Genomic DNA, 164,527 nt, shown 5'->3' on the forward strand with positions numbered 1-164,527 from the left:
TGATGTGGTCAGGCAATATGGCGATGCGCTGGCCGGCAAGATCCTCGTCGACATCACCAACCCGTTCAACGCCGACGCAAGCGGGGTCGTGACCACTCCGGGCAACTCGGCGTCCCAACAGATTGCCGCCGCAGCCCCCGAGGGCACTCACGTCGTGAAGGCGTTCAACACGATCTTTGGCGGCGTTCTCGCTGCAGACAAGCCGTTGGATGTGTTCTTCGCCGGCGGCAGCGCCGAGGCGAGGGCGCGCGTGGCGGCGTTCCTGGAAAGCCTGGGCATGCGACCCCTCGACGCGGGAGGGCTGGAGACCACGTACGCTCTCGAGTGGGCGGGCATCCTGCTCATGGGTCTGGCCCGCAACGGCGGCGGCTTCGGCATCGCGTTGGGAGCCAAGTAGCCGAGTGCGCTCGACGGCGCGGGCGTGGGCGCCGGCGCGGTGGTCACCGGCGCCGCGTGCGGGCATCACGACCCGTATGCGGCGTGCCGCCAAGTTGTTGGCGCCGGCAGCCGTAGTGGGAACCAGCCTTCAGTTCGCGCGGAAACGGATGTGCGTAGCCAGCGGAGAATGCAGTACTTCGACAGGTTCCAGTCCGAACGTTTCGACGCCATCGAAGAGGCGCTCCCCCGACTGCAGTAGGACCGGGGCGACGTCGAGTGTGAGCTCGTCGATTACTCCGGCGCTGAGTGCCTGGCGAACGGTAGAGGCGCCACCCGCGATGTCGACGCCGTCGCTGCCCGCTACCTCACACGCCCGGGCGTAGGCGGCGTCGAAGCCGTCGGTGACGAAGAAGAAGGTCGTGCCGCCCTCCATCTCGATCGGCTCGTGCGCGTGATGGGTGAGTACGAACACCGGAGCGTGATAGGGCGGCTCCTGCCCCCACCAGCCACGCCAGTCCTCCTCCCACTCACCACGGACAGGCCCAAACATGTTGCGCCCCATGAGGTAGGCGCCGCGCGGGCGCATCAGCCAGCCGTTCGCGATGTCGTCGGCCTCGTTGGCGCGCTCATCGCCCATGTGCCAGCCGTGGAGTTCGCCTCCGCGCTTGCCGAGAGGATGCTCGCGGCTCTGGCTCGGCCCGGCAACAAAACCGTCGAGCGAGATCGACATGTGACATGTGGTGTCGGGCATTCATGGTCCTTGTGCAGCGATTGAGAATTGCGGCTGGTGACTCACGCAATCTACTACCCGAGATGGATGACGAGGCCACGAAGGCGTCATTAGCGTTGAGCGTGTCAGCGGGCGCCTCATGTGCCGGAAGGAGCAACGATGCCGATTCTGCGAAGCGGCATAAGCCGGCCAGCGCTGTTCATAGCCGCTTGTCTCGCGTTCGTGCCTCTCTTGACCGCATGCACTTCGGAACCGACAGTTCGACACTTCACCTTCGACGGTGTTCAGGACGAGACGGCGACACACGTATATACCGTCGGGTCGAGGGCAATGGGAACCGCAACGGAGACGCCGGGAGCTCCGATGGCAGGCGAGTACGTCGTGTCCATTCAACTCACAGCAGCTGGCGCGGACGCAACCACAGTGCACCCCAACGTCACCGTCTACTTCGAGAATTCCACGGTGCACTGTTACGCGCGGGGCGCGAGTCCCCACGATCCCGTGCAAATCACCGAGGGCACGACGTCGACGAAGCTCATCTGTGAAGAGCCGTTCCCGGATCCGATGAAAATCCTCGGGATCTTGGTTACCGATGGTGGCTGACTGGCCGCTCCCTCATACCGTGTGACCGTGGGCCGGGCGGCACCCGATCCGCGGGCCTCACGGGGCGGGAGGCTCGGTGTTCGCCGAGCTTTCCGCCTGCCGCTTGCCGATTGCAATGACTGAACCCGAACACCGCACAGAACAGGAGCACACCAATGTCTGACGACAGCCTGCACACATCCGACACCGCACAGCAGGCTCCGCCGCCGCCCATTCCGGCAACACCGCAACCGCCGCTCCCGACGGCGAAGTCGTTCATCGCGGCTTGGCTTCTGGCTCTCCTGCTCGGAATGCTCGGCGTCGACCGGTTCTATCTCGGCAAGGTGGGCACCGGCATCCTCAAGCTCATCACTTTCGGTGGACTTGGAGTCTGGTGGCTCATTGACCTCATTCTTGTGCTCGCCGGCGCCGCTCGCGACAAGAAGGGGCTGCCGCTCCTCGGCTACGCGCAGCACAAGAAGGTCGCCTGGATCGTCACCGGTGCAGTCATCGCGATCTCCATCGTCACCAATGCACTCACTGCGGGGAACCAGCCCGGCACGGACGCAGCGAACAGCGGCGTTGACGCGGTAACAGCGCAGACGACGGATGCCGCGACGCATCCCTCAGATGCAGCGGAGAAAGACTCCCCTGCGCCAGCACCCGAAACGCCGACCGCGCAGTCGTGGGCGGACGAGACGTATGGCACCTTCACGCCGCTAACGCAGACCGGAACGGGCGACAGCCTCATCACGCTGCCTACTGGCGCCACGGCCGGCATCGTCACCGCCACGTACCGGGGCGACAGCAACTTTGCGATCAGCGTGCTGGACGCGAAGAACCAGTCGACTGGTGAACTGCTCGTCAACACGATCGGCGCATACTCCGGTACCACGGCGTACGGCTTCAGCTCGCTCGCTGCGGGCGTCACGTTGCAGATCAGCGGCGCAGGAGCGTGGAGCGTGACGCTCTCACCGGTCTCGACGGCGCCCGATGTGGCGGCATCCGGCAAGGGAGACGCGGTGTTCCTCTATGACGGTGGCGCGGCGAAACTGACCGCGACCCACGACGGCTCCAGCAATTTCACCGTGATGGAAGAGACCGGCAAGGCGTTTCACTACGGGCTGCTCGTCAACGAGATCGGCGCCTATTCGGGCACCGTTCCGCTGAGCGCCGGGCCGTCGGCCATCAGCGTGACGGCCGACGGCAACTGGACGCTCGCGGTCGGATAGCGACCGACGTATCCGCGTCGGTTACACCAAGAGAAAAGAGGACCAATCGTCATGTTCGAGATCACCGGAATAGCCGTGTCGCGCAAGCCACCGACGCTGGACACCATTACGAGCTACTACTTCCAGGGACGGGACGGCGAGATCAGCAAGTGGATGAGCAAGCCAGCGGCCGTCACCTACGTGAGGCAGAACGCGCTGAGCGTCTACGCGAGCGGAGGCGGCAGCCGAGCTTATGTTGAGGTTGTCCAGAACGGCTCGGCGCCGTACCTGCGCACGAAGGGCGACGGTACGACCAGCGACAACCTGCTCTCCCAGAAAATCTACAACTGACGCAGGCAGGGCCGTTGCTCGTTGAACGCGAGTGGCGGCCCTTCTGCCGGTTTGGCGGGCTCGGGTAGCGATCTACTCCCCCAACCCGGCTTACGCGTCGGCGGGAGAATCGGAATTTTGAGTTCCACGGCGAGTCATCACTTCGCGAGTGTCGGTGGCTTCTGCGACAGTCGCCGTATGAGTTCAATGGAGATCACCCGTTTACAGCCTGCCGGACTCGTTGTGAGCCCGGCATTCAGCCACGTCGCCGTCGTGCCTCCGGGCGCCGCGACCATTTACGTCGGGGGCCAGAACGGCGTAGACGCCGCTGGTTCCATCGTCTCGGACGATATTGCGGCCCAGGCGCTGCGAGCGATCGACAATGCAAGCATCGCACTTGAGGCGGCGGGCGCGTCTCTCGCCGATGTCGTGCAGTGGTCGGTGCTCTTCGCCGCCGATGCCGACCTCGGGGCTGCATACCGCGCCATCGCCCCACGACTCGCTGGCGCGGGCGCGCCACCGCTTGTGACGGCCGCGCGGGTAGTCGGGCTCGGCGTGCCAGGGGCACTCATCGAGGTCAGTGCAGTCGCCGCCGTGATGCCGGCCGAATAGAGGGCACAACTAGTCAATGGGCGTCAACTCGATCGGTACAGCTACCCGCGGTACGCCTCGTCAAGCGCGGCCTCGTCGATCTTGCTCATCGTCATCATCGCCTCGAGCACCCGTTGCGCCTTCTCGCGATCCGGGTCTGCGAGATAACGCCCCAGCGCTTGCGGAATGATCTGCCACGAAACGCCGAACCCGTCCTTCAGCCAGCCGCAGCGACCCGGCTCGCCGCCATCGGCGGTGAGCGCATCCCAATACCTGTCGACCTCTGCCTGGTCTGCGCAGTCGACGAAGAGGGAGATGGCGTCGGCGAACGGATGGCCCGGCCCGGCATTCAGCAGCTCGATGCGCTGGCCGGCAAGCTCCAGAGTGGCGCCGAAGAGCCGTCCGTCGGGCAGATCGTTGCGCTGCAGGAGCCGCGAATCCGGGAACACCGAACAGTAGAGGTCGATGGCGTCTGCTGCGTTGTCGTCGAACCAGAGAAAAGGCGTGATGGACGTCATGCCCCATGATGACCGCGAGGCGATAGACGCGTCAACGATTCTGCGCGGCTCCCCTTGTGCCAACCGCGCGCAATGACCTAACATACAACCAAATGGTTGTACAAACGATGAGCGATGCCGAAGCCGATCGCACGTTTCATGCGCTGGCGGATGCGACGCGACGCGATATCACGCGCCGCGTCCTCCAGCGTGAGCAGTCGGTGTCGTCGCTGGCGTGCCGCTACGAGATGAGTTTCGCCGCGGTGCAGAAGCACGTCGCCGTCCTGGAGGCGGCGTCGCTCGTCACGAAGAAGCGGCGAGGCAGGGAGCAGATCGTGCATGCAAACCTCGACGCCCTTCGCAGGGCCGCTCGACTGCTCGATGAGTATGAGCAGCTATGGCGGCATCGTGCCGACACGATGGCGGGAATTCTCGCCGAGACAGGAGAAGAATCATGACCGTTGTGAGCGTACAGAAGGACGCGGAGGCGATGACGCTGACGTTCGTTGCCGAGTTCGACGCCGAACCCGAGCGCGTCTGGGAGCTGTGGGCTGACCCCCGCCAGCTCGAGCGCTGGTGGGGACCTCCCGGCTGGCCGGCGACGTTCGAGCGGCACGAGTTCGCCAATGGGGGCGAGTCGCGCTACTACATGAGCGGCCCCGAGGGCGAGCGTGCGCACGGCTGGTGGCACATCATCGCGGTCGAGCCGAAGCGCACTCTCACGCTCGACGACGGCTTCGCCGATGACAACGGCGAGCCCGTCGACGCCGACGAGCCCACTCGCATGGCTGTCACACTCGAGCCAATCCCCTCCGGCACCCGCATGACGACGGTGGGAACGTTCGCCAGCGCCGACCAGCTCGAGAAGTTGCTCGCCATGGGAATGGAAGAGGGCATGCGGCTGGCGATGGGCCAGATCGATGCCATTCTCGCCGAGACTTCCGGTTCCTAGACCTCTCTCACGGGTCACGTAGAGTCGTCATTCGTGCAGGAGAATTCGACGGCGCGCGTCGACAGCTGGTTGTGGGCGGTGCGCCTCGCCAAGACCCGCTCGGCCGCGACCGCCGCGTGCCGAGCGGGTCACGTGCGCGTCAACGGGGAGCGCGCGAAGGCCGCGCAGCCCGTGAAGGTGGGCGATGAGGTGCGGATGCGCGTTGCTGGCCTCGACCGCATCGTCGAGGTTCGCCGCATCCTCGTCAAGCGCGTGAGCGCCACCGTCGCTGCCGAGAGCCTGACCGATCGCACTCCCCCGCCACCGCCGCGCGAGGAGGTCGCGCTGGCGCCGAAACGCGATCGTGGAGCGGGTCGCCCCACCAAGCGCGAGCGCCGCGAGATCGATCGGCTGCGCGGCAGAGGGCGGGATGATCGGCCGGAGTCCCGCCCTCTCGAGTAAGCCGCGCGAATGCCCTGATCGGTGCGTTCTCCTGGCTCGTTTCAACGCTCCCGTGTCGCATGGCGACAGCCCACTCCGTGAACCCAATGGTACGCCGAAGCGAGCCCGGCGGCATGTCTTCGGCGAGACAAGCACGGCTCGGGCTTAGCCTCACGTGGTGAGTTTCGATCGATACGGGCAGGATGTGCTGTCAGGTGACTGGCGTTCCGCCGGCAAACGCGAGGTGCCGGTGGCCGAGGCGGTGCGCGACCTGGTGGTCGAGGAGGCGGCGTCCGGATGGTGCGGCGCCGTGGTGCGCGTCGAGAACCGCACCGTGGAGCTCGAGGACCGGCATGGGCGCACGCGGGTGTTCCCGCTCGGCGGCGGCTTTCTCATCGATGGCGAGCCCGTGGTGCTGCAGCCGCCGGGGAAGGGCACGGGCACGGGCTCCGGGCACGGGCGGGCGAGGACCGCATCCGGTTCATTCGCGGTCGATAACGCGCCGGCACGCGTGGCCCAAGCCAGCCGCATCTTCGTCGAGGGCAGGCACGACGCCGAACTCGTCGAGCGGGTGTGGGGTGACGACCTGCGCGTCGAGGGCGTCGTCGTCGAGTACCTCGAGGGCGTCGACCATTTGGCGGATGCGCTGGCCGAGTTCTCCCCCGGACCTACGCGGCGAGTGGGCGTACTCGTCGACCACCTCGTGCCCGGCTCGAAGGAGAGCCGCATCGCGAACGAGATCGGGCGCGGTACGCACGGCGGCCACGTGCTGATTCTCGGGCATCCGTATGTCGATGTCTGGCAGGCCGTGAAGCCCTCGCGCCTGGGCCTCGAAGCGTGGCCGGTGATTCCTCGGAACGTCGAGTGGAAGCATGGCATTTGCCAGGCACTCGGATGGCCGCACCGCGACCAGGCCGACGTTGCCCGGGCGTGGAAACGCATTCTGGGCACCGTTCGCAGCTACGCCGACCTCGAGCCGTCGCTGCTCGGAAGGGTCGAACAGCTTATCGATTTCGTCACGGGCGTATAACGAATGTGCCGTGAGGATAGCAACTCTGGGGTGATTGTTGGCTAGGCTTGCGTGAAGTCGTTGTGTTTTGCACGTATGGAACCGCGAACAGACCCACCCGGGGCTGTGCGCGATCCTTTCAGGAGCGGGCGAAGAACACCACGGCCGAGGCCTCGACATCCGGGGTCAAATACACGCTCCTGGAGGAGTTTGCACATGGCAACAGGCACAGTCAAATGGTTCAACGCTGAAAAGGGATTCGGGTTCATCGCCCCGGACGACGGCAGCGCCGACGTCTTCGCCCACTACTCGGCGATCGCCGGTAACGGCTACAAGTCGCTCGACGAGAACCAGAAGGTCGAGTTCGAGGTGACGCAGGGCCCGAAGGGTCCGCAGGCGGAGAACATCCACGCTCTCTGATCTCAACTCATTCGCCTCGTACTGAGGCGGAACAGCGAAGGCCCTGCCGGTTTCGGCGGGGCCTTCGTCGTGCGTGGGGGCGTGGACCGTGACTCCGCTCTCTTCGCTCCTCCTCTCTCTCCGCTCCTCCTCCACAGGTGGGCCGTGTGGGCGGCGCGCGCGAGTTATCCACGGATATCGCCAAACAGTAGAACATATGTTCGATTCTTGAGAGAATTGTCATATGGAATCTCGTGAGGCAGACCCGGCTGACGAAGCCGTGGGAGCAATCGATGAGGCGCAGCGCCTCATCGCCTCCGTGTTCGGCGCGGGCGACTTCGCTGCGGTGCAGCATGCGCAGCTGGTCGACATGCTCGACCTTGCCGAGTCGATTGGTCGGCGGATCGATGCGGCACGAGTTTCGCTTGCCGCCGAGGTCGACGAACGGTCGCGCCGCGAACTCGGCGACGAGCGGCTGTGTGTGAAGTACGGATGCCGCACCGCCTCAGACATGCTCACCAGGGCCACCGGGGTCTCGGCTCGCGAGGCGGCGCGTCGGGTAAAGCTGGGTGGGCAGTTGCGCCGGTGTCCGAGCGGGCTCGGTTCTCCCTCTGCCGCGCTGCCGACTTTGGCGGCGGCCTTTCACGACGGGCGCATCGGCGTGGACTCTGCAGAGGCGATCGCGACGGGGCTCGTGCCGATTCGGCATCGATGTGATGCGCAGGAACTGGCCGCGGCAGAGCGCGCGCTGGTGACGTGCGCCACGGGAGACGTCACCGACGAGAATGCGGGTCTGCCGGGTGCCGGCATGAGGTTCGCGTCAGATCTCGTCCGCGGGCAGGTCGAGGTATGGCGCGCGCGTCTCGACCCGGATGGCGCCGCACCGGATTCCGCCGAGACGCAGGCGCGAAGCCGCATCGGGTTCGGGCATCTGAAAGATGGCGTGTACCCGCTGCGCGGGGCGGTGACGCCGGATCTTCGCGGGATCATGAACGGAATCTTCGAGGCGTACCTCTCCCCCAGAACGACCGCGTCCTTCCCGAGTGAGAAGGAACAGCGGGAGCAAGAGCTGTCGCAGCAGGAACAGGACGCGCCTGGCGCGCTCGACGTCGACAATCGCCCGATCGACGAGAAGCGTGCCGATGTGCTGCGCGGCGTCTTCGAACTGGCGGCACGGCACGCGGAGGCACCCACGATCGGTGGCGCCGCTCCGACGGTCATGGTGCACGTGAACGCGAGCGACCTGGTCGGCGGCGAGGGCGTCGGGTGGGTCGACGGAGTAGACGCGCCCGTCCCACTCGGCACCGTCCGCCAGATGATCTGCGCGGGCGGCTACCAGCAGATCGTGATCGGAGAACGCGGCGAGGTGCTCCATCTGGGCGCCAGGCAGCGGCTCTTCTCAACGGCCCAGCGCAAAGCGATCATCGCCAGAGACGGTGGCTGCGTCATACCGGGCTGCGGGGCGCCGATGCACTCGCTTGAGGTTCACCACGTCGTTCCGTGGCGGCACGACGAGAAGACGGATATCGACAACGGCGTGCTGCTGTGCTGGTTCCACCATCACGAGATCGAGCGATCCGGGTGGGAGATCCGAATGGTCGAGGGCAGACCCTACGTCAAAGCACCGCCGTGGCTCGATCGAACGCAGAGCTGGAGGCCGGCCGCGCAACACCGCGCGGCGCACGCTTCGGGGCGTGCTGCTTGAGTGCGTCAGTGTTCGTGAGTGCCTCGGCGTTGCGTGAGGGCCTCGGCGTTGCGTGAGTGCTCAGCGCTGGCCGAGGCGGCGGCGCAGGATGTCGATGCGGGACTGTAGCTGCGTCACGCTCGCCTGGGCGACCGCCGGGCCGCCGCACGTGCGCCGCAACTCGGCGTGGATGAGACCATGAGGCTCGCCCGTGTTCTTCGAATACAGCCCGACGAGGGCGTTCAGCAGGCTGCGCTGCTCCTTGAGGGTGCGGTAGAGGGGCGCCGGCGGCTCGGAGCCGGTCGGGGCGTCTGCGCCATCCGCTCGTTTGGGTCGCGATGCGGCCCGCTTCGCCTGCCGGGCATGGCGCTGCTTGAGAAGTTCGTGCACCTGCTCTGGCTCGAGGATGCCGGGAAGGCCGATGAAGTCGAGCTCCTCGTCGCTGCCCGGCTCGGCATAGCCGCCGAACTCGCTGCCGTCGTACAGAACACGGTCGAAGGTCGCGTTCGAGGCCAGCGCCTCGAAGGTGAACTCGGCCGTCAGGGCGTCCGACGCCTTCTCCTGGCGGTTCGCCTCGGCCATCATGGCGTCTTCGGGGTTGTAGAGCCCGTCGTCGTCGCCGCTCGACTCACGGTCGAGCGCGTGGTCCCGCTCGAGCTCGAGCTGGGCGGCCAGAGCCATGAGAGTCGGCACGTTCGGCAGGAACACCGAGGCCGTCTCGCCGCGGCGACGTGCCCGCACGAATCGGCCGATGGCCTGCGCGAAGAACAGTGGCGTCGAGGCGCTCGTGGCGTACACGCCGACGGCGAGTCGGGGAACGTCGACGCCCTCGGAGACCATGCGCACCGCCACGAGCCAGCGGGTGGTGCTCGTCGAGAACGCGGCGATGCGGTCGCTCGCCTCCTTCTCGTCCGAGAGCACGAGGGTGGCGGGTTCGCCCGTGAGCGTGTGCAGGATGGTGGCATAGGCCCGGGCCGAATCCTGATCGGTGGCGATGATGAGGCCGCCGGCATCCGGGATCGACTGCCGCACCTCGCTCAGGCGACGGTTCGCGGCCTGCAGCACCGCGGGAATCCACTCGCCCTTCGGGTCGAGCGCCGTGCGCCAGGCCTGCGCCGTGATGTCCTTCGTGTTGCCCTCGCCGAGCCGGGCCTCCATCTCGTCGCCCGCCCGCGTGCGCCAGCGCATGTGGCCGGCGTAGACCATGAACATCACGGGGCGCACGACGCCGTCGGCGAGGGCGCGGCCGTAGCCGTAGTTGTAGTCGGTGAGCGAGGTGCGGATGCCGTGCTCATCGGGAAGGTACGAGACGAACGGAATCGGGGCGGTGTCGGAACGGAACGGCGTGCCCGTGAGAGACAGCCGGCGCGTGGCCGGCTCGAACGCCTCACGGATCGCGTCGCCCCAGCTCAGCGCGTCGCCGCCGTGATGCACCTCGTCGAGGATCACGAGCGTGCGATACGTCTCGGTGAGCTCGCGGTGCAGGCTGGCCTTCGTCGCCACCTGCGCGTAGGTCACGGCCACACCGCGAAAGTGCCTGCCGTAGCGCTTGTCACTGTTCTTGAAGGTGGGGTCGAGACGGATGCCGACGCGCTCCGCGGCCTCGGCCCACTGCCGCTTCAGGTGCTCTGTCGGGGCCACCACCGTGACACGCTCCACCACGCGCCGATCCAGAAGCTCGCGCGCCAGTCGGAGCGCGAACGTGGTCTTGCCTGCGCCGGGGGTGGCGGCGGCGAGGAAGTCGCGCGGCTCGTGTGTGAAGTACGCGTCGAGCGCCTCGGCCTGCCACGCCCGCAGCTTGTTCGCGGTGCCCCACGGTGCCCTGGCGGGAAACGCGGGCGAGAGATGCTCGGCCGCGAAGGTGTTGGTCAGGGGTGAGGCATCCACGTGCATCAAATCTACCTGCTCGCTCTGACAGTCGGCTCGCACCCACACACCCAGAGCGAGCTGCGGCGAGCGTGCAGAATGGAGCAATGGTCATTCAGCATCCGTGGTCCAGGTACGTCGCGCTCGGAGACTCGTTCACCGAAGGCATCGGCGACCCCGAACCGCGAAGCCCCGGTGGTCACCGCGGCTGGGCGGACCGGGTTGCAGAGGTGCTGGCGAGCAAGACCGAGGACTTCGCCTACGCGAATCTCGCGGTGCGCGGCAAGCTGATCCGCCAGATCGTCGACGACCAGGTCGAGCCGGCTCTCGCGCTGCACCCCGACCTCATCACGATCTCGGCGGGCGGCAACGACGTGATCCGTCCCGGCACCGACCCGGACGCCATCGCAGACCTCTTCGACACCGCCGTGCGCCGACTCAGCGTCGACAACGCCACGATCGTGCTGTTCACGGGCGTCGACGTGGGCTTCTCCCCCGTCTTCCGGTCTCTGCGCGGCAAGGTCGCTATCTACAACGAGAACGTGCGCACGATCGCCTCCCGCTACGACTGCATCGTCGCCGACCAGTGGGCACTGCGGGAGGTGCAGGACATGCGCATGTGGTCCGCCGACCGGCTGCACATGAACCCGCTCGGCCACCACACGGTGGCGCGCATGGTGCTGCAGGCGCTCAATGTCGAGAACGACCTGCAGCCGCTCGAACCAGAGCCGCTGCCTCGCGGATCGTGGCGGCAGGCGCGGGCCAATGACCTGTCATGGGCGAGGGAGTACCTGCTGCCGTGGGTGCTGCGGCGCATCCGTCACCAATCGTCCGGCGACAATGTGCTCGCCAAGCGGCCCGACGCCACGCCGTTTGCGCAGCTGGTTGACGAGGTGCGGGGCGGGGAGCAGGGCGACTAGCGCGAGCGAAGCGCGGGATAGGCGCGCCTCAGCGCAGCGCCGCCGGGTTGGTGAGCCGCCACCACAGGTCGGGGCCCTCGACGTCGCCGCTCAGCGTCAGCGACCGTCGCACGACCTCTGAGCCGAGCGTGAACGTCGCTGCGCCCACCGTGGCGCCGGATGCCGCCTCGCGTACCGGCTGCGTCGTCACATCGACCGTGATGGGGGTGTCAGACCACACGAGAAGGCTCGCCGGCTTCGCCGCCACCAGTTGCGCGCTCGACCCCCACGCCGTCGCGTAGTCGCCGAACGTGTGGCCGGCTCCCGTGAGCGTGACCTCGTGAAACCCGGCGCGGGCGCTCTTCACAAGCGAGAGCACCGAGGAATGCAGCTCGCTCTCCCCCGTTGCCCCGAGCACGACGCCCACGATCGTGACGGCATGGGCGCCGAGCGTCAGCGTCGACGAGAACATGAGGCAGTAGCCCGCCTGCGTGGTGGTTCCGGTCTTGATGCCGTCGATGCCGAGGGTGCCGAGCAGTGTGTTGCTGTTCTCCTGCACCCCGGAACCGGGCAGGTCGGCCGACACGGTGTCGACGATCGAGGGCAGGGCCGCATCCGACATGACGAGCTTCGCGATCTCGACCAGGTCACCCGGCGTGCTCACGCTGCCGGGATTCAGCCCGCTCGCGTCGGCGACGTGGGTGCCGCTGAGGTGGTGCGCCGCGAGCCAGGCATTCGCCGCCGTGACGTAGGCGGGCACCGATCCGTACGCCCAGCCGGCCAGAGAAATGGCGTAGTTGTTGGCCGAGGGCAGAAGCATGGCCTCGAGCGCCTGCCGCTCGGTCATGGTGCTGCCCGCCGTCACGCTCGCCCACGAGCCGCCCGCCGTGATCACCGACTTCAGAATGGCCACGTCGTTGTTCGTGAAGGTGATGGACGGGCCGGGATCCGTGGCGCTCGTCAGCGGCTTCTCGTCGAGCACGACGAGGGCGGTGATGGTCTTGGTGATGCTGGCAATAGGCACGGATGCCGCGCTGCCACTCGTACCGAGCGTGCCCTCGTACCCCACGGCCCCAACCGCGGCGGCGCCCGTCTTCGGCCAGTCGAGCTGCGCCGGCGCCTGCGTGATCGTGGTTTGAGCGCCCACCGTGGCGGCGGATGCGGGGATCGGTGCCGCCTGCACCCCGACCGTGTAGCCGACGATCGCGAGCACCGCGAGAATGCCGCCGAACACCGCGAGCCGCCGCCGACGATACAGCCGGCGCCGGGTGGCGCTGCGGGTCTCGCTACGGGTCTCGCTGCGACTCGGCGGGTTCGGCACTACGCCATCCTAAAGGCCGCCGACTGTGCCGTTGATGCGCAGCGCCCAGAGCGCGACGGCGCTCGCGGCGGCCACGTTGAGCGAGTCGACGCCGTGCAGCATCGGGATCGTCACGACGGTGTCCGCGGCCTCGATCGCCTGGCGGGTGAGCCCGTCCCCCTCGGTGCCGAGCACGAGCGCGACGCGCTCGGGCGCATCCGCTGAAAAGGCGTCGAGGTCCACCGCGTCGTCGGCCAGCGCGAGTGCGGCGATGTGGAAGCCCGCGTCGTGCAGCAGCGGCACCGCGTGGGGCCACTCGGGCAGGCGCGTCCACGGCACCTGCAGCACGGTGCCCATGCTCACGCGAACGCTGCGGCGGTACAGCGGGTCGGCGCAGCGCGGGCTCACGAGCACCGCGTCGGCTCCGAGTCCGGCCACCGAGCGGAAGATGGCGCCGACGTTGGTGTGGTCGACCACGTCTTCGATCACGACGACGCGCCGCACGTCACGCAGCAGGTCGGCCGGGTCGGCGAGGGCAGGCCGGTGCATCGACGCCAGCGCGCCTCGGTGCAGGTGGTAGCCGGTGAGGCGCTCGAGCACGTCGGCCGCGGCGACGTAGAGGGGCACGTCGGTGCTGCCTCCGTAGTCCGCGAGCAGCGCCTGCACGTCAGCGAGCCACTGCTCCTGCAGCAGCACCGAGCGCGGCCGGTGCCCCGCGGCAAGCGCCCGCCGGATCACCTTCGTCGACTCGGCGATGTAGAGGCCGCCTGCCGGTTCCGAGACGCGGCGCAGCGCGACATCCGTCAATCGTGAGTAGTCCGCGAGAGCCGGATCGCCGAGATCCTCAATGCTGATGACCGTCATAGACTCGCGCCGACTCTCTCCCGCATGCCCGCTCATCGGGCCCGCATCGAATCAAGACTGCCACCCGATGGAAACATTCTCGAAAACTGCGCTGTTTACACTCAGGTGAGGTGTGCGTCGCGGCTGCGGCGCCCACGACGTGTCTGCACGACGCGTCTGTCAGACGAAGGGCAGCGGATGGCCGCGATCGCGCCACAGGCAACACCCGACGGGCGGGCCCTGCCTGCGCACCTCGCCCGCCTGCTCGACGAGGCCGCCTCTGCGTTGCGCGGCCGGAGGGTCGTCGCGCTCACGGGTGCGGGTATGAGCACTGACTCCGGCATTCCTGACTACCGCGGCGAGGGCTCGCCGAAGCGTACACCCATGACGATCCAGCAGTTCCTCGGCGACGAGATGTTCCAGAAGCGGTACTGGGCGGGCAGCCACCTCGGCTGGCGCCGGTTCCGGGCGGCCGAGCCGAATGCGGGCCACATCGCGCTCGCCGGGCTCGAGGCCGCCGGGGTGGTGACGGGGGTCGCTACGCAGAACGTCGACGGGCTGCATACGCGTGCCGGCTCGGGCCGTGTCGTGGACCTGCACGGGTCGATGGAGAGGGTCGTGTGCCTCGACTGCGGCCAGGTGTACTGGCGCGAGGACATCTCGGGGCGCATCGAGGAGGCGAATCCGTGGCTAGAACAGCCGGGTGCGGTGAAGATCGCGCCGGATGGCGACGCCGAGGTGCTGCACTTCGAGGACTTCGTGCTGCCCACCTGCACGGTGTGCGGCGGGCGGCTGAAGCCCGACGTGGTGTTCTTCGGCGAGTTCATTCCGAAGCAGAGGTTCCGCCAGGCATCCGGTCTCGTCGCTGCGGCGGACGCGATGCTCGTCGCGGGGTCGTCTCTGGTTGTCAACTCGGGCATTCGCCTGCTGGAGCAGGCGCGGCGGCGGGCGCTGCCCATCGTCATCGTCAACCGGGGCGAGACGCGAGGCGATGCGCGCGCGACCGTTAAGCTGGACGCGGGAACGTCCGAGACGCTGCAGGCGCTCGCGTCGCGTCTGACGGCTGACAGCTGACCGGCTGGCGGCCTGGCCGCCTGGCCGCCTGGCGGCGTCGCAGGCCGACGAGAGCGCACCTGCCGGCGATAACCGTACCGGAAGGAGCAGGCGTGACCAGACTCGCGCTCGTTCGGCACGGCCAGACCGACTGGAATCTGGCTCGTCGCATTCAGGGCACGAGCGACATTCCGCTCAATGAGACGGGACGCGCCCAGGCGCGGGCGGCGGGTCTGCTGCTGGCCCGCCGGCGCTGGGATTCGGTGTGGGCGAGCCCGTTGTCTCGTGCGTTCGAGACGGCCGGCATCATCGCCGCCGAGAACGGGCTCGGTGAGCCCGGCGTTCTCGAGGGCGTTGCCGAACGCGCCTACGGTAAGGCGGAGGGCCTGACGAGCGACGAGATTCTCGAACGCTTCCCCGAGGGCGCCGTGATCGAAGGTCAGGAGACGCGCGCCGAAGTGGTGGAGCGCGCGCTGCCCGCCCTCGTCGAGCTCGCCGAAGCGCATCCGGGTGAATCGCTCGTGGTGGTGAGCCACGGCGGCGTCATCGGGTCGCTCGTACGGCACGTCACCGAGCACGCGCTGCCGGGTCCTGGCCAGCTGATTGCGAACGGATCGGTGCACGACTTCCTGTACGAGCACGGCGTGATGCGGCTCGATCGGTTCAACCAGTCGCCGGACGACCACGACCTGATCACGGCAGCGGTGCAGTAGGGGCCTGCACGATGCGCCGGCTCAGCGCAGCCGGCGGCGGGTGCGCGCTGCGGTCGCCGTCAACACCGTAAGCAGGTGCTCGGCCGAGGCCTCCCAGGTGAACCGTTCCGCCTCGCGCAGCGACCGCGCTGAGCGCTCCGCCCACTCACCCGGCTGCTCGAGCGAGCGCACGGCGGCGGCGAACGAACCCGGGTCGTCTGGGTCGGCGAAGAGCGCGGCCGCTCCCCCGATCTCACGGAAGATCGGGATGTCGCTGACGATGACCGGCGTGCCGAGCCGCATGGCCTCCACGAGCGGGATGCCGAAGCCCTCGTCCCGCGAGGCGCTCACGAGTGCCGTGGCCTCGCCGAGCACGCGCGCGTACTCCTCGTCGCTGGCGCCGTCGTGGAACACCAGCGTGGCGCCGTCGGCGGTGGCCTCGAGGCGGGCTCGCTCGGCATCCGTGACCCGGCTCATGAGGTGCAGTTCGTAGCCGGGCAGGGCGGATACGGCGGCGGCGAGCGTCTCCACATTCTTGTACGGCATGAACGAGCCCATGTACACGAGGCTGCGTCGTGCGGGTGCCGTGCGGGCTACCGGAGCCGGGCCGGGCAGCGCGTCTGCCGCGTTCGGCACCACGCTGACGGGCCGCCTGGTGAGGTGGTGCCGGGCGATCAGTTCTTTGGTCGTCTCGGAGACGGTGACGATCGCGTCCGCGCGGTTCAGCAGCATGCGCTGCGGCCACCACGACAGGTGGTAGAGCCGCCACAGCAGCCGGATCGGCCACGGCAGGTCGCGCGGGGGCGTGCGGTGCTGGTAGTAGATGAGGTCGTGAACCGTGAGCACGAGTCGGTAGTTGCGACCCCACGAACCCATGGTCTGCATGGGCGAGAACACCACATCGGGGTGCAGCGCGTTGACCTGGTGCGCGACAAGCGGTTCGCGGATGCTGGTGGGCCCGCTCGCCAGCTGCCACGGCAGGTCGGGCAGCATCTCGAGCTGCCGGTGGTCGCTGATGAGCATGGTGAGCGGATGCCGCCGGCCCAGCGCCTCGACCAGTCCGGCGGTGTAGCGGCTGATGCCGTCATGCCTGCCGATGCGCGTGTACCGGCAGTCGAAGACGATTCTCACGAGGCCGAGCCCTGGTCGTCGGTCGGGTTCTGGTTCTGGTTCTCGGTCTCGTTCTGGTTCTCGTTCTGGTTCTGGTTATCGTTCTCAGCGAGGAACTCTCGCACGAACGCGGCGGCCTGCGCCGGAGCCTCGTAGTGGATCAGGTGGCCCACGGCGGGGATCACGCGCAGGGTCGCGTCGGGGAAGAGCGTCGCGAGCCGGCGCTGCGCTGACAGCGGCGTGATGTCGTCGCGCTCGGAGGCGACGAGCAGGGTCGGCGTCTCGATGCGCGCCGCAAACATGCTCACGTCGTTCTGCACGGAGGCGCGGAATGCCTCGAGCACCACGGTTCGGTCCCGGAAGGCGCTGAAGTAGAGGTCGTGCTGGCGATGGATCCAGCGACGCAGGCCCTTCTGGCGTGTCTTCGCCATGGCGATGCTCATGACGCGCACGATGAGCCGGTTGCGCAGCAGCGCGAAGCCGACGCGCTCGGGAAGGCGGGCGGCGAGCCAGTAGTAGAAGACGGCCAGACGCGTGAGAACGCCGCGCGGCCCGGAGAGGGCGGGCGAGCCGATGGGGTTGACGAGCACGACGCGCTCGGGATCCAGATGGTCCGTCGCCGCTCGCGCCGCTGGCGCCACTGGCGCCACTGGCGCTGCGGGCGAATCCGGCGCCGCTGGCGAATCCGGCGCCGCTGGCGAATCCTTCAGCGCGGCCCGTTCAGCCAGTGCCGCGGCAACGATGATCGAGCCGAACGAGTGGCCGAGCACGACGAGCCTGCCCTCGCCGGCGACGTTCGTCGTGAAGGCGCGCAGCCAGCGGGCATAGCCGTCGATGTCGTGCGGGCCATGGGCGAGCGGGTCGGAGGCGCCGAACCCGGGCAGGTCGGGCGAGAGGAGGCGCATCCCGCCCAATTCTGCGACGATCGGCTCCAGGCCGTGGTGGTCTCCGCGGAAGCCGTGCACGAAGACGATGGTCGTCTCGGCCGAGGCGTCGCCGTACTCCCAGTAGTGGGTTCGCGCGCCGTCGATCACGCGAGAGTGGGCCCGAACCGGGATGCGGTCGAGCTTCGTTGCGTATGGCGACGGCACGTTCATCGCCTCAAGTCTAGGCAGAGGCGGCGCTCGCTCCGTGCGAACGCCTGCGACCCCTTGCCAACCCGTGCGAACCCGTGCGAACCCGTGCGAACCCGTGCTGACCTGCGTGAAGCCTGCCTAGACTCGAATCATGTCGTTCACCGCACCCATTCAGCTGCCGGGCCTGACCCTCGACCCGCTGTGGTATCGCCGGGCCGTGTTCTACGAGGTGATGGTGCGCTCGTTCGTCGACTCCAATGGCGACGGGGCCGGCGATCTGCAGGGACTCGTCTCGCGCCTCGACTACCTGCAGTGGCTCGGAATCGACGCGTTGTGGCTGCCGCCGTTCTTCAACTCGCCGCTTCGCGACGGCGGGTACGACGTCTCGGACTTCTACTCGATCCTGCCCGAGTTCGGCACGATCGACGAGTTCAAGGATCTGGTGACCAAGGCGCACGAGCGCAACATGCGCGTCATCATCGACCTTCCGCTGAACCACACGAGCGACGCCCACGAGTGGTTCCAGGCATCGCGCAGCGACCCCGACGGCCCATTCGGCGACTTCTACGTGTGGAACGACACGGACGAGAAGTGGCCGGACATCCGCATCATCTTCACCGACACCGAGGATTCGAACTGGGCGTTCGACTCCGAGAGGCGCCAGTTCTACTTCCACCGCTTCTTCTCGCACCAGCCCGATCTGAACTTCGAGAACCCGGCCGTGCACGAGGCCGTGTTCGAGGTGATCCGCTACTGGCTCGACATGGGCGTCGACGGGTTCCGCCTCGACGCCATCCCCTACCTCTACGAGTCTGACGAGGGCAACGGCGAGGGTGAGCCGCCGACGCACGAGTTCATCAAGACGCTGCGACGCATGGTCGACAGGGACTACCCGGGCCGTGTCATGATCGCCGAGGCGAACCAGTGGCCGCGCGAGGTGGCGGCCTTCTTCGGCACCGACGAGGAGCCGGAGTGCCACATGGCGTTCGACTTCCCCGTGATGCCGCGCATCTTCTACTCCCTGCGCAGCCAGCAGGCCGACGAGCTCGTGAACGTGCTCTCTGAGACCACCGACATTCCGGATGGCGCGGGCTGGGGCGTGTTCCTGCGCAACCACGACGAGCTCACCCTCGAGATGGTGAGCGAGGAGTACCGGCAGGCCATGTACGGCTGGTATGCCTACGACCCGCGGATGCGCGCGAACATCGGCATTCGTCGGCGTCTGGCCCCGCTGCTCGACAATTCGCGCGCCGAACTCGAACTCGCGCACGCGCTGCTGTTCTCGCTGCCCGGCAGCCCGTTCCTGTACTACGGCGACGAGATCGGGATGGGCGACAACATCTGGCTGCCGGATCGCGACTCGTCCCGCACGCCCATGCAGTGGACCCCGGATCGCAACGCCGGCTTCTCCTCAGCCGACCCCGGCAAGCTGTTCCTGCCCGTCGTGCAGTCGCTCGTCTACCACTTCAACCAGGTGAACGTGGAGTCGCAGCTGGCGCAGTCCCGTTCGCTGCTGCACTGGGTGCGCAACGTCATTCACACGCGCAAGGCTCACCCGGCCTTCGGCCTCGGCGACCTCACGGTGCTGTCCGTCGACAACCCCTCCGTGCTCGCGTTCGTGCGGCACTACGAGGGCAGCGACAACCCCATGGGCGACTCGCGTGAGGATGTGCTGTGCGTGTTCAGCTTCGCGCACAACCCGGTCTCAGCCACCATCGAGATCCCGGAGTACGCGGGCCTGAACACGTACGACCTTTTCGGTGGCGCACAGTTCCCTGGCATCGGGGACGACGGCCGCCTCACGCTCACCCTCGGCACGCAGAGCTTCTTCTGGCTGCACATCGCACCGGCACGGTGAGCGCAAGGGGGCGTGAGTGGGACCGTGCGTGAGTGCCACGGCGCGTGAGGCCGGGCGATGTCGGAGGTCGCCTCTAGGCTGGCCGCATGGCTGGATGGCACGATGAACTGAGCGTTTTCGACCTCGAGACGACGGGAGTCGACGTCGAGACGGCGCGCATCGTCTCGGCGCACGTCGGGGTGCTCGACACCGACGGCGCAATCGTCGAGCGGCTCGACTGGATCGTCGACCCTGGTGTCGAGATTCCTGAGGCGGCGACCGCCGTGCACGGCATCACCACCGCACGTGCCAGGGCCGAGGGGCGAGAGGCGCGCGAGGCCGTGAGCGAGATCGTCGCCGCCCTGCGCACGCTGCTGAACCGCGGACTGCCCATCGTGGCGTACAACGCGCCGTACGACCTCACGCTGCTCAACCGTGAGGCCACGCGGTACGGCATCACGCCCCTCGCGACGCCCGCCCCGGTGATCGACCCGCTCGTCATCGACCGCGCCGTCGACAAGTATCGGCGTGGCAAGCGCACGCTCGAGGTCACGTGCGGCCACTACGGGGTGAGCCTGGTGGGGGCGCACGACGCGGGCGCAGACGCCGTGGCCGCCGGCCGCGTCGCCCAGGCCATCGCGCGCGCCTACCCGGCCGAGCTCGGCATCGACGCCGCAGAGCTGCACCGGCTTCAGGTGCGCTGGTGCCTCGAGCAGGCCGCGGACTTCCAGGAGTACATGCGCCGGGTGAAGGACCCGCAGTTCACGACGTCGGGGCTGTGGCCGGAGCGCTGAGCGTACGCGAAAGGGCGCCCGGTCGAAACCGGGCGCCCTTTCCTCATGAGGCGTTTGAGCTTTGGTCTACTTGCCGAAGCCCTTGAAGCGCTGGTTGAACTTCTCCACGCGACCGGCGGAGTCGAGGATGCGCTGCTTGCCCGTGTAGAACGGGTGCGACTCGGACGAGATCTCGACGTCGATGACGGGGTAGCTGTTGCCGTCCTCCCACTCGATCGTCTTGTCGCTCGACACGGTGGAGCGGGTCAGGAACGTCGCGCCCGATGCGAGGTCGCGGAAGACCACGGGTGCGTAATCGGGGTGAATGTCAGACTTCATCAGGACTTCCTTGCGTCGTTGTGATCATTCGCCATCCCTCGGCGCGCTCAGGCGAACCGATGACGGGATGGGAAAGTGTGTGTGGCACCAAGGCCAGCTACCAATAATAGCAGAGGGGCCGGGGTGCGCTGTGCGGCCGGAGTGTGCTGTGCGAGTTCCTACGCGCTCTGCGCGGCGCGGGCCGTGTAGCGGCCGTCGCGCTCGGTGAGCTCGATCTCGAGGCCGAACGTGCGCTGAAGGTTCTCGCCCGTGAGCGATTCGGCCAGGGGGCCCTCGCTCACCACGTTCCCATCGGCGAGCAGCAGCGCATGCGTGAAGCCACGGGGAATCTCCTCGACGTGGTGGGTGACCATGACGATGGCGGGCGACCGTGGGTCGCTGGCGTAGCCGCCGAGCAGTTGCAGCAGCTCTTCCCTCGAGCCGAGGTCGAGGCTGGCCGCGGGCTCGTCGAGAAGCAGGATCTCCGGGTCGGTCATGACCGAGCGCGCGATCTGCACGCGCTTCTGCTCGCCATCGCTCAGCGAGCCGAACTGCCGCTCGGCGAGGTGCTCGAGGCGCCACTCGGCGAGAACGCGCCGGGCACGACGCGTGTCGATCTCCTCGTACTCCTCGTTCCAGCGGCCGGTGACCGCGTACGCGGCGGTGAGCACCACGTCGAGCACACTCTCGCGCGGCGGCACGCGCCGGGCGAGAGCGCTCGAGGCGTAGCCGATGTGCGGCCGCAACTCGGCCAGGTCCGCCTGCCCGAGCGTGGCTTCCAACACCTCGACAGTGCCGCTCGTGGGGTGGCTCGTCGCCGAGGCGAGCTGCAGCAGCGTCGTCTTGCCTGCGCCGTTCGGCCCGAGGATGACCCAGCGCTGCTCCGGTTCGACGGCCCAGTCGAGCGAATCGAGAATGGTGTTCCCGTCGCGCACGACGGAGACTCCGGAGAGCTTGAGAACGCTGGCCATGCGACTAAGCCTACCCGGCTGCCTGGCCCAGAACGCGCGCGTAGAGCTCCATGGTTCGGCCCGCGATGCGGTCCCAGCCGAACTCCTGCTCGGCGCGGCTCCGGCCGGCCGCGCCCATGGCGGCGGCCGCATCCGTGTCTGACACCACCTCGTTCAGGGCGTCGGCCAGGTCGCGCACGAATCGCTCAGGGTCCACCGGCGTGCCGGTGCCGTCGTCGAGCTGTTCGATGGGCACGAGGCGGCCGGTCACGCCGTCGTCGACGACCTCCGGGATGCCGCCCGTCGCCGTTCCCACGACGGGAAGCGCGCACGCCATGGCCTCGAGGTTGACGATGCCGAGCGGCTCGTAGACCGATGGGCAGACGAAGACGGTGGATGCGCTCAGCACGGCAGACAGCTCGGCCTGCGTGAGCAGCCGGTCCAGCCAGACGACGCCCTCGCGCTCCTGCTGCAGCTCACGAACGAGGCCCGTGACCTCGTCCAGGATCTCCTGGGTGTCCGGCGCCCCCGCGCACAGCACGAGCTGCACGTCGTCTGGCAGGCTCCTGGCCGCGCGCAGCAGGTACGGCAGGCCCTTCTGCCGGGTGATGCGGCCCACGAAGACGACAGCGCGTCGATCCGGGTCGACGCCGAGTGAGCGGGCGAGATCGCGGTCGTCAGAGGGATGCCAACGGCCCAGGTCGATGCCGTTGTAGACGGTGTGCACCTTCTCGGGGTCGAGCTCCGGGTAGCTGCGCAGGATGTCGCGGCGCATGCCGTCGCTCACGGCGACCACCGCATCCGCTGACTCGAACGCCTGGCGTTCGATCCAGCTCGAGACCCGGTAGCCGCCGCCGAGCTGTTCCGCCTTCCACGGCCGCAACGGCTCGAGGCTGTGCGCGGTCACCACGTGCGGGATCCCGTGCAGAAGCTTCGCGATGTGCCCGGCGCCGTTCGCGTACCAGGTGTGCGAGTGCACGAGGTCGGCGCCGTCGGTATCCCGCGCGATGACGAGGTCGACGCCGAGCGTGGCGATGGCCGCGTTCGAGCCGCGCAGCTCGACGGGAACGCCGTACGCCGTGGTGTCGGGCTCGGCCCGTTCCGCGCCGAAGCAGCGCACCCGCACCTCGATCTCGCCGCGCATGGCGTGCACGAGCTCGGCGACGTGGACGCCCGCTCCCCCATAGATCTCAGGCGGATACTCTCGGGTAAGCAGATCGACTCGCATGACGTGAACGCTAGTACAGGCAAACGCTTCGCTCTACTGTGGAGGCATGGCAGGGATGAAGATCTTCGGGATCGTGCTCGCGGGCGGCGAGGGCAAGAGGCTGATGCCGCTCACCGGGGACCGGGCGAAGCCTGCCGTTCCCTTCGGCGGGCAGTACCGGCTGATCGACTTCGCGCTCTCCAACCTCATCAACTCCGGGCTGCGCCAGGTCGTGGTTCTCACCCAGTACAAGTCGCACAGCCTCGACCGCCACGTCTCCCAGACGTGGCGGCTCTCTGGTCTTCTTGACTCGTACGTCGCCTCGGTGCCTGCGCAGCAGCGTCTCGGCAAGCGCTGGTTCAGCGGGTCTGCCGACGCCATTCTGCAGAGCCTCAATCTTCTGCGCGACGAGAAGCCCGACATTGTGGTGGTGGTCGGCGCCGACCACGTGTACCGCATGGACTTCGACCAGATGATTCAGGCGCACATCGCCTCCGGCGCGCCGGCGACGGTCGCCGCGATCCGTCAGCCGATCTCGCTGGCCGACCAGTTCGGCGTGATCCAGGTGAACGAGAAGGAGCCGACGCGCATCGAGGCGTTCCTCGAGAAGCCGAAGGATCCGGTGGGCCTGCCCGACGCGCCGCACGAGGTGCTGGCTTCGATGGGCAACTACGTCTTCGACGCGCAGGCGCTCATCGACGCGGTGATCCGCGACGGCGACCGGCCGGATTCGAGCCACGACATGGGCGGTGACATCATCCCCGACTTCGTCGCCCGCGGCGAGGCCGGCGTGTACGACTTCAAGCGCAACGACGTGCCAGGCTCCACCGACCGCGACCGCTACTACTGGCGTGATGTCGGCACGATCGACTCGTTCTTCGAGGCCCACCAGGACCTCATCTCCGCGCTGCCGGTGTTCAACCTGTACAACAACGAGTGGCCCATCTTCAGCCAGCAGGTCAACTCCCCGCCCGCCAAGATCGTGCGAGACGGCCGGGGCGACCTGGGAACGACCATCGACTCCATCGTCTCGCTCGGCTCCGTCATCTCCGGCGCACACCTGGAGCGAAGCGTGCTCGGCCCGTGGGCGGTCGTGGAATCCGGCGCGCATGTCGTCGACTCGGTCGTGTTCGAACGGGCCGACATCGAGCCGAACGCGTATGTCGTGCGGGCTATCCTTGACAAGGATGTCGTGGTCAGCGCGGGCGCGAAGGTCGGCGTCGATCCGGCGCGAGACCTCGCGAGAGGCTTCACCGTCACGGAATCCGGCATCACCGTCGTCGGCAAGGGAGTACACGTCGTTCCATGAAGCAGCACGCTCGATGAGCGCCCAGGCGGCCCGGTTCCTTCTCGTGCTCGACGCCGACTCCACGCTGATCCATGACGAGGTCATTGAGCTGCTTGCGGATGCCGCAGGCTCACGCCCGCTCGTCGCTGACATCACCGAGCGAGCCATGCGTGGCGAGATCGACTTCGCGCAGAGTCTGACCGAGCGCGTCGCAACGCTCGCGGGGCTCGAGGCGGGCGTCTTCGACGAGGTGCGCGAACGCATCCGCGTGACCGATGGCGTGCCGGAGCTCATCGCCGGAGTGCATAGGGCCGGCGGCCTCATCGGCGTCGTCTCGGGCGGCTTCCACGAGGTGCTCGACCCGCTCGCGGCGTCGCTCGGCGTCGATCGGTGGCGGGCGAACCGGCTCGAGAGCGTCGACGGGCGGCTCACCGGCGCCGTGCGCGGCGGGATCGTGGACGCGCAGGCGAAGGCGCGCGCCCTCAGCGAGTGGGCCGACGAGGCCGGCGTACCGATCGAGCGCACGATCGCGGTGGGCGACGGCGCGAACGACCTCGCCATGATGGAGAGGGCCGCACTGTCGGTGGCGTTCAATGCGAAGCCGCGCGTGCGTGAGGCAGCCGACGTCGCGATCGGCGGGCGCGACCTCAGCCAGGTTCTGCCGTTGCTCGGCCTGCGCGGCTGACGGCTGCCGCGGGCGCTTCTAGCGGATCATGCCCGCCGCGACCGTGCGGTTCGTCGTCTCGTCGACGAGGATGAATGCCCCCGTCGCCCGGTTCGACAGATAGGCGTCGGTGAGCAGCGGCTGGGTCGTGCGCAGGGTGATGCGGCCGATGTCGTTGAGCTCGAGCGTGGTCGCCTGCTCGTCGCGGTGCAGCGTGTTGACGTCGACGCGATACGCCACGTCTCGCACGCGCGCTCTGGCCCAGCGCGTCGTGTGCTTGATGGCGTAGGTGCGGCCGGGCTGCAGAGCGCTCGTCTCATCCATCCAGCACACCGTCGCGTCGAGCTCTTGGGTGACGATGGGCTTGTTGCCCGGGCGCACGAGCATGTCGCCGCGGCTGATGTCGATGTCGTCCTCAAGCAGGATCGTCGCCACCTGCGGTGGGAACGTCTCCTGCAGCGGTCCCTCGGGGCTGTCGATGCCGACGACGGTGGACTCGAACCCGCTCGGCAGCACCATCACCTTATCGCCGACGCGCAGCGAGCCACTGGCGATCGAGCCGGCGTAGCCGCGGTAGTCGTGGTGCTCGCTGGAGCGCGGACGAATCACGTACTGCACCGGGAAGCGAGTGTCGACGAGGTTGCGGTCGCTCGCGACGTACAGCCGCTCGAGGTGGTGCAGCAGCGTCGGCCCGTCGTACCAGTCGAGGTTGACACCGTGATCGACCACGTTCTCGCCGGTGAGAGCCGAGACGGGAATGAACGTCAGGTCCTTCGCCCGCAGCCGCCTGGCGAACTGGCTGAACTCGGTGCGGACCGCTTCGAACGCTTCCTCGGACCAGTCCACGAGGTCCATCTTGTTGACGCACACGACGAGGTGCGGAACGCCGAGCAGGGTCGCGAGGAACGCGTGCCTGCGGCTCTGCTCGGTGACGCCCTTGCGCACGTCGATCAGGATCATCGCGACGTTGGCCGTCGACGCGCCCGTCACCATGTTGCGGGTGTACTGCGGATGCCCCGGAGTGTCCGCAATGACGAATTTGCGCTTGGGGGTCGCGACATAGCGGTAGGCGACATCGATCGTGATGCCCTGCTCGCGCTCGGCGCGCAGCCCGTCTGTCACGAGGGCGAGGTCGGTGGTTTCGCTCCCCCGCTGCTTGGAGACGCGGTCCGCGGCCTCGAGCTGGTCGGTGAAGAGCGTCTTGCTGTCGAAGAGCAGGCGGCCGATGAGCGTGCTCTTGCCGTCGTCGACGCTCCCGGCGGTGGCAACGCGCAGCAGATCCGTCATCAGAAATACCCTTCCTTCTTGCGATCCTCCATGGAGGTCTCGCTCACGCGGTCATCGCCCCTGGTCGCGCCACGCTCGGTCAGGCGCACCTCGGCGATCTCACGGATCACCTTCTCGACGGTGTCCGCATCCGATTCGACGGCGGCGGTGAGGTTGGCGTCGCCCATGGTGCGGTAGCGCACCCGGCGCGGTGCCGAGGTTTCGTCGTCGGTGAGCGTGACGAAGTCGTTCACCTCGAAGAGCATGCCGCGGCGGTCGACGACCTCGCGCTCGGCGGCCAGGTAGCGTGCGGGAATCTCGACACCCTCGGCGCCGATGTATTCCCAGATGGCCAGCTCTGTCCAGTTCGAGAGGGGGAAGACGCGGATGCTCTCCCCCGGCGCGACACGGCCGTTGTAGAGCTCCCAGATCTCGGGCCGCTGGTTCTTGGGGTCCCACTGCCCGAAGTCGTCGCGGAACGAGAAGATGCGCTCCTTCGCCCTGGCCTTCTCCTCGTCGCGCCTGGCTCCGCCGAAGAGCGCGTCGAAGCCGTGCTCCTCGGCCGCCGCGAGCAGCACTGGGGTCTGGATGCGATTGCGGGAGCCGTCGGCCGGCTCCGTGACGAGGCCCCGCTCAATGGCGTCTGGCACGCTCGCGACGATGAGGCGGGCGCCGGCGCGCTCGATCGCTCGGTCGCGGAACTCGATCACGTCGGGGAAGTTGAGCCCCGTATCGACGTGCATGACGGGGAACGGGATGGGCGCGGGAGCGAACGCCTTCTGCGCGAGGTGCAGCATGACGAGCGAATCCTTGCCGCCGGAGAAAAGCAGGCAGGGTCGCTGCATCTCGGCCGCGACCTCACGGAAGATGTAGATGCTCTCGGCCTCGAGCTCCCTCAGCTGGGACAGTTCGTGCATGCTCACGAAACGGTTCTCCTTTCGACGGATGGCAGCGTGGCCACCACGCGGGCGAGTTCGGCGGCGACGCCGGGCGCCGCGATGACGAGATCGGGCAGCCACGGGTTCGCACGATTGTATTCGAGCGGCGAGCCGTCGAGGCGGTGCGCGGCGCAGCCTGCGGCCAGAGCGACCGCGACCGGTGCAGCGGAGTCCCACTCGTACTGGCCGCCGCTGTGCACGTAGGCGTCGACCTCGCCCGTGACGACGGCCATGGCCTTCACGCCCGCCGAGCCCATGCGGTGCAGCTCGACGTCGACCACGGCGGCGAGCTCGTCGACGATCGCGGCAGGGTGGCTGCGGCTGGCGGCGACGCGCAGGGGCTGCGCACCCCACGTGCGCGAGGAGGGCAGGGATGCGGTGCTCGCTCGTGTGCCGAAGACTTCTCCCCTGCCCGGGATGGCAACGGCGCCGGCGGTCAGGCCCCGTCCGCGGCTCCAGAGGGCGATGTGCACCGCCCAGTCGGTACGCCAGCCGTGCTCGTGTTTGTGTTCGCCGCATTCGTCATACTCGCCGTACTCGCGCGTGCCGTCGAGTGGGTCGACGATCCAGACGCGTTCGGCGTCGAGGCGGGCCGCGTCATCCGTCCCTTCCTCCGAGAGCACCGCGTCGAGCGGGCACCGCTCGGCGAGCAGGCGCATGATGAGTTCGTGCGAGAGTCGGTCGCCGTCGGCGCGCAACCGGTCGGGCGCGAGGCGCGCATCCGCCGATTCTCGAAGCGTGAGGAGAAGCTCACCTGCCTCGCGGGCCACCGCTTCTGCGGTTGCCTGATCGGCGGCCCCGCTCGAAAAGCCCACGCTCTGACTCGATTCCATACGGTTAGAAGTGAATCATGCCGACCTATGAGGCGGCCATGCGCCCGCCGAATGCCGCGAGACGCCGTAGTCCACGTTACCCGGACGCCGCGTGGAGCCGATGGAAAGGTGGCCGCGTTTAGCATGGCTTCCTCACGCATCCCTTGCGCGGTGGCGCAAGACGGCAGACAGTGAATGAGGATGAGCGAAGGCGAGGCGCATGGAGTGGTTCGATCTCTCCCTGGCGATCGCCGGCGCACTCGTCGGCTTCGTCGTGGGGCTGACCGGGATGGGCGGAGGCGCTCTCATGACGCCCATGCTCATGCTGGTCTTCAAGGTCGACCCGCTGACCGCCGTCTCGAGTGACCTCGTCGTCAGTCTCTTCATGAAGCCCGCGGGCGCGATCGTTCACCTGCGCAGGCACACCGTGAGCCTGCGGCTGGTCGGCTGGCTGTGCGTAGGATCGGTGCCGGCGGCGTTCGGCGGGATTCTGCTTCTGCGCGCCATTCCGGCCATCGACGACATCAATGCGGCGGTTCAGCTGTGCGCCGGCATCGCCCTCGTGATCGGCGCGACCGGGCTCGCCCTGCGGTCGGGGGTTGGGCTGTGGCAGTCGTCGCACGGCGGCCCTCGCGCCGTGGTCCCGCTTTCCGAGGTGCAGGTTCGCCCCATTCCCACGGTGCTGCTCGGCGCGGTCGGTGGGCTGATCGTTGGCATCACCTCAGTGGGAGCCGGCTCGATCATCGTCGTGGTACTGCTGTTCCTCTACCCGATGCTGAAGGCGAATGCCCTCGTCGGCACCGACCTCGTTCAGGCCATCCCGCTTGTGGCCGGCGCCACACTCGGGCATCTCATCTTCGGCGACATCTCGTTCCAGCTCGCAGCCTCGCTGCTCATCGGTGCGATCCCCCTCGCCTGGCTGGGCGCGCAGGCCTCGAGCCGGGCACCCGACGCGGTGATCAAGCCTGTGCTGTTCCTGCTGCTGCTCTGCTCGGGCGCCAAGCTGCTCGGCATGCCAACGACCGGCGTGCTGATCCTCGGCGGGGCGGCCGTCGTCGCACTCGGCCTTCTCGTCGTGACGGTGCGTCTGGTGCGGCGAGGGCGCACGGCGGCGACCGGTCGCGATAAGGTGGCCCGCAGCATCCCGAAGGAGTCCTGACACCATGACGGCCACGCGCGCGTTCCCCTCGAGTCACGCGGTATGAGCGCGAGCGCGCTGGTGCTCGAGGGCGCCGATCTCGACCTGCTCGAACTGGCGCTCGGTGGCGCGCTGCCCGGGCCCATCGCCGTCTCGCGCGCGGCGCTGCCCGCCGGCTTCTTAGGAACGCTCGTGCTCACCGATGGCGAGAACACGCCGCTCGCCGAGTTCACCGCGCTTCCCGATGCGGCGGCCGACGTGGAATCACCCGACGTGAGCGGGCTCGTGGTCGCCGGCAGGCCGTTCGCGACCGGTACGGGCGCCGCGAGCGACGCCGCGCTGAGGAGGGCTGCGGGCGAGGTTCGCGCGAGTGTGGCGCCGGCCGCATCCGTGCTGGCCATCGTGTTCGACGCCCTGCCGACGCGCGCCGGGCTGCTGGCGGCGCACGAACGCATTCGGGCCGAGGGTGCCGACGTGGTGCTGTGGGTTGCGCTCGTGTCGCGCGAGGGGCGGCGGGGTGTGGCGAGCGACGATGCTGTCGTGCGCGCGGTGATGGCCGAGAGGCCGCAGGGGGCGCGTGGACTGGTCGTGCCGGCGCCCGCTCCGACGTGGGCGCACACGTTCCTGCGTGCGGCGCCGGGTGCGGATGCGCGCAGCGTGCTCGCGCGCTACGGCGCCACGAGCGTCTTTCGTGCCGAGGCGCCCGGTGAGGTGCCTGGTGGGGTGCCTGGTGAGGTGGGTGAGGTGCCCGGCGCTGCGCGCCTCGACGAGGATGCACGCCTCGACGAGGCGGAGATCCGGCGCCGGTACCCGCCGGCCGCTGCCGCCGAGGCGCTGCGGGTGGCGCGGCGCGCATCCGCCGCCCGCGGTGCCATGGTGCTCTTCACCGGGCTCTCGGGTTCGGGAAAGTCCACGCTCGCCCGCTCCCTTGCGGCCAGGCTGGAGCACGAGAGCCTGCAGGCGGTGACACTGCTCGACGGCGACGAGGTGCGCCAGCTGCTCTCGAGCGAGCTCGGGTTCGACCGTGCCTCACGGGAACTCAACGTGCGGCGCATCGGATACGTCGCGTCGCTCGTCGTGCGCTCCGGCGGCATCGCGATCGCGGCGCCCATCGCGCCGTTCGAGTCGAGCCGAAAAGAGGTGCGCCGCCGTGTCGAGGCGGTCGGCGCGTTCGTGCTCGTGCACGTCTCGACGCCGCTCGCGGTGTGCGAGGCCCGCGACCGGAAGGGCCTCTACGCGAAGGCGAGGGCGGGCGAGATCGCCGAGTTCACCGGAATCAGCTCGCCGTACGAGGCGCCGAGCGACGCCGATGTGGTCGTCGACACGTCGCAGACCGACGTGGACGCGGCCGTCGCCCTGATCATGCGCGCGCTGCAGCGGAAGCCGGTGTGCGCTGGCTCAGTGCCCCATGCCGAGGCCGCCGTCGACGGGGATGACCGCACCGGAGATGTAGCCAGCGTCGTCGCCCGCGAGCCAGGCGACGACCCGCGCGACCTCTGACGGCGTCGCGAAACGCCCTGCGGGAATGTTCTTCTTGTACTCCGCCTGCTGCGCCTCGGGAAGCACCGCCGTCATCTCGGTCTCGATGAAGCCCGGCGCCACGACGTTGGCGGTGATGCCCCTGGCGCCGAGCTCGCGGGTGATCGAGCGGGCCATGCCCACGAGGCCGCTCTTGGACGCGGCATAGTTCACCTGGCCGGCGGAGCCGTAGAGGCCCACGACGCTCGAGATGAGGACCACGCGGCCGAAGCGCGCCTTCAGCATGCCCTTGGACGCGCGCTTGACGACGCGGAACGCGCCGCCGAGGTTCGTGTCGACGACCTGGTCGAAGTCGTCGTCTGACATGCGCATGAGGAGCGTGTCTCTGGTGATGCCCGCGTTGGCGACGAGCACCTCGATGGGCCCCAGCTGCGTCTCGACCTCGGTGAACGCGTGGTCGATCGCCGCGGAGTCGGTGACGTCGGCGCGCACCGTGAGCGAGCCCGCGGGGCCCTCGCCGCTGCGAGCCGTCACTGCGACGCGGTGGCCTTGCGCCACGAACTCCTCGGCGATGGCGAAACCGATGCCTCGATTGCCTCCCGTGACCAGTACCGTGCGTTGCGTCATGACAGACAGCTTAGGTGAGGCGCAGAGCGTGAGATGGCGCAGTGTGCTGCGGCTTCGTGGACGTAGGCTTGAGTCAGGCGGCTGCGCTCCTTTCCCCCGCGGCGCCGTTCACACGTGAAGCCCCAGGCGGTTATGAAACAGCAATCGATCACGAGCCTCCCCCTCGCCCCCGAGGTGGAGCGGCACCGCCGCATGCTCAAGTACTCGATCGCGATGGGCATTCGCATCCCGTGCATCATCTCGCTGCTCTTCCTGCACGGGTGGTGGTTGCTGATCCCCGCGCTCGGTGCGGTGTTCCTGCCCTACTTCGCCGTGGTGCTCGCGAACGCGGTGAGGCAGGATACGATGCCCGCCGTCGAACGGCCCGGCAACGTGGAGCGCGTCGGCCGCCCCGAGACCGGCGAGCAGGGTGCCGGCGGGCACACGGCCGACGGGCACACGGCCGGCGAGAACACGGCCCGCGAGAACACGGCCGGCGAGAACACGGCCGGTGGGCACACAGCCGGCGACCCGGCCGAGGGCGGCGGGGCGCGATGAGCATGCTGGGAGCCGAGCCCGAGCGATACGCCTGCTCGCGCGCGGGGTGCAGCGCGACGGCGGCGTGGCGCATCCTCTGGCGAAACCCGAAGATCCACGCCGAGGACCGCATGAAGACGTGGCTCGCGTGCGACGAACACGTCGACTACCTGCGGCAGTTTCTCGGCGCGCGCGACTTCCCGGTGCGCGTGGTGGGCGTGCATGACGAGGATGCGCGTCTGGAGGTGCGCTAGATGCACCGCTGGCGGTTCGCGTTCTCCCGGCGCTGGCTCGGGTACCTGGCGTTCGCCATTGTCTTCGCCATCGCCTGCGCCTTTCTGTCGGCCTGGCAGCACGCCCGCGGCGATGAGGCGGCGGCCGCCAACGCGCTCGTCGCTCGCAACTTCAACGCCCCGGCGGTTCCGCTCGGCGACGCTCTTGCCGATCTCGACGCGTTCTCGCCATCGCAGGAGTGGAAGCGCGTGACGGCGCGCGGGGTGTACGAGCGCGACAAGCAGCTGCTCGTGCGCAACCGGCCGACCGATTCCGGCCCGGGGTTCGAGGTGCTCACCCCGTTGCGGCTCGCCGACGGATCCCTTTTCGTCGTGGATCGCGGCTGGGTGCCGACGGGCTCGCACAGCGATGCCCCGGACAGTGTGGGAGCCGCGCCGACCGGCACGGTCACGGTCACGGTGCGGCTGAAGCCGAGCGAGCCGGCGCTCGACGGGCGAACCACCGTCGGCAACCAGATCCCGTCGATTCAGCTTTCCGCCGTCGCGGCGCGGTACGGCGGCGCGGTCTACACGGGCGCGTACGGGTTGCTGCAGTCCCAGACGCCCGCTGCGGCGCATCCGCTCACGCCTGTCGTCTCGACTCCGCCCAACCGGGACGAGGGGCTGCACTGGTCGTACATGATCCAGTGGGTGATCTTCGCCCTGATCGGCTTCTTCGGGCTCGGCTACGCCATCCGCACCGAGTACCGCAAGCGCTACGAGGACGAGCCGGACATGCGGGCGAAGGCCGAGGCGCGCGCGCGGCGTGCGGCCAGGCGGGCGCCGAGTGACGCCGAGGTCGAGGACGAGCTGCTCGACACGAACGCGCGCTGAACCGCGGGTTGAGGGCGGCGGGGCCGGCCTGCGCGGTCGGGCCAGCGAGATCGGGCCAGCGAGATCAGGCCAGCGAGATCAGGCCAGCGAGATCAGGTCGGCGTAGTCCTTGTTCCAGTGGTCCTCGACGCCGTCTGGCAGCACGAGCACGCGCTCGGGGTTCAGCGCTTCGACCGCTCCCTCGTCGTGGCTGACGAGAACGACCGCGCCAGAGTAGTGCGCGAGCGCGTCGAGGATCTCGGCGCGGCTGGCCGGGTCGAGGTTGTTGGTCGGCTCATCGAGCAGCAGCACGTTCGCCGCTGAGACCACGAGCATGGCGAGGGCGAGCCTCGTCTTCTCGCCGCCCGAGAGCACGCCGGCGGGCTTGTGCGAGTCGTCGCCCGTGAACAGGAACGAGCCGAGTACCCGCCTGGCTTCCGTTTCGGTGAGGTTCGGCGAGGCAGACACCATGTTCTGCAGCACACTGCGCTTCACGTCGATGGTCTCGTGCTCCTGCGCGTAGTAGCCGATGCGCAGCCCGTGGCCGGGGTCGACGCCGCCCGTGTCCGGCGTGTCGACGCCGGCGAGAATACGCAGCAGCGTCGTCTTGCCCGCGCCGTTGAGGCCGAGCACGACGACCTTGGAGCCGCGGTCAATGGCGAGGTCGACGGCCGTGAAGATCTCGAGCGAGCCGTAGCTCTTCGACAGGTCGTGCGCCTCGAGCGGAGTGCGACCGCACGGCGCGGGATCGGGGAACCGCAGCTTCGCCACCCGGTCGGCCTCGCGCACGTCGTCGAGCCCCGCGAGCAGCTTCTCGGCCCGCGCCACCATCTGGTGGGCCGCGGCCGCCTTGGTGGCCTTCGCACCGAACTTCGCCGCCTGCAACTGCAGCGCGCCCGCCTTCTTCTCGGCGTTCGCGCGCTCCTTCTTGCGCCGCTCCTCGTCTGCCGCTCGCTGGCGCAGGTAGTGCTTCCAGCCCATGTTGTACACGTCGATGACGCCGCGGTTCGCGTCGAGATAGAAGACCCGGTTGACCGTCTCCCCCACCAGCTCGACGTCGTGGCTGATCACGATGACGCCGCCGGCGTAGCTCTTCAGGAACTCTCGCAGCCATACCACCGAGTCGGCGTCGAGGTGGTTGGTCGGCTCGTCGAGGATCATGGTCTCGGCAGCAGAGAACAGGATGCGCGCCAGCTCGATGCGCCGCCGCTGGCCACCAGAGAGCGTCTTCAGCTGCTGGTCGAGAATGCGGTCGGGCAGGTTCAGGTTGCTCGCGATCGACGCCGCCTCAGCCTCGGCTGCGTAGCCACCGAGAACGTGGAAGCGCTCCTCGAGTCGGCCGTACTTCTTCATGGCCGCCGCGCTGACGGCGGCATCCGCGCTGGCCATGTCGAGCGTCGCGTGCTGCATGCCGAGCACGACCTCGCCGAGTCCCCTCGCGTTCAGAATGCGCGTGCGGGCCAGCTCCTCGGGGTCGCCGCTTCGCGGGTCCTGCGGCAGGTAGCCGATCTCGCCGCCGCGGTCGACGCGCCCCTCGCTCGGCTGCACGTCGCCCGCGAGCACCTTGGTCAGTGTCGTCTTGCCCGCACCGTTTCGCCCCACGAGCCCGATCTTGTCGCCGGCCGCCACGCGGAAGCTGACGTCTTCCATCAGCGTGCGCGCGCCGATGCGGATCGCCAGGCCTTGCACCGCGAGCACAGCGTACGTCCTTTTCGTGAGGGGTTGGGGGTCGGATGCTGCGCACGCTCCCGCTCATGCGGGCAACCCGTGCGCAACCGCAACAGTCTACCGGCCGTGGCTGGGAGCGCGGACGGCGCGGGAATCGGGCATGCGCCCCGCTCGCTACTTCTTCGGGTGCTTCCGGTCGTGCCGACCGGAGACCGCGTAGCGCTTCGCCCACGCCGTCTGGGCCACGTCGGATTCCGGGTCGCGGTACTCGGCGACGTACTGCCGTGCCTCCTCGTCGCTGCCGACCGAGGGCAGGGAGCCGCGCAGGGGCATGTTGGCGGTCTCCTTGGTGCGCCACACGGCGATCATGCCGATGACGGCGGCGGCCATGAGGTAGAACGCGGGAATATCGTCGGCGAAGGCCCACTTCGCGTTCTCACCCCACTGGACGAGCGCCTGCGTCGCAAGGGGCGTGGTGCCGCCGAACACCGACACCGAGACGTTGAACGCAATCGAGAGGGCTCCATAGCGGATCACGGTCGGGAAGAGCGCCGGCAGCGTCGACGGCATCGTCGACGTGAAGGTGACGAGCACGAGACCGAGGAGCAGCAGGCCGGCGAAGCTCAGCCACACGTTGTCGCTCTGCACGAGCTTCAGGGCCGGCCACGAGAGCACCAGGAAGCCGATGCAGCCGCCCATGAGCACGGGCTTGCGGCCGAACAGGTCTGAGAGCCGGCCGCCGAACGTGATGACGCACATCATGAGGATCATGACGACGATGATCAGCAGCAGCCCGTGCGTGGGCGAGCGCCCGAACGTGTCGGTCAGGTAGGTCGGCATGTAGGTGAGCAGCATGTAGTCGCACACGTTGAAGACGAGAACGAGCCCGACGTAGACCAGGAGCGCCCGCCAATTCTCGGCGAACAGTCGAAGCATCGGCGTCTTGGCACTCTCTCGTTCTGAGGCCTGCTCCTGCTGCTTCTGGAACGCCGGGGTCTCCTCGAGCTTCAGCCGCATGTAGAGCCCGATGACGCCGAGCGGCCCGGCAACCAGGAACGGAATACGCCAGCCCCACGACAGCAGCGTGTCTGGCGGCATCGCGGCGTTCAGGATCGTGACGAGGCCCGCGCCGAGCACGTAGCCGGCGAGGGTGCCGAACTCGAGCCAGGAGCCCATGAAGCCGCGGCGCTTGTCTGGCGAGTACTCGGCGATGAACGTTGTGGCTCCCCCGTACTCGCCGCCGGTGGAGAATCCCTGCACGAGTCGCGCCGCGAGCAGCAGGATTGGCGAGACGATGCCGATTGTCGCGAACGATGGGATGAGCCCGATCGAGAGCGTGCCGATGGCCATGAGGATCATGGTGAGTGAGAGAACGCGCTTGCGGCCGATCCGGTCACCGAGCGGGCCGAAGAACATGCCGCCGAGTGGCCGCACGAGGAACGCGGCGGTGAACGCCCCGAGCGTGGCGATGAGCGCGAGTCCGCCCTCGCTCTTCGGGAAGAAGACGCTCGCGATGGTCGTGGCCAGGTACGAGTAGACGCCGAAGTCGAACCACTCCATGGCGTTGCCGAGCGCCGCAGCCGCGACGGCGCGCTTCAGCACCCCCGATTCAACGACCGTGATGTCGGCGACCTTGAGTTCGCGGCGGGATGGCGCGTGCCTGCGCACGCGCGCGTCGTGCGAACCTCGGCGCTCGGATGGGGGAACGGAATCGGACAAGGCGGGACCTCCTCGTCCGCAGGCTACCCGGCGCGACGCGACGTCGCACCGGCAAGCCGGCCAGGGCCGAGAAGGCCCGAATCGAGAAGGCCCGAATCAGATGGCGAAGCCGATGGCCCGCATCATCTCCCTGCCGTCGTCCGTGATGCGCTCGGGGCCCCACGGCGGCATCCACACCCAGTTGATGCGGAACGCCTCGACGACGCCATCGAGGGCCTGCGCGATCTGCTCCTCGATCACGTCCGTGAGCGGGCACCCCGCACTTGTGAGCGTCATCGAGATGACGAGCGCGTTGTTCTCGTCATCCCATGACAGGTCGTAGATGAGGCCGAGGTCGACCACGTTGACCCCTAGCTCGGGGTCCATCACATCTTTCAGTGCCTCTTCGATCTCGTCGTATCGCGTTGGCGTCAGTGTCGCAGCCATGTCTCTAGCCTACGTTCACGTCGGTGAGAAAGCGATCGTAGCCTTCCTCCTCGAGACGCTCGGCGAGCTCGGGGCCGCCCTCTTCCGCCACGCGGCCGGCGACGAACACGTGCACGAAGTCAGGCTTGATGTAGCGCAGGATACGCGTGTAGTGCGTGATGAGCATGATCCCAAGCCCGGTGTTCTCCTTGGCGCGATTGACGCCCTCGGAGACGATCTTCAGCGCGTCGACATCGAGACCGGAGTCGGTCTCGTCGAGCACGGCGAAGGTGGGCTTCAGCAGCTCGAGCTGCAGGATCTCGTTGCGCTTCTTCTCGCCGCCCGAGAAGCCCTCGTTCACGTTGCGCTCGGCGAACGACTTGTCCATGCGCAGCTTCGTCATGCTCTCGCGCATGTCTTTGACCCACGTGCGGATGGCCGGCGCCTCGCCGTCGATCGCGGTCTTCGCGGTGCGCAGGAAGTTGGTGTTCGTCACACCAGGGATCTCGACCGGATACTGCATGGCGAGGAACAGGCCGGCGCGGGCGCGGGTGTCGACGGTCATGGCGAGCACATCTTCGCCATCGAGCGTGATGGTTCCGCCCGTGACGGTGTACTTGGGGTGACCGGCGATGGTGTACGCGAGGGTGGACTTGCCGGAGCCGTTCGGGCCCATGATGGCGTGGATCTCGCCCTTACGGATCGTCAGGTCGACGCCGCGGAGGATCTCCTTGGTGCCCTGGTCGGTCTCGACGGTGACGTGGAGGTCGCGGATTTCAAGAACGGAAGTCATGTCTCTTTCAGATTTCTTTCGTGGTTGTCGAGTCGATGTAGACGTCGCCGTCGATGATCTCGACCGGGTAAACCGGCACGGGTTCGAAGGCGGGGAGGTTCAGCGGCTGCCCGGTGATGAGCGAGAACTGGGAGCCGTGCGCCCAGCACTCGAGGGTCTCGCCCTCGACGAAGCCCTCCGACAGCGAGATCTCGCCGTGCGTGCAGGTGTCGCCGATCGCGTGAACCGCACCGGCGGAATCCTTGACGACCGCGATCGGCACCTCGCCGATCACGACGCGCACCGCCTGGTTCTCGGTGAGCTCGTCGATGGCGCAGACGCGCGTTCCCGCGCTCATGCCCGGCTGCTGGCGTCCGCCAGCTCCGCCTCGATCGCGGCGTTCAGGTGCGCCTGCAACGCGGGAGCGCCGATCTTCTGCACGACGTCGGTGAGGAAGCCGCGAACGACGAGGCGCCGCGCCTCGTCTTCGGTGATGCCGCGAGACTGCAGGTAGAACAGCTGCTCGTCGTCGAACCGGCCCGTCGCGCTGGCATGGCCCGCGCCCAGGATGTCGCCGGTCTCGATCTCGAGGTTCGGCACCGAGTCGGCGCGGGTGCCCTCCGAGAGAACGAGGTTGCGGTTCTGCTCGTAGCTGTCGGTGCCCACGGCCTTCTGGCCGATGAGAACGTCGCCGATCCATACCGTGTGCGCGCCCTCGCCCTGCAACGCGCCCTTGTATGTCACGCGGCTGCGGCTGTGCGGGGCGTCGTGGAACACGTATACCTGCTGCTCGAGGTGCTGTCCGGCATCCGCGAAATAGACGCCGAGCATCTCGGTGTCGCTGCCCGCGCCCACGAGGTGGGTCGAGGGGTTGACGCGAACGATGCTGCCGCCGAGCGAGACGACCACGTGTTTCAGCTTCGCGTCCTTCTCGAGGATGGCGAAGTGACTCGCGAGGTGCACCGCGTCGTCGTGCCATTCCTGGTCGCTGACGAAGGTGAGCTGCGCCGCCTCGCCGACGATGATCTCGACGTTCTCGCTCAGCTGAGCCTCGCCCAGGCTGCGCAGCACGACGGTGGCGCTGCTCATGGGCGCGGCGTCGATGACGATGTGGCCGGCGCGAGGGGTGGTGCCGAGTGTCGAGCGGGTGAGCGTGAACTCGCCGTCCACCTCACCGGTGATGCGCACGAGGAGCGCCTTCCGGCTCGCCCCCCAGGCATTGGCGGATGCTCGCTCCTCCGGCAGGCCGGCCGAGCCGATGCGGGCGTCGTCGGTGTCGATCCAGCTGACCTCGACGCCCTCCGTGCTCTCGTACGCGATCTCGTACGGCGAGCCGTCGAGTTCGCCGGCGGTAAGAGGCTGGATGCGACCGACTGGCGTGTTCCTCCAGACGGCCTCACGGCCGGTGACGGCAGGGAAGTCGGCGACCTCGACCGAACGGAACCGCTCGGAACGCGTCTGAACCGGGACGAGTCCCCATCCGCCGTCCGAGTGCTTCTTCAGTCCGTGCTGTGCCGGCTCCTGATCCTTGATAACAGTCTGAGTGGCTGCGGATGACATTTAGCCGACGGATCCTTCCATGCCCATCTCGATGAGCTTGTTGAGTTCGAGTGCGTATTCCATCGGGAGTTCGCGGGCGATCGGCTCGATGAAGCCGCGCACGATCATGGCCATTGCCTCGTCCTCGGGCATGCCGCGGCTCATCAGGTAGAAGAGCTGCTCCTCGCTCACGCGTGAGACGGTCGCCTCGTGGCCGAGCTGCACGTCGTCGACGCGGATGTCGATGGAGGGGTACGTGTCGCTGCGGGAGATGGTGTCGACGAGGAGGGCATCGCAGCGCACGGTGTTGGCGGAATGGTGCGCTGCAGCATCCACTCGCACTTCACCGCGGTACCCACTGCGGCCGCCGCCGCGCGCGATCGACTTGGAGACGATCGACGACTGCGTGTACGGCGCCATGTGGATCATCTTCGCGCCCGCGTCCTGATGCTGGCCGGGGCCGGCGAAGGCCACCGAGAGGGTCTCGCCCTTGGCGTGCTCCCCCACCAGGTAGATCGACGGGTACTTCATGGTCACCTTGGAGCCGATGTTGCCGTCCACCCACTCCATGGTGGCGCCCTCGTGGGCCATGGCCCGCTTGGTGACCAGGTTGTAGACGTTGTTCGACCAGTTCTGGATGGTCGTGTAGCGAACGCGCGCGTTCTTCTTCACCACGATCTCGACGACGGCCGAGTGCAGGGAATCAGACGTGTAGATCGGGGCCGTGCAGCCCTCGATGTAGTGCACGTAGCTGCCCTCGTCGGCGATGATCAGGGTGCGCTCGAACTGCCCCATGTTCTCGGTGTTGATGCGGAAGTACGCCTGCAGCGGGATCTCCACGTGCACGCCTGGCGGCACGTAGACGAACGAGCCACCGGACCACGCGGCCGTGTTCAGCGCCGCGAACTTGTTGTCGCCGGCGGGGATGATCGTGCCGAAGTACTCCTCGAAGAACTCCGGGTGCTCGCGGAGCGCCGTGTCGGTGTCGGTGAAGATGACGCCCTGCGCCTCGAGGTCCTGACGAATCTGGTGGTACACCACCTCGGACTCGTACTGGGCCGTGACGCCGGCAACGAGGCGGCTTCGCTCGGCCTCGGGGATGCCGAGCTTCTCGTACGTGTTCTTGATGTCCTCCGGCAGGTCCTCCCACGTCTGGGCCTGCTTCTCGGTCGAGCGCACAAAGTACTTGATGTTGTCGAAGTCGATCTCCGACAGGTCCGCGCCCCAGGACGGCATGGGCTTGCGTTCGAACAACTTAAGCGCCTTGAGCCTGCGCTGCTTCATCCACTCCGGCTCGTTCTTCAGCCGGGAGATGTCTTCGACCACCTCGGGCGAGATGCCGCGCCTGGCGCTTGCTCCCGCCGCGTCGGAGTCGGACCAGCCGAACTCGTATTGCCCCAGGCTCTCCAGCTCGGGGCGGTCGATCAGGATGTCTGACATATCTACCTTTCCTGCCACGGCGACCGGCTATCAATCCGGCTCACGTTACGACTCGGAAGTCATGCGGATCCGAGGCGTCTCGCGATTGTGCGAGTGACTGGTGTGCGTACCTAAGATGTTCAAGGACGTGGGCGGCGCTGCCAACGGCCGCATCGCAAGAAAAACCGATGCGAAGCACGCGCAGCCGCGCGTACCTTGAACCTTCAACGATTCTACAGCCTGAGCCTGCTATTTGTAGAGGGTCTGCTTCGTGTTCGCTGCGGATGAACCGCGTCAGAGAGTGAATCGTCACGTGAACCGTGTCTCAACCGGGCTGAAGTCCCGCAATCGGCGTCCTGCCACCTGGCTGAGATCGCTGTACCGGTGGCTTCCCGACCACGTCGACGCTCGGGTGCGTCTCATCGGCTGGCTGTCGCTCGCCGGCCAGCTGCTGCTCGTCGCCTCGGGCGGCGCCGTTCGCCTCACCGGCTCCGGCCTCGGCTGCCCGACGTGGCCCAAGTGCACCGCAGACTCCCTGACGACGACGCCCGAGATGGGCATCCACGGCATCATCGAGTTCGGCAACAGGATGCTCACGTTCGTGCTGACCATCATCGTGATCCTGGCGTTCCTGTTCGTCATGCGCATGCGGGCGAAGCGGCCCGACCTGTTCTGGCTCACGTTCTGGCTCGGCATGAGCATCCCGGTCCAGGCCGTGGTCGGCGGCTTCACGGTGCTGTTCCGGCTGAACCCGTACATGGTCGGCGTGCACTTCGTGCTCTCGATCGTGCTGACGATCGTGACGACCGTGCTCGTCTGTCGCATCCACACCACACCCTCGGCGCGCGTACTGGCCGTTCCGCCGTGGTTCGCCTGGGCGGCGTGGATCATGGCCGCGTTTGCCATGATCACGGTGCTCGTCGGCATCCTGACCACCGGCTCCGGCCCGCACGCCGGCGACGCCGACACGCTGAGGACGGGCTTCGACACGGAGTTCATGGAGCACATCCACGCGCTGCCTGCGTACATCACGGCAGGCTTCACGCTGCTGCTCGTCGGGGCGTCGATCGGGCTGGCGGTCGGCCCCGTACGCCGCTTCCTCGCACTGCTCGTGGTCGTGGAGGTGCTGCAGATCGGCGTCGGGCTGCTTCAGGCGAACACCGGTCTGCCGGGCATCCTCGTCGGCACTCACATGGTGCTGTCGGCGCTGCTCATGTCCGCCGTCACCGCGGTGCTCGTGAACCTCACGCAACCCGTTGAGGCGCCGGAGGGTGCGACGAGCCGCACCTCGGGGGCGGTGGCGAGCACGAGCGCGTAGGGCCGGCCATCCGCTGGTTCCTGCCGTCGCGGGAAGGGCGGCCGCGGGACGCTCGGGAATGGCGCTACACGGTCGCGACGGCGTTGAGGTATTCCTCGGGCCAACCGGGCTTGGGGTCACTGCCCTCGTCCGCGGTTCGCGCGGCGACCCAGCTCTCCCGTTCCTCGCCGCGGAACGGGAACGGGGTGGCGGCGTTCGTCTCAAGCCGGAAGCCCATGCTGCGGGCGAGCCTTGCGCTGGCCACGTTGCCCCTGATGCCCTGCCAGCGCAGTTGCGTGAGTGCGAGGCCCTCGTGGGAGAAGGCGTGGTCGACCACCGCGAGCAGGGCCTCCCTGGCGTAGCCGCGGCCGCGGTGAGCCGACCCCATCCAGCAGCCGAACGACGCGGAACCCGGCGCCACGTCGCGCCGCAGCTCGATCACCCCGATGAGGTGCGGATGGCGCCGTTCGCGCACCGCCCACGTCGTGTAGTCGCCGCTGACGACGCCGTGTGGAACGTAGGCGTCGATGAAGAACTCGGCGTCGCTCAGCGCGAACGGCGAGGCGATCGGGATCCACCGGCGGATCTCGGCGTCCTGGCACAGCGCGAAGATGGTCTGGATGTCGCTTCGCCGCGGGGCATCCAGAACGAGCCGCCGCGTGCCGAGAACACGTGTCATTTCCCCCTCAGAGTAGAGCGATCTGTTCCCGCCGTCGAGGGGTTTTCCACCGTCGCACACGCCGATTCTCGTGCGGGCTCCGGCCCGCCTCTCAGAACGGGAGGAGCGGGTCGATCGCGACCGCGAGGAAGACGAGCGTGAGGTACGTGATGGACCCGTGGAAGACCCGCATGGGCGAGACCTGCTCGTGGCGGATCGCGAGGTTGTAGAGACGGTGAGCCTCGTAGATGAACCAGATTCCCGCGCCGAGCGCAACCGACGTGTAGACGACGCCCATGTGCGCCACGGGGACGAGAAGCAGCGAGCACGCGACGGTCGCCCACGCGTAGAGGATGACCTGCAGCCCCACGACCGCGCGGCCACGGACGACCGCGAGCATGGGCACGCCCGCCTCCTTGTAGTCGTCGCGGTAGCGCATGGAGAGGGGCCAGTAGTGCGGAGGCGTCCACAGGAAGATGACGACGAAGAGCACGACGGCGGGCCAGTCGAGGGAGTTGGTGACGGCGGCCCAGCCGATGAACACGGGCATGCAGCCCGCGATGCCGCCCCACACGATGTTCTGCGACGTGCGGCGCTTGAGCACGAGGGTGTAGAAGACCACGTACAGCAGGATGGCAAGCACCGAGAGCCCAGCCGTGAGCCAGTTCGCGAAGAAGCCGAGCACGAGCGTTGAGGCGATGCCGAGGGCCCACGAGAAGATGAGTGCCTCTCGGTCGCTGAGCTCACCCGTGACCAGCGGACGATTCTTGGTTCGCCGCATGATGCGGTCGATGTCGCGGTCGATGTAGCAGTTGAACGACCCTGCGGAGCCGGCGCTCATGTAGCCGCCGACCACGGTCGCGAGAACGAGCCACAGGTTGGGGATGCCGCCCTGCGCCAGGATCATGACGGGGACCGTCGAGACGAGGAGCAGCTCGACCACGCGCGGTTTCGTCAACGAGAAGTACGCCCGCGTCTTACGCCCGATCAATGCTCGAAGCGACTGCGGTCTTGTCTCAAGCGCGACGTCCATTGCTCCTCTTCATGGCACGCACGACGGCTTCGTGCCGAGGCAATTCTAAGACACGGATGCCGGGCGCCGGCCGAGTGCGTCTGCAGAGCGCCGGGGCCGGCCGGAACACAGCGTGCCCCTGCGGTGTTGACTATGCTTGAAGGTGCTCGCCAACCGAGGCGACCCTCCCCGCGGCGGCGCCAGCACTCTGAGCCGCGTGGCGGTGAAGGCTCTCGGTGCCGATGACGTTACGGCGCGCGCTACCTCTATTCTGGTGCGGGTTTCACGAAACGGCCCGTTCTCCACATGCGTTAGAAGGGTCTAGATCCAGTGGCAGCTCTGCAATGGGAATCCATTGACAACAAGGCAGTAGACACGGCACGCGTTCTCGCGGCAGACGCGGTCGAGAAGGTGGGCAACGGGCATCCCGGAACCGCCATGAGCCTCGCTCCCGCGGCGTACCTGCTTTTCCAGAAGATCATGCGGCGCGACCCGTCCGACTCGACGTGGATCGGGCGAGACCGCTTCATCCTCTCGGCCGGTCACAGCTCGCTCACGCAGTACACGCAGTTCTATCTGGGTGGATACGGGCTCGAGCTCGACGATCTGAAGGCACTGCGCACGTGGGGCTCGAAGACCCCCGGCCACCCCGAGTACGGACACACCGACGGCGTGGAGATCACCACCGGCCCGCTGGGCCAGGGCATCTCCTCAGCCGTCGGTTTTGCGTATGCCTCACGGTTCGAGCGCGGTCTCTTCGACCCGGATGCGCCGACGGGCTCGAGCCCGTTCGATCACTTCGTCTACGTGATCGCCGGCGACGGCGACCTGCAGGAGGGCGTCTCGAGCGAGGCATCTTCGCTCGCGGGCCACCAGCAGCTCGGCAACCTCATCGCCATCTACGACTCGAACCAGATCTCGATCGAAGACGACACGAACATCGCGTTCACGGAAGACGTCAAGGCTCGCTACGAGGCGTACCACTGGCACGTGCAGGTCGTGGACTGGAAGAAGACCGGCGTCTACAGCGAAGACGTCGAGGAACTGTACGCCGCGATCGAGCGTGCGAAGGGCGTCACGGACAAGCCCTCGCTCATCGTGCTGAAGACGATCATCGGCTGGCCGAGCCCGAAGAAGCAGAACACCGGCAAGATCCACGGTTCGGCGCTGGGAGCCGAGGAGCTTGCGGCCGTCAAGGAGGTTCTCGGCTTCGACCCGGAGAAGACCTTCGAGGTCGATGCCGCGGTGCTCGAGCACACCCGCAAGGCCGTGGATCGCGGCCGCGCGCAGCACGAGGAGTGGAAGAAGCAGTTCGACGCGTGGGCGCAGGCGAACCCCGAGCGCAAGCAGCTGCTCGACCGCATGCTCTCGGGCGAGCTGCCCGACGGGGTCGAGGCGGCGCTGCCCGTCTTCGGTACCGAGAAGGCCGTCTCGACGCGCGCCGCGAGCGGCAAGGTGCTGAACGCCCTCGCGGGCGTCATCCCCGAGCTCTGGGGCGGCTCGGCTGACCTCGCCGAGTCGAACAACACGACCATCGAGTCCGCGGCATCCTTCGTGCCGAGCGAGCACTCGACCCACGAGTGGACCGGCAACCCGTACGGGCGCGTGCTGCACTTCGGCATCCGTGAGCACGCGATGGCGGCCATCATCAACGGCATCGTGCTGCACGGCAATACCAGGCCGTACGGCGGCACGTTCCTGATCTTCAGCGACTACATGCGCCCCGCCGTTCGCCTGGCCGCGCTCATGCAGGTGCCGTCGGTCTTCGTCTGGACGCACGACTCGGTCGCGCTCGGCGGCGACGGCCCGACGCACCAGCCCATCGAGCAGCTCGCCTCGCTGCGCGCCATCCCCCACCTCGACGTGGTGCGCCCCGCCGATGCGAACGAGACGGCATACGCCTGGCTGAACATCCTGCAGCGCCGTCACGGCCCGGCGGGCATCGCGCTCAGCAGGCAGAACCTGCCCGTCTTCGAGCGCGGCGACGGCGAGGCATCCGGCGACACGCTCGCCGCTGCGTCGAACGCGGCCAAGGGTGCGTACGTGCTTGCAGAGGCGGAGGGCGGCACGCCCGACGTCATCCTCATCGCCACCGGCTCCGAGGTGCAGTTCGCCCTCGAGGCGCGCGAGGCGCTGAAGGCGGATGGCGTGGCCGCTCGCGTCGTGTCGGCCCCGTGCCTCGAGTGGTTCGACGAGCAGGGCGCCGACTATCGCGAGCAGGTGCTGCCCTCATCCGTCAAGGCGCGCGTCTCGGTCGAGGCCGGCATTGCGCTCACCTGGCGCTCCTACATCGGGGATGCCGGACGCAGCGTCTCGATCGAGCACTTCGGCGCGTCGGCCGACTACGAGACGCTCTACCGCGAGTTCGGCATCACGACCGAGGCCGTCGTCGCCGCCGCCAAGGAATCGATCGCGTCGCTGTAAGCGCCGGATCAGGGAGAAGAGAAGAAATGACTGAATCCACACCCACCGCCCAGCTTTCCGCCGCCGGCGTCAGCATCTGGCTCGACGACCTCTCGCGTCAGCGAATCGCCACGGGCGGTCTCGCGAAGCTGATCGAAGACCGCAACGTGGTCGGCGTCACGACGAACCCGACGATCTTCGCCACCGCCCTTTCGAAGGGCGAGGCGTACGACGAGCAGGTTCGCGAGCTCGCCGCGGCCGGCACGGGAGTCGATGAGGCCGTGTTCGAGATCACGACGCGCGACGTCGCGGACGCCAGCGACCTGTTCCGCCCCGTGTACGACGCCACGGGCGGTCTCGACGGCCGCGTGTCGATCGAGGTCGAGCCTGGCCTCGCCCACGATGCCGCCGGAACCACCGCCGAGGCGAAGCGGCTGTGGGCGAAGGTCGATCGCCCGAACGCGATGATCAAGATCCCCGCCACCGTCGAGGGCCTCGAAGCCATCACCGAGGCCACGGCCGTCGGCATCAGCGTCAACGTGACTCTCATCTTCAGCCTCACGCGTCACCGCGAGGTCATCAACGCGTACCTGACCGGCCTCGAGAAGGCGAAGGCGGCCGGTATCGATCTGTCCAGCATCCATTCGGTCGCGTCGTTCTTCGTCTCCCGTGTCGACACCGAGATCGACAAGAGGCTGACCGCCATCGGCACGGATGCCGCCCTTGCCCTGAAGAGCAAGGCCGGGGTCGCGAACGCCCAGCTCGCCTACCAGGTGTACGAGCAGGCCTTCGACAGCGAGCGCGCGAAGGTGCTGCTCGACGCTGGCGCGAATAAGCAGCGTCCGCTCTGGGCCTCGACCGGTGTCAAGGATCCGAGCCTGCCGGACACGCTCTATGTGACGAAGCTCGTGGCACCGAACGTGGTCAACACGATGCCGGAGAAGACGCTCGAGGCCACCTTCGACCACGGAGAGATCCCCGAGAACTCGATCGCCGGATCGTACGACGCGGCGAACCGGGTGCTCGACGACATCGCCGCACAGGGCATCTCGTACGACGAGGTCACGGCGCAGCTCGAGAAGGAGGGCGTCGACAAGTTCATCGTCTCGTGGAACGACCTGCTCCAGACGGTGACGACGGCGCTGGAGGCGGCAAAATGACCTTCGGCATCCACGTCTCCGGCGCGGCCGAAGAGGCCGTGCGCCGCGTGGTGCCGACCCTCGTCGGTGACATGGTCGCCTCCGGTATCACCGCTCAGGATGCGGCGCTGTGGGGCGCCGACGCCGAGCACGAGGCGGGCATCCGCCTCGGCTGGACCGAGGCTGTCACGGTCTCGCGCCCGCTCGTCGCCGAGATCATCGCGCTGCGCGACGAGCTGCGCGCGGCGGGCGTCGACCACATCGTGCTCGGCGGCATGGGCGGCTCCTCGCTCGCCCCTGAGGTCATCACGAGAACCGCGGGCGTCGAGCTCACCATCCTCGACTCCACCGAGCCTGGCCAGGTGCTCGCCGCGCTGAACGACCGGCTGAAGACGAGCGCCATCGTCATCTCGAGCAAGTCGGGCTCGACGCTCGAGACCGACAGCCAGCGCCGCACCTACGAGAAGGCGTTCACGGATGCCGGAATCGACCCGCGCGAGCGCATCGTCGTGGTGACCGACCCCGGCTCCCCCCTCGACGCCTCGGCCCGCGAGGCGGGCTATCGGGTGTTCAACGCCGACCCGAACGTCGGCGGCCGCTATTCGGCGCTGACCGCCTTCGGGCTCGTGCCATCCGGTCTCGCAGGGGCGGACATCGACGAGTTGCTGAATGAGGCGGAGGGCGTCTCGCTCGAACTCGCCGTCGACAACGAGGAGAACCCGGGGCTCGTGCTCGGTGCCGCGATCGCCGGAACGAATCCCCGCCGCGACAAGCTCGGAATCATTGCCGACGGAACGCACATCGTCGGCTTCGCCGACTGGGCGGAGCAGCTGATCGCCGAGTCGACCGGCAAGCTCGGCACCGGCATCCTGCCCGTGGTGCTCGACACGCTCGCCCCTGAACTGAGCGAGAACCTGCCGGACCTGCAGATCGTGCGCCTCGTGGAGAACGCGGAGGCGCATCACATGCTGCGTTCCGACCGGCACGAGGGCGAGATCCTCGTCTCGGGCAGCCTCGGCGCCCAGATCATGGTGTGGGAGTACGCGGTGGCGGTGGCCGGACGCCTGCTCGGCATCAACCCGTTCGACCAGCCAGACGTGGAGTCTGCGAAGGTCGCCGCGCGGGGCCTGCTCGACAACCGGCCGGAGCCGCAGCCTGCTGCGTTCGTCGCCGAGGGCATCGAGGTGCGTGGAAGCGACAGCGTCGTCTCCGCAGCCTCGACGCTTGACGGGGTGGTGGGGCGCCTGCTCGACCAGCTCGGTGACGACGGTTACGTGGCGATCCAGGCCTACGTCGATCGTGTCGCGCTGCCGGAACTCGCGAACATCAGGGATCTCATCGCGGCGCGCGCCAAGCGCCCGGTCACGTTCGGCTGGGGTCCCCGGTTCCTGCACTCGACGGGCCAGTTCCACAAGGGTGGGCCGGCCGTCGGCGTCTTCCTGCAGATCACGCAGGACGTGACCGAAGACCTCGAGATTCCCGGGCGTCCGTTCACGTTCGGCCAGCTCATCAAGGCGCAGGCGAGCGGCGACGCGGGAGTTCTCGCCGAGCACGGCCGCCCTGTGCTGACGCTCAACCTGACGGATCCCGCGGCCAATCTCGTGCCGCTGTTCGCCGCCGTCAACGAATCCGACCAGCCCGAGTAGTCCCGAGCCAAGGAGCTGCATGTCCCCGGTGGAAATCACCTCGGAGTTCAACCCGCTGCGGGTGTCTTCCGATCATCGCCTCAATCGCATCGCCGGGCCGAGCGGCCTGATCATCTTCGGCGTGACGGGCGACCTGTCGCGCAAGAAGCTGATGCCGGCCGTGTACGACCTCGCCAACCGGGGGCTCCTGCCTCCCGGGTTCGCCCTCGTCGGCTTCGCCCGGCGTGATTGGGAGGACCAGGATTTCGAGAAGGTGGTGTACGACGCCGTCAAGGCCCATGCTCGTACCCCCTTCCACGACGAAGTGTGGCAGCAGCTCGCACAGGGTATTCGGTTCGTTCCCGGCGAGTTCGACGACGACGAGGCCTTCGAGAGGCTGAAGAGCACGATCGAGGCGCTCGATCGTGAGCGTGGAACGATGGGCAACCACGCGTTCTACCTCTCGATCCCGCCGAAGGCGTTCCCGCAGGTCACGCAGCAGCTGAAGCGCTCCGGCCTCGCGGAGCAGCACGGCGACCAGTGGCGGCGTGTCGTCATTGAAAAGCCGTTCGGCAGCGACCTGAAGACGGCGAGGGAACTGAACGACGTCGTCGAGTCGGTGTTCCCGCCGGACTCCGTCTTCCGCATCGACCACTACCTCGGCAAGGAGACGGTCCAGAACATCCTGGCCCTCCGCTTCGCGAATGAGCTCTACGAGCCCATCTGGAACGCGAACTACGTCGACCACGTGCAGATCACCATGGCGGAGGACATCGGCGTGGGCGGCCGGGCCGGGTACTACGACGGCATCGGAGCGGCACGCGACGTCATTCAGAACCATCTGTTGCAGCTTCTCGCGCTGACGGCGATGGAAGAGCCCGTGTCTTTCGAGGCGAAGGACCTGCGAACCGAGAAGGAGAAGGTGCTGCGCGCCGTCCGTCTGCCGAAGGATCTCGCGACGTCCACGGCGCGCGGGCAGTACTCCGGGGGGTGGCAGGGCGGCGAGAAGGTCGTCGGCTTCCTCGACGAGGAAGGGATGAACCCCGACTCGATCACCGAGACGTATGCCGCCGTGAAGCTCGAGATCGGCACACGCCGCTGGGCTGGTGTTCCCTTCTACCTGCGTGCGGGCAAGCGTCTCGGCCGGCGCGTGACCGAGATCGCGGTCGTGTTCAAGCGGGCGCCCCAGCAGCTCTTCGCGCAGAGTGAGACGACGGCCCTCGGCCAGAACGCCCTCGTGATCCGCGTGCAGCCGGATGAGGGCGTCACGATCCGTTTCGGCTCCAAGGTGCCCGGTTCCGGCATGCAGGTGCGCGATGTGAGCATGGACTTCGGATATGGCCACGCGTTCACCGAGGCGAGCCCGGAAGCGTACGAGCGACTGATCCTCGACGTGCTCCTCGGCGACCCGCCCCTGTTCCCCCGCCACGAGGAGGTCGAGCTCTCGTGGAAGATTCTCGACCCCATCGAGGAGTTCTGGGCCACGCAGGGGCAGCCGGAACAGTACAAGCCGGGCACCTGGGGCCCGAAGTCCGCCGACGAGCTGCTTGCGCGTGACGGCCGAACCTGGAGGCGTCCATGATCGTCGATCTGCCAGACACCAACACGAGCAAGGTCTCCAAGGCTCTCGTCAAGATCCGCGAGGAGGGCGGCGTCGTCGCCCTCGGGCGTGTGCTGACCCTCGTCATCGCCACGACGCTCGGCCAGGAGGAGGAGGCGATCGAGGCGGCAAACGACGCGTCCCGCGAGCATCCGATGCGGGTCATCGTGATCTCGACCGCCGACGCCGATGACAGCCGCGCCGACGAGGTCGCCGGCCGCCTCGACGCGCAGATCCGCGTGGGCGGGGACGCGGGAGCCAGCGAGGTCGTCGTGCTTCGGGCATACGGCGAGACGGCGAGCGATCAGGAGGGGCTCGTCACCGGGCTCCTGCTTCCGGATGCGCCCGTGGTCGCGTGGTGGCCGGGCACGGCGCCCGAGGTGGCATCCGAGTCACCGCTCGGCCGCATCGCCACGCGCCGCATCACCGACGCGTCGACCCAGTCCGACCCGAACGAGGCGCTGCGCCACCTCGCGGCGACCTATGCGCCGGGCGACACCGACTTCGCCTGGACCAGGCTGACCCTGTGGCGTGCGCAGCTCGCCGCGGTGCTCGACCAGCCGCCGTTCGAGCCCATCACGGCGGTCGAGGTCGCCGGCGCCGTGGACTCCCCCTCGACCGTGCTGCTCGCGGCGTGGCTCGGGATGCAGCTCGATGTTCCCGTGCGTCACGACCTCACACGCGCATCCGGTGCCAGCGGCATTCACGGCGTCAGGCTGACGCGTGAGTCTGGCGTGATCGAGCTCGAGCGTGAGATCCCCAACATCGCGACGCTCGTGCAGCCGAACCAGCCCACGCACGATCTGGCCCTCCCCCGCAGGAATCTGCGGGACTGCCTCGCCGAGGAACTGCGTAGGCTGGACCCGGACGACCTCTATGGCGAGGTCATCACGCGGGGGCTGGAGAGGCTCGCCGAGACCGAGTACGGGACGGGCGCAGGGGTATAGGGGTATGACGAACGAACGGCGGGTGCTGGTCCACCCGGACAAGGCCGCACTCGCCGCGTCGGTCGCGGCGCGCTTCCTCACGAAGACCGTCGACATTCTCGACGACGTCGATACGGCCAACGTCGTGCTGACGGGCGGCACCATGGGGATCGCCGTGCTCGATGCCGTGAACGGTTCGGCCGCGCGCGATTCCGTGGACTGGGGCCGCGTTCACTTCTGGTGGGGAGACGAGCGCTGGGTGCCCCGCGACGATCCCGAGCGCAATGAGCGCCAGGCTCGCCACGCACTGCTCGACCACATCAAGGTGCCTGCGGCCAACATCCACGCCTTCGCTGCCTCTGACGACGACGTCGACCTCGACGGGGCCGCCGCGGCGTACGCCGACGAGTTGGCGAAGCATGCGGGCGGGGGCGCGGCGCATCCGCGTTTCGACATCACGTTTCTGGGCGTCGGGCCTGATGGCCACATCGCCTCCCTGTTTCCGGATGCCGCGGGCATTCGCGAGACGCAGGCGAGCGTCGTCGCGGTGCGCAACTCCCCCAAGCCGCCGCCTGAGCGGCTGAGCCTGACTCGGCCGGTGCTGAACGCATCCGAACGCATCTGGCTCGTGCTCGCGGGAGCAGACAAAGCCTCCGCACTCGGTCTCGCCCTCGCCGGTGCGGCCTACACCGAGGTGCCTGTCGCCGGCGCCAAGGGACGCAAGCGCACCGTGTTCTTCGTGGATCAGGATGCTGCGGGCGAGGTTCCGGAGAACCTCATCGCGCCGAGCTACTAGTTCGTCGGCGTGAGCTTGCCGCGACGGATGCGCAGCTGTGTGAGCGCGTCGTCCAGGAGCTGCTGCGCCTCTTCTTCTGTGCGCCGTTCCTTCACGTATGCGAGGTGCGTCTTGTACGGCTCGAGCTTGGCCACCGCGGGAGGGTTCTCCTTGTCGCGGCCGGCGGGCAGACCGCTCGATGGTGAGTCGATGGTCTCGGGAATCTCTTCTGGCGGCAGGTTCGCGGCGAAGTACCGCACCGTCTCATTGCCCAGCGCGTCCCAATACGAGACCGCGACACGATCGGCGTGGTAACCGCGATCCTGTTCGCCCATGGGGCCGGCGCCGACGCGCGAGCCGCGGATTGCACTTCCACCGGATGCCATAGTTCCTCCTACGCAGAGAAGCGAGTGATCAGGCCGAGCACGATCACGCACGCGATCCAGATCACGCCCAGAATGACCGTGATGCGGTTCAGGTTGCGTTCGGCGACGCCCGATGCACCCAGGTTGGAGGTGACACCGCCGCCGAACATGTCGGAGAGGCCGCCGCCACGGCCCTTGTGCAGCAGGATCATCAGGGTCAGCAGGAGACTCGTGAGGCCGAGAAGAACCTGCAGGACGACCTGGAGAATTTGCAGCACGAGAGACCTTTCACAACTGCGCCGATGTCGGGTGCCACCGGGGCCAAGAGTCAAGTATACCGAAGGCGGACGCCCCGGCGACCCCTACGCGCCGACGTGCTTCTGATAGCGCACGATGCTGGCGAACTCGGTGACGTCAAGGCTGGCCCCGCCGACGAGCGCGCCGTCGACGTTGGGTTCGCGCATGAACGACGCGATGTTCGCGGCCTTGACCGAACCGCCATAGAGGATGCGCGTCTTCGCCGCGACGTCCTCGCCCAGCACGTCGGCGATCGTGGCGCGCAACTGCGCGGCGACCTGTTCGGCCTGCTCTGGCGTTGCCGCCTGGCCGGAACCAATGGCCCAGACGGGTTCGTACGCGACCACGATGTCGGCCGCACTCGTGACGCCGGCCAGGGCGGCGCGCAGCTGGCCGACGGGAACCGCGCTCTGGCCGTGCTTCTCGAGGTCTTCCGCCGTCTCACCGACGCAGATGACGGGCGTGAGAGAGTGCTTCAGCGCCGCGGTCACCTTCTGTGCAACCTGCTCGTCGGTCTCGGCGTGCAGGTTGCGCCGTTCGGAGTGCCCGATGATGACGTACCGGCACTCGAGCTGAGCCAGGAACGCGCCGGAGATCTCGCCGGTGTATGCGCCGGAGTCGTGCGCGGACAGGTCCTGTGCGCCGAACGCGAGCGGCAGCTTGTCTGCCGACACGAGCGTCTGCACGCTGCGCAGGTCGGTGTACGGCGGGAACACCGCGACCTCGACGGCCGCGAAGTCGTGCCCGGCATCCTTCAGGCTCCACGCCACCTTCTGCACGAACGCGATCGCCTGCAGGTGGTCCAGGTTCATCTTCCAGTTGCCCGCAATGAGCGGCGTGCGACGCACGCTGGCTGCTACTGCCATCCGAGTACCTCCAGTCCGGGCAGACGCTTACCCTCGAGGAACTCGAGGCTGGCGCCGCCGCCGGTCGAAATGTGGCCGAACTGGTCGTCGGCGAAGCCGAGCGCGCGCACGGCGGCGGCGGAGTCGCCACCGCCCACGACGCCGAGGCCGTCGACTTGGGTGAGCGCCTCGGCGATGGCGCGGGTGCCCGTGGCGAACGGGGCGAGCTCGAACACGCCCATCGGGCCGTTCCAGAACACGGTGTGCGAGGCGCGGATGACGCCGGCAAACCGCTCGGCGGTCTCGGGCCCGATGTCGAGTCCGAGACCGGATGCGCCCCAATCCGTGTCTTCGATGGCTTCCGCGGGGCGCACAACGTGCTCCGCGTCTGCCGCGAATTTCGAGGCCACGACCACGTCGGTTGGCAGCACGATCTCGACGCCCAGCTGCTCGGCGCGCGTGAGGTATTCCTTCACGGTATCGAGCTGGTCGCTCTCGAGCAGGCTCGAGCCGACTTTGTGGCCGAGAGCGGCGAGGAAGGTGAAGAGCATGCCGCCGCCGATGAGCAGCGAGTTGACGCGCGGCAGCAGGTGATCGATCACGCCGAGCTTGTCCGAGACTTTCGAGCCTCCGAGCACCACCGTGTACGGCGCCTCGGGGTTCTCGGTAAGCCGATCGAGCACGTCGAGTTCGGCCTGGATGAGCAGGCCGGCGGCGCTGGGCAGCGCCTGGGCCAGCTCGTAGACGCTCGCCTGCTTGCGGTGCACGACGCCGAAGCCATCGGAGACGAAGGCGTCTGCGAGAGCGGCCAGCTTCGCGGCGAAGGCCGTACGCTCGTCTTCGCTCTTGCTCGTCTCGCCCGGGTTGAAGCGCAGATTCTCGAGCAGAGCGACGTCACCGTCGCCGAGGGAGGCCACCGCATCCTGGGCGCCCGAACCGACCGTGTCGCGCGCGAACGTGACCGGCTTGCCGAGGAGCTCGCTGAGCCGCTGGGCGACCGGCGCGAGGCTGTAGCGCGCATCCGGCGCGCCGTCGGGCCGCCCGAGGTGGGAGACCACGACGACGCGCGCGCCCTGGTTGATGAGTGCGTTCAGCGTAGGCAGTGACGCTCGCACACGGCCATCGTCTGTGATCACGCCGTCCTTCAGGGGGACGTTCAGATCACAGCGAACGATGACGCGCTTGCCTGCGAGCGAGCCCAGCGATTCAAGAGTGCGCAACGTCACTGCTGTCGCCTTCGCGGTTCTAGAGTCGCTCGGCGACGTACTCGGTGATGTCGACGAGTCGGTTGGAGTAGCCCCACTCGTTGTCGTACCACGACGCCACCTTGACCTGGTTGCCGATGACCTTGGTGAGGCCGGCGTCGAAGATCGAGGAGTGCGGGTCTGAGACGATGTCGCTGGAGACGATCGGGTCTTCCGTGTAGCTGAGGATGCCCTTGAGGTTGCCCTCCGAGGCTGCCTTGTACGCCGCGTTGATCGACTCGACGGAGGCGGGGTTGGTCAGCTCGACCGTGAGGTCGGTGATCGAGCCGGTTGGCACCGGCACGCGCAGCGCGTAGCCGTCGAGTTTGCCGACGAGTTCCGGGATGACGAGCCCGAGGGCCTTGGCCGCGCCCGTGGAGGTGGGGATGATGTTGACGGCAGCGGCGCGGGCACGGCGAAGGTCGCTGTGCGGGCCGTCCTGCAGGTTCTGGTCGGCCGTGTATGCGTGCACCGTGGTCATGAGGCCGCGCTCGATGCCGAAGTTGTCGAGCAGCACCTTGGCGAGCGGCGCGAGGCAGTTCGTGGTGCATGACGCGTTCGAGATGACGTCGTTCGTCGCGGGGTCGTACGTCTTCTCGTTGACGCCGAGCACGAGGGTCGCCACGTTGTCGCCGGAGGCGGGAGCGGAGACGATGACCTTCTTCGCGCCGGCCGCGATGTGCTTGCGTGCGTCATCGGCCTTGGTGAAGCGGCCGGTGGACTCGATGACGATGTCGACGCCGAGGTCGCCCCACGGAAGCTGGGCAGGGTCGCGCTCCTCGAGCACCTTGATCGGCTTGCCGTTGACCACGATGTTGTCGCCGTCGAGCTCGACGGTGGCGTCGAGGCGGCCCGTGATCGAGTCGTACTTCAGCAGGTGCGCGAGTGCCTTGTTGTCGGTGAGGTCGTTGACGGCGACGATCTCAAGCTCGCTGCCCTTGGCCAGCGCTGCACGGAAGTAGTTGCGGCCGATGCGGCCGAACCCGTTGATACCGATCTTCACGGACACGTAAATCTCCTGATACTGGGGCGCCGTTCGGCGCATTTCGTGGGGGTGGGGGCTGACGGCGGTGTCCCGGGCGGTCGTGTCCGGGACACCGAGGCCCGCTACGACAGTAGCAGCAGGCCGGACGTCTTCTCGCGGGCCGCCTGGAAGCGCTTGGCGACGTCGCCCCAGTTCGCGATGTTCCAGAACGCCTTGACGTAGTCGGCCTTGACATTGCGGTAGTCGAGGTAGAAGGCGTGCTCCCACATGTCGAGCATGAAGAGCGGGATGGTCGCCGTGGCGAGGTTGCCCTGGTGGTCGTAGAGCTGCTCGATGATGAGCTTCTGGCCGAGGGAATCCCACGCCAGGATGGACCAGCCGGAGCCCTGGATCCCGAGTGCCGACGCGGTGAAGTGCGCACGGAACTTGTCGAAGGAGCCGAAGAACTCGTCGATCGCCGCGGCCAGCTCGCCCGTGGGCTTGTCACCGCCGTCCGGCGAGAGGTTCTTCCAGAAGACCGTGTGGTTGACGTGGCCGGCGAGGTTGAACGCGAGGTCCTTCTCGAGCTTGTTGATGTTCGTGAGGTTGTCGGTGTCGCGCGCCTCGGCGAGCTTGGTGAGGGCCGTGTTTGCCCCGTCGACGTACGCCTTGTGATGCTTGTCATGGTGGAGTTCCATGATGGTCCCGCTGATGCTCGGCTCGAGTGCCGAGTAGTCGTAGGGAAGCTCCGGGAGCGTGTAATCAGCCATTGCGTGGCCTCCTCGTTGTTCGTCGCGCACGATGTCTTCGCGCGCCGTTATGAGCGACATTTCGAGTCTAGTCGCGTCGTCTCACGCGCCTGGGGACGGCGTCACACGTCGTCAAGATCGGGCGGCAGGTTGGCATCCGTGCCCGGTATGCCCGTGTCTGCGGCCTTCTTGTCAGCCATGGCGAGAAGGCGACGGATGCGCCCCGCCACCGCGTCCTTCGTCATCGGCGGGTCGGCGTGATGCCCGAGCTCGTCGAGGCTGGAGTCTCGGAACGCGAGCCGCAGTTCGCCGGCGTAACGCAGGTGCGCCGGCGCATCCGTGTCGAGGATCTCGAGGGCACGCTCGACTCTGGCGCACGCCGCCACGGCGGCCTGGGCGGAGCGGCGCAGGTTGGCGTCGTCGAAGTTGACGAGGCGGTTGGCCGTGGCGCGCACCTCGCGGCGCATGCGCAGTTCCTGCCAGCTGGCGACCGTGGTGAGCGCGCCCATGTGCGTGAGCATGGTGCCGATGGCGTCGCCGTCGCGAATGACGACACGGTGCACGCCGCGCACCTCGCGTGCCTTCGCCGCGACGCTGAGACGCCCGGCGGCTCCGACGAGAGCCATGGCAGCCTCGTTGCCCGGACAGGTGACCTCGAGCGCCGCGGACCTGCCGGGGTCGGTGAGTGAGCCGTGGGCGAGGAACGCGCCGCGCCAGACGGCGGCGAGCTCGTCTCGCGTGCCCGTGGTCAGGCGGTTGGGCAGGCCGCGGATGGGCCGTCGTCTCGCGTCGAGCAGGCCCGTCTGCCTGGCCAGGGTCTCTCCCCCGTCGAGCACGCGCACGAGGTACTGGTTGCCGCGGCGGATGCCGGAGGCCGAGATGACGGAAACCTCGCTGCGCACGCCGTAGAGCTCGGCGAGGCTCTTGCGCACGCGCTTGGCCAGCTCGGGGCTGTCGAGCTCGCTCTCGACGGCGATGCGGCCGGAGATGAGGTGCAGGCCGCCGGAGAAGCGGAGGATGGCGGCGAGTTCAGCGGCACGGACGGTGTTCTTGCTGACCTCGAGGCCGGCAAGCTCCTGCTTGACGTCCTGGGTGAGTGCCACGGCGATCTCCTACTTCTGCGTTGCCAACGCGTGTTGTCTTGCGCAGCGGCACGGTATGGCCGCGCTACTCCCGGCCGAGGTCGCGGTGCTTGACACTCGCGGCCACCGTGGGCAGGGAATCCAGCCGTCTGCCGATCTCTTCGACGATGGCGACGGAGCGGTGTTTTCCGCCAGTGCAGCCTATCGCGATCGTGGCGTGACGCTTGTTCTCACGCTGGTAGCCGTCGAGCACGATGCGCAGCACTCGCTCATACGCGTCGACGAATTCCGTGGCGCCGTGCTGGGCGAGCACGTAGTCGGAGACGACGCCGTCGAGCCCGGTGTGCGAGCGCAGCTCTGGCACCCAGAACGGGTTGGGCAGGAAGCGTGCATCCGCCACCATGTCGGCGTCTGCCGGCAGACCGTATTTGAAGCCGAAGCTCATGACCGTGACCTGCACGCCCGCCGCGTTCTCCGCCGCGAAAGCCGCCTGGATCTCGGTCGCGAGCTGGTGGATGTTGAGGTCGGAGGTGTCGATCACGAGATCGCTCGACTCGCGGATCTCGCGCAGTCTGGCTCGTTCGGCGGTGATGCCGTCGAGGATCGTGCCGTCGCCCTGCAACGGGTGCGGTCGGCGCACGGCCTCGAACCGCCTCACGAGCGTCTCGTCTGTGGCATCCATGAAAAGGATGCGCACGTGCGTGCCGTCGCGCAGGCTCTGCACGATCTCCTGCAGGTCGGCGAAGAAGTCGCGGCCGCGCACGTCGACGACGGCCGCCACCCGAGGCAGCTGCGACCCTGCCCTGCCCGCGAGATCCATGAGCGGGCGCAGCATGAGCGGCGGCAGGTTGTCGACGACGTACCAGTCGAGATCTTCCAGGGCGTTTGCGACCGTCGATCTGCCGGCACCGGACATGCCGGTGACGATGAGCATCTCCTGGCGTTCGACGGGCTCCGTGGTCATGATGGCCTCACTGCTCGGGTGGTCGATGAGTCGAGACAAGCCTACCGAGTGCCGAGGCGTTCCCGGATGGAGTCGGCGAGCCTCGGGCCGATGCCGCTGACCTCGGAGATGTCGTGCGCGGTGGCCTGGCGTAGCCGGGCCACGGATCCGAAGTGCGTGAGAAGCGCCTTGACGCGCGCGGGCCCGAGGCCGGGAATCTCGCCGAGCACGGTGGCGATGTCGCGCTTGCGCCTCGCCCGCTGGTAGGTGATGGCGAAGCGGTGCGCCTCGTCGCGGATGCGCTGGATCATGAAGAGCGCGTCGCTGTTGCGCGGCAGGATGACGGGATAGTCGTCGTCGGGCAGCCAGAGCTCTTCGAGGCGCTTGGCGATGCCGACCAGCTGGATGCCGGTCACACCCGACTCGTCGAGCGCCCGCTTCGCCGCCGCGACCTGCGGCTGGCCACCGTCGACGATGAGGAGGTTCGGCGGCGACGAGAACTTGCGCCGGCGGCGCTGCTCCGCGAGGTCGGGGTCGACCACGGGCTCGGTCGACGTGTCGAGTTCGGTGGTGGGCTCGAGTTCGGTGGTGGGCTCGAGTTCGGTGGTTGTTTCGAGTTCGGTGGGCTCGAGTTCGGTGTTGGTTTCGAGCTCGGTAGCGGTCGCCTCGGCCGCGCCATGCCGGAGGTACGCGAGCCGCCTGGTGAGCACCTGGTGGATCGACTCGGTGTCGTCACTGGATTCGGGGATGGAGAAGCGCCGGTACTGGTCTTTGCGCGGCAGGCCGTCTTCGAACACCACCATGGAGGCCACGATGTTGGTGCCGGAGAGGTGGGAGACGTCGTAGCACTCCATGCGCAGGGGCGCGTCGCTCATGCCGAGTGCCTCCTGGATGTCGGTGAGCGCCTGCGAACGAGCGACGAAGTCGGAGCTGCGCCGCGTCTTGTAGAGCACGAGCGCGTTCTTCGCGTTGAGGGTGGCGGTCTGCGCGAGCGCCGCCTTCTCGCCACGCTGGGCGACGTGCAGGCTCACGCGGCCGGCCGTGGGCTCGTCTAGGCGCCGGCGATCGGTGAGCCACCTCTCCAGCTCGGCCGCGTCGTCCGGCAGCACCGGCACCATGATCTGCCGCGGCGGCGCTTCGCCGTCGTAGGCGTTCTGCAGCACCGTCTCGGTGAGCTCGGCGACCGAGACGTCGAGCTCCTTGTCGACGAGGAAGCTTCGCACACCGCGGATGCGCCCTCCCCGCACAATGAACTGCTGCACGGCGGCCGCGAGCTCGTCGTCTGCGATGCCGAACACGTCGGCGTCGACCCGGTCGGAGAGCACGACCGCGCTCTTCTCCATGGCGGCCGTCAGGGCCTGGACGGCGTCGCGGTGACGGGCGGCGCTCTCGAAGTCGAGAGACTTCGAGGCATCCTGCATCTTGGTCGTGAGCTGGTGGATGTACCGGGTGTCGTTGCCGGCCATGAAGGAGACGAAGTCGTCGGCGATGGCTCGGTGCGCCTCGGGCGTGACGCGGCCGACGCACGGGGCCGAGCATTTGCCGATGTCAGCGAGCAGGCACGGCCTGCCGGTGAGCTGCGCGCGCCGGAACACGCCGTCCGAGCAGCTGCGCATGGGGAACGCCTTGAGCATGAGGTCAACCGTGTCGCGGATGGCCCACACCTTCGTGTATGGGCCGAAATAGCGGGCGCCCTTGATGGCACGGTTGCGGGTGACAAGAACACGCGGGATCTCGTCGCCCAGGGTGACGGCCAGGTACGGGTAGCTCTTGTCGTCCTTGAACTGCACGTTGAATGGCGGGTTGAACTCCTTGATCCACGTGTATTCGAGCTGCAGCGCCTCGAACTCGGTGCCGACGACGGTCCACTCGACGCTCGCCGCGGTCGTCACCATCTTGCGGGTGCGCTCGTGCAGGCTGCGCAGCGGCTGGAAGTAGTTGCTGAGGCGGGAGCGCAGGTTCTTGGCCTTGCCGACGTAGAGCACGCGGCGGTTCGCATCGCGGAAACGGTAGACGCCCGGCTGCGTGGGAATCTCCCCCGCCTTGGGCCGGTAGCTCACCGTATCGGCCATCAGGCGCTCTTCTGCTCGAGGCGACCCTGATCGTCTTGCGCGAAGATCTCGGCCAGGAACGTGCCCGTGTGGCTGCCCGGCGCCGAGGCGACCTGTTCCGGCGTGCCCTCGGCGACGACTGTTCCGCCGCCCGCTCCACCCTCTGGGCCGAGGTCGATGAGCCAGTCGGCCGACTTGATGACGTCGAGGTTGTGCTCGATGACGATGACGGTGTTGCCCTTGTCGACGAGGCCGCCGAGCACGAGGAGCAGCTTGCGCACGTCTTCGAAGTGCAGGCCGGTGGTCGGCTCGTCGAGAACGTACACGCTGCGTCCGTTCGAGCGGCGCTGCAGTTCGGTCGCGAGCTTCACACGCTGCGCTTCGCCGCCGGAGAGCGTGGTGGCGCTCTGGCCGAGGCGCACGTAACCTAGGCCCACATCGACGAGTGTCTTCAGGTAGCGGTGGATGGACGAGATGGGCTCGAAGAACTCCGCGGCCTCGGCGATGGGCATGTCGAGCACCTCGGCGATGTTCTTGCCCTTGTAGTGCACCGTGAGCGTGTCGCGGTTGTAGCGCGCTCCCCCGCACACCTCGCACGCCACGTAGACATCGGGCAGGAAGTTCATCTCGATCTTGATCGTGCCGTCGCCCGAGCACGCCTCGCAGCGCCCGCCCTTGACGTTGAAACTGAAGCGGCCCGGCAGGTAGCCGCGCGATTTCGCCTCCATGGTCTCGGAGAACAGGGTGCGGATGCGGTCGAACACCCCCGTGTACGTCGCCGGGTTCGATCGTGGCGTGCGCCCGATGGGCGCCTGGTCGACGTGGATGACCTTGTCGAGGTTCTCGAGCCCGGTGACCCGCGTGTGCTTGCCCGGCAGCTTGCGTGCGCCGTTGAGCTTGTTGGCGAGCACTCGGTAGAGCACGTCGTTGACGAGCGACGACTTGCCGGAACCGCTCACGCCCGTGACGGCGACGAACGTGCCGAGCGGCACGTCGACCGTGACGTTCTTCAGGTTGTTGGCCTCGGCCCCCACGATGCGCATCATGCGCTTCTTGTCGATCGGTCGCCGCTTCGCGGGCGTCTCGATGGCCTTGCGGCCGGCGAGGTAGTCGCCGGTGAGCGAGGCGGTATTGGCCATGAGCGACTCGTATGAGCCGGAGTGCACGACGGTTCCGCCGTTCACGCCCGCGCCTGGGCCGATGTCGACCACCCAGTCGGCGGTGCGGATGGTGTCTTCGTCGTGCTCGACCACGATGAGCGTGTTGCCGAGGTCGCGCAGCGCGACGAGCGTCTCGATGAGACGCCGGTTGTCGCGCTGGTGCAGGCCGATCGAGGGCTCGTCGAGCACGTAGAGCACGCCCGTGAGGCCAGAACCGATCTGCGTCGCCAGGCGGATGCGCTGGGCCTCGCCGCCCGAGAGCGTCGCCGCCGCACGGGCGAGGTTGAGGTAGTTCAGGCCGACCTTGATGAGGAAGTCGAGCCGCACCTTGATCTCACGCAGGACCTGCGCGGCGATCTGCTGCTCACGCTCTGTGAGAGCCAGCTTCTCCATGAAGCTGCGCGCATCCGTCAGACTGAGCTCGGCGACGTCGGCGATGTTCGCCTCGTGCACGAGAACGGCGAGCACCTCGGGCTTCAGGCGCTGGCCCTTGCAGAGGGGGCACGGAACCTCGCGCAGGTACTCGGCCCAGCGCTGGCGCTGCGTGTCGGTCTCGGCCTCGGCGTACTGCCGCTCGATGTACGGCACCACCCCCTCGAAGCCGGAGGTGTAGCTCATGGTGCGGCCGTAGCGGTTCTTCCACTTGACCTTGACCTCGAAGTCGTTGCCGCGCAGCACGGCCTCACGCACCTCGGCGGGCAGCTTCTTCCACGGGGTCTTCAGCGAGAAGCCCAGGTCGCGGGCGAGGCCGTCGAGCAGCTTCTCGTAGTACTGGAAGAGGCCCTTGCCCTGCGTGGTCCAGGGAACGATGACGCCCTCGGCGATGCTCGCGGACGTGTCGCCGATAAGCAGATCTTCGTCGACCGACATGCGCGTGCCGAGGCCCGAGCACTCGGGGCACGCGCCGAACGGCGCGTTGAAGGAGAACGTGCGCGGCTCGATCTCGGTGAACTGGATGGGGTGGTTGTTCGGGCACGACAGCTTCTCGCTGAACGTCTGCCACGCCTCGGGGCCGTCGGCGTCGACGAAGTTGATCTGCACCAGCCCGTCGGTCAGCCGCAGCGCCGTCTCGAGCGAGTCGGTGAGACGCGAGAGCAGGTCTGGGCCGGCGACCAGCCGGTCGACAACCACCTGGATGTCGTGCTTGTACTGCTTCTTCAGCGTGGGCGGCGACGAGAGCTGCGCGACCTCGCCGTCGACGAGCGCCCGGGAGTATCCGCTCGCCGCGAGCTGGCTGAAGAGGTCGACGAACTCGCCCTTCTTCTGCGAGACGACGGGGCTGAGCACCTGGTAGCGCGTTCCCTCTTCCAGTTCCATGAGCTGGTCGGCGATCTGCTGCACCGTCTGACGCTGGATCTTCTCACCGCACACCGGGCAGTGCGGCACGCCGATGCGCGCCCACAGCAGGCGCATGTAGTCGTAGATCTCGGTGATGGTGCCCACCGTCGAGCGGGGGTTGCGGTTCGTGGACTTCTGGTCGATGGAGACCGCGGGGCTCAGCCCCTCGATGAAGTCGACGTCTGGCCGGTCGACCTGCCCGAGGAACTGCCTGGCATACGCCGACAGCGATTCGACGTAGCGGCGCTGGCCCTCGGCGAAGATGGTGTCGAACGCGAGCGACGACTTGCCGGAACCCGACAGGCCGGTGAACACGACGAGCGAATCGCGGGGAATCTCGAGATCGACATTGTGCAGATTGTGCACACGCGCCCCACGCACGCTCAGCTTTGATTCTGACTCGACTTTCGATACTGACACCACACGAGTCTATTGAGTGCCACTGACATTTCGATGCGAACGGGCCCCGCTGTCAGCGAACACACGTACGAAAGAGCGGATGCGCATCCGCGCGCCGCATGCGGAGCTTCGTTCGAGCGGGCTCGGCGGGCGGCCTCGGCGAGCGGGCGACTCGAGCGGGCGACTCGAGCGGGCGACTCGAGCGGGCGACTCGCGCGGGCGACTCGAGCGGGCGACTCGAGCGGGCGACTCGCGCGGCATCGTCTTGTACGCCGCTCACCCCTGCCGGCGCAGGAACGGCACGGCCAACACCGCGGCGAGCGCGAGCAGGGCAACGCCGGCGATGACGCTCGCGTACGGGAGCCGCGCCGCGGGAACGAGCAGCAGCACCACGATGGCGAGCACCTGCGCGGCCGCCTGCAGCCCGGCGAAGCGCAGCAGCGGGCGCACGAGGACGGCAGGCTGCACTCGCGCGGATGCCGACATGTCGAGCGTCAGGGTCGCCAGCACGTGGAGGAGATGCGTGCCCGCGAGTACGAGAGCGAATTCGAGCGTATAGCCGACGATGCCCGACCACAGGGTGCCGAGGGTCACGAGGCCGATGAGCAGCCAGGACGCCATGACGCGGGGTCGCACCGCCGCGGCGAGGGCGAACACGGCCGCGAGGATGAGCCAGAAGTCGCGCAGCTCGAGCGCCGCGACGGCGAGGGAGAGTGCGGCGATGGCAAGGCGCACGACGAGGGCCGGCAGCAGGGGCCCGAGCCGCGGAGCCATCGACAGCTCGACCCTGTTCTCGGCGGGCCGTGGCGCATTCAGGGTGGTCATCGGGCGCCTCTCCCCCGCAGTCGTGCGAGCGAGCGGAGCGCCGCGGCCCGGGACGACGACGCGGAGTCCTGCCACTCCAGCCTCTCCACGCCGGTCGCGGCGAGGTCGCGCATGCGGTCGTCGCGCTCCATCATGACGACGCGGTGCGCGAGGGCGCCCTGCCTGCTTAGCCGGGAGAGATTCGGCCGGGGCAGTGTGTCGACGGCGAGCACACGGTGGCCCGCGGCGCGCCAGAGCGCCGCCATCCGTGCCGTCTCGTCGTCGAGGAACGTGGAGAAGACCCACACGAGCGTGCCGGGCGGGATGAGGGGCGCGCGCAGGCGGTACGGGGACGCACCAGACGGCTGCGTCAGTTCGACGGCGCGCAGCACGCGTTGCAGGTGTCGGTTTCCGCCGCCGGGGGCGATGACCCGGCTGGGCGACGCGAGATCCTGGAACCCGACGCGGTCGCCCGCCTGCACATACGCGGCGGCGATGGAGGAGGCGGCGGTGCGGGCGATGTCCATGGAGCCGAGCCCCTTGCCGTGCGCCGTTCCGCGGCTCCAATCGGCGACGTTCTCGCCCACGTCGTCGCGACTGTCGACGACCAGCATGAGCGTGACGTCCGCCGTGGCGTTACTGCGGCGCACGTACAGATCACCGGGCGAGGAGCCGCGCCGGGCGGTGGTCTTCCAGTCGATGCGGCGCAGGCGGTCGCCGGGGGCGAAGAGGTGGATGTCGCGGAACTCACCGCCGTCGCCGGGACGCGACGAGTCGTGCGTGCCGGTGAGGCCCGTGAGGCGGCGGGGCAGCGGCAGGGAGCCGATCGGGAGGAGCTTCGGCGCCACGCTGCCGCGCACGACGATCTCGGGCGAGGGCTCGCCGAGCGCCTGCCCGCCCGCGCCGATGGCGCGAGAGGCGAGGCGCACCATCTCCTGCGGGCCGGAGTGCAGCACGGGCAGGGATCCGGTGATGCGCCGGGCGGCGGCGCGCGTGACGATCACGTCGGACGGCGCCGTGGCGAGCAGCGAGAGGCGCAGCTGCATGGCCTCGACGTCGGGCGCGGCGGCGATCTCGATGCCGTACTCGAGCCGAGAATCCTCCGCCCGGCCGCCGACGTCGGCGTGCAGGGTGATGGGGCCCGGCGCCGGGCGGCGCAGGCGGGTGAGGGCGACGGATGCCGCCAGCGGCAGCGCGACGAGTACCGTCTGCGGGCTCCCCCAGAGCAGGCCCGCGGCCGCGCCGAGGACGGCGACGATGACCGCCGCGGGCACGGCGGCGGAGACGGCCCAGAGCGGCCAGTGGCGGGCCTCGGCGCTGGCTGCCGTGGCCGTCATGGCGCGGTCGCGACGACGGGCGGCCCGGCGACCTCGCGCGTGACTTCCTCCACGACGTGCCGCGGCTCGACGCCCGATGCCCATGCCTGGGTCGTGAGCGAGAGCCGGTGCGCGAGGACCGGCACCGTGACCGCCTTGACGTCTTCGGGCGTCACGAAGGTGCGGGCGGACAGCGCGGCCAGCGCACGGGCGACGAGCAGCAGGCCCTGGGACCCGCGCGGGGACGCGCCGACCTGCACCTGCCGGTGGGCGCGGGTGGCCGCGGCGAGGTCGACGCAGTACGCCGCGATGTCGGAGTCGACGTCGATGTGCTCGACGCCGGCCTGCATGCGGCGCAGCGTGTCGCCGTCGACGACCTGCCGCACGTTCGTCGACTCTCGCCGACGTGCCACACGGTTCAGGAGCACCGCGCTCTCTCCGTCGCGGTCGGGGTAGCCGACGGCGAGCCGCACGAGGAAGCGGTCGAGCTGGGCCTCGGGCAGCGCGTACGTGCCCTCGTACTCGATGGGGTTCGAGGTGGCGATTACATGGAACGGATGCGGCAGGTCGAACCCTTCGCCCTCGACCGTCACCCGGCCCTCGGCCATGGCCTCGAGCAGCGCGGACTGGGTCTTGGGCGAGGTGCGGTTGATCTCGTCGGCGAGGAGCAGGCCGGTGAAGAGGGGGCCGGGTCGGAACACGAATTCGCCGCTGGCGGGGGCGAAGACGAAGGAGCCCGTGATGTCGGCGGGCAGCAGGTCGGGCGTGCACTGCAGGCGCCGGAAGTCGAGGCCGATCGCGGCGGCGATGCTGCGCGCAGCGAGCGTCTTGCCGAGGCCGGGAACATCCTCGAAGAGCACGTGGCCGCCGGCGAGGATCGCCGCGAGGGCGAGTTCGAGGGGCCTGTGCATGCCGACCACGACGGTGCCGACCTCGTCGAGGATGGCGCGGCCGAGCCGGCTGATCTCGGCGACGGGAAGCGGAGCGGCATCCGTCGTCCGGGTCGTGCCTGTCGTGGGGAGCTCTGTCATGTGCGTTTCTCCGTCGGTGTTGCGCCGGCGTCTGCCGGGAGTCGGTCGATGGCGTCGAGGCAGGCGGCCACGGCGGCGATGCGCGGGGGCGCCCCCGGCGGGCGCAGCACGTGCAGCGCACGGCGGCCGAGCAGATGCTCGATGGCCGGGCGGTCGGTGGGCTCATCGAGACTGAGGCCGAGGCGCCCCAGGCGGCGATCGGCGATTGACTGGATACGGCGCAGCCCCTCGGCCGCGATGCCCGCCCTGCCGGGGCGCAGCGACCAGGAGAGCCGCGTCACGTCGCGCCGGACGCCCTCGTGCGGTTGCTCCTCGTCGTCGGGGGCCCAGGCCGGGTGGTCCTCGCGCGGCACGGCGATCCAGACGACGCCGAGCGCGGCGATCGCGATCGACACAGTGGCGGCGTGGCCGGCATCCATGCCGATGTACCAGAAGAGCGCGCCGATGGCGGCGCTCGCGAGAACGAGCAGGATGGCCCGGCGGCGCAGCGGTCGCCGCAGAAGGGGGCCGAGGCCGCGTGCGTCGTCGCTCATGCGCGCCCTCCGGCGGCGGTGCCGGCCTCACTGCGCCAGGATTCGGAGAGCGCGGCGAGGGCCGAGCGTGCGGCGGCGATGTCGCTCGGCTCGGCGCTCTGGCCGCCGAAGCGCACGCGCTCGTAGAGGCCGAGCAGCGCGTCGATGTGCGGCTCGTCCGCCGGGGAGCGGCCGATCATGCGCCGGGTGAATTCGGTGGGCGTCTCGGCGCGGCCGCGCTGGATCCCGGCATCGGCCGCCGCCTCTTCGAGGCCCAGCCAGGCGGCGACGATGGCATCGGACGGCGCCCGGTCGGAGGCGAGGATCGACATGGCCGCGGCGAGCCCCCGTTGCACCACCGGCGCTTCGGGAAGCGGCTGCTGCTCCTCGGTCGGCGGCTCACTCGCGGCGCCGATGTCGACGTCTCCCTCCCCCGGCGCCTCGGTCGGCGGGCGGCCGCGCCACCACCGGGCAACGAGCAGCAGGACGATGGCGAGCACCACGCCGGCGATGACCCAGAGCAGCCACGAGAGGTCGATGCCGGTCGGCGCGTGCGCACCAGCCTGAGGGTGCAGGGTGGCCTGCCCGCTCGCCTGGGGCCGGGGCGGGATCGGTGTCGATTGCGGCACGCGGATGTGCGGCACCCAGCGCAGTCCGGTGAAGCGCGGCGCATCCTGCAGTGCCGCGCCGAGCACCACGACGATCCCGAGCAGCACACACGCGGCGACCGCCACGGCGCGCTTCACGCGGGCCCTCCCGCCGCGGCACCGGGGACGGTGGCCTTCCTGGCGGAGGCGGCGGCGTTGCTCACGGTCTCACCGTATCAATCAGGCATGTCCGGCCTTCTCCATTTGGCGCAGGTCGCGCTTGAGGTCGGAGAGTGTGTCCGCAGCGGTCAGCGGGAGATTCTTACCGGCGGCAACTGGCGCCAAGTCTATTCAATGGCGCCCGCCGGCGGCCGATGTTCTCGCCCCTCTTAACGATCGTGCGAGGAATGTGAGCTGGACAAGAAGCGGTATTGCATAGGCAGCGGTGATGAAGAGTAGCGTCCATACGCTGGTCGGGGGCGCAGGGTGCACGGAATAGGCGTCCGCACCAAAGTAGAAATGTCCTTCGCTACGCACCGGTATGCCCAGGAAGAGCCACGCACCAAGCAGCCCGCCGGGCCAGATGAGTGTGCAGGCAATTTTGTTCAAGAGGGTTCGAGACTTGCTGGCCCACAACATGACCAGACCGACGATCCAACCAACTCCAAGGAGAAGGCCACCCACGAGCAGCAGAGTTGTGACAGCTATCTCGTAGAAAATGGAGCTCTTTCGCCTCCATCCACTGGCATTCCTTGAATGCGCCTCCTCTGAAACGGTGAGTGGGTCACCGAGCTTCTGCAGGACTTCTTCCACTGGATGTCCGGAGCTCATCGCAATCGAAATGTGCTCCACCACGCTCTCAACGATCTCCCTCCTGTCCCTCACCGGAAGGTCGAGAAGGTCGGCATCCAACTCGTCGAGATAACGCCGAGCGCGCGAATCGTTGATCGAACTCTTCACCGTCTGTCTCCGTTCAGAATTCCGTTCACCACGGTCCCCAGTTGCTTCCACTCCGCGGCGAATTCACTCAACTCGACGTGTCCAGTGTCGGTCACCTTGTAGTACCGCCGAGGTGGGCCGCTCGTTGACTCACGCCATGTCGTCTCTACGAGACCGGTTCTACGCAATCGGGCGAGCAGAGGGTAGAGCGTTCCTTCGCTGTCGAGTAAGCCGAGTTCATTGAGGTGGCGCGCAAGAATATGGCCGTACCAGTCGCCGTCGCGCAAAATGGCCAAGATGCAGTATTGCAACACCCCCCGGCGCAGATTCACTGCCGTCCGACCATCCGGTTCCATGCGAGACACGGTACCAGTCATGAGGCGAGCGCTCTAGGGGCCGAAGCAACAACCGGCGTAATCGCGCCATGCGTCGGATTAGTGTTTCGTGTGCCGCCAGTGCCGCTCGCGCACACGAACGAGCACGGCGGTGAGAACGCCGGCGAGGGCGACGAACGCCGCCATGATGGCGATCATCGTCGGTGACGAAGAGGCCAACCCCGCTACGAACAGCACGGCGGCGAGCCCTGTCGCGACGAGGCCGCCCGCGCCCGCGATGCCCGCGCGTGCGCCGGCGCTCCTCTCCATCCAGTGATCGAAGATCACGAGGGCGACGAGCGCACCCAGAGCGGCAATGAGTCCGGTCAGCCCGCCGACCATGCTGGCGATCGGCACCAGGTAGAGAGACTGGATCGACCACGATGAATCCGCGAACGAAAACGGGTCGGCCAGGGCGGCACCGTCGAGGATGAAGCACATTACCGTGACGCCGAGCAGGGCGCCGCAGAGGATCGCGGTGACGAACAGAGTTGCGACGAGTTCCAGCACGCTCGTGCGGTTGTCGTTCTCGCGCATGCCGCCATTGATGACCGGCCTCGCGCCGACAACGCGGGGCGGGCCGGCATCAGGCATGGCCGGCCTTCTCCATTTGGCGCAGGTCGCGCTTGAGGTCGCTGAGTTCATCGCGGAGGCGCGCGGCGAGTTCGAACTTCAGCTCGCCCGCCGCGGCGAGCATCTGCTCGTTGAGGTCGGCGATGATCGACTCGAGTTCGTTCGCGCCCTCGGCGGCGATGCCGTGCCGACGCAGGCTCGGCGTCGGCGACTTCTTACTCTTGTCGCGCCCCGCGAGCATCCGCGCCGTGTCGGCGCCCTCTCTGGCGAGCACGTCGGTGATGTCGGCGATGCGTTTGCGCAGCGGTGTCGGGTCGATGCCGTGCTCGGTGTTGTACGCGACCTGCTTCTCGCGGCGCCGGTTCGTCTCGTCGATCGCCTGCCGCATCGAGTCGGTCACGACGTCGGCGTACATGTGCACCTGGCCGGAGACGTTGCGGGCCGCGCGGCCGATGGTCTGGATGAGCGAGGTGGAGGAGCGCAGGAAGCCCTCCTTGTCGGCGTCGAGAATGGCCACAAGCGAGACCTCGGGCAGGTCGAGGCCCTCGCGCAGCAGGTTGATGCCGACGAGCACGTCGTACAGTCCGCTGCGGAGTTCCGTGAGCAGCTCGACACGGCGCAGCGTGTCGACATCCGAATGCAGGTAGCGCACCTTGACGCCCGCCTCGGCAAGGAAGTCGGTGAGCTCCTCCGCCATCTTCTTGGTGAGGGTCGTGACGAGCACCCGCTCGTCACGCTCGGCGCGCAGCCGGATCTCCTCGAGCAGGTCGTCGATCTGGCCCTTCGTTGGCTTCAGCACGATCTCGGGGTCGATGAGGCCGGTGGGGCGGATGATCTGCTCGACGATGCCGTCGGCGATGCCCATCTCGTAGCGGCCCGGCGTGGCCGAGAGGTAGACCGTCTGGCCGATGCGCTGCTTGAATTCCTCCCACTTCAGCGGGCGGTTGTCGAGCGCGCTCGGCAGGCGGAAACCGTGCTCGACGAGCGTGCGCTTGCGGGAGGCGTCGCCCTCGTACATGGCACCGATCTGCGGCACGGTCACGTGCGACTCGTCGATGACGAGCAGGAAGTCGTCTGGGAAGTAGTCGAGCAGGCAGTTCGGCGGCTCACCGGCGCTGCGGCCATCCATGTGCCTCGAGTAGTTCTCGATACCGGAGCAGAACCCGATCTGCTCCATCATCTCGAGGTCGAACGTGGTGCGCATGCGCAGCCGCTGCGCCTCGAGCAGCTTGCCCTCGCGTTCGAGCTCGATGAGGCGCTCGTGCAGCTCGGTCTGGATCGTGCCGATGGCGCGCTGCATGGTGGCGGGGCTCGCCGCATAGTGCGTCGCCGGGAACACCGACACCGCATCCATGGTGGTGATGACCTCACCGGTCAGCGGATGCAGCGCGTAGAGCGCCTCGATCTCGTCGCCGAACATCTCGATGCGAATGGCGTGCTCTTCGTACATCGGGATGATTTCGATGGTGTCGCCGCGCACCCGGAACTTGCCGCGCGAGAAGTCCACGTCGTTGCGCTGGTACTGCATACCCACGAATTGACGGATGAGCGCATCCCGCGGGATGCGCTGGCCCACCTGCAGGGCCGCCATGGCCTCCAGGTACTCCTCGGCGGCGCCGAGGCCGTAGATGCAGGAGACGGTGGAGACGACGATGACGTCGCGGCGGCTGAGCAGCGAGTTGGTCGTGGAGTGCCTCAGCCGCTCCACCTCGGCGTTGACCGACGAATCCTTCTCGATGAACGTATCGGTCTGCGGAACGTACGCCTCTGGCTGGTAGTAGTCGTAGTACGAGACGAAGTACTCCACCGCGTTGTTCGGCATGAGGTCGCGGAACTCGTTGGCGAGCTGTGCGGCGAGCGTCTTGTTGTGCGCGAGCACGAGCGTGGGCCGCTGCACCTGCTCGACGAGCCACGCGGTCGTCGCCGACTTGCCAGTGCCGGTGGCGCCGAGCAGCACCACGTCGGTCTCGCCCGCGTTGATGCGGCCCGCGAGTTCGGCGATGGCCTGTGGCTGGTCGCCGCTCGGGCTGTACTCGCTGACGACCTGGAAGGGGCGCACGGCGCGGGTTGGCTGCATGGATTCCAGTCTAGGCAGCACCCCTGACATTGCCGGCGAGAGCCAGCGATCCCTGCTCGGCCTCTGGCCCGCGGTGCGTCTCATGTGTGCGCGGCTCGCGGCCGAGCTCCACGCGCTCGTCCGTCTCACGCACGTCGTCGGGGTGGTGCGTGACGAGCACGACGATGCGCTCGGCAAGTGCGTTGCGCAGGTCCGCCATGAGCAGGGCGGACGCCTCGTCGTCGAGGTGCGCGGTCGGCTCGTCGATGAGGATGACGTCTGCCGGCGCCAGCAGCGTTCTGGCGACGGCGACGCGCTGCCGCTCCCCGCCCGAGAGCCGGCTGCCAGCAGCGCCGATGGGGGTGTCGAGACCGGCCGGCAGGGAGTCGAGCAGGCGGCCGAGACCGACCCGGCGAAGCGCATCCGTCATCTCGGCCTCGCTCGGTGCGTTCCGCCGCTCTCGCGCGATGAGCAGGTTGCCGCGCAGGGTGGAGTCGAAGAGGTGACCCTCCTGCGGGCACCACGCGATGGCGCGGCGCAGGGCGCGCGGGTCGAGCGCCGCGGCATCCGCCATTCGACCGCCGCCCGTCCCTGACTGCTCGGCGACGCGCAGCAGGTACCGACCCTGCTCGGGGACGAGGTGGCCGAGCAGCATCGTGAGCATGGTGGTCTTGCCGCTGCCGGACGGGCCGGAGACCACGAGCCACTGGCCGCGCCGGGCGCTCGCCGAGACGTCGCGGAAGACGGGGGCATCCGCGCCGGGCCAGCGCGCCGCGACGTCGTCGAGCTCGATCGCCTCGATGCGCGGCAGCGGGCCGTCGAACGCCTCGGTGGCGGATTCTGGCGGCTCGTTCTCGGTGAGCCTCGACACGCGCCCGAGCACCTGCCGCAGCGCGGGCCACTGCTGCACGGCGGCAGTGTGGGCGGTGAGTGGCTCGATGAGCCCGAGCGGCGTCAGCGCGAGAACCGCCACGAGCTCGGGCTCGAGCGTGCCTGCGGCGACCTGCGACACGGTGAGGGGCAGCACGAGAACGGATGCGGCGCAGCACGCCAGCACGATGAGCGCGTCTGCCGCCCCCAACGCCCACGCACTGCGACGCGCGGCACGGGAGGCCTCGGCGTCGGTGGCGGCCAGCGACGCCCGCACGCCGGAGTCGACACCGTTCGGGCGCAGATCGGCGGACGCGGCCAGCAGCGCCGTGAAGCGCCGGGTCACCTCAGAACGCAGGCGCTGGCCGCCTCGTGCCGCGGCGCGATCGGCCCACACCGCGACGGCAGGCGCCCCGACGAGGGCCACCAGGGCGAGCGAGATGAACAGCGGCAGGGTCGCCGACTCGAGCGAGCCGAGCGTCGCCACGACGGCTGCCGTCACCAGCAGGGCCGTCGCGGGCGGCAGCGCCACGCGGATCGCGAGGTCACGCACCTCATCGACGTCGCGCACGAGGCGGTCGATGGCGTTCGTTCCCGTGAGCAGGCGGCGGTCGCTCGAGCCCGCATGCGCGAGGGAGCGCCACAGGCGAACGCGCAGCGTGGTGAGGGCCTGGAACACCGCGTCGTGGCTGACGAGCCGCTCCAGGTACCGCAGCACCCCGCGCCCGATGCCGAAGAACCGCACGCCCACGATCGCCACGAGCAGGTACATGATGGGCGGGTGCTCGCTCGCGCGCACGATGAGCCAGCCCGACAGCGCCGTCAGCGTGATCGCGAACGCCACCGCGAGGGCGCCGAGCACGCTCGCCAGCGCGAGACGGGCGGCGACGGGCCCGAGGAACGCGGCAAGCTCTCGGTACGGATGCTCGGGGCCCGCCTCGCGCTCGCGCACTCTCGTCGGGCGGCTCGTGGCGGCATCCCGCTCTCCCGGGCGCGTCTCGTCGGCGGCCGCGACCGTGCGCGGGGCGCCCGCGCCCACCCGCACGACGCGGTCGGCAAGCGCCTGCACCGCCGGATCGTGCGAGGCGACGACGACGGTCGCCCGGTCCCGCAGGCGGCCGATGGCCTGCACGAGAACGGCAGCGCTCGCGGCGTCGAGGTGCGCGGTCGGTTCGTCGAGCAGCACGACGCCCGCGCCCGCCTCGACGCGCATGACGGCCCGCGCGAACGCGAGCCGGCGCAGCTCCCCCGGGCTCAGCTCGGCCGGATCGGACTCGGCGACCTCGCGCAGCCCGAGCGAGCCGAGCAGGCACCACGCGAGCGACTCGGCGTGCGGCACGCCGTCGCCGTAAGTCAGCAACTCGCCGAGGGCGGTGTCGGCCACGGGGTGCGGATGCTGCGGCAGCCACGCGAGGCCACGCGCGCCGATGCGGTGAACCGACCCGCTGACGCGCACACCGTCCCCGTCGGCGAGCGAGCCCGTGAGCACGCCGAGCACGGTGGACTTGCCGGCGCCGCTCGCCCCGGCGAGCAGCGTGATCGAGCCCGGTTCCGCGTCGAACGAGAGGCCCTCGACGGCCGACGCGCGCCGCCCGTCGTAGCGCACCGTGAGATCGCGCACGCGCACGGTCGAGCCGTCATGGCCAGCCGCGGTCTCGCCGCGAGCCGAGCCCGTGCCGATCGCGTTCGCCCGCGGTCGGCGGGCCTTCTCGATCACGGCCCGCACCCGGCCGAGCGCCTCCGTTCCCTCCTGCGAGGCGTGGAACGCGCTGCCGATGTCGCGAAGCGGCGTGAAGCACTCGGGCGCGAGCAGCAGCGCGAGCAGGCCGACCTCGAGCGGCATAGTGCCGGCGACGAGCCGCACGCCGATTGTCACGGCCACGACGGCGACCGAGAGCGTGGCGATGAGTTCGAGCGCAAGCGAGGAGAGGAAGGCGGTGCGCAGCGTGGCAACCGTCTTGGCGCGGTGATCCTCGGAGATGCGGCGCAGCGCCCTCGACTGCTCCCCCGCGCGCCCCAGGCCGACGAGCACCGGCAACCCCCGCGCCAGCTCGACCAGGTGGTCGCTCAGTCGGCCGAGGGCGTCGGTCGCCTCCGCCACGCGCGCCTGCGTGTGCATGCCGATGAGCGCCATGAACGCGGGAACGAGCGGAATGGTGAGCACGATGATGAGCGCGCTCAGCCAGTCGGCGAACAGGATGCGCGCCCCCACGATCGCGGGAACCGTCGCCGCGTCGATCAGCGCCGGTAGGAACACCGTGACGTACTTGTCGAGCTCGTCGAGCCCGCGCGTGCCCAGCGTCGACAGCGCCCCGATGCGGCCCTCGGGACGTTCGACGGCGACCTCGGCGAGCTCCGCGCGCAGCCGTTCCTTCGCACCGAGCAGCGCGCGCTGTGCGCACACGCGGTGCACCCACGTGGCAGCACCCCGGGTGACGGCGGCCGCGAGACCCCAGCCGAGCGCCTGGTGCCAGCCATCCGTGCCGTGGATGACGGCGACGATGCCGGAGGCAACGGCGCTCGCCGCCACGACGAGCGCGAGCGCCCGGATGGTGGAGACGAGAGACAGCAGGAGCAGTGCCGGCCTGCCGAGGGCGTTCAGGCCGGCGAGCGGAGCGGGGCCGCGTCGCAGCGCGCTCATGCCCGGCGCACCGCCGCTTCGATGATGTGCGGCGCAGGAATGTGCGCCCCGGAGATGCGCTTGCGGAAGACCCAGTACGTCCACGCCTGGTACGCGATCACGAGCGGCACACCGAAGCACGCCACGACCGACATGACGCCGAGCGAGTACGACGAGCTCGAGGCGTTCGACACCGTGAGGTCCCAGGCGTGGTTCAGTGTCGAGGGCAGTACGACCGGGTAGCACGCGGCGAAGATCGAGGCGGCCCCGGCCACGAGGAACACGCCGAGGCCGAGGAACGCACGCCCCTCCCGCCCGGCTCGGTTCGCGAACCAGGCGAAGACGGCGGCGGCCGCGGCGATGGGCACGAGCGCCCACGTCACGGGGGTGCCTTCGCGCACCTGCACCGCGAGCACCCACACCACGAGCGGGATCAGCGCGAACGGCAGGGCGACGGCCACGAAGCGACGGGCGGCGTAGCGCACGTCGCCATCCGTCTTCAGGGCAAGGAACGCGGCGGCCTGCACGAGGCAGAAACCCACGACCGCGAGCCCGCCGACGATGGCGTACGGGCTGAACCAGGCGAACGCGCCGCCCACGCGGTCGCCGTTGGCGTCGAGCGGCAGGCCTGTCGTCGTGAGGGCGAGCGCGGCGCCCACCCCGAACGCGGCCACGAGCGAGCCGAGGCCGAGGGCGAGATCCCAGCCGCGCAGCCAGCGCGTCGAGACGCCCTTGCCGCGGTACTCGATGGCCACCGCGCGGAAGATGAGCCCAAGCAGCACGAGCACGAGCGGAATGTACAGGCTCGAGAACAGCGAGGCGTACCACATGGGGAACGCCGCGAACGTGGCGCCGCCCGCCGTGATGAGCCACACCTCGTTGCCGTCCCAGACGGGCCCGATGGCGTTCAGCATGACGCGTTTCTGGTTCTCGCTCTTCGCCGAGAACAGCAGGTGCATGCCGACGCCGAGGTCGAAGCCCTCGAGAAAGAGGTAGCCGATCCAGAGCATCGCGATGATGATGAACCAGAGGGTGGGCAGAAAGTCCATGTCACGCTCCTTGTGTGCGTTTCATTGGGGGTTGTGCGGTGCGGTTGTGCGGTGCGGTTGCACGGTGCGGTTGTGTAGTGCGGTGCGGTCGTGCAGTGAGGGTGCGCAGCGGATGCGCGTCAATACGCGAACGCCAGCACATCGTCGGCGGCTCCCGACGGTCCATCGGGGCCGTTCTCGTCGTCGCCGGGCCCGCGTGAGCCGCCCCGCGTGCTCGCGGCCCCGAGTTCCGGCACCGCACTCGCGACGCCACCCCGCACGTACTTCACGAGGAGCCTCAGCTCGAACACCATGAGCAGGGCGTAGACCGCGCCGAGGCTGACGAGCGAGAACAGGATCTCGCCGAAGCTGACGCCGGGCGAGACCGCCGCGGCCGTGAACATGAACACGCCGTCGACGCCGGAGGGGTTTGGCGCGACCACGAAGGGTTGCCTGCCCATCTCGGTGAAGATCCAGCCCGCCGAGTTCGCGGCGAACGGCGCGGTGATGCCGATGACGGCGAGCACCATGAGCGACTTGCGCTCTGGCACGGTGCCCTTGCGCGTGAGCCAGAGGGCGACGGCGGCGGCGAAAGCGGCGAGGGCGCCGAAGCCGATCATGATGCGGAAGCCCCAGTATGTAACCTCCATGATCGGCACGTAGTCGATCGCCTCCCCTGCCCGATCGCCGTAGATGGCCTTGTTCGGCAGGTGCGTGCCGTACATCTTCTGGTATTCGGGCAGAAGCTGGTTCACGCCCTTGACGGGAGTCGAGAAGTCGCCGTGCGCCAGGAACGAGAGCAGCCCCGGGATCTCGATGACCCCCGTGACGTCCGAGCAGTCCCTGGAGCCCGGGTTGCCGATCGAGAGCACCGAAAAGTCCGTTCCGGTGTGGCAGGCGGCCTCGGCGGCGGCCATCTTCATCGGCTGCTGCTCGAACATGAGCTTGCCCTGCACGTCTCCCGTGATCGCGACGCCGGCGAAGGCGAACACCGCCACGACCGCGCCGATGCGCAGCGAGCTGAGCCACACGCGGTGATCCTCGCGGTCGCGACCACGGATCTCCGGCGCCTCGCCGACGATCACGTGACCGGTCGCATCCACGGTGTCGATACCGTCGCGCCGACGCTGCCACAGGTGGTACCAGGCGATGCCGAGCAGGAACGCGCCGGCCACGCCGAGCGAGCCGAAGATGGTGTGCGTGAACGCCGCGACGGCGGTGTTGTTGGTCAGCACCGCCCAGATGTCGGTCATCACGGGGCGACCGTCGTGCAGCTCGACCCCGACCGGGTGCTGCATCCACGAGTTGGCGGTGATGATGAAGTACGCCGACAGCGTGGAACCGACGACGGCGACCCACAGGCACGCGAGGTGGATGCGCTTGGGCAGTTTGCCCCATCCGAAGATCCACAGCCCTAAGAACGTCGACTCGATGAAGAAGGCGAGCAGCGACTCCATCGCGAGCGGGGCGCCGAAGACGTCGCCGACGAACCTGCTGTACTCGCTCCACGCCAGGCCGAACTGGAACTCCTGCACGAGGCCGGTCGCCACCCCGATGATGAAGTTGATGAGGTAGAGCTTTCCCCAGAACTTCGTCATGCGGTAATAGCGGTCGTCGCCCGTGACGTGCCAGCGGTGCTGCATGAACGCCACGACGGGGCCGAGGCCGATCGTCAGCGGCACCATCCAGAAGTGGTAGACGGTGACGATGCCGAACTGCCACCGCGCGATCAGCAGCGGGTCCAGATCCATCGCGTGCACGGTGCCTCCGATCGGGAAACCTCTTCTACGATGCGTAGAACTCTTCAGTTCTACCACGTGTAGAAGTTAGATTTCTACTTCATGTAGAATCGATGCATGGCGACCCTCGGAGACCTCGAACGCTCGGTCATGGATGTGCTCTGGGACCGGGATGCGGCGCTGAGCGCCAACGACCTGCGTGACGCGCTGAGCGCGCAGCTCGCGGCGACGACTGTGCTCACGGTGCTCTCGCGCCTGGAGAACAAGGGCTTCGTCACCCGCGACCGCGACTCGAGGCCGCACCTCTACCGAGCGGCCACCACGCGCGCCGACCACATGGCCGAGCTCATGCACGAGGTGCTTGGCACCGCCCCCGATCGTGAGGCGGTTCTCGCCCGGTTTGTCGGCCAGGTGGCTCCCGGTGAGGCGGCCGCGCTGAGGCGCCTGCTCGACGGCAAGTAACCGGCGCCGTGCTGCTCACGTCCTTCGCGCTGGCGGCGCTCGCGATCGCGCTGGCGTGGCCCGTGCCGATCCTGCTGGCGCGGGCGTCCTGGCCGGACCGCGCCCCGGGAACCGCGCTCGTGATCTGGCAGTCGATCGCGCTGGCCGGCGGGCTCTCGATGATCGGCGCCATGCTCACGTTCGGTCTCGTGCCGTTCGGCGACAATCTCGTTGCGGGCCTGCACCGCTTCGGCCTCTCGCTGGCGAACGCCACTCTGCCGCCGGGGGCGATGTTCCTGCAGATGTTCGCGCTGAGCGGCGCGGTGCTGCTCAGCATCCATCTGCTGCTGAGCCTCGTGACCACGTTCGTGCGAACAGAGCGGCTGCGGCGCAGGCACCGGGCGCTCGTCACGCTGCTGAGCAACCCGATGCCCTCGCAGCCGGGAACGCGCCTCATCGAGCACGCGGCCCCGGTGGCATACTGCCTGCCCGGCACGACGCGCTCGGTCACGGTGCTCTCGGCCGGGCTCGTGAGCCTGCTCGACGACGCGCAATTGCGTGCCGTCATCGCGCACGAACGTGCGCACGCTCTCCAACGGCACCACCTGGTGCTGCTGTCGTTCCGTGCCTGGCGCGGGGCGCTGCCGTGGTTTCCGATCGCCACGCGCGCGCAGGGTGCGGTCGCCCTGCTCGTCGAGATGCTTGCCGACGATCACGCCAGGCGAGAGGTCACGGATGCCACGCTCGGGCAGTCCATTGCGCTCGTGGCATCGACGGCGGGCGACGGGGCGACGACGGCGGGGGACGGCGAGCTGCCCGCGGGTTTCGATCCGCTCGATCCCCTCGCGGCGGCGGGGCCGACGGCCACCCGGCGTATCGCGCGGCTGAGCGCCGGATCGCGCGGGCTCTCGGCGCCGGCCCGGGCTCTCGCGTTCGCGTTCGCCGCGGGTCTGCTCGCGATTCCGACCGTGCTGCTCGTCTGGCCGGCCCTGGTCTGAATCAGACGGGCTGCAACGGCTCGTGCGCCCCCTCGGGCAGCTCGACGCCGATCATGTCGCCCGCATGCACGACTCCCCCGGCGAGCACCACGGCCATCACGCCCGCCTTGCGCACGACGGTGCCGTCCGGCATCCGCAGAACCATCTCGTTCATGAGCGCCGGCGCGATTCCATTGATCTGATGGCACGGGTTGCGCAAGCCCGTGACGCGCACGCGGGCCTGGTGGCCGAGGCGCAGCACGGTGCCGACGGGCAGGCCGAGAAGGTCGAGCCCGCTGGTGGTGACGTTCTCGCCCATCTCCCCCGCGCGCACCGTGAACCCGCGCTCGGCGACCTCGTCGAAGAGCTCCGAGTGGATGAGGTGCACCTGGCGCAGGTTCGGTTCGGACGGGTTGCGCGCCACGCGCGAGAGATGCTGCACGGTGACGCCGGCGTGCGCGTCCCCCTCGACGCCCCAGCCCTCGACGAGCCGAATGGAGTCGAGTGCCGGCTTGCTGAACCGATGCTGATCGTCGCGGCTCACGGAGACGATGCGGGGCGCGTGAACCGTGCGAGAGTCGCTCATGCGCTCATTCTTGCGCTGCCGGCGACCCCGGCGCGAATCGGCGCCGCCACAGCTCGTCGACCTGGCGCAGCGTCTCGTTGAGGGTGCCATTCGCGTCGATCACCTCGTCGGCCACCGCGAGGCGCTCGGCATCGCTCGCCTGTGCGTCGAGACGACGCTCGGCCTCCTCGCGGGAAAGTCCGCGCAGCTCGACGAGGCGGCGAATGCGCTCCTCGCGGTCGGCGTGCACGACAACGACCCGGTCGAAGTGCAGCGGGCGATCCCCGCTCGCCTCGACCAGCAGCGGCACGTCGTACACGACGACGACATCCGGGTCGCTAGCGAAGGCCTCGGCGAACCGCTCCTTTGCCAGCCGCCAGACCGCGGGATGCGTGATCGCGTTCAGGTCGCGCAGGCTCTGCTCATCGCCGAAGACGATGGCCCCGAGAGCCGGCCGGTTCAGCAGGCCATCCGTGTCGATGACCCCGGGCCCGAACCGTCGCGCGATCTGGGCCAGCGCGGGCGTTCCCGGCTCGACGACCTCGCGGGCGAGCCGGTCGGCGTCGACGAGAACGGCTCCGTGCTCGACGAGCCTCGCGGCGACCGTCGACTTGCCCGAAGCGATTCCTCCTGTGAGCGCGACCACCGGCATCCGCCCATGTTATCGGCCCAGGCGACGAGAAGCAGAGCGGATGCACGAAGCGGCCGGCCCCCTGACGGGAGCCGGCCGCTTCGTGTGCGGTGCGGTGCTTAGCGGTTGCTCGAGAGCTTCTCGCGCAGCGCGGCGAGCGACTCGTCGTCGGCAAGCGTTCCGCCGCCGGCGGTCTCGCTCGTGAACGACGACGACGCGGAACCGGTCGAGGCGGCGGCGCCAGAGGCGGCCTCCTCTTCCAGACCCTTCGCGACCTGCTTCTTGTGGGCCTCCCAGCGAGCCTGAGCGGCAGCGTAGTCCTGCTCCCACTTCTCGCGCTCGGTGTCGAAGCCTTCCTTCCACTCGTTCGTCTCGGGGTCGAAGCCCTCCGGGTACTTGTAGTTGCCGGCCTCGTCGTACTCCGTGAGCATGCCGTACAGCGCCGGGTCGAACTCGGTGCCCTCGGGGTCGACGCCTTCGTTCGCCTGCTTCAGCGAGAGCGAGATGCGGCGACGCTCGAGGTCGATGTCGATGATCTTGACGAAGACCTCTTCGCCGACCGACACGACCTGCTCGGCGAGCTCGACGTGCTTCGATGACAGCTCGGAGATGTGCACGAGGCCCTCGATGCCGTCTGCGACGCGAACGAACGCGCCGAACGGAACGAGCTTGGTGACCTTGCCCGGTGCGACCTGGCCGATCGCGTGCGTGCGGGCGAACACCTGCCACGGGTCTTCCTGCGTCGCCTTGAGCGACAGGGAGACGCGCTCGCGGTCGAGGTCGACCTCGAGGATCTCGACGGTGACCTCCTGGCCGACCTCCACGACCTCTGAGGCGTGCTCGATGTGCTTCCAGCTGAGCTCGGAGACGTGCACCAGACCGTCGACGCCGCCGAGGTCGACGAACGCGCCGAAGTTGACGATGGACGAGACGACGCCCTTGCGCACCTGACCCTTGTGCAGGTTGTTGAGGAACGAGGTGCGGCTGGCCGACTGCGTCTCTTCGAGGAGCGCGCGGCGTGAGAGCACGACGTTGTTGCGGTTCTTGTCGAGCTCGAGGATCTTCGCCTCGATCTCCTGGCCCAGGTACGGGGTCAGGTCGCGCACGCGGCGCAACTCGATGAGCGAGGCGGGCAGGAAGCCGCGCAGGCCGATGTCGACGATCAGGCCGCCCTTGACGACCTCGATGACCGTACCGGTGACCACACCGTCGGCCTCCTTGATCTTCTCCACATCGCCCCAGGCGCGCTCGTACTGCGCGCGCTTCTTGGAGAGGATGAGGCGGCCTTCTTTGTCTTCCTTCTGCAGGACGAGCGCCTCGACGGTGTCGCCGACGTTCACGACCTCACTCGGGTCGACGTCGTGCTTGATGGAAAGCTCGCGCGAGGGGATGACACCCTCGGTCTTGTAGCCGACGTCGAGGAGGACCTCGTCGCGGTCGATCTTCACCACGGTGCCAGAGATGAGGTCACCGTCATTGAAGAACTTCAGAGTTTTTTCGACCGCGGCTAGAAAGTCTTCAGCAGAGCCGATGTCGTTGATCGCGACCTGCTTGGTCTGCTTGTCGGTCGTTGCGGTTGTCATAGAGATGTGTGCTCCAGGATGGACATGTATCGGGCCTCTCGCGAGCAGGCTGCATATGCGGCCGGCGAGTTCTTTTCTTGTGTTTTCCGCGAAGAGGCAGGCGGATAGGACGTCACAGACGTGACGTTCAATCCTAGCGGAATCCTACGAGGTGCGTCCACCGCACTCGACCGGCGCCAGATCCGTCGCCCACTGCTACTTTTAGAGGACAGGCATCAATTCTTTTGCCGCGACCGCAGAGAAGTCAGAAAGAGGGCATCACATGAGCATCGCCGATCGCACTGCCGAGACCGTCTGGGAGGGCAACCTCGCCTCCGGCAACGGCACCATCACCTCCGGCAGTGGAGCACTCACCCTGCCGGTCACCTGGGCCTCGCGCACCGAGCAGCCGGGCGGCAAGACCAGCCCGGAGGAACTCGCCGCCGCCGCGCACTCCTCCTGCTACTCGATGGCGCTGAGCATGCGCCTCGGCGAGAACAAGCTGCAGGCCACGCGTGTAAGCGTTTCGTCGACCGTCACTCTCGACGCGGTCGACGGCGTGCCGACCATCGTGTCATCCGCGCTCACGGTCACGGCCGTCGTGCCGGGAGTCGACGAGGCGACCTTCCAGAAGGTCGTCGACGAGGCATCCGCTCTGTGCCCGGTCTCGCGTCTTTTCGCGGGCGCGAAGATCACGGTTGACGCCACCCTCGAATCCGAGTAGCGCAGCCGTTCCGAGAGCGTGAAGCGGATGCGGCCGGGCCCCACTGACGTGGAGCCCGGCCGTTCCGCGCTTAACCGTGCGTCTCGCAGGCCCTAGTCGAGCAGCGCCGAGCGCAGCGTGTCGAGCCCGACGCCGCCGATGTTCAGCGCCTTCGAGTGGAACGCCTTGATGTCGAAGTCGGCGCCCTCGCGGCGCTTGTACTCGTCTCGCAGCTGTTCCCAGATGCGCTGGCCGATCTTGTACGACGGCGCCTGTCCGGGCCAGCCGAGGTAGCGGTTGACCTCGAAGCGCACGAACGGCTCGTTCATGTTCACGTTGCGGCCGAGGAACCCGAACGCGTACTCACCACTCCACGTGCCGGAACCGTCTGGCAGCGGCTTGCCGAGGTGCACGCCGATGTCGAGCACGACACGAGCCGCGCGCATCCGCTGGCCATCGAGCATGCCGAGCCGGTCGGCCGGATCGTCGAGGTAGCCGAGCTGTTCCATGAGCCTCTCGGCATACAACGCCCAGCCCTCCGCGTGGCCGGAGGTGCCGGCCGTGCGGCGCCAGGTGTTCAGGGTGGCCTTGTTGTACGTCGCCTGCCCGATCTGCAGGTGGTGGCCCGGAACGCCCTCGTGGTACACGGTGGTCAGCTCGCGCCACGTGTCGAACTCGGTGACGCCTTCTGGCACGCTCCACCACATGCGGCCGGCGCGCGAGAAGTCGTCGGTCGGGCCTGTGTAGTAGATGCCGCCTTCCTGGGTGGGCGCGATCATGCACTCCAGGCGCCTGACCTCGTCGGGAATGTCGAAGTGCGAGCGCGAGAGCTCGTCGACGGCGCGGTCGCTCGTCTCCTGCATCCAGCGCTGCAGGGCGTCGGTGCCGTGCAGCTTGCGCGACGGGTCGGCTTCGAGGAACGCGATGGCCTCGGCGACGGATGCGCCCGGCTTGATCTCGCGGGCGATCGTCTCCTGCTCGGCCGTCATGCGCGCGAGCTCGTCGATCCCCCACTCGTACGTCTCGTCGAGATCGACCGTGGCGCCGAGGAACGAGCGGGAGGCGAGCTGGTAGATCTCGCGACCTACCGCATCCGCCTCGGGAGCATGTGGCGCGAGCTCGTCGGCGAGGAACCCCGCCAGCTCGTCGTATGCCGCCGCAGATTCACGTGCGCCGGCGGCCAGGTCGTCGGTAAGCGACGCGGGCAGGGCCTCGCCGCGCGCCGTCGCCTGCTTCACGAGTTGGAAGAAGAACCCGGTCTCGGCAACCTGCTTGCGCGCCTGCGTGATGTTCTCGCGCACCTGCCGGATGGCGGGAACGTTGCCCGCGCCGATCCCGCTGCGCAGGGTCTCGATGTACCCGCGCATCGCCTGCGGCAGGTTGTGCATGCGCGTCGCGATGTTCGCCCAGTCGTTCTCGGTGTCGGTGGGTACGAGGTCGAAGATGTCGCGCAGGCCCTGCACGGGCGAAGCGATCACGTTGAGGTCGCGCTGCGCGAATCCGGCCTCGTGCTTCTCGACGGCCAACTCGAGCTCGCGGGTGAGGTCGAGCTTCGTGATGCGGTCGACCTCGTCGACGGGCTCGGCGGCACGGATCTTCGCGAGCGCCTGCCGTTCTGCGGCCACCTGGCGTTCGGCGCCGGCGGGCGAATAGTCGGCGTACTCGCCCTCGTGGCCCTCTCTGCCGAGGTAGACGCGGTATTCGGGGTTGAGATCCAGTTCTGTATCGACCCACTCCTCGGCGATCGTGTCGATGGGGGTGGGTGTGCGCGGCTCTGCGTGTGTCATGTGTTCGAGCTTAAAGGCGAACGCCGCTCATCGAGTAGCGCAGCGTATCGAGATCCCGTCAGTGCGCGGCGGCATCCCAGTTGCGGCCACGACCCACCTGAACGTCGAGCGGAACGCTGAGCTCGGCGGCCCCGGACATGCGCGCGGTCACGATCTGCTCGAGAGCGTCCCACTCCCCCGCTGCGACCTCGAAGATGAGCTCGTCGTGCACCTGCAGCAGCATGCGTGAGCGCAGCTCGCCCGCCGCGATGTCTCGTGCGATGCCGAGCATGGCGATCTTCATGATGTCGGCCGCCGAGCCCTGGATGGGCGCGTTGAGCGCGGCGCGTTCGGCGTTGTCACGCAGCACGCGGTTGGTGCTGTTGAGGTCGGCGAAGGGGCGCCTGCGGCCGAAGATGGTCTCGGTGTAGCCGTCGATGCGTGCCTGCTCCACCACGTTGCGCAGGTAGTCGCGCACCGCCCCGAAGCGGGCGAAGTAGTCGGTCATGAGCTGCTTTGCCTCGCTCGATTCGATGCGCAGCTGCTTCGAAAGGCCGAACGCGCTGAGCCCGTAGGCCAGCCCGTACGACATGGCTTTGACCTTCGAGCGCATGGCGGGCGTCACGTCTGCCGGCTCGACGCCGAAGATGCGCGCGCCGACGAAACGGTGCAGGTCTTCGCCGGCGTTGAACGCCTCGATGAGGCCGGCGTCGCCCGAGAGGTGCGCCATGATGCGCATCTCGATCTGCGAGTAGTCGGCGGTGAGCAGGGTCTCGTATTCCGGTGCCGACATGAAGGCCGAGCGGATGCGCCGGCCCTCGTCGGTGCGCACGGGGATGTTCTGCAGGTTCGGGTCGTTCGACGAGATGCGCCCCGTCGTCGTGCCGGTCTGGTCGTACGTGGTGTGGATGCGCCCGTCGCCCTCCACCGAGCGCTCGAGCGTCTCAATGATCTGCTTGAGCTTCGTGGCGTCGCGATGCTGCAGCAGCAGCCCGAGGAAGGGGTGCGGGTTCTTCTCCTGCAGATCGGCCAGCGCCGCGGCATCCGTGGAAAAGCCGGTCTTGGTCGAGCGGGTCTTGGGCATGCCGAGCTCGTCGAAGAGCACCTGCTGCAGTTGCTTGGGCGAGCCGAGGTTGACCTCGTGCCCGATCTCGGCGAACGCGCTCGCTGCGAAGGCGTCGGCCTGTGCCGTGAGCTCTTGCCTCAGGGCCGCCAGGACGGGCTGGTCGATGGCGACGCCGTCGAGTTCCATTCTGGCGAGCACCGACACCAGCGGAAGCTCGATCTCGTCGAGCACGCGCCGGGACCCGGCGTCGATGGCGAGTGCCTGGCTGTCGGCGAGGCGCAGCACGTACCATGCCTCGGTGGCAGGGCCGATCGCATCGTCGGCCGGCACCAGCTGGTTGGGGTCGGCGACCGGCAGCGTCTCGCCCAGAATCTCGTACACCTGCTCGGCGAGCGACTTCGGCACCGTGCCCGGCCTGATGAGCCAGCCCGCGAGCCGGGTGTCGAAGGCGAGACCCGAGAAGCGGATGCCTGCCCGGCTCAGCGCCTTCAGCTGCGGCTTTGCGTAGTACATGTGCTTCGGCGCGTCCGAGGCGAGCCAGGCCTCGAGCGCCGTGTAATCCGGCCGGCCGGGAGCCCACGGGACATAGGCGGAGTCGTCGTCGGTGGCGAGGCCGAATCCCGTGACGCCGCCAGGTCCGTGCTCGACCTGCAGGCCCAACGCTCGGGTGCCGGCAGCGCTCACGCGCTCGATCCAATTCGCGAGCTCCTCGTCGATCAGCGTGCGAACGACGGGAACCTCGGGCCCGACCTCCTCTGACACCGTCTCGTCGACGATCTGCCCGTCGAGACCGCCGTCTTCTGCCGCGGCCTTCAGCAGCCGCTCGAGCAGCGTCTTGAACTGCAGCCGGCCGAAGATCTCGCGGATGGCCTGCTCGTTAATGGGCTTGCGCGCGAGGTCGGCCGGGCCGACCGGCAGCTCGACGTCGTTGACGAGCCGGTTGAGCCGGCGGTTGCGGATGGCGTTCTCCTTCTGCTCGCGCAGCTTCTCGCCGACGACGCCGGTGATCTCGTCGGCGTGCGCCAGCACCTCGTCGAGGCTGCCGTACTTCGTGATCCACTTGACGGCCGTCTTCTCGCCGACCTTGTCAATGCCGATGAGGTTGTCGCTGGTCTCGCCCACGAGCGCCGCGATGTCGGGGTATTGGTGGGGTGCGATTCCATAGCGCTCGAAGACGGTCTGCGGGTCGTAGCGCTTGAGTTCGGAGACCCCACGCGCGTTCGGGTACAGCACCGTCACGTCGTCGTTCACCAGCTGCAGCGAATCGCGGTCACCGGAGACGACGAAGACCCTGAAACCCTGCTCGGCACCCTGCCTGGCGAGGGTGGCGAGAATGTCGTCGGCCTCGTAATCCTCTTTCGTGACCGTGACGATGTTCATGGCATGCAGCGCCTCTTCGAGAAGCGGCACCTGGCCGACGAATTCCGGCGGGGTCTCGCCGCGCGTGCCCTTGTACTCGGGGTAGTCGCGCGTGCGGAACGAGTAGCGCGAGATGTCGAAGGCCACCGCGATGTGGGTGGGCTTCTCGTTCTTCAGCAGGTTGATGAGCATCGCGATGAAGCCATGGATGGCGTTCGTGTGCTGGCCCTCGCGGTTGACGAAACTGTCGATGGGAAGCGCGTAGAACGCCCGGAATGCGAGCGAATGGCCGTCGATGACGAGGAGGGTAGGCTTTTCGGAGTCCGACACGTAGGCCAGCCTACAAGCGCCCTCCGACAGTCACGGGGAGGGGCGGGACACGGCCCGAGATGAAGGTGGAGATGTTCGAAGGCGACGTGGATGCGCTCGAGTATGTGCGGGAACGCGGCGTCGGCGCCCTGGCCGACAAGATGGGCATCGAGTTCATCGAATTCACCATTGAACGCTCCGTCGCCCGCATGCCGGTCGAGGGCAATACCCAGCCGGCGAACCTGCTGCACGGCGGCGCGTATGTGGTGCTCGGCGAGTCCCTCGGCTCGATGGCGGCCAACCTGCACGCGGGGCCAGGCAAGCTCGCGGTCGGCATCGAGATCAACGCCACGCACACCCGGTCGGCCACCAGCGGCTACGTCACCGGCGTCTGCACGCCCGTACACCTCGGCCGCACGCTGACCACGCACGAGGTCGCCGTCACCGACGATCAGGGCAGGCGCTGCTCGACGATCCGCATCACGAATTTCATCAAGGACATGCCGGGCCGCTAGCCCGGCTCACGCTAGGACTTCTTGGGCGAAAGCTGCTCGATGATCGCCTGCGCGACATCGTGCATGGTGAGTCGGCGGTCCATCGACGCCTTCTGGATCCAGCGGAACGCCTCCGGCTCACTCAGCCCCATCTTCTCGTTGAGCAGGCCCTTGGCGCGGTCGACGAGTTTGCGGGTCTCGAAGCGCTCCACCATGTCGGTGACCTCTGCCTCGAGGGCGATGATCTGGGCGTAGCGGGCCAGAGCGATCTCGATCGCGGGCAGCAGGTCGTTCGGCGTGAACGGCTTGACGACGTACGCGAGGGCGCCCGCCTCGGTGGCGCGCTCGACGAGTTCCTTCTGGCTGAATGCCGTGAGAAGTACGACGGGGGCGATGTGCGCCTTCGAGAGGCGCTCGGCCGCCGAGATGCCGTCGAGCTGCGGCATCTTCACGTCCATGATCACCAGGTCGGGGCGCAGCTCGGTGGCGAGTGCCACGGCCGTCTCGCCGTCGCCGGCCTCGCCGACGACCTCGAAGCCGTTGTCGCGCAGGATCTCGACGATGTCGAGTCTGATCAGCGATTCGTCTTCGGCGACGACGACTCGGCGGGGAACTGCGGGGGCGTTTTCCTGGTCACTCACGATCAAAGCCTACGGTATCCTGAGTCTCGTTGTTGTGCGCCGGTGTGGCGGAATGGCAGACGCGGAGCACTCAAAATGCTTTGTCCGAGAGGGCGTGTGGGTTCGAATCCCACCACCGGCACGCGCGGCATCGATGCGGCAGACGATGTGATCTGCACTACTGCTGGTCGACGAGCGTGGCCTGAAGCGACAGCGACTTCTTTCCGCGCACATCTGTGATCGTCACGGTGTGCCCCACCTTCGCCGCGCGCACCGCCGCCACCAGATCGAGCACGGTGTGCACGTTCCGATCCCCCACCTTCGTGATGATGTCGCCCGGTTTGATGCCGGCGCTCGCGGCGGGGCTGCCATCCTGAACCTGAATCACCAGGGCGCCCTCGGTCTTCGACAGCTCGAGCTGGTCCGCGAGCTGGGGCGTGATGTCGCGGCAGACGACGCCGAGGAACGCGTGGCTCGCCTTGCCGCTCTTCAGGAGCTGGTCGGCGACGTCGGTCACGGTCGTCGACGGGGTCACGAAGCCGATCGCGACGGCACCCGAACTCGGGGGCAGGTACGCCTCGGAGAGGCCGACGACCTGCGCCTGCCCGTTGACGACCGCGCCACCGGAGTTGCCTGGCGAGATCGGCGCATCCGTCTGAATGAGGTCGATGAGGCCCTGCGGCGACTGGCTCGAGGCGGGCATGTTGCGGTGCAGGCCCGAGATGATGCCCGCCGTGACCGTCTCGTCGAGGCCGAGCGGGCTGCCGAGCACGATCGCGAGCTCCCCCACCTCGGGCTCGCTCTTCGCGAAGGTGGCCGCGGGAAGGCCCTTCCGCTTCGCCTTGATGACGGCCACGTCGGTCGTGTCATCGACCGCGATCACCGAGGCCTGCGCCTGCGCGCCGTCGGCGAACTGCACCTGCACGGTGTCGAAGGGCCGCTTCTGCTCGTTCTCCACCACGTGCGCATCGGTGACGATCGTGCCGTCGCTGCGATAGATGACGCCGCTGCCGAGGCCGATCGGGGTGGTGATCGTGACGACCGACGGCTCGACCTGCTTGACGACTTCCGGCACGACAGCCAGAGAAGCGGATGTCGGCGCAGCCACCTGCGGCGCCGCGGGCGGCTCGCTCGTGGCGGCTGGCGCGGGGTTCGGCATCCCGGTGCACGCGGCCAGGGCCCCGGCCAGGGCCAGGGCCGCTCCTGTGGCCAGGACGCGTCGTGCTGTGCGAGCGCTCACGGGCGGCTCAGCCGTCCTCGCGGTCGGGGTTGTCGAGGCGGAAGAAGTTGGACTGGCTGCCGTCGCTGCGGGTCTCCTGGTAGATGAAGTTCAGCTTGCGGTCGTCGAAGGTGGCGAACCATTCGTCCCAGTCGACCTCGCGAAGGTTCTTCGTCTCGTCGCCGAAGTCGAACCGCAGCACGCCCAGGTTCTCGCCATGCTCCGTGCCCTCGACCGTGGCGGGCCTGCCGCCGCGCGCTTCGGCCCATTCCTTGATGACCTCGTGGCTCGTCGTCGCGAGGCTGCGTCCCTCGCGCTCCGGCTCATCGTCGGGCGACGTGACCTCCTGCGAATACTTCAGCGAATCCGACGAGTCCGGTCCCGTGCGCACCTTGCCGCCGTCGGGGCCGGCCCCGACGTCATCCGTGCCGTTCGCATCGTTGTCTGCCATGGCCGTTCGTCCTTCCGTCTCGCGGGCGAGGGCACACGCCCTGCCTTCGCCCTCAGGGTAGGTTCATGCGGCCGTCTCGTGAAGGGGTGCGCTGGCGATAGCGTTGAGGCATGTTCCAGAGCTTCGTGGCCATCGGCGACAGTTTCACCGAGGGCGTCGGCGACGAGCTGGGCGACGGGCGCGTGCGCGGCTGGGCCGACCTGGTGGCGCTCGGCCTCGCGGCGGCGAGTGCCCAGCGCGTCACCTACGCGAATCTCGCCATCCGCGGCCGCAAGCTCGGCCCGCTCATCGCCGAGCAGCTCGAGCCCGCCATCGCGCTGGCGCCGCAGCTGATCAGCCTGAACGGCGGCGGCAACGACATCATGCGCCCCCGCGTGACGCTCGAATCGATCGCCGACCAGCTCGCCGAAGCTGCCCGCCGCGTGGTCGCCGCCGGCCCGCACATGCTGCTGCTGAGCGGGGCGAACCCCACGCACCACCTGCCCGCCGGCCGTCTCATCCAGAAGCGCGGAGAGCGCCTGGCGGCCCTCGTGCGCGAGCGGTATCCGCGAGACGGCGTGACCTTCGTCGACAACTGGGCCGACGCGACGCTCGCCGACATTCGCTACTGGTCCCCCGACCGCATGCACATGAACGCTCTCGGTCACGCGCGGGTGGCCTCGAACGTGCTGCTGGCGCTCGGCTGCGTCGTCCCCACCGAATGGGGCGTCGACGAGGTGGCCGAGGCGCCCGCCGGCGAGCGTTCGCGCCGCACGGCCGCCTACTACCGAGAGTATGTGCTGCCGTGGATCGGCCGCCGGCTCACGGGCCGCTCCTCCGGCGACGGGCGCGAGCCCAAGTTCGCGGCGCTCACCCCGGTCGTACCGGGACCGTTCATCTCGGCGTAAGGCGCGGCGGGTGCGGCGAGTCGCCGCGGCTCACGCCTGCGCGGCCAAGGCCCGCTTGAGATACGGCGCGAGCGTCGCCGCGTATGTGGCGGTCATGTGGCTCTTGTCGCGGTAGACCAGCACGTGGCCGACGACCGGATCGCAGGAATCCTGAGTGCAGAAGTCGTCGGTCATGTCGATCAGCTTCACGCGAGACGATGCACCGGATGCCGCGGCGACCAGCGGGTCGTCGCCGATCGCGTCCGCTCGCGACTGGGCGCACGCGCCCGGCTCGAGACGCTGGGCGGGCTCACGCACCTCGAGGCACGTCTGCGCATCCGCCGCCGGGCGCGGGGTGTCGGCGATCACGTACACCGTGCTGATGGAGGCGGGCAGGGCCTTCCACGTCGAGCGGTACCCGGCGACGGCGTTCTGATAGCCGCTCCTGCCAGCCTTGTCTGCGTACAGGTCCTTGATGTCGGCGGAGGTGATGAGCGCGCTCACGCTCGGCATGGCGGCAAGCTTGTCACGCACGAGCGAGTTCCACTTCGCGCAGCTCGTGACCGCCGCCGAGGCAGGGTCGCCAGCCCGCGTCGCCTTCGAGAACGCGCACGACCCCTTCAGCATCATGACGATGTGCCAGCCCTTCTCCTGCGCCACCGTCTCGAGCGCCGGCTCCCATTGCGCGGCGTGCGAGTCGCCCACCAGGGCGACCGTCTTGGTTGCCGCCTCGGCGCTCACGCCGCCCTCGCACACCACCGGCTTCACGGCGCGCGTGCCCGTGATGCACGTGTCTGGCAGGTCGTCGGCGACCGAGACCGGGCTCGGCGCGAGCACGCCGTGCAGGTCGTCGTTCTCGCACGGCTGCGGCGTGGCGGGGTCGATGGCGGATGCGCCCAGGCACGCGGGCATGGCGCTCACGAGAGCGGCCGTCTTCACCTGCGACGTCGCGATCGTGTGCTGCACGCCGTTCCAGGCCACCCCGCACACCGCGACGATGACCGCCATGGCGCCGGCCATGACGAAGATGCTGCGGCGGGGGCGCGCCCCCGCGAGCACCGGAGCGGTGCGGGTACGGTCCTCGACGTAGCGCTTGCTGAGGCCGGCGCAGGCGAGCGATGCGAACAGGATGGCGACGAGCGTCACTGCGCCAGCCTCGTGGTAGCCCGGAATGAATCGGGCCAGCGCTAGCGGCACGATGACGATCAGCGGCCAGTGCCACAGATACAGCGAGTACGAGGCGCCGCCGAGCCACTGCACGAAGCGGCCCATCATGAGGCCGCTCGGCGCCCAGCGCGCGTCGGGCAGCCCCGCGGCGATGACCGCGATCGTGCCGGCGACGGGGAGTAGCGCGGCGGTGCCGGGGAATGGCGTGTCCCCGTTGATGACGAACGCGGAGACGCCGATCGCGGCCAGCCCCGCCCACGAGAGAACGGCGCAGACGGCGGGGCGCATCCGCAGCCCTGCGATGACGAACGCGAGGAGACCGCCGACGCCGAACTCCCACGCGCGGGTGAAGGTCGACAGGTAGGCGACCGAGGGGTCGGTGGCGCTCAGGGAGATGCCGTACGCAAGGCTCACGGCGCTGCCTGCGCCCAGCACGGCGAGCGTGACGGTGCGCTGCACGCGTGAGCGGGCGCGGATGAGCAGAGGAAGCAGGAGCAGCAGCGGCCAGACGAGGTAGAACTGCTCCTCGACGGAAAGCGACCAGAAGTGCTGCACGGGCGAGGCGAGGTTGCCTGCCGCGAAGTAGTTGACGGCATCCTGCACCAGGGCCCAGTTCTGCACGTAGAGCGCGCTCGCGCCGATCTCCCGGAAGAACTGCTGCCACAGCGCCTCGGGCACGAACGCCCACACGCCCACGGCCACCGCGACGAGCACCAGGAACGCGGCGGGCAGCAGCCGGCGAACGCGTCGGGACCAGAAGCGCACGAGGCGGATGCTGCCGCTCGAATCGATCTCGCGGATCAACTGGCCCGTGATGAGGAACCCGGAGATGACGAAGAACACGTCGACGCCGACGTAACCGCCGGGCAGGGCACCGGGCCACAGGTGGTACGTGACGACCAGGGCGACGGCGAGTGCACGCAGCGCCTGAACCTCGGGACGGAAGCTGCCGGGTCGCCCGCCCGCCTTCGTGCCCGACGGCGCGCTCGTGGTGTGCGTCGTCTCGGTCGTGCTGATCGCCTGAGAGGTGATGGCTGACTCCTTGCGTCTGGTGCGCTCGCGTCTCGTGTACGGCGGTGGCGAGCCGGGCAACCGCTTCGGGCGCGCACGAAAGCGCGACGCGTCGAGGCGGGCGCCCCCGCGCCCTCGCCGGGCCGGCTACGCAGCCGACACCGTCACTTCGACGCTACCCGCGGGCTGAAGGCGGGGCGAGGAGCTCCCAGACAGCTCTGAGGAAAGCCGCAGCCGGGGCAGATGTGGCCGTCAGCGGGCCGCGGTCAGCTCGCGCCGGCCGTGCTGCTCACCAAGCGGCGCACCGCGGCCGCGGGGATCGGCAGCCATTCCGGCCGGTTCCGTGCCTCGTAGACCGTCTCGTAGAGTGCTTTGTCGAGTTCGAGGGCATCGAGAAGCGCCTGCGGCTCGGTGTCGCCGCCGACCGACCGGTACCCCTCGAGAAACGCCTCGCGGCAGCGTTCGGCCCAGCCGTGGCCGTCTGGCGCACCCGGCACGGCGCCGGCCACGTAGTCGAAGCTGCGAAGCATGCCCGCCACATCGCGCAGTGCCACATCGGGGCGCGACCGCTCGGGAAGGGGGCGCGCCGGCTCGCCCTCGAAGTCGATAATGGCCCAGCTGCCGCCCGCGACCGAGAGAACCTGACCCAGGTGCAGGTCACCGTGGATGCGCTGCAGGGGCGGCCATGCGCTGGCGGCGGCGCGAGCGTAGACGGCCGTGATGCGCTCGCGCAGCGGAGCAAGCTCGGGAAGCTCCTCGATCGCCTCGTCCAGGCGCCGGGCCCACGCAGCCCCCATCGCGGCGATGTCTTCGGGTTCGGCGGGCTGCGAGGTGAGAGCCGACCGCAGACCCACGTGCACCTCGGCGAGGGCCGAACCGATGGCCCGGGCGCTCGGGGTGAACTCCGCGCCCCTGGCGGCCGCGCCAAGCGCGAGCCGCCAGGCATCCTCGGCCCCTACGAGGAACTCCTGCGCGAACGCGAGGTGGCCCGTGGCCCGCCCGCCCGGCGCCGACCGGTCGTTCCATTCGCCGACGAGGCTGCCGATGGTCTGCGGCACGGCCGTCGACCCCGCCTCGAACAGCGCCTGCTGCAGCGTCACGTCGGGGTTCTCGCCGTGGTGCAGCGCCCGGAAGACCTTGCAGATGAGCCGGGGCAGACTGGCGGTCTCGTCGAAGCGGTACACGATCGAGGTGTTCGACTGCTCGCCGTCGAGCACCGCGGAGGTCATGCGCTGGTAGGTGAACGGCCGCGCGGAGCGGCCATGCGCATCCGCTCGGTCACCCGTGGCATGGCCGTCGTCGACGATGAGCGCGAGAAGGGCCTCGGCGAAGGCGGCATCGCGAGGGCCGTCGTAGAGGTAGCGCGGCTCGACGAGTTCGCCGTCGAGGCCGTCGTCGTCTTCGCTCCTGCCCTCGCCGAGCACGCCGATCAGCGCAGCCTCGCCGCCCGACAGCGGTTCGCGGCGCTCGGCGACCGGCACCTGGTAGAGCACAGAACGGCCGTCCCGCTCGTCCATGACCAGATGGATGCGCGAGTGCACCCCGGCGGATGCGGCAAGCTCGACGGTGCCGATGATGCGAAGGGCGGGCGCTCGGCCCTTGCCCGTGTACCAGCGCTGGCGCGGCATCCACCCCGTGAGGAGGTCGATTCGCGATGACGCCGGCATACGCTCAGGCTATGGCGAATGGATGCGCGCCGCTTGTCCCATCGTCGCGCGCCGCCCGCCCGACGAGCAGCGCGTGGGCGCCGAGCCGCAGCGCGTCGGTACCTGGCGTGACCTCGCCGGAGGTGAAGAGCGCGTCACCCCGGATGGCGAGGGGCACCCGAACCGCGTCGTCGCCGAAGTTGGCAACGACGAGCATCGAGCCGCGTCGCATGGCGAGCCAGCTTTCGTCGAGGTCGTACTCACTCGCGATGCGATCGAAGCGCGGGTCGGTGAAGTCGGCGTGCTCGCGGCGCAGGCGGATGAGCTCGCGGTAGCACGCGAACACCGCGCCATGGCGCCCCGAGCGCGCCTCGGACCAGTCGAGCATCGAACGCCGGAATGTCTCGGGATCCTGCGGATCGGGAACGCTCGCCTCGTCCCATCCCATGCGCGCGAACTCGGCGATGCGCCCGCGAGCGGTCGCCTCGGCCAGCTCGGGCTCCGGATGGGAGGTGAAGAACTGCCACGGCGTCGACGCGGCCCACTCCTCGCCCATGAACAGCATGGGCGTGAACGGGCCGAGCAGCGTGAACGCCGCCGCGATCACAAGCTGCCGCTCGTCGAGCGACGCGCTGAGCCTGTCGCCCATCGCCCGGTTGCCGATCTGGTCGTGGTTCTGCGTGCACACCACCAGGCGCCACGTTGGCGTGTGCGCCCGCTCGATGGGCCGCCCGTGGTGTCGCTCGCGGAAGCTCGAGTAGCTGCCGTCGTGGAAGAAGCCCTCTTCGAGCACCTTCGAGAGCGCGCCGATGCCGGCGAAGTCTGCGTAGTAACCGCTCGTCTCCCCCGTGAGATTCACGTGCATGGCGTGGTGGAAGTCGTCGTTCCACTGCGCCGTGAGCCCGTATCCGCCCGCCGCCCGCGGGGTGATGAGCCGCGGATCGCCCAGATCGGATTCGGCGATCAGCGTCAGCGGCCGCCCGACGTGTGCGGCGAGGGCGTCGACCTCAACCGCGAGCTCCTCGAGAATGTGCGTGGCGCGGTGGTCGACGAGGGCGTGCACGGCGTCGAGCCGCAGCCCGTCGACGTGGTAGTCGCCGAACCACATCACGGCGTTGTCGATGATGTACCGGCGCACCTCATCCGAGCCAGGCCCATCGAGGTTCACGCTCGCGCCCCACGTGTTCGCATGAGCGTCGGTCAGGTACGGGCCGAAGCGCGGAAGGTCGTTGCCGCTCGGGCCGAGGTGGTTGTACACGACGTCCTGAATCACGGCGAGCCCTCGTGCGTGGCACGCGTCGACGAACGCCTGGTAGCCGGCAGGCCCGCCATACGCCTCGTGCACCGCGTACCAGAGCACCCCGTCGTAGCCCCAGTTGTGCTCGCCGTTGAACGCGGCGACGGGCAGCAGTTCGACGGCGTCGACGCCGAGCTCGACGAGGTGGTCGAGCCGCTCGATCGCCGAGGCGAACGTACCCGCCTGCGTGAACGTGCCGATATGCAGCTCGTAGATCACGGCACCGGCGAGCGAGCGTCCGCGCCAGAGTGCGTCGCCCCACGCATACGCTGACGGGTCGAACGTGCGCGCGGCCGCGTGCACGCCGTTCGGCATCCGCCGCGATCGCGGGTCGGGCAGCACGCTCCCCTCGCCGTCGATGCGGTAGCCGTAGTCGATATCGTCGTCGCCGGCCGCTGCCCGGATCGCGTCGAGATCACCCGATTCGAGCGACCACCAGTCATCCGTGCCGCGGTGCAGTGTGAACGCGCCGACGCTGGTGTCGAGCTGAAGAGCGGATGCGCGTGGTGCCCACACCGCGAAGTCCGTGCCGATCATGTTACGAGTCCTCCCTCACGAGAAGCGCGAGCGGATAGCGCGTGAGAATCTCCCCGATGCCAAGCCCATCGTCGGCCTGGTGCCTCCTGCCGCTCAGGACGTCGAGATACGAGCCACGCGGTGCCTGAAGGACCGTGTCGCCCCAGCCGCCGTCGCGCTCGAGGCCGACGGGCAGTCGGGTCACGAGGGTGATCGCACCGCCGCGGTCGAAGGCCACCGCGTGTGGCGCGGCGTGGCCGCGCGCGGCGACCGGCCGGTAGCCGGTGAAGAGGTCGGGTCGGTCCCGCCGCAGGCAGAGCGCGCGGTGGGTCACGAGCATCTTCGCGGCACCACCGGCATCGACGCTCGGATGCGCGCCGGCGCGAATCTCGGCGAGAATGCGTCGCCTCTCCCCGAAGTCCACAGGCCGCCGGTTGTCCGGGTCGACGAGCGAGAGCTCCCACAGCTCGCTGCCCTGGTACACATCCGGCACGCCCGGAGCGGTGAGCTGCACGAGCTTGGCGCCGAGGCTGTTGCTGAAGCCGGGAGCCGTGACGAGCGCCGAGACGCGGTCGAGCACGGCGCGGACGCGCGGGTCGTCGAACGCCGCATCGATGAGGGCGTGCATCCGCTCTTCGAATTCGGCGTCGGGCGACGCCCAGCCTGTCGAGTCGGCGGCCTCGCGCGCGGCCTTCTCGGCGAACGCGTGCAGCCTCTCGCGGGTCGCGGGGCGCGAGCCGATCACGGCCTGCCAGAGCAGGTTCTCGAGCGGACCGTCGCCGAGCGGGGCGAGCGTGCGAAGCTCACCGAGCGCGGCGGCCCACTCGTCGGGGAGCTCCGCGAGCACGCTGATGCGCGCGCGCACGTCCTCGCCGCGCTTCGTGTCATGCGTGCTGAGCGTGGTCATCGAGCCCGGCCACGTGTCGAGGCGTTCGCGCTGGGCTGCGTGGAAGTCGTCGGGCGAGATGCTGAAGACGCTCGGGTCGCCGCCGACCTCGGTGAGCGAGGTGAGGCGCGTATACCGATAGAACGCGGTGTCCTCGACGCCCTTGGCCATCACCATGCCGGATGTCTGCTGAAACCTCACCGCGGCGGGGTGCGAGGCATCCGCCAGCACCTCGGCGATGCGCCCGATCGCCTGCGCGAGATCCGGCCGTCTGGCGACCGCCGCCTCGTGCGCGCGGCCCAGGTGCTCGGCGCCGTTCGGCAGGTACGAGCGATAGACGGGGAAGCACGCGAGGAGTTCGGCGATGCAATCGCGCGTGAGCTCGTCATCCGCGCCAAGCTCACGGGCGAGGCGACGAACCTCGGAGCCGAGGATGCCGTCGGCGATCGCGCGCTTGCAGTCGTGCACGAGACGGTTCCAGTGGGCGGGAGTGCCGATGCCGCCGGCAAGGGCGTCGAGACCGGGCCGGCCGGCCGGGTCGACGAAGAGGCGGTCGACCTGCCCGAGCGCGTCGTAGCCGGTCGTGCCCGCGGTGGCCCAGCCGGAATCGAGCCGCTCGCCGTGCTCCAGGATCTTCTCTACCAGCACGTAGGCGCCGCCCGTCGCTTCGGCGAGCCGCCGAAGGTAGCCGCGGGGGTCGGCGAGCCCGTCGGGGTGGTCGACGCGCAGGCCGTCCACGAGGCCGTCGCGCAGCCAGCTGAGAATCTCGCCGTGCGCGGCGTCGAACACGGACGGCTCCTCTACCCGGATTGCCGCGAGGGTGTTGACGGCGAAGAACCGGCGGTAGTTGAGGTCGGTATCGGCCGTGCGCCAGTTCACGAGGCGGTAGTGCTGACGCTCGTGCACGGAGCGCGCCTCGCCGTCGCCCAGCGTTCCCTCCGCGATCGGGTAGCGGTTCTCGAAGTAGCACAGCATTCCATCTGCGATGTGCAGGTCGGCCATTGCGTCGCCGTCGGCGAGCACGGGGATCACCAGTTTGCCCCCGCCGGCGTCCCAGTCGATGTCGAACGCATCGGCGTGCGCGGCGGCTCGCCCGTGGGCGAGCACATCCCACCACCACGCGTTCAGCGGCGGGCTTGCCACACCCATGTGGTTGGGCACGATGTCGACGAGCACGCCCAGGCCGGCGTCGTGCGCCGTGCGGGCGAGCGCGACGAGCGCGTGGCGGCCTCCCCGCGCCGCATCCACGCGCATCGGATCGACCACGTCGTAGCCGTGATCGCTGCCCGGCTCGCTCTGAAGCAACGGCGAGAGGTAGAGCCAGTCGATGCCAAGCTCATGCAGGTAGTCGACGAGCGCCGCGGCCTCGTTCAGGTCGAAGTCGGCGCGCACCTGCAGGCGGTACGTGCTGGCGGGGACGTTCACGGCGTGCCTCGTTCCGTGGCTCGCTCCGTGCCTCGTTCCGTGCCCTCGGAAAGCGACGCCGCAACAGAGTCGTCGAGAATCTCGTTCTGCTCGAAGGCGAGCAGCACCACGAGAGAGCGCGCTGCCAGCGTGATCGACGCGCCCGGCAGCACGCGGTCGGATGCCGCCACTCCCCCCGCGGTATCGACCACCGTCTGCCACTCGGTGCCGTATGACGCGTCCGGGACGACGAAGGAGACGTCGTCGTCTGCCGCATTGAAAAGCAGGATCGTGTTGTCATCAGTGATGCGCCGGCCACGCGCATCCCTGCCGTGAATTCCCTCACCGTTTAGGAAGACGGCGACGGCGCGAGCGGAGGCGGTGTCCCAGTCTTCTTCGCTCATCTCCTTGCCGTTGGGGTTGAGCCACACGATGTCGGGCAGCGGGGCGCCCTCGCCGCGTTTGACGGGCCGGCCGTCGAAGAAGCGCACGCGCCGGAACGTCGCGTGCTCGCGACGCAGCCGTGACAGGGCCGAGGTGAACTCGATGAGTGAGGCGTCTGCGCTCCCCCAATCGACCCAGCTGAGCGGCGAGTCCTGCGCGTAGGTGTTGTTGTTACCGTTCTGGGTGCGGCCAAGCTCGTCGCCGTGCAGGATCATGGGCACGCCCTGCGAGAGCAGTAGCGTGCCGATGAGGTTGCGCTGCTGCCTGGCGCGGATCGTCAGCAAACGCTCGTCGTCCGTCGGCCCCTCGACGCCGCCGTTCCAGCTGCGGTTGTGCGATTCGCCGTCGCGGTTCTCCTCGCCGTTCTCCTCGTTGTGCTTCTCGTTGTACGACACGAGGTCGCGCAGCGTGAAGCCGTCGTGCGCGGTGACGAAGTTGATGGATGCCACGGGGCGTCGCCCGTCCTTCTCGTACAGGTCTGCGGAGCCCGTGATGCGCGCGGCGAACTCCCCGAGCGTCGCGGGTTCTCCGCGCCAGAAGTCGCGCACCGTGTCGCGGTACCGGCCGTTCCATTCCGTCCACTGCGGCGGGAAGTTGCCGACCTGGTACCCGCCGGGCCCGATGTCCCACGGCTCGGCGATGAGCTTGACCTGAGAGACGATCGGATCCTGCTGCACGAGTTCGAAGAAGGTCGCGAGCCGGTCGACATCGTAGAACTCCCGTGCCAGGGTCGCGGCGAGGTCGAAGCGGAACCCGTCGACGTGCATCTCGGTGACCCAGTAGCGCAGGCTGTCCATGATGAGCTGGAGCGCATGCGGGTGCCGCACGTTCAGGGAATTGCCCGTGCCCGTGTAGTCCATGTAGTACTGCGGGTCCTCGTCGGTCAGCCGGTAGTACGCGGCGTTGTCGATGCCCTTGAACGACAGGGTCGGCCCCAGATGGTTGCCCTCTGCCGTGTGGTTGTACACCACGTCGAGGATCACCTCGATCCCCGCCTGGTGCAGCTCGAAAACCATGCGCTTGAACTCCTGCACCTGCCCGCCGGCGTCACCCGACGAGGTGTAGCCGTTGTGCGGGGCGAAGAACCCGATGGTGTTGTAGCCCCAATAGTTCGAGCGGCCGGCCTCGATGAGGTGCTTGTCGTTGACGAACTGGTGAACGGGCATGAGTTCGAGGGCGGTGATGCCGAGCCGGTGCAGATGGTCGATGACGGCGGGGTGGGCGAGGGCGGCATAGCTTCCCCGCGTCTCGTCGCCGATCTCGGGATGCTGCTTGGTGAGCCCCTTCACGTGCGCCTCGTAGATCACGGTGTCGCTGTACGGGATCCGCAACTGAGCGTCGCCCGCCCAGTCGAAGAACGGGTTGATCACGACGCTCTTCATCATGTGCGCCGCCGAGTCGTCCTCGTTGCGCCTGGAGGGGTCGTCGAAGTCGTAGGAGAACAGGGCGGGCGACCAGTCGATGGTGCCCGAGACCGCCTTCGCGTAGGGGTCGAGCAGCAGCTTGGCCGGGTCGCAACGGGCGCCCGTGCCGGGGTCGTACGCGCCGTGCACGCGGTAGCCGTAGAGCGTGCCGGGCTGAACCTGCGGCAGATACGCGTGCCACACCGACGCGTCGACCTCGCGCAGCGGGATCCGCGTCTCCTTCCCGTCGTCGAACAGGCACAGCTCGACCGCCTCAGCGGCCTCACTGAAGAGGGCGAAATTGGTGCCGCTTCCGTCGTAGCTCGCGCCGAGCGGATACGCGCTTCCTGGCCAGGTCTCCATACTTCACGAGCATAGAAAGGCGGGGCCCGCACGGCTATGGGCTTGCGCGTGCGGTCGCGGATGCACGAAAGGCCCCCCCCCTGACGGGCGGGGCCTTTCGTGGCGTGGCGTGCTACCGGATCGCGGCGTACGCCGGCGCTGCCGCATTGTGGGCGTCGCCGACGACGTGAACACGCACGTCGTTGGTGGAGCCCGAGATTCCGGGAGGCGAACCCGAGATCACGACGACCTTGTCGCCGATCTCCGCCATGCCCTCGCCGAGCAGCAGGTCGTCGACCTGGGCGAACATCTGGTCGGTGTGGGTGACCATGTCGACCAGGTGGCTCTGGATGCCCCACGACAGGGCGAGGCGGCGGCGGATTCCCGGCTCCGGCGTGAACGCGAGCATGGGGATCTTCGAGCGCAGGCGGGACATGCGGCGCGCCGAGTCTCCGGTCTGCGTGAACACGCACAGGTACTTCGCCTCGACGAAGTCCGCGACCTCGGCGGCGGCGAGCGTGAGAGCGCCGCCCTGCGTGCGCGGCTTCGTGCCGAGCGGCGCGACGCGCTCGAGGCCGTGCTCCTCGGTCGATTCCACGATGCGAGCCATCGTCTGCACCGTGACCACCGGATACTCGCCCACGCTCGTCTCGCCCGAGAGCATGACCGCGTCTGCGCCGTCGAGCACGGCATTGGCGACGTCGGAGGTCTCCGCCCTGGTAGGAACGGGGCTGCTGATCATCGACTCGAGCATCTGCGTCGCCACGATGACCGGCTTCGCACGTCGGCGCGCGATCTCGACCGCACGCTTCTGCACGATCGGCACGGCCTCCAGGGGCAGCTCGACGCCGAGGTCGCCGCGCGCCACCATGATGGCGTCGAACGCGTCGATGATCTCCTCGAGTGCGTCGACGGCCTGAGGCTTCTCGATCTTCGCGATCACGGGGACCCGGCGGCCCTCCTCTGACATGATCTCGTGCACGCGCTCGATGTCGGCGGCGTTGCGCACGAACGAGAGTGCGATCAGGTCAGCGCCCAGCTTGAGACCCCAGCGCAGGTCGGCCTCGTCCTTCTCCGAGAGCGCGGGAACGTTGACGGCGACGCCGGGCAGGTTGATGCCCTTGTTGTTCGACACCGCACCCGCCACGACGACCTCGGTCCTGACGACGGTGTCGTCCGCGTCGATGACGCGCACCTTCACCTTGCCGTCGTCGATGAGCAGGAAGTCGCCCGGCTTGACGTCGTGCGGCAGCCCCTTGAACGTGGTCGACGAGAGCTCACGGGTGCCGACGATGTCGTCGGTCGTGATCGTGAAGATGTCGCCGACCTCGAGCTCGTACGGGCCGCCCTCGAACTTGCCGAGGCGAATCTTCGGGCCCTGCAGGTCGACCATGACGGCGATGGCGCGGCCCGAGTCGTCGGCGGCCTTGCGCACATTGGCGTAAACGCCCTCGTGCACGTCGTAGGTGCCGTGGCTCAGGTTCATCCTCGCTACGTCAACGCCCGCGTCGATGATGGCGCGAATGTTCTCGTAGCTGGATGTCGCCGGGCCGAGGGTTGCGACGATCTTTGCCCGTCTCATGCGTGATGTACTCCAGATTTCCGCGCCGATATCTCAGCGCTCGATTGCGATAGCTGCCTGCGTGCGTGCCGAAAGGAATCGCACGCCGACTCGATGATCAGAGCGTGATGCCTCGATCGGTCGGCTTCACCGGGAACGGCAGCTGGGTCGTCCCTTCAAGATAGCGGTCAACCGCGCTGGCCGCAGCACGACCCTCGGCGATCGCCCAGACGATGAGCGACGCACCGCGCCCCGCGTCGCCCGCGACAAACACGCCGGGCGTGCTCGTCTGGTAGTCGGCTGCACGCTCGGCGTTGCCCCGCTCGTCGAACGGCAGGCCGAGCTGGTCGGTGAGCTCGAGAGCGTCAGTTCCGGTGAAACCGAGCGCGAGCAGTACGAGGTCGGCCGGGATCTCCCGCTCCGTGCCGGCCTTCGGCACGCGGCGGCCGTCGACGAACTCGGTCTCGGCCACCCGGATCGCGCGCACCTGGCCGAGCTCGTTCGCGAGGAACTCAACGGTCGTCGCGAGGTACTCGCGCGTTCCGCCCTCCTCGTGCGAGCTCTGCACCTCGAAGAGCGTGGGAGTGATCGGCCACGGCTGGTGCTCGGGCCTCTCCGACGGCGGCTGCGTGCCGATCGCGAGGTTGGTGACGGATGCCGCGCCCTGACGGTGCGCGGTTCCGATGCAGTCCGATCCGGTGTCGCCGCCGCCGAGCACCACCACGTGCTTGCCGCGCGCGGTGATCTGGTCGGCCACGGTGTCGCCCGCGACGACCCGGTTCTGCTGCACCAGGTAGTCCATGGCGAAATGCACCCCGCCGAGCTCGCGCCCGGGGATCGGCAGGTCGCGCGGCACGAGTGAGCCGGTAGCGACCACGACAGCGTCGTACCGCTCCCTCAGCTCAGACCAGCTGATGTCGACGCCGATGTTGACGCCAGCGCGGAAGCGGGTTCCCTCTGCCATCATCTGGTTGAGGCGCGACTCGATGACGCGCTTCTCCATCTTGAAGTCGGGGATTCCGTAGCGAAGCAGGCCGCCGATGCGGTCGTCGCGCTCGTACACCGCCACCGTGTGACCCGCCCGGGTGAGCTGCTGGGCGGCGGCGAGGCCGGCGGGGCCGCTGCCCACGACGGCGACGGTCTTGCCGGTAAGGCGCTCCGGCGGATGCGGCTGCACCCATCCGTTCTGCCATGCCTGGTCGATGATCGAGACCTCGACCTGCTTGATCGTGACGGCGGGCTGGTTGATGCCGAGCACGCACGACGTCTCACACGGCGCCGGGCAGAGGCGGCCGGTGAACTCGGGGAAGTTGTTGGTCTCGAGCAGACGGTCTGCCGCGAGCCGACCCTCGCCGCGCCACATGAGATCGTTCCACTCGGGAATCAGATTGCCGAGCGGGCAGCCCTGATGGCAGAACGGCACGCCGCAGTCCATGCAGCGCCCGGCCTGCCTGCGCAGCTGTTCCGGGTCGCCCGGCTCGTAGATCTCCTTGTAGTCCATGAGCCTGACGGGAACCGGGCGCCGCTTCGGCAGCTCCCGCTCCGTCACCTTCAGGAATCCGCGCGGGTCAGCCACCGGTCACCTCCATGATTCTCTCCCATACAACGTCGCCGTCGGGGTCGAGGCCCTCGCTCAGCGCGTCCTGACGGGTCGCCAGAACGGCCGCGTAGTCGCGCGGCAGCACCTTGACGAACTCGGTCACCGTGTCGGCGAAGGTCGCCAGCAGCTTCGAGGCGAGCGCCGAATCCGTCTCGTTGCGATGGCGGACGAGCAGGTCGCGCACGATCTCGACGTCGGCGCTGCCGAGAGGCAGCAGCGCGAGCTCGCCGGAGGCGAGCGCATCCGGATTCACGCGGTCCTCGCGCAAGCGGTACACGTACGCGGTTCCGCCCGACATGCCGGCGCCCAGGTTGCGGCCGGTCGAACCGAGAATGAGCGCGAGACCGCCCGTCATGTACTCGAGCGCGTGGTCGCCGACACCCTCGACGACCGCCGTCGCGCCGGAGTTGCGCACGAGGAAACGCTCGCCGACCATGCCCCGGATGAACATGCTGCCCTGCGTGGCGCCATAGCCGATCACGTTGCCGGCGATGACGTTGTGCTCTGCGGGGAACACGCTGGTCGCCTCGGGCCGCACGACGATGTCGCCCCCGGAGAGGCCCTTGCCCACGTAGTCATTCGCGTCGCCGAACAGGCGCAGCGTGATGCCGCCGGGCAGGAACGCGCCGAGCGACTGCCCGGCCGAGCCCGTGAGCGTGACGTCGATGGAGCCGGCGGGCAGGCCGTCGACGCCGTGGCGCACCGTGACCTCATGGCCGAGCATGGTGCCGACCGCGCGCTCCGTGTTGCGGATGGGCAGGCTCAGCTCGATGTGACCGCCGTTCTCGAGAACGTCGCGGCTCGCCTCGATGAGCTGGTTGTCGAAGTGCGCATCGAGCTCGTGGTTCTGGCCGCGCGCGTTCTTCAACGGCGCGTCCGGCGCGAACGTCGGGCCGACGAGGATCGGCGAGAGATCCAGGCCCTCCGTCTTCCAGTTGGAGAGCGCGCGGTCGACGTCGAGCAGCTCACGATGGCCGATCGCCTCATCGAGCGTGCGGAAGCCGAGCTGGGCAAGGTATCCCCGCACCTCCTCGGCGATGAACTCGAAGAAGTTGACGACGAACTCCGGCTTGCCGGTGAAGCGGCTGCGCAGCAGCGGATCCTGGGTGGCGACGCCGACCGGGCAGGTGTTCAGGTGGCATTTGCGCATCATGACGCAGCCGGAGACTACGAGTGGGGCCGTCGCGAAGCCGAACTCCTCGGCACCGAGCAGGGCGCCGACGATGACGTCGCGACCGGTCTTCAGCTGGCCGTCGACCTGCACGACGACGCGGTCGCGCATGCCGTTCAGCATGAGCGTCTGCTGCGTCTCGGCGAGGCCGAGCTCCCAGGGCGTTCCCGCATGCTTGAGCGAGTTGAGCGGGCTGGCGCCGGTTCCGCCGTCGTGGCCGGAGACGAGCACGACGTCGGCGAGGGCCTTTGCCACGCCGGCGGCGACCGCACCGATGCCGGATTCGCTGACGAGCTTGACGTGCACGCGGGCCTTCGGGTTGGCGCGCTTGAGATCGAAGATGAGCTGCTTGAGGTCTTCGATCGAGTAGATGTCGTGGTGCGGCGGCGGCGAGATCAGGCCGACGCCGGCGGTGGCGTGCCGGGTCCTGGCGATCCACGGATACACCTTGGCGGGCGGCAGCTGGCCACCTTCGCCCGGCTTGGCCCCCTGCGCGAGCTTGATCTGCAGGTCGTCGGCGTTCGTGAGATACATGCTCGTGACGCCGAAGCGCCCGGAAGCAACCTGCTTGATCGCGCTGCGCCGCTCCGGGTCGATGAGGCGCTCGAGGTCTTCGCCGCCCTCGCCCGTGTTCGACTTGGCGCCGAGCCGGTTCATGGCGATCGCGAGGGTTTCGTGGGCCTCCTGCGAGATGGAGCCGTAGCTCATCGCGCCCGTCGAGAATCGCTTGACGATGTCGGCGACCGACTCGACCTCGTCGAGGGGCACGGCGGGCCGCTGCGTGGTCTTCAGCCGGAACATGCCACGCAGGGTCATGAGAGCCTCTGCCTGGTCGTCGACGGCCTTCGTGTACTCGCGGAAGACGTCGTACCGGCGCGTGCGTGTGGAGTGCTGCAGCTTGAACACCGTCTCGGGGTTGAAGAGGTGCGGAGAGCCGTCGCGACGCCAGTCGTATTCGCCGCCCGTTGCGAGGCGCTCGTGCGCGATGACGGCGCTCTCGGCCGGGTACGCGCTCGTGTGCCGCTCGAGGTTCTCGGCCGCGATCACCTCGATGCCGACACCGCCGAGCTTCGAGGTCGTGCCGGTGAAGTACCGGTCGACGAACTCCTGGCTGAGACCCACGGCCTCGAACGTCTGTGCCGCCGAGTACGACGACACCGTCGAGATGCCCATCTTCGACATGATCTTCAGAACACCCTTGCCGAGCGCCTTGATGACGTTGTGCACCGCCGCCTCCGCCGAGACATCGGTGATCATGCCGCTGCGCACGAGTTCCTCGCACGTCTCCATGGCGAGGTACGGGTTGACCGCGGAGGCGCCGTAGCCGATGAGCAGCGCCACATGGTGCACCTCGCGCACATCACCGGCTTCGACGATGATGCCGACCTTCATGCGGTTCTCTGTGCGGATGAGGTGGTGGTGCACGGCCGCCAGCATGAGAAGCGAGGGAACGGGCGCCAGGTCTTTGTTGGAGTCGCGGTCGCTCAGCACGATGAACTCGGCACCGGCCTCGATGGCCTCGTCGACCTCGCGGCACATCGCATCGATGCGCTTCTCGAGCGCGTCGGGGCCGGCGTCGAAGCGATACAGCCCCTTGACGGTGGTCGTGAGGCCGGTGGCGGGCTTCGTGTCGATGTGCTGGATCTTGGCGAGTTCATCGTTGTCGATCACCGGGAAGTCGACGACGACCTGCCTGGCGTGCGAGGGGCCGGCGCTGAGCAGGTTTCGCTCCGGGCCAATGGCGGTGGCGAGCGAGGTGACGACCGACTCGCGAATGGAGTCGAGCGGCGGGTTGGTCACCTGCGCGAACTGCTGTGTGAAGTAGTCGAAGAGCAGGCGGGGCCGAGCTGACAACACCGCGATGGGTGTGTCGGTGCCCATGGCTCCGATCGGCTCCGCGCCGAAGCGCGCCATCGGCATGAGGATGCCGCGCACCTCCTCTTCCGTGTAGCCGAACGTGCGCTGGCGGCGGGTGACCGACGCCCGCGTGTGCACGATGTGCTCGCGCTCCGGAAGATTCTTGAGGTTGATGCGACCCTCATCGAGCCAGTCGTTCCACGGCTCCTGGGCGGCGAGTGACGACTTGATCTCCTCGTCTTCGATCAGCCGGCCTGCAACGGTGTCGACAAGGAACATGCGCCCGGGGCGCAGGCGCCCCTTGCGCACCACACGGCTCGGCTCGATATCGATGACGCCGATCTCGCTGGCGAGCACGACGAGCCCGTCGTCGGTCACGAGGTAGCGCCCGGGGCGCAGACCGTTGCGGTCGAGCGTCGCGCCGACGAGGGAACCGTCGGTGAAGACGATCGCCGCCGGTCCGTCCCACGGCTCCATGAGCATCGAGTGGTACTCGTAGAACGCGCGGCGCTCTGCAGGCATGTCGCTCTGGTTCTCCCACGCCTCCGGCACCATCATCATGACGGCGTGCGGCAGTGAGCGGCCGGCGAGGGTCAGAAGCTCGACGACCTCGTCGAACGACGCGGAGTCACTCGCACCGGGCGACACGATCGGCAGCAGGGGGCCGAGGTCGCCGAGCGCCTCGCTTGCCAGCTGGGACTGCCTGGCGCGCATCCAGTTGCGGTTGCCCTGAATGGTGTTGATCTCGCCATTGTGCGCGATCATGCGGAACGGCTGCGCCAGCGGCCACGACGGGAACGTGTTCGTGGAGTAGCGCGAGTGCACGAGCGCGAGCCGGGAGGCGAAGCGCTCGTCGGAGAGGTCCGGGTAGAACGGCTCGAGCTGAAGAGTCGTGACCATGCCCTTGTAGACGAGCGTGCGACACGACAGCGACGAGAAGTACAGCTCGAGCTCGCGCTCGCTGCGCTTCCTCAGCCGGAACGCCTGCCGGTCGAGTTGGATGCCGGAGACTGGCGAGCCGTTTTCGGTGGTGCGCGTGCTGGTCAGGAAGAGCTGCTCGATGGCCGGCATCGCCTGCCGCGCGAGCGTTCCGATCTCGTCCGGCCGAATCGGCACCTCGCGCCAGCCAAGGACACGCAGGCTCTCCTGCTCGGCGATGCGTGCCATCTCGGCCTTGACGCGCTCGCGCTCCGCGTCGTCTGACGGCAGGAACGCGTTGCCGACCACATACCGGCCTGGTGCCGGCAGCTCGACGCCCGCAACCTGCCGCAGGAACGCGTCAGGCACCTGGGTGATGATGCCCGCGCCGTCTCCCGTGCCCGCGTCGGAACCGACCGCCCCGCGGTGCTCCAGGTTGCGCAACGCCTTCAGCGCGGTCTCGATGATGTCATGACCGGCGCGGCCGCGCAGGGTGGCCACCATGGCCAGGCCGCACGCGTCGCGCTCGTCGGCGGGGTCGTAGAGGCCCTGCTTGGCCGGCATTGTGCTGAAGCGGGAGAAAACGGGGGTCGTCGGCATGGTCGTCCTCACGATGAAGCGGGAAGTGGGACGCCGTCGGCCCGCGAGTGGGGAGGGAAGCCGCCGCGTGCGCGGCAGCGGAGGTGTCAGGCGCGCTTCGTGTGTGCCTTGAAGTTATGAGCCGAGGGGGCTTGTGGCCCGGGCATCGCCGGATACGGAGGGCTGGTCGACATCGCCATCGTCGTCGACGTCGTCGTCCCAATCCGTGTCGTCAGATTCTACATCAGCGTGAGGCGCTACCCATTCACGGCCCGCACGGTAGACGCTCGGTTCGATTCCGGGGTGCCTGCGGGACTGCACGATGAGGATCACGATGCCGAGGGCGACGGCGCCGAACGCTGCCCAGACGTTGCTGGGGATGCCGAGGAAGCCGAACTCGCTCGGGTCGATGCGGATGGACTCGAGGTACGAGCGGCCGAGTCCGTACCAGATGAGGTAGAGCGCGAAGGTCTTGCCCCAGCGCAGCCGAAGCCGGCGCTCGAGGTAGAGGATGACGGCGACGCCGATGAGGTTCCAGATGATCTCGTAGAGGAACAGCGGCTGGAAGAGCGTTCCCGCGGGAAGACCGGTCGGGAACGCCGGGTTGCTCTGCTCGATCTGCAGCCCCCACGGCAGGTTCGTCGGAAGGCCGAACAGCTCGTGGTTGACCCAGTTGCCCAGACGGCCGACGGCCTGCGCGAACAGGAGTGCGGGCGCCAGAGCGTCGGCGAACGACAGGAAGCGGATTCCGGTGTAGCGGCAGCCCACAGCAGCGCCGATCGCACCGCCGAGCAGCGAGCCGAAGATGGCGTTGCCACCCTCCCAGATGAACAGGGTCTTCCACAGGTTGGCGCCGTCGTAGAAGTAGTCGCTCGGGTGCGTGAAGACGTGGTAAGCCCTGGCCCCGATGATGCCGATGACGATCGCCAGGATGGCGATGTCGATGAGGACGCCCGGTTCCGCCCCGCGCTTCGTGAGCCGGCGCGACGTCCAAAGCCCGGCGATGACGATGCCGGCGAGGATGCACAGCGCGTATGTCTGGATGCGCCAGTCGATGAACCAGAAGTGCAGCGGTATCGACTGCCAGGCGGGATCGGGGCTGGGAATGCTCAGGGGCAACAGATTCAACGGCGCATTCACCGACAACTCACCTTTCAGCCGCGTACAACGTCTCGGCACGCGTGCGCGCCGTGGGCCACCATAGTCTAATTCGTTAGGTGCGTGCCCTCAGCAAGGGCTGCTGCCACCTCGGCCACCCGCTCGACTCCGCCATCCGCCAGCGCCTTCACCAGGGCGGAGCCGACGATCGCGCCGTCGGCGTACTCGAGCACCTCGGCGACCTGCGCGGCCGAGGAGATGCCGAGGCCGACGCAAGTGCTCGTGCAGCCCGCGTCGCGCAGGCGGGCGACGAGCGAGCGCGCCGCCGCATCCACGTCGCTGCGGGCGCCCGTGATGCCCATGGTCGACACAGCGTAGACGAAGCCCCGGCTCGCGGAGACCGCCTGCGCCAGACGCGCATCGGATGAGGACGGCGCGGCGAGGAACACGCGGTCGAGGCCGACCCGCTCGGAGGCGCTGAGCCACGGCTCGGCCTCGTCGGGAATGAGGTCCGGCGTGATGAGGCCGCTGCCGCCGGCGGCCGCGAGGTCGTCGGCGAAGCGGTCGACGCCGTATTGCAGCACCGGGTTCCAGTAGGTCATGACGAGAACCGGCACCGCGGCCTGCCTCGTGATCTCGCGCACGGCCTCGAAGCCGTGCGTCAGCCGAAACCCGCCGGAGAGCGCCTGCTGCGTCGCGGCCTGGATCACAGCACCGTCCATGACCGGGTCTGAGTACGGCAGGCCCAGTTCAATGACGTCCACGCCGTTGTGCGCCAGCGCGACGGCTGCGTCGATGCTCGTGGCGAGGTCGGGGAACCCGGCGGGCAGGTAGCCGACGAGCGCGCCGCGGGCGTCGCGCGTGCGCCGCTCGATGACGGGAGCGACCGAATGGATGCCGCCTGCCGCATCCCGCTCGCTCACGACTGCACCGCGTCGTGGTCGATGAGGTCGAAGTAGCGCCCCGCGGTCTCCATGTCTTTGTCGCCGCGCCCGCTGAGGCTCACGAGGATCGTGGCGTCACTACCGAGTTCCCGCCCGAGCGCGAGAGCACCCGCCAGGGCGTGCGAGGACTCGATGGCCGGGATGATTCCCTCGGTGCGGCTGAGGAGGCGCAGGGCATCCATGGCCTCGGCATCGGTGACGGCACGGTACTGCGCCCGGCCGATGCTGGCCAGCCACGCGTGTTCCGGGCCGACGCCCGGGTAGTCGAGGCCGGCCGAGATGGAGTGTGATTCGAGCGTCTGGCCGTCGTCGTCCTGCAGCAGGAGGCTGCGCGCGCCGTGCAGAACCCCGGCGCGACCGAGCGTGATGGTGGCCGCCGTTCTGGGCGTGTCTGTACCTTCACCGCCTGCCTCGAAGCCGTAGAGGGCGACCGACGGGTCGTCGAGGAATGCGTGGAAGATCCCCATGGCATTGGAGCCGCCGCCGACGCATGCGGCGACGGCGTCTGGCAGCCTGCCGGTGAGCTCGAGCACCTGCGCCCTGGCCTCGTCGCCGATCACCTTCTGCAGGTCGCGCACCATGGAGGGGAACGGGTGCGGGCCCGCGACGGTGCCGAAGATGTAGTTGGTCGTCTCGACGTTGGTCACCCAGTCGCGCAGGGCCTCGTTGATCGCGTCCTTCAGGGTGCGCGAGCCGGCCTTCACCGGCACGACCTCGGCACCGAGCAGGCGCATGCGGGCCACATTGAGGGCCTGGCGCTCGGTATCGACCTCGCCCATGTAGATGACGCAGTCGAGCCCGAACAGGGCCGCCGCCGTTGCCGTCGCCACGCCGTGCTGGCCGGCGCCGGTCTCAGCGATCACGCGTGTCTTGCCGATGCGCTTGGTGAGGATGGCCTGGCCGAGCACGTTGTTGATCTTGTGAGAGCCCGTGTGGTTCAGGTCTTCGCGCTTCAGGATGATGCGAGCGTCGCCCGCGTGCCTGGCGAACCGCGGCACCTCGGTGATGATGGATGGCCTGCCCGTGTACGAGCGGTTCAGCTCGTCAAGCTCGGCGTGGAAGCCGGGGTCGACCTTGGCGAGTTCCCAGGCCTCGGAGAGCTCGTCGAGGGCCTTGATCAGCGATTCGGGAACGAACCGACCGCCGAACTCGCCGAAGTATGGACCGGTTTCGTCGCGCAGGGGCATCAGACCGCCAGGAATTCGTGAAGGGTGGCTACAGGGTCGCTTGTGACGAGTGCCTCGCCGACGAGCACGACGTCGGCACCGGCCACGCGATAGTGCGCGACATCGGCGGCGCTCGTGACCGCGGACTCGGCGACGCGGATCACGCCGGACGGCAGCGTGTGGGCGAGGGAGCCGAACAGGTCACGGTCGAGCTCGAACGTCGTGAGATTGCGGGCGTTCACGCCGACGAGCTCGGCGCCGACATCGAGCGCTCGAGCGATCTCGTCTGCGGAATGCGTCTCGACCAGCGCCGTCATGCCGAGCGAGGTCGCGAGGGCGAAGAGCGAGGTCAGCGTGGCGTCATCGAGCGCGGCCACGATCAGCAACACGATGTCGGCGCCCGCCGCACGCGCCTCGTACACCTGGTACGGCGTCGCGATGAAGTCCTTGCGCAGCACGGGGAGGTCGACGGCGGCGCGCACCGCCTCTAGGTCTGCAAGCGAGCCATCGAACCGCCGCTGCTCGGTGAGCACGCTGATCGCGCTCGCTCCCCCGGTCTGGTAGGAGACGGCGAGGGCTGCGGGGTCGGCGATCGCGGCGAGCGGGCCGCGAGACGGGCTCGAGCGTTTCACCTCGGCGATGATCTTGACGCGCTCGGCGGGTCGCAAGAGTGCCAGCGCGTCGAGCGCAGGCGGCCTCGCGAGCGCGGCCGCCTCAACCGCCGGCAACGGCGCCCGCTCTTCGCGCACGCGGGCGTCGGCCAACGCCCCGTCTAGGAGGTCTCTCAGCACGTGGGTCAGTGGCCCTTCGGCGTGTACTTCGAACCGCCGACGCCGTAACCCATGCGCTTCATGACCCAGCCGACGATGAGGCCGACGATGAGCAGGCCCGCGGCCCCCCACACGACGGGCGCGAGAGAGAAGAAGAACGCCACCGTGCCGATGGCGAACGCGACCAGCATGATGACGACAGCCGTCCATGCTGCCGGGGAATGTCCGTGACCGGGGTCGAGCGTATCGGTGCTCATGAGGCTCCTGAATCTCTGCGAGGGTGGTGGGCTTCAGTCTACCGAAGCCTCAGTCGGTGGGATCGTCGCCACGGGTGAGCTCGTCCCAGCGGTCGATGGCGCTATCCCTCGCGGCGGAGGCCTCGTCGCCGGCGATCGCGGCGCCGCCCTTCGCTTCGGTGGGATGCGACGCGGCCTCGGCCGCGTCATCCGCGCTCTCAAAGCGCACCGCCTGGTAGCGCCGCGAGGGGCCGGGCCACGTGTGACCGGTGACGAGCACCGCGAGGGCTGCCAGCACCGCGACGACGCCGGCCGCGACGGCGACCCATGGCCACGCGGACGTGTCGACGTGGGTGACGAGGCGCGCCACGGAGTCGTGCCCGGCGATTCCCGTGGCGTTCGTGACGGCGCCGCTGCCCGCCTGCACGGGGTCGGCGAGAGCCGAGAACGACGAGATGAGCATGCTCGCGCCGATGAGGATGCCGAGGATGCCGAGCACGATGCGGGCAATGCGGCCGGAGATGCTGAGGGCGCCGGCGAGGGCGAGCCCGGCCAGGGCGAGCGCGGTGAGCGCGGGCGCGGCAGAGGAACCCTGCACCGTGACCGCGGACGTGCGGGCCGTGCCAGCCACGAGCCTGAGCGTGTACCAGGTCTGCGTCGACGCGAGAACGGCGAGGCCGCTGGCGGCCGCCGCAGCGATCATGGCGGCGTACTTGGCCCGGCGCGAGGGCACTGCTGCGTCGCTCATGCCCGTGTTCGTCTTGCCTGGATCGCTCATGCTCAGCGCACCCGCCGCATGGCGTTGGCGACGGCGACGGCTCTCAGCGGCGCCGCCGCCTTGTTCTGGGATTCCTCGAATTCGCTGACCGGGTTCGAGTCGGCCACGAGGCCACCGCCTGCCTGCACGAGCGCACGCCCCTCGAGAATGGTCGCCGTGCGGATCGCGATGGCGAGGTCAGCGTCGCCGGCGAACCCGAAGTAGCCAACCACGCCGCCGTACACGCCGCGCTGGGCCGGTTCGAGCTCGTCGATGATCTCGAGCGCCCGCGGCTTCGGTGCGCCAGAGAGCGTGCCGGCGGGGAACGTGGCGCGGAACACGTCGACGCTCGTGACGCCGTCACGCATGTCGCCCTCGACCGAGGAGACGAGGTGCATGATGTGGCTGAACCGCTCGACGCGCATGAACTCGGTGACCTCGACGGAGCCCGCCTCGCACACCTTCAGCAGGTCGTTGCGCGCGAGGTCGACGAGCATGAGGTGCTCGGCGCGCTCCTTGGCGTCTCCGCGCAGCTCCGCCTCGAGCTCGGCGTCGAGGTCCGGTGTCGCGCCGCGCGGCTTGGATCCCGCGATCGGATGCGTGAACGCGCGTGAATCCTGCACCTTCACGAGCGCTTCGGGTGATGAGCCGACGATCGTGTACGGCACCCCGTCTTCTCGCTCGAGGCTCAGCAGGTACATGTATGGGCTCGGGTTGAGCGAGCGCAGCACGCGGTAGACGTCGATGGGCGCCGCGGTGCACTCCTGCTCGAATCGCTGGGAGATGACGACCTGGAAGATGTCGCCGTCCCTGATGCGCTCCTTCGACGTCTCGACGGCGGCAAGGAAGTCGTCGCGACGGGTACGCGAGACCGGGTCAGCCGGGGTCGCGAGGTCGGCCTCGGCGAGCCACGCCTCGGACGGCTGGGCGAGCGCGCGCTGCATGGCGTCGAGACGGCCGGCTGCGCCATCCCACAGCGCATCTTCGCTCTCGGTGCCGTCTGCCAGTACGTTGGCGATGAGCTGCACGGTGCCGAAGCGGTGGTCGATGACGACGAGGTCGGCGACGAAGCAGAAGGCCTGGCCCGGGATGTCGTAGTCGGCCGGCGGTCGGTTCGGCAGATTCTCGATCTGCCGGATCGCCTCCCACCCGATGAAGCCGACCAGGCCGCCCGTGAGCGGAGGCAGGCCGGCGATCGGCGGCGTCTGCCAGCGCTCGTAGAGATGCGCGAGGGCGTCGAGGGGTGCGCGCTCGAGGGCGCCCGAGCCGAGAGCGCGCTCCGCATCCACCCCCATGTCGAGCCAGCTGGACTCGTCGCCGCGCTGCGTCAGCACGCCGAACGAGGCCACACCGACGAACGAATAGCGCGACCAGATGCCGCCCTGCTCGGCAGACTCGAGCAGGAACGTGCCCGGCCGTCCCGCCGCGAGCTTGCGATAGATGCCCACGGGGGTCTCGCCGTCGGCGAAGAGCTCACGGGTCACCGGGATCACGCGGTGGTGCCGAACGAGTTCGCCGAACGCCGCCCGGCTCGTCGTGCCCGTGCCACTCACGACGGCTCCCCCGGCCCGGGTGAGACGACGGGATCGAGCGGATCGACGTCGAAGCAGCTGTGCGCGCCCGTGTGGCAGGCCGCACCCACCTGCTCGACCTGAATGAGCAGGGTGTCTCCGTCGCAGTCGAGAGCCGCGCCATGCACGTACTGCACGTGCCCAGACGTGTCGCCCTTGCGCCAGTACTCCTGCCGTGAGCGCGAGTAGAACGTCACCCTGCCCTCGGTCAGCGTGCGACGCAACGCCTCAGCGTCCATCCAGCCCATCATGAGCACCTCGCGGGTGTCCCACTGCTGGATGATGGCAGGCACGAGGCCCGCATCGCTGAACGTCACGCGGTCGATGACGGCACTCGGATTCTGCTCGCTCATGCGCGAACCTCCATTCCTTCGCTCGCCAGCGCGGCCTTGACCTGGCCGATCGTGAGCTGGCCGGAGTGGAACACGCTCGCGGCCAGCACCGCGTCGGCCCCGGCGGCCACCGCGGGCGCGAAGTCGTCTGCCGCTCCCGCGCCGCCCGAGGCGATCACCGGAACCGTGCTGATGCGCCGCATCTGCGCGATGAGTTCGGTGTCGAACCCCTGCTTGGTGCCGTCGGCGTCGATCGAGTTGACGAGCAGCTCGCCCGCGCCCAGCCGGATCGCCTCGGCGGCCCATTCGAGCGCGTCGAGGTCGGTCGTGCGTCTGCCGCCGTGGGTCGTGACCACGAAGCCGGATGCCGTTTGCGGCGACCGCGCGACATCGAGAGAGAGCACGATCACCTGGGCCCCGAACCGGTCCGCGATCTCGGCCACCAGGGCAGGACGCGCGATGGCCGCGCTGTTGACGCCGATCTTGTCCGCGCCGCTGGCGAGCAGGCGAGCGACGTCGTCGGCCGAGCGCACTCCCCCGCCCACCGTGAGCGGAATGAAGACCTGCTCGGCGGTCGCCCGCACCACGTCGTATGTGGTCGCACGATTGTCGACCGTGGCGGTCACATCGAGGAACGTCAGCTCGTCTGCGCCCTGCTCGAAGTAGCGCCGGGCGAGCTCAACGGGGTCGCCCGCGTCGCGCAGGTTCTGGAAGTTCACGCCCTTCACCACTCGGCCGTCTGCCACGTCGAGGCAGGGAATGACCCGAACGCACAGCGCCATGTCAGATCCTCGCGGCGTGAATGGGGGTGACGAGGATCGCGCGGGCGCCGAGACCGTAGAGGTCATCCATCACCCGGTTCGTCGTCGCCTTCGGCACCATGGCGCGCACCGCCACCCAGCCGGCGTCCCGCAGCGGCGAGACCGTGGGCGACTCCACGCCCGGCGTGAGGGCGACCGCCTGCTCGATGAGGTCGGCGGGCAGGTCGTAGTCCATGAGCACGAAGCGGCGCGCGACCATGACGCCGTCGAGGCGGCGGGTGAGCGTGTCGGCACCGGGCACGACGTGGGTGTTGCCGACGAGCACCGCCTCCGATTCGAGGATCACGGGCCCGAAGATCTCAAGGCCCTGCTTGCGCAGCGTGGAGCCCGTCTCGACGACGTCGGCGACCGCATCGGCAACCCCGAGACGCACGGCGGATTCCACCGCACCGTCGAGCTTGACGAGCTCGGCCCGCACACCGGCATCCGCGAGAAAAGTGCCGACGAGACCCGGGTAGCTGGTGGCGACCCGGGTGCCCGCAAGGTCGGTGAGGGAGTGGAAGCGGCCCGCCGGGCCGGCGAAGCGGAACGTGGATGCGGCGAAGCCGAGCGGCTCGATCTCGACGGCCTCGGAGCCGGAGTCGAGCAGCAGGTCGCGGCCCGTGATGCCGACGTCGAGGGCGCCGCTGCCGACATACGTGGCGATGTCGCGCGGTCGCAGGTAGAAGAACTCGACGTCGTTCACGGCGTCGGTGACGATGAGTTCCTTGGGGTCACGGCGACCGGTGTAGCCGGCCTCCGTGAGCATCTGGGCGGCCGTCTCGGCAAGCGAGCCTTTGTTGGGCACGGCGATTCTCAGCATGAGTGGGGTTCGACCTTCGAAAGTGTGGGGGTGGAGGGTATGGCGGCTGTGGGGGTCACAGATGTCGCCAGACGTCCTCCGTGCCGAGCCCGCGCTCGATCATGAGAACCTGCACGTGGTACAGCAGCTGCGAGATCTCCTCGGCCGTGCGGTCGGTCGACTCGTACTCGGCGGCCATCCACACCTCGGCGGCCTCTTCGACGATCTTCTTGCCGATGGCGTGCACGCCGGCGTCGAGCTCGGCCACCGTGCGCGAGCCGGCCGGGCGGCTCTGCGCCTTCTCGCGCAGCTCTGCGAACAGGTCGTCGAATGTCTTCACGGCATACAGGTTACTAGTACCCGGGCGTGTGCCGGTGCCCGGCGGCGACGGCGCGCAGCTCCTCGATGCGCGCGGCCGGATCGGGTGCCCCGAACACGCTGGAGCCCGCGACGAAGGTGTCGGCCCCCGCCTCGGCCGCCGTCACGATGGTCTTCTCGTCGATGCCGCCGTCGACCTGCAGCCACACGTCGAGGCCGCGCGCATCCGCTGCCTCGCGGAGCGCACGCAGCTTGGGCATGGTCTGCGGCATGAAGGACTGGCCGCCGAAGCCCGGTTCGACCGTCATGACGAGGACCTGGTCGAATTCGTCGATCGCGTCGGCGATGGCGCCCGCGTCGCTCGCCGGCTTGAGGGCGACGCCCGCCCTCGCGCCGAGGGAACGCAGGTGCCGGGCGAGTGCCACAGGGTCGCTCGAGGCCTCCGCGTGGAACGTGACGCTCGCGGCGCCCAGCTCGGCGTAGCCCGGCGCCCAGCGTTCCGGATCGTCGATCATGAGGTGCACGTCGAGTGGGATGCCGGCGACCGCCTGGATGCGCTCGACCATCTGCGGACCGAAGGTGAGGTTCGGCACGAAGTGGTTGTCCATGACGTCGACGTGCACGAAGTCGGCGGTGCCGATGCGCGCGAGGTCACGCTGCATGTTGACGAAATCGGCGGCGAGGATGCTGGGGTTGATCCTGACGGACATGGCTGCCAGCCTACCGAGCGTCGCTGGCGGGCTTGGTGATGAGGGCGATGAACATGGCGTCGGTGCCGTGCCGGTGCGGCCACAGCTGCACCTGATCATCGCGACCGGCGAGCTCGGGCCGTTCGACGCACAGCGCCTCGATGAGGTGCCGGGTCGGCAACGGGACGAGCGAGCCTGCGGCGCGCTCGATGGCCGCGTCGACGATGAGACGCGTCTCGCCGACGTGCGGGGAGCACGTGACATAGGCGAGCACGCCGCCGGGCTTCAGGGCGGCGGCGGCCGAGTCGATGAGGGCCGACTGCAGCGTCGTGAGTTCGGCCACGTCGCGCGGCGTCTTGCGCCAGCGTGCCTCCGGCCGGCGACGCAGGGCTCCGAGGCCGGTGCACGGCGCGTCGAGCAGGATGCGGTCGAACGCCTCGGGCATCTGCGCACCGATCGTTGTGGCATCGTTCTGCCATACGGGGACGTCTGCCGGAACGGCCTCGAGCGCGCGGCGCACCAGGTCTGCCCGTGCGGGAACCAGCTCGTTGGCGACGAGCGTCGCGCCGCCCAGGCGGGCCTCGGCGGCCAGCAGAGCGGCCTTGCCGCCGGGCCCCGCACACATGTCGAGCCATCGCTCGCCCGCCACGACAGGCCGGGCGCGTGTGAGCGCGAGAGCGGCCAGCTGGGATCCCTCGTCCTGCACGCGCAGCGTTCCGCCGCTGGCGCGCACGGGCGTCAGCGGGTCGCCGCCGCCGAGAGTGAAGCCCACCGGCGAGAACCGGTTGCCGGCCGCGTCGCGCGGCCGCTCGGCGAGGCCGGGCAGCGCCACCAGGTTCACGGCGGGTGCCTCGTTGTCTGCCGTCAGCAGGTCGTCCAGCTCGCCCGCGCGGCCCTCGGCGTCGAGCGCCTGCCGGAAGGCGCGAACGATCCAGGCGGGGTGCGAGAAGAGGGCGGCCCGCTCGTCATCGGCTCCGCGGGCGGCGGCGGCAACGCGCATCCGCCATTCTTCGCGGCTGTGCCGGCCGATCTCGCGAAGCACTCCGTTGCAGAAGCCGGTCGCGGATCGTGAGGCGACGCACCGGGCCAGGGCCACGGACTCGTTCACGGCGGCGTGCGGAGCCACGCGCATGCCGAGCAGCTGGTGTGCGCCGAGGCGCAGCACATCGAGAACGGGCGGATCGATCTCATCGACGCCGCGCCGCGCCGCGATCTCGATGACGCGGTCGTAGTAGCCCCGCATGCGCAGGGTGCCGTACGTGAGCTCGGTGGCGAGCCCGGCATCAGCGGAGGATAGGGCCGCACGCCGGATGCGCGTGGGCAGAAGCAGGTTCGCGTAGGCATCGTCGGTTCGCACGGCGGCGATCACGTCGAACGCCACCTGCCTGGCCGGTTGGATGCGCGTGGGCGGAACGCGGGTGGGCGGGGTCATTCGGCGATCACCGGCCCCTCGTGCGCGAGGCCGCGCCACCAGTCGCTCGCAGCCATGGCGCGCTTGCCGGCGGGCTGCACGCGCCGCAGCGCGATCGGAGCGGTCGCGGTGCCCACGAGGACGCCGTCGGCGGCCGCCTGTGCGTGGCCGGGTGCCAGCGGCCCGGCGTCGGAGGCGATGCGCGCCTCGAGCACCTTCACGCGGACGCCGGCGATGTGCGTGAACGCGCCGGGCTCCGGAGTCATGGCACGGATGCGGTTGTACACCTCATGGGCGCCCCGCGACCAGTCCAGCCGCCCGTCTGCGGCGCTGAGCTTGGGGGCGAGCGTCGGCTCGCCCGACTGCGGCCGCGCGAGGGCGTCGCCCCGGGCGAGCGAGTCGACGACCGTCACAAGCAGGTCGGCGCCCGTCACAGCAAGGTCGGCGAGCACCTCTTCGGCCGTCTCGTCGGCGCCGAGCGGGCGCAGGTGCTCGCCGAGTACGTCGCCGGCGTCGAGGTCGGCGACGAGCTGGAAGACCTGGGCACCCGTGACGTCGTCGCCGGCGAGGATGGCGTGCTGCACGGGAGCGGCTCCCCGCCAGCGCGGAAGCAGGGAGAAGTGCAGATTGATCCAGCCCAGGCGCGGCAGGCTCAGCAGAGGCTCGCGCACGAGCCCCCCGTACGCGACGATCACGCCGAGATCCGGCGCCAGCGCGGCAATCGCCTCGGTCTCGTCATCGCGCAGCCGGTTCGCCTTGATGACCGGCACGCCCAGCTCTCCGGCGCGCTCGGCAACGGGCGAGGGGGTGAGAACGCGTTTGCGGCCCACTTCGGCGTCGCGACGGGTCACGACGCCCACGATGTCGTGGTCGGATGCCGCGAGCGATGAGAGCGAGGGCACGGCGGCCTCAGGCGTGCCCGCGAACACGATGCGCAGGGGCCCAGCAGCGCGGGCGGGGTCGGTCACGGTCACAGGATCTCCGGGTCGTCGAATCGTACTTTGAGTGTAGGCGGCGGGCGGTAGCCGCCCTTCTGCGCCGGTCGCTTTCGCCTGCCCGTCGCGTTGCGGATGACCGCGGCCCGCAGTGCGCCCGCCACTGCCGCCCCGCGACCGTACTCGAACCGCAGGATCGTGCGCACCGTGCCGTCGCCGAGCGGCACCGGACCGAGGGCGTCGAGTGTGTCTCCCGGCTCCAGAGCGCCGACGGCGACCTCGACGGCTTCCGCCGCGCCGCTCACGGTCGCGACGCGGATCGTGGGCGGCAGGCGCAGGAGGCGGCGATCGGCGAGCTCGTGGGAGGCGTACACGTCGTGCCGCCAGGTGGCCAGCGCGCTCGCGATGGGCCCCGCGACTCCCGCGAGGATCGTCGTCGCGCCGGGCGCCGCCAGCGCCGCCGCGTTCGACCACCAGCGCAGGCAGTCCTCACCCACGCGCAGGGACTCACGCGCGAGCATACGCTCGCCATCGAGCAGGAGTACCGCGCGATAACCGCCCGCCGCGACCGGCTCTGCGCCTCGACTCGCCACGACGAGCGCCGGCTTCGGCCCCACCTCAAGCACCGTGTGCTCGCCGTCGGCGACGATGACGCGTGCGCCGGGAAACGCGCGCCCCAGCTCCTCCGCAGTGCGCCCGGTGCCCGCACTCACCAGCCGGAACGCTCGCTCGCCGCACGCCGAGCACTCCCAGTCCACGGCAGGCGCTCCACACCAGGTGCACGCGGGCGTCGCCCCGGCGTGCGCCAAGGCGAGCGGCCCCTCACACCGCGTGCATCGCGCCGCCTGGTGACAACGCCGGCATGCGAGGGTCGGCGCGTAGCCCGGCCTCGCCACCTGTACGAGGACAGGGCCGTGCTCGAGGGCCGCCCTCGCGTGCCGCCAGGCAATCGATGGGATGCGCGCGGCCCGCGCCAGCGGGTCGTCGCCATCCTGCTGAGCGGTCACGATGACCTTCGGCACCGCACGCCGCGCCGGAGCAACCGCGCTGAGCCAGCCGATCTCGACGAGCCGCTGGGCCTCGATGCTGCGGGAGTGCGACAGCAGCCAGAGGGCGCACCCCTGCTGCTCCTGCCGCACGAGCGCGGCATCCCGGGCGTGAACGTATGGCGCAAGCGGCTCGGCGTGCAACGGGTCGCCGTCGTCCCAGATCGCGATGAGGCCGAGAGAGGCCGCCGGCGCATAGACGGCCGAGCGGTTGCCGACGATGATGCGCGCAGAGGCGAGAGTGTCGAGGAACGCCCGATAGCGCTCGGCGTTCGACTGCCGGGCGTCCATCCTCGCCACGGCGTGCTCGGGCGCGAGCGTGGCGAGGGCGCGCTGCAACTGCTCCTGGTCGCGATAGTCGGGCACGATGAGGATCGCACTGCGCCCGTCGAGCCAGCAGCGCGTCGCGGCCTGGGCGAGCGTGAGCGCCCAATGCCCCACCCAGGCGCCATCGGGCAGTTGTACGAGGCGCGGCACGGCGTCGACGCTCAGCCGGGCGGCCGCAGCGAGCCCCTCCTCGAGTTGTTCGGCGTACCCCGTGATCGCCGGCGGCTCTACATTCGGCGAATCGCCGCCGGCCGTGCCATCCTCGCTCGTTGCCTGCGCGCTGGTCGGCTGCTCGCTCGTCGACTGCTGACTCGCGAGCCAGGCCTTCTCCACGCGCACCTGCCGCGGCGGTATCGCAAGCCTCAGAACATCGGATGCGCCGCCCGCCGCGCGGTCGGCGACCCGTCGAGCGAGCTGGAATACCTCGGTGCTGAGAACGGGCACCGGCGACACGACGCTCTCGATGCGGCTGAGGCTGCCCGAGTATTCGGCGTCGGGAGCGACCTCGACCACGTAACCGTCGGCGACGCGACCGGCGCTGCGCAGTGGCACCTTGACGCGCACGCCCAGCCGCACGTCGCCGGCCAGCTCAGGCGGCACGAGGTAGTCGAAGAGGTGGTCGAGCTGGGGCAGGGCGCTGGCGAGCAGCACGCGGGCGACCAGGTCCCCCTGTGCCATGGCTACAGGCCGGAGGCCTGGCGCAGGTCGTCGACGCGATCCGTACGCTCCCACGTGAACTCGGGAAGCTCTCGACCGAAGTGCCCGTACGTGGAGGTCTTGGCGTAGATGGGCCGAAGCAGGTCGAGGTCGCGGATGATGGCGGCGGGCCGCAGGTCGAACACCTCGCGGATCGCGCCGATGATGCGCTCGTCCGGCAGGTGCGCCGTGCCGAATGTCTCGACGTACAGGCCGACCGGCGCCGCCGTTCCGATGGCGTACGCGACCTGCACCTCGAGCCGGTCGGCGAGCCCGGCCGCGACCGCGTTCTTCGCGACCCAGCGCATCGCGTATGCCGCAGAGCGGTCGACCTTCGACGGGTCTTTACCACTGAAGGCGCCGCCGCCGTGCCTGGCCGCACCGCCGTACGTGTCGACGATGATCTTGCGGCCCGTGAGGCCGGCGTCGCCCTGTGGGCCGCCGATCTCGAAGCGGCCGGTGGGGTTGATGAGCGTCTTCGGGTTCGCGTGCGCCAGCTCGACGCGCTCGAGCACGGGGTCGATCACGATGCGGCGCATCTCCTCGCGCAGCGTCGCCGTGCTCACGGCAGGCGAATGCTGCGTCGACAGCACGACCGTCTCGACGGTGCGCGGCACGTTGCCCTCGTAGCCGACGGTGACCTGCGTCTTGCCGTCCGGTCGCAGATAGTCGACCTCGCCGCTCTTGCGCACCTCGGCGAGGCGTTCCGCCATGCGGTGCGCCAGCCAGATGGGCACCGGCATGAGCTCGGGCGTCTCGTTGGTCGCGTACCCGAACATGATGCCCTGGTCGCCCGCGCCCTGACGATCGTCGAGGTCGACGCTTGCGCCTTCCCTGCTCTCGTAGGCGTCGTCGACGCCCTGGGCGATGTCGGGCGACTGGCCGCCGATCGAGATCGACACCCCGCAGCTTCGGCCGTCGAACCATACGTCTGACGAGGTGTAGCCGATCGACGTGATGCGCTCGCGCACGATCGCCGGAATCTCCACGTACGCGCTCGTCGTCACCTCGCCCGCCACATGCACGAGACCCGTCGTCACGAGCGTCTCGACCGCAACCCTGCTGTGCGGATCGACCGCGAGCAGAGCGTCGAGGATGCTGTCGGACACCTGGTCGCAGATTTTATCCGGGTGCCCCTCGGTGACGGACTCGGAGGTGAACAGACGCAGGTCGGTCATAGGTATCCCAACAGGAGAGGGCGGTTACATCGCGGCCGGAGCAGCCCGGCGTCAGGCGAGGCGATCGAGGATGCGATCGGCCACGGAATCCTTGGCGCCGGCAGCCGTCATCACTATATCGCCGGCCGAATCGAGCATCATGACCTCGTTACGCTCGCTGGCGAAACCAGTGCTCCAGCCCACCCTGTTGAGGACGAGGTAGTCGCAGCCCTTGCGCCGCAGCTTCTGCCTGGCTGTCTCGATCAGCCGCTCGTCATCCGGTTCGGTCTCCGCGGCGAAGCCCACGAGCGTGACGCCCGGCGAACGATGCGCGGCGAGATCGGCGAGGATGTCCGGGTTCTGCACGAGTTCGAGGCTCAACCCCTCGTGCGCCTGGCCCTTCTTGATCTTCGCGTCGCTCGTTCGCTCAGGTCGGTAGTCGGCGACGGCCGCCGCCATGATGACGAGATCAGCGGATGCCGCGGCATCCGTCACCGCGACCTGCAGCTCGAGCGCGGTGCCCACCGGAACCAGGCTGACGCCGTCGGGAGGCTCGACCTCGAGGTGCGCCGTGATGAGTACGACATCGGCGCCGCGGTTGCGTGCGGCGCTGGCGAGGGCGACGCCCTGTCGGCCGCTCGAACGGTTGCCGAGGAAGCGAACCGGGTCGAGCGGCTCGCGCGTGCCCCCAGCCGTGATGACGACGCGCCGCCCGGAGAAGTCCTGAACCGTTGCGAGCGAGGACGCTGCCCCTGCCGCCTGCAGGGTCGCCGCCACGATCACCTCCGGCTCCTCCATGCGGCCGGGGCCGGAGTCGTTCCCCGTGAGCTGCCCGGTCGCGGGCCCGACGATGACGGCGCCGCGCTCGCGCAGGGTGGCGACGTTGGCGACGGTCGCCGGGTTCTGCCACATCTCGGTGTGCATGGCGGGAGCGAGAACGAGCGGCGCGCGACTGGCGAGAACGGTGTTGGTGAGCAGGTCGTCCGCGAGGCCGGCGGCGAGCCGGGCGATGGTGTTCGCGGTCGCCGGTGCGATCACGATGACGTCGGCCGACTGGCCGAGCGCGACGTGGCGCACCTCGGCGACGCCCTCGTAGAGATCGGTCTCGATGCGGTTGCGGCTGATGGCCTCGAACGTGGGGGCGCCAACGAACCGCAGGGCAGCCTCGGTCGCCACCACGTGCACGTCGTGGCCGGCGAGAACGAGCTCGCGCACGACCTGAACGGCCTTATACGCAGCGATGCCGCCCGTCACACCGACGACGATTCTCCGTCGGGGGTTCGGGGCGGCATCCACGGTATGTGCTCGTCTCAGTCGGCGATCGAGGTGCTCTTCAGCTTGTCCTCGTTGATCTCACGCAGGGCGACCGACAGGGGCTTGTCGTCGATCGTCGAGTCGACGAGCGGCCCGACGTTGTCGAACAGGCTTCCCTCGTGCAGGTCGGCGTAGTAGTCGTTGATCTGGCGGGCACGCTTGGAGGCGAAGATCACGAGCGCGTACTTCGACTCGACCTTCGAGAGCAGGTCGTCGATGGGCGGGTCGATGATGCCTTTTTGCGAAGTGGCCATGGGTGTCGTGCTCCTTGCTGGTGGTTGGGATGCCGCGTCGAGCCAGCGGCGTAAAGGCTACGGGCGCACCGGGCGGCGGCGCGCATCCATCAATTCTACGACTTCTGCGGCTGCCTGGGGCACGCTGGCGTTCACGACGCGGTAGTCGAACTCGTTTTGCGCGGCAAGTTCGATGCGTGCGGTCGCCAGCCGACGCTGCTGTTCCTCGGAATCCTCGGTGTCGCGGCCGACGAGCCGGCGCACCAGCTCCTCCCACGTGGGCGGCAGCAGAAAGATGAGCACGGCGTCCGGCATGGCGGCGCGAACGCTGCGTGCACCCTGCAGGTCGATCTCGAGCAGCACGCTCTTGCCGGTGTCGAGAGCGGCCTGGATGGGGGCCCGCGGCGTGCCGTACCGGTAGGCGTTATGCACCACAGCCCATTCGAGCAGCTCGCCCGCCTCGATCATGCGGTCGAACTCGGCGTCGTCGACGAAGAAGTAGTTCACGCCGTCGACCTCGCCCGGCCGGGGAGCCCGCGTCGTCGCGGAGACTGACAGCATGACGTCGGGATAGTTCTCGCGAATGTAGGTCGACACCGTCCCCTTGCCGACCGCCGTAGGCCCCGCGAGCACGACCAGCCGGGTGGCCCTGGTGCGCCGGGACATGCGCTCGGCGAGGAACACGCGAAGCCGCTCGCGCTGGTGGATTCCGAGGCCGCCGAGTCGTTTGGCGTCCGAGATGCCGAGCGAGCTGAGCGCGCGACGCATCTTGGTCGCCCCGATGGCGGGAACGCTGAGCAGGAAGTCGGTCACGCGCATTCGCCCCTCGACGCCCTCGGGGTTCGCGATGGCCGCACCCAGCACCTCCAGCGGGCTCAGGTGGCCGGATGCGATCCGCGCCTTCAGCGCGGCTCGGGCCCGTCGGGCGGCGACGGCGGCGCGCGAGGCGGCCCGTCGGTCCACCTCCGGCGGCGCCGGTCGGGCGTTCGGCTCAGCCATGCGAGCCTCGCCCCTCGTGGGCCGCGCGGGCGGCGCGCACCTCGGCTGCCCGCTCGGCGATGCGCGAGGCGAGAGCGGCGGGGCCGCCCGCCAGCAGGCCGCGCGACTCGCTCACGATCACGCCGGGCTCGAGAGAGCCGAAGATGCGCGGAATGTCTTCGAGGCGGGCACCCTGGTGGCCGAAGCCCGGTGCGAGAATGGGCAGAACGGCGCCGGCGGCATCCGTCGTGTCGATGTCGTAGTCAGCGGTGTCGATTGTCGCGCCGATCACGACGCCGATCGACGCGAGCGCCCCCGTCGCCTCGTCTCGGTTGTGGGCCTTCACATCTTCGATGATCGCACGAGCGAGCGTTCGCGTGGGGCGCTCGGCCCCGCCTGTGAGCGCCCGCTGGGTCGCCCGAGCCTCGGGGTTCGAGGTCGCAGCGAGCACGAATGCGCCCTTGCCCATGGCCTTCGCGAGGCGCAGCGGCTCGGCGAGGGAGCCGACGCCCAGGAAGGGCGACAGCGTCATGGCGTCGGCTTCCAGCGGTGAGCCCGGAGTCAGCCAGGCCTCGCCGTATGCCTCGACCGTGCTTCCGATGTCGCCGCGCTTGGCGTCGGCGATGACGAGCAGGCCCGCGGAGCGCGCGGCCGCCAGAACGTGCTCGAGCGCCCGGTAGCCCTGTGAGCCGAACCTCTCGAAGTACGCCACCTGCGGCTTGACGATGCCGGCCCGGCCGGCCGCCGCATCCACGACCCGCAGGCCGAACTCGCGTGCACCGCTCGCGGTGTCCCCAAGACCCCACTCGCTCAGCAGGTACCCGTGCGGGTCGATGCCGACGCAGAGCGCCCCGTGCGCGTCGAAGGCGGCGCGCAGGCGGGTGCCGAAGCCGGGTTCGCTCACGCGGACTTCGCCCGCTCGATGGCGTACTCCTGCAGCGAGGTCACGCTGAACCCGTCACGGATCCCGTCGATCGAGGCGACGGCGGCACTGAGCTCGGCGATGGTCGTGAACAGCGGCTTGTCGGCGGCGACGGCGGCGGCACGGATCTCGTACCCGTCGGCCCGTGCGCTTCGCCCGCTCGGCGTGTTGATCACAACATCGACCTCGTTGCGGTCGATCAGATCGACGATGGTCGGCTCGTCGCTGCCCGCCCTCTCGCTGACCTTGCGAACCACGGATGCGCTGATGCCGTTGCGCCGCAGCACTTCGGCGGTGCCCGCCGTGGCCAGCACCGCGAACCCGAGCTGGGCCAGCCGAAGGGCAGGGAGCACGATCGCCCGCTTGTCTCGGTCCGAGACCGAGACGAAGACCGTTCCCCCGGTCGGCATGCCGCCGTACGCAGCGGTCTGGCTCTTCGCGAACGCATGCGGGAAGTCGCGATCGATGCCCATGACCTCGCCCGTTGAACGCATTTCGGGGCCGAGCACGGAGTCGACGATCTTGCCGTCCCTGGTGCGGAAGCGCTTGAAGGGCAGCACGGCCTCCTTGACGGCGACAGGCGAGTCGAGGGGCTGAACCGACCCGTCCTGCTCCGGCAACAGTCCTGAGGCGATGAGGTCGGCGATCGACTCCCCCACCATGATGCGGCTGGCGGCCTTGGCGAGCGGGATCCCGAGCGCCTTCGAGACGAAGGGCACCGTGCGGGAGGCCCGCGGGTTGGCCTCGAGAACGTAGAGCACGCCCGCGCCGATGGCGAACTGCACGTTCAGCAGCCCGCGCACGCCGATGCCCTCGGCGATCTTCGCGGTCGCCTCACGCACACCGTTGATCTGCTCGCGGCCGAGAGTGACGGGCGGCAGGGTGCAGCTGGAGTCCCCCGAGTGGATGCCGGCCTCCTCGATGTGCTCCATGACGCCGCCGACGTATAGTGTCTCGCCGTCGTACAGCGCATCCACGTCGATCTCGATCGCGTCGTCGAGGAATCGGTCGACGAGAAGCGGATGCGATGCTCCGATGATGCCCTGGCCCTCCATGCGCTCGAAGTAGTCGGCGAGGGATGGCGAGTCATACACGATCTCCATTCCGCGGCCGCCCAGCACGAACGAGGGGCGCACGAGCACCGGATAACCGATCTGCTCGGCGACCTGCGTGGCGCCGGCGTAGTCGATCGCGGTGCCATTGCGCGGGGCCGTCAGCTGCGCCTTCTCGAGGATCTCGGAGAAGAGCCCGCGCTCCTCGGCCAGGTCGATGGCCTCGGGGCTGGTGCCGAGAATGGTGACGCCGGCGGCCTTCAGGCCCTTCGCGAGCCCGAGCGCCGTCTGACCACCGAGCTGCACGACCACGCCGACCAGCTCGCCTGAAGCGCTCTCGGCGTGGATGATCTCGAGAACGTCCTCGATCGTCAGCGGCTCGAAGTAGAGCCGGTCGCTCGTGTCGTAGTCGGTCGAGACCGTCTCGGGGTTGCAGTTGATCATGATGGTCTCGAAGCCCGCGTCGCGCAGGGCGAACGAGGCGTGCACGCACGAGTAGTCGAACTCGACGCCCTGCCCGATGCGGTTCGGCCCGGAGCCCAGGATCACGACCTTGCGGCGCTCGCTCGGCGTGACCTCGCTCTCGCTGTCGTAGCTCGAGTAGTGGTACGGCGTCAGCGCCGGGAACTCGCCCGCGCACGTGTCGACCGTCTTGTAGACGGGTCGCACACCCAGAATGTGCCGGATCTCGCGCACGTCGTGCTCACCGAAGCCGCGCAGCTGGCCGATCTGCGCGTCGGAGAACCCGTGGTCCTTCGCACGGCGCAACGTGTCGGTGTCGAGCGTCTCGGCGCTGCGGATCTCCTCGGCGACCTCCTCGATGAGCACGATCTGGTCGAGGAACCACGGGTCGATCTTCGTGGCCTCGAACACCTGCTCGATCGACGCGCCCTTGCGCAGCGCCTGCTGCACCTCCACGATTCGCCCGTCTGTCGGCGTCTTCATGGCCTCGAGCAGTTCGAACACGCTGCGTGGCTCCTCGCCCCAGTGGAAGGACGAGCCCCGCTTCTCGAGCGAGCGCAGCGCCTTCTGCAGGGCGCTCGCGAAGTTGCGGCCGATCGCCATCGCCTCGCCCACCGACTTCATGGTCGTCGTCAGCGTCGGGTCGGCCGCGGGGAACTTCTCGAATGCGAAGCGGGGAACCTTGACCACGACGTAGTCGAGCGTGGGTTCGAAGGATGCGGGGGTGACCCGCGTGATGTCGTTCGGAATCTCGTCGAGACGGTAGCCGAGCGCGAGCTTCGCGGCGATCTTCGCGATCGGGAATCCGGTGGCCTTCGACGCGAGCGCCGACGACCGGGAGACCCGCGGGTTCATTTCGATGACGATGATGCGACCGTTGGCGGGGTCGACCGCGAACTGGATGTTGCAGCCGCCCGTGTCGACGCCGACGGCGCGGATGATGTCGATGCCGATGTCGCGCATCCGCTGGTATTCGCGGTCGGTCAGCGTGAGCGCCGGTGCGACCGTGATCGAGTCACCCGTGTGCACGCCGACCGGGTCGACGTTCTCGATCGAGCAGACCACGACCGTGTTGTCGGCCGTGTCGCGCATGAGTTCGAGCTCGTATTCCTTCCAGCCGAGGATCGACTCCTCGAGCAGTACCTCGTGCGTGGGCGAGTCGTGAAGCCCGGCCCCGGCGATGCGGCGCAGGTCCTCCTCGTTGTAGGCAAAGCCCGAGCCGAGGCCACCCATGGTGAAGCTGGGGCGCACGACGAGGGGGTAGCCGAGCTCCTCGACGCTGGCGAGCACCTCGTCCATGGTGTGGCAGATGCGGGATGCCGCGACCTCTGCGCCGCACTCGATGACGAGATCCTTGAACGTCTGACGGTTCTCGCCCTTCTCGATCGCCTCGAGGTTCGCCCCGATCAGCTCGACGCCGTACTTCTCGAGAATGCCGTGCGCATCGAGCTGCACGGCCGCGTTGAGCGCCGTCTGGCCGCCGAGCGTCGGCAGGATCGCGTCGGGCTTCTCCTTGGCGATGATCGCCTCGATGACCTGCCACGTGATCGGCTCAACGTATGTGGCGTCGGCGAAGTCGGGGTCGGTCATGATGGTGGCCGGATTGGAGTTGACGAGGATGACGCGCACGCCCTCCTCGCGCAGCACCCGGCACGCCTGGGTTCCCGAGTAGTCGAACTCGCAGGCCTGGCCGATCACGATCGGGCCGCTCCCGATGACGAGAACGCTGTTGATGTCGTCGCGCTTCGGCATTACTCGGCGCCTTCCTTCTCACTGTGGAGTTCGATGACCATGTCCCTGAACCGGTCGAACAGGTAGTTCGCGTCGTGTGGCCCCGCGGCCGCCTCCGGGTGGTACTGCACGCTGAACGCCTTCAGGTCGAGGCAGTTGAGCCCCTCGACGACGTTGTCGTTCAGGCTGAAGTGGCTTACCTTAACCCGGCCGAGACCGGCAGGTGAGTCGATGATTCCCTCGAGCGGCGCGTCCACCGCGAACCCGTGGTTCTGCGATGTGATCTCGACGCGCCCCGTGGCTTTGTCGAGCACCGGCTGGTTGATGCCGCGGTGCCCGAAGGGCAGCTTGTACGTGCTGAAGCCGAGTGCTCGGCCGAGCAGCTGGTTACCGAAGCAGATGCCGAAGTACGGCAGGCCCGCTCGAAGCGACTCGCGCAGCAGTTCCACATGGGCCTCGGATGCCGCGGGGTCGCCCGGTCCGTTCGAGTAGAACAGTGCGTCGACGCCGAGCGCGAGCACGTCGGAGGCGGTGACGGAGTGCGGCAGCACGTGCACATCGAAGCCGCGGGCCGCCAGATAGTCGAGCGTTGACTTCTTCACGCCGAGATCGAGCACCGCGACCGAGCCGATGCGCTCCCCCTCCGCCTGAACCGTATACGGCTCCGGCGTGGAGACCTCGGCCGAGAGGTTGCGGCCGCTCATGTCCGCGGCGGCACGGACCGCCTCGAGCTGCTCGGCATCCGAAAGCGCGAATTCCTCCCCCGAGAAGATGCCGGCGCGCATGGCGCCGGCCGAGCGGATGTGCCGGGTGACGGCTCGTGTGTCGATACCGCTGATACCCACGATGCCGCCGTCCACGAGGTCGTCGTCGAGGCTGCGGGTGGCCCGGAAGTTGGAGACCACGCGCGATGGCTCGCGCACGATGAAGCCGGCTACCCAGATGCGCCGGGACTCCATGTCGACGTCATTCGTGCCGGTGTTGCCGATGTGCGGCGCCGTCATGAGAACGATCTGGCCGGCGTACGACGGGTCGGTCAGTGTCTCCTGGTATCCGGTCATGCCCGTTGCGAAGACGGCCTCGCCGAGGGTGCGACCTCGAGCGCCGTACGCGCGCCCGGCATAGCGGGTGCCGTCTTCCAGAACGAGTACTGCAGGCTCGAAATCGGCCATGCCTTCCCTCACTTCTCCTGTGTGCCGGCGCTCGTGGCGCCGGAGATCGATGCGATCGCCTCGATGAGGCGTGCGCGGGCGTCGAGATCGACGACCCGCAGGTAGGTGTCCACACTCACGTCGTCGTCGCCGCGCGGAATGCGCCAGCCGATCACGATGAGGCCATCCTTCTCGACCGCGCGGTCGATGGTCCAGGAGGCGGCGTCGCACTCGACAATGGCGTCGGCGCGCACGAACACCTCCTGCTCGCCCGTGACGCGCAGGCTCACGCCGCCCTCGTGCACCGCGAGATGCGCTCGGCCACGGAACCCGAGGCCGGCGACCGCGAGGCGCTCCAGCGGCTCCTCGTGTGCCGTGGTCGCCACGTAGAGTACGTCGGCGTCTTCGAGCAGTGCGCCGCGCGCCGCTTCGGCCACGGGCTCGGGGCGCAGAGCCGCGTCGCGTCGAACGCGGCGACGCCAGCTGAGCACCATGAGTGTGATGATTCCGACGAAGACGATCGCGATCACAATGGTGGGCAGCAGCTTATCCATGGGTTGCCTCCTGTGCCGGCTTACGGCCGAGCTCGGCCTGCTCAACGATTCGTGCCGAGGCGAGCGTCGGCCTGCCGCCGTGGAAGGTCCAGAGCACCCGGCCGGGCAGCGTGCGTGCGAGGTAGGGCGAGTTGGTGGACTTGCCGACGAGGTCTTCTGCGCCGAGCACGCGGGAGGCGCTCGGGTCGTAGAGCGTGAACTCGGCGGGCGCGCCCTGCTCGATGGCCCGTCCGTGCCCGGCGAGGCCGCCGATGCGTGCCGGCGTCGACGAGAGCACCCTGGCGACATCCGCCCACGACAGCATGTCGTTCGCGACGACGGCCGCGTGCACAACCGAGAGCGCCGTCTCGAGGCCGACCATGCCGAACGCCGCGGCATCCCATTCGCAGTCCTTCGACTCGACGGGGTGCGGCGCGTGGTCGGTGGCGACGATGTCGATGGTGCCGTCGGCGAGCCCCTCGCGCAGGGCGAGCACGTCCTCCTCGCGGCGCAGCGGCGGGTTCACCTTGTAGCGCGCGTCGTAGCCCGCGGCGTTCTGCTCGGTGAGCAGAAGGTGGTGCGGCGTCACCTCGGCCGTGACCGTGATGCCCCTGGCCTTCGCCCAGCGGATCACGTCGACGCTGCCGGCCGTCGACACGTGACACACGTGCAGGCGGCTGCCCACGTGCTCGGCGAGCAGCACATCACGCGCGATGATCGACTCCTCGGCGACCGCCGGCCAGCCGGCCAGCCCCAGCTCACCGGAGAGCGCACCCTCGTTCATCTGGGCGCCCTCGGTCAGCCGCGGCTCCTGCGCGTGCTGTGCAATGACGCCGCCGAACGCCTTGACGTACTCGAGCGCGCGGCGCATGAGCTGAGGGTCCCAGACGCACTTGCCGTCGTCGGAGAAGACGCGCACCGCCGCGCGAGAGGCTGCCATTGCGCCGAGCTCGGCGAGCCGGGTGCCCTCGAGCCCTACCGTCACCGCGCCGATGGGCTGCACGGTGGCGTAGCCGGCTCGTTCGCCGAGCGAGGCAACCTGCTCGACGACGCCGGCGGTGTCGGCGACCGGCGAGGTGTTTGCCATGGCGAACACGGCCGTGAAGCCGCCGGCCGCAGCCGCGCGGGTTCCGCTGAGCACCGTCTCGCTCTGCTCGAAGCCGGGCTCTCGCAGGTGCGTGTGCAGATCGACGAGCCCGGGCAGCGCGATCAGGCCGTCGGCGTCGATCACGGATGCGCCCGCGTCGCTGAGGCCGCGGCCGAGTTCAGCGACGCGCCCGCCTGCAACGCGGAGGTCGGTGCGGGTTCCGTCGGCGAGTGTGGCGCCGCGCACGATGTACGTCTCGTCACTCATGTTCAGGCATCCTCCCGCTCACCGGACAGCAGGAGATACAGCGTGGCCATCCGCACGCTGACGCCGTTGGCTACCTGCTCGCGCACCGTCGACTGCGCGGAATCCGCCGCGGCAGCAGAGATCTCGAGGCCGCGATTCATGGGCCCGGGGTGCATCACCATGCTACCGGGGCGCAGACGCGCGAGTCGTTCTTCGTCGAGACCCCAGATGCGCGCGTACTCGCGACTGTTCGGGAAGAACGAGGCGTGCATGCGTTCGGCCTGGATGCGGAGCATCATGACGACGTCCGGTGCGCCCGCCAGGGCAGCGTCGAGGTCGTAGCTCACCGTCACAGGCCAGGTGTGCGTGTCGACCGGCAGCAGAGTCGGCGGCGCGACGAGCTCCACTTCGGCACCGAGCGTCGTCAGCAGCCACGCGTTGGAGCGCGCGACGCGCGAGTGTACGACGTCGCCGACGATCAGCACACGAACGCCCTCGAGAGCGCGCCCGCGCGACGCGGCGCCGTGCAGGCGCTTTCGGATCGTGAAGGCGTCGAGCAGTGCCTGGGTCGGATGCTGGTGCATGCCGTCGCCCGCGTTGACGATGCCGGCGTCGATCCAGCCGCTCGTCGCGAGCGTGTGTGGGGCGCCTGACGACGGGTGGCGGATGACGACGGCATCCGCGCCCATCGCCGACAGCGTCTGCGCCGTGTCCTTCAGGCTCTCGCCCTTGGAGAGGCTCGAGCCCTTCGCGCTGAAGTTGATGACGTCGGCGGAGAGCCGCTTCGCCGCCGCCTCGAACGAAATGCGGGTGCGTGTCGAATCCTCGAAGAAGAGGTTCACGACGGTCTTGCCGCGCAGCGCCGGAAGCTTCTTGATCTCGCGCTCGGCCACACCCGCCATGTCCTCGGCGACGTCGAGAATGCGCACGGCGTCGTCGTGGGTGAGGCCGACCGTGGTGAGCAGGTGCCTCATGAGAACTGCTCCTGTGCCTCGCCGGCGGAGTCGATGCTCACGAACTCGTCGCCGTCGAACTCGGCCACGTGCACGTTGATGCGCTCGTGCGTGGCGCTTGGCAGGTTCTTGCCCACGAAGTCCGCGCGGATCGGGAGCTCACGGTGGCCGCGGTCGACGAGCACGGCGAGGCGCACGGCGCGGGGCCTGCCGATGTCGTTGAGCGCATCGAGGGCGGCGCGCACGGTGCGGCCGGAGAACAGCACGTCGTCGACGAGCACCACGGTCTTGCCGTCAATGGATCCCGGCACACTGGTAGGGCCCGGGGTCCGGGTGCGACTGCGGGAAAGGTCGTCGCGGTACATGGTGACGTCGAGCGAGCCCACGATAGCCTCGGCGCTGATGCCGGGGTCGATTCGTGCGAGGCTGGTGGCGATGCGCCTGGCCAGATGAACGCCGCGCGTCGGAATGCCGAGAAGAACGAGATCCGCCGCGCCCCGATTGGACTCGAGGATCTCGTGGGCGATCCGGGTCAGCGCCCGGGTGATGTCAGCCTGTTGCAGCACAATGCGCGCCGTCAAACCGACCTCCTTCCCCGTCTCACAGGACGGTCGTTAAAGGATGTCTTTATGCGGCAAGCATAGCAGCGGCCGCGCTCCGATCTTTGCGCGGCTCTACGCGCGCCCGCTCTGCGTCTGCGCAATGCGGGCGAGCAGGCCGTTGACGAAGCCAGCGGACTCGTCGGTCGACAGCTCCTTCGCGGCGTCTACGGCCTCGGAGATCGCGACGCCTTCTGGCACCTCGTCGTTGAACAGGGCCTCCCAGACGCCGATGCGCAGGATCGCGCGGTCGACGGCAGGCATGCGCGCGAGACTCCAGCCCTGGGCGTACGTCGCGATGAGCTCGTCGATCTCCTCGGACCTCTCGATCACCCCGTCGACGATCTGCCTGGCGTACACCCACGACCCCTCGCGCGCCGGCTCGAGGGCCGCGCGCTCGGCCTCGCGTGCGAGTGCATCGGCGAGCGTGATCTGCCGCACATCGGCGGAGTAGAGAATATCGAGGGCCCTCTTGCGGGCCTTGCTGCGTGCGCTCATGAAGTCGAAGGGAACCGCTCAGTCGTTGACGCGGCCGAGGTAGTCGCCCGTGCGGGTGTCGACCTTGACCTTCGTGCCGGTCTCGAGGAACAGCGGAACCTGGATCTCGTAGCCGGTCTCGACGGTGGCGGGCTTGGTACCGCCGGTCGAACGGTCGCCCTGCAGGCCGGGTTCGGTGTACGTGATCTCCAGGACGACGGATGCCGGCAGCTCGACGTACAGCGGGTTGCCGTTGTTGAGGGCGACGGTCACCGGCTGGTTCTCGAGCATGAAGTTGGCGGCGTCGCCCACGACCGCCTCGGGCACCTGCAGCTGGTCGTAGTCCGTGGTGTCCATGAAGACGAAGCTGTCACCGTCGCGGTACAGGTACTGGAAGTCGCGGCGATCCACGTTCTCGAACTCGAGCTTGGCACCGGCGTTGTACGTGCGGTCGACGGTCTTGCCGCTCACCACGTTCTTGAGCTTCGTGCGCACGAACGCGCCACCCTTGCCCGGCTTGACGTGCTGGAACTCGATCACGGTCCAGAGCTGCCCGTCGATCGACAGGACGGCGCCGTTGCGGATGTCTGCGGTTGATGCCATGCGTGGGGTATCCGTTCGAAGAGAATGAGATTCTTTGCTCGCCGGCGCGAAGCCGTTCGAGGCCGTGGCTTCCGTGCGCATCGACGCCGCGTCAGCGAGGACGATGGGCGGAACGCACCGCAAGCGATTCTAGTTGTCGAACGCCCGATCGCCCAATGGTGCCAGCCGGCGATGGAACGAGACCGGCCGCCACTTCGCGCAGCGGAAGCGGGCTACGCGCCGATCTCCTGGTACGCCGCGAAGAGCAGTGACGGCTCCGGCGCCGCCAGCACGGTCGGCCTGGCGATGTCATCGAGCACGATGAAACGCAGCATGCTGCCGCGCGCCTTCTTGTCGCGGTGCATGGTGGCGAGCAGCGTCTCCCAGCGGCCGGCCGGGTATGTGGTCGGCAGGGTGAGCGAGGTGAGGATGCTGCGGTGCCGGTCGACGACGGCGTCGGAGAGCCGCCCGCTGAGCCTCGCGAGCTCAGCGGCGTACATCATGCCAATGGATACGGCTGCGCCGTGGCGCCACTGGTAGCGCTCCGCATGCTCAATAGCGTGGCCGAGGGTGTGCCCGTAGTTGAGGATCTCGCGCAACCCCTGCTCGGTGAAGTCCTCCCCCACGACGCGGGCCTTGATGGCGACCGAGAGCTCGACGAGACGGCGGAACTCGCCGGTCGTCGGGTCGGTGGCCGCCTCGAGGTCGGCCTCGATGATGTCGAGGATCTCGGGCTCGGCGATGAAACCGTACTTCACCACCTCGCCGAAGCCGGCGAGCAGGTCGTTGCGACCGAGCGGCGTGAGTGTGTCGAGGTCGATGACCACCGCTGCCGGTGCATAGAAGGAGCCGACGAGGTTCTTGCCCTCATTGGTGTTGATGCCCGTCTTGCCGCCGATGGCCGCGTCGACCATGCCGAGCAGCGTCGTCGGCACCTGCACGAGCCGCACGCCGCGCAGCCAGGTCGCCGCGACGAAGCCTGCGAGATCCGTGACGGCGCCGCCGCCGAACCCGATGACGGCGTCGCTCCTGGTGAAGTCGGCCTGGCCCATGATCTGCCAGCAGAAGGCGGCCACCTCGACACGCTTGCCCGCCTCGGCGTCCGGCACCTCGGCGAGCAGCACCTGCATGTCGCCCGCCAGCGACTCGCGTAACTCGGCGGCCGCGGCGGCGAGCGTCGGCGGGTGCACGATGAGCACCTTCGCGATCCCCTGCCCGAGGTGGCGCGCGAGATCCAGGCGAAGCCCACGCCCGATCTCGATGGGATACGGATTCGCCCCGTTCACCGTGAATGTGGTGGTCGAGCCTGCGTCGGTCATGAGTTCTCCTTCACCCAGTCTGCGAGTTCGCGCGCGATGTCGTCGAGCGGCCGGTCGGAGGTGTCGACAGTGTGATCTGCGAGCCGGCGGTAGATCGGGTCGCGAGTCTCGACCAGGCGCCGCCACGCGTCGAGGTCGGTCACGAGCGGGCGTTTGCCGCCGCCGATGCGTGAGGCTGCAGCATCCGCGGTGACGGTCAGCAGGATGACGGTCGGCGCGGCGAGGTCATGCTGGGTATCGCGGTCGAGCACCGCTCCGCCGCCGAGCGAGACGACGCCGGTGCTGCCGAGTGCCTTACTCACGACAGCGCGCTCGAGCGCGCGGAAGTGCGGTTCGCCGTGCGCGAGGAAGATCTCGTGGATGGGACCGTGCGCGGCGACGATGCGCTTGTCGGTGTCGACGAACGGCAGGCCGAGGCGCGCGGCGAGGCGCTTGCCGATGCGCGACTTTCCGGCGGCGGGCGGGCCGATGAGAACGATGCTCACGCGGGCGCGGAGGCAGACGAGCGGGCCGTGCGCAGCGACTCCGGCATGTTCTCGAGGTACGAGGTCATGTTGCGCCGCGTCTCGCCTACCGAGTCTCCCCCGAACTTCTCGACGACGGAGTTCGCGATGACGAGCGCCACCATCGCCTCGGCGACGACGCCGGAGGCCGGCACCGCGCAGACATCCGAGCGCTGATGGTGCGCGGCCGCCTCTTCGCCCGTGGCCACGTCGATCGTGTGCAGGGCATGCGGCACTGTGGCGATGGGCTTCATGCCGGCGCGAACGCGCAGCACCGTGCCCGTGGACATGCCGCCCTCGGTTCCGCCCGCCTTGTCGCTGGTGCGCACGATCTCGCCGTCGATCTCGAAGAGCTCGTCGTGCGCCTCGGATCCGCGCCGCGTGGTGGTGAGGAAGCCGTCGCCGACCTCCACGCCCTTGATCGCCTGAATGCCCATGAGTGCAGCGGCCAGCTGCGAGTCGAGCCGGCGATCCCAGTGCACGTAGGAACCGAGGCCCGGCGGCAGGCCGTAGGCGAGCACCTCGACGACGCCGCCGAGCGTGTCGCCGTCCTTGTGCGCCTCGTCGACCTCGGCAACCATCCGCTGTGAGGTCTCAGGGTCGAAGCAGCGCAGCGGATCGGCGTCGAGCATCTCCACGTCCTCCGGCGCAGGCAGCGACCTGCCTTCCGGCACGCGCACCGTGCCGATAGCGAGGGTGTGGCTGACGAGACGGATGCCGAGCTGCGCGAGGAACCCGCGGGCGAGCGCGCCGAGCGCCACCCGCGCCGCGGTCTCGCGTGCGCTCGCCCGCTCGAGTACCGGCCTGGCCTCGTCGAAACCGTACTTCTGCATGCCGACAAGGTCGGCATGACCGGGACGCGGGCGGGTGAGTGGCGCACCGCGGGCGCCGAGCTTATGGTCGGGCTCGAGCGGCTCCGGGCTCATGACGTCGACCCACTTAGGCCACTCGGTGTTGCCGATGCGGATCGCGATGGGGCTGCCTAGGCTGAGCCCGTGCCGCACCCCGCCGGAGAGGGTGAGCTCGTCCTGCTCGAACTTCATTCTGGCGCCGCGCCCGTAACCGAGCTTGCGGCGGGCGAGATCCGCCCTGATCCCGTCGAGGGAGACGGGCGTGCCTGCCGGCAGCCCCTCGAGGACGGCGATGAGTTCGGGACCGTGGGATTCCCCGGCCGTGAGCCAACGAAGCATGTTTCGATTCTGGCATAGGCCGTGCGCCGCGGCCGACGCGTGTGCCTTGCGCGGCGTCCTCAGCCGGCGTGAGGGGTGAGGCCGACCGCCGCCAGCATGTCGGCGAGCACGGCATCCTCGTCTGGCAGCGGGGCGAGCGGATCGCCGTTCACGAAGACGCGCACCTGAAGAAGGGCCTGGTGCGTCAACATGGCGAGACCCGAGAGCACGCGGCCGCCGACCTCTGCCCATGCGAGAGCGAGCTCGCTCGGCCATGGGTCGTACGCCACGTCGAGCAGCAGGGCGTGCCGTCTCGTCGAGGCGGTGAAGAGCGCTCCGGTGCGCGTGCCGCCCGGCAGCGTGCTGATCACGACATCGGGAACCGCCAGGGTGCGGTCGGCGATGCCGATGGGGCGGATCGCCACACCCATTCCGAGGGAATGCGCCAGGGGCTCCAGCCAGACGGCCCGCTCGAGCGAGCGCACCGAGAGCATGACCTGCTCGGCGCCGAGCTCCGCGGCGGCCATGACGGCGGATGCCGCGGTGGCTCCGCCGCCGAGAATGTGCACGTACCGGGCGGCGCCGACGTCGGCGGCGGCCAGCGCGCGCACGATGCCGGCGACGTCGGTGTTGAATCCGCGAAGCACGCGCCCCGAGACCGGGGCCGCGGGCCCCGCGGCCCCGGCATCCGCGTCGCCTGGGGCCTCGTCGAAGAGCAGGGTGTTCGCGGTGCCCGTGACGGTGGCGACCTGATCGGCGTGCTCGAGCAGCGGCATCACGGCCTTCTTCAGCGGCATGGTCAGCGACAGGCCGCGCCACTCGGGGCCGCATGAGTCGATAAACGACGCGAGCTGCTCCTCGCGCACATCTGCGGTCTCATACCTCATGTCGAGACCGAGTCTGGCGTAGGCGGCGTCGTGCAGCGCCGGGGACTGCGAATGCGCGATGGGAGAACCGAGCACCGCCAGGCGCCGCTGGCCGGACGCGCTCTGCGGGCCTTCGGACGCCTGTTCAGCGATATCAGCCATAGTTGGGGTGGTCCCTCATCCACTGCTGCCACTTCTTGACCGCAGCCTCGTGCTCGGCGTTCGTCGTGGAGAAGATCGTCTCGCCGGTCTCGAGGTTCCACGTCACGAAGAACATCCACGGGCCATCCGCGGGGTGCAGCGCGGCGTTGATGGCCACATCGCCCGGATTCGAAATGGGGCCGGGCGGCAGGCCCGCGTGCTGGTACGTGTTGTACGGGTTGGATGCGTCAGCACGCTCGGCGTTCGTCGTCGTCACCCGATCGGTGTGTCCGGTGCCGTACGCCACGGTGGCATCGGACTGCAGCTTCCAGCCCTGGTCGAGCCGGTTGTAGAAGACCCGTGCGACCTTCGGATAGTCGGCGGCGAGGCCGGCCTCGCGCTGCACAAGGGAGGCCATGACCACGATGTTCCAGCGGTCCGCCGGGGCGACGCCCGCCGCATCGAGCGCCTGGAACATGCGGTCGACGAGCGTCTTGATGACCTCGGGCGCCGTCACGCCCGGACTGAAGCGATACGTGGCGGGGAACAGGAAGCCCTCGAGCGTCTTCGCCTCGGGCGGCACACCGTACGCGGCCACGTCGTCCGCCGCCTTCTGCAGGTCGGCGCGAGGAAGCTTGGTCGCTGTCGCCAGGATGCCGAGCACGTCCTTCTCGGCCGTGCCCTCGGGAATGACCGCCGTCATCTCCACCTTGTTCGCCGGGTCCTCGAGCGCGGCGAGGGCCGCTTTGGCGCTCATCTTCTTCGCCAGCTTGTACGCGCCCGGCTGGAACACGGGTGAGGGCTGGGTCTTCACGAGCAGCGAATAGAACGCCTCGTAGCTCTTCGTCACGCCGGCCTTGTGCAGCGTCGAGGCGACGTCGGCGCCGATGTCGCCGCTCTTGATCGTCACAAGCACCTGGCCGGAGCCGGAGCCCTTGTAGTCGTTCGGCTCCATGGTGGCGAACAGTCGGCTCACCTGCGGCTGGAAGATCGCGTACGCGCCGCCGACGAGGCCGCCGAGGATCGCGATCACGATGAGCGTGACCCACAGGCCCTTGAGGCTGCGCCGTCGCTTCTGCCGCTCGCGAGACGGGTATTGCTGCTGCCGCCATTCAAGGCTGGGACCGGCGGGCGCCTGAGGGTCGTCTGCCTCGCCCGGAACGCTGGTGGGCTCGTCGTCGCGCCTGGCGAACCAGTCCGCGGGGACCACGCCGGGCGGCTGCTCGCTTGCCGGCCGCGCGTCCGCGGTCTCCGCACCCTCCAGACTCTTGCGCTCGGCCTCGCGTGCCTCGCGTCGCGTGAGGGGGCGCTCGCTCGCGTCGCCTGGCGAGGGCATGTCGGATCCTGGTTTCTCCGGCACGATCACAATCCAATGTTCGGTGTCACGGGCGTGCCCGGCGGGTTGCCCGAGGAACGCTCCGAGTCGAGCGCGTGCTGCAAAATTACCGTGGCGGCCGCCTGGTCCACCACCTGGCGCTGTGCCTTGGCGCGCTTTCCGCCCGCGTACAGGGCGGTGCTCGCCGACACCGTCGAGAGCCGCTCGTCAACGAGACGGACGGGCACAGCGGATGCCGCGGCCAGCCGGTGCGCGAACGCCACCGCATCCGCGGTCGACGCCGTGCTGCGCCCCGACAGCGCGAGCGGATGCCCCACCACGATCTCGGCGGCCTCGTACTCCTCGACGAGGGCGAGGATGCGCGTCACATCGCTGTCGTCATCGGCCCGGCGCACCGTCTCGATGGGCAGAGCGAGCATGCCCTGAGGGTCGCTGCGGCTGACGCCGATGCGCACCGTGCCCACATCGATGCCGAGCCGCGTCCCGTTCCGCATTCGCCTGCTCTCGCTACCCGCCGACGGCCTCGGCGACGGCAGCCAGGGCCGTGCCGATGGCGTTGACGTCGGTTCCGCCACCCTGCGCCAGGTCGTCCTTGCCGCCGCCGCCTCCGCCGAGGCGCGCCGCGGCAAGCCTGACGAGCGCGCCGGCGCGCGAGCCCGCCTGACGCGCGGCATCGTTGGTGGCGACGATCACGACGGGCCGGTCCGATACGCGCGCCGCGAGGGCGACAACGGCCGCGTCGGAGCTGAGGCGCTCGCGCACGCTCGTCACGAGCATGCGCAGCTCATCGGCGCTCGAGAGCGTGCCTGCGTCTGCGGCGACGAACGTGACGCTGCCGCGGCGCTCCGCCTTGGCCACCAGCTCGGGAACACGATCGAGCACGGCCCGCGCCTCGAACGCCGCGATCTTCTTCTCTGCGGCCTTGAGGCTTGCCATGAGGTCGGCCACGCGCTGCGGCAGCTGCTCCCGGGGGGTCTTCAGGGTTCCGGTCAGCTGGGAGACGATGGTGCGCTCGGTGGCGAGGTCGCGGAAGGCGTCGACGCCCACGAGCGACTCGACGCGCCGGTTCGTCGAGCCGACGGACGACTCGCTGATGAGGTTGATGATGCCGACCTCCGAACTCGTCGAGACGTGCGTGCCCGCGCACAGCTCCCGCGACCATGGGCCGCCGATGTCGACCATGCGCACGGTGTCTCCGTACTTCTCGCCGAACAGCGCCATCGCGCCCATCGACTTCGCCTCGGCGATCGGAAGCTCGCGCGTGACCACCTCGAGATTGTCGCGGATGGCGTTGTTCGCGATCTCCTCGATCTCGCCGCGCGTGTCGCTCGAGAGCGCGTGGTTCCACGAGAAGTCGAGCCTGAGGTAGCCCGCCTTGTTGTACGAACCGGACTGGTGCGCCTGCGGGCCGAGAACCTGGCGCAGGGCGGCGTGGATGAGGTGGGTTCCGGAATGCGCCTGGCGGGCGCCGCGACGGTAGGCCGCGTCGACGACGCTCGTGGCGGGGGCATCGACGCTGACCTCGCCGTTTGTGACCCGCACCGTGTGGCTGATGAGACCCTTGATGGGCTTCTGCACGTCGAGAACGTCGAGCTCGTACGAGGGGCCGACGATGCGGCCCGCGTCTGCGTCCTGCCCACCGGATTCCGCATAGAGGGCGGTGTCGGCCAGGATCACCTCGGCCACGTCCCCCACCGAGGCGGAGCGCACGGACTGGCCGTCGACGATGATGCCGAGCACGCGAGACTCGGTTTGCAGCTCGGTGTATCCCGTGAAGTTCGTCTCGCCGAGGGAGCGGAACGCGCTGTAGACGGAGAGGTCGGCCAGCGCCGTCTTCTTCGCCTTCGCGTCGGCCTTGGCGCGGGCGCGCTGCTCGGCCATGAGCGTGTCGAAGGCCCCGCGGTCGACCGAGAGCCCGGCCTCCTCGGCCATTTCGAGCGTCAGGTCGATCGGGAAGCCGTACGTGTCATGCAGCAGGAACGCGGTGTCGCCGCCGAGCCTCGTGCCGCCCGCAGAGCGCGTCTTCTCCACCGCGAGGTCGAGGATGTCTGTTCCTCCGGCGAGGGTGCGCAGGAACGACTCCTCCTCGGCGTATGCCAGGCGGGAGACGCGGTCGAACTCCGCCGCGACATCGGGGTAGGCCGTACTCATGGCATCCCGCGAGAGGGTGAAGAGTTCCGGGAACGTCGCACCGGCTACCCCGAGCAGGCGCATGCTGCGCACCGTGCGACGAAGTAGGCGGCGCAGGATGTAGCCACGACCCTCGTTCGACGGGGTGACCCCGTCGACCATGAGCATGAGAGCGCTGCGCACATGGTCGGCGACCACGCGCAGTCGCACGTCGTCTTCGTGCACCGCCCCGTACGTCTTGCCCGCCAGGGCCGCCGCCCGGTCGAGGACCGGCCGCACCTGGTCGATCTCGTACATGTTCTCGACGCCCTGCTTCAGGAAGGCGACACGCTCGAGGCCCATGCCGGTGTCGATGTTGCGCTTGGGCAGGTCGCCGAGAATCTCGAAGTCGTCCTTGCCGTTGCCCTCGCCACGCAGGTACTGCATGAAGACGAGGTTCCAGATCTCGACGTAGCGGTCGTCGTCGGTCGCCGGTCCACCGTCGCGGCCGTAGGCCGGACCACGGTCGAAGAAGATCTCGGAGCACGGGCCGGCAGGTCCCGGTTGCCCGGTCGACCAGTAGTTGGTATCCATCCCGAGGCCCTGGATGCGCTCGTCGGGCAGTGACGAGACGCGGCGCCAGATCTCGCGCGCCTCGTCGTCGTCGCGGTACACCGTGACCCAGAGATCCTTCGGATCGAAGCCGAGCCCACCGGCATCCTCGCTTGAGGTCAGCAGTTGCCACGCGAACGTGATGGCCGCTTCCTTGAAGTAGTCGCCGAACGAGAAGTTGCCGCACATCTGAAAGAACGTGCCGTGCCTCGGAGTCTTGCCGACCTCGTCGATGTCGTTGGTCCTGATGCACTTCTGCACGCTCGTGGCCCGCGGGTACGGTGCGGGAACCAGCCCCGTGAGATACGGAACGAACGGCACCATGCCGGCGACCGTGAAGAGCAGCGACGGGTCATCGCTGACGAGCGAGGCGGAGGGGACGACGGTGTGGCCGCGCTCGGCGAAGAACGCAAGCCAGCGCCTGTGGATTTCGGCAGTCTGCATGAGGTCCTGAAAGAAGGGACTCGTCGTCGGGGACGGCGAGTCGGGCGGTGTCAGTTGGAGAGGTCGGAGATCGTCTCGGCCGCGTCATCGAGGGCGTCGCGCAGCTCGGCCTCGCGCTGGCGGTAGCCATCGCTCACGGCGGCACCGAACTCGCGTGCCTTCCGGTCGATGTCGCTGAACAGCGCTCGCCCGCGAGGCGTCTGGTTGACCTTGTGCGCCACGACGAAGCCGACGGCGACGCCGACGACCAGCCAGAGGAAACTCTTCATACCTTCTTCTCCGTTACAAGGTGAATGTCGATCGCGTGCGAGCGAGGGAAAGCGTGAGCCCTCAGTTTAGTGGCTGCCATCACGCGAACGCTTGGAGCCGGCAGGGCGCTTGCCGGCCGCGCCCGCGGCCTTGAAAGCGGCGCGGACCCCGGCTGAGAACCCGGCGAGTTTGATGAGCGGGCCGCCGACGGTGGCGGCGACGAGTGCCACGAGCGCCGAGACGTTCCCCGTGACCTCCTCGACGTGTCCCGTGATGGTATCGACACGCTTGAGCTGGGCGTCGGCGTCGCGGATCGTGCCGGCCGTCTCCTCGAGGATCGGGGCGAGGCCGTCGCTCGCCTCCCTGATCGCGGCGCGCGTCTCATCGAGTACGCGGCCGAGCTTGAGGAGCGGCACCGCGAGGAGCCCGACGAGAACGGCGAACACGAGCGCCGCGACAAGACCGGCGATGTCGGAGACGGACATGCTGATCACTTCCATTCCTTGTGAGGCATACACGTGTCGCCCGCGGGCGCCGTCTTAAACGGCGAAGAGCGGGCCACCCGAGGGTGACCCGCTCCAGCCTAGTTGAGCGTTGCCGTTTAGCGAGCCGCGTAGTACTCGACGACGAGCTGAACGTCGCACGTGACCGGCACCTCGGCGCGCTTGGGGCGACGCACGAGACGCGCGTGCAGCTTGTCGAGCTCCACATCGAGGTACGCGGGGACCTTCGGCAGCACCTCGGCGTGGCCGCCGGCGGCGGCGACCTGGAACGGCTCCGTGCCTTCGCTCTTCGGCTTCACGTGGATGAGCTGGCCCGGCTTCACGCGGAACGACGGGCGGTCGACAAGCTGGCCATCGACCAGAATGTGACGGTGCACGACCATCTGGCGGGCCTGCGCCGTGGTGCGGGCGAAGCCGGCGCGCAGCACGAGTGCGTCGAGACGCATCTCGAGCAGCTCGACCAGGTTCTCACCGGTCAGGCCGGCGGCACGACGGGACTCCTGGAAGACGATCTTCAGCTGGGCCTCGCGGATGCCGTACTGGGCACGCAGGCGCTGCTTCTCGCGCAGGCGCACCGCGTAGTCGGAGTCGGCCTTGCGCTTGCTGCGACCGTGCTCGCCGGGGCCGTACGGGCGCTTCTCGAGGTACTTCGCCGCCTTGGGGGTCAGGGCGATGCCCAGTGACCGGGAGAGGCGGGTCTTGCTACGGGTACGTGACTTGGTGGACAAGTCTTTCCTTTCGGTTGTCTCTCTAACAATGGAAGCAGGCATACAGAACGTCCTGCGAAGATTAGAGGGATGCTGCCACGGGCCACCCGGCTACAGGGCGGGCCCAGTTGGAACCGGATGTCGACGCAGCCGCACGCGACACCCACTCCTAGGCCCATACACTCTAGCAGATTGGCTGCGTCGCTACTCGCCTCTCACGATGCGCCGTAGCTTGGCCAGGCGTGCCGAGACGTCCCGCTCGTTCCCATGCTCCGTTGGCGAGTAGTACGTTGTGCCGTCGAGCTCGTCCGGCAGGTAATCCTGCCGCAGCACGCCGAGTGCGTCGTCGTGCGGATACCGGTACCCCTTGCCGTGACCGAGCCGCTTCGCGCCGGGGTAGTGCGCGTCACGCAGGTGCTTCGGGACCCGCCCGATCTTGCCGGCGCGCACGTCGGCAAGCGCCGCATCCAGCGCCATGTACGCAGCATTCGACTTCGGTGCCGTCGCCAGATGCACGACGGCCTGGGCCAGAGGGATGCGCCCTTCTGGCATGCCGATGAGTTGCACGGCGTCGGCAGCCGCGACGGCGATCGTGAGAGCCTGGGGGTCGGCCATCCCGATGTCCTCTGACGCGAGCACGATGATGCGGCGTGCGATGAAGCGCGGGTCCTCCCCCGCCTCGATCATGCGCGCAAGGTAGTGCAGCGCCGCATCGACATCCGACCCGCGCACCGACTTGATGAAGGCGCTGATGACGTCGTAGTGCTCGTCACCGTTGCGGTCGTAGCGCAGCAGGGCGCGATCGACCGCGAGAGCGACGAGTTCGGCCGTGATGGCCGGATGCACGGGGCGTGCCTCATCCTCATCCTCTACCTCGTCCCCGTTCCCGTTCCCGTCCTCTTGTGCGGGCTTGTCGTCCGACGCGGCAGCCGACGAGGCGGAGACGGCCGCCGCCTCGAGAGCGGTGAGCGCGCGCCTCGCATCGCCCGACGCGAGGCGGATGAGCACGGCGCGGGCGTCATCCGCAAGTTCGAAACGACCGTCGAGGCCGCGCTCGTCGATGAGTGCCCGGTCGATGAGAATGCCGAGGTCGTCGTCGCTGAGGGGCTCAAGCGTGAGCAGCAGGGAACGCGACAGGAGCGGCGCGATGACCGAGAATGACGGGTTCTCGGTGGTCGCGGCGACCAGGATGACCCAGCCGTTCTCGACGCCCGGCAGCAGCGCGTCCTGCTGCGCCTTGGTGAAGCGATGGATCTCGTCGAGAAAGAGGACCGTGGAGATGCCGTAGAGGTCGCGGCTCGACAGCGCCTCCTCCATGACCTGGCGCACGTCGCGTACGCCCGCAGAGACGGCGGAGAGCTCGACGAACCGGCGCCCGGATGAGTGCGCGATGGCCTGTGCGAGTGTGGTCTTGCCCGTGCCGGGCGGGCCCCAGAGAATGACGGAGACCGAGCCACGCTCCCCCGTCTTGTCTGCCGCCAGGCTGACGAGCGGCGAGCCCGGGGTCAGCAGGTGGCGCTGGCCAGCCACCTCGTCGAGGCTGCGCGGGCGCATGCGCACGGCCAGCGGGGTGGCGCCGGAATGAAGGCCCGGCTGTGCAGGGACCATGCTGAAAGCGTACCGGCGCGGTGCGAGGCCGCACGCCGTTTTGCGCCCATAGGGTGTTTGCGTAGAGTCGAGAAGTCGAGCCCACCGCACAGCGGGCTCGACTTCTCTGCGCCGTAGCGACGCGCCCGATGGAGGACACACGTGGCATCGAAGAATGCGAACGATCGAGAGGCTCGCGCGGCCAGGGAACGCCTGCGCGCGTACCAGGCGAGGCAGGCCGTTCACGAGCACACGGTGCGCCGCCGACGCCGAGACAACATCATCGCCGGCATCGGGATTGCGGTGATCGTGGTGCTCGCGGTCGCGACACAGCTTCTCTACTTCCAGGGCCCGGGGAAGGCCGCACCGCAGGCGGCCCCGAGCAGCACGCCGAGCCCGAGCGCCTCGTGCCCGCCCGCCGCTGATTCTGCGAACAAAGGGGACGTGCCCGCGGCATCCGTCTCCGAGTGCCGTACGTGGAGCGGAACGATGACGCTCAACGACGTGAAGCTCGGCATCGCGCTCGACGGCGCGGCGGCGCCGCAGGCGGTCGCCTCCACCGTGTCGCTCGTGCAGAAGGGGTTCTACACGGGGCTCACCTGCCACCGGCTCACGAACGGCGGCTTCTACGTGCTGCAGTGCGGCGACCCGAACGGCAACGGCTCCGGCGGTCCGGGCTACAGCTACGGTCCGATCGAGAACGCGCCGGCAGACAACGTGTACCCGGCCGGCACGATCGCCATGGCGCGCCAGGGCGGCGACGCGGCAAGCCAGGGCAGCCAGTTCTTCATCGTCTACAAGAAGACCACCATTCCCTCGGATGCGGCGGGCGGCTACACCGTCATCGGTCACGTCACGAGCGGGCTTGCCGACCTGACCTCGCAGATCACCGACAAGGGCGTCGTGCCGGGCACGTCGGCGAGTGACGGCGCACCGGTCGTACCGACGAAGATCACCTCGATAACACTTCAGTAGCCATGCGCGCGCGTCGGACGCGTGCAATAGGCTGAAACGCGAACGTGCGGCTGCCAGGCGGGCCGCCGGTGGACAAGGTGAGTTCTTTTGGCTACTTCTGATCAGCAACCGTGGGGACGCGTCGACGAGACCGGAACCGTGTACGTGCGCGAGGGCGATGGCGAGCGCGTCGTCGGGCAGTACCCGGACGGCAGTGCCGAGGAGGCCCTCGCGTACTTCCAGCGCAAGTTCGCCGATCTCGCCGGGCAGGTGACCCTGCTCGAGCAGCGTGTGCGCCGTGGGGCTCCGGCGGCAGACATCGCTCGTGCCGTGGCGAAGCTGCAGGCGCAGGTGGTCGACGCGAACGCCGTGGGCGACCTCGCGTCGCTCGCCACGCGGCTCGGCGCGCTCGGCGGAACGGTCGAGGAGTTGACCGAGCAGCAGAGCGCCCAGGCGCAGGAGGCCCTGGCCGCGGCCGTGGCCGAGCGCACCGCCATCGTCGATGAGGCCGAGGCCCTCGCTGCTTCCGATCCCGCGCGCACGCAGTGGAAGCAGGCATCCGCCCAGCTCGACGCTCTCTTTGCGCGTTGGCAGACTCACCAACAGGACGGCCCGAGGCTGCCGAAGGGCGAGGCGAACGAGTTGTGGCGTCGATTCCGGGCGGCACGAAGCACGGTGGAGCACAACCGTAAGGCGTTCTTCGCCGAGCTCGACGCGCAGCACAAAGACGTGCGTTCGCGTAAGACGGCGCTCATCGAGAAGGCTGAGGCGCTCATCCCCCAGGGCGCGGATGCGGTTCCGGCGTACCGTCAGCTGCTCGATGACTGGAAGCAGGCCGGCCGCGCGGGCAAGCGCAACGATGACGCGCTGTGGGCGCGATTCAAGGCCGCGGGCGACGTGATCTACCAGGCGAAGTCGGCGGTCGACGCCAAAGAGAACGAGGAGTTCTCTGCCAATCTCGCCGAAAAGCTCGCGCTGCTCGACGAGGCCGAGCCGCTGCTTGGCGCGACGGATCGCGCCGCCGCGCGCGCCTCCCTCACCTCGATCCAGCGGCGCTGGGATGAGATCGGCAAGGTGCCGCGCGAGCAGGTGCGTGTGATCGAGGAGAGGTTGCGCCGCATCGAGACCGCCGTGCGCAAGCTTGAGGACGAGCATTGGCAGCGCAACAATCCTGAGAAGCAGGCGCGCTCCGAGGGCCTCGCGAGCCAGCTGAACGACGCCATCGCGAAGCTCGAGTCTGAGCTCGAGCGGGCGCGTGCGACCGGTGATGCGGCGAAGATCGCCGAGGCGCAGGAGGCGCTCGACGCCCGCCGCCTCTGGCTTGACGCCCTGAAATGACGAGACGGCGGTGACGGATGGCGACGCCGGTCGCCATTCACCATCCACAGGCGCCGTCACACTCGAGCGCGTCCACAGATTGCGCGAGCCGGCATCCGGGCGCCGCGGCCGGGATGCAGGCTGGAGACATGCCTCGCCTCATTCCGTGTGTTCTGACGGAGACTGACCTCCCGCTTGCCGAGCTGTGCGCGGCGCGGATGGACGGCGAGGTTTTCGCGATCGACGAGTGCTTCGCCGCGATCGACGAGGTCGAGCGGTCGGCGCTGCGCGCCGGTTCTCTCGCGAGCCTGATCCCCGCCCACGCGATCGCCGAGAGTGCGAGCGCGCTCTGGGTCTACGGCATCGACCGCCTTCCCCCGCCGCGACACACACTCTGCGTACCGATCAGTCGCCGGGCGCGGATCGCGCCATCCGCGCGCTGGCACGTGAGCGAGCGCGTCATCCGCGAATCCGAGATCGAGCGGATCGGCGAGCTTCGCATCGTGACGCCGATGTTCGCCGCGCTCGACCTACTGCATCGCACGGATCGATTCGATGCGGCAGATGTGAGGCGCATCCGTTCTCTGATGCGCCTTGGCAGCTTCGGTGCGGCCGAGTGCCGTGCGCTCGTCGAGGCGCGCTCCAGCATCCCGGGCAGCAGGCTGGCGCGCAATCGTCTTGACTCGCTGCAGGCCGCCTAACCCGCGCTCACGCGGTAGACGTCGTAGACGGTGTCAATTCGGCGCACGGCGTTCAGCACGCGGTCGAGGTGCGTGGTGTCCCCCATCTCGAATACGAAGCGGCTGATCGCGAGCCGGTTGCTCGAGGTGTTCACGGTCGCCGAGAGGATATTGACGTGGTACTCCGAGAGAACGCGGGTGACGTCGGAGAGCAGACCGGCGCGGTCGAGCGCCTCGACCTGGATCTGCACGAGGAACACGCTCTTCGAGCTCGGTGCCCACTCGACATCGATCATGCGCTCCGGTTCCTTCATGAGCGACTGCACGTTGTGGCAACTCGCCTGGTGCACCGAGACGCCGGAGCCGCGCGTGATGAATCCCACGATGGGGTCGCCGGGAACCGGTGTGCAGCACTTGGCGAGCTTGACGAGGATATCGGGCGCTCCACGAACCAGGACGCCGGAGTCGCTGTTGCGCAGCGCCCGTGTGCGGCCCCGAGCAGAGACGGAGAGGTCGCTGTTCTCGTGTTCCGCCTCCGATTGCGCGGTCGCCAGTACCTTCTCGATCACGGACTGGGTCGACACGTGGCCCTCGCCGACCGCCGCGTACAGGGCGGAGACGTCGTCGTAGTGCAGCTGAGCGGCGACCTCGGCGAGCGAGTCCTGGTTCATGAGCTTCTGCAGGGGAAGGTTCTGCTTGCGCATGGCGCGGGCGATCGCATCCTTGCCCTGCTCGATCGCCTCGTCGCGGCGCTCCTTCGTGAACCATTGGCGGATCTTGGTGCGTGCCCGCGGGCTCTTGACGAAGTTCAGCCAGTCCTGGCTGGGACCGGAATCCGGGTTCTTCGAGGTGAAGACCTCGACGACGTCGCCCGTCACGAGCGTGCTCTCGAGAGGAACGAGGCGCCCGTTCACCTTGGCGCCCATGGTGCGGTGGCCGACCTCGGTGTGCACCGCGTAGGCGAAGTCCACCGGGGTGGCGCCGGCCGGCAGTCCGATCACGCGCCCCTTCGGCGTGAAGACGTACACCTCTTTCGCGCCGATCTCGAACCGCAGCGAGTCGAGGAACTCGCCGGGGTCGGCCGTCTCTGCCTGCCAGTCGGAGATGTGCGCGAGCCACGCCATGTCGGTGTCGAGCTTGCGCGAGGAGGCGACGGCGGCGCCCTTGCCGTTCGCCACCTGCTCCTTGTACTTCCAGTGAGCGGCGACGCCGAACTCGGCTCGGCGGTGCATCTCCTCGGTGCGGATCTGGATTTCGACCGCGCGGCCCTCCGGCCCCACGACGGTCGTGTGCAGGGACTGGTACAGGTTGAACTTGGGCGTGGCGATGTAGTCCTTGAAGCGGCCGGGGATCGGCGTCCAGCGCGCATGGATCTGGCCGAGGACCGCATAGCAGTCGCGCACCGAGTTGACCATGATGCGGATCCCGACGAGATCGTAAATGTCGTCGAACTCGCGGCCGCGCACCACCATCTTCTGGTAGATCGAGTAGAGCTGCTTCGGTCGCCCGCTCACCTTGCCGCGGATCTTCGCCGTTTTCAGGTCTTCCCCTACGACGTCGATGACCTGCTGCACGATGTGCTCGCGCTGCGGCGCCCTCTGTTTCACGAGGGAATCGATCTCTGCGTAGATCTTCGGCTGCAGCACCGCGAACGACAGGTCCTCGAGCTCCCACTTGATGGCCTGGATACCGAGGCGGTGCGCGAGCGGAGCGTAGATCTCCAGGGTCTCGGTCGCCTTGCGCTTGGCCGACTCGGCGGGCACGAAGCCCCACGTCCTGGCGTTGTGCAGTCGGTCCGCGAGCTTGATGATGAGCACGCGGATGTCCTTCGACATGGCCACGATCATCTTGCGCACGGTCTCGGCCTGCGCGCTCTCGCCGTACTTCACCTTGTCGAGTTTGGTGACGCCGTCGACGAGCATGGCGACCTCGTCGCCGAAGTCCGCCCGCAGCTGGTCGAGCGAATAGTCGGTGTCTTCGACCGTGTCGTGCAGCAGCGCCGCCGCGATGGTCTTCGAGCCGATGCCGAGATCGGCCAGAATCTGCGCAACCGCGACGGGATGCGTGATGTACGGCTCGCCGCTGCGGCGCTTCTGCCCGTCGTGGGCGCGCTCTGCGGTGGAGTACGCGCGCTCGATGAGAGGCACATCGGCCTTCGGCTGGTGCATGCGCACCGTGCGGATCAGCGTGTCCACAGCGCCGGCCGGCTGCGCACGCGAGAAGATGCGCGGCACGAGGCGGCGCAGGGAGGTCGACTGCGATGTCGTCGTGTCAACCATGCGTGCCTCCGCCATCCATTATCTCGTCATTCGCCCGTTACCGCTGACCACAGGGTCGAACGGCAAACGTGCGAGGCGCGAGGGAGGAACGACGGGTGGCAGAAGGCAGACTCGCGAGAAGCGGATGCGCGTGGCCGCTCTATTCCGCCACGGCGACGGCGGTCTCGGTGCTCGTCTTCGGCCGAGCGCCGAGAACCTTGCGGTCGTGCTTGCGGATCGCGGCTTCCGGTTCCCGGAATTCTGCATAGAGTGGCGCGGCGATGAAGATGGTGGAATATGTGCCGATGAGGATGCCGATAAAGAGCGACAGCGAGATGTCCCGCAGCGTGTCGGCGCCGAACGCGAGCGCGCCGATGAACAGGATCGCGCCGACTGGCAGCGCCGCAACGACACCCGTGTTGATCGAGCGCACGAGCGTCTGGTTGACGGCGAGGTTGACGGATTCCGAGAACGTGCGCCTGGTTCGGTCTGCCTCTTCGCTCGTGTTCTCTCTGATCTTGTCGAAGACCACGACGGTGTCGTACAGCGAATAGCCGAGGATCGTGAGGAACCCGATCATGGTGGCAGGCGTGATCTCGAAGCCGACGAGCGCATAGATTCCTGCCGTCAGCACGAGGTCGTGCAGCAGCGAGAGAATGGCGGCCGCCGACATCTTCCACGTTCGGAAGTACAGCGCCATCGCGATGAACGCCAGCAGGAGGAACACGACGAGGCCCTGGATGGCCTGCCTGCTGACATCCTCACCCCAGCTCGGCCCGATGTAGGACGAGGTCACATCCTTGGCTCGAACGTCGTACGCCTTCGCGAGGGCGTCGGCGACCCGCCGAGACTGGTCGGTACTCAACTGGTCGGTCTGCACTCGAACGCCGTTGTTGTTGACGCTCGTGACCTGCGCCACGGCGTCGGGAGCGACGGAGGAGACCGCGTTCTGTGCAAGGGACTGCTCTGTTGTCGAGACACCCGACACCTGGAACTGCGAGCCGCCCTTGAAGTCGATGCCGAAGTTGAAGCCGCCCTTGGCGATGGGGATGATGATCGAGGCGATCAGCACCACGATGGCGATGCTGTACCAGATCTTGCGCTTGCCGACGAAGTCGACGGAGCGCGCGCCCGTGTAGAGGTCGTTGCCGAATCGCTGGAACCGGGTGGCCATCAGGAATCCTTCCCGTCGTTCGTGCGATCCGAACCGCCGGAGTTGGCGGATGCCAGCTCCGCCTTGCGCTCGGCGATCGTCTGGCGCTTCGCCGCCTCACGGCTACTGGATGCCACCGCCGAGGCCTTGACGCCGATCGCCGGTGCCCGGAACTGCGCCGCGCCACGATACAACGCGCCGAGGGCATCCGGATCGAGCCCCGACAGCTTGTGGCCGGAGGCGAAGAACTTCGTCTGCGCCAGCAGCTGCAGCGTCGGATGGGTGAAGAGGATGACGACGAGCACGTCGATCACGGTCGTCACGCCCAACGTGAACGCGAAGCCCTGCACGTTGCCCACCGCGAGCACGTAGAGCACGACCGCGGCAAGGAGGTTGGTGGCCTTCGAGGCGTAGATGGTGCGCTTGGCCCGCTTCCAGCCGGCCTCCACGGCGGATTCGAGACCTCTCCCCTCGCGCAACTCGTCGCGTATTCGCTCGAAGTACACGATGAACGAGTCGGCCGTGAAGCCGATGGCCACGATGAGGCCTGCGACACCGGCGAGGGAGAGCCGGTAGTCGATGCGCCAGGAGAGGATCGCAATGATGAGGTACGTGAGCACCGCGGCGCCGACGAGCGAGGTGATGGTCACGAAACCGAGCAGGCGGTACTGGAACAGGGTGTAGATGACGACGAGTGCGAGGCCGATGAGCCCGGCGAGGAGCCCGGTCTCGAGCTGCGACGAGCCGAGTGTCGCCGAGATGGTGTTCTGACTCTGCACCTTGAAGCTCACGGGCAGCGCACCGAACTTCAACTGATTCGCGAGCGTCTTCGCTGAGGTCTCGGTGAACGAGCCGGAGATCTGCGCGTTACCGTCGGTGATCGCGCCGTTCATTGTCGGGGCCTCGAGCACCTTGCCGTCGATGACGAACGCGAATCGGGCTCGAGGGTCGGTGCCGCTCGTGTCGGCCTGAGTGAAGGCATAGAGCCGCTTGCTGACCTTCGCGAAGTTTGTCTTGCCCTTGCCCGCGAACGAGACGTTGACCGCCCACTCGCCTGTCGTGACGCCACTCTGAGAGGTCATGAGCCCGGCGCTTGCATTGGAGATCGTCGATCCGTCGACCTCGACGGGACCGAGAATGTACTTGAACTGGCCTGCGTCGTCGCAGGTGACGAGCGGCTTCTTGGGGTCGGCACTGCTTGTCACGCCGCTGGCGTCTTTTGCGCAATTGAATGCGTCGTACTTCGCTTTCAGCGCCGGCGTGATCCAGGCAAGATCGCTGCCGTTCGTCGGCACGCTCGTCGGCGTGCTGCTGAGCGACTGCGTCGGGGTCGGGGTCGGAGCCGGCGTTGCACTCGAGCCGTTATCGCCGACGGAACTCGTGGACGAGGCCTCGGTGAGCAGAACCGGTCGCAGTTCCATCTTCGATGAGGCCTGGATGCGCTGCCGTGTCGCGTCGTCGAGCGGGCCGGGGATGGACACGACCACGTTGCGGTCGCCCTGCGTGCTGACCTGCGCCTCGGAGACGCCGGAGGCGTCGACGCGCTGCCGGATGATCGACACGGCCTGGCTGAGCTCGTCCTTTGAAACCGTCTTACCGTGCTCGAGCTGGGGGGCGAGGATGATCTCGGTGCCGCCCTCGAGGTCGAGGCCGAGCTTCGGCATCCACGTTGCGCCACCCAGCAGCACGCCGCCGACCAGGATGCCCACGAGAGCGACCACGATGACGCCAAGCCAGGTCAGGGACCGCCATGCCTTCTTGACCGGAGACGACTTTGCCACCAGGAACTCTGCTTTCTACGCTCGCACCAGCGCCGCCGAGCGGCGTGCGGATGCGGAAAGGAACGTGTTACTCGTTGTTCTTCGAGTTGGGGTTGTCGCCGTCGATCCGCTCGCCGAACTCGGGCTCGCCGAGCGCGCTCGGCGCATCCGTTGCCGTCTCGCTCAGAGGGCTTTCAACGCTCTCCGGCTCCTTCGGCTCGACAACCCGTGCGATCACCTGACGGTGCAGCTTCAGCACGGTGCCCGGCGTGGTCTCGAGCAGGACCTCGTTGCTGTCTTCGTCCATCGAGAGGATGGTGCCGAAGACGCCGAAGTTCGTCATGACGTCGGCCCCCGTCACGATCTTCGACTGGAGGGCAGCCTGGTCCTTCTGACGCTTCCTGCTGTTGCGGAACATGAAGAAGATCAGCACGGCCAGAACGACCAGCATGACGACGGTGAGCAAATCCATAAGAGGGGGAACCTTCCGGGGGGTATCGGCCACCCACCTTAGCGCGTGGATCAGGGCCAGTGTGAATTATAGGTCATCGGCCAGCGGGGGTTGCTGGGAGTACGCGGCGCCCACGGCACCCGCCTGCGGCTCGAGCCCGAAGTGCCGCCATGCCGCCGGTGTCGCGACCCGGCCGCGCGGGGTGCGAGTGATGAGCCCGATGCGCACGAGGAACGGCTCGACGACCGATTCGATGGTCTCGGCCTCCTCTCCCACCGAGACCGCGAGCGTGCTGAGGCCGACAGGCCCGCCGTCGAAGCGCTCCAGAATCGTGAGCATGACGGCGCGGTCGAGCCGATCGAGGCCGAGAGCGTCGACGTCGTACAGTTCCAGGGCCGCCCGCACTGTTTCTATCGTGGCCTCGCGCCTGTGCACGAGGGCGTAGTCGCGCACCCGGCGCAGCAGCCGATTCGCGATGCGCGGGGTGCCGCGGCATCGGCCGGCGATCTCGGCGACCGCCTCCTTGTCGATCGCGACGTCGAGCTTGCCCGCCGCGCGTGCCAGCACCTGCTCGAGTTCGCTGGCGGCGTAGAACTCGAGGTGGGCGGTGAAGCCGAAGCGGTCGCGCAGCGGGTTCGGCAGCAGGCCGGAGCGGGTCGTCGCACCGACGAGCGTGAACGGCGCCAGATCGAGGGGTATGGATGTCGCGCCCGCACCTTTGCCGACCATGATGTCGATGCGGAAGTCCTCCATGGCGAGGTACAGCATCTCCTCGGCCGAGCGGGCCATGCGGTGGATCTCGTCGATGAAGAGCACCTCGCCGGGGGTCAGCGAGGACAGCACGGCGGCGAGGTCACCGGCGTGCTGGATGGCGGGGCCGCTGGAGAGCCGGAGCGGCCGACCGCTCTCCTGCGCGACGATCATCGCCAGCGTGGTCTTGCCGAGCCCCGGGGGGCCGGCGAGCAGAATGTGGTCTGCGGTGCGCTCCTGCATGCGGGCCGCCTGCAGCAGCAGCTGCAGCTGGCCGCGAACCTTGGCCTGGCCCACGAACTCCGCGAGGGTGCGCGGCCGCAACGCGCCCTCGAAGGCAAGCTCGGAGTCGTTCTCGAGCTCGGGGCTCGTCAGGTCTTCGCCCGTGGCCTCACTCATGAACCGCTCCTCACCGTGCTCTGGCCCGGCCCGAGCCGCGCGAGCGCGAGCCTGAGGAACGCGGGCACGTTCGCGCGCTCGGCTTCATCGTGCTCCGCGACGACGTCGGCGACGGCAGCCTGCGCAACCCGCTCCGGCCAACCGAGCCCGATGAGCGCGACCACGACGTTGTCGCCGAGAGCGGAGCCGGCAGCAGCCGCGCCCGGCGTCGCGGGCCGCGCGGCCGTGAGCTTGCCGGTGAGGGAGACCACGATGAGCTTGGCCGTCTTCGGGCCGATGCCGGAGACCTTGCGGAACGACCCGTCGTCGTCGGCCTCGACCGCGGCGGCGATCTGCTCCGGCGTGAGCGCGGCGAGCACCCCGAGCGCCGATTTCGGCCCGACGCCGCTCACGCCGACAAGAAGATCGAAGACCTCGAGCTGCTCCCGGTCGGCGAAGCCGAACAGCGAGAGCGAATCCTCCCGCACGACGAGTCTGGTGAGCACGAACGCCGTGTGGCCTTCACGCAGCGTCAGCGCGTGCTGCGGCGTGAGTTGCACCGCGTAGCCGACACCGGAGACCTCGATGATGGCGTTGCCGCCGGTGACGAAGAGCACGGTGCCGCGAAGGGATGAGATCACCTCGTCAGCCTACGTTGCACCCCCGACGACGTCGCGCTTCTCTCGGCGGCGTGCCACGCTTCCTGTGCCGGGGTACGGGAAGATCGGGCCGTGCCCGCGGCGGCCGGCGCGCCTGCGCCCGTGCGCCACGCGTGGCAGATGGCGATGGCGAGGGCGTCTGCGGCATCCGCTGGTTTGGGCACCTCCGCGAGCCCGAGGATGCGCGCGACCATCGCCTGCACCTGCTTCTTCTCGGCGGCACCGTACCCGGTGATGGCCGCCTTGACCTCGCTCGGTGTGTGCAGGCCGACGGCGAGGCCGCGCCGGGCGGCCGCGTGCAGGGCGACGCCGGAGATCTGTGCGGTGCCCATGACGGTGCGCAGGTTGTGCTGCGCGAACACGCGCTCAATGGCGAAGGCCGCGGGCAGATGCTCGTCGAGCAGGCTCTCGATGCCGGTGCCGATGGTGAGCAGACGTTCCTCGAGCGGCATGCTCGGCGGCGTGCGGATGACGCTCACGTGCACCAGCCTGGCCGTGCGGTTGGCGGCGACATCGACCACCCCGACGCCGCAACGGGTCAGGCCGGGGTCGATGCCGAGCACGCGCACGGCGGCCTCCTCGCGGGTCGGGCGGTTACTCGTCGTCAGCGAGCTCGGCCTGGACCTCGGCGGAGAGGTCGAGGTTCGTGTAGACGTTCTGCACGTCGTCCGAGTCTTCGAGCGCGTCGATGAGGCGGAACACCTTGCGCGCCGTCTCGGCATCGGCCTCGATGTGCACGCTGGCGACGAACTCCACGTCGGCCGAGTCGTAGTCGATGCCGGCCTCCTGCAGCGCCGAGCGGGTGGCGACGAGCGCGGAGGCCTCGGTGAGCACCTCGTAGCTCTCGCCCCGGTCGTTCACCTCTTCTGCGCCCGCGTCGAGAACGGCGAGGAGCACGTCGTCCTCCCCCAGGTCGTCGGCGTGGGGCACCACGATGACGCCCTTGCGGGTGAAGTTGTATGCGACGCTGCCGGGGTCGCCCATGGTGCCGCCGTTGCGGGTCATGGCCGTGCGCACATCGGCTGCCGCGCGGTTCTTGTTGTCGGTGAGGCACTCGATGAGCAGGGCGACGCCGCTCGGCGCGTAGCCCTCGTACATGATGGTCGCGTAGTCGACACTCTCGCCGGTGAGACCCGCGCCGCGCTTGACAGCCCTGTTGATGTTGTCGATGGGGACCGACGTCTTCTTCGCCTTCTGCACGGCGTCGACGAGCGTGGGGTTGCCCGAGAGATCGGCGCCGCCGATCTTGGCAGCGACCTCGATGTTCTTGATCAGCTTCGCGAACGACTTCGCTCGGCGCTGGTCGATGACCGCCTTCTTGTGCTTGGTCGTCGCCCACTTGGAATGCCCGGACATGTATCTCCTGTTTCTTCCCCTGCCGTGAAGTGCCTAGCCATTCTAGAACAGGCCGGTGCCCCCGGTCTCAGCCCCGCGTGGCGGCCCGAGCGGCGACCTTCGCCAGCAGGTACTCGTGAAAGCGCAGCTCCCCCGCCATCTCGGGGTGAAACGAGGTGCCGATCAGGTTGCCCTGCTCGACCGCGACGACCCTGCCGTCATCGAGTACCGCAAGCGGATGCGCCCCGCCGCCGACCTGCTCGACGATGGGCGCGCGGATGAACACGGCGTGCACTGGGGTCTCCCCCAGCTCGGGTACGTCGAGGTCGGTCTCGAACGAATCCAGTTGGGAGCCGAACGCGTTGCGTCGCACGGCAACATCGAGGCCGCCGAGTGACTGCTGGCCGGCGATGCCGTCGACGATGCGGTCCGCGAGCATGATGAGGCCCGCGCAGGTGCCATACACCGGCAGGCCGCCGACGATCGCCTCACGCAGCGGTTCGGCGAGACCGAACTGACGCGAGAGTTTATCCATCACGCTCGACTCGCCGCCGGGGATCACGAGGCCGTCGATCTCGGTGAGCTCCGACGCGCGGCGTACCGGAGCGGCATCCGCCCCCAATGACCTCAGGATCGCGAGGTGCTCGCGGAAATCGCCCTGCAGCGCGAGGACGCCGATGCGCGGTGCTGCGATCTCCGCGCCGTTACCAGCCACGCTCGGAGAGGCGGTGCGGGGCGGCGAGGTCTGCGACGTTGATGCCGACCATCGCCTCGCCGAGACCGCGCGAGACCTCGGCGATGACCGACGGGTCGTCGTAGAAGGTGGTCGCCTTGACGACTGCCGCGGCGCGCTCGGCCGGGTTGCCCGACTTGAAGATGCCGCTGCCGACGAAGACGCCGTCGGCGCCGAGTTGCATCATCATAGCCGCGTCGGCCGGGGTGGCCACGCCACCCGCGGTGAAGAGCACGACGGGCAGGGTGCCGGTAGAGGCGATCTCCTCGACGAGCGCGAACGGCGCCTGCAGCTCTTTGGCCGCCACGTACAGTTCGTCTTTGCTCATCGCGGTCAGCGCGGCGATCTCGGACTTGATCTTGCGAATGTGCTTGGTCGCCTCAGAGACGTCACCCGTGCCTGCCTCGCCCTTGGAGCGGATCATGGCCGCACCCTCGTTGATGCGCCGCAGTGCCTCGCCGAGGTTGGTGGCACCGCAGACGAACGGCACGGTGAAGTTCCACTTGTCGATGTGGTTCACGTAATCGGCCGGGCTCAGCACCTCGGACTCGTCGATGTAGTCGACGTTCAGCGCCTGAAGAACCTGGGCTTCGACGAAGTGACCGATGCGGGCCTTCGCCATGACGGGGATCGACACCTCGTCGATGATGCCCTCGATGAGGTCGGGGTCACTCATGCGCGCGACGCCGCCCTGGGCGCGGATGTCGGCGGGAACGCGCTCGAGCGCCATGACGGCGACCGCCCCGGCGTCCTCCGCGATGCGGGCCTGCTCCCTGGTGACGACGTCCATGATGACGCCGCCCTTCAGCATCTCCGCCAGGCCGCGCTTGACCCGGCTGGATCCGAACTGCTCGCCGCCGTTTGCGGCCGGGCTCGTCTCAGTCACTGTGTCCTCTCGTGTGCGCGTGATCCCCGCGCACGGTCGTGTTCGCCGCGCGGTGAGCGCGACGCGAAAACTCCTTCGATTCTACCCTTTGCAGGCGGTGCGATCACTCGCCCGATGCGGCCGGCCACGCGCCGGCGATCGACGCGCGCACCTCGCCCAGCAACTGCGGCAGCGCCTTCGTCTTCGCGATGATCGGCAGGAAGTTTGCGTCCTGCGCCCAGCGCGGCACGATGTGCTGGTGCAGGTGCTCAGCGATGCCTGCGCCCGCGACCGCGCCCTGGTTCATGCCGATGTTGAACCCGTCGTTTCTCGAGACCGAGCGGATGACGCGCATCGCCGTCTGCGTCATGGCGCCCATCTCGGCGACCTCGCCATCCGTCGCCTGGTCGTATGTGGCGATGTGCCGGTACGGGCAGACGAGCACGTGGCCGCTGTTGTACGGGAAGAGGTTGAGCAGGGCGAACACGTGCGTGCCGCGCGCGACGATGAGCGCGTCCTCATCGCTCATCGTCGGCGCGACGCAGAACGGGCACTGATCCTTGTGCGGCTGGGGGCCGCCCTGGATGTACACCATGCGGTGCGGCGTCCAGAGGCGCTGGAACTCGTCTGGCACGCCGACGAGGTAGCCCGGGTCGTCGATTCTGAGTTCGGCGTTGTGCGGCGCATCCGCTGGCATGTCATCCGTGCTCACTCGGCGCCGCCCCCTCGTCTCCGGCTCACTCGTCCCGGCTCACTCATCCCAGGCGGTCAGCACCTGCTCGCGGGCGTCGATCGCGCCGCAGATGCGCTCGATGGCGTCGTCGATCGGTACGCCGTTGCGCTGTGAGCCGTCGCGGAACCGGAAGCTGACGGTGCCGGCATCCCTGTCCTCTTCGCCGACGATCAGCTGGTACGGCACCTTCTGCTTGGTCGCGTTGCGGATCTTCTTCTGCATGCGGTCGTCTGACGTGTCGACCTCGGCGCGCACGCCGCGCTCGCGCAGCTTCGCGACGACGTCGTCGAGGTACGGCTCATACTGTTCGGCGACCGGGATGCCCACCACCTGCACGGGCGCGAGCCAGACCGGGAACGCGCCGGCGTAGTGCTCAGTGAGCACCGCGAAGAATCGCTCGATCGAGCCGAACAGGGCGCGGTGGATCATGACGGGGCGCTGGCGTGTGCCGTCGGCGGCCGTGTACTCCATACCGAAGCGCTCCGGCAGGTTGAAGTCGAGCTGGATCGTCGACATCTGCCAGGTGCGGCCGATCGCGTCACGCGCCTGCACCGAGATCTTCGGGCCATAGAAGGCGGCGCCGCCCGGGTCTGGCACGAGTTCGAGGCCGGATGCGCGGCCCACCTCTGCGAGAGTGTCCGTCGCCTCCTTCCATACTTCGTCGCTGCCGACGTACTTCTCCTCGTTGCGGGTGGAGAGCTCGAGGTAGAAGTCGTCGAGGCCGTAGTCCTTCAGCAGGTCGAGCACGAAGGTGAGCAGGCTGGTGAGCTCGCCGCGCATCTCCTCACGCGTGGTGAAGATGTGCGCGTCGTCCTGCGTCATGCCGCGCACGCGTGTGAGGCCGTGCACGACCCCGGACTTCTCGTAGCGGTAGACCGTTCCGAACTCGAACATGCGCAGGGGCAGCTCACGGTAGCTGCGGCCGCGCGCCTGGAAGATCTTGATGTGGAACGGGCAGTTCATGGGCTTGAGGTAGTAGTCGGCGCCCTGCCTGGTGACGTGTCCATCGGCATCCGTCACCTCGTCGAGATGCATCGGGGGGAACATGCCGTCGGCGTACCAGTCGAGATGGCCTGACTCCTCGAAGAGGTTCGATTTCGTGATGTGCGGGGTGTACACGAAGTCGTAGCCGGCTTCCTCGTGCCGCTTGCGCGAGTAGTCCTCCATGGCCTTGCGGATGATGCCGCCCTTGGGGTGGAAGACGGCGAGGCCGCTGCCGAGTTCTTCCGGGAAACTGAACAGGTCGAGTTCCTGGCCGAGTCGGCGGTGGTCACGCTTGGCCGCCTCCTCGAGGCGCGTACGGTAGGCGCGCAGCTCGTCTTTGGTGGGCCAGGCGGTGCCGTAGATGCGCTGCAGCTGCGGATTCTTCTCGCTGCCGCGCCAGTATGCCGCGGCAGTGCGCGTGAGGCCGAAGCCGTTTCCGATCATGCGGGTGTTCGGCAGGTGCGGGCCGCGGCAGAGATCTTTCCATACCGTCTCGCCGGTCTTCGGGTCGACGTTGTCGTAGATGGTGAGCTCGGCGCCGCCGACCTCCACAGATTCGCCGGCGTCGCCCTGCTCGATCGCGGAGCCGGTCTCGGCGCTCGTGGTGCCGCCCTTCAGGCCGATGAGCTCGAGCTTGTACGGCTGGTCAGCGAGCACTGCTCGCGCATCCTCGTCGCTGACGACCCTGCGTACGAAGCGTTGGCCCTGGCGCACGATGCGCTCCATGGCCTTCTCGATCGCCTTGACGTCTTCTGGAGTGAACGCCTCGGCCACGCCGAAGTCGTAGTAGAAGCCGTCGGTGATGGGCGGGCCGATGCCGAGCTTCGCCTCGGGGTTGATTGACTGCACGGCTTGAGCGAGAACATGGGCCGTCGAGTGGCGAAGAATGTTGAGGCCGTCGGGCGAGTCGATGGTGACGGGCTCGACGGTGTCCGTCGTCGTGACCTGGGTGGCGAGATCTTTCAGTTCGCCGTTGACGCGCATCGCGACAAAGTTACGGTCGGTGAAAAGCTCGAAGCCGTCAGCCACCTGTGCCTACTCCCTTTGGTTCGATTCGGACTCGTTAGATTCGGACTCGTTAACTGTAGTGCGCGTGCGGATGCGGGCACGCGCGCGAGGGGTCGCGCTGTCGAGACGGCATAGATCGTGCACGTGCCGCGAGAACCACGGCGGCGAGTGACGGCACGCCAATCACGATTCGGAACTGATCGATGGACGGCGTTGAGTGAATGCCTCGGCGAAGCCGTCTTGGTCAGAACGGTGGTGGGTCGGCGTTGTGTTGTCGGCCGGTTGGTGAGGTCCAGTTGATGTTGTCGTTGTCGCGGTTTAGGCGCCATTTGGTGAGGTGTTTGAGGCGGTGGTGGTGTCGGCAGGTGCAGGTGAGGTTGTCGTGGGCGGTGCTGCCGTCGTGTTGCCAGTCGATCGTGTGGTCGAGGTCGCAGTCCTGGGGTGTTTGCGTGCAGCCGGGGAAGACGCAGCCGCCGTCGCGGGTGGTGACCCAGCGGCGTAGGTCGGCGGGGACCCGGTAGTTGGTGCGGTCGATGTCGAGGATCGCGCTGCTGACGGGGTGGGTGAGGATGCGGTGGAAGGAGGGTGCTTTCGCGCTGAGTCGGCGTGCGGTGTCGGCGTCGATGGGGCCGTACCCGTTCAGGGTGCCCGGCTGGGCGCTCTCGCCGATCGCGGTGAGCACGGGCACGGTGATGGCGACGGTGGCCCGCACCTCGGCGGGGGTGCCGTTGCCGGTGAGCAGGTCGGCGAACGCGTCGGCGCGCAACTGGGCGAGTGTGCGCTGCTCACCGGGTGTCGTGGTGAGGTGGCGGGCGATGGCGTCCAGGCGCGCTTTGGCCCGGTAGGCGTCGGAGGCGGGCAGCAAGGCGCTCAACCATGCCATCCCGTCCGGTGCCGCCTCCAGCATCACCCGGCGGTCGGCGGCGGCCTCACGGTGGCGTTCGGCCAGAGTGTTCGCGCGCAGTTTCTCCTGCGCCGCCCGGGCCCTCGAGCGCAGTTTGCCGGGCGGCAGCATGCCGGCGGCGGCCTGCATTGCCTGCTCGAATCGGCCGATCAGTTCGGGGTCGTCGGGCAGCAGCGCCGCCTGCTCGGCGAGGATCCGCGCGTTCAGGTAGGTGACCTCGCCTTGACGAAACGCCGCCCAGACCAGCGGGAGGCGGCTGCGCAGCGTTGCCGCTTGGGCGGCTTGGGCCCGCACCGTGTTCTCCGACAGGGACAGGGCGCAGGCGAGTTCGGCGATCGCGGCGCGGGTGGCGAACTCGACCGCGTGAAGCGCCTCAGGTTTCCTGCCGCTCCTATGCGGGTTGCGGCTCTCGGTTGAGGGTCGCGTAGTGGGCTTGCTCGTACTCGGCGGGTGGAACGTAGCCGAGGCTCGAGTGAAGCCTACGAGTGTTG

The 164,527-nt window shown here is 68.6% G+C and carries 151 protein-coding genes and 1 tRNA gene (1 of these 152 only partly in view); 39 read left to right on the top strand and 113 right to left on the bottom strand.

Annotated elements, in window-relative coordinates; translation table 11 throughout:
• On the top strand, window positions 1-397 hold the 3' portion of the coding sequence (locus tag OSC27_RS04705; RefSeq protein ID WP_267180235.1) for an NADPH-dependent F420 reductase. The gene continues 215 nt to the left of window position 1, outside the view; the window shows 397 of its 612 coding nt (coding positions 216-612); its start codon lies beyond the left edge, outside the window; it ends in the stop codon at window positions 395-397.
• Window positions 398-526: 129 nt separating this feature from the next.
• Here OSC27_RS04705 and OSC27_RS04710 read toward each other — a convergent pair whose 3' ends face one another.
• Window positions 527-1,129, bottom strand: a complete 603-nt coding sequence (locus OSC27_RS04710) for a dihydrofolate reductase family protein (RefSeq protein WP_267180236.1) — start codon at window positions 1,127-1,129, stop codon at window positions 527-529.
• Between the two features lie 138 nt (window positions 1,130-1,267).
• Between OSC27_RS04710 and OSC27_RS04715 the strand changes: the two genes are divergently transcribed.
• From OSC27_RS04715 to OSC27_RS04730, 4 genes are all read left to right on the top strand, one after another.
• On the top strand, window positions 1,268-1,711 hold the full coding sequence (locus OSC27_RS04715) for a hypothetical protein (RefSeq protein WP_267180237.1): 444 nt from the start codon (window positions 1,268-1,270) through the stop codon (window positions 1,709-1,711).
• Between the two features lie 155 nt (window positions 1,712-1,866).
• On the top strand, window positions 1,867-2,922 hold the full coding sequence (locus OSC27_RS04720) for a TM2 domain-containing protein (protein WP_267180238.1): 1,056 nt from the start codon (window positions 1,867-1,869) through the stop codon (window positions 2,920-2,922).
• Between the two features lie 51 nt (window positions 2,923-2,973).
• Window positions 2,974-3,252 (top strand): DUF3892 domain-containing protein, encoded by a 279-nt coding sequence (locus OSC27_RS04725; protein WP_267180239.1) that lies wholly within the window; start codon window positions 2,974-2,976, stop codon window positions 3,250-3,252.
• Between the two features lie 186 nt (window positions 3,253-3,438).
• Complete coding sequence (locus OSC27_RS04730; protein ID WP_267180433.1) at window positions 3,439-3,843, top strand: RidA family protein; 405 nt, start codon at window positions 3,439-3,441, stop codon at window positions 3,841-3,843.
• A 41-nt stretch (window positions 3,844-3,884) separates the two neighbouring features.
• Here the strand turns inward: OSC27_RS04730 and OSC27_RS04735 are convergent, their stop codons facing one another.
• The gene (locus OSC27_RS04735; RefSeq protein WP_267180240.1) at window positions 3,885-4,340 is read right to left on the bottom strand and encodes a VOC family protein; all 456 of its coding nucleotides are present in this window, start codon (window positions 4,338-4,340) and stop codon (window positions 3,885-3,887) included.
• Window positions 4,341-4,432: 92 nt separating this feature from the next.
• On the opposite strand from OSC27_RS04735, the gene OSC27_RS04740 reads away from it, so the two are divergent.
• From OSC27_RS04740 to OSC27_RS04765, 6 genes are all read left to right on the top strand, one after another.
• The gene (locus tag OSC27_RS04740; RefSeq protein ID WP_267180434.1) at window positions 4,433-4,777 is read left to right on the top strand and encodes an ArsR/SmtB family transcription factor; all 345 of its coding nucleotides are present in this window, start codon (window positions 4,433-4,435) and stop codon (window positions 4,775-4,777) included.
• Complete coding sequence (locus OSC27_RS04745) at window positions 4,774-5,271, top strand: SRPBCC family protein (protein WP_267180241.1); 498 nt, start codon at window positions 4,774-4,776, stop codon at window positions 5,269-5,271. The genes OSC27_RS04740 and OSC27_RS04745 overlap by 4 nt, the downstream gene beginning before the upstream one ends.
• A gap of 33 nt (window positions 5,272-5,304) precedes the next feature.
• A complete protein-coding gene (locus OSC27_RS04750; protein ID WP_267180242.1) occupies window positions 5,305-5,712 on the top strand; it encodes an RNA-binding S4 domain-containing protein in 408 nt (135 codons plus the stop codon).
• A 157-nt stretch (window positions 5,713-5,869) separates the two neighbouring features.
• Entirely contained in the window at window positions 5,870-6,721 is an 852-nt protein-coding gene (locus OSC27_RS04755; protein WP_267180243.1) for a DUF3097 domain-containing protein, read from the top strand.
• Window positions 6,722-6,916: 195 nt separating this feature from the next.
• On the top strand, window positions 6,917-7,120 hold the full coding sequence (locus OSC27_RS04760; protein ID WP_267180244.1) for a cold-shock protein: 204 nt from the start codon (window positions 6,917-6,919) through the stop codon (window positions 7,118-7,120).
• A 223-nt stretch (window positions 7,121-7,343) separates the two neighbouring features.
• Complete coding sequence (locus tag OSC27_RS04765) at window positions 7,344-8,804, top strand: HNH endonuclease signature motif containing protein (RefSeq protein WP_267180245.1); 1,461 nt, start codon at window positions 7,344-7,346, stop codon at window positions 8,802-8,804.
• A 60-nt stretch (window positions 8,805-8,864) separates the two neighbouring features.
• Here OSC27_RS04765 and OSC27_RS04770 read toward each other — a convergent pair whose 3' ends face one another.
• Entirely contained in the window at window positions 8,865-10,676 is a 1,812-nt protein-coding gene (locus OSC27_RS04770; protein WP_416348812.1) for a DEAD/DEAH box helicase, read from the bottom strand.
• An 80-nt stretch (window positions 10,677-10,756) separates the two neighbouring features.
• Between OSC27_RS04770 and OSC27_RS04775 the strand changes: the two genes are divergently transcribed.
• Entirely contained in the window at window positions 10,757-11,569 is an 813-nt protein-coding gene (locus OSC27_RS04775; protein WP_267180247.1) for an SGNH/GDSL hydrolase family protein, read from the top strand.
• A gap of 28 nt (window positions 11,570-11,597) precedes the next feature.
• On the opposite strand, the gene OSC27_RS04780 is transcribed toward OSC27_RS04775, so the two are convergent.
• Window positions 11,598-12,869 (bottom strand): D-alanyl-D-alanine carboxypeptidase family protein, encoded by a 1,272-nt coding sequence (locus OSC27_RS04780; RefSeq protein WP_267180248.1) that lies wholly within the window; start codon window positions 12,867-12,869, stop codon window positions 11,598-11,600.
• A gap of 9 nt (window positions 12,870-12,878) precedes the next feature.
• A complete protein-coding gene (locus OSC27_RS04785) occupies window positions 12,879-13,712 on the bottom strand; it encodes a TrmH family RNA methyltransferase (RefSeq protein ID WP_267180249.1) in 834 nt (277 codons plus the stop codon).
• 177 nt (window positions 13,713-13,889) lie between these two features.
• Between OSC27_RS04785 and OSC27_RS04790 the strand changes: the two genes are divergently transcribed.
• Together OSC27_RS04790 and OSC27_RS04795 are read left to right on the top strand one after the other, a co-directional pair.
• A complete protein-coding gene (locus tag OSC27_RS04790; RefSeq protein WP_267180250.1) occupies window positions 13,890-14,765 on the top strand; it encodes a Sir2 family NAD-dependent protein deacetylase in 876 nt (291 codons plus the stop codon).
• Between the two features lie 92 nt (window positions 14,766-14,857).
• Window positions 14,858-15,457 (top strand): histidine phosphatase family protein, encoded by a 600-nt coding sequence (locus OSC27_RS04795; RefSeq protein WP_267180251.1) that lies wholly within the window; start codon window positions 14,858-14,860, stop codon window positions 15,455-15,457.
• Between the two features lie 21 nt (window positions 15,458-15,478).
• Here the strand turns inward: OSC27_RS04795 and OSC27_RS04800 are convergent, their stop codons facing one another.
• Window positions 15,479-16,567 carry a glycosyltransferase family 4 protein gene (locus OSC27_RS04800; RefSeq protein ID WP_267180252.1) on the bottom strand — a complete coding sequence of 363 codons (1,089 nt, stop codon included), beginning with the start codon at window positions 16,565-16,567 and terminating at the stop codon, window positions 15,479-15,481.
• Entirely contained in the window at window positions 16,564-17,643 is a 1,080-nt protein-coding gene (locus OSC27_RS04805; protein ID WP_267180253.1) for an alpha/beta fold hydrolase, read from the bottom strand. The genes OSC27_RS04800 and OSC27_RS04805 overlap by 4 nt, the downstream gene beginning before the upstream one ends.
• 130 nt (window positions 17,644-17,773) lie before the next feature.
• On the opposite strand from OSC27_RS04805, the gene treS reads away from it, so the two are divergent.
• Together treS and OSC27_RS04815 are read left to right on the top strand one after the other, a co-directional pair.
• A complete protein-coding gene (gene treS, locus OSC27_RS04810; RefSeq protein ID WP_267180254.1) occupies window positions 17,774-19,480 on the top strand; it encodes a maltose alpha-D-glucosyltransferase in 1,707 nt (568 codons plus the stop codon).
• Between the two features lie 86 nt (window positions 19,481-19,566).
• The gene (locus OSC27_RS04815; RefSeq protein WP_267180255.1) at window positions 19,567-20,253 is read left to right on the top strand and encodes an exonuclease domain-containing protein; all 687 of its coding nucleotides are present in this window, start codon (window positions 19,567-19,569) and stop codon (window positions 20,251-20,253) included.
• Between the two features lie 66 nt (window positions 20,254-20,319).
• On the opposite strand, the gene OSC27_RS04820 is transcribed toward OSC27_RS04815, so the two are convergent.
• The 3 genes from OSC27_RS04820 to glgA form a co-directional block, all read right to left on the bottom strand.
• On the bottom strand, window positions 20,320-20,571 hold the full coding sequence (locus OSC27_RS04820; protein ID WP_267180256.1) for a type B 50S ribosomal protein L31: 252 nt from the start codon (window positions 20,569-20,571) through the stop codon (window positions 20,320-20,322).
• A 158-nt stretch (window positions 20,572-20,729) separates the two neighbouring features.
• Window positions 20,730-21,521, bottom strand: a complete 792-nt coding sequence (locus OSC27_RS04825; RefSeq protein WP_267180257.1) for an ABC transporter ATP-binding protein — start codon at window positions 21,519-21,521, stop codon at window positions 20,730-20,732.
• Window positions 21,522-21,531: 10 nt separating this feature from the next.
• Window positions 21,532-22,728, bottom strand: coding sequence for a glycogen synthase (gene glgA / locus OSC27_RS04830; RefSeq protein WP_267180258.1), 1,197 nt, complete (start codon window positions 22,726-22,728; stop codon window positions 21,532-21,534).
• Between the two features lie 46 nt (window positions 22,729-22,774).
• Here glgA and glgC point away from each other — a divergent pair, with 46 nt between their 5' ends.
• Both glgC and serB read left to right on the top strand, forming a co-directional pair.
• Window positions 22,775-24,016, top strand: coding sequence for a glucose-1-phosphate adenylyltransferase (glgC, locus tag OSC27_RS04835; RefSeq protein WP_267180259.1), 1,242 nt, complete (start codon window positions 22,775-22,777; stop codon window positions 24,014-24,016).
• Between the two features lie 13 nt (window positions 24,017-24,029).
• Window positions 24,030-24,680, top strand: a complete 651-nt coding sequence (gene serB, locus OSC27_RS04840; RefSeq protein WP_267180260.1) for a phosphoserine phosphatase SerB — start codon at window positions 24,030-24,032, stop codon at window positions 24,678-24,680.
• 18 nt (window positions 24,681-24,698) lie between these two features.
• On the opposite strand, the gene OSC27_RS04845 is transcribed toward serB, so the two are convergent.
• Genes OSC27_RS04845 through OSC27_RS04855 form a run of 3 tightly spaced genes read right to left on the bottom strand, consistent with a single transcriptional unit; the run spans window position 24,699 to window position 27,678 of the window.
• Window positions 24,699-25,946, bottom strand: coding sequence for a sulfate adenylyltransferase subunit 1 (locus OSC27_RS04845; RefSeq protein WP_267180261.1), 1,248 nt, complete (start codon window positions 25,944-25,946; stop codon window positions 24,699-24,701).
• A complete protein-coding gene (cysD, locus tag OSC27_RS04850; protein ID WP_267180435.1) occupies window positions 25,946-26,842 on the bottom strand; it encodes a sulfate adenylyltransferase subunit CysD in 897 nt (298 codons plus the stop codon). Before cysD ends, OSC27_RS04845 begins: the two co-directional genes overlap by 1 nt.
• 2 nt (window positions 26,843-26,844) lie before the next feature.
• Window positions 26,845-27,678 (bottom strand): 3'(2'),5'-bisphosphate nucleotidase CysQ, encoded by an 834-nt coding sequence (locus tag OSC27_RS04855; protein ID WP_267180262.1) that lies wholly within the window; start codon window positions 27,676-27,678, stop codon window positions 26,845-26,847.
• Between the two features lie 217 nt (window positions 27,679-27,895).
• Between OSC27_RS04855 and OSC27_RS04860 the strand changes: the two genes are divergently transcribed.
• On the top strand, window positions 27,896-28,834 hold the full coding sequence (locus OSC27_RS04860; RefSeq protein WP_267180263.1) for a sulfite exporter TauE/SafE family protein: 939 nt from the start codon (window positions 27,896-27,898) through the stop codon (window positions 28,832-28,834).
• Window positions 28,835-28,876: 42 nt separating this feature from the next.
• Window positions 28,877-30,313 (top strand): adenylyl-sulfate kinase, encoded by a 1,437-nt coding sequence (gene cysC, locus OSC27_RS04865; RefSeq protein WP_267180264.1) that lies wholly within the window; start codon window positions 28,877-28,879, stop codon window positions 30,311-30,313.
• Here cysC and fabG read toward each other — a convergent pair.
• Entirely contained in the window at window positions 30,212-30,919 is a 708-nt protein-coding gene (gene fabG, locus OSC27_RS04870; RefSeq protein WP_267180265.1) for a 3-oxoacyl-ACP reductase FabG, read from the bottom strand. The genes cysC and fabG overlap by 102 nt on opposite strands.
• A 132-nt stretch (window positions 30,920-31,051) precedes the next feature.
• Here fabG and OSC27_RS04875 point away from each other — a divergent pair, with 132 nt between their 5' ends.
• Genes OSC27_RS04875 through OSC27_RS04885 form a run of 3 tightly spaced genes read left to right on the top strand, consistent with a single transcriptional unit; the run spans window position 31,052 to window position 32,541 of the window.
• Complete coding sequence (locus OSC27_RS04875) at window positions 31,052-31,456, top strand: DUF3099 domain-containing protein (protein ID WP_267180266.1); 405 nt, start codon at window positions 31,052-31,054, stop codon at window positions 31,454-31,456.
• Between the two features lie 2 nt (window positions 31,457-31,458).
• The gene (locus tag OSC27_RS04880; protein WP_267180436.1) at window positions 31,459-31,689 is read left to right on the top strand and encodes a hypothetical protein; all 231 of its coding nucleotides are present in this window, start codon (window positions 31,459-31,461) and stop codon (window positions 31,687-31,689) included.
• Window positions 31,690-32,541 (top strand): SURF1 family protein, encoded by an 852-nt coding sequence (locus OSC27_RS04885; RefSeq protein WP_267180267.1) that lies wholly within the window; start codon window positions 31,690-31,692, stop codon window positions 32,539-32,541.
• Window positions 32,542-32,619: 78 nt separating this feature from the next.
• On the opposite strand, the gene OSC27_RS04890 is transcribed toward OSC27_RS04885, so the two are convergent.
• From OSC27_RS04890 to sufB, 7 genes are all read right to left on the bottom strand, one after another.
• Window positions 32,620-34,218, bottom strand: a complete 1,599-nt coding sequence (locus OSC27_RS04890) for an ABC-F family ATP-binding cassette domain-containing protein (protein ID WP_323373939.1) — start codon at window positions 34,216-34,218, stop codon at window positions 32,620-32,622.
• Between the two features lie 144 nt (window positions 34,219-34,362).
• On the bottom strand, window positions 34,363-35,907 hold the full coding sequence (proP, locus tag OSC27_RS04895) for a glycine betaine/L-proline transporter ProP (RefSeq protein WP_267180268.1): 1,545 nt from the start codon (window positions 35,905-35,907) through the stop codon (window positions 34,363-34,365).
• A 96-nt stretch (window positions 35,908-36,003) separates the two neighbouring features.
• The gene (locus OSC27_RS04900; RefSeq protein WP_267180269.1) at window positions 36,004-36,333 is read right to left on the bottom strand and encodes a metal-sulfur cluster assembly factor; all 330 of its coding nucleotides are present in this window, start codon (window positions 36,331-36,333) and stop codon (window positions 36,004-36,006) included.
• 4 nt (window positions 36,334-36,337) lie between these two features.
• Entirely contained in the window at window positions 36,338-37,105 is a 768-nt protein-coding gene (sufC, locus tag OSC27_RS04905) for a Fe-S cluster assembly ATPase SufC (protein WP_267180270.1), read from the bottom strand.
• A 7-nt stretch (window positions 37,106-37,112) separates the two neighbouring features.
• Window positions 37,113-37,442, bottom strand: coding sequence for a non-heme iron oxygenase ferredoxin subunit (locus OSC27_RS04910; protein ID WP_267180271.1), 330 nt, complete (start codon window positions 37,440-37,442; stop codon window positions 37,113-37,115).
• Window positions 37,439-38,644, bottom strand: a complete 1,206-nt coding sequence (gene sufD / locus OSC27_RS04915; RefSeq protein WP_267180272.1) for a Fe-S cluster assembly protein SufD — start codon at window positions 38,642-38,644, stop codon at window positions 37,439-37,441. The genes OSC27_RS04910 and sufD overlap by 4 nt, the downstream gene beginning before the upstream one ends.
• Complete coding sequence (sufB, locus tag OSC27_RS04920) at window positions 38,645-40,063, bottom strand: Fe-S cluster assembly protein SufB (RefSeq protein ID WP_267180273.1); 1,419 nt, start codon at window positions 40,061-40,063, stop codon at window positions 38,645-38,647. It lies immediately after the preceding gene.
• A gap of 292 nt (window positions 40,064-40,355) precedes the next feature.
• Between sufB and OSC27_RS04925 the strand changes: the two genes are divergently transcribed.
• Window positions 40,356-41,360 carry a COX15/CtaA family protein gene (locus OSC27_RS04925; protein WP_267180274.1) on the top strand — a complete coding sequence of 335 codons (1,005 nt, stop codon included), beginning with the start codon at window positions 40,356-40,358 and terminating at the stop codon, window positions 41,358-41,360.
• A 64-nt stretch (window positions 41,361-41,424) separates the two neighbouring features.
• On the opposite strand, the gene OSC27_RS04930 is transcribed toward OSC27_RS04925, so the two are convergent.
• Together OSC27_RS04930 and OSC27_RS04935 are read right to left on the bottom strand one after the other, a co-directional pair.
• On the bottom strand, window positions 41,425-42,018 hold the full coding sequence (locus OSC27_RS04930) for a GNAT family N-acetyltransferase (protein WP_267180275.1): 594 nt from the start codon (window positions 42,016-42,018) through the stop codon (window positions 41,425-41,427).
• A gap of 91 nt (window positions 42,019-42,109) precedes the next feature.
• A complete protein-coding gene (locus OSC27_RS04935) occupies window positions 42,110-43,030 on the bottom strand; it encodes a heme o synthase (protein ID WP_267180276.1) in 921 nt (306 codons plus the stop codon).
• A 309-nt stretch (window positions 43,031-43,339) separates the two neighbouring features.
• On the opposite strand from OSC27_RS04935, the gene tkt reads away from it, so the two are divergent.
• From tkt to pgl, 6 genes are read left to right on the top strand one after another with little or no spacing between them, the layout of a single operon-like run.
• Window positions 43,340-45,433: a transketolase gene (tkt, locus tag OSC27_RS04940; RefSeq protein ID WP_267180277.1), complete on the top strand. Its 2,094-nt coding sequence runs from the start codon at window positions 43,340-43,342 to the stop codon at window positions 45,431-45,433.
• Between the two features lie 26 nt (window positions 45,434-45,459).
• Complete coding sequence (tal, locus tag OSC27_RS04945; protein WP_267180278.1) at window positions 45,460-46,572, top strand: transaldolase; 1,113 nt, start codon at window positions 45,460-45,462, stop codon at window positions 46,570-46,572.
• Window positions 46,569-48,197, top strand: coding sequence for a glucose-6-phosphate isomerase (locus OSC27_RS04950; protein ID WP_267180279.1), 1,629 nt, complete (start codon window positions 46,569-46,571; stop codon window positions 48,195-48,197). Before tal ends, OSC27_RS04950 begins: the two co-directional genes overlap by 4 nt.
• Window positions 48,198-48,216: 19 nt before the next feature.
• Window positions 48,217-49,758 carry a glucose-6-phosphate dehydrogenase gene (zwf, locus tag OSC27_RS04955; RefSeq protein WP_267180280.1) on the top strand — a complete coding sequence of 514 codons (1,542 nt, stop codon included), beginning with the start codon at window positions 48,217-48,219 and terminating at the stop codon, window positions 49,756-49,758.
• Complete coding sequence (locus OSC27_RS04960) at window positions 49,755-50,723, top strand: glucose-6-phosphate dehydrogenase assembly protein OpcA (RefSeq protein ID WP_267180281.1); 969 nt, start codon at window positions 49,755-49,757, stop codon at window positions 50,721-50,723. Before zwf ends, OSC27_RS04960 begins: the two co-directional genes overlap by 4 nt.
• 4 nt (window positions 50,724-50,727) lie before the next feature.
• Entirely contained in the window at window positions 50,728-51,498 is a 771-nt protein-coding gene (pgl, locus tag OSC27_RS04965; protein ID WP_267180282.1) for a 6-phosphogluconolactonase, read from the top strand.
• Here the strand turns inward: pgl and OSC27_RS04970 are convergent.
• From OSC27_RS04970 to OSC27_RS05075, 22 genes are all read right to left on the bottom strand, one after another.
• Complete coding sequence (locus OSC27_RS04970; RefSeq protein ID WP_267180283.1) at window positions 51,495-51,863, bottom strand: RNA polymerase-binding protein RbpA; 369 nt, start codon at window positions 51,861-51,863, stop codon at window positions 51,495-51,497. The two genes, pgl and OSC27_RS04970, sit on opposite strands and share 4 nt — an antisense overlap.
• Before the next feature lie 8 nt (window positions 51,864-51,871).
• The gene (gene secG / locus OSC27_RS04975) at window positions 51,872-52,117 is read right to left on the bottom strand and encodes a preprotein translocase subunit SecG (RefSeq protein ID WP_267180438.1); all 246 of its coding nucleotides are present in this window, start codon (window positions 52,115-52,117) and stop codon (window positions 51,872-51,874) included.
• 87 nt (window positions 52,118-52,204) lie between these two features.
• Window positions 52,205-53,005, bottom strand: a complete 801-nt coding sequence (gene tpiA / locus OSC27_RS04980) for a triose-phosphate isomerase (RefSeq protein ID WP_267180284.1) — start codon at window positions 53,003-53,005, stop codon at window positions 52,205-52,207.
• A complete protein-coding gene (locus OSC27_RS04985; protein WP_267180285.1) occupies window positions 52,996-54,210 on the bottom strand; it encodes a phosphoglycerate kinase in 1,215 nt (404 codons plus the stop codon). The genes tpiA and OSC27_RS04985 overlap by 10 nt, the downstream gene beginning before the upstream one ends.
• Window positions 54,211-54,229: 19 nt before the next feature.
• The gene (gene gap / locus OSC27_RS04990) at window positions 54,230-55,237 is read right to left on the bottom strand and encodes a type I glyceraldehyde-3-phosphate dehydrogenase (RefSeq protein WP_267180286.1); all 1,008 of its coding nucleotides are present in this window, start codon (window positions 55,235-55,237) and stop codon (window positions 54,230-54,232) included.
• A gap of 98 nt (window positions 55,238-55,335) precedes the next feature.
• Window positions 55,336-55,962 carry a superoxide dismutase gene (locus tag OSC27_RS04995; RefSeq protein WP_267180287.1) on the bottom strand — a complete coding sequence of 209 codons (627 nt, stop codon included), beginning with the start codon at window positions 55,960-55,962 and terminating at the stop codon, window positions 55,336-55,338.
• 101 nt (window positions 55,963-56,063) lie between these two features.
• Complete coding sequence (whiA, locus tag OSC27_RS05000; protein ID WP_267180288.1) at window positions 56,064-57,044, bottom strand: DNA-binding protein WhiA; 981 nt, start codon at window positions 57,042-57,044, stop codon at window positions 56,064-56,066.
• Between the two features lie 64 nt (window positions 57,045-57,108).
• Complete coding sequence (gene rapZ, locus OSC27_RS05005) at window positions 57,109-57,987, bottom strand: RNase adapter RapZ (protein ID WP_267180289.1); 879 nt, start codon at window positions 57,985-57,987, stop codon at window positions 57,109-57,111.
• 41 nt (window positions 57,988-58,028) lie between these two features.
• Window positions 58,029-60,038, bottom strand: coding sequence for an excinuclease ABC subunit UvrC (uvrC, locus tag OSC27_RS05010; RefSeq protein ID WP_267180290.1), 2,010 nt, complete (start codon window positions 60,036-60,038; stop codon window positions 58,029-58,031).
• A complete protein-coding gene (gene uvrA / locus OSC27_RS05015) occupies window positions 60,038-62,935 on the bottom strand; it encodes an excinuclease ABC subunit UvrA (protein ID WP_267180291.1) in 2,898 nt (965 codons plus the stop codon). Before uvrA ends, uvrC begins: the two co-directional genes overlap by 1 nt.
• Before the next feature lie 255 nt (window positions 62,936-63,190).
• Window positions 63,191-63,739 (bottom strand): hypothetical protein, encoded by a 549-nt coding sequence (locus OSC27_RS05020; protein ID WP_267180292.1) that lies wholly within the window; start codon window positions 63,737-63,739, stop codon window positions 63,191-63,193.
• Window positions 63,736-65,055 (bottom strand): DUF58 domain-containing protein, encoded by a 1,320-nt coding sequence (locus tag OSC27_RS05025; RefSeq protein ID WP_267180293.1) that lies wholly within the window; start codon window positions 65,053-65,055, stop codon window positions 63,736-63,738. Before OSC27_RS05025 ends, OSC27_RS05020 begins: the two co-directional genes overlap by 4 nt.
• Window positions 65,052-66,065, bottom strand: coding sequence for an AAA family ATPase (locus OSC27_RS05030; RefSeq protein WP_267180294.1), 1,014 nt, complete (start codon window positions 66,063-66,065; stop codon window positions 65,052-65,054). Before OSC27_RS05030 ends, OSC27_RS05025 begins: the two co-directional genes overlap by 4 nt.
• Window positions 66,062-66,598, bottom strand: a complete 537-nt coding sequence (locus OSC27_RS05035; RefSeq protein ID WP_267180295.1) for a hypothetical protein — start codon at window positions 66,596-66,598, stop codon at window positions 66,062-66,064. The genes OSC27_RS05030 and OSC27_RS05035 overlap by 4 nt, the downstream gene beginning before the upstream one ends.
• On the bottom strand, window positions 66,595-67,323 hold the full coding sequence (locus tag OSC27_RS05040) for a DUF4129 domain-containing protein (protein WP_267180296.1): 729 nt from the start codon (window positions 67,321-67,323) through the stop codon (window positions 66,595-66,597). The genes OSC27_RS05035 and OSC27_RS05040 overlap by 4 nt, the downstream gene beginning before the upstream one ends.
• Before the next feature lie 192 nt (window positions 67,324-67,515).
• Complete coding sequence (locus tag OSC27_RS05045) at window positions 67,516-68,124, bottom strand: HAAS signaling domain-containing protein (protein ID WP_267180297.1); 609 nt, start codon at window positions 68,122-68,124, stop codon at window positions 67,516-67,518.
• Complete coding sequence (locus OSC27_RS05050) at window positions 68,121-68,459, bottom strand: PadR family transcriptional regulator (RefSeq protein ID WP_267180298.1); 339 nt, start codon at window positions 68,457-68,459, stop codon at window positions 68,121-68,123. Before OSC27_RS05050 ends, OSC27_RS05045 begins: the two co-directional genes overlap by 4 nt.
• A gap of 78 nt (window positions 68,460-68,537) precedes the next feature.
• Window positions 68,538-69,071 (bottom strand): hypothetical protein, encoded by a 534-nt coding sequence (locus OSC27_RS05055; protein WP_267180299.1) that lies wholly within the window; start codon window positions 69,069-69,071, stop codon window positions 68,538-68,540.
• On the bottom strand, window positions 69,064-71,127 hold the full coding sequence (gene uvrB / locus OSC27_RS05060; RefSeq protein ID WP_267180300.1) for an excinuclease ABC subunit UvrB: 2,064 nt from the start codon (window positions 71,125-71,127) through the stop codon (window positions 69,064-69,066). The genes OSC27_RS05055 and uvrB overlap by 8 nt, the downstream gene beginning before the upstream one ends.
• Before the next feature lie 10 nt (window positions 71,128-71,137).
• Complete coding sequence (gene cydC / locus OSC27_RS05065; RefSeq protein ID WP_267180301.1) at window positions 71,138-74,617, bottom strand: thiol reductant ABC exporter subunit CydC; 3,480 nt, start codon at window positions 74,615-74,617, stop codon at window positions 71,138-71,140.
• On the bottom strand, window positions 74,614-75,645 hold the full coding sequence (cydB, locus tag OSC27_RS05070; protein ID WP_267180302.1) for a cytochrome d ubiquinol oxidase subunit II: 1,032 nt from the start codon (window positions 75,643-75,645) through the stop codon (window positions 74,614-74,616). Before cydB ends, cydC begins: the two co-directional genes overlap by 4 nt.
• Window positions 75,646-75,764: 119 nt before the next feature.
• Window positions 75,765-77,369, bottom strand: coding sequence for a cytochrome ubiquinol oxidase subunit I (locus tag OSC27_RS05075; protein ID WP_267180439.1), 1,605 nt, complete (start codon window positions 77,367-77,369; stop codon window positions 75,765-75,767).
• A 111-nt stretch (window positions 77,370-77,480) separates the two neighbouring features.
• Here OSC27_RS05075 and OSC27_RS05080 point away from each other — a divergent pair, with 111 nt between their 5' ends.
• Entirely contained in the window at window positions 77,481-77,825 is a 345-nt protein-coding gene (locus OSC27_RS05080) for a BlaI/MecI/CopY family transcriptional regulator (protein ID WP_267180303.1), read from the top strand.
• A gap of 8 nt (window positions 77,826-77,833) precedes the next feature.
• Window positions 77,834-78,802: a M56 family metallopeptidase gene (locus OSC27_RS05085; protein WP_267180304.1), complete on the top strand. Its 969-nt coding sequence runs from the start codon at window positions 77,834-77,836 to the stop codon at window positions 78,800-78,802.
• 1 nt (window position 78,803) lies between these two features.
• Here OSC27_RS05085 and OSC27_RS05090 read toward each other — a convergent pair whose 3' ends face one another.
• The 3 genes from OSC27_RS05090 to rpsA form a co-directional block, all read right to left on the bottom strand.
• The gene (locus OSC27_RS05090) at window positions 78,804-79,367 is read right to left on the bottom strand and encodes an MOSC domain-containing protein (protein WP_267180305.1); all 564 of its coding nucleotides are present in this window, start codon (window positions 79,365-79,367) and stop codon (window positions 78,804-78,806) included.
• 4 nt (window positions 79,368-79,371) lie between these two features.
• Window positions 79,372-79,998, bottom strand: a complete 627-nt coding sequence (gene coaE / locus OSC27_RS05095; RefSeq protein ID WP_267180306.1) for a dephospho-CoA kinase — start codon at window positions 79,996-79,998, stop codon at window positions 79,372-79,374.
• A 98-nt stretch (window positions 79,999-80,096) separates the two neighbouring features.
• Window positions 80,097-81,560, bottom strand: coding sequence for a 30S ribosomal protein S1 (gene rpsA, locus OSC27_RS05100; RefSeq protein ID WP_267180307.1), 1,464 nt, complete (start codon window positions 81,558-81,560; stop codon window positions 80,097-80,099).
• A gap of 262 nt (window positions 81,561-81,822) precedes the next feature.
• On the opposite strand from rpsA, the gene OSC27_RS05105 reads away from it, so the two are divergent.
• Window positions 81,823-82,263: an OsmC family peroxiredoxin gene (locus OSC27_RS05105; RefSeq protein WP_267180308.1), complete on the top strand. Its 441-nt coding sequence runs from the start codon at window positions 81,823-81,825 to the stop codon at window positions 82,261-82,263.
• Between the two features lie 92 nt (window positions 82,264-82,355).
• Here OSC27_RS05105 and OSC27_RS05110 read toward each other — a convergent pair whose 3' ends face one another.
• A complete protein-coding gene (locus tag OSC27_RS05110; protein WP_267180309.1) occupies window positions 82,356-84,029 on the bottom strand; it encodes a DUF885 domain-containing protein in 1,674 nt (557 codons plus the stop codon).
• A gap of 58 nt (window positions 84,030-84,087) precedes the next feature.
• Window positions 84,088-86,763 (bottom strand): DNA polymerase I, encoded by a 2,676-nt coding sequence (gene polA, locus OSC27_RS05115; RefSeq protein WP_267180310.1) that lies wholly within the window; start codon window positions 86,761-86,763, stop codon window positions 84,088-84,090.
• A 59-nt stretch (window positions 86,764-86,822) separates the two neighbouring features.
• On the opposite strand from polA, the gene OSC27_RS05120 reads away from it, so the two are divergent.
• Window positions 86,823-87,257 carry a hotdog fold thioesterase gene (locus OSC27_RS05120; RefSeq protein ID WP_267180311.1) on the top strand — a complete coding sequence of 145 codons (435 nt, stop codon included), beginning with the start codon at window positions 86,823-86,825 and terminating at the stop codon, window positions 87,255-87,257.
• A gap of 11 nt (window positions 87,258-87,268) precedes the next feature.
• Here the strand turns inward: OSC27_RS05120 and OSC27_RS05125 are convergent, their stop codons facing one another.
• Window positions 87,269-87,877: an ANTAR domain-containing response regulator gene (locus OSC27_RS05125; protein WP_267180312.1), complete on the bottom strand. Its 609-nt coding sequence runs from the start codon at window positions 87,875-87,877 to the stop codon at window positions 87,269-87,271.
• Window positions 87,878-87,915: 38 nt separating this feature from the next.
• Here OSC27_RS05125 and OSC27_RS05130 point away from each other — a divergent pair.
• Window positions 87,916-87,998, top strand: a tRNA-Leu gene (locus OSC27_RS05130).
• A gap of 36 nt (window positions 87,999-88,034) precedes the next feature.
• Here OSC27_RS05130 and OSC27_RS05135 read toward each other — a convergent pair.
• Window positions 88,035-89,096 (bottom strand): S1C family serine protease, encoded by a 1,062-nt coding sequence (locus OSC27_RS05135; RefSeq protein ID WP_267180313.1) that lies wholly within the window; start codon window positions 89,094-89,096, stop codon window positions 88,035-88,037.
• A 7-nt stretch (window positions 89,097-89,103) separates the two neighbouring features.
• Window positions 89,104-89,526 carry a hypothetical protein gene (locus OSC27_RS05140; protein WP_267180314.1) on the bottom strand — a complete coding sequence of 141 codons (423 nt, stop codon included), beginning with the start codon at window positions 89,524-89,526 and terminating at the stop codon, window positions 89,104-89,106.
• A gap of 110 nt (window positions 89,527-89,636) precedes the next feature.
• Between OSC27_RS05140 and OSC27_RS05145 the strand changes: the two genes are divergently transcribed.
• Complete coding sequence (locus tag OSC27_RS05145) at window positions 89,637-90,413, top strand: SGNH/GDSL hydrolase family protein (RefSeq protein WP_267180315.1); 777 nt, start codon at window positions 89,637-89,639, stop codon at window positions 90,411-90,413.
• A gap of 30 nt (window positions 90,414-90,443) precedes the next feature.
• Here OSC27_RS05145 and OSC27_RS05150 read toward each other — a convergent pair whose 3' ends face one another.
• The 47 genes from OSC27_RS05150 to OSC27_RS05380 form a co-directional block, all read right to left on the bottom strand.
• Complete coding sequence (locus tag OSC27_RS05150; RefSeq protein WP_267180316.1) at window positions 90,444-92,651, bottom strand: acyltransferase family protein; 2,208 nt, start codon at window positions 92,649-92,651, stop codon at window positions 90,444-90,446.
• 185 nt (window positions 92,652-92,836) lie between these two features.
• A complete protein-coding gene (locus OSC27_RS05155; protein WP_267180317.1) occupies window positions 92,837-94,237 on the bottom strand; it encodes a maltokinase N-terminal cap-like domain-containing protein in 1,401 nt (466 codons plus the stop codon).
• 4 nt (window positions 94,238-94,241) lie between these two features.
• Window positions 94,242-96,050 carry a malto-oligosyltrehalose trehalohydrolase gene (treZ, locus tag OSC27_RS05160; protein WP_267180318.1) on the bottom strand — a complete coding sequence of 603 codons (1,809 nt, stop codon included), beginning with the start codon at window positions 96,048-96,050 and terminating at the stop codon, window positions 94,242-94,244.
• A 1-nt stretch (window position 96,051) separates the two neighbouring features.
• Window positions 96,052-98,340 carry a malto-oligosyltrehalose synthase gene (gene treY, locus OSC27_RS05165; protein WP_267180319.1) on the bottom strand — a complete coding sequence of 763 codons (2,289 nt, stop codon included), beginning with the start codon at window positions 98,338-98,340 and terminating at the stop codon, window positions 96,052-96,054.
• Window positions 98,337-100,529, bottom strand: coding sequence for a glycogen debranching protein GlgX (glgX, locus tag OSC27_RS05170; RefSeq protein WP_267180320.1), 2,193 nt, complete (start codon window positions 100,527-100,529; stop codon window positions 98,337-98,339). Before glgX ends, treY begins: the two co-directional genes overlap by 4 nt.
• A gap of 112 nt (window positions 100,530-100,641) precedes the next feature.
• Window positions 100,642-102,090: a pyruvate kinase gene (pyk, locus tag OSC27_RS05175; protein ID WP_267180321.1), complete on the bottom strand. Its 1,449-nt coding sequence runs from the start codon at window positions 102,088-102,090 to the stop codon at window positions 100,642-100,644.
• Window positions 102,091-102,187: 97 nt separating this feature from the next.
• Window positions 102,188-103,645 carry a glutamate synthase subunit beta gene (locus OSC27_RS05180; protein WP_267180322.1) on the bottom strand — a complete coding sequence of 486 codons (1,458 nt, stop codon included), beginning with the start codon at window positions 103,643-103,645 and terminating at the stop codon, window positions 102,188-102,190.
• The gene (gene gltB, locus OSC27_RS05185; RefSeq protein WP_267180323.1) at window positions 103,638-108,215 is read right to left on the bottom strand and encodes a glutamate synthase large subunit; all 4,578 of its coding nucleotides are present in this window, start codon (window positions 108,213-108,215) and stop codon (window positions 103,638-103,640) included. Before gltB ends, OSC27_RS05180 begins: the two co-directional genes overlap by 8 nt.
• Window positions 108,216-108,329: 114 nt before the next feature.
• On the bottom strand, window positions 108,330-109,322 hold the full coding sequence (lgt, locus tag OSC27_RS05190) for a prolipoprotein diacylglyceryl transferase (RefSeq protein ID WP_267180324.1): 993 nt from the start codon (window positions 109,320-109,322) through the stop codon (window positions 108,330-108,332).
• Between the two features lie 77 nt (window positions 109,323-109,399).
• A complete protein-coding gene (gene trpA / locus OSC27_RS05195) occupies window positions 109,400-110,215 on the bottom strand; it encodes a tryptophan synthase subunit alpha (RefSeq protein ID WP_416348813.1) in 816 nt (271 codons plus the stop codon).
• Window positions 110,212-111,423, bottom strand: coding sequence for a tryptophan synthase subunit beta (gene trpB / locus OSC27_RS05200; RefSeq protein ID WP_267180325.1), 1,212 nt, complete (start codon window positions 111,421-111,423; stop codon window positions 110,212-110,214). Before trpB ends, trpA begins: the two co-directional genes overlap by 4 nt.
• Entirely contained in the window at window positions 111,423-112,193 is a 771-nt protein-coding gene (gene trpC / locus OSC27_RS05205) for an indole-3-glycerol phosphate synthase TrpC (protein WP_267180326.1), read from the bottom strand. The genes trpB and trpC overlap by 1 nt, the downstream gene beginning before the upstream one ends.
• A gap of 5 nt (window positions 112,194-112,198) precedes the next feature.
• The gene (locus OSC27_RS05210) at window positions 112,199-112,429 is read right to left on the bottom strand and encodes a DUF6704 family protein (protein ID WP_267180327.1); all 231 of its coding nucleotides are present in this window, start codon (window positions 112,427-112,429) and stop codon (window positions 112,199-112,201) included.
• A gap of 49 nt (window positions 112,430-112,478) precedes the next feature.
• Window positions 112,479-113,156, bottom strand: a complete 678-nt coding sequence (locus tag OSC27_RS05215; RefSeq protein ID WP_267180328.1) for a Trp biosynthesis-associated membrane protein — start codon at window positions 113,154-113,156, stop codon at window positions 112,479-112,481.
• 32 nt (window positions 113,157-113,188) lie between these two features.
• Window positions 113,189-114,718 (bottom strand): anthranilate synthase component I, encoded by a 1,530-nt coding sequence (locus OSC27_RS05220; RefSeq protein ID WP_267180329.1) that lies wholly within the window; start codon window positions 114,716-114,718, stop codon window positions 113,189-113,191.
• Entirely contained in the window at window positions 114,715-115,089 is a 375-nt protein-coding gene (gene hisI / locus OSC27_RS05225; RefSeq protein ID WP_267180330.1) for a phosphoribosyl-AMP cyclohydrolase, read from the bottom strand. Before hisI ends, OSC27_RS05220 begins: the two co-directional genes overlap by 4 nt.
• Window positions 115,086-115,850 carry an imidazole glycerol phosphate synthase subunit HisF gene (gene hisF, locus OSC27_RS05230; RefSeq protein WP_267180331.1) on the bottom strand — a complete coding sequence of 255 codons (765 nt, stop codon included), beginning with the start codon at window positions 115,848-115,850 and terminating at the stop codon, window positions 115,086-115,088. The genes hisI and hisF overlap by 4 nt, the downstream gene beginning before the upstream one ends.
• A 1-nt stretch (window position 115,851) precedes the next feature.
• A complete protein-coding gene (gene hisG, locus OSC27_RS05235) occupies window positions 115,852-116,691 on the bottom strand; it encodes an ATP phosphoribosyltransferase (RefSeq protein ID WP_267180332.1) in 840 nt (279 codons plus the stop codon).
• 55 nt (window positions 116,692-116,746) lie between these two features.
• A complete protein-coding gene (locus OSC27_RS05240; RefSeq protein WP_267180333.1) occupies window positions 116,747-117,010 on the bottom strand; it encodes a phosphoribosyl-ATP diphosphatase in 264 nt (87 codons plus the stop codon).
• A gap of 13 nt (window positions 117,011-117,023) precedes the next feature.
• A complete protein-coding gene (rpe, locus tag OSC27_RS05245; protein ID WP_267180334.1) occupies window positions 117,024-117,698 on the bottom strand; it encodes a ribulose-phosphate 3-epimerase in 675 nt (224 codons plus the stop codon).
• Window positions 117,699-117,708: 10 nt separating this feature from the next.
• A complete protein-coding gene (locus OSC27_RS05250; RefSeq protein ID WP_267180335.1) occupies window positions 117,709-119,109 on the bottom strand; it encodes an RsmB/NOP family class I SAM-dependent RNA methyltransferase in 1,401 nt (466 codons plus the stop codon).
• Complete coding sequence (gene fmt, locus OSC27_RS05255; RefSeq protein ID WP_267180441.1) at window positions 119,106-120,026, bottom strand: methionyl-tRNA formyltransferase; 921 nt, start codon at window positions 120,024-120,026, stop codon at window positions 119,106-119,108. The genes OSC27_RS05250 and fmt overlap by 4 nt, the downstream gene beginning before the upstream one ends.
• Before the next feature lie 32 nt (window positions 120,027-120,058).
• Window positions 120,059-122,074, bottom strand: a complete 2,016-nt coding sequence (locus OSC27_RS05260; RefSeq protein WP_267180336.1) for a primosomal protein N' — start codon at window positions 122,072-122,074, stop codon at window positions 120,059-120,061.
• Window positions 122,075-122,076: 2 nt separating this feature from the next.
• Window positions 122,077-123,270, bottom strand: a complete 1,194-nt coding sequence (gene metK / locus OSC27_RS05265) for a methionine adenosyltransferase (RefSeq protein WP_267180337.1) — start codon at window positions 123,268-123,270, stop codon at window positions 122,077-122,079.
• 51 nt (window positions 123,271-123,321) lie between these two features.
• The gene (gene coaBC / locus OSC27_RS05270) at window positions 123,322-124,545 is read right to left on the bottom strand and encodes a bifunctional phosphopantothenoylcysteine decarboxylase/phosphopantothenate--cysteine ligase CoaBC (RefSeq protein WP_267180338.1); all 1,224 of its coding nucleotides are present in this window, start codon (window positions 124,543-124,545) and stop codon (window positions 123,322-123,324) included.
• 14 nt (window positions 124,546-124,559) lie between these two features.
• A complete protein-coding gene (gene rpoZ / locus OSC27_RS05275) occupies window positions 124,560-124,817 on the bottom strand; it encodes a DNA-directed RNA polymerase subunit omega (RefSeq protein ID WP_267180339.1) in 258 nt (85 codons plus the stop codon).
• A 57-nt stretch (window positions 124,818-124,874) separates the two neighbouring features.
• Window positions 124,875-125,795 carry a guanylate kinase gene (gene gmk / locus OSC27_RS05280; RefSeq protein WP_267180340.1) on the bottom strand — a complete coding sequence of 307 codons (921 nt, stop codon included), beginning with the start codon at window positions 125,793-125,795 and terminating at the stop codon, window positions 124,875-124,877.
• On the bottom strand, window positions 125,788-126,678 hold the full coding sequence (gene pyrF / locus OSC27_RS05285; RefSeq protein ID WP_267180341.1) for an orotidine-5'-phosphate decarboxylase: 891 nt from the start codon (window positions 126,676-126,678) through the stop codon (window positions 125,788-125,790). The genes gmk and pyrF overlap by 8 nt, the downstream gene beginning before the upstream one ends.
• Window positions 126,675-129,962 (bottom strand): carbamoyl-phosphate synthase large subunit, encoded by a 3,288-nt coding sequence (gene carB, locus OSC27_RS05290; protein WP_267180342.1) that lies wholly within the window; start codon window positions 129,960-129,962, stop codon window positions 126,675-126,677. Before carB ends, pyrF begins: the two co-directional genes overlap by 4 nt.
• Complete coding sequence (gene carA, locus OSC27_RS05295) at window positions 129,962-131,113, bottom strand: glutamine-hydrolyzing carbamoyl-phosphate synthase small subunit (protein ID WP_267180343.1); 1,152 nt, start codon at window positions 131,111-131,113, stop codon at window positions 129,962-129,964. Before carA ends, carB begins: the two co-directional genes overlap by 1 nt.
• 8 nt (window positions 131,114-131,121) lie before the next feature.
• Entirely contained in the window at window positions 131,122-131,646 is a 525-nt protein-coding gene (locus tag OSC27_RS05300; protein ID WP_267180344.1) for a hypothetical protein, read from the bottom strand.
• On the bottom strand, window positions 131,639-132,979 hold the full coding sequence (locus OSC27_RS05305; RefSeq protein WP_267180345.1) for a dihydroorotase: 1,341 nt from the start codon (window positions 132,977-132,979) through the stop codon (window positions 131,639-131,641). The genes OSC27_RS05300 and OSC27_RS05305 overlap by 8 nt, the downstream gene beginning before the upstream one ends.
• A gap of 2 nt (window positions 132,980-132,981) precedes the next feature.
• Window positions 132,982-133,932 (bottom strand): aspartate carbamoyltransferase catalytic subunit, encoded by a 951-nt coding sequence (locus tag OSC27_RS05310; protein WP_267180346.1) that lies wholly within the window; start codon window positions 133,930-133,932, stop codon window positions 132,982-132,984.
• A complete protein-coding gene (gene pyrR / locus OSC27_RS05315) occupies window positions 133,929-134,492 on the bottom strand; it encodes a bifunctional pyr operon transcriptional regulator/uracil phosphoribosyltransferase PyrR (protein WP_267180347.1) in 564 nt (187 codons plus the stop codon). Before pyrR ends, OSC27_RS05310 begins: the two co-directional genes overlap by 4 nt.
• Window positions 134,493-134,585: 93 nt before the next feature.
• The gene (gene nusB, locus OSC27_RS05320; protein ID WP_267180348.1) at window positions 134,586-135,008 is read right to left on the bottom strand and encodes a transcription antitermination factor NusB; all 423 of its coding nucleotides are present in this window, start codon (window positions 135,006-135,008) and stop codon (window positions 134,586-134,588) included.
• Between the two features lie 18 nt (window positions 135,009-135,026).
• Window positions 135,027-135,590: an elongation factor P gene (gene efp / locus OSC27_RS05325; protein ID WP_267180349.1), complete on the bottom strand. Its 564-nt coding sequence runs from the start codon at window positions 135,588-135,590 to the stop codon at window positions 135,027-135,029.
• Window positions 135,591-135,802: 212 nt separating this feature from the next.
• On the bottom strand, window positions 135,803-136,888 hold the full coding sequence (aroB, locus tag OSC27_RS05330) for a 3-dehydroquinate synthase (RefSeq protein WP_267180350.1): 1,086 nt from the start codon (window positions 136,886-136,888) through the stop codon (window positions 135,803-135,805).
• Window positions 136,885-137,373, bottom strand: a complete 489-nt coding sequence (locus tag OSC27_RS05335) for a shikimate kinase (RefSeq protein ID WP_267180351.1) — start codon at window positions 137,371-137,373, stop codon at window positions 136,885-136,887. The genes aroB and OSC27_RS05335 overlap by 4 nt, the downstream gene beginning before the upstream one ends.
• Complete coding sequence (aroC, locus tag OSC27_RS05340) at window positions 137,370-138,581, bottom strand: chorismate synthase (protein ID WP_267180352.1); 1,212 nt, start codon at window positions 138,579-138,581, stop codon at window positions 137,370-137,372. The genes OSC27_RS05335 and aroC overlap by 4 nt, the downstream gene beginning before the upstream one ends.
• 59 nt (window positions 138,582-138,640) lie before the next feature.
• Window positions 138,641-139,588, bottom strand: a complete 948-nt coding sequence (locus OSC27_RS05345; protein ID WP_267180353.1) for a shikimate dehydrogenase family protein — start codon at window positions 139,586-139,588, stop codon at window positions 138,641-138,643.
• Window positions 139,581-140,903 (bottom strand): endolytic transglycosylase MltG, encoded by a 1,323-nt coding sequence (gene mltG / locus OSC27_RS05350; RefSeq protein ID WP_267180354.1) that lies wholly within the window; start codon window positions 140,901-140,903, stop codon window positions 139,581-139,583. The genes OSC27_RS05345 and mltG overlap by 8 nt, the downstream gene beginning before the upstream one ends.
• Window positions 140,904-140,929: 26 nt before the next feature.
• Window positions 140,930-141,397: a Holliday junction resolvase RuvX gene (gene ruvX, locus OSC27_RS05355; protein ID WP_267180355.1), complete on the bottom strand. Its 468-nt coding sequence runs from the start codon at window positions 141,395-141,397 to the stop codon at window positions 140,930-140,932.
• Window positions 141,398-141,410: 13 nt separating this feature from the next.
• Window positions 141,411-144,068, bottom strand: a complete 2,658-nt coding sequence (alaS, locus tag OSC27_RS05360; protein WP_267180356.1) for an alanine--tRNA ligase — start codon at window positions 144,066-144,068, stop codon at window positions 141,411-141,413.
• 50 nt (window positions 144,069-144,118) lie between these two features.
• Window positions 144,119-144,337, bottom strand: coding sequence for a hypothetical protein (locus tag OSC27_RS05365; RefSeq protein WP_267180357.1), 219 nt, complete (start codon window positions 144,335-144,337; stop codon window positions 144,119-144,121).
• 66 nt (window positions 144,338-144,403) lie between these two features.
• A complete protein-coding gene (locus OSC27_RS05370; protein ID WP_267180442.1) occupies window positions 144,404-144,802 on the bottom strand; it encodes a DUF948 domain-containing protein in 399 nt (132 codons plus the stop codon).
• Between the two features lie 116 nt (window positions 144,803-144,918).
• Window positions 144,919-145,548 carry a 30S ribosomal protein S4 gene (gene rpsD / locus OSC27_RS05375; RefSeq protein WP_267180358.1) on the bottom strand — a complete coding sequence of 210 codons (630 nt, stop codon included), beginning with the start codon at window positions 145,546-145,548 and terminating at the stop codon, window positions 144,919-144,921.
• Between the two features lie 183 nt (window positions 145,549-145,731).
• Window positions 145,732-147,135 carry a replication-associated recombination protein A gene (locus tag OSC27_RS05380; RefSeq protein WP_267180359.1) on the bottom strand — a complete coding sequence of 468 codons (1,404 nt, stop codon included), beginning with the start codon at window positions 147,133-147,135 and terminating at the stop codon, window positions 145,732-145,734.
• Window positions 147,136-147,276: 141 nt separating this feature from the next.
• Here OSC27_RS05380 and OSC27_RS05385 point away from each other — a divergent pair, with 141 nt between their 5' ends.
• The 3 genes from OSC27_RS05385 (at window position 147,277) to OSC27_RS05395 (ending at window position 150,086) form a co-directional block, all read left to right on the top strand.
• A complete protein-coding gene (locus OSC27_RS05385) occupies window positions 147,277-148,089 on the top strand; it encodes a peptidylprolyl isomerase (RefSeq protein WP_267180360.1) in 813 nt (270 codons plus the stop codon).
• A gap of 87 nt (window positions 148,090-148,176) precedes the next feature.
• Complete coding sequence (locus tag OSC27_RS05390; protein ID WP_267180361.1) at window positions 148,177-149,406, top strand: DUF349 domain-containing protein; 1,230 nt, start codon at window positions 148,177-148,179, stop codon at window positions 149,404-149,406.
• Window positions 149,407-149,534: 128 nt separating this feature from the next.
• Complete coding sequence (locus tag OSC27_RS05395; protein ID WP_267180362.1) at window positions 149,535-150,086, top strand: hypothetical protein; 552 nt, start codon at window positions 149,535-149,537, stop codon at window positions 150,084-150,086.
• Here OSC27_RS05395 and OSC27_RS05400 read toward each other — a convergent pair.
• From OSC27_RS05400 to OSC27_RS05460, 13 genes are all read right to left on the bottom strand, one after another.
• The gene (locus OSC27_RS05400) at window positions 150,083-152,344 is read right to left on the bottom strand and encodes a RelA/SpoT family protein (protein ID WP_267180363.1); all 2,262 of its coding nucleotides are present in this window, start codon (window positions 152,342-152,344) and stop codon (window positions 150,083-150,085) included. The genes OSC27_RS05395 and OSC27_RS05400 overlap by 4 nt on opposite strands.
• A gap of 139 nt (window positions 152,345-152,483) precedes the next feature.
• A complete protein-coding gene (gene secF / locus OSC27_RS05405) occupies window positions 152,484-153,497 on the bottom strand; it encodes a protein translocase subunit SecF (RefSeq protein WP_267180364.1) in 1,014 nt (337 codons plus the stop codon).
• Window positions 153,497-155,257, bottom strand: a complete 1,761-nt coding sequence (secD, locus tag OSC27_RS05410; protein WP_267180365.1) for a protein translocase subunit SecD — start codon at window positions 155,255-155,257, stop codon at window positions 153,497-153,499. Before secD ends, secF begins: the two co-directional genes overlap by 1 nt.
• Before the next feature lie 67 nt (window positions 155,258-155,324).
• Complete coding sequence (yajC, locus tag OSC27_RS05415; RefSeq protein ID WP_267180366.1) at window positions 155,325-155,708, bottom strand: preprotein translocase subunit YajC; 384 nt, start codon at window positions 155,706-155,708, stop codon at window positions 155,325-155,327.
• Between the two features lie 66 nt (window positions 155,709-155,774).
• A complete protein-coding gene (gene ruvB / locus OSC27_RS05420; RefSeq protein ID WP_267180367.1) occupies window positions 155,775-156,836 on the bottom strand; it encodes a Holliday junction branch migration DNA helicase RuvB in 1,062 nt (353 codons plus the stop codon).
• Window positions 156,833-157,456 (bottom strand): Holliday junction branch migration protein RuvA, encoded by a 624-nt coding sequence (gene ruvA / locus OSC27_RS05425; RefSeq protein WP_267180368.1) that lies wholly within the window; start codon window positions 157,454-157,456, stop codon window positions 156,833-156,835. The genes ruvB and ruvA overlap by 4 nt, the downstream gene beginning before the upstream one ends.
• Window positions 157,453-158,043, bottom strand: a complete 591-nt coding sequence (gene ruvC / locus OSC27_RS05430) for a crossover junction endodeoxyribonuclease RuvC (RefSeq protein WP_267180369.1) — start codon at window positions 158,041-158,043, stop codon at window positions 157,453-157,455. Before ruvC ends, ruvA begins: the two co-directional genes overlap by 4 nt.
• Window positions 158,044-158,068: 25 nt before the next feature.
• Window positions 158,069-158,830 carry a YebC/PmpR family DNA-binding transcriptional regulator gene (locus OSC27_RS05435; protein WP_267180370.1) on the bottom strand — a complete coding sequence of 254 codons (762 nt, stop codon included), beginning with the start codon at window positions 158,828-158,830 and terminating at the stop codon, window positions 158,069-158,071.
• 67 nt (window positions 158,831-158,897) lie between these two features.
• On the bottom strand, window positions 158,898-159,524 hold the full coding sequence (gene pdxT / locus OSC27_RS05440; RefSeq protein ID WP_267180371.1) for a pyridoxal 5'-phosphate synthase glutaminase subunit PdxT: 627 nt from the start codon (window positions 159,522-159,524) through the stop codon (window positions 158,898-158,900).
• Window positions 159,514-160,428 carry a pyridoxal 5'-phosphate synthase lyase subunit PdxS gene (pdxS, locus tag OSC27_RS05445; RefSeq protein ID WP_267180372.1) on the bottom strand — a complete coding sequence of 305 codons (915 nt, stop codon included), beginning with the start codon at window positions 160,426-160,428 and terminating at the stop codon, window positions 159,514-159,516. The genes pdxT and pdxS overlap by 11 nt, the downstream gene beginning before the upstream one ends.
• Window positions 160,429-160,531: 103 nt before the next feature.
• Entirely contained in the window at window positions 160,532-161,104 is a 573-nt protein-coding gene (locus OSC27_RS05450; protein ID WP_267180443.1) for an HIT family protein, read from the bottom strand.
• A gap of 54 nt (window positions 161,105-161,158) precedes the next feature.
• The gene (thrS, locus tag OSC27_RS05455) at window positions 161,159-163,108 is read right to left on the bottom strand and encodes a threonine--tRNA ligase (protein WP_267180444.1); all 1,950 of its coding nucleotides are present in this window, start codon (window positions 163,106-163,108) and stop codon (window positions 161,159-161,161) included.
• A gap of 268 nt (window positions 163,109-163,376) precedes the next feature.
• The coding region (locus OSC27_RS05460; protein ID WP_416348814.1) for a DUF222 domain-containing protein at window positions 163,377-164,527 on the bottom strand (1,151 nt) is incomplete at its 5' end.

This window comes from Microbacterium sp. STN6 (assembly GCF_026410545.1).
In the GTDB taxonomy this organism is placed as follows: domain Bacteria; phylum Actinomycetota; class Actinomycetes; order Actinomycetales; family Microbacteriaceae; genus Root112D2.

Bases quoted from the DNA above. Each gene is read 5' to 3' on its own strand.
- efp (WP_267180349.1), bottom strand. From the start codon at position 135,590: ATGGCATCAACCGCAGACATCCGCAACGGCGCCGTCCTGTCGATCGAC.
- OSC27_RS04880 (WP_267180436.1), top strand. From the start codon at position 31,459: ATGCTGGGAGCCGAGCCCGAGCGATACGCCTGCTCGCGCGCGGGGTGC.
- OSC27_RS05055 (WP_267180299.1), bottom strand. From the start codon at position 69,071: ATGCCTGATGCCGGCCCGCCCCGCGTTGTCGGCGCGAGGCCGGTCATC.
- OSC27_RS04845 (WP_267180261.1), bottom strand. From the start codon at position 25,946: ATGACGGATCTGCTGCGCGTTGCCACCGCCGGGAGCGTCGACGACGGC.
- glgA (WP_267180258.1), bottom strand. From the start codon at position 22,728: ATGCGAGTCGATCTGCTTACCCGAGAGTATCCGCCTGAGATCTATGGG.
- OSC27_RS05025 (WP_267180293.1), bottom strand. From the start codon at position 65,055: ATGACGGCCACGGCAGCCAGCGCCGAGGCCCGCCACTGGCCGCTCTGG.
- OSC27_RS05210 (WP_267180327.1), bottom strand. From the start codon at position 112,429: ATGAGCACCGATACGCTCGACCCCGGTCACGGACATTCCCCGGCAGCA.
- OSC27_RS04720 (WP_267180238.1), top strand. From the start codon at position 1,867: ATGTCTGACGACAGCCTGCACACATCCGACACCGCACAGCAGGCTCCG.
- OSC27_RS05345 (WP_267180353.1), bottom strand. From the start codon at position 139,588: ATGGCTGATATCGCTGAACAGGCGTCCGAAGGCCCGCAGAGCGCGTCC.
- uvrB (WP_267180300.1), bottom strand. From the start codon at position 71,127: ATGCAGCCAACCCGCGCCGTGCGCCCCTTCCAGGTCGTCAGCGAGTAC.
- OSC27_RS04935 (WP_267180276.1), bottom strand. From the start codon at position 43,030: ATGGACGTCGCGCTTGAGACAAGACCGCAGTCGCTTCGAGCATTGATC.
- OSC27_RS05105 (WP_267180308.1), top strand. From the start codon at position 81,823: ATGAGCATCGCCGATCGCACTGCCGAGACCGTCTGGGAGGGCAACCTC.
- OSC27_RS05090 (WP_267180305.1), bottom strand. From the start codon at position 79,367: ATGAGCGACTCTCGCACGGTTCACGCGCCCCGCATCGTCTCCGTGAGC.
- hisF (WP_267180331.1), bottom strand. From the start codon at position 115,850: ATGGCGCTGTGCGTTCGGGTCATTCCCTGCCTCGACGTGGCAGACGGC.
- OSC27_RS04860 (WP_267180263.1), top strand. From the start codon at position 27,896: ATGGAGTGGTTCGATCTCTCCCTGGCGATCGCCGGCGCACTCGTCGGC.
- carB (WP_267180342.1), bottom strand. From the start codon at position 129,962: ATGCCGAAGCGCGACGACATCAACAGCGTTCTCGTCATCGGGAGCGGC.
- OSC27_RS04910 (WP_267180271.1), bottom strand. From the start codon at position 37,442: ATGAGCGCGGGAACGCGCGTCTGCGCCATCGACGAGCTCACCGAGAAC.
- alaS (WP_267180356.1), bottom strand. From the start codon at position 144,068: ATGCAGACTGCCGAAATCCACAGGCGCTGGCTTGCGTTCTTCGCCGAG.
- cysD (WP_267180435.1), bottom strand. From the start codon at position 26,842: ATGCACGAACTGTCCCAGCTGAGGGAGCTCGAGGCCGAGAGCATCTAC.
- OSC27_RS04825 (WP_267180257.1), bottom strand. From the start codon at position 21,521: ATGGCCAGCGTTCTCAAGCTCTCCGGAGTCTCCGTCGTGCGCGACGGG.
- OSC27_RS05310 (WP_267180346.1), bottom strand. From the start codon at position 133,932: ATGAGGCACCTGCTCACCACGGTCGGCCTCACCCACGACGACGCCGTG.
- OSC27_RS05050 (WP_267180298.1), bottom strand. From the start codon at position 68,459: ATGGAACCGGATGGTCGGACGGCAGTGAATCTGCGCCGGGGGGTGTTG.
- OSC27_RS05110 (WP_267180309.1), bottom strand. From the start codon at position 84,029: ATGACACACGCAGAGCCGCGCACACCCACCCCCATCGACACGATCGCC.
- OSC27_RS05380 (WP_267180359.1), bottom strand. From the start codon at position 147,135: ATGGTCCCTGCACAGCCGGGCCTTCATTCCGGCGCCACCCCGCTGGCC.
- OSC27_RS05120 (WP_267180311.1), top strand. From the start codon at position 86,823: ATGAAGGTGGAGATGTTCGAAGGCGACGTGGATGCGCTCGAGTATGTG.
- OSC27_RS04710 (WP_267180236.1), bottom strand. From the start codon at position 1,129: ATGCCCGACACCACATGTCACATGTCGATCTCGCTCGACGGTTTTGTT.
- nusB (WP_267180348.1), bottom strand. From the start codon at position 135,008: ATGAGCGCACGCAGCAAGGCCCGCAAGAGGGCCCTCGATATTCTCTAC.
- ruvX (WP_267180355.1), bottom strand. From the start codon at position 141,397: ATGCGGAACGGGACGCGGCTCGGCATCGATGTGGGCACGGTGCGCATC.
- treZ (WP_267180318.1), bottom strand. From the start codon at position 96,050: ATGATCGGCACGGACTTCGCGGTGTGGGCACCACGCGCATCCGCTCTT.
- coaE (WP_267180306.1), bottom strand. From the start codon at position 79,998: ATGCCGGTGGTCGCGCTCACAGGAGGAATCGCTTCGGGCAAGTCGACG.
- sufD (WP_267180272.1), bottom strand. From the start codon at position 38,644: ATGTCATCCGCAGCCACTCAGACTGTTATCAAGGATCAGGAGCCGGCA.
- OSC27_RS04715 (WP_267180237.1), top strand. From the start codon at position 1,268: ATGCCGATTCTGCGAAGCGGCATAAGCCGGCCAGCGCTGTTCATAGCC.
- OSC27_RS04765 (WP_267180245.1), top strand. From the start codon at position 7,344: ATGGAATCTCGTGAGGCAGACCCGGCTGACGAAGCCGTGGGAGCAATC.
- OSC27_RS04730 (WP_267180433.1), top strand. From the start codon at position 3,439: ATGGAGATCACCCGTTTACAGCCTGCCGGACTCGTTGTGAGCCCGGCA.
- OSC27_RS04885 (WP_267180267.1), top strand. From the start codon at position 31,690: ATGCACCGCTGGCGGTTCGCGTTCTCCCGGCGCTGGCTCGGGTACCTG.
- OSC27_RS04950 (WP_267180279.1), top strand. From the start codon at position 46,569: ATGACCTTCGGCATCCACGTCTCCGGCGCGGCCGAAGAGGCCGTGCGC.
- metK (WP_267180337.1), bottom strand. From the start codon at position 123,270: ATGACCGACCTGCGTCTGTTCACCTCCGAGTCCGTCACCGAGGGGCAC.
- OSC27_RS04745 (WP_267180241.1), top strand. From the start codon at position 4,774: ATGACCGTTGTGAGCGTACAGAAGGACGCGGAGGCGATGACGCTGACG.
- OSC27_RS04740 (WP_267180434.1), top strand. From the start codon at position 4,433: ATGGTTGTACAAACGATGAGCGATGCCGAAGCCGATCGCACGTTTCAT.
- OSC27_RS04820 (WP_267180256.1), bottom strand. From the start codon at position 20,571: ATGAAGTCTGACATTCACCCCGATTACGCACCCGTGGTCTTCCGCGAC.
- sufC (WP_267180270.1), bottom strand. From the start codon at position 37,105: ATGACTTCCGTTCTTGAAATCCGCGACCTCCACGTCACCGTCGAGACC.
- uvrC (WP_267180290.1), bottom strand. From the start codon at position 60,038: ATGGCCGATACGGTGAGCTACCGGCCCAAGGCGGGGGAGATTCCCACG.
- glgX (WP_267180320.1), bottom strand. From the start codon at position 100,529: ATGGAGACCTGGCCAGGAAGCGCGTATCCGCTCGGCGCGAGCTACGAC.
- OSC27_RS04815 (WP_267180255.1), top strand. From the start codon at position 19,567: ATGGCTGGATGGCACGATGAACTGAGCGTTTTCGACCTCGAGACGACG.
- OSC27_RS05400 (WP_267180363.1), bottom strand. From the start codon at position 152,344: ATGGTTGACACGACGACATCGCAGTCGACCTCCCTGCGCCGCCTCGTG.
- OSC27_RS05035 (WP_267180295.1), bottom strand. From the start codon at position 66,598: ATGAGCGACGACGCACGCGGCCTCGGCCCCCTTCTGCGGCGACCGCTG.
- OSC27_RS04735 (WP_267180240.1), bottom strand. From the start codon at position 4,340: ATGACGTCCATCACGCCTTTTCTCTGGTTCGACGACAACGCAGCAGAC.
- OSC27_RS05155 (WP_267180317.1), bottom strand. From the start codon at position 94,237: ATGCCGGCGTCATCGCGAATCGACCTCCTCACGGGGTGGATGCCGCGC.
- ruvB (WP_267180367.1), bottom strand. From the start codon at position 156,836: ATGAGTGAGGCCACGGGCGAAGACCTGACGAGCCCCGAGCTCGAGAAC.
- OSC27_RS04725 (WP_267180239.1), top strand. From the start codon at position 2,974: ATGTTCGAGATCACCGGAATAGCCGTGTCGCGCAAGCCACCGACGCTG.
- hisI (WP_267180330.1), bottom strand. From the start codon at position 115,089: ATGAGCGAGCAGAATCCGAGTGCCGTCATCGACCGCGTGACGTTCAGC.
- OSC27_RS05140 (WP_267180314.1), bottom strand. From the start codon at position 89,526: ATGGCAGACAACGATGCGAACGGCACGGATGACGTCGGGGCCGGCCCC.
- cydB (WP_267180302.1), bottom strand. From the start codon at position 75,645: ATGGACTTTCTGCCCACCCTCTGGTTCATCATCATCGCGATGCTCTGG.
- OSC27_RS05145 (WP_267180315.1), top strand. From the start codon at position 89,637: ATGTTCCAGAGCTTCGTGGCCATCGGCGACAGTTTCACCGAGGGCGTC.
- rpsA (WP_267180307.1), bottom strand. From the start codon at position 81,560: ATGACAACCGCAACGACCGACAAGCAGACCAAGCAGGTCGCGATCAAC.
- OSC27_RS04960 (WP_267180281.1), top strand. From the start codon at position 49,755: ATGATCGTCGATCTGCCAGACACCAACACGAGCAAGGTCTCCAAGGCT.
- aroB (WP_267180350.1), bottom strand. From the start codon at position 136,888: ATGACCGACGCAGGCTCGACCACCACATTCACGGTGAACGGGGCGAAT.
- serB (WP_267180260.1), top strand. From the start codon at position 24,030: ATGAGCGCCCAGGCGGCCCGGTTCCTTCTCGTGCTCGACGCCGACTCC.
- pyk (WP_267180321.1), bottom strand. From the start codon at position 102,090: ATGAGACGGGCAAAGATCGTCGCAACCCTCGGCCCGGCGACATCCAGC.
- hisG (WP_267180332.1), bottom strand. From the start codon at position 116,691: ATGCTGAGAATCGCCGTGCCCAACAAAGGCTCGCTTGCCGAGACGGCC.
- thrS (WP_267180444.1), bottom strand. From the start codon at position 163,108: ATGCGCGTCAACGGCGAACTGAAAGATCTCGCCACCCAGGTCACGACG.
- gmk (WP_267180340.1), bottom strand. From the start codon at position 125,795: ATGGCTGAGCCGAACGCCCGACCGGCGCCGCCGGAGGTGGACCGACGG.
- trpB (WP_267180325.1), bottom strand. From the start codon at position 111,423: ATGCCCCTGCGCGACGAAACCGGTCCATACTTCGGCGAGTTCGGCGGT.
- zwf (WP_267180280.1), top strand. From the start codon at position 48,217: ATGTCCCCGGTGGAAATCACCTCGGAGTTCAACCCGCTGCGGGTGTCT.
- OSC27_RS05450 (WP_267180443.1), bottom strand. From the start codon at position 161,104: ATGCCAGCGGATGCGCCGCACAACGCCGAACTCAGAATCGACGACCCG.
- rpoZ (WP_267180339.1), bottom strand. From the start codon at position 124,817: ATGGCCACTTCGCAAAAAGGCATCATCGACCCGCCCATCGACGACCTG.
- fabG (WP_267180265.1), bottom strand. From the start codon at position 30,919: ATGACGCAACGCACGGTACTGGTCACGGGAGGCAATCGAGGCATCGGT.
- tpiA (WP_267180284.1), bottom strand. From the start codon at position 53,005: ATGGCAGTAGCAGCCAGCGTGCGTCGCACGCCGCTCATTGCGGGCAAC.
- OSC27_RS05370 (WP_267180442.1), bottom strand. From the start codon at position 144,802: ATGTCCGTCTCCGACATCGCCGGTCTTGTCGCGGCGCTCGTGTTCGCC.
- sufB (WP_267180273.1), bottom strand. From the start codon at position 40,063: ATGTCAGACATCCTGATCGACCGCCCCGAGCTGGAGAGCCTGGGGCAA.
- OSC27_RS05250 (WP_267180335.1), bottom strand. From the start codon at position 119,109: ATGACCCCGCCCACCCGCGTTCCGCCCACGCGCATCCAACCGGCCAGG.
- OSC27_RS04760 (WP_267180244.1), top strand. From the start codon at position 6,917: ATGGCAACAGGCACAGTCAAATGGTTCAACGCTGAAAAGGGATTCGGG.
- OSC27_RS04790 (WP_267180250.1), top strand. From the start codon at position 13,890: ATGGCCGCGATCGCGCCACAGGCAACACCCGACGGGCGGGCCCTGCCT.
- OSC27_RS04785 (WP_267180249.1), bottom strand. From the start codon at position 13,712: ATGACGGTCATCAGCATTGAGGATCTCGGCGATCCGGCTCTCGCGGAC.
- aroC (WP_267180352.1), bottom strand. From the start codon at position 138,581: ATGCTTCGTTGGCTCACGGCCGGGGAATCCCACGGTCCCGAACTCATC.
- tal (WP_267180278.1), top strand. From the start codon at position 45,460: ATGACTGAATCCACACCCACCGCCCAGCTTTCCGCCGCCGGCGTCAGC.
- OSC27_RS05260 (WP_267180336.1), bottom strand. From the start codon at position 122,074: ATGGCACAGGGGGACCTGGTCGCCCGCGTGCTGCTCGCCAGCGCCCTG.
- OSC27_RS05215 (WP_267180328.1), bottom strand. From the start codon at position 113,156: ATGAGCGACGCAGCAGTGCCCTCGCGCCGGGCCAAGTACGCCGCCATG.
- OSC27_RS05395 (WP_267180362.1), top strand. From the start codon at position 149,535: ATGCCTCGCCTCATTCCGTGTGTTCTGACGGAGACTGACCTCCCGCTT.
- rapZ (WP_267180289.1), bottom strand. From the start codon at position 57,987: ATGACCACGGAGCCCGTCGAACGCCAGGAGATGCTCATCGTCACCGGC.
- OSC27_RS05020 (WP_267180292.1), bottom strand. From the start codon at position 63,739: ATGACCACCCTGAATGCGCCACGGCCCGCCGAGAACAGGGTCGAGCTG.
- glgC (WP_267180259.1), top strand. From the start codon at position 22,775: ATGGCAGGGATGAAGATCTTCGGGATCGTGCTCGCGGGCGGCGAGGGC.
- cydC (WP_267180301.1), bottom strand. From the start codon at position 74,617: ATGAGCGCGCTGCGACGCGGCCCCGCTCCGCTCGCCGGCCTGAACGCC.
- OSC27_RS05080 (WP_267180303.1), top strand. From the start codon at position 77,481: ATGGCGACCCTCGGAGACCTCGAACGCTCGGTCATGGATGTGCTCTGG.
- secF (WP_267180364.1), bottom strand. From the start codon at position 153,497: ATGGCCACCCGGTTCCAGCGATTCGGCAACGACCTCTACACGGGCGCG.
- OSC27_RS04775 (WP_267180247.1), top strand. From the start codon at position 10,757: ATGGTCATTCAGCATCCGTGGTCCAGGTACGTCGCGCTCGGAGACTCG.
- OSC27_RS05030 (WP_267180294.1), bottom strand. From the start codon at position 66,065: ATGACAGAGCTCCCCACGACAGGCACGACCCGGACGACGGATGCCGCT.
- rpe (WP_267180334.1), bottom strand. From the start codon at position 117,698: ATGTCCGTCAGGATCAACCCCAGCATCCTCGCCGCCGATTTCGTCAAC.
- OSC27_RS04900 (WP_267180269.1), bottom strand. From the start codon at position 36,333: ATGGCTGCGACACTGACGCCAACGCGATACGACGAGATCGAAGAGGCA.
- OSC27_RS05365 (WP_267180357.1), bottom strand. From the start codon at position 144,337: ATGAAGAGTTTCCTCTGGCTGGTCGTCGGCGTCGCCGTCGGCTTCGTC.
- OSC27_RS04770 (WP_416348812.1), bottom strand. From the start codon at position 10,676: ATGCACGTGGATGCCTCACCCCTGACCAACACCTTCGCGGCCGAGCAT.
- OSC27_RS04875 (WP_267180266.1), top strand. From the start codon at position 31,052: ATGAAACAGCAATCGATCACGAGCCTCCCCCTCGCCCCCGAGGTGGAG.
- carA (WP_267180343.1), bottom strand. From the start codon at position 131,113: ATGGCCGATTTCGAGCCTGCAGTACTCGTTCTGGAAGACGGCACCCGC.
- yajC (WP_267180366.1), bottom strand. From the start codon at position 155,708: ATGGATTTGCTCACCGTCGTCATGCTGGTCGTTCTGGCCGTGCTGATC.
- OSC27_RS04995 (WP_267180287.1), bottom strand. From the start codon at position 55,962: ATGGCTGATTACACGCTCCCGGAGCTTCCCTACGACTACTCGGCACTC.
- OSC27_RS05300 (WP_267180344.1), bottom strand. From the start codon at position 131,646: ATGGATAAGCTGCTGCCCACCATTGTGATCGCGATCGTCTTCGTCGGA.
- OSC27_RS05435 (WP_267180370.1), bottom strand. From the start codon at position 158,830: ATGTCCGGGCATTCCAAGTGGGCGACGACCAAGCACAAGAAGGCGGTC.
- OSC27_RS04970 (WP_267180283.1), bottom strand. From the start codon at position 51,863: ATGGCATCCGGTGGAAGTGCAATCCGCGGCTCGCGCGTCGGCGCCGGC.
- OSC27_RS04930 (WP_267180275.1), bottom strand. From the start codon at position 42,018: ATGACACGTGTTCTCGGCACGCGGCGGCTCGTTCTGGATGCCCCGCGG.
- gltB (WP_267180323.1), bottom strand. From the start codon at position 108,215: ATGCCGACGACCCCCGTTTTCTCCCGCTTCAGCACAATGCCGGCCAAG.
- mltG (WP_267180354.1), bottom strand. From the start codon at position 140,903: ATGCCCTCGCCAGGCGACGCGAGCGAGCGCCCCCTCACGCGACGCGAG.
- OSC27_RS04805 (WP_267180253.1), bottom strand. From the start codon at position 17,643: ATGAACGTGCCGTCGCCATACGCAACGAAGCTCGACCGCATCCCGGTT.
- treS (WP_267180254.1), top strand. From the start codon at position 17,774: ATGTCGTTCACCGCACCCATTCAGCTGCCGGGCCTGACCCTCGACCCG.
- cysC (WP_267180264.1), top strand. From the start codon at position 28,877: ATGAGCGCGAGCGCGCTGGTGCTCGAGGGCGCCGATCTCGACCTGCTC.
- OSC27_RS05305 (WP_267180345.1), bottom strand. From the start codon at position 132,979: ATGAGTGACGAGACGTACATCGTGCGCGGCGCCACACTCGCCGACGGA.
- pgl (WP_267180282.1), top strand. From the start codon at position 50,728: ATGACGAACGAACGGCGGGTGCTGGTCCACCCGGACAAGGCCGCACTC.